Annotated in this window: 187 protein-coding genes and 1 tRNA gene (2 of these 188 running past the window's edge); 83 read left to right on the top strand and 105 right to left on the bottom strand. The window is 60.7% G+C overall.

What is annotated here, in order from left to right:
- Together pabB and PP263_RS04940 are read left to right on the top strand one after the other, a co-directional pair.
- On the top strand, window positions 1–809 hold the 3' portion of the coding sequence (pabB, locus tag PP263_RS04945) for an aminodeoxychorismate synthase component I (protein WP_308367253.1). It extends 523 nt beyond the left edge of the window; the window shows 809 of its 1,332 coding nt (coding positions 524–1,332); its start codon lies off the left edge, out of view; it ends in the stop codon at window positions 807–809.
- A 219-nt stretch (window positions 810–1,028) separates the two neighbouring features.
- Window positions 1,029–1,310, top strand: a complete 282-nt coding sequence (locus PP263_RS04940; protein ID WP_308367252.1) for a hypothetical protein — start codon at window positions 1,029–1,031, stop codon at window positions 1,308–1,310.
- Window positions 1,311–1,331: 21 nt separating this feature from the next.
- Here the strand turns inward: PP263_RS04940 and cysB are convergent, their stop codons facing one another.
- Window positions 1,332–2,303: an HTH-type transcriptional regulator CysB gene (gene cysB / locus PP263_RS04935; protein ID WP_308367251.1), complete on the bottom strand. Its 972-nt coding sequence runs from the start codon at window positions 2,301–2,303 to the stop codon at window positions 1,332–1,334.
- 235 nt (window positions 2,304–2,538) lie between these two features.
- Here cysB and PP263_RS04930 point away from each other — a divergent pair, with 235 nt between their 5' ends.
- Both PP263_RS04930 and PP263_RS04925 read left to right on the top strand, forming a co-directional pair.
- A complete protein-coding gene (locus PP263_RS04930; RefSeq protein WP_308367250.1) occupies window positions 2,539–2,958 on the top strand; it encodes a VOC family protein in 420 nt (139 codons plus the stop codon).
- Between the two features lie 69 nt (window positions 2,959–3,027).
- The gene (locus tag PP263_RS04925; RefSeq protein ID WP_308367249.1) at window positions 3,028–3,732 is read left to right on the top strand and encodes a YafY family protein; all 705 of its coding nucleotides are present in this window, start codon (window positions 3,028–3,030) and stop codon (window positions 3,730–3,732) included.
- Window positions 3,733–3,846: 114 nt separating this feature from the next.
- Here PP263_RS04925 and PP263_RS04920 read toward each other — a convergent pair whose 3' ends face one another.
- From PP263_RS04920 to PP263_RS04905, 4 genes are all read right to left on the bottom strand, one after another.
- Window positions 3,847–4,752, bottom strand: a complete 906-nt coding sequence (locus PP263_RS04920) for a 5'-nucleotidase (protein WP_308367248.1) — start codon at window positions 4,750–4,752, stop codon at window positions 3,847–3,849.
- Window positions 4,749–5,429 carry a TetR/AcrR family transcriptional regulator gene (locus PP263_RS04915; protein ID WP_308367247.1) on the bottom strand — a complete coding sequence of 227 codons (681 nt, stop codon included), beginning with the start codon at window positions 5,427–5,429 and terminating at the stop codon, window positions 4,749–4,751. The genes PP263_RS04920 and PP263_RS04915 overlap by 4 nt, the downstream gene beginning before the upstream one ends.
- A 484-nt stretch (window positions 5,430–5,913) precedes the next feature.
- Complete coding sequence (locus PP263_RS04910) at window positions 5,914–8,238, bottom strand: TonB-dependent receptor domain-containing protein (protein ID WP_308367246.1); 2,325 nt, start codon at window positions 8,236–8,238, stop codon at window positions 5,914–5,916.
- Between the two features lie 170 nt (window positions 8,239–8,408).
- The gene (locus PP263_RS04905; RefSeq protein ID WP_308367245.1) at window positions 8,409–9,716 is read right to left on the bottom strand and encodes an FAD-binding oxidoreductase; all 1,308 of its coding nucleotides are present in this window, start codon (window positions 9,714–9,716) and stop codon (window positions 8,409–8,411) included.
- Window positions 9,717–9,882: 166 nt separating this feature from the next.
- On the opposite strand from PP263_RS04905, the gene PP263_RS04900 reads away from it, so the two are divergent.
- Together PP263_RS04900 and PP263_RS04895 are read left to right on the top strand one after the other, a co-directional pair.
- Window positions 9,883–11,217: a glutamine synthetase family protein gene (locus tag PP263_RS04900; RefSeq protein WP_308367244.1), complete on the top strand. Its 1,335-nt coding sequence runs from the start codon at window positions 9,883–9,885 to the stop codon at window positions 11,215–11,217.
- 489 nt (window positions 11,218–11,706) lie between these two features.
- Window positions 11,707–13,854 carry a pre-peptidase C-terminal domain-containing protein gene (locus PP263_RS04895; RefSeq protein ID WP_308367243.1) on the top strand — a complete coding sequence of 716 codons (2,148 nt, stop codon included), beginning with the start codon at window positions 11,707–11,709 and terminating at the stop codon, window positions 13,852–13,854.
- Window positions 13,855–14,048: 194 nt separating this feature from the next.
- On the opposite strand, the gene PP263_RS04890 is transcribed toward PP263_RS04895, so the two are convergent.
- The 7 genes from PP263_RS04890 to PP263_RS04860 all read right to left on the bottom strand — a co-directional run bounded on the left by PP263_RS04890 (window position 14,049) and on the right by PP263_RS04860 (window position 19,627).
- Entirely contained in the window at window positions 14,049–15,716 is a 1,668-nt protein-coding gene (locus PP263_RS04890; RefSeq protein WP_308367242.1) for an AGCS family amino acid carrier protein, read from the bottom strand.
- A 77-nt stretch (window positions 15,717–15,793) separates the two neighbouring features.
- The gene (locus PP263_RS04885; protein ID WP_308367241.1) at window positions 15,794–16,804 is read right to left on the bottom strand and encodes a D-cysteine desulfhydrase family protein; all 1,011 of its coding nucleotides are present in this window, start codon (window positions 16,802–16,804) and stop codon (window positions 15,794–15,796) included.
- A 205-nt stretch (window positions 16,805–17,009) separates the two neighbouring features.
- Window positions 17,010–17,342 (bottom strand): preprotein translocase subunit YajC, encoded by a 333-nt coding sequence (gene yajC / locus PP263_RS04880; protein ID WP_183456939.1) that lies wholly within the window; start codon window positions 17,340–17,342, stop codon window positions 17,010–17,012.
- Between the two features lie 110 nt (window positions 17,343–17,452).
- Window positions 17,453–17,899, bottom strand: a complete 447-nt coding sequence (locus tag PP263_RS04875) for a helix-turn-helix domain-containing protein (protein WP_183456937.1) — start codon at window positions 17,897–17,899, stop codon at window positions 17,453–17,455.
- A 370-nt stretch (window positions 17,900–18,269) separates the two neighbouring features.
- Complete coding sequence (gene bcp, locus PP263_RS04870) at window positions 18,270–18,746, bottom strand: thioredoxin-dependent thiol peroxidase (RefSeq protein WP_308367240.1); 477 nt, start codon at window positions 18,744–18,746, stop codon at window positions 18,270–18,272.
- A 66-nt stretch (window positions 18,747–18,812) separates the two neighbouring features.
- A complete protein-coding gene (locus PP263_RS04865; protein ID WP_183456933.1) occupies window positions 18,813–19,334 on the bottom strand; it encodes a DUF2244 domain-containing protein in 522 nt (173 codons plus the stop codon).
- Window positions 19,335–19,423: 89 nt separating this feature from the next.
- Window positions 19,424–19,627, bottom strand: coding sequence for a hypothetical protein (locus tag PP263_RS04860; RefSeq protein WP_308367238.1), 204 nt, complete (start codon window positions 19,625–19,627; stop codon window positions 19,424–19,426).
- A 109-nt stretch (window positions 19,628–19,736) separates the two neighbouring features.
- Between PP263_RS04860 and PP263_RS04855 the strand changes: the two genes are divergently transcribed.
- A complete protein-coding gene (locus tag PP263_RS04855) occupies window positions 19,737–20,864 on the top strand; it encodes an IS256 family transposase (protein ID WP_308367237.1) in 1,128 nt (375 codons plus the stop codon).
- A gap of 42 nt (window positions 20,865–20,906) precedes the next feature.
- On the opposite strand, the gene PP263_RS04850 is transcribed toward PP263_RS04855, so the two are convergent.
- The 23 genes from PP263_RS04850 to PP263_RS04735 form a co-directional block, all read right to left on the bottom strand.
- Window positions 20,907–21,233, bottom strand: a complete 327-nt coding sequence (locus tag PP263_RS04850) for a hypothetical protein (protein WP_308367236.1) — start codon at window positions 21,231–21,233, stop codon at window positions 20,907–20,909.
- A 110-nt stretch (window positions 21,234–21,343) separates the two neighbouring features.
- On the bottom strand, window positions 21,344–21,721 hold the full coding sequence (locus tag PP263_RS04845; RefSeq protein ID WP_308367235.1) for an immunity 8 family protein: 378 nt from the start codon (window positions 21,719–21,721) through the stop codon (window positions 21,344–21,346).
- Entirely contained in the window at window positions 21,718–26,217 is a 4,500-nt protein-coding gene (locus tag PP263_RS04840) for a hemagglutinin repeat-containing protein (protein WP_374693717.1), read from the bottom strand. Before PP263_RS04840 ends, PP263_RS04845 begins: the two co-directional genes overlap by 4 nt.
- Window positions 26,218–26,445: 228 nt before the next feature.
- The gene (locus PP263_RS04830) at window positions 26,446–26,880 is read right to left on the bottom strand and encodes a hypothetical protein (RefSeq protein ID WP_308367233.1); all 435 of its coding nucleotides are present in this window, start codon (window positions 26,878–26,880) and stop codon (window positions 26,446–26,448) included.
- Between the two features lie 395 nt (window positions 26,881–27,275).
- Window positions 27,276–27,602 (bottom strand): contact-dependent growth inhibition system immunity protein, encoded by a 327-nt coding sequence (locus tag PP263_RS04825; RefSeq protein ID WP_308367232.1) that lies wholly within the window; start codon window positions 27,600–27,602, stop codon window positions 27,276–27,278.
- Window positions 27,595–38,832 carry a hemagglutinin repeat-containing protein gene (locus PP263_RS04820; protein ID WP_308367231.1) on the bottom strand — a complete coding sequence of 3,746 codons (11,238 nt, stop codon included), beginning with the start codon at window positions 38,830–38,832 and terminating at the stop codon, window positions 27,595–27,597. Before PP263_RS04820 ends, PP263_RS04825 begins: the two co-directional genes overlap by 8 nt.
- Window positions 38,833–39,327: 495 nt before the next feature.
- Window positions 39,328–40,458, bottom strand: coding sequence for an IS110 family transposase (locus tag PP263_RS04815; RefSeq protein WP_308367230.1), 1,131 nt, complete (start codon window positions 40,456–40,458; stop codon window positions 39,328–39,330).
- Window positions 40,459–40,565: 107 nt separating this feature from the next.
- Complete coding sequence (locus PP263_RS04810) at window positions 40,566–42,227, bottom strand: ShlB/FhaC/HecB family hemolysin secretion/activation protein (RefSeq protein WP_308367229.1); 1,662 nt, start codon at window positions 42,225–42,227, stop codon at window positions 40,566–40,568.
- 252 nt (window positions 42,228–42,479) lie between these two features.
- Window positions 42,480–43,460 carry a malate dehydrogenase gene (locus PP263_RS04805; protein WP_308367228.1) on the bottom strand — a complete coding sequence of 327 codons (981 nt, stop codon included), beginning with the start codon at window positions 43,458–43,460 and terminating at the stop codon, window positions 42,480–42,482.
- 166 nt (window positions 43,461–43,626) lie between these two features.
- Entirely contained in the window at window positions 43,627–44,250 is a 624-nt protein-coding gene (locus tag PP263_RS04800) for a dUTP diphosphatase (RefSeq protein WP_308368559.1), read from the bottom strand.
- A 16-nt stretch (window positions 44,251–44,266) separates the two neighbouring features.
- A complete protein-coding gene (locus PP263_RS04795; protein WP_308367227.1) occupies window positions 44,267–45,043 on the bottom strand; it encodes a TatD family hydrolase in 777 nt (258 codons plus the stop codon).
- The gene (locus PP263_RS04790; protein WP_183456921.1) at window positions 45,043–45,396 is read right to left on the bottom strand and encodes a PilZ domain-containing protein; all 354 of its coding nucleotides are present in this window, start codon (window positions 45,394–45,396) and stop codon (window positions 45,043–45,045) included. Before PP263_RS04790 ends, PP263_RS04795 begins: the two co-directional genes overlap by 1 nt.
- A 161-nt stretch (window positions 45,397–45,557) precedes the next feature.
- On the bottom strand, window positions 45,558–46,577 hold the full coding sequence (locus PP263_RS04785; protein ID WP_308367226.1) for a DNA polymerase III subunit delta': 1,020 nt from the start codon (window positions 46,575–46,577) through the stop codon (window positions 45,558–45,560).
- Between the two features lie 100 nt (window positions 46,578–46,677).
- A complete protein-coding gene (tmk, locus tag PP263_RS04780) occupies window positions 46,678–47,313 on the bottom strand; it encodes a dTMP kinase (RefSeq protein ID WP_308367225.1) in 636 nt (211 codons plus the stop codon).
- A gap of 2 nt (window positions 47,314–47,315) precedes the next feature.
- The gene (gene mltG, locus PP263_RS04775) at window positions 47,316–48,389 is read right to left on the bottom strand and encodes an endolytic transglycosylase MltG (RefSeq protein ID WP_308367224.1); all 1,074 of its coding nucleotides are present in this window, start codon (window positions 48,387–48,389) and stop codon (window positions 47,316–47,318) included.
- The gene (locus PP263_RS04770) at window positions 48,386–49,156 is read right to left on the bottom strand and encodes an aminotransferase class IV (RefSeq protein WP_308367223.1); all 771 of its coding nucleotides are present in this window, start codon (window positions 49,154–49,156) and stop codon (window positions 48,386–48,388) included. The genes mltG and PP263_RS04770 overlap by 4 nt, the downstream gene beginning before the upstream one ends.
- Before the next feature lie 60 nt (window positions 49,157–49,216).
- On the bottom strand, window positions 49,217–50,458 hold the full coding sequence (gene fabF, locus PP263_RS04765; protein ID WP_308367222.1) for a beta-ketoacyl-ACP synthase II: 1,242 nt from the start codon (window positions 50,456–50,458) through the stop codon (window positions 49,217–49,219).
- A 178-nt stretch (window positions 50,459–50,636) separates the two neighbouring features.
- The gene (acpP, locus tag PP263_RS04760) at window positions 50,637–50,873 is read right to left on the bottom strand and encodes an acyl carrier protein (RefSeq protein WP_067080870.1); all 237 of its coding nucleotides are present in this window, start codon (window positions 50,871–50,873) and stop codon (window positions 50,637–50,639) included.
- A 226-nt stretch (window positions 50,874–51,099) separates the two neighbouring features.
- Window positions 51,100–51,855 carry a 3-oxoacyl-ACP reductase FabG gene (fabG, locus tag PP263_RS04755; RefSeq protein WP_308367221.1) on the bottom strand — a complete coding sequence of 252 codons (756 nt, stop codon included), beginning with the start codon at window positions 51,853–51,855 and terminating at the stop codon, window positions 51,100–51,102.
- Window positions 51,856–51,880: 25 nt separating this feature from the next.
- Window positions 51,881–52,825: an ACP S-malonyltransferase gene (fabD, locus tag PP263_RS04750; RefSeq protein ID WP_308367220.1), complete on the bottom strand. Its 945-nt coding sequence runs from the start codon at window positions 52,823–52,825 to the stop codon at window positions 51,881–51,883.
- Between the two features lie 37 nt (window positions 52,826–52,862).
- Window positions 52,863–53,882, bottom strand: coding sequence for a phosphate acyltransferase PlsX (gene plsX / locus PP263_RS04745; protein WP_308367219.1), 1,020 nt, complete (start codon window positions 53,880–53,882; stop codon window positions 52,863–52,865).
- A gap of 3 nt (window positions 53,883–53,885) precedes the next feature.
- Window positions 53,886–54,077, bottom strand: a complete 192-nt coding sequence (rpmF, locus tag PP263_RS04740; RefSeq protein WP_183456897.1) for a 50S ribosomal protein L32 — start codon at window positions 54,075–54,077, stop codon at window positions 53,886–53,888.
- Between the two features lie 60 nt (window positions 54,078–54,137).
- Window positions 54,138–54,680, bottom strand: coding sequence for a YceD family protein (locus PP263_RS04735; protein WP_308367218.1), 543 nt, complete (start codon window positions 54,678–54,680; stop codon window positions 54,138–54,140).
- An 85-nt stretch (window positions 54,681–54,765) separates the two neighbouring features.
- Here PP263_RS04735 and PP263_RS04730 point away from each other — a divergent pair, with 85 nt between their 5' ends.
- Complete coding sequence (locus tag PP263_RS04730) at window positions 54,766–55,350, top strand: nucleoside triphosphate pyrophosphatase (protein WP_308367217.1); 585 nt, start codon at window positions 54,766–54,768, stop codon at window positions 55,348–55,350.
- A gap of 45 nt (window positions 55,351–55,395) precedes the next feature.
- Here PP263_RS04730 and PP263_RS04725 read toward each other — a convergent pair whose 3' ends face one another.
- Window positions 55,396–56,040, bottom strand: coding sequence for an HAD-IA family hydrolase (locus tag PP263_RS04725; RefSeq protein WP_308367216.1), 645 nt, complete (start codon window positions 56,038–56,040; stop codon window positions 55,396–55,398).
- A 190-nt stretch (window positions 56,041–56,230) separates the two neighbouring features.
- The gene (locus PP263_RS04720; RefSeq protein WP_308368558.1) at window positions 56,231–57,157 is read right to left on the bottom strand and encodes an RluA family pseudouridine synthase; all 927 of its coding nucleotides are present in this window, start codon (window positions 57,155–57,157) and stop codon (window positions 56,231–56,233) included.
- 921 nt (window positions 57,158–58,078) lie between these two features.
- Between PP263_RS04720 and rne the strand changes: the two genes are divergently transcribed.
- Window positions 58,079–60,991, top strand: a complete 2,913-nt coding sequence (gene rne, locus PP263_RS04715) for a ribonuclease E (protein ID WP_308367215.1) — start codon at window positions 58,079–58,081, stop codon at window positions 60,989–60,991.
- Window positions 60,992–61,258: 267 nt separating this feature from the next.
- Window positions 61,259–61,346, top strand: a tRNA-Ser gene (locus tag PP263_RS04710).
- 267 nt (window positions 61,347–61,613) lie between these two features.
- Here PP263_RS04710 and PP263_RS04705 read toward each other — a convergent pair.
- The gene (locus PP263_RS04705) at window positions 61,614–62,372 is read right to left on the bottom strand and encodes a TorF family putative porin (RefSeq protein ID WP_308367214.1); all 759 of its coding nucleotides are present in this window, start codon (window positions 62,370–62,372) and stop codon (window positions 61,614–61,616) included.
- 229 nt (window positions 62,373–62,601) lie between these two features.
- Here PP263_RS04705 and PP263_RS04700 point away from each other — a divergent pair, with 229 nt between their 5' ends.
- The 9 genes from PP263_RS04700 (at window position 62,602) to PP263_RS04660 (ending at window position 71,711) form a co-directional block, all read left to right on the top strand.
- Window positions 62,602–63,312, top strand: coding sequence for a TVP38/TMEM64 family protein (locus PP263_RS04700; RefSeq protein ID WP_308367213.1), 711 nt, complete (start codon window positions 62,602–62,604; stop codon window positions 63,310–63,312).
- Window positions 63,312–65,552 (top strand): hypothetical protein, encoded by a 2,241-nt coding sequence (locus tag PP263_RS04695; protein WP_308367212.1) that lies wholly within the window; start codon window positions 63,312–63,314, stop codon window positions 65,550–65,552. The genes PP263_RS04700 and PP263_RS04695 overlap by 1 nt, the downstream gene beginning before the upstream one ends.
- A complete protein-coding gene (locus PP263_RS04690; RefSeq protein ID WP_308367211.1) occupies window positions 65,549–66,847 on the top strand; it encodes a glycosyltransferase in 1,299 nt (432 codons plus the stop codon). Before PP263_RS04695 ends, PP263_RS04690 begins: the two co-directional genes overlap by 4 nt.
- On the top strand, window positions 66,844–69,288 hold the full coding sequence (locus PP263_RS04685) for an endonuclease/exonuclease/phosphatase family protein (RefSeq protein WP_308367210.1): 2,445 nt from the start codon (window positions 66,844–66,846) through the stop codon (window positions 69,286–69,288). Before PP263_RS04690 ends, PP263_RS04685 begins: the two co-directional genes overlap by 4 nt.
- A 248-nt stretch (window positions 69,289–69,536) precedes the next feature.
- Window positions 69,537–70,217 (top strand): Bax inhibitor-1/YccA family protein, encoded by a 681-nt coding sequence (locus PP263_RS04680; protein WP_308367209.1) that lies wholly within the window; start codon window positions 69,537–69,539, stop codon window positions 70,215–70,217.
- 119 nt (window positions 70,218–70,336) lie between these two features.
- Window positions 70,337–70,729: a sulfurtransferase complex subunit TusD gene (gene tusD, locus PP263_RS04675; protein ID WP_308367208.1), complete on the top strand. Its 393-nt coding sequence runs from the start codon at window positions 70,337–70,339 to the stop codon at window positions 70,727–70,729.
- Between the two features lies 1 nt (window position 70,730).
- Entirely contained in the window at window positions 70,731–71,093 is a 363-nt protein-coding gene (tusC, locus tag PP263_RS04670) for a sulfurtransferase complex subunit TusC (RefSeq protein ID WP_308367207.1), read from the top strand.
- A 1-nt stretch (window position 71,094) separates the two neighbouring features.
- Window positions 71,095–71,376 (top strand): sulfurtransferase complex subunit TusB, encoded by a 282-nt coding sequence (gene tusB, locus PP263_RS04665; protein WP_308367206.1) that lies wholly within the window; start codon window positions 71,095–71,097, stop codon window positions 71,374–71,376.
- Window positions 71,376–71,711, top strand: coding sequence for a TusE/DsrC/DsvC family sulfur relay protein (locus PP263_RS04660; protein WP_308367205.1), 336 nt, complete (start codon window positions 71,376–71,378; stop codon window positions 71,709–71,711). The genes tusB and PP263_RS04660 overlap by 1 nt, the downstream gene beginning before the upstream one ends.
- Window positions 71,712–71,817: 106 nt before the next feature.
- Here the strand turns inward: PP263_RS04660 and PP263_RS04655 are convergent, their stop codons facing one another.
- A complete protein-coding gene (locus tag PP263_RS04655; RefSeq protein WP_308367204.1) occupies window positions 71,818–72,222 on the bottom strand; it encodes a secondary thiamine-phosphate synthase enzyme YjbQ in 405 nt (134 codons plus the stop codon).
- A gap of 78 nt (window positions 72,223–72,300) precedes the next feature.
- Here PP263_RS04655 and trmA point away from each other — a divergent pair, with 78 nt between their 5' ends.
- Window positions 72,301–73,389 (top strand): tRNA (uridine(54)-C5)-methyltransferase TrmA, encoded by a 1,089-nt coding sequence (gene trmA, locus PP263_RS04650; RefSeq protein WP_308367203.1) that lies wholly within the window; start codon window positions 72,301–72,303, stop codon window positions 73,387–73,389.
- A 108-nt stretch (window positions 73,390–73,497) separates the two neighbouring features.
- On the opposite strand, the gene PP263_RS04645 is transcribed toward trmA, so the two are convergent.
- From PP263_RS04645 to rmuC, 3 genes are read right to left on the bottom strand one after another with little or no spacing between them, the layout of a single operon-like run.
- Window positions 73,498–73,962: a DUF2489 domain-containing protein gene (locus PP263_RS04645; protein ID WP_308367202.1), complete on the bottom strand. Its 465-nt coding sequence runs from the start codon at window positions 73,960–73,962 to the stop codon at window positions 73,498–73,500.
- Window positions 73,959–74,888, bottom strand: a complete 930-nt coding sequence (locus tag PP263_RS04640; protein ID WP_308367201.1) for an AEC family transporter — start codon at window positions 74,886–74,888, stop codon at window positions 73,959–73,961. Before PP263_RS04640 ends, PP263_RS04645 begins: the two co-directional genes overlap by 4 nt.
- Before the next feature lie 6 nt (window positions 74,889–74,894).
- A complete protein-coding gene (gene rmuC / locus PP263_RS04635; RefSeq protein ID WP_308367200.1) occupies window positions 74,895–76,271 on the bottom strand; it encodes a DNA recombination protein RmuC in 1,377 nt (458 codons plus the stop codon).
- A 21-nt stretch (window positions 76,272–76,292) separates the two neighbouring features.
- On the opposite strand from rmuC, the gene murI reads away from it, so the two are divergent.
- The 11 genes from murI to PP263_RS04580 all read left to right on the top strand — a co-directional run bounded on the left by murI (window position 76,293) and on the right by PP263_RS04580 (window position 91,593).
- Window positions 76,293–77,165, top strand: a complete 873-nt coding sequence (murI, locus tag PP263_RS04630; protein ID WP_308367199.1) for a glutamate racemase — start codon at window positions 76,293–76,295, stop codon at window positions 77,163–77,165.
- 53 nt (window positions 77,166–77,218) lie between these two features.
- Window positions 77,219–79,921 carry a PD-(D/E)XK nuclease family protein gene (locus PP263_RS04625; protein ID WP_308367198.1) on the top strand — a complete coding sequence of 901 codons (2,703 nt, stop codon included), beginning with the start codon at window positions 77,219–77,221 and terminating at the stop codon, window positions 79,919–79,921.
- A 123-nt stretch (window positions 79,922–80,044) separates the two neighbouring features.
- The gene (locus tag PP263_RS04620; RefSeq protein ID WP_308367197.1) at window positions 80,045–83,506 is read left to right on the top strand and encodes a UvrD-helicase domain-containing protein; all 3,462 of its coding nucleotides are present in this window, start codon (window positions 80,045–80,047) and stop codon (window positions 83,504–83,506) included.
- A gap of 171 nt (window positions 83,507–83,677) precedes the next feature.
- Window positions 83,678–84,751 carry a 3-deoxy-7-phosphoheptulonate synthase gene (locus tag PP263_RS04615; RefSeq protein WP_308367196.1) on the top strand — a complete coding sequence of 358 codons (1,074 nt, stop codon included), beginning with the start codon at window positions 83,678–83,680 and terminating at the stop codon, window positions 84,749–84,751.
- Window positions 84,752–85,221: 470 nt separating this feature from the next.
- Window positions 85,222–87,648: a glycoside hydrolase family 9 protein gene (locus PP263_RS04610; RefSeq protein ID WP_308367195.1), complete on the top strand. Its 2,427-nt coding sequence runs from the start codon at window positions 85,222–85,224 to the stop codon at window positions 87,646–87,648.
- Between the two features lie 140 nt (window positions 87,649–87,788).
- Entirely contained in the window at window positions 87,789–88,406 is a 618-nt protein-coding gene (locus PP263_RS04605) for a class I SAM-dependent methyltransferase (RefSeq protein ID WP_308367194.1), read from the top strand.
- Between the two features lie 69 nt (window positions 88,407–88,475).
- The gene (locus tag PP263_RS04600; RefSeq protein WP_308367193.1) at window positions 88,476–89,105 is read left to right on the top strand and encodes a penicillin-insensitive murein endopeptidase; all 630 of its coding nucleotides are present in this window, start codon (window positions 88,476–88,478) and stop codon (window positions 89,103–89,105) included.
- 183 nt (window positions 89,106–89,288) lie between these two features.
- Window positions 89,289–89,957: a pyroglutamyl-peptidase I gene (pcp, locus tag PP263_RS04595; RefSeq protein WP_308367192.1), complete on the top strand. Its 669-nt coding sequence runs from the start codon at window positions 89,289–89,291 to the stop codon at window positions 89,955–89,957.
- 190 nt (window positions 89,958–90,147) lie between these two features.
- A complete protein-coding gene (tmpT, locus tag PP263_RS04590; RefSeq protein ID WP_308367191.1) occupies window positions 90,148–90,786 on the top strand; it encodes a thiopurine S-methyltransferase in 639 nt (212 codons plus the stop codon).
- A gap of 87 nt (window positions 90,787–90,873) precedes the next feature.
- Complete coding sequence (gene trxC / locus PP263_RS04585) at window positions 90,874–91,329, top strand: thioredoxin TrxC (protein ID WP_308367190.1); 456 nt, start codon at window positions 90,874–90,876, stop codon at window positions 91,327–91,329.
- 114 nt (window positions 91,330–91,443) lie between these two features.
- Window positions 91,444–91,593, top strand: a complete 150-nt coding sequence (locus tag PP263_RS04580; protein ID WP_308367189.1) for a DUF3096 domain-containing protein — start codon at window positions 91,444–91,446, stop codon at window positions 91,591–91,593.
- A gap of 15 nt (window positions 91,594–91,608) precedes the next feature.
- Here the strand turns inward: PP263_RS04580 and PP263_RS04575 are convergent, their stop codons facing one another.
- On the bottom strand, window positions 91,609–91,737 hold the full coding sequence (locus PP263_RS04575; protein WP_308367188.1) for a hypothetical protein: 129 nt from the start codon (window positions 91,735–91,737) through the stop codon (window positions 91,609–91,611).
- A 323-nt stretch (window positions 91,738–92,060) separates the two neighbouring features.
- On the opposite strand from PP263_RS04575, the gene PP263_RS04570 reads away from it, so the two are divergent.
- The 3 genes from PP263_RS04570 (at window position 92,061) to PP263_RS04560 (ending at window position 97,310) form a co-directional block, all read left to right on the top strand.
- Window positions 92,061–93,338: an endonuclease gene (locus PP263_RS04570; protein ID WP_308367187.1), complete on the top strand. Its 1,278-nt coding sequence runs from the start codon at window positions 92,061–92,063 to the stop codon at window positions 93,336–93,338.
- A gap of 244 nt (window positions 93,339–93,582) precedes the next feature.
- Window positions 93,583–96,126, top strand: a complete 2,544-nt coding sequence (gene hrpB, locus PP263_RS04565) for an ATP-dependent helicase HrpB (RefSeq protein ID WP_308367186.1) — start codon at window positions 93,583–93,585, stop codon at window positions 96,124–96,126.
- Window positions 96,127–96,212: 86 nt separating this feature from the next.
- Entirely contained in the window at window positions 96,213–97,310 is a 1,098-nt protein-coding gene (locus PP263_RS04560; protein ID WP_308367185.1) for a hypothetical protein, read from the top strand.
- A gap of 341 nt (window positions 97,311–97,651) precedes the next feature.
- On the opposite strand, the gene nfuA is transcribed toward PP263_RS04560, so the two are convergent.
- From nfuA to PP263_RS04535, 5 genes are all read right to left on the bottom strand, one after another.
- A complete protein-coding gene (gene nfuA / locus PP263_RS04555) occupies window positions 97,652–98,254 on the bottom strand; it encodes a Fe-S biogenesis protein NfuA (protein ID WP_183456821.1) in 603 nt (200 codons plus the stop codon).
- A 240-nt stretch (window positions 98,255–98,494) separates the two neighbouring features.
- Window positions 98,495–99,169 (bottom strand): type 1 glutamine amidotransferase domain-containing protein, encoded by a 675-nt coding sequence (locus PP263_RS04550; protein WP_308367184.1) that lies wholly within the window; start codon window positions 99,167–99,169, stop codon window positions 98,495–98,497.
- 27 nt (window positions 99,170–99,196) lie between these two features.
- Window positions 99,197–100,234, bottom strand: a complete 1,038-nt coding sequence (locus tag PP263_RS04545; protein WP_308367183.1) for an NADP-dependent oxidoreductase — start codon at window positions 100,232–100,234, stop codon at window positions 99,197–99,199.
- A gap of 129 nt (window positions 100,235–100,363) precedes the next feature.
- On the bottom strand, window positions 100,364–100,954 hold the full coding sequence (locus PP263_RS04540; RefSeq protein ID WP_308367182.1) for a TetR/AcrR family transcriptional regulator: 591 nt from the start codon (window positions 100,952–100,954) through the stop codon (window positions 100,364–100,366).
- Window positions 100,955–101,174: 220 nt separating this feature from the next.
- Window positions 101,175–104,807, bottom strand: a complete 3,633-nt coding sequence (locus PP263_RS04535; protein WP_308367181.1) for a hydantoinase B/oxoprolinase family protein — start codon at window positions 104,805–104,807, stop codon at window positions 101,175–101,177.
- A gap of 212 nt (window positions 104,808–105,019) precedes the next feature.
- Between PP263_RS04535 and metH the strand changes: the two genes are divergently transcribed.
- Window positions 105,020–108,715 (top strand): methionine synthase, encoded by a 3,696-nt coding sequence (metH, locus tag PP263_RS04530; RefSeq protein WP_308367180.1) that lies wholly within the window; start codon window positions 105,020–105,022, stop codon window positions 108,713–108,715.
- A gap of 2 nt (window positions 108,716–108,717) precedes the next feature.
- The gene (locus PP263_RS04525; protein WP_308367179.1) at window positions 108,718–108,930 is read left to right on the top strand and encodes a DUF2970 domain-containing protein; all 213 of its coding nucleotides are present in this window, start codon (window positions 108,718–108,720) and stop codon (window positions 108,928–108,930) included.
- A 378-nt stretch (window positions 108,931–109,308) separates the two neighbouring features.
- On the opposite strand, the gene PP263_RS04520 is transcribed toward PP263_RS04525, so the two are convergent.
- Genes PP263_RS04520 through PP263_RS04505 form a run of 4 tightly spaced genes read right to left on the bottom strand, consistent with a single transcriptional unit; the run spans window position 109,309 to window position 113,624 of the window.
- On the bottom strand, window positions 109,309–110,463 hold the full coding sequence (locus PP263_RS04520; RefSeq protein ID WP_308367178.1) for a lipocalin-like domain-containing protein: 1,155 nt from the start codon (window positions 110,461–110,463) through the stop codon (window positions 109,309–109,311).
- Window positions 110,460–112,961, bottom strand: coding sequence for an FtsX-like permease family protein (locus PP263_RS04515; protein ID WP_308367177.1), 2,502 nt, complete (start codon window positions 112,959–112,961; stop codon window positions 110,460–110,462). The genes PP263_RS04520 and PP263_RS04515 overlap by 4 nt, the downstream gene beginning before the upstream one ends.
- Window positions 112,958–113,149 (bottom strand): hypothetical protein, encoded by a 192-nt coding sequence (locus PP263_RS04510; protein WP_308367176.1) that lies wholly within the window; start codon window positions 113,147–113,149, stop codon window positions 112,958–112,960. The genes PP263_RS04515 and PP263_RS04510 overlap by 4 nt, the downstream gene beginning before the upstream one ends.
- Complete coding sequence (locus PP263_RS04505; RefSeq protein ID WP_308367175.1) at window positions 113,133–113,624, bottom strand: ATP-binding cassette domain-containing protein; 492 nt, start codon at window positions 113,622–113,624, stop codon at window positions 113,133–113,135. Before PP263_RS04505 ends, PP263_RS04510 begins: the two co-directional genes overlap by 17 nt.
- A gap of 518 nt (window positions 113,625–114,142) precedes the next feature.
- On the opposite strand from PP263_RS04505, the gene PP263_RS04500 reads away from it, so the two are divergent.
- The 8 genes from PP263_RS04500 (at window position 114,143) to ltrA (ending at window position 125,400) form a co-directional block, all read left to right on the top strand.
- Window positions 114,143–115,804, top strand: coding sequence for a nitrite/sulfite reductase (locus tag PP263_RS04500; RefSeq protein ID WP_308367174.1), 1,662 nt, complete (start codon window positions 114,143–114,145; stop codon window positions 115,802–115,804).
- Window positions 115,788–116,351, top strand: coding sequence for a DUF934 domain-containing protein (locus tag PP263_RS04495; protein ID WP_308367173.1), 564 nt, complete (start codon window positions 115,788–115,790; stop codon window positions 116,349–116,351). Before PP263_RS04500 ends, PP263_RS04495 begins: the two co-directional genes overlap by 17 nt.
- 185 nt (window positions 116,352–116,536) lie before the next feature.
- Entirely contained in the window at window positions 116,537–117,856 is a 1,320-nt protein-coding gene (locus PP263_RS04490) for an ATP-grasp domain-containing protein (protein ID WP_308367172.1), read from the top strand.
- 3 nt (window positions 117,857–117,859) lie between these two features.
- Window positions 117,860–119,884: a CocE/NonD family hydrolase gene (locus PP263_RS04485; protein WP_308367171.1), complete on the top strand. Its 2,025-nt coding sequence runs from the start codon at window positions 117,860–117,862 to the stop codon at window positions 119,882–119,884.
- A 111-nt stretch (window positions 119,885–119,995) separates the two neighbouring features.
- Entirely contained in the window at window positions 119,996–121,396 is a 1,401-nt protein-coding gene (asnS, locus tag PP263_RS04480) for an asparagine--tRNA ligase (protein WP_308367170.1), read from the top strand.
- Window positions 121,397–121,881: 485 nt separating this feature from the next.
- On the top strand, window positions 121,882–122,289 hold the full coding sequence (locus PP263_RS04475; protein WP_308367169.1) for a hypothetical protein: 408 nt from the start codon (window positions 121,882–121,884) through the stop codon (window positions 122,287–122,289).
- A 562-nt stretch (window positions 122,290–122,851) separates the two neighbouring features.
- Complete coding sequence (locus tag PP263_RS04470; protein ID WP_308364414.1) at window positions 122,852–124,159, top strand: reverse transcriptase domain-containing protein; 1,308 nt, start codon at window positions 122,852–122,854, stop codon at window positions 124,157–124,159.
- Window positions 124,160–124,194: 35 nt separating this feature from the next.
- Complete coding sequence (gene ltrA, locus PP263_RS04465; RefSeq protein ID WP_308364412.1) at window positions 124,195–125,400, top strand: group II intron reverse transcriptase/maturase; 1,206 nt, start codon at window positions 124,195–124,197, stop codon at window positions 125,398–125,400.
- Between the two features lie 138 nt (window positions 125,401–125,538).
- Here ltrA and PP263_RS04460 read toward each other — a convergent pair whose 3' ends face one another.
- On the bottom strand, window positions 125,539–125,865 hold the full coding sequence (locus PP263_RS04460; RefSeq protein WP_308368669.1) for a hypothetical protein: 327 nt from the start codon (window positions 125,863–125,865) through the stop codon (window positions 125,539–125,541).
- Here PP263_RS04460 and PP263_RS04455 point away from each other — a divergent pair.
- The gene (locus tag PP263_RS04455; RefSeq protein ID WP_308368557.1) at window positions 125,764–126,009 is read left to right on the top strand and encodes a hypothetical protein; all 246 of its coding nucleotides are present in this window, start codon (window positions 125,764–125,766) and stop codon (window positions 126,007–126,009) included. The two genes, PP263_RS04460 and PP263_RS04455, sit on opposite strands and share 102 nt — an antisense overlap.
- Window positions 126,010–127,084: 1,075 nt before the next feature.
- Window positions 127,085–129,049, top strand: a complete 1,965-nt coding sequence (locus PP263_RS04450) for a hypothetical protein (protein ID WP_308367168.1) — start codon at window positions 127,085–127,087, stop codon at window positions 129,047–129,049.
- A gap of 51 nt (window positions 129,050–129,100) precedes the next feature.
- Here PP263_RS04450 and PP263_RS04445 read toward each other — a convergent pair whose 3' ends face one another.
- The 5 genes from PP263_RS04445 to PP263_RS04425 form a co-directional block, all read right to left on the bottom strand.
- Window positions 129,101–130,198: a GDSL-type esterase/lipase family protein gene (locus tag PP263_RS04445; RefSeq protein ID WP_308367167.1), complete on the bottom strand. Its 1,098-nt coding sequence runs from the start codon at window positions 130,196–130,198 to the stop codon at window positions 129,101–129,103.
- Window positions 130,199–130,208: 10 nt separating this feature from the next.
- A complete protein-coding gene (locus PP263_RS04440; RefSeq protein ID WP_308367166.1) occupies window positions 130,209–130,940 on the bottom strand; it encodes a GDSL-type esterase/lipase family protein in 732 nt (243 codons plus the stop codon).
- Window positions 130,941–131,164: 224 nt separating this feature from the next.
- Window positions 131,165–131,761 (bottom strand): rod shape-determining protein, encoded by a 597-nt coding sequence (locus PP263_RS04435; RefSeq protein WP_308367165.1) that lies wholly within the window; start codon window positions 131,759–131,761, stop codon window positions 131,165–131,167.
- A gap of 29 nt (window positions 131,762–131,790) precedes the next feature.
- Entirely contained in the window at window positions 131,791–132,162 is a 372-nt protein-coding gene (locus PP263_RS04430) for a VOC family protein (protein ID WP_308367164.1), read from the bottom strand.
- 252 nt (window positions 132,163–132,414) lie between these two features.
- On the bottom strand, window positions 132,415–133,638 hold the full coding sequence (locus PP263_RS04425; protein ID WP_308367163.1) for a CaiB/BaiF CoA-transferase family protein: 1,224 nt from the start codon (window positions 133,636–133,638) through the stop codon (window positions 132,415–132,417).
- Between the two features lie 161 nt (window positions 133,639–133,799).
- Between PP263_RS04425 and PP263_RS04420 the strand changes: the two genes are divergently transcribed.
- Entirely contained in the window at window positions 133,800–134,117 is a 318-nt protein-coding gene (locus PP263_RS04420) for a DUF962 domain-containing protein (protein WP_308367162.1), read from the top strand.
- A gap of 252 nt (window positions 134,118–134,369) precedes the next feature.
- On the opposite strand, the gene PP263_RS04415 is transcribed toward PP263_RS04420, so the two are convergent.
- Window positions 134,370–135,779, bottom strand: coding sequence for a TyrR/PhhR family helix-turn-helix DNA-binding protein (locus tag PP263_RS04415; protein ID WP_308367160.1), 1,410 nt, complete (start codon window positions 135,777–135,779; stop codon window positions 134,370–134,372).
- A 124-nt stretch (window positions 135,780–135,903) separates the two neighbouring features.
- Here PP263_RS04415 and phhA point away from each other — a divergent pair, with 124 nt between their 5' ends.
- The 4 genes from phhA to PP263_RS04395 all read left to right on the top strand — a co-directional run bounded on the left by phhA (window position 135,904) and on the right by PP263_RS04395 (window position 140,784).
- Window positions 135,904–136,758 carry a phenylalanine 4-monooxygenase gene (phhA, locus tag PP263_RS04410; RefSeq protein WP_374693695.1) on the top strand — a complete coding sequence of 285 codons (855 nt, stop codon included), beginning with the start codon at window positions 135,904–135,906 and terminating at the stop codon, window positions 136,756–136,758.
- 343 nt (window positions 136,759–137,101) lie between these two features.
- Window positions 137,102–137,575 (top strand): Lrp/AsnC family transcriptional regulator, encoded by a 474-nt coding sequence (locus PP263_RS04405; protein WP_308367159.1) that lies wholly within the window; start codon window positions 137,102–137,104, stop codon window positions 137,573–137,575.
- Window positions 137,576–137,720: 145 nt separating this feature from the next.
- Window positions 137,721–139,364, top strand: coding sequence for an aminotransferase class V-fold PLP-dependent enzyme (locus PP263_RS04400; RefSeq protein WP_308367158.1), 1,644 nt, complete (start codon window positions 137,721–137,723; stop codon window positions 139,362–139,364).
- 250 nt (window positions 139,365–139,614) lie between these two features.
- A complete protein-coding gene (locus PP263_RS04395; protein WP_308367157.1) occupies window positions 139,615–140,784 on the top strand; it encodes a cation:proton antiporter in 1,170 nt (389 codons plus the stop codon).
- 48 nt (window positions 140,785–140,832) lie between these two features.
- Here PP263_RS04395 and PP263_RS04390 read toward each other — a convergent pair whose 3' ends face one another.
- The 3 genes from PP263_RS04390 to PP263_RS04380 all read right to left on the bottom strand — a co-directional run bounded on the left by PP263_RS04390 (window position 140,833) and on the right by PP263_RS04380 (window position 147,003).
- Window positions 140,833–143,982, bottom strand: coding sequence for an efflux RND transporter permease subunit (locus tag PP263_RS04390; protein WP_308367156.1), 3,150 nt, complete (start codon window positions 143,980–143,982; stop codon window positions 140,833–140,835).
- The gene (locus PP263_RS04385; protein ID WP_308367155.1) at window positions 143,979–145,229 is read right to left on the bottom strand and encodes an efflux RND transporter periplasmic adaptor subunit; all 1,251 of its coding nucleotides are present in this window, start codon (window positions 145,227–145,229) and stop codon (window positions 143,979–143,981) included. Before PP263_RS04385 ends, PP263_RS04390 begins: the two co-directional genes overlap by 4 nt.
- 325 nt (window positions 145,230–145,554) lie before the next feature.
- Entirely contained in the window at window positions 145,555–147,003 is a 1,449-nt protein-coding gene (locus PP263_RS04380; RefSeq protein ID WP_308367154.1) for an efflux transporter outer membrane subunit, read from the bottom strand.
- A gap of 207 nt (window positions 147,004–147,210) precedes the next feature.
- Here PP263_RS04380 and PP263_RS04375 point away from each other — a divergent pair, with 207 nt between their 5' ends.
- The 4 genes from PP263_RS04375 to PP263_RS04360 all read left to right on the top strand — a co-directional run bounded on the left by PP263_RS04375 (window position 147,211) and on the right by PP263_RS04360 (window position 151,799).
- On the top strand, window positions 147,211–148,395 hold the full coding sequence (locus tag PP263_RS04375) for an acyl-CoA dehydrogenase (protein WP_308367153.1): 1,185 nt from the start codon (window positions 147,211–147,213) through the stop codon (window positions 148,393–148,395).
- 163 nt (window positions 148,396–148,558) lie between these two features.
- Complete coding sequence (locus tag PP263_RS04370) at window positions 148,559–149,176, top strand: trimeric intracellular cation channel family protein (protein WP_308367152.1); 618 nt, start codon at window positions 148,559–148,561, stop codon at window positions 149,174–149,176.
- Complete coding sequence (locus PP263_RS04365; RefSeq protein WP_308367151.1) at window positions 149,173–150,816, top strand: alpha/beta hydrolase; 1,644 nt, start codon at window positions 149,173–149,175, stop codon at window positions 150,814–150,816. Before PP263_RS04370 ends, PP263_RS04365 begins: the two co-directional genes overlap by 4 nt.
- Before the next feature lie 95 nt (window positions 150,817–150,911).
- Window positions 150,912–151,799 (top strand): sulfurtransferase, encoded by an 888-nt coding sequence (locus tag PP263_RS04360; RefSeq protein ID WP_308367150.1) that lies wholly within the window; start codon window positions 150,912–150,914, stop codon window positions 151,797–151,799.
- Here the strand turns inward: PP263_RS04360 and msrA are convergent.
- From msrA to PP263_RS04345, 3 genes are all read right to left on the bottom strand, one after another.
- Window positions 151,793–152,428, bottom strand: a complete 636-nt coding sequence (gene msrA, locus PP263_RS04355; protein WP_308367149.1) for a peptide-methionine (S)-S-oxide reductase MsrA — start codon at window positions 152,426–152,428, stop codon at window positions 151,793–151,795. The two genes, PP263_RS04360 and msrA, sit on opposite strands and share 7 nt — an antisense overlap.
- Window positions 152,429–152,532: 104 nt before the next feature.
- Window positions 152,533–153,150 (bottom strand): methyltransferase domain-containing protein, encoded by a 618-nt coding sequence (locus PP263_RS04350; protein WP_308367148.1) that lies wholly within the window; start codon window positions 153,148–153,150, stop codon window positions 152,533–152,535.
- 91 nt (window positions 153,151–153,241) lie between these two features.
- Window positions 153,242–153,484, bottom strand: a complete 243-nt coding sequence (locus PP263_RS04345) for a hypothetical protein (RefSeq protein WP_308367147.1) — start codon at window positions 153,482–153,484, stop codon at window positions 153,242–153,244.
- 43 nt (window positions 153,485–153,527) lie between these two features.
- Here PP263_RS04345 and PP263_RS04340 point away from each other — a divergent pair, with 43 nt between their 5' ends.
- The 3 genes from PP263_RS04340 to PP263_RS04330 all read left to right on the top strand — a co-directional run bounded on the left by PP263_RS04340 (window position 153,528) and on the right by PP263_RS04330 (window position 155,484).
- Window positions 153,528–154,022, top strand: coding sequence for a molecular chaperone DnaJ (locus PP263_RS04340; protein ID WP_308367146.1), 495 nt, complete (start codon window positions 153,528–153,530; stop codon window positions 154,020–154,022).
- A gap of 101 nt (window positions 154,023–154,123) precedes the next feature.
- Complete coding sequence (locus tag PP263_RS04335; protein WP_308367145.1) at window positions 154,124–154,270, top strand: hypothetical protein; 147 nt, start codon at window positions 154,124–154,126, stop codon at window positions 154,268–154,270.
- Window positions 154,271–154,554: 284 nt separating this feature from the next.
- Window positions 154,555–155,484: a pyridoxal-dependent decarboxylase gene (locus PP263_RS04330; RefSeq protein ID WP_308367144.1), complete on the top strand. Its 930-nt coding sequence runs from the start codon at window positions 154,555–154,557 to the stop codon at window positions 155,482–155,484.
- A gap of 105 nt (window positions 155,485–155,589) precedes the next feature.
- On the opposite strand, the gene PP263_RS04325 is transcribed toward PP263_RS04330, so the two are convergent.
- Window positions 155,590–156,366 carry a methyltransferase domain-containing protein gene (locus PP263_RS04325; RefSeq protein ID WP_308367143.1) on the bottom strand — a complete coding sequence of 259 codons (777 nt, stop codon included), beginning with the start codon at window positions 156,364–156,366 and terminating at the stop codon, window positions 155,590–155,592.
- A 161-nt stretch (window positions 156,367–156,527) separates the two neighbouring features.
- On the opposite strand from PP263_RS04325, the gene PP263_RS04320 reads away from it, so the two are divergent.
- Window positions 156,528–158,651 carry a TonB-dependent receptor gene (locus PP263_RS04320; protein ID WP_308367142.1) on the top strand — a complete coding sequence of 708 codons (2,124 nt, stop codon included), beginning with the start codon at window positions 156,528–156,530 and terminating at the stop codon, window positions 158,649–158,651.
- A 244-nt stretch (window positions 158,652–158,895) separates the two neighbouring features.
- Complete coding sequence (locus tag PP263_RS04315) at window positions 158,896–160,107, top strand: PepSY-associated TM helix domain-containing protein (protein WP_308367140.1); 1,212 nt, start codon at window positions 158,896–158,898, stop codon at window positions 160,105–160,107.
- An 85-nt stretch (window positions 160,108–160,192) separates the two neighbouring features.
- Here PP263_RS04315 and PP263_RS04310 read toward each other — a convergent pair whose 3' ends face one another.
- Together PP263_RS04310 and PP263_RS04305 are read right to left on the bottom strand one after the other, a co-directional pair.
- Complete coding sequence (locus tag PP263_RS04310; RefSeq protein ID WP_308367139.1) at window positions 160,193–160,495, bottom strand: nucleotide pyrophosphohydrolase; 303 nt, start codon at window positions 160,493–160,495, stop codon at window positions 160,193–160,195.
- 1 nt (window position 160,496) lies between these two features.
- Complete coding sequence (locus tag PP263_RS04305) at window positions 160,497–161,210, bottom strand: DUF599 domain-containing protein (protein ID WP_308367137.1); 714 nt, start codon at window positions 161,208–161,210, stop codon at window positions 160,497–160,499.
- Between the two features lie 256 nt (window positions 161,211–161,466).
- On the opposite strand from PP263_RS04305, the gene PP263_RS04300 reads away from it, so the two are divergent.
- The 3 genes from PP263_RS04300 to cmoB all read left to right on the top strand — a co-directional run bounded on the left by PP263_RS04300 (window position 161,467) and on the right by cmoB (window position 166,244).
- The gene (locus PP263_RS04300; protein ID WP_308367136.1) at window positions 161,467–164,379 is read left to right on the top strand and encodes an insulinase family protein; all 2,913 of its coding nucleotides are present in this window, start codon (window positions 161,467–161,469) and stop codon (window positions 164,377–164,379) included.
- Between the two features lie 22 nt (window positions 164,380–164,401).
- A complete protein-coding gene (gene cmoA, locus PP263_RS04295) occupies window positions 164,402–165,139 on the top strand; it encodes a carboxy-S-adenosyl-L-methionine synthase CmoA (protein ID WP_308367135.1) in 738 nt (245 codons plus the stop codon).
- A 127-nt stretch (window positions 165,140–165,266) separates the two neighbouring features.
- Window positions 165,267–166,244, top strand: a complete 978-nt coding sequence (gene cmoB / locus PP263_RS04290; RefSeq protein WP_308367134.1) for a tRNA 5-methoxyuridine(34)/uridine 5-oxyacetic acid(34) synthase CmoB — start codon at window positions 165,267–165,269, stop codon at window positions 166,242–166,244.
- Window positions 166,245–166,275: 31 nt separating this feature from the next.
- Here the strand turns inward: cmoB and PP263_RS04285 are convergent, their stop codons facing one another.
- On the bottom strand, window positions 166,276–166,464 hold the full coding sequence (locus PP263_RS04285) for a hypothetical protein (protein WP_308367133.1): 189 nt from the start codon (window positions 166,462–166,464) through the stop codon (window positions 166,276–166,278).
- 41 nt (window positions 166,465–166,505) lie between these two features.
- On the opposite strand from PP263_RS04285, the gene PP263_RS04280 reads away from it, so the two are divergent.
- Window positions 166,506–167,891, top strand: coding sequence for an L-serine ammonia-lyase (locus PP263_RS04280; protein WP_308367131.1), 1,386 nt, complete (start codon window positions 166,506–166,508; stop codon window positions 167,889–167,891).
- Window positions 167,892–168,102: 211 nt separating this feature from the next.
- Here the strand turns inward: PP263_RS04280 and PP263_RS04275 are convergent, their stop codons facing one another.
- The 8 genes from PP263_RS04275 to PP263_RS04240 form a co-directional block, all read right to left on the bottom strand.
- A complete protein-coding gene (locus PP263_RS04275; protein WP_308367130.1) occupies window positions 168,103–168,906 on the bottom strand; it encodes a class I SAM-dependent methyltransferase in 804 nt (267 codons plus the stop codon).
- A gap of 120 nt (window positions 168,907–169,026) precedes the next feature.
- Window positions 169,027–169,395, bottom strand: coding sequence for an STAS/SEC14 domain-containing protein (locus PP263_RS04270; protein ID WP_308367129.1), 369 nt, complete (start codon window positions 169,393–169,395; stop codon window positions 169,027–169,029).
- 58 nt (window positions 169,396–169,453) lie between these two features.
- On the bottom strand, window positions 169,454–169,906 hold the full coding sequence (locus PP263_RS04265) for a hypothetical protein (RefSeq protein ID WP_308367128.1): 453 nt from the start codon (window positions 169,904–169,906) through the stop codon (window positions 169,454–169,456).
- 340 nt (window positions 169,907–170,246) lie between these two features.
- Window positions 170,247–170,771 carry a MauE/DoxX family redox-associated membrane protein gene (locus PP263_RS04260; RefSeq protein ID WP_308367127.1) on the bottom strand — a complete coding sequence of 175 codons (525 nt, stop codon included), beginning with the start codon at window positions 170,769–170,771 and terminating at the stop codon, window positions 170,247–170,249.
- A 161-nt stretch (window positions 170,772–170,932) separates the two neighbouring features.
- Entirely contained in the window at window positions 170,933–171,385 is a 453-nt protein-coding gene (locus tag PP263_RS04255; RefSeq protein ID WP_308367126.1) for a hypothetical protein, read from the bottom strand.
- A gap of 265 nt (window positions 171,386–171,650) precedes the next feature.
- Window positions 171,651–172,301, bottom strand: a complete 651-nt coding sequence (locus tag PP263_RS04250) for an OmpA family protein (RefSeq protein ID WP_308367125.1) — start codon at window positions 172,299–172,301, stop codon at window positions 171,651–171,653.
- A gap of 642 nt (window positions 172,302–172,943) precedes the next feature.
- On the bottom strand, window positions 172,944–173,165 hold the full coding sequence (locus PP263_RS04245; RefSeq protein WP_308367124.1) for a SlyX family protein: 222 nt from the start codon (window positions 173,163–173,165) through the stop codon (window positions 172,944–172,946).
- Complete coding sequence (locus PP263_RS04240; RefSeq protein ID WP_308367123.1) at window positions 173,165–174,310, bottom strand: serine hydrolase domain-containing protein; 1,146 nt, start codon at window positions 174,308–174,310, stop codon at window positions 173,165–173,167. Before PP263_RS04240 ends, PP263_RS04245 begins: the two co-directional genes overlap by 1 nt.
- Before the next feature lie 126 nt (window positions 174,311–174,436).
- Between PP263_RS04240 and PP263_RS04235 the strand changes: the two genes are divergently transcribed.
- The 4 genes from PP263_RS04235 to PP263_RS04220 all read left to right on the top strand — a co-directional run bounded on the left by PP263_RS04235 (window position 174,437) and on the right by PP263_RS04220 (window position 178,702).
- On the top strand, window positions 174,437–174,901 hold the full coding sequence (locus PP263_RS04235; RefSeq protein WP_308367122.1) for a PaaI family thioesterase: 465 nt from the start codon (window positions 174,437–174,439) through the stop codon (window positions 174,899–174,901).
- Between the two features lie 214 nt (window positions 174,902–175,115).
- Window positions 175,116–175,766 carry a TrkA family potassium uptake protein gene (locus PP263_RS04230; protein ID WP_308367121.1) on the top strand — a complete coding sequence of 217 codons (651 nt, stop codon included), beginning with the start codon at window positions 175,116–175,118 and terminating at the stop codon, window positions 175,764–175,766.
- Complete coding sequence (locus PP263_RS04225) at window positions 175,763–177,130, top strand: TrkH family potassium uptake protein (RefSeq protein ID WP_308367120.1); 1,368 nt, start codon at window positions 175,763–175,765, stop codon at window positions 177,128–177,130. The genes PP263_RS04230 and PP263_RS04225 overlap by 4 nt, the downstream gene beginning before the upstream one ends.
- A 108-nt stretch (window positions 177,131–177,238) precedes the next feature.
- Complete coding sequence (locus PP263_RS04220) at window positions 177,239–178,702, top strand: potassium transporter TrkG (RefSeq protein WP_308367119.1); 1,464 nt, start codon at window positions 177,239–177,241, stop codon at window positions 178,700–178,702.
- On the opposite strand, the gene PP263_RS04215 is transcribed toward PP263_RS04220, so the two are convergent.
- From PP263_RS04215 to PP263_RS04180, 9 genes are all read right to left on the bottom strand, one after another.
- Complete coding sequence (locus PP263_RS04215; RefSeq protein ID WP_308367118.1) at window positions 178,696–179,691, bottom strand: FAD:protein FMN transferase; 996 nt, start codon at window positions 179,689–179,691, stop codon at window positions 178,696–178,698. The genes PP263_RS04220 and PP263_RS04215 overlap by 7 nt on opposite strands.
- A gap of 73 nt (window positions 179,692–179,764) precedes the next feature.
- Window positions 179,765–180,457 (bottom strand): response regulator, encoded by a 693-nt coding sequence (locus PP263_RS04210; protein WP_308367117.1) that lies wholly within the window; start codon window positions 180,455–180,457, stop codon window positions 179,765–179,767.
- 4 nt (window positions 180,458–180,461) lie between these two features.
- A complete protein-coding gene (locus PP263_RS04205) occupies window positions 180,462–183,131 on the bottom strand; it encodes a sensor histidine kinase KdpD (RefSeq protein ID WP_308367116.1) in 2,670 nt (889 codons plus the stop codon).
- A 34-nt stretch (window positions 183,132–183,165) separates the two neighbouring features.
- Window positions 183,166–183,873, bottom strand: a complete 708-nt coding sequence (locus tag PP263_RS04200; RefSeq protein WP_308367115.1) for a TorF family putative porin — start codon at window positions 183,871–183,873, stop codon at window positions 183,166–183,168.
- Between the two features lie 177 nt (window positions 183,874–184,050).
- The gene (kdpC, locus tag PP263_RS04195) at window positions 184,051–184,659 is read right to left on the bottom strand and encodes a potassium-transporting ATPase subunit KdpC (RefSeq protein ID WP_308367114.1); all 609 of its coding nucleotides are present in this window, start codon (window positions 184,657–184,659) and stop codon (window positions 184,051–184,053) included.
- A 116-nt stretch (window positions 184,660–184,775) separates the two neighbouring features.
- Window positions 184,776–186,797 (bottom strand): potassium-transporting ATPase subunit KdpB, encoded by a 2,022-nt coding sequence (kdpB, locus tag PP263_RS04190; protein ID WP_308367113.1) that lies wholly within the window; start codon window positions 186,795–186,797, stop codon window positions 184,776–184,778.
- Window positions 186,798–186,806: 9 nt separating this feature from the next.
- Window positions 186,807–188,519 (bottom strand): potassium-transporting ATPase subunit KdpA, encoded by a 1,713-nt coding sequence (gene kdpA / locus PP263_RS04185; RefSeq protein WP_308367112.1) that lies wholly within the window; start codon window positions 188,517–188,519, stop codon window positions 186,807–186,809.
- Window positions 188,520–188,521: 2 nt separating this feature from the next.
- A complete protein-coding gene (kdpF, locus tag PP263_RS22665) occupies window positions 188,522–188,602 on the bottom strand; it encodes a K(+)-transporting ATPase subunit F (protein ID WP_374693716.1) in 81 nt (26 codons plus the stop codon).
- A 156-nt stretch (window positions 188,603–188,758) separates the two neighbouring features.
- A complete protein-coding gene (locus PP263_RS04180) occupies window positions 188,759–189,577 on the bottom strand; it encodes an ion transporter (RefSeq protein WP_308367111.1) in 819 nt (272 codons plus the stop codon).
- Window positions 189,578–189,960: 383 nt separating this feature from the next.
- Here PP263_RS04180 and yciH point away from each other — a divergent pair, with 383 nt between their 5' ends.
- Complete coding sequence (yciH, locus tag PP263_RS04175) at window positions 189,961–190,284, top strand: stress response translation initiation inhibitor YciH (protein ID WP_308367110.1); 324 nt, start codon at window positions 189,961–189,963, stop codon at window positions 190,282–190,284.
- A gap of 129 nt (window positions 190,285–190,413) precedes the next feature.
- Here the strand turns inward: yciH and PP263_RS04170 are convergent, their stop codons facing one another.
- Window positions 190,414–192,918, bottom strand: coding sequence for a hypothetical protein (locus PP263_RS04170; protein ID WP_308367109.1), 2,505 nt, complete (start codon window positions 192,916–192,918; stop codon window positions 190,414–190,416).
- A 327-nt stretch (window positions 192,919–193,245) separates the two neighbouring features.
- Between PP263_RS04170 and PP263_RS04165 the strand changes: the two genes are divergently transcribed.
- From PP263_RS04165 to PP263_RS04150, 4 genes are all read left to right on the top strand, one after another.
- Window positions 193,246–195,195, top strand: a complete 1,950-nt coding sequence (locus PP263_RS04165; RefSeq protein ID WP_308367108.1) for a S9 family peptidase — start codon at window positions 193,246–193,248, stop codon at window positions 195,193–195,195.
- Window positions 195,196–195,199: 4 nt separating this feature from the next.
- Window positions 195,200–195,700 (top strand): transcription elongation factor GreB, encoded by a 501-nt coding sequence (gene greB, locus PP263_RS04160; protein ID WP_308367107.1) that lies wholly within the window; start codon window positions 195,200–195,202, stop codon window positions 195,698–195,700.
- Window positions 195,701–195,761: 61 nt separating this feature from the next.
- The gene (locus tag PP263_RS04155) at window positions 195,762–196,700 is read left to right on the top strand and encodes an MBL fold metallo-hydrolase (protein WP_308367106.1); all 939 of its coding nucleotides are present in this window, start codon (window positions 195,762–195,764) and stop codon (window positions 196,698–196,700) included.
- Window positions 196,701–196,852: 152 nt separating this feature from the next.
- The gene (locus PP263_RS04150; protein ID WP_308367105.1) at window positions 196,853–198,139 is read left to right on the top strand and encodes an MgtC/SapB family protein; all 1,287 of its coding nucleotides are present in this window, start codon (window positions 196,853–196,855) and stop codon (window positions 198,137–198,139) included.
- A 57-nt stretch (window positions 198,140–198,196) separates the two neighbouring features.
- On the opposite strand, the gene PP263_RS04145 is transcribed toward PP263_RS04150, so the two are convergent.
- The 9 genes from PP263_RS04145 to PP263_RS04105 all read right to left on the bottom strand — a co-directional run bounded on the left by PP263_RS04145 (window position 198,197) and on the right by PP263_RS04105 (window position 206,001).
- Window positions 198,197–198,649 (bottom strand): VOC family protein, encoded by a 453-nt coding sequence (locus PP263_RS04145; protein WP_308367104.1) that lies wholly within the window; start codon window positions 198,647–198,649, stop codon window positions 198,197–198,199.
- A gap of 31 nt (window positions 198,650–198,680) precedes the next feature.
- Window positions 198,681–198,893 (bottom strand): ChaB family protein, encoded by a 213-nt coding sequence (locus PP263_RS04140; RefSeq protein WP_308367103.1) that lies wholly within the window; start codon window positions 198,891–198,893, stop codon window positions 198,681–198,683.
- A gap of 248 nt (window positions 198,894–199,141) precedes the next feature.
- Window positions 199,142–199,588, bottom strand: coding sequence for an OsmC family protein (locus PP263_RS04135; protein WP_308367102.1), 447 nt, complete (start codon window positions 199,586–199,588; stop codon window positions 199,142–199,144).
- A gap of 12 nt (window positions 199,589–199,600) precedes the next feature.
- On the bottom strand, window positions 199,601–201,586 hold the full coding sequence (locus tag PP263_RS04130; RefSeq protein WP_308367101.1) for an alkyl sulfatase dimerization domain-containing protein: 1,986 nt from the start codon (window positions 201,584–201,586) through the stop codon (window positions 199,601–199,603).
- Between the two features lie 46 nt (window positions 201,587–201,632).
- A complete protein-coding gene (locus PP263_RS04125; protein WP_308367100.1) occupies window positions 201,633–202,925 on the bottom strand; it encodes an outer membrane protein transport protein in 1,293 nt (430 codons plus the stop codon).
- A 148-nt stretch (window positions 202,926–203,073) separates the two neighbouring features.
- Entirely contained in the window at window positions 203,074–203,355 is a 282-nt protein-coding gene (locus PP263_RS04120) for a hypothetical protein (RefSeq protein WP_308367099.1), read from the bottom strand.
- A 235-nt stretch (window positions 203,356–203,590) separates the two neighbouring features.
- Window positions 203,591–204,748: an acyl-CoA dehydrogenase family protein gene (locus PP263_RS04115; protein ID WP_308367098.1), complete on the bottom strand. Its 1,158-nt coding sequence runs from the start codon at window positions 204,746–204,748 to the stop codon at window positions 203,591–203,593.
- Between the two features lie 155 nt (window positions 204,749–204,903).
- A complete protein-coding gene (locus PP263_RS04110; RefSeq protein ID WP_308367097.1) occupies window positions 204,904–205,251 on the bottom strand; it encodes a DMT family transporter in 348 nt (115 codons plus the stop codon).
- A 240-nt stretch (window positions 205,252–205,491) separates the two neighbouring features.
- Window positions 205,492–206,001, bottom strand: a complete 510-nt coding sequence (locus PP263_RS04105; protein WP_308367096.1) for an Lrp/AsnC ligand binding domain-containing protein — start codon at window positions 205,999–206,001, stop codon at window positions 205,492–205,494.
- Between the two features lie 145 nt (window positions 206,002–206,146).
- On the opposite strand from PP263_RS04105, the gene putA reads away from it, so the two are divergent.
- The gene (gene putA / locus PP263_RS04100; protein WP_308367095.1) at window positions 206,147–209,323 is read left to right on the top strand and encodes a bifunctional proline dehydrogenase/L-glutamate gamma-semialdehyde dehydrogenase PutA; all 3,177 of its coding nucleotides are present in this window, start codon (window positions 206,147–206,149) and stop codon (window positions 209,321–209,323) included.
- A 257-nt stretch (window positions 209,324–209,580) separates the two neighbouring features.
- Here putA and mddA read toward each other — a convergent pair whose 3' ends face one another.
- Complete coding sequence (gene mddA / locus PP263_RS04095) at window positions 209,581–210,336, bottom strand: methanethiol S-methyltransferase (protein ID WP_308367094.1); 756 nt, start codon at window positions 210,334–210,336, stop codon at window positions 209,581–209,583.
- Window positions 210,337–210,580: 244 nt separating this feature from the next.
- Here mddA and cyoA point away from each other — a divergent pair, with 244 nt between their 5' ends.
- The 4 genes from cyoA to cyoD are packed head-to-tail and all read left to right on the top strand — an operon-like array spanning window position 210,581 to window position 214,300.
- Window positions 210,581–211,390, top strand: a complete 810-nt coding sequence (cyoA, locus tag PP263_RS04090; RefSeq protein ID WP_308367093.1) for a ubiquinol oxidase subunit II — start codon at window positions 210,581–210,583, stop codon at window positions 211,388–211,390.
- 3 nt (window positions 211,391–211,393) lie between these two features.
- A complete protein-coding gene (gene cyoB, locus PP263_RS04085; protein WP_308367092.1) occupies window positions 211,394–213,385 on the top strand; it encodes a cytochrome o ubiquinol oxidase subunit I in 1,992 nt (663 codons plus the stop codon).
- Complete coding sequence (gene cyoC, locus PP263_RS04080; protein ID WP_308367091.1) at window positions 213,382–213,981, top strand: cytochrome o ubiquinol oxidase subunit III; 600 nt, start codon at window positions 213,382–213,384, stop codon at window positions 213,979–213,981. The genes cyoB and cyoC overlap by 4 nt, the downstream gene beginning before the upstream one ends.
- Window position 213,982: 1 nt before the next feature.
- Complete coding sequence (gene cyoD / locus PP263_RS04075) at window positions 213,983–214,300, top strand: cytochrome o ubiquinol oxidase subunit IV (RefSeq protein WP_308367090.1); 318 nt, start codon at window positions 213,983–213,985, stop codon at window positions 214,298–214,300.
- Window positions 214,301–214,410: 110 nt separating this feature from the next.
- On the opposite strand, the gene PP263_RS04070 is transcribed toward cyoD, so the two are convergent.
- Both PP263_RS04070 and PP263_RS04065 read right to left on the bottom strand, forming a co-directional pair.
- Entirely contained in the window at window positions 214,411–214,806 is a 396-nt protein-coding gene (locus PP263_RS04070; RefSeq protein ID WP_308367089.1) for a glycine zipper family protein, read from the bottom strand.
- 337 nt (window positions 214,807–215,143) lie between these two features.
- Window positions 215,144–218,665, bottom strand: coding sequence for an indolepyruvate ferredoxin oxidoreductase family protein (locus PP263_RS04065; RefSeq protein ID WP_308367088.1), 3,522 nt, complete (start codon window positions 218,663–218,665; stop codon window positions 215,144–215,146).
- A 297-nt stretch (window positions 218,666–218,962) separates the two neighbouring features.
- Here PP263_RS04065 and PP263_RS04060 point away from each other — a divergent pair, with 297 nt between their 5' ends.
- On the top strand, window positions 218,963–219,448 hold the full coding sequence (locus tag PP263_RS04060; RefSeq protein WP_183463559.1) for an Lrp/AsnC family transcriptional regulator: 486 nt from the start codon (window positions 218,963–218,965) through the stop codon (window positions 219,446–219,448).
- Here PP263_RS04060 and PP263_RS04055 read toward each other — a convergent pair whose 3' ends face one another.
- From PP263_RS04055 to PP263_RS04030, 6 genes are all read right to left on the bottom strand, one after another.
- Entirely contained in the window at window positions 219,449–219,655 is a 207-nt protein-coding gene (locus PP263_RS04055) for a DUF2905 domain-containing protein (RefSeq protein ID WP_308367087.1), read from the bottom strand.
- A gap of 232 nt (window positions 219,656–219,887) precedes the next feature.
- On the bottom strand, window positions 219,888–222,101 hold the full coding sequence (locus PP263_RS04050; RefSeq protein ID WP_308367086.1) for a M3 family metallopeptidase: 2,214 nt from the start codon (window positions 222,099–222,101) through the stop codon (window positions 219,888–219,890).
- Window positions 222,102–222,537: 436 nt separating this feature from the next.
- A complete protein-coding gene (locus tag PP263_RS04045; RefSeq protein WP_308367085.1) occupies window positions 222,538–223,218 on the bottom strand; it encodes a glutathione S-transferase family protein in 681 nt (226 codons plus the stop codon).
- A 259-nt stretch (window positions 223,219–223,477) separates the two neighbouring features.
- Window positions 223,478–224,842, bottom strand: coding sequence for a class II 3-deoxy-7-phosphoheptulonate synthase (locus PP263_RS04040; RefSeq protein WP_308367084.1), 1,365 nt, complete (start codon window positions 224,840–224,842; stop codon window positions 223,478–223,480).
- Window positions 224,843–224,989: 147 nt separating this feature from the next.
- Window positions 224,990–226,180: an amino acid aminotransferase gene (locus tag PP263_RS04035; protein WP_308367083.1), complete on the bottom strand. Its 1,191-nt coding sequence runs from the start codon at window positions 226,178–226,180 to the stop codon at window positions 224,990–224,992.
- A gap of 25 nt (window positions 226,181–226,205) precedes the next feature.
- Window positions 226,206–226,703 carry a MarR family winged helix-turn-helix transcriptional regulator gene (locus PP263_RS04030; RefSeq protein WP_183463569.1) on the bottom strand — a complete coding sequence of 166 codons (498 nt, stop codon included), beginning with the start codon at window positions 226,701–226,703 and terminating at the stop codon, window positions 226,206–226,208.
- Between the two features lie 232 nt (window positions 226,704–226,935).
- Here PP263_RS04030 and hppD point away from each other — a divergent pair, with 232 nt between their 5' ends.
- The 4 genes from hppD to maiA form a co-directional block, all read left to right on the top strand.
- The gene (gene hppD, locus PP263_RS04025; RefSeq protein ID WP_308367082.1) at window positions 226,936–227,997 is read left to right on the top strand and encodes a 4-hydroxyphenylpyruvate dioxygenase; all 1,062 of its coding nucleotides are present in this window, start codon (window positions 226,936–226,938) and stop codon (window positions 227,995–227,997) included.
- Window positions 227,998–228,111: 114 nt separating this feature from the next.
- Entirely contained in the window at window positions 228,112–229,236 is a 1,125-nt protein-coding gene (locus tag PP263_RS04020) for a homogentisate 1,2-dioxygenase (RefSeq protein WP_308367081.1), read from the top strand.
- 114 nt (window positions 229,237–229,350) lie between these two features.
- A complete protein-coding gene (locus PP263_RS04015) occupies window positions 229,351–230,337 on the top strand; it encodes a fumarylacetoacetate hydrolase family protein (RefSeq protein WP_308367080.1) in 987 nt (328 codons plus the stop codon).
- 119 nt (window positions 230,338–230,456) lie between these two features.
- Window positions 230,457–230,686 carry the 5' portion of a maleylacetoacetate isomerase gene (maiA, locus tag PP263_RS04010; protein WP_308367079.1) on the top strand. The gene runs 421 nt beyond the window's last position, so the window shows 230 of its 651 coding nt (coding positions 1–230); its start codon is at window positions 230,457–230,459; its stop codon lies off the right edge, out of view.

Here is a 230,686-nt window from a genome sequence, read left to right as displayed (position 1 = left end):
TTTCCTCTCGGGAATACCGGGATCGTATCGGGAAAATTCTCGACTATATCCGCGCCGGCGACATCTACCAGGCCAACTTTACCCAACGCTTCTCCGCCGGCTATGAAGGCGACCCCCTGACCGCCTATCTGGCACTGCGCCAGCGAGCCGCCGGCCCCTTCTCCGCCTATTTGGAACTGCCACAGGGCAGCCTGTTGAGCCTCTCCCCGGAGCGCTTTATCCGCGCCGATGGCGGTGACCTGCAGACCGAGCCTATCAAGGGCACGGCCCCCCGGGCGGACGACCCCGACGCAGACACCCGGCTGGCGGATGCACTGCAGCACAGCGCCAAGGACCGGGCGGAAAACCTGATGATCGTGGACCTCTTGCGCAACGACTTGGGCAAACTGTGCGAGCGCGGCAGTGTGCGGGTTCCGAAGCTGTTCGAGCTGGCCAGTTTCGCCAATGTTCATCACCTGGTGAGTACCGTGACCGGGCGCCTGCCGGAGGGGCGCAGCTTTGCGGAGCTGCTCGCAGCCTGCTTTCCCGGCGGCTCCATTACCGGCGCGCCCAAGCGGCGGGCGATGGAGGTCATCCGCGAGCTGGAACTCAGCCCCCGCGGGGTCTACTGCGGCAGCGTCGGCTACATCAGCAGCTGTGGACGTGCGGACAGCAACATCTCCATCCGCACTTTCACCGCCGCCGGGGGCCGGCTTACCTGCGCCGCCGGCGGCGGCATAGTGGCGGATTCCGATCCGGCGGCGGAGCATGAGGAATGCCTGAACAAAGTCCGGTTGTTGCTGGAAACCGCAGAGCGATTTCTCGCCTGACCCCACCGCCTTTTGTGTAGGAGCGGCCCATGGCCGCGATCAGACTTCCAGCGCACAATGAAAGATCGATCGCGGCCATGGGCCGCTCCTACAGAGATTTTTTCACACTCAAAAAGTTATAAACCTATCTACTATTGATATTTCAAAGTTATTAGGCGCTCTGCTAGATTCTGCCCCACCCGGAAAACTCCCGGAACTCGGAATAACAAGGAATCTGAAGTGAAAATAACCCTGGTCAAGAAAATCCTCGTCGACGGCTCCCCTTGCGCCAAGTGCCGGGATGTGGAAGAGAGACTGGAGCAGAACGATCAGCTGCGTTTTATCGATGAGACCCTGATCGCCGACGAGCGCGATTCAGAAAGCCCGGGCATGCGGCTGGCGAGAGAGCACAATGTGAGCCGCGCCCCTTTCTTCCTGGTGGAAAACGAAGATGCGGAACCGCAGATCTACACCGTGTATTTCAAGTTCGCGAAAGAAGTGCTGGAGCCAATGACCAATTGATTATGGTCATTGGTCATTGATTCAGTAGACCGGCAGTTCCATCCCCGAAAACAACTCGTCCACTTCCGCCCGCGAAGTCGCGTGGGTGGCTTGGTCCACTAAGTCCCGAGTCAGGTGCGGTGCGAACTGCTGAATAAATTCGTACATAAAACCGCGCAGAAAAATCCCCTTGCGGAAGCCGATCTTGGTGATGCTGGATTCGAACAGTCCGCTGGCATCCAGTGCCACCAAGTCCTCATCCGCTTCGTCCACCGCCATATCCGCGACAATACCGATTCCCAGTCCCAGGCGTACGTATGTCTTGATCACATCCGCGTCCGCGGCGGTGAACACCACTTTGGGCGACAGCCCTTTTTCCAGGAAAGCCTCATCCAGTTTGGAGCGCCCGGTAAAACCGAACACATAGGTGACTATCGGATGCTTGGCCACCTCTTCCAGGGTGAGCTTACCGAGCTGGCACAGGGGGTGTGCCCGGGGCACAAGAATACAGCGGTTCCAGCGGTACACCGGCATCATCACCAGGTCGCTGAACAGCTCCAGGGCCTCGGTGGCGATAGCGAAGTCCGCGGTGCCGTCCGCGGCCATTTCGGAAATCTGCATCGGCGTGCCCTGGTGCATATGCAGGGACACCTCTGGGTAGCGGGCGATAAAGGACTTGATCACCGGCGGCAGCGCATAGCGCGCCTGAGTGTGAGTGGTGGCGATGGACAGGCTGCCCTTCCTGTCGTTGCTGAACTCCTGGGCAACCTGCTTGATATTCTCCACCTTGCGCATGATCTCGCCGGCGGTTTTGAGTATCGCCTCGCCCGCCGGGGTGACCCGGGTCAGGTGCTTGCCGCTGCGGGCGAAGATCTCTACGCCGAGCTCGTCCTCCAGGAGGCGGATCTGCTTGCTGATGCCCGGCTGGGAGGTGTAAAGGCTCTGCGCCGTCGCGGAAACATTGAGGTCGTGATGGGCCACTTCCCAGATATAACGCAACTGCTGAAGCTTCATGGTTTCTCCCTGGCGATTTTCCCTCTGCAGGAACGGCTTGTGACCGCCTGCACAAGTTATAAAAACTTGGTAAGTTTATGCGAGAAAAGAATAGCAGCCAAACCTTATGAGAGCCAATCACTCAAAGTTGGGAATGTGAACCGAACCCATTTCCCCCTCGCGGCGAGGCTACTGACACAAGCTGACAGCAGGCTCTTTTACCCTGGCGATCTTCGTCAACCAACTGGAGATTTCCATGAACCAGACCGAAAACCCCTCCATGATGAGCCATGTGTCCATCGGAACCAACCGCTTTACCGAAGCCACGGCATTCTACGACAAAGTGTTTGGGACACTGGGAGTGCATAGGGTGCTGGAATTTCCCGAGGCTGTCGCCTATGGCAAGGTTTTCCCCGAATTCTGGGTACACCCGCCCCACAACGGCGGGGAGGCCAGCGTGGGCAACGGTGTGCACTTTGCCTTCCTGGCCGATAGTCCGGAGCTGGTGGATGCCTTCTACGGCGCCGCCCTGGACGCCGGCGCCACCGACGAGGGCGAACCCGGTCCCCGCCCACAGTACGGAGAAGCCTACTATGGCTGCTTTGTACGCGATCTGGACGGGCACAAAATAGAGGCCATGCATTGGGATGAGAGCAAAGCCGGCTCCCACGGCTGAATTCCGCGCGGCTGTCGGGGGGCGGACTTTCCGGTATCGTTTCGCGGAAATCCGCACGGCCCTGCCCCGATGAAAAAATCCGAACGACTGCTGCAATTGCTGACTCTGCTGCGCGCCCGCCGTTCCGCCATTACCGCCCGCGCCCTGGCGGAGCGGTTGGGGGTATCGGAGCGGACCCTGTACCGGGACATGCAGTCGCTGGTGCTGTCCGGCGTACCGGTGGAGGGAGAAGCGGGCGTCGGTTATCGGCTGCGGCAGGGATCGTTTATCCCGCCGCTGATGTTCAGCGAGGAGGAACTGGAGGCGCTGCTGCTGGGCGTACGCATGGTGCAGGGCTGGGGCGATGAGGATATCGGCAGCGCCGCGGATTCGGCGCTGCACAAGATCCGCTCGGTACTGCCGGACAGGGTCGTGCAGGAACAGGACCACCAGCGGGCTACCCTTCTTGTCCCGGACCTGCACCGCCGCGAAAAGGCCCGCTTCGGCGCGCTGATTCGCCAGGCAGTCAAAGCCCGGGAGATGTTATGGCTGGACTACGAAGATGAACAGGGAAAGCGCTCTCAACGGCACTGCAATCCCCTGGGGCTGATTTACTGGGGGGCGGCCTGGACGCTGCTCGCCTGGTGCCGGCTGCGCGACGACCACCGGTTGTTCCGACTGGACCGTATCCTAGGCGCAGGGCTGACCGGCGAGCAGTTTCAGGTGGAGCCCCATCAATCGCTGGCCGCCTATTTCCGCCAGTACGATCCGGAATTCAATGATCGGGCCTTTTGAAAACCCTGTAGGGGCGAACTAAATGTGAAGTCCCGGTAGCAGGACCGCCACGAAGCCGGCTACAGGGTTCGAGCCTCAGGGGGCCAAAGACAAAGGCGAACACGAGCTTCGCTCCTACGATACCGGCTCGTTGGCCACGCCGTGGGGGACGTGGCCGGTAGCCACGTGTTCCGCCGCGGAGGCGCAGTGGGCAGGCTGGTCGTCAAAGAAGACATCGGCACCGAAGGCGCGGAGAAATTCGCCCTTGGGCAGGCCTCCCAGGAATACCGATTCGTCGATACGGATATTCCAGGCGCGCAGGGTGCGGATTACCCGCTCGTGGGCCGGTGCCGAACGGGCGGTGACCAGCGCGGTGCGGATCGGGCAGGATTCGGCAGCGAACTCCGCCTGCAACTGCTGCAACGCCTCGAGAAATCCCTTGAAGGGGCCGCCACCCAGGGGCTGCTGCGCCGAGGCGCGCTCGGCGGCGGCGAAGGCGGCGAGGCCGTCGCGCTTGAAGATCTGCTCCGCCTCGTCGGAGAAAATCACTGCGTCGCCGTCGAAGGCGAAGCGCAGGGTGTCGTCGTCCCGCTCGTGGGAACTGCCGGCAACCAGGGTGGCCGCCGCCACGCCCCGTTCCAGGGCCCCACGCACGTCGCTGCCGTCGCTGGACAGGAATAGATGGCAGCCGAAGGGCGCGATATAGCGCCAGGGGCTCTGGCCATTGCAGAAAGCCGCGCGGGTGATGTCCAGGCCGTAGTGTTCGATGGAGTTGAATACCCGCAGGCCGGTGTCGGCGCTATTGCGGGACAGCAGTATCACCTCCACCCGCGGCTCCTCAAGGCGCTGGTTGATCTGCAGAAATTTCTGCACCAACGGGAAGGCGTCACCTTTCTCCAGTACGTCGTTCTCGTGATCTATCTGGTAGGCCGCAAAAGCTTCCAGCCCCTGCTCCTCGAACACCCGGTGGCTGTCACCGAGATTGAACAGGGCCCGGGAGGAAATGGCGATCACAAGTTTGTCGCTCAGCTGAGTGCTCACGGCGCCTCCACGTCGTTGCGGCCGCCCGGGCGGCTCTCGTTCCGATGGGATTGCAACATGGTGAGCAGCATCAAGTGCAGATCGTCGCGAGTGCGCCGGGAGCGGATGCCCTTCTGGTTCACGATCACCAGGAAGAGCGCATGGCAGCACTCCAGGGTGGCGCGGGACAGGCGGTTCATTTCGTTGGGCGGACAAGTGAAACCCAGGCGGGCGAACATCGCCATCAGATGGCTGATCACCAGTTCGTCGTGGCGCTCGTCCAGTTCGTGCAGCTCCGGAATTCCCCACATGGCCTGCACCAGCGGCAACAGGCCGCGCTGCTCCCGGTAGACGGCGATCAGTTTTTCCAACAGCTGGTCGAGGAACGCCTCCAGGGACAATTGCTCCAGGTCCTCCCCGGCCAGTTCTTCCAGCGCAGTGGTCATACTGGCCAGCCACTGCTCGCCCATGGCGTAAAGGATGGCGTGCTTGTTGGGGAAGTAGTGGTACAGGGAGCCGACGGAAACGCCGAGTTCTTTCGCGATCAGAATGGTGGTGAGATCGTTCAAGCCCACCTCTTCCAGCAACCGCCCGGTGGTGTCCAGTATCTGCCGGGTGCGCTCGCGGGCGCGGGCCTGCACCGGTTCGCGCCGGGGGGCAAGCTGGCTTCTGCGCTTTCTCTGCTCTGCGTTGGACAAAACTCACCTTCCTCTGTCGGAGGACCGCAGTTTACCATGACAAAATCGCAGGACTGCCGTTTTGTACAGCCGAAGGCTGTCCGCGGGGTGAGGTTATGGATGGCCCGAATGAAAAACCGGCGCACCGCGCCGGTTCTCTGTTGGCTCATCCTGTGAGGGATGGAACGATCAATGTGTAAGGTCGGTCAAGCACCAGTCTAAATGCGAAGACCCTGATGCCGGGGGCTTTTTGCGGGACTGTGACTCGGGCCATCCATGGCCCTCGCCCTTCGGGCGCCTTCGGCGTCCAAAACGGCAGTCCTGCCGTTTTGTCTGCGAGAGGGACCTCGCGGACAAGCCTCCAGGGATGGATTAAGGGGGGGCGCCCAGCCCGTGTCCCGCAAAAAGCCCCCGGTAGCAGGGGCGCCATGAAACTGGCTTCAGGGCTCCGGCCTCAGTGCCAACGGCACAAGAGCGAACACAAGGTTCGCCCCTACGGCCCCTCTCAGAAGCGGTAGCCTAGGTCCACTCCGGCAACCCGCCCGCGGGACGGGTCTGTGCTGGTGGCCGGTAGATTGTACAGCGCCTCCGCGTAGCCCCAGTGGTAATACTCTTCGTCGAGCAGGTTTTCCACGTAGACACCGGCAGTCCAGCTGTCTTCCGGGGAGGTCAGCGACAGGCGCAGGTTGATCACATCGCGGCTGTCCAGTTTTACCGTCTCGGTATTTTCCAGGTCGGAAAACTGTTCGGCAGTGAAGGTGTACTCGGCGGAGACGGACATTTCCCCGACGCCGGTGTCGCGCCTGTAGGTGAGCACCGTGGCGGAGGAAAAGTCCGGTGAGAAAGCCATTTCGTTGCCGTCGCAGTTTCCACAGAGCTCTTCCGGCGCGCCGGAAAACTCTGTATCCAGCCACGCCAGGCCCAGGTAGAGGTCCAGGTTGTCGGTGATTAGCCAGCGGGCATCCACCTCCAGGCCCTGCCCTTCGGACTCGCCCACATTGCGGGTGACCGCGGCGGCGCCAATAAAGAAAGCCTTCTGCAGGTCATCGTAGGTGTACTGGAAGGCCGCGGCGTTGATCGCCAGGCGGTTGTCGAGCAGGCGTGCCTTGAGGCCCAGTTCGTAGGAAAGCACCTTCTCCTCGTCGAACTTGAAAGGTTCAGCGTTGCTGGCGTCCACTGTCCACTCGTTTTCCTCCATCCACGCCTCCGCGTCTTCATCGAAGGCCGGATCGGTGACGCGGTAGGAGAGATAATCAAAACCGCCGGACTTGTAGCCGGTAGCCACGCTGGCGTAGGCGGTAAGCGCATCGCTGAAGTCGTGGCTAAGGGTGGCGCGGCCAGAGATATTGCTCCAGGTGTCCTCCCCGGTGATGGAGCCGTCGGTGTACATCACCTGGTAGTTCCAACCGCCCGTCCAGGTGTCCGGCCAGGGGGAGTCCACGGCGTAGGTCTTTTCGTCCCGGGTGTAGCGCAGACCCAGGCCCAGACTGGTGGCATCGGTGAAATCGACGGTGGTGTTGGCGAAGATGCCCCAACCGGAGTAGTCGCCGGCGGTGTCCGCTGCCTCGACGGACAGGCGACCCGGTGCGTATTCCCAGGGATCGCCCTCGAAGCCGAAGAATTCGTCGATCGCCTCCTGGGGCAGGCTGTCGCAGGTGTCGAAGGTATCCAGCCCCGCTTCCCACTCGTCGGCGTAGATGCCATCGCAGATAAAGTCCTCGTGATCGACACCGGCGAAGAAGGCATCGATATCCTCCCGATAATAGGAGGCGCCGAGCACGTAATTGAAGATTCCGCTGTTGTTGGAGGCCAGGCGGAATTCCTGGCTGAAGAAATCTCCGGACTGGTCGCGCACAAAGGTATCGATGGGGTCGCCGGTGCCGTCGAAGTCCTCGACGTAGGTGTAGTTATGGGTTTTATAGCCGGTTATCGAGGTCAGGGTGGCGCCGCCGGCGAAATCGTGCTCGATAGTGAGTATCACATCGCCGATCTCCGATTCGTCTTTGCCGGTAGTGTCGTTGTAGACCTGGTCGTAGTCGCCTTCTGTATCCAGCGCGCGATAGATGGTGCCGTCTCCGTTGCGGTCCTCGTACTGAGCCATCAGGGTGACGGTGGTGTTCCGGAAGCCGTCGTAAATGGCGGTGAGGCGCATTGCGTCGGCCTCGCTGGCGCCCAGATCCCGGCCGCCGGCGAGGTTTTCGATATGGCCTTCCTCGTCCCGATGCATACCGGCGATACGCACCGCCAGACTCTCACCCAGTGGCATGTCGAGGCTGCCTTCGAATTCCCGGCGCCCGTACTGGCCGGCGCCGAATGATACTGCCCCGGCAAAAGTGTCGCCGGGTTTGCGCGAAACCATGGAGATGGCGCCGGAGGCGGTGTTGCGTCCAAACAGGGTGCCCTGTGGTCCCTTCACCACTTCCACCCGCTCCAGGTCGTACATACTGGGCGTGGCGCCGGTGCGGCTCTGGTAGACGCCGTCGAGGAATACGCCCAGGGCCGGATCGCTGCCGCTGCCAAAGCTGTTGTTGTTGACCCCGCGCACGGAGACCGAATCGAAGAAGGAGTCGCTGGTTTCCCCGGAGACACCGGGGGTCAGCGCGAACAGATCCTTGAAATCGCTCAGATTGCTTTTCCTGACCGTGTCGCCGGTAAAGGCGCTTACTGCCATGGGTACGTCTTTGAGCGATTCGGCGCGCATTTGCGCGGTTACCGTCACCTCTTCGATTTCCGCCGCCGCGGCCCCACCGCCGCCGGCGATGATCGCGGCTCCAATAGCGGTGGCAAGGGTATATTTGCTTGTCTGCAAAGGTCTATTTGAATCAGGCATTGGCCAATCCCCGTCATTGTTTTTATCAGGGGGCTGCGCATCCGATACCGCCGATAGCTGTACCCCAGCGAGTAAACCTGGAATGTCTGTTATCCCACAAACCGAATAATTGTTCAATTATCAACAACAAAAGGAAACGCCGAGGATCCCGCGTCGACTATTGCAATTGATCACCGCCCCAGCTTGTCTTTCAGGCTGTAATAGAGCATCCCTGCCACCAGCGCCGGCCAGCGCAGTAGTGTACCGCCCGGGAAGGTCGGTGTTTGAATTTGCGCCAATATATCAAAGCGCTCCTCCGTGCCCGCGATCACTTCGGCGATCAACTTTCCGGCAAGAGTGGCGGTGGGTACGCCGTGGCCGGAGTAGCCCTGGCTGTAAAACACATTGGGCTCCAGGCGCCCCAGGTGGGGCATGCGATTGAGGGTGATCGCCAGGGTACCGCCCCACCCGAAATCTATTTGCGTGTCCGCCAGCTGCGGGTAAACCCGCAGCATATATTCGCGCACGAAGCTGCGGATATCCTGCGGAAATCTGGAAGAGTAGTTTTCGCCGCCGCCGAAAATCAGCCGGTTGTCGCCGGAGAGCTTCCAGTAGTCGATTACGAACAAGGTGTCCTGCAGGGCGTAGTCGTTGGCAATCAACTCTTTTGCCAGGGACTCCGACAGCGGCTCGGTAGCCAGTACGAAATTGTTGATGGGCATGATCTTGCCCGCCATGCGCGTCTCCAGTTTGCCCAGATAGCCGTTGCAGGCCAGCACCACCTTCCCGGCCTTGACCCGCCCTTTAGAGGTTTCCACTGTGCAGGGAGAGACTCCGAGGTAACGGGTTACCCGGCTGTGCTCATAGAACTGCACTCCGGCCGCGGCGGCGGCGTCCGCCAGCCCCAGGGCGAAATTCAGTGGGTGCAGATGCAGGGAACCGCTGTCGATCTGGGCCCCGAAGTAGCGCTCCGAACCCACCAGCGAACGGACCTCCTCTTCGTCCGCATAGCGTATCTGCTCGTAGCCATAACGCTCCCGCAGTAGTTCCACTTCGTCTTTCAGGTGCTCATTGTGGCTGCGCTTCGCGGCCAGGTGCATAATACCGCGCTTCAGGTCGCATCGGATCTCGTGCCTGTGGATCAGCGCTTCCACCAACTGCACCGCCTCTACACTCATATCCCACAGGCATTTGGCGGTGTGCCGGCCGAGCATTTTCTCCAGGTCCTCCTGGCCGCGGCGTTGGCCCACGCCCACGTGACCGCCGTTGCGTCCGGAGGCACCCCAGGCCACCCGCTCGGCCTCCAGCACCACCACCTTGTAGCCGCGCTCAGCCAAGTGAAGAGCGGAAGACAGGCCCGTGTAGCCGGCGCCGATCACACACACATCCGCCTCCACAGTACCCTCGAGCGCCGGATATACCGGAGCCCGATTGGCGCTGGCGGCGTAATAGGAGTCAACGTGGCCGACCAGTTTGGTTACTGTGCCGGAGGCGGTCATAGGCAGCTTCTCTCTCAACGCTGGGCATCGGCGCAAAACCGAAACCACGACTCAATTTAAGTTGAATAATAATTCGGTTTCTTGACATAATCAAAGTCAGTGGCGGGGTGCGCTGCCGGCCATGCTTATACTACCCTCGGACGACCTTTTTCACGCTAGGTGCAACATGGACAAGATTACACAGTGGCTCGCGGAACACGATATTTCCGAAGTGGAGTGCCTGGTGCCCGATATGTCCGGCAATGCGCGGGGCAAATTTACCCCTACGGACAAATTCCTCACCGAAGACAGCCGCCTGCCGGAAAGTATCCTGGTACAGACGGTCACCGGTGACTATGTCGACGAGCACAACGAACTGGTGGACCCGGCGGATACCGATATGCTGCTGATGCCGGACCCGGACTCCATCCGCCTGAACCCCTGGGCCAACGAGCCCACCGCGCAGATCATTCACGACTGCTACACCCGCGACGGCGAGCCCCACCCCATCAGCACGCGCAACATTCTCAAGTTCGTGCTGGACAAATACGCGGCCAGGGGCTGGAAACCCATCGTCGCGCCGGAGGTGGAATTCTACCTGGTCAAGCGCAACCTGGACCCGGACGAAAAACTCTCCGCCCCGGTGGGCCGCTCCGGTCGCACGGAGAAAACCCGCCAGTCCTACAGTATCGACGCGGCCAACGAGTACGAGCCGATCATCGAGGACATGTACGATTTCTGTGAGGCGCAGGGCCTGGATGTGGATACGCTGATCCACGAGTCCGGCACCGCGCAGATGGAAATCAATTTCCTGCACGGCGACCCGCTGAAGCTTGCAGACCAGGTGTTTACCTTCAAACGCACCGTGCGCGAAACCGCCCTCCGCCACGGCATCTACGCCACCTTTATGGCCAAGCCGATGGAGGACGAGCCCGGCAGCGCGCTGCACCTGCACCAGAGCATCATCGATACGGAGACCGGCAAGAATATTTTTGTGGACGACCGCGGCGAGGAAAATGACATCTTCCTGCACTTCATCGGCGGCATGCAGCAGTATATCCCCGGCTTTATTTCTTTCTTTGCCCCCAACGTGAACTCCTACCGGCGCTTCACCCCGGAGATGGCTGCGCCCACGAGCCTGCACTGGGGTTACGACAACCGCACCACCGGCCTGCGGGTGCCGGACAGTTCGCCCCAGGGCAAGCGCCTGGAGAACCGCTTCCCCGGCGCCGACTGCAATCCCTATCTGGCCATTGCCGCCTCCCTGGCCTGTGGCTACCTGGGGATGATCAACAAAGTCGAACCCAGCGCACCCTACGAGGGCGACTGCTCTCAAGAGCCGATCACCCTGCCCCGCACCCAGGAACACGCCCTGAATCTCCTGCTGGAATGCAGGGAGGCCACGGAAATGTTCGGAGCGAAATTCGTGCGCGCATGGAGCGCGATAAAGCGGGACGAGTACGAGGAGTTCAACCGGGTGATCAGCTCCTGGGAACGGGAGTTTTTGTTGCTGAATGTGTAGAAACATCGGCGCAGCGGAAAAAATATTGAGTAGCCTCCGGCATCAGCGCTAATGGACAGAATTGCGCCTGCCGAGGGCCTTTTTATACTTGTACAGAATGGGACTAACGCACCAAAAAGCCCCTTTAACGAAGGATAACCCTCTCAATATGTGAAAAAATTCGCAAAAAGAACAAACTATTCCGCCATTTTTTAATTTTCCTATCATCAATCCCCATCAATCGCTGTACTCTTAACCGGTCCGGGAACACCGGACACGCAAACTCTATGGTTTGAGAAAGCGGAGCGCCATTGTCGCCAGTCGCGGCCCCTTCCGGCGTTCCGGCCTGTCTTCTGAATTCTGACCATTCCAGCGAGCCGGCCTGTACGGGTGTGGGGCTTTGCTTTTTCCGGCGCAGGGATACGGTCGCCGGAAAAGCATCGCACAGGGGTGATCCCCCTGCCCGTGGAGGTCCGGTGAACAACCAAAAGCAACAAGGAATATAAGACAATGAAGAAGCATCTATTAGGGATTACCTGCTCACTGGCCCTGATGGCCGGCGCCCAGGCTGCGGATCGTATTCCGGCGACCCCGGATATGCTTTCCGTCCAGGGCCTGGCCGCGACGGGAACGGATGTCACATTGGAGGAAGTGCGCTCCCGCACCCTGGCCAACGGCAAAACCATTACCCGCTATCGCCAGGTCCACGAGGGCATACCGGTGTGGGGGCAGACCGTCACCAGCGCATCGGGCCAGGGGCTGGCCGCGGAAGTCAGCGGCGATGTGCTCACCGGCCTGACTGTCGAGGTGCCCTCCGTGCAGCCCTCGATCAAGGCGGAGAATGCCCTGGAGCGGGCGATGTCACAGGCCATCAACAACCGCGTCCAGCAGGGCCTTGTTACCGGCGCGCTCTCGGTGCCGGCGCTGAAGCTGGCCGCCAAGAACCCGCGCCAGCAACTCTATATCCATGTGGATGACCAGGATCGCGCACGCCTCGCCTACCTGGTCAATTGGGTGGAGTACGGCGATGAGCCATCCCGGCCCTTTTACTTCATCGACGCCCTGACCGGCGAAGTGCTGGAGCACTGGGAGGGCATCACCCACGCCCAGGAGGCCACCGGTCCCGGCGGCAACCAGAAAACCGGCCAGTACCTGTACGGCACCGATTATCCGGCGATGATCGTGGATGACAGCTGCCGTATGGATACCACCAATGTCGAAACCGTGAACCTGAACCACGCCACCAGCGGTGGCAGTGTTTTCCAGTTCACCTGTCCGTATAACGACTTCAAGACCATCAATGGCGCCTACTCGCCGCTGAACGACGCCCATTTCTTCGGCGGCGTGGTCTTCGATATGTACAGCGACTGGTACGGTACCTCACCGCTGACTCAGAAACTGCGCATGCGTGTTCATTACAGTAACAGCTATGAAAACGCTTTCTGGGACGGCAGCCAGATGACCTTCGGCGACGGCGCCAGCACCTTCTATCCGCTGGTCAGCCTGGACGTGTCCGCCCATGAGGTCAGCCACGGCTTTACCGAACAGAATTCCAACCTGCAGTACTCCGGCCAGCCCGGCGGTATCAACGAGTCCTTCTCCGATATGGCCGGTGAGGCCGCCGAGTACTATATGCGCGGCAGCAACGACTGGCTGGTAGGAGCGGAAATCTTCAAGAGCAGCGGCGCACTGCGCTACTTTCAGGATCCGACCCAGGACGGCAGTTCCATCGGCCACGCCTCCGATTACTACAGCGGCATGGACGTGCACTACAGCTCCGGTGTCTTCAACCGGGCCTTCTACCTGATCGCCAACAGCAGCGGCTGGGACACCCGGCAGGCGTTCGATATCTTCGTGCTCGCGAACCAGATGTACTGGAACTCCGGCTCCAATTTTGTCGACGCAGCCTGCGGCGTGGTCTCGGCCACCGAGGACCTGTCCTACGACCTGAGCGCGGTGACCAGCGCTTTTGACACCGTGGGTGTGTCCACTGCCAACTGCGGCGGTGGCGGCGGCAATCCCGGCGGTGGCGAACTGGAGAACGGTGTGCCGGAGACCGACCTATTCGGCAGCACTGGCGATGAGATCCACTACACCCTGGAGGTGCCCGCCGGCGCCAGCAACCTGGCATTCCAGATCTCCGGCGGCAGCGGTGACGCAGACCTGTATGTGCGCTTCGGTTCTGCACCCACCACTTCCACTTACGACTGCCGCCCCTATCTCGGCGGCAACAATGAGACCTGCACCATCTCCAACGTACAGGCCGGCACTTACTATGTCATGGTACGCGCCTACAGCAGCTTCTCCGGCGTAAGCCTGGTGGGCAGCTTCGATGAGAGCGGTGGCGGCGGTGGTGGCACCGGCTGGGAGGAAACCAACCTGTCCGGCAGCCAGGGCTCCTGGCAGCACTTCACCCTGGAAGTGAACTCCGGCATGTCCTCGCTGAATGCGCAGATGTCCGGTGGCAGTGGCGACGCTGACCTGTATGTACGCTACGGCGCACAGCCCACCACCGGCAGCTATGACTGCCGGCCCTACAGCTCGGGCAATAACGAGAACTGCAGCTTCAGCAATCCAGCCGCGGGTACCTGGTACATCAGTATCCGCGCTTACTCCGCCTATTCCGGAGTGAGCCTGGAGGCCCAGGCGAGCCCCTGACTTTGGTTGAGGTAAAACGAGAAAGGGGCAGCCACTGGCTGCCCCTTTTTTGTCGATCTGTTGTCGGAAACAAATTTTGGCACCGAAGACACCCGCAGGGCGGGCACAGAAAAAGTGGCGCCAGCGGCGGACCTGCAGCCAGCATACCGAGCTGGAGCTCTGTGTTCCCGGGGTCCGCCCCTACAACCGTGTCCCTATTTGTGGCTCGGATCTTTCCAGTATTCCTTCACCGTATCCTTCATCTCCCTGGCCAGCACGGAAATACCGAACAGGTTTGGCAGCGTCATAATTACAATCGTCACCGCGGACAGATTCCAGATCACCGTGGTGTCCTCGATCGCGGCCCAGAAGAAGGCCACCACATACACCAGCCGGTAGGGCATTACCGCTCTGGGGCCGAACAGATAGATCATCGAGCGGTCGCCGTAGTAGGACCAGGCAATGGCGGTGGAAAAGGCAAACAGCAAAATACCGATGGTGACGATCAGGCTGCCGTACTCACCGAAGAAACCCTTCTGGAAGGCGCGGTTGGTCAGCGCCACCGAGTGCAGCAGTGAGTTGCCCCAAATATCCACATCCAGATTGGCGAACCTGCCTTCCGTTACCGTCAGCACACCGCTGTAATTATCTTCGCCCACCCGGTATTCGACATCCTCTGCCACAGAGCGGGCGTTGATCAGGGTGAATTCCCCTTCGTTCAGCGCCTTGCCGTCGGCGACCACCACAGAACCACTGTAATACTGCACTTCGCTCTCTTTGCCGCGCAGGAAATTGTACAACTGGTCCACATCTTCAGGATTTTTGTCGCTATAAGAGCCGGCCACCACGAACATGTCGGCGCGCTCAAACTGGTTCAGGTATTTTTCCGTCCAGGCTCCGGACGAGAGGATCACCAGCCCCGTTAGGGTACAGATGATGATGGTGTCGATAAACGGCTCCAGCAGGGAAACCATGCCTTCGGACACCGGCTCATCCGCCCGTGCGGAGGCGTGGGCGATAGGTGCCGAGCCCTGCCCCGCCTCGTTGGAAAAGAGACCGCGGTTCACCCCTCGATTGAAGGCGTAGGCAAAGCTGGCACCGAGGAAGCCACCCGCCGCGGCACTGCCGTTAAAGGCTCCGCTGAACACCTCAATAAAAGACGGAATGATATTCTGGTAGTTGTAAATGATCACCGCCAATGCGCCGATCACATAAAACACTGCCATCACCGGTACGATGGTGGAGGTGACTTTGGCAATCCTGGTGATACCACCGATGATCACCATGCCCAATAGTATCGCCAGGATACCGCCGGTCAGGGCCTTGTTCAGGCCAAAGGTATCGTACATGGCCTGGGCGATATTGTTTACCTGAGGCAGGCTGCCGGTGCCAAAGGAGCTGATCACCGTGGCAATGGCAAAGAGTACCGCCAGCCATTTCATGTTCAGCCGGCGCTCCATGTAAAACATGGGGCCGCCCGCGTAGTAACCGTCCGCCGCTTTGATACGGTATTTATGCGAAAGGGTCACCTCGACGAACTTGGTGGTCATGCCGAGGAACGCGGTGACCCACATCCAGAAGAGCGCCGCCGGACCGCCGAGGAAAATCGCCAGTCCCACACCGCCGATATTGCCTGTGCCAACAGTACCGGACAGTGCTGTGGCCAGGGCCTGGAAGTGAGAGGTGTCGCCGGGATCACTGGGTTTGTCATACTTACCCTGGGTGATTTTAACCGCGTGGCGGAAATAACGGATCTGGGGAAATCCGAGATACAGGGTAAAGAAAAGGCCGACGCCCAAAAGCACCCATGGGAACCAAGGCGCGGAGCCGAGGATTCCATCCAGTGATAAGAGCAGATGATTGAAAGATTCCAAACTAACCACCACTACTTTAATTCTGATTATTTTCTGTACAGAGGCAAATGCCAATTGTTGCGCAGGTTAGCAGTTTCCGGAAAAGTTTATAAGAGGAATGAAAACTTCTCCCGGTGGGGGAATAATCCGAACTGACCGCCGGTATGCACGAATACCAGATTCTCAGTATCGTGGTAGCAGCCCCGGTGGAGTTCCTGTAGCAGGCCACCGAACGCTTTGCCGGTGTAAACCGGGTCCAGCAACAGCCCCTCCTGCCCGGCCGCTTCGGCGATGGCGCGGTATACCGTCTCGTCGGCCTCGGCGTAACCGGGACCGATATATCCATCATTGACCTGAATGTTCAGCTTCCCGGCGTCCGGCAAGGTGTTTCCCGCTTCGCGCCACTGCTCAATATCGTCCCGTACCTTGCGCTGAAAATACTCGGCGTTATCGCACACCGCATAACCGGTAACCTGCGCCCGGCTGCCCAGCAGGTGGCAGCCCAAGGTCAGGCCGGCTTGTGTACCGCCGCTGCCGGTGGCACAGATGATATGTTCAGGCTCGAAACCCTGGTCCCGACAGTCCGCGAGCAGCTCTTCGGCGCCGGAGATATAACCCCAGACACCCAGGCCGTCGCTACCCCCCGTCGGAATACACAACGCTTTATGGCCGCGCTGCACGTAGAAGTCCCGCCAGTGTGCGAACAGCTTGTCGAGTTCGGCGAAGTACTGGCGTGCGGGATAAAAAGCCGCGGATGCGCCCGCCAGGTAATCCACCAACAAGTTGCCGTCCGGCACCTGCTCCTCTTCGCCGCGCAGGATCAGTTGCACCCGCAGTCCCAGGCGCGCCCCCACCAGCGCTGTGGTGCGACAGTGGTTTGACTGCACACCGCCGCAGGTGATCAGGGTATCGCACCCCTGCTCTTTAGCCACCCCGGCAATAAATTCCAGCTTGCGCAGCTTGTTGCCGGACATGGCAGTCTCAGTGAGGTCGTCGCGTTTGACCCAGATTCGCGGCCCGCCGTGTGGGGTGGAGAATTTTTCGGTAATCCGGTCCAGAGGCTGCAGTGGGGTGGGCAGCCGGGCCATGTGAATCCGAGGCGGATAGGTGAGAGACATAGACTCTTCCTCACGACGTAAGGCTCTGCGCCAACTCTGTAGGAGCGGCCCATGGCCACGATCGGGTAAATTCGGATACTGATCGCGGCCATGGGCCGCTCCTACAAATTTAAAGGGCCTGCGGCAGCATAGGGAACTGGAGTCCTCGCTCCGCGCAATAAAAAAACCCGGGCAACGCCGGGTTTATGTCAAATGCGTCGCAGTATCAGATCTTCTTGATCGTGCCTTTCGGCAGTACCGCGTGCACCGCTACTTTCTGGAACTTGAGCGACATGTTGTCGGCGACCTCCAGAACGATGTAGTCGTCGTCCACCTTGTCAATACGGCCCAGCATACCGCTGGTCATCACCACTTCATCGCCCTTCTTCAATGCGCTGACCAGTTCCTGGTGTTCCTTTTGACGTTTGCGTTGCGGGCGAATAATGAAAAACCACATAAACGCAAACAGGCCCGCGAACATCAGCAGGGTTATGATTGGGTTACCCTGTGGCGCCGGAGCCGCCTCCTGTGCCACAGCAGCGGGAATAAAAAAGCTCATGAAAACCTCTAAGAATCGGCCTTGAATAATTGTGGGCCAACTCTAGCGGGTTTGTCGTCTGCAGGCAATGCATAGGGCCGGCCATGGCCGGCCCGCTCGCCCCGACAGGATCAAAAGCGCTGGCGCACCTGCCGGCGGTAGCCGGTGGGCGACATGCCGGTCCAGCGCTTGAAGGCGCTGGTGAAGCTGGTCCTGTCGGAAAAGTCCAGGATACGGGAAATGCCGTCGACACTCAGTGCAGTATCCTTGAGGAAGTGCACCGCATGGCGGAAACGCACATGGTCGCGCAGCGAGGCAAAACTGAGATTGTGCTCCTGCAGGCGGCGCTGCAGAGTACGGGTGGACATGCTGAGATCGGAGGACACCGGGCGAATTGCCAGGGATGCCTTGCCGATACGCTGTTCCAACACATCGATCACCCGCGCGGCTATACCGAAGCTGGTTGCTTCCGGCGGCGCCAGCAACTGGTCGAGGATATTGGAGTCACCAGAGAGTCTGGCCTGCTGCAGGGGCTTATCTTCTGAAAGAGAAGCCTGGTCTGGCTGAATTTGGTTCATCGAGCTGCTCCTTATGGGGTCCGTGAGCCGCGGTTATTCTTCTACGCCCGCTTCCTGCGATTCCCTGTTACCACAACCTGCTCTCCCTGGCTTATTGCGAGAGCAGACTACTATCCGAGTGCTGGGAGGCACCTGAAACAGACATCGAATCCTTCACAGAGCTGTACAAATTTTATCCTTTAACGCTCCGACACCTCCCCCGAGGGGGTACAACTCCGGTGCCGGCGCACCTTTACACAACGGAGTATAGACCATGGAGGGAAAATGCAAGGGACGACAGGTGATTTTTTTGGGCCGTGTCACAAATGACAGGTTAGAGGTGATCTAGGGCCCTGACCCACTCCAGGGGGCCAGGGTTCGAACGCAAGGGCTATGCGAGATTCTCCCGAATCCAGCCCAGCACATCGTCGTGGTGACTCTTGGTTTTGACCTTGTCGATGATATGGCGCAGACGGCCACTCTTGTCGATGATAAAGGTGGTGCGCAGCAGGCCCATGTACTCCCGTCCCATAAACTTCTTCAGGCCCCAGCAACCGTACTTGTCGGCAACTTTGTGATCCTCGTCGGCGAGCAGGTCGAAATTCAGCTCGTGTTTGTCGATAAACTTCTGAAGCTTGCTCTCCGGGTCCGGGCTCACCCCGAGCACCACAGTATCCAGTTTGGCGAAGTCCCCGGCACTGTCGCGAATGCCGCAGGCCTGGGTGGTACAGCCCGGTGTCAGCGCCTTGGGATAGAAATAGAGCACCACGTTCTTTTTGTCGCGGAAATCCTTGAGCGACACCTTCTCGCCGCTCTGATTCGTCAGTGTAAAGGCCGGTGCCAGATTGCCGATCCTGGGAAATGCCATCGATGCCCCCTGTAGAGCTGCTTTGAACCAGCCGGGGATTATACGGGAGCGAAAAGCGGATTAAAGTCAGAACTCCTCTACCCGGTAACAGCGCTCTTTCTGCGCGCAGATACCGCACTCACCAAGCTTCTGCACCAGCGAAGCCCGCTCGGCATCGGTGAGGAACTCCCCCACTTCCAGACAGCCCTCGGGCCCGCTGAAGCTGATGGACGCCGGCTCTGTAGCGCTGCCACCCATACGCACCAGCACCGACAGGCTGTCGCGGGCAAACTCCTGGTGATAGATGCTCTGCTGCCGGTAGCCCCGGCAGCAGTCCAATACCACCCGCTCCGCGTTGATACGGATCACCTCCCGGCGCGACCCCTCCAGGTACACATAGCCGAACAGCACCGCCAGCAACAGCAGCTCCAGCCCCGCGAAGGGCAGGATCATCCAGGCCCCCGCGAAAGCGAAAGCGAGGCTGATGCCCAGGGAGACGGCCACCAGAGAGATGAACACCCAGAGATTGCCCGAAAGGGACAGGGACTGGTTGGGGGCCAGCAGGATGCAGGCGCTGCGGGGGGAAGTGCGGCCGACTTCGGTGACCATAACTGCGGTTCCGGATGCTGCCTGATTTCAGTGTAGCACCGTGGTAAAAGGAGCCCAACGAGGGGCTCCAGCTATAGAGCCCACGGCGGCTAGAGAGACACGGCGCCATTTGCTGCGGTGCTATCGATCCGGCCTTTCCGGGCTTCGCGCGAGACTCTACCGCCGGTTTCGATGCCGCTGGTGAGATGTTCGGTGCGCTCGCTGATGTGGCCGCTGGCGGTCCAGGCGGCGCTGCTTCTTCTGATCACCGGGTTGGTTTCTATCAGGTAGAAGCTGCCGGCCTCCGATTTCAAATACCTACGGACTGGACAGGATACGTCTACAGAGAAGCGAGGCGACCGTCTCGGGTAGTGTTCAGAATTCTGTGTCATTTCTTTACCATACGCAAAAAAGAGATGACTCATGACCAAACCTACATTCGACATGGATGCCGCTGTCAAGGCGCTGCGTGAGGGCAAAGACCTCAGCGGCAAAGACGGCATCCTGACCCCACTGATCAAACAACTCACCGAAGCTGCCATGAAGGCGGAGCTGGAGGAGCACCTCGCCAGCGAGGACAAGCCCAACCGCAAGAATGGCACCACGTCCAAAACTATGAAAAGTCCCGCTGGCAGCTTCGAGCTGCAGGCGCCGCGGGATCGGGCTGGCACCTTCGAGCCGCAGATCGTCAAGAAGCACCAGACCCAGCTTACCGACGAACTAGAGCGCAAGATTATCGCCCTATTTGCTCTGGGTAACAGCTACCAGGACATCCGTACACACATTGCCGAAATCTACGGAATGGAACTCTCCAACGGCACCATCAACGCAATCACAGACAAGCTGCTGCCCGAGCTTCAGGCATGGCGTGAGCGCGATCTGGAGGCCGTCTATCCCATCGTCTGGCTGGACGCCATCCATTACAAAATCAGGGAAAATGGCCGCTATGTCAGCAAGGCCATCTACACCATTCTTGGCCTGAACATCGAAGGCAAGAAAGAGCTGCTGGGGCTCTATCTGTCCGACCAGGAGGGCGCCCATCACTGGCTGAGCGTACTTACCGACCTCCACAACCGCGGGGTCAAGGACATCCTGATTGCCTGTGTAGACGGCCTGAAGGGCTTCCCTGAAGCCATCGAGAGCATCTATCCCAACACCGAGATCCAGCACTGCATCATCCATCAGATCCGCAACTCGATGAAATACGTCGCCTCAAAAAATCAGAAGGTCTTCATGGCCGACCTCAAGTGCATTTACAAAGCGGCAACGCTCACTGCCGCCGAGAGCGCCCTGGACGAGCTGGAGGCCAAGTGGGGCGATAAGTACCCAATGGTGATCAAGTCCTGGCGCAGCAAGTGGCCGACCCTGTCGGCCTACTTCAAATACCCGGATTACGTGCGTACGGCGATTTACACCACCAACGCCGTCGAGGCTGTCCACCGCCTGAAAGCCTCCGAGCGATGGACGCATCCGATTCAGAACTGGAACCTGACGCTATCACAGCTGACGATCCACTTCCCGGACCGCCTGGAGAAATACATCAGCCTGTGAGACTATTTGGCTGACACAGAGTTTTGAACACCCTCTTTGATTTCAGTTGTAGAATATCACGTCAAAAATAGAACTGTCCCCGTTTTCCCCGGTCCCCGTTTTCCCCGGTGAATGAAATGCGCCGTCTACCGAACTGCCCCGTCTACCGAACTGCCCCAACTTTCCTCTATTTTTCTTCAAATGATTTATATCATATCCAGCCCAGCCAAATTCTTGGGTATCATTTTCTGTAGCTATCTCAGCATTAAAATCTTCTAGTAGAGTTAAGGATGATTTCTTAATGTCAGGCACATCCTCTGGCTTATTCCAACCTTGCTCGCATTCCTCACAGTGTAGATAAAGCTTTTTTTCAGATAAGTTCTTCATCAAGATTAGCCTTCCTTACTTACACAAAGAACATACCCCAATATAAAAATATTTCACCATTAGCCTCTAGCAGGATAAGTCGATTTTATTTATCCCAGAAGCAACCCTTATCTCTATAAGCTTTTAGAAACATAGTCCTCATATTCCCAATGAGCATATCGAGCAATCTTTTCTGAAAATTTTAAATCATCATCCCCGGTAAAGATCTCAAGCAGTTCTTGCAATTTCTTGTTTACTTCCGACTCAATCAATTCCGTATCATATTTCCTAATAATTAGCATATGCCTACCCCAGACAGATTGAGCAGAATCCAACTTTCTACTAATCCATTCTGGAGTACAAACTAACAAATTAAAATAAGTGGAACCTTCCTCGCCTTTTACGCCAATAGACAAGGTAACCCATTCGGAGAAGCAATATTCATCTTCTGGCCAATAGTTGGCCAGAAGATCTCCTCCCACATCTATCTGTTTGATTTCATTTAATTTCATTCTTCAATTACCAAATGAGCATTGCTAATAATAGTTTTTCCATCTTCACTCAAAACTTCAAAGTTAGCCTGAGTCCCTGTCGGATTGTATTTTTCTGGCGTATTGGGCTTTCTCGTAGGAGGACGATATCTTCTTGTTCCATCTGCACTGACTAGTGTTTTCCCATCACTAGCAACCCTGTATCCATCACCAACCCAAACCTTACCTAACTCTTCAGCCTCTGAAGCACTTGCCTTGCCAACACCAAAGTTTGGATTCCCGGTTCCACTACCTTTTACAGCGTCAGCCAAACGCTCGTCATAACTGGCAATAGCATCTAAGTCCTGTTTTTTCAGCTCGTCTTTATAACGCTGATGATCCGAGAGAGTGTCAGATTTAGATTTTCCAGCATTATCAACCCCGCTGTAAAAATCATCAGCTTCACCTTGAGAAGCATTCGATTGATTCGAAGAGCTATTCTGGCTATTTGTCTTGCTATTCTTCTTAGCCGATTTCGCCAAACCCTCAGCCGCATCCACTACCTTGCCGGCTACTTTGCCAGCCGTGCCAAGCGCCACATCCACTCCGATACCGATAGCTACATCAGCAGCGGGGTTCGAGGGGTCCTGGTAGGTTTCCGGTAGCAGGTTGTTCAGGACTTCCTGCCCGAAGCTGCTCCGGTATTCGCCGGTCGCCTGCTGGTAGCCGTCTGCTGTTGCAGTGGCGGACAGGGCCGTAAGCGCGGCTGTGCCGGCGGTTGCCACACAGCCGACGCCGGTAGCGGCGCAGACGGGTGCAGAGGCCACTGTGGCGATGCCGCTGCTGACGGTGGCCGCGCCGCCGAGAACAGCTTGTGTGGCTCCCTGTCCACGGGCAATCGTTTCCCCGTTGGCCCTGAGCCAGTCTTGTGTGCCGTCTATCCAGTCATGTTCAAACAGGTCATCGCCGGCATTGCCGAGCAGGTTCTGCCCTTCTTCTATCAGTGTCTCGCCGGCGGCTTGCAGGTTTTTGAGAGTCTGATAATTGGGATCAGTTTCTGGCACACCTTCTGCGCAATGGGTCTTGGCGCAGGCCTCGGCGGTGGCATTGGCGATCAGTTGGTCTTTGGTTTCCTGATTGTAGGGGGCGCGCTGGACTTGGTCGATAATCGCACCCAAGGCCTCGGTTTCCTGTCGCCTGAGTGGCCGGTATTCAACATTGCCGGGGTTGCTCTCGACCTGGGAGACAAACTGCTCGGTATTTTGGGCAATCAGCTCCGAGCTGGTGTTGCCCACATGGTTGTTGGTCAATCCGGTATCGACGGTACCCAGGCCGTTGTTGGCGAAGCTGAAGTCGTAGTTGTCCGCGGCGTATTCGCCGCGCAGGTCGGCATAGTCTTCGTTGAGTTCACCCCGGTTGCGGGTTTTTCCTTGTTCGATCTGCGTGTGGGTGACTTCGTGGCCCATCGTCTCCATATAGTCGAGGGCGTTGTTCTGGGCGTTGTCGTTGATGTAGAGACTGCTGCTGGTGCCGTCTTCGGAGACGTGGGCGCCGCCGATAAAGGTGTTGGCGGCGACGACTTTGGCTTCGTCGATGTTGATGTCGTAGACGTCGGCATAGGCCTGGGCGTAGGCGTCGATGGCCTGTTGTTTTTGCTCGGGGGTGGCGTTTGCCAAGTCGTTGAGGATGCTGGCGTTTTCGCCGCCGTCCCGGGTGACGAGCAGTTTCTGGACGTCCAGGTCTTTTTGTACGTCGCCGATATGCTGGAAGGTGTCCTGCAGGTCGACGCTCTCTTCGGTGGCGATGTCGGCGATGGATTCGCCCAGCAGTTCGGTGCGCTTGACGTCCTCCTTGATTTCCTTGCGACCCTCTTCGCTCAGCAGCCGGTGATCGACAGTGACATCGACATTCCCTTCCTGCCGGTCAACTTCGAACAGTTCCTTTTCCGTGCTGGTTACGTCGCGGTTGAGGCCGGCCAGCTCGCCGTTCTTCCCGCTGTCCTCGTCGCGGACGGTGATATTGCCCTGCCCTACGGTGGCCAGGCTCTTGTCCTTGCTGTAGTGGCTGTTGTTGCTGTACTGGACGTTGGAGGTGTTCAGTTTGAGGTCGTCGTTGCCGGTTGCATCCTGTGCGTTTTTCTGCGCGGGATCGGCGGGGTTGGCGCCGTTGAGTCCGACGCTGGTGCTGATGCCGGCGCTCTGTTGGCTTTGGTAATTGGTGTTGCTGAGGTCGGCGTAGTCGAGGGTGCCGGTGCTCAGTTCGAGGTTGCCGAGGTCGTTGCCTTCTTCGTCTAGGGTGGCGATCAGGGCGCCGGTGACCTGGGTGTGGCCGCCGACGTCGACGGTGGCTTCGCCGCCGGCTGTGAGGCTGGTGAGGACGGTTTCCTTGCTCTGGTAGCGGCCGTTGGCGCTGTTGGCGCCGCCGTTGACACTGGCGAGGCTGCTGTCCTTTCCGCCGCTCGTGCCGAAGCCGCCGCTGATGCCGGCGCTGGTGTTGCTGCCGCTGGCGCGGTTCTGCTGGGATTCGGCGGTGAGGTCGCCGGCGATGTTGACATCCAGTTGGCGGTTGGCATGGACGTTGGCGCCGGTGAGGGCGGCGTCGCCGGTGGTGGTCAAGCTGATGTTGTCGGCGTTCAGGGTGCTGTTGTTGTAGGTGGTCTGCCGGTCGCGGCTCTGGCTGCGGTCCATGCTGGCGTTGACCGCGGGGCCGCCGGTGGCGCCGTAGACGGTCTGCTGGACGCTGATATGGCCGTGCTCTGTCTGGGTCCGGCTGCTGGCGGTGTCCTGGCTGGCGGTGATGTCGAGGTCGCTGGTGTCGATGGCGATGCGGTTGTCCGCTTGCAGGTGGCTGCCCTGGATCAGGGTGTTGCCTGTGGTTTCCCCTCCATTGCCGCTGTCGGTTTTGATGCGGATATTGCTGCCGCTGAGGCTGCTGGCCAGGGAGCTGGTCTGGTGGCTTTCTGTGTTGGTTTTGCTGGCGTCGATATCCAGTTGCACGCCGGCGTTGAAGCCGTAGGTGCCGGTGCTCTGGGCGGCGGTGGCGGTTTGCTGCACCAACAGGGTGGTTTTGGCGGTGACGTCCGCGGCCGCGGCGGCGACGCCGGCCAGGTACCATTCCTTGTCGCCTTCGGCGTCGTCGATGATCTGTTTGAGTTCGACGATATCCGCCTGGGTGACGCCCGGTGCGCCGTTGGCGTAGTCGGCTTCCAGCTGGTCCAGGGTGTCTTCGAGGTTATCCAGGTCCTTCTGGTATTTGCGGTAGTCTTCCTTGGCCTGCTTCAGGTTGTCGGCGGACTCCTGCAGGGCCACAGCGGCCTTGGCCACTTCCACGGCCTGGTGCTGTACCACCACGCTCATCTCGGCGCTGCCGGTGGTTTCGCTGGTTTTTGTTTGCAGGCTGTCTTTGGCTTCCTTGATGGTGACGTTTTCGCCGGAGAGGACGACGTCGCCTTCGCCTGAAGTATCCCCATCGGCGGCGAGGTTGGAGCCTTCGATGGTGAGGTCGCCGATGGCGTTCAGTTCGATGTCGTTGCCGGCGCTGAGATTGCTGCCTTTGTGGCTGACCTGGGTGCTTTCGCTGTCGAGCTGGTGGTACTCGGCGTCGGCCAGTTTGATCTTGAGCTGGCCGTCCTCGACTTTGACCAGGTCGTCCGGGTCGGCGAGGCTCTGCGCGGCGTCGCCGGCGCTGACCCGCACCTGTTTTTCATCCTGGGTGGTGTGGGTGGTTTCCCGGGCGGCGAGGATTTCGAGGTCGCCGATATCGGTTTCGGCGACGATGTCGTTGCCGGCGCTGAGGTCGGAGCCGATGATCTTGGCGCGGCCGGCGTGGATGTTGATATCGTTGCCGGCGCTGATCTGGCTGCCCTGGGCCAGGGTTTGCTGGGTGGCGCCGCTCTGTTGCTCCGAAGAGTAGAAGTCCCCGCCGCTGAAGTAGCCGGAGTCTTCGGACCAGGAACTGGTGGATTCGATGACTTCGCCGGCGGCGATCAGCAGGTCGTCCACGGCGGTGAGGTTGATGTCGCCGCTGCCCGCCACCAGGTTGCCGGCGGCGAGGGTGATGTTTTTGGCGGCGTCAAGGCTGATATTGCCAGAGGCACTGTTGAGTTCGGAGGCGGCCAGTTGCAGCTGGTAGCTGGCTTCGCCCAGGCTTTCGTTTTCAAAACCGCCAGATTCGGTTTTGGCGCTGAGGTGGGATTCCTCGTAGGCGCTGGCGGCGACGGTGATGTCCTGGCCGCTGAGGGCGATATCCTTCTCCGCATGGATGCCGCTGCCCAGCACCGCCACATCGCCGTCCGCGGCGACGGTGACCTGGCCGCCCTTGGCGGTGATATTGGAACCGACCACCTGTTCGCTGTGGTGCTGTTCGGTGACGGTCTTGTCCTTGTCGAAGGTGCCGGAGCCTTTTTCCTCTCGGTGGTAGTCGGTGGTCTGGCTGTCGGTGACGGACGCGATGGTGATGTCGCCACCGGCCTGCAGGCCGACATTGCCACCGGCGGTCAGTTCGGCGCCGGACAGGCGGGTGTCGCCGCCGCTGGCCAGTTGGAGGTTGCCGCCAGCCTCGATGCCGCTGGTGAGGTGTTGGGTGTGCTCGCGCAGGATACGTCTACAGAGAAGCGAGCCAGACAGATGATGTATCTGGCTCGCTTCTCCGTCAGACGTTAAAAACTCGCTTTGTTAATGAGCTGGCTCTCAGGCTGGCTGAGAGATTTGGTATTTGATTTCAGTTGTAGAATATCACGTCAAAAATAGAACTGTCCCGGTTCCTGCTTAGACAAAAGGCACAAGAGATTCATCTTTATACGACTTGTGCCAGATGTAGGTTCCTCTCATGGCGGTAAAGTAGAACAGGAAGAAAATAGCGCTCATAAAAAGGCCTTGCGGTTTTCCCATGTCGTACCACATGATCCCTTTGGATGTGACAAAGTAAAGGAGCATAAGAATCGAAGCCACGCGGCTCTTGCGGAGTATGAAGATACCGAGAATTACTATCAGGGCAACATCCACAGTCAACCATGGATCTAACAGGTAAGCCAGATTCTTGCTGGAAGAACTTGTGATAAAACCAAGACCAGCAAAGATGGCCGTGATACCCGCCGAGACCATTGCGGCGATTCCGCCATTTCGAATCGCCTTTTCGCACGATCTCCTATCAGTGATAGAGAAAGCATCGAGAAGCGACTTCTTTTTAGCTCCCATTGACATAGCTACTCCTTTGTTCTGTTGCCTAGTATTTAACCTCAATCACGGAGACTAATATCTCCCAACTCAGATATCAATTGGCATTTTGGGGGTCGATTTTGGTTTGATCTGGACCACTTGGTTTGACTGAGTCCAGTAATCACCTTGTTGCTTGGCACCACCACCATAAACACGATAGGTGGCTAACTCTTCAATCGTATCGCGCAGAAATATAGAACTGTCCCGGTTTCCGTCGCCCCGGTTTCCGTCCAGTTTCCGCTGTACTGTTTGAGGAATTCGTTCAAGCTGATGCCTTTTTGAAACTGTACTTTGTTGCGGGCCATGGCGGACTCCCTTGCAGACCAATGAGATTGGTGTATATACAGTTAAATGTTGCTTAGCAAGAGTGGTAATTAGGTTTATTTATGGACCTGCCCATTTTCTTTTCGCCTCTCCTCTAAAACTCTTTTCACTTTCAGCAGCCAATCAAGATTAGACAAACCGTCATCACTTGGATTGTAATTACAGCCGATATCTCGACCTAAGATTTTTCCAAAATCAGCATCAGAACCTGCGGATGAAATGATTTTTTCAACTTCCTTCAATGCCAAAAAGATTTCTTCATCTGTGGATTGACTGATCGAGTCATACAATATTTCATCTGAAGACCTATGATCATATTCATACCAGCACTGATAGAACGATCCTGCCAATAAATTAAATAATGCCGGATACTTTTTATTCACCAATTGGATGCCCCGTAATGATGCGATAGCCAGATGGACTTGTTGAATCTGCTTGCAAAACCACTCTAACACCATTCACATTAGACGCTGTAGAGCTATTTGCAGGTACATGTCGACCTGTTGGCTGGTTAAAAAGGGAATCGAACGCTTTCGGTTTAGTTCCTGGGTTGGCTTCCAACCAAGCTTTAATTTCCGTTTCGTTCTTCCTCATAGTTTGATTTACATAATGTTCAGCAGCTTGCCTGCTGGAAAAAGATGAAGAGCCACCTAATGGTATACGTTGACCGCCTGCACCGTTTGATCTGGCAATCAAGTCGGCATCTGATAGACCAACGTGCCTTTCCAATAAATGTCCACTATTTCTACTGCCAGGAGGAACATGGTTCTCATGATAATCCAAGTCAAAACTGTCACCATCGTTTCTAATTGATAGGTCACCGGCTTCCGCATCCGCTGCTCCAGGCTGTACTCCCGGATTTGGTCCTATATTCCCGTCGTGGTTACTACTCCCTTCGAAATCACCATCAGGATTACCGCTAGAATTGCTGCTATGGGATTCTCTGTCATTGATTTTTCTTCCAGGCAACCCAATCCCCGTAGCAATGGATATGCCCAGATTGCTACCGTCAACAGCACGATCATAAGCTGCCTCATCTGCCTGTGTGCCGTCTTCTTGACGCTCTCCAATGGCCCACTCGGTTACGCCCTCGGCAACGGCTTCGGTAGCCTGTTCGATCTGCTCCCCGGCCGCGGCGTTCACCATTTCATTGATTACGACACCAGCCACCTGCTTGACCGGGCCACCCAGTGCGAAGCTGGTGGCCAGCATGGCCATATCCCTAGTATTCGGGTCGAGGGTGTTAAGGTAGTCGTTGGCAGTCGCCAGACCCTCGTTCACTTTGCCCGCCAGTGGCTGGCCTGTGACAGAGTCTGTCTGGACATGCTCGATAAATTCCCCGTTGGCATCCACTGCGTAGGCGTCTGTAGAGGCAAGGTTTAACCCATTTTCTTCGACCAGAGCCTTTAGCGTTTCCGGATCGGCTGACTCGATATCCTCTCTCAGTTGATTGGCCGTTTCCACTACATACTGCTGGAAGTCCGGGTCGGCCAGGAGGGCTTGTGCTTCTTCCGGGTCGTATCCCTGGCGGATCAAGGTGTCGTGCATGCCTTCGCCAAGAGGGCCTGTCTGCTCGGCCAGTTCTTCCGGCAAGGAGACAACCACCGATTCCAAGTAGTCCGCTCCAACTGCGGCAGCCTCTTTAAGAGCCGCTGTGTCTTGCGAGATCTCTTCCCAACCCTGTTTCGAAAGCACACGGTGATCGACGGTCACGTCGATATTCCCTTCCTGCCGGTCGACTTCGAACAGTTCCTTTTCCGTGTTGGTTACGTCCCGGTTGAGGCCGGCCAGGTCGCCGTTCTTGTCGCTGTCCTCGTCGCGGACGGTGATATTGCCCTGCCCTACGGTGGCCAGGCTCTTGTCCTTGCTGTAGTGGCTGTTGTTGCTGTACTGGACGTTGGAGGTGTTCAGTTTGAGGTCGTCGTTGCCGGTTGCATCCTGTGCGTTTTGCTGCGCGGGATCGGCGGGGTTGGCGCCGTTGAGTCCGACGCTGATGCTGATGCCGGCGCTCTGTTGGCTTTGGTAATTGGTGTTGCTGAGGTCGGCGTAGTCGAGGGTGCCGGTGCTCAGTTCGAGGTTGCCGAGGTCGTTGCCTTCTTCGTCTAGGGTGGCGATCAGGGCGCCGGTGACCTGGGTGTGGCCGCCGACGTCGACGGTGGCTTCGCCGCCGGCTGTGAGGCTGGTGAGGACGGTTTCCTTGCTCTGGTAGCGGCCGTTGGCGCTGTTGGCGCCGCCGTTGACACTGGCGAGGCTGCTGTCCTTTCCGCCGCTCGTGCCGAAGCCGCCGCTGATGCCGGCGCTGGTGTTGCTGCCGCTGGCGCGGTTCTGCTGGGATTCGGCGATGAGGTCGCCGGCGATGTTGACATCCAGTTGGCTGTTGGCGTGCACGTTGGCGCCGGTGAGTGCGGCGTCGCCGGTGGTGTTGAGGCTGATGCTGTCGGCGTTCAGGGTGCTGTTGTTGTAGCTGGTCTGGCGGTCGCGGCTCTGGCTGCGGTCCATGCTGGCGTTGACCGCGGGGCCGCCGGTGGCGCCGTAGACGGTCTGCTGGACGCTGATATGGCCGTGCTCTGTCTGGGTCCGGCTGCTGGCGGTGTCCTGGCTGGCGGTGATGTCGAGGTCGCCGGTGTCGATGGCGATCTGGTTGTCGGCCTGCAGGTGGCTACCCTGGATCAGGGTGTTGCCTGTGGTTTCCCCTCCATTGCCGCTGCCGGTTTGGATGCGGATATTGCTGCCGCTGAGGCTGCTGGCCAGGGAGCTGGTCTGGTGGCTTTCGGTATCGGTTTTTGAGGCGTCGATATCCAGTTGCACGCCGGCGTTGAAGCCGTAGGTGGCGGTGCTCTGGGCGGCGGTGGCGGTTTGCTGCACCAACAGGGTGGTTTTGGCGGTGACGTCCGCGGCCGCGGCGGCGACGCCGGCCAGGTACCATTCCTTGTCGCCTTCGGCGTCGTCGATGATCTGTTTGAGTTCGACGATATCCGCCTGGGTGACGCCCGGTGCGCCGTTGGCGTAGTCGGCTTCCAGCTGGTCCAGGGTGTCTTCGAGGTTATCCAGGTCCTTCTGGTATTTGCGGTAGTCTTCCTTGGCCTGCTTCAGGTTGTCGGCGGACTCCTGCAGGGCCACAGCGGCCTTGGCCACTTCCACGGCCTGGTGCTGTACCACCACGCTCATCTCGGCGCTGCCGGTGGTTTCGCTGGTTTTTGTTTGCAGGCTGTCTTTGGCTTCCTTGATGGTGACGTTTTCGCCGGAGAGGACGACGTCGCCTTCGCCTGAAGTATCCCCATCGGCGGCGAGGTTGGAGCCTTCGATGGTGAGGTCGCCGATGGCGTTCAGTTCGATGTCGTTGCCGGCGCTGAGATTGCTGCCTTTGTGGCTGACCTGGGTGCTTTCGCTGTCGAGCTGGTGGTACTCGGCGTCGGCCAGTTTGATCTTGAGCTGGCCGTCCTCGACTTTGACCAGGTCGTCCGGGTCGGCGAGGCTCTGCGCGGCGTCGCCGGCGCTGACCCGCACCTGTTTTTCATCCTGGGTGGTGTGGGTGGTTTCCCGGGCGGCGAGGATTTCGAGGTCGCCGATATCGGTTTCGGCGACGATGTCGTTGCCGGCGCTGAGGTCGGAGCCGATGATCTTGGCGCGGCCGGCGTGGATGTTGATATCGTTGCCGGCGCTGATCTGGCTGCCCTGGGCCAGGGTTTGCTGGGTGGCGCCGCTCTGTTGCTCCGAAGAGTAGAAGTCCCCGCCGCTGAAGTAGCCGGAGTCTTCGGACCAGGAACTGGTGGATTCGATGACTTCGCCGGCGGCGATCAGCAGGTCGTCCACGGCGGTGAGGTTGATGTCGCCGCTGCCCGCCACCAGGTTGCCGGCGGCGAGGGTGATGTTTTTGGCGGCGTCAAGGCTGATATTGCCAGAGGCACTGTTGAGTTCGGAGGCGGCCAGTTGCAGCTGGTAGCTGGCTTCGCCCAGGCTTTCGTTTTCAAAACCGCCGGATTCGGTTTTGGCGCTGAGGTGGGATTCCTCGTAGGCGCTGGCGGCGACGGTGATGTCCTGGCCGCTGAGGGCGATGTCCTTGTCCGCGTTGACCTGGCTGCCGAGGATGACGACGTCGCCGTCCGCGGCGACGGTGACCTGGCCGCCCTTGGCGGTGATATTGGAACCGACCACCTGTTCGCTGTGGTCCTGTTCGGTGACGGTCTTGTCCTTGTCGAAGGTGCCGGAGCCTTTTTCCTCGCGGCGGTAGTCGGTGGTCTGGCTGTTGGTGACGGACGCGATGGTGATGTCGCCACCGGCCTGCAGGCCGACATCGCCACCGGCGGTCAGTTCGGCGCCGGACAGGCGTGTGTCGCCGCCGCTGGCCAGTTGCAGGTTGCCGCCGGCCTCGATGCCGCTGGTGAGGTGTTGGGTGCGCTCGCGGATGTTGTGGCCGCTGGCGGTCCAGGCGGCGCTGCGTTCTTCCAGCGCTTTGGTGTCCAGGACCAGGTCGCCGCCGGCGACCAGTTGCGCGTCCGTGGCGGCGTCGAGGCGGCTGGCGATCAGGCGCATGTCCTCCCCGGCCTGCATCACCAGCTTGCCGCCGGTGGCGCTGATGCTGGCGAGACCGGCCACGGCGGTGTTGGTGGATTCCAGGCCGGCGCTGCCCTCGATGCTGCTCTTTTCCAGGGTGCGGGTGAGGGTCTCACTGACGATGCTGCCGCCGGCGTTGAGCAATACGCTGTTGCCCTGGATGCGCCCGCTCAGGTTGTGGATGTCCCGGTCGGCGCGGGCAAGCAGATCGCCGCCGGCCACCAGATCGCCTTCCTTGTTGACGATGGAGCCCTCGGAGAAAAGCGCCAGTCGGCCGCCGCTTTTGAGGCCGCCGCTGTTGTGGATTTCGCTGCCGGAAAGCTGGATATCACCGCCGGCGCTGATTAGGGCGCCGTTGGCCAACAGCTGGCGGTTGTCGATATCCGCGAGGTAGATCACCGGCACCAGAACCGTCTGGCCCTGTATCTCGCTCTCCACCAGCCAGACGATATCGGTTTCCAGCAGGGCGATCTGTTCGCTGGTGAGCGCCACGCCCACGGACAGGTCCAGGTCTTCCGCTGTGGCAACGGCGTTGTCCATCAGCCACTGGTACTGGTCGTAGTCGCTGGCCAGACTGGGATGCAAAAAGCGCTGGCCGGTGGCTTGGAAGATGCTGTCGCGCAGTATCTGGTTTTCATAGAAGCCGTCGCCCAGACGTTTGGGCAGGGCTTCGGCGTCCAGGTCCAGTTGGCCGAGGAAGTAGTCGGAACTGATAAAGTTGGCGTAGTCGGTGATCGCCGGGTTGGTTTCTATCAGGTAGGGGCTGCCGGCTTCCAGGTTTTGCACGAAGAGGCCGCCATCCGGCAGTTGGAAACCGTGGGTGGCGAGCGGGTCCAGGGCCGCCTTGCCGGCTTCGGCGATGCGCTCGAGGTTTTGCTCAGCGGTGTTCTGCGGTCCACTTTGATCGACGGTTTCCGCTGCGCGAACAGCCTCGCCGACGACTCCGTTTATCTCGCCGTCTTCACCCTGGCGGGCATCGATACTGACGGTTTCACCGCTGCCGTCGGGCGCGCTGGTGTCGAGCGCACCGGTTTCCACGCTCTCCCTGCCGCTTTGCTTCGAATGTGCCCTGGGCGCCTTGCCACTGGTGGAAGTTTCTGGGGAGCGCTGATTGTCGCTGTTATAAGCAACACCCCCGCTGATGGTTTCGTTGTTGATTTTTCCGGTAAAGGTGCCGGTGATATTGCCGCCGGCGTGGATCAGTGCGGGAACGGAATCAACGACCGTTGTATGAATCTTTGTGCTTTCGCCTTCTATCTGTTTATAGTCACCTTTATGGTAACCGTAGACGGTTCTTGTTATTTCTTCCTTTCGCTGCAGCTCCCGGCCGATATTGTCCAGGCTGCTGCCCGTCATCTGGATATTGCCGCCGGCACTGATGGTGCTGTATCGATTGGTGATACCGCCGCCGTTAAGGATAAGATCGCCTCCGGCCATCAGTTGCGCGGCTGCGCCAGCACTATCCACTTTTTCCCTGTAGGTGCTTTCGCCGGTATAGGTGTGCTCGATTCTGGCCAGGTAGTCCCGCTCACCCTCGCTGTCGTACCGTCCCAGCTCGAAATCGACAACCTGGAAACCCGGCTTGACATTGGAGAGTTGTGCACTGAGCGCATTGCGGCTTTCCGCTATCTTTTGTGGTACGGCCTCTTCCAGGTATTCAATTTCTCTTTTCAGAATATTCCAGACAAAATCCTTATCGGCTATTCCGGTAAAATTTGCCCATGGATAGAGGCTGTCTTTTACATCATCCACTACACCTTGGGGAATATCGCCTCCGGGCAGGCTGTTGAGCCTTTCTATATGGCGGTCCACCCAAAATGAAACCCACTCTTCATTGGTCTCAAAGCTCTGCCCCGGCACACTCCACCCGAGTAGTGCCTGATCGAACAGGAAAACTTCATTGGGATTGTCGATCAGATCGAGAGCGGACAGGCTCTCATCCCTGGTTATATCCAGATGAGTGCGGCGGTTAACGATGTTGGCACTATCGATACGAATAGTGCCGTTCCGGCTCTCGATCAGCCCGGAGATATTCTCCACCCGGCTGTTCTTGGCGCTACTCTGGTCCCTGGCAATATGGATACTGCCCAGGGCATAAATATCGGCGCGATCATTGATCAGCCTATCGGAATAGAGATTGAGATTGGCGCCGGCAAAGATCAGTGCATCGTTACCGATCAAACCCGTGATAAAGGCGGTTAGGTCTCCGCCGGAGGCAATCACCGCGCCGCTGTGGTTGGCCAGGGATGTGCCCTCCAGACGCAGTGAGTCGGCGCCGCTGAGACGCCCGCGGTTGACCAGGGCTCCGCCCCCGATCTTCGCGCTGCTCCCGGAAATAACCCCGCCGGCGCGGTTGTCGATACCCTGGACCTGAATATCGAGGGCACCGGCACTGGATATTTCCCCGGCGTTTTCCAACTGGCCCTTCGCGGTAAGCGTCAGGTCGGCATCGGTGCGGAATGCGAAACCGGCGGTCTGGGTGATCTTGCCCTGGCTGTCGATGGCGATCTGTTGTTCCGCCCGCACATCGCCCAGTTTTTCCAGGGCGACGCTGTCGGCGTTCAGGGTGACCTTGTTCCTGCCCTGGATAACCCCGCTGCCGCCGTCGATGGCAGCCGCCTGGGCGCTCAGGTGGTTGTCGGAGTAGATTTCACCATCTGTGTTCAGCAGGCTGCCGCTGCCCAGCAGCAGGTTCAGCAGCCCGGAGCCCTGTTCGATATAGCCGTTGCGGTTGTCCAGCCCCCTGGCGTTCATCCACAGGTCCGTCACCGCCAGCAGTGTACCCCCGTTGTTGTTGAACGGGTTGCCGGCGGTATTCAGGCGCAGGCCGCCGTTGGAGCCGATGGTGCCGCCGCCGGAATTGTTAACCCGAGCGGCAATGACATTCAGTTGGCCGTCGCCGGCGTGGCTGACCCGGCCGCCGCGGTTGTCGATAGCGGTGGCGGCTTCGATGCCCGCACTTTGTGCCGCTGTCTCGATACTCCCGCCGTTGCGGTTGTCGATGGCGCCGCGGCTGGCGAGATTGAAGGCTTGGCCGGCGCCGGCCAGGGTTCCGCCGACATTGCGCACTTCCTGCGCTTGAATGGAAAAATTCCCCGCGGAAGCGACGGTGCCGCCGCTGTTGTCCAACTGGCCAGCGGCATCCAGGGTCAAGTTGCCGCTGGCAGATATCCACCCCTTTCCACCGTTGAGAATTTCGTCGTTGCCGTCCATCAGCAGCGAGCCGTTGCCGGTGATTTCTCCTGCGCGGTTGTCGATTGCACCGCCGGCATCTACCGTCAACTGGCCGCTGCCGGAGTGCAGCAGGCTACCCGCGGCGTTATTGAGTCCGCCGCTCACCTGTACCCGCATATCGGTGGCGGCACTGGCCAGGGTGCCGCCCTGGCTGTTGTCCAGCCCTCCATCGACGATTAGCGAAAACTCCGCACCGCCCAGGGACTGGATTTGCCCCGAGCGGTTGTCGAGTGCCTGCAGGTTTATCGCCAGCGCGCCGCCCGCTTCCACAGTGCCGCCACTGTTGACCGCTTCCCCGGCGTCGATCCACAGATTGCCGGCGGCGATCAGGGTGCCGGCCACGGACAGGTCGCTGTTGAGGAAATTCTGCGTATCGATCCGGATGGCACCGTTGGAGAGAATCTTTCCGCGGTTGGTCAGTTGGTCCAGCAGCGTCAGGCTCAGTTCGCCGCTGCCGCCATGGCGCAGCTCGCCGCCGGTATTGTCGAATCGCTCCAGGGAAAGGGACAGATTGAGGGCCGCGGTTTCGATCACGCCGCCGCGGTTGTCGATTGTCGAGACGTTCAGCAGCAGGCTGCCGTCTTCCGCCGCCACCGCGCGCAGGCTGCCGCCGCGGTTGTTCAGCGCACCTGATTCGACGATCAGCCGGTTGGTGTCGATCAGGCCGTCGCTGTTGTCCAGGTCGCCGGACAGCGCCAGTTGAAGCCGGTCCGCTGAAACTTGGGCCCCAGCGAGAGAGAGGTGGTGCGCAGTGATTGCCGCCTGGTGCGAGACGGACAGGCGGCCGCCGGCGCTGTCGATATCGCCATCGGTGCTCAGTTGCAGGCCGCCGGCACCCAGCTGTTTCAGGGTTCCGCCGATATTCTGGATGGATTCTTTAGCGCTGATGGAGAGTTCGTCACTCTGGGACTGGATCACCCCGCCGTTGTTGCGCAGAGCGCTCAGTTGAAATCGGGCGGAGTCTCCGCCCAGGGTGGTAATGGTGCCACCGCTGTTGTCCAGGCTCTGTGCGGACAGCAGCAGGGCTTTTTCCGACTGGATCTGCCCACCATCGCTGTTCAGAACGATGCCCGCTTCCAGGGAAAACAGGCCCTCACCGAAATGCAGCAGGCTGCCGCCACTGTTGTCCGCGGAGGACTGTACCGAGAGTGCGAAGGTATCGCTCCGGCTCTGGATTGCGCCGCCCCGGTTGACCAGGCTGTCCAGTTGCAGCTGAGACGTTTCGCCGCCGAGCGCATTGATCACCCCGTCACTGTTGTCCAGGGAGCTGCCGGAAATCGCAAAAATCCCGGAGGACTGGATCAGGCCGAACTCGTTATCCAGCGTTTCGCCCGCCAGCGACAGGGACCCCTGGCCGAAATGCAGCAGGCGGCCGCCGTTGTTTGCGAAGTCCTGTGCGGAAACGGAAAACGCATCGCTCTGCGACTGAATCAGGCCGTTGTGGTTGCCCAGTTGGGCAAAGGACAGCTGCGAGGATTCCCCGCCCAGGGCGTAAATTTCGCCGCCGCTGTTGTCCAGGGAATCGCCACCCAACCACAGGCCGGCGGCGGACTGAATTTTACCTCCGCTATTGAGCAGCGCTGTGCCCACATCCAGCGAGAGCCGGTCCGCGCCGAAATACAGGATTCCGCCTTCGCTGTTGTCCACGGCGGACTGCGTGGCGATCGTGAAGGTATCGCTCTTCGACTGGATCAGGCCGCCGCTGTTGTCCAGCAGCCCAAGGTTCAGCAGCGTGGATGCGCCGCTCAGCGCGGTGACAGAACCCCTGCTGTTCTCCAGGCTCAGCGCGCTCAGTGCGAGATCATGTTCCGCCTGTATCTGTCCGTCGCGGTTGTCCAGGACCGCGCCCACATCCAGCGACACGGCGCCTTCGCCGAAGTGCAGCAGCCGGCCACCGCTGTTGTCCGCGGAGCTGGATACCGCGATGGAGAGGTTGTCTCCCTGGGTCTGGATCAGGCCGCTGCGGTTGCTCAGTTCATCAAATGTCAGTTGGGCGCCGTCGCCACCCAGGGCGTAGATTTCTCCACCGCTGTTGTCCAGCGACTCGCCAGCGAGTGAAAGTGCCCCGGCGGACAGGATTTGCCCGCCGCTGTTGCGGAGCAGCGAACCGGCATCCACGGAGAATCCACCGCTGCCGAAATGCAGCAGGCTGCCGTTGCTGTTGTCCGCTCTTTCCTGTGCGAAAAGGGAGAGCTGCCGACTCGCGGATTGAATCAGGCCGCCGCTGTTGGTGAAGCTGGTCAGGTTAAGTTGCGTGGACTCGCCGCCGAGTGCGGTGACAAGGCCGCCGCTGTTGTCCAGGCTCAGAGCATCAAGGCGGAGGGATTGCGCGGACTGTATCTGCCCGCCGGTATTGTCCAGCGCAGCGCCGACATTCAGCGCGAGCAGGCCCTCGCCGAAATGGAGCAGTTTACCGCCGCTGTTGTCGAGGGAATCCTTTACAAAAAGAGAAAGACGCTCGCTGTTTGACTGGATAACACCCTTGCGGTTGGCGACCTGATCGAATGTCAACTGGGTATGCCCGCCGCCCAGCGCGTAGATCTCGCCACCGCTGTTGTCCAGAGTCTGCCCGCTCAACGAGAGCAGCTCGTCTGCCTGGATTTCTCCGGAGCGATTTTCGATAATGGCGCTGTGCAGCTGCACATTCTCCGCGGCAACCAGGCCGCTGTTGCCCAGGCTATCGGAGACACGGACCTCCAGTACGCCACCGGCCACCGCCTCTCCCTGCCGGTCGATACCCGCGAGCAGGCTGCCGTTGTTTTGCAGTTCCGCACCCTCGATGGACAGGCTGGATTCGGCGGCGATCATACCGCTGTTGGCGGTCTTCTGCGCGCTGATGGAAACTTGCGCCCCGTACAGCCGCTCGTCAACGGAAAGCTGTCCGGAGCTCTGTATCCGCGCATCCTCTCCCGCAACTGCGGAACTCAATTGAATACGCCCGTCGGCAGTCAGGGTGAAATCGCCGGCGCTGCTCATGTCGGCGCGCGATCGCACGCCCACCCCCTGCTCCGTGGCCAGCATAAAAATGCGGTTCGCCTGGATGGCACCCAGGGCACTGGCGTCTATCGCCAGTTGGGGCTTTTCTCCGGATGAGGACAGCAGCGAGACCTGGCGATCGCCGTAGGCCACCCGGTTGACCCCGGCGATCAGACTGAGGTCCGAAGCCAGCAGCGGTGCGCTGAGTTTGATACTGCGCGCCCAGATATCCAGGTTGTTCAGGCCACTGGCGTCCAGGCCGGAACCTTCCATAGCCACTTCGCCAGAGCGGATGTCGAAGCCGGTCAACTGGCCGTCCTGCAGTCGCGGCACGCCGCTGGTCAGGGTGGCCCGCGGGGTATTGATAAAACCGCAACCGGCACAGGTGATGCCGTAGGGGTTGGCAATCACCAGTTCCGCCGCCCGGCCGGAAATTTCGATATGGCCCTTGAGGCTGGAGCGGTTGGCCTGGGTGACTTCGTTGAGAATCAGCGACGCACTGCCGCTTTGCGCGAGGTTGTTGTTGCCGGCGACCTGGCCGCCCAGTTGGGATTGATGGATTCCGGCATCGTTGTTGAGAATCAGGCCGCTGGCATCGACATTGAATTTTTCGTATTTGTTGTGGGAGACACCGCGCTGGTTGGCCGCGGTGATATTGACCATCTCAACGCCGTTGGCCGCCCGCTCCACTTCCGCCTGTTTTTCCTTTTCCGCACTCTTGTCCACCACAACTTCCGCGAGCAGGTTGGCGGGCAGGATCAGTTGCAGACACAGCAGCAGTGTTAGTGCGCGCATGCCGCGGGAGGCGGGCTTGGAAAAATCCTTGGTGGAGATAGTTATGCGATGCATTTCCAGGCTCTTGCTATGTGTTTCAGTTTTTTCCAAATTTTTGATGGGCACGCTGCGCTTTGACTCACGCCATCCATGGCGCTCGCCCTTCGGGCGCCTGCGGCGTCCAAATCGGCGGTCCTGCCGATTTGTGCCCATCCTACGGTATTCCTTTGTAGGAGCCTGCTTGCAGGCGAAGGCTATCCAGCCCTGCGCCAGGCCCCCTTTTCGCCTGCAAGCAGGCTCCTGATATGGATTGACCTGTCAACTATTGGCACTGCATTTTCCGTTGTTCCTCTCTGTCAGTGGCTTCGGGTCAGGACATGAAAGGCTGTTTGCGACGGTGGATCATTCTGATATGCGTGGGTTGGTTACCGACCTGACTTCACTTCGTCGCGGAGCTGCCTTTCTCTACTGTCGTGGGTCACCCTCCGGGCTCGAAGGGCGCCACATAGGAGCCTCTAGGGTTCTCCTCACCGGCCTCCCATGCCCTGACCCGAAGCCACTGACAACAGTTCATGCCACAACCTTGCTGCCGTGCGGCTTGCCGGCTACTTCACAGGCGATCGCCCAGATAAAACCCGCCAGCTCGCGGGCTATCGCTGTGACGACCACGTTCTTCAATTTGCCGGCCTGCAGCAGCTTCTGGTAACGCCCACACAAGCGCTTCTGGCTCTCCCAAGCTATGGCTTGCACCCGGTCTGAGGTCTTCTCGGCCCGCCGCTGGATACAGCGTGTCTTGCGCGCCGGGTAGCGGTAGCTGTGCGCTGATTCCACCAGTACCCGCCGCACGTGGCCGTTGCCCGTGCGGGTGATGCCGCCCTGGCGACGACTCTCCCCGCTGGAGTGTTCGCTGGGTACCACGCCAAGATAGGCCATCAGTTCCCGTGGGGAGTCGAAGCGGGTGATGTCTCCCAGCTCCGCCAGGATCGTCATCGCGGTAACCACGTCGACACCACGCAGGGCCATCAGGCCTTCCGCCACCGGCTGCAATGTCCAACCTTGCAGCGCCTCGCGCATGACCTTCTCCAGGTCTTCTACCCGCTGCTGAGCCGCACTGACCGCATCGACGTACTCCTGCAAGACGATCTGCTGGACGGGACTGTCAAACTTCACTTCCTCCAGCCAGCGCCAATGGGCCTGGGTCCAGCGGCTCTTCCCCTGGTAAACCTTACCGTGCCGGAGCAGGAAGGCGCCCAGTCGCTGGCGGGATTTCAGCTCTATCGCCTTCATGTCCTCCCGCGCACGGGTCAGATCGCGTATGGCTTCCTGTTCCTGGTCCGGTACCCACACCGGGGTCAGCTCTCCAGCTCTGTGCAGGCGCGCCAGCATCTGGGCATCCCGGCGATCCGTCTTTAGCCGCTCCCCCGGCTTGCGGGGGATCAGCGATGGCGCTACCACGTCGCACTCATGGCCCCGGTTGGTCAGCTCGCGATACAGCCCGTAGCCGGTGGGGCCCGCTTCATAACAGACGTTCAGTACCTCACCATTGGGGCTCAAGCGCTTGAGCAGCTTGCGGATAGAGGTGCTGTCGTGCGCAATTTCTCCCAAGTACTCCGGGTTGTCCCGCCCTTCCCGGGCCACCGCAACCGCAATACTGTTCTTGTGAACATCCAAACCGACGTAGATATTGTTAAACTCTTGCATGACCTGCCCCCTCGATGTGGCTCTGTGTTTAGGGTTCTTTCCAGCCTCCAAACATAACCCACGATGTCGAGGCTGGGCAGGTCAATCCATGATGTCTACAAGCTCGATCAAAATTCCCAGTTGAAAGAGCCGTAAACTGCCTGCCCCGGCACTTCGTACTCCCGCGGCGCCGCTATGGGTTCTGCGTAGGTGAGACTCAGACGCAGGCCGAGGCCGCTCCAGTTGACAGTGCTGTACCAGCTCTTCAGCGACTGCTTGTGCCCCGCCAGGCTGACGTCGCCCGCTTCCAGGCCCAGTGCCAGCTGCACTCCGGTTTCCTCCAGCCAGCCGGACAGTGGGAAGTAACCACTGATTTCCTGTGTGGTTACGGCGCCACTGGCGCCACTCAACCCCAGGCTTTTATAACCGCGCACACTGCCACCGGTACCGATGGTGAACTGTTCGCTGCCGTATAGCCGGTCGTCGCTGTACTGGCCGCGCAGGCCGCTGCGCCAGTACCAGTTCCGCCCCAGTGCGGCGAAGGCGGTGCGATAATTCAAATTCAAAGTGTATTTTTCAAACTGCGCCTCGGGCCCGCCGTTCAGATCCGAATCTTCCAGTGCTCCGAACTGCTTCATGCCGTGATGGTAGGTGAGCTCTGTAAAAAGCGAACCACCGCCCTCGCCGTACCACTGCCAGGAGGCGCCCAGGGAACCGGTGGACAGGGTGCGGCTGGCCGTTTCCAGCAGTACATCCTCGATAAAGTTGCGGCTTTTCTTCCGCGCGAGCCCGAAGATCAAATTGAATTTGTTCTGCTGGTCCCGGTAGACCAATCGGTTGGCGGATGCGCGCACTGATTCGGAAATTCCCGCGGACTCGAAATTTGTGAGGAAGCCCTCCACCGTGGAGAGGTATTCGAAACGGTTGATATCCAGCGACCAGGTCCAGTAGTGGTATGGAATGCTGTAGTGCAGGCTGGCACTCTCGCTGCCGAGACCGTCTGCGGTATCTTTCACGTCGCCCTGGTAGTACAGGTAGAGGTAGTCATTCAGGGTGAGAGGACTGTCCCACTCCAACAGTAGATTGCGCTGTGTTTCGCCGGTGGATTCGTCCCCGCTGTTGTCGTAGCCGAAGGTGGCGCGGTAGCGACGGGAAGGCCGGTTATCGATAAGCACGCGGCTGCTGCCGGGCTTTTCTCCGGGCGCCAGTTCGACCGTCGCATTGTTGGAGGAAAGGCGGTTGAGCTGGTCCAGCCCCTGTTCCAGGGCGCGCAGATTGAACAGGTCGCCTTCTTCCAGAGGTACCGCGGAGGTCAGGGAAAGGTGGAGGTTTGCTTCCGGCGCGGAAAAGGCCAGGGCTTCCACAGTACCCGGCAATACTTCCAGGCGCAGGGTGCCACTACTCAGATCCTGTTGTGGAAGATAAACCCGGGTGGTGACGTAGCCGAGGTCGAAGTAGTAACGGGTCAGCCGCTCGACCAATACGTTGATCTGCCCTACGCCCACGCAGTAGCCGAAAAAACCCCGGCTCAGCTCATCCAGCTTTTGTTTCGGCAGCAGGCCACCGTCGCCGCGCAGATCCAGTTCAGAGAGGGGGAAACAGTACTTCTGTACTCCATCGGAGCGATAGCGCTCTTCCCGCGGCAGGCTCAGCCGGTCCTCTTCAATCCTCTGGCGCTCCTTCTCCCGCTGCTCGCGGCGGAACTGTTCCAGGCGCTCTTCCTGCAAGCGAAGCTGGCGCTCGGCATCCGGCGGTGTTTGGGCGGCTGTGGGATACGTGGCTGAAGACAATAGAAGCGCAAACAGAATGGCGGGCAGTAACTGCCTTCCCCCTCGACAAGCAGACAAATTGTTCATTCCTTGTTATTCAGCTGTTACCAGTGCACGGCGCAATTCGACCGAGGTTGATTCAGCGGTCGCGAATTCTAACTGACCAAGGCAAATAATCCACACAGATCAACAATTTAATGTGATACAGATCACAAAAAAGCCCGCAAGGTGCGGGCTTTTCAGTTACTGAGTGCCGTTCCCGGCGATCTGCAGTTACGGCAGCAGGTGGGCAACCGCGTCGCGCTCTTCCGCCAGCTCCTGTTCGGTAGCACTCATTTTCCCGCGGGAGAAATCGTTGATCTCCAGGCCCTGAACGATTTCCCAGTCGCCGTTCTTGCAGGTGCAGGGGTAGGAGTAGATCAGTCCTTCCTGGATGCCGTAGGAGCCGTCGCTGTAGATCGCCATGCTCACCCAGTCGCCCTCGGCGGTACCCAGAGCCCAGTCGCGCATGTGGTCGATAGCGGCGTTGGCGGCGGAGGCGGCGGAGGAGGCTCCGCGGGCCTTGATAATGGCCGCGCCACGCTGTTGTACGGTGGGGATAAAGTCGTTTTCGTACCAGTCCTGCTCCACCTTCTCCATGGCCGCTGCGCCGGATACTTTGGCTTGATACAGATCCGGGTATTGGGTGGAGGAGTGGTTACCCCAGATGGTCATATGGGTGACGTCATTGACCGTGGAATCGGTTTTATTGGCCAGCTGCGACAGCGCGCGGTTGTGGTCCAGGCGGGTCATGGCGGTGAAGTTGCGCGGGTCCAGGTCCGGGGCGTTGCGCTGGGCGATCAGTGCATTGGTGTTGGCGGGGTTGCCCACCACCAGCACTTTCACGTTGCGCGAAGCCACGTCGTTCAGGGCTTTACCCTGGGCAGAGAAGATCGCCGCGTTGGCTTCCAGCAGGTCCTTGCGTTCCATACCCGGGCCGCGGGGGCGCGCACCGACCAGCAGCGCGTAATCGGCATCCTTGAAGGCCACGGTGGCATCATCGGATTGCACAATGCCCGCCAGCAGCGGAAAGGCGCAGTCTTCCAGTTCCATGGCCACACCCTTGAGGGCTTCCAGCGCCGGGGTGATTTCCAGCAGCTGCAGGATAACCGGTTGATCTTTGCCCAACATTTCGCCAGATGCGATGCGGAACAGCAGCGAATAGCTGATCTGGCCGGCAGCGCCGGTCACAGCAACACGAACAGGTGCTTTCACGATAAGTCTCCGTAGTTTTCAGGCGCCCGCATTATAGGGCTTTGGGGGTAAATTGCACCTGGGGCGGAATTCCAGCCCTGTTGGCGGGCCGGAGACCCGCAAGCCGCGGGTGGAAGAGCGTAAGGAATGACACAAATACCGGGGATGGTGTACCCGGGCACGCACCCTACGCGACAGCCAGCTCGCGGTAGCGGCTCTGCAGTGCGGTGTAGAGCTGACGGCTGTAATCCGGCGCGCCCGTGTCCAACTGTCCGGCCAGCTCTGCCAGGTGCTCGTTGTCTTCGCGACCGGCCCAGTTCTTCACGTAGCTCCCGTCCTTGTAGCCGTGATCCTGGCGGAAGCGGTTGAGAATATTCTTGCCTACATAGCGGCGGTAGAGTTCTTCGAACGACAGCTCCACGTCGGCCATCAATTGGGTGAAGCCCACCAGGTCGAACTGGCGACTGGCCAGGGTTTCCAGGGTAAAGGCTTCCAGGTTTTCGCGGAAATCGCCGGGCTCTCTCTGCCCACCTTCGAATTCCGCCTGCATACGCCCGGCCACCTGCTCGGGACTGCCCTGCTGCAGCTCCAGGCTGAGGCCAAAGTGCCAGATATCCACCAGTTCCAGTTTCACCTGATCCAGGTCCGGCTGCTGTTTTTTCCACCACTTCCAGCCGTAGTGGTCGAGCAGCTCCGCACTCTCGACCCAGATGGCCCGGTACCAGGCGTGGTTCTGTTCGCGCCAGTTATCGCTGACCAGTGTATTGATCTCATCTTGCAGAGCCAGCATGGCCTGCAACTGTTGTCGCATCATGGAATGGATTTCCTCAGGCGGCCCGTTTGAACAGGCGGTGAAAATTCTCTGTGGTAATTTCGGCCAGTTGTTCGTAGGGAATGCCCCGCAACTCGGCGATAAATTCCGCCACTTCGCGCACGTAGGCCGGAATATTGGGTTTGCCCCGGTAGGGAATCGGTGCCAGGTAGGGAGAGTCCGTTTCCACCAGCAGCCGGTCCAACGGCAGTTTTTGCGCTACGTCGCGCAGCTCCCCGGCGTTCTTGAAAGTCACTATGCCGGACAGGGAAATATAGTAATTCAGGTCGAGTGCGGCTTTTGCCATCTCCCAGCTCTCGGTAAAGCAGTGCAGTACGCCGGCGTGTTCCGGACTGCCGTGTTCGCGAATCAGTTCGATGGTATCTTCGCGGGCATCGCGGGTGTGCACTATCACCGGCAGTTGCGCGCGGCCGGCGGCCTGGAGGTGGGTGGTAAAACTCTGCTGCTGTATTTCTTTGGTATCAGTGCTGTAGTAATAGTCCAGCCCGGTTTCCCCGAGGGCCACCACCTTGGGCTTCTGCGCCAGCTCCAGCAACTTGTCCACATCGGCGAGGCCGGAGTCCACATCCAGTGGGTGTACGCCCACGGAGCAGACCACATCCTCGTGACGCCCGGCGATATCCACTACCCGGTCGACGTTCTCCAGGCTGATACCCACGCACAGGAACTTGCCGACACCGCGACTGCGGGCCAGCTGGAGCACCGCGTCCAGGTCGCCGTCGAATTTGTCCAGTTTGAGTCGGTCGAGATGACAGTGTGAATCTACTAGCATTACAGGGTGTGGGTCGGTCGGCTGGATTCCAGGGACCCGGCCAGGTAGGTTTCGATCTTGTTCTGGGCGACATTGTCCTTGTCGGAAAACTGTACACCAATACCGGGGGTACGATTACCCTGCGCACCCGCCGGGGTGACCCACACCACTTTACCGGCCACCGGGACCTTTTCCGGTTCGTCCATCAGGTTCAGCAGCAGGAACACCTCATCGCCGAGGTCGTAGGATTTGTCAGTGCTGATAAACAGGCCGCCGTTTTTCACGAAGGGCATGTAGGCCGCGTAGAGTACGGACTTGTCCTGGATTTTCAGCGAAAGGATGCCGTTGCGGGCACCGCCACCCATGGCTTTCATGGCCGGACCTCATTGTTTTTGGTTGTCGGTACGGTAGCGGAGCATACAACTGGTGTCCAGAATTTTGGGGCTATGAATTCGTCTCAAGCAGCCATCCCTGGAGTGACGCCCGGCCCGGCCATCCATGGCCGGTCGCGAAGTTGTACAGCGAGCAGTGCTCGCTAAGCGTACAACTTCGCCCAACGGATCAACAGGTCCTCCAACAGCAGTCGCTTGTTGGGGTTGGCTCCGCCGCTGAGCAGTTGACGCGCCTCAGCCAGTTGGTCGGAAAAGCCGAACAGGGGCCGCAGACTTTCCGTCCCCCTGCCGGGCAGCCGCTGCAGCAGCCCGATAACCTGCCGGTCCGCGGTCAGGTCACAACTGCGCGCGCGCAGCATCTGCGCCAGCCACTGCTGCCAGAATTTCAGCAGTTGGCTCAGCTCGATACCCTCACCGGGATTCTCCCAGCGCCCTGCTACGGCCACCGGTGCCTCGGCGGATTGCGCCAGCGCGATCAGGTCGGCGAGAAACTGTTCTCGGGCCTCCCGCGCTTCCGGTTCCACCAGCTCCAGTGCCAGCAACGGCGCGCCGCCGGAGAGGACAAGTGCGCTGCGCGCAGACTGTCCGTCGAGCCCACCCTCGTGCAGCCAGCGCAGCGCGGCCTCTTCCGAAGGTGCGGGGAAAGCCACTGACTGGCAGCGACTGCGAATGGTGGGTAACAAGCCGGAGGGCGAGTCGCTGACCAACAGGAAGATCACCGATGCGGCGGGCTCCTCAAGGTTTTTCAGCAGCGCGTTGGCGGCGTTGACGTTCATCGCCTCCGCCGGGGCCAGCCACACCACCCGTGCACCTTCGCGGCCACTGGTGCGGGCGACAAAACCGCCCAGCTGGCGGATCTGCTCCACTTTCAGCGGCCCGCCAGGCTTCTCCGGCTCCACGCGCAGGAAATCCGGGTGCGAGCCCGCGCGCCACAGCCGGCAGCCGCGACAGCCGCCACAGGCCAGGCCGTCACGGGGGTGTTCGCACAGCGCCAGCGCGGCAAAGGCCTCGGCGAAACGCCGCTTGCCGAGGCCCGGCTGGCCGCTGAACAGCAGCGCGTGCGGGCAGCGCCCGGCGCGCCACTGGGCGCCTAGGCGCTGCCACTGCTCGGCCTGCCAGGGCAGCGGCGACGGGAGCGTTGGGTTTTCGCTGGTTTCGGGCACTTGGCGTCAGCCTTCCAATATCTGTAGGAGCGGCCCATGGCCGCGATCGCAATAGCTACGAAGCGGCTTCAATCGCGGCCATGGGCCGCTCCTACAGGTGTTATTCAGATGTCGGTGAAACGAGCCGTTCGAGTTCCGTTTGCAACTGTCGCTGCACCTGCTCCAGCGGCTGGCTAGCGTCAATCACTGCGTAGCGCTCCGGCGCCGCTTCAGCGCGCTCCCGATAGGCGGCGCGCACCCGCAGGAAGAAGGCGAGCTGTTCGTTCTCGAAGCGGTCGGCAGCGCCGATATCGGCGGCGCGGGCCAGGCCGGTCTGCGGGTCCAGATCGAGCAACAGGACCCTGTCCGGGCGCAGGTCTCCCTGCACTGTCTGCTCCAGTTGGGCGATCAGTGTACGGTCGAGCTGGCGACCGCCGCCCTGGTAGGCGTAGGTGGCATCAGTGAAACGGTCGCAGATCACCCAGTCGCCGCGGGCCAGCGCCGGCTCGATGACGCGGGCGATATGCTGGGCGCGGGCGGCAAAGACCATCAGCAGTTCGGCTGTGGGGTCCACCGCTTCGTCGCGGTTGCACAATAGCAGCTCGCGCAGTTCTTCCGCCAGCGGCGTGCCGCCGGGTTCCCGTGTCTGTATAAAGGCGATACCGCGATCCCGCAGCCAGCCGGTAATGAACTGAAGGTTGGTGGACTTGCCCACCCCCTCGCCACCCTCGAGGGTGATAAATTTTCCGCGCCGCAAAATCAGTTTTCCCTGTTTTCTTTCGGGGCCGGGCTGGAGCGATAGTTCGCGCGGCGCTTCAGCTGGTATTCCTGTACCGCGCGGTTGTGCTCCGCCAGGGTGGCCGAAAAGTGATGCGAACCGTCGCCCTTGCCGACAAAATACAGGCTGTCGCCCGCCTTCGGGTTCAATGCCGCACGAATGGCTTCGCGCCCCGGCAGGGCGATGGGTGTGGGCGGCAGCCCGTCGATGACATAGGTATTGTAAGGGCTGGACTCCCGTAGGTGGGCTCGGGTCAGGTTGCCATCAAATTCCTCGCCCAGGCCGTAAATCACCGCCGGGTCCGTCTGCAGGCGCATGCCCTTGTTCAGGCGACGCACAAAAACACCGGCAATCTCACTGCGCTCCGAGGGCTGGCCGGTCTCCTTTTCGATCAGCGAAGCCATGATCAGCGCTTCATAGGAAGAGCTGTAGGGGAGATTGTCGTCGCGAACCTGCCACTCCTCTTCCAGGATTCGCTGCATACGTCGGTAGGCCTGCCGCAGCAGCTCGATATCCGTAGTGCCGGAGTGATAGACATAGGTGTCCGGAAAAATCCAGCCTTCGGGGCTTTCGCCGTCGAACCCCAGCGCGCGAGCGGCACGGGCGGCGTCCGCGCCCTCCTCAGACTTGACGATATTGCGGCCGGCGCGTACCTGCTCCAGGGCCTGGCGAAAAGTCCAGCCTTCCACCAGGGTGAGCCGGTAGCGGGTGACGTCGCCGCGGTTCAAGCGCTCCACCAGGTCCTTGGCGTTACTACCCACCGGCACCAGGTATTCGCCCGCGTGGATTCCGGTCTTGCCCTTCCAGTAGGCATAGGCGAGCACCAGCCGCGGCCACTGGAGTACGCCGCGCCGCTCCAGGTCCCGGAGAGCTCGCGACAGGTTGCCGCCGCTGCTCACCTCGAAACGCAGCCCATCGTCCCCAACCGCCAGCGGCCGCACCAGGACGGCCTGCATCGCCCACAGGGAAGCCGCCGCGATCAGCAGCAACAGGACGGAGGCACCCAGCAGGTGGCGCCAGGGGCGCTTTTTCGCTTTAGCTTGTTTCTTCTTCACCACAACTCTTCCGCAATCCACCGCTGCAGCTGACGGGTCTCCGGGCCCGGCAGCCAACGGCAATGGTCAATCAGTTCCCGTACCGGCATAACGCCCCGGAGGCTGTTGCACAGCGCCACTTCCTCCGCGGCGCACAAGGTCTCGAGATCGATATCTGCTTCCTCCAGGGGAATCCGCGCACCCAGCCAGTCACGCATTACTCCCCGAACCCCACAGCGCCTCAGGTCCGGTGTGATCCAGGCGCCGTCCAGCCTTAGCAGCAGGTTGCAGCGCAGGCTTTCGATCACCCAACCCCCAGTGTCCAACAGCAGACCGTCGCAGGTCTCCCCGGGGGGCAACTCGGCTTTGGCGCGATTATATCCCGCGCGGTCAAGGGATTTGCAGCCCGGGTTGGCAGTTTTACCGCCCGGCAGCCGCCCGGTGCAGAGGAAAAGGCGGGCGCCCTCTTCCAGTTCCGGCGTGGGCTCCAGCGGCAGCAGGCTGATATCCCAGCACCGGCGGCCGCCCCGATACCCCAGGCGCAAACGCAGTTTGGCGGCCGGGACCGGGCAGTCGGCGGCGATTCGCTTCAGAGCCTGTTCTATTTCGGCCAACTCCCCTTCCCCCATTCGACTGCAGCGAAGCAGGCGGGCGCGGTGCAGCGGCCACAGGGGTACCCGGCCACTCTGGCAGCGCATGGTCTCGAGCAGTCCGTCGGTGTAGGCGTCGTCCGGTGGCTGGGAGACCACGGCGGCAGCCTTTTCAAAGAAGAGCGGGAGTGTGGTCATGATCCCCCCGGATAGAGATGCGCCCGCCGGAACCGGCGGGCGCTAATGTCTTGGTATTGGTCAGATCCGCTTGAAGATCAGCGATCCGTTGGTGCCGCCAAAACCAAAGGAGTTGGACAGCACCGCATCGATAGCCTTCTCCTGGGTCTCCATAGGCACTAGGTTGATGCCGCTGCAGGCTTCGTCCGGGTTCTCGAGATTGATGGTGGGTGGAGCCACCTGATCGCGCAGGGCCAGCACCGAGAAAATTGCCTCCACCGCTCCCGCGGCACCCAGCAAGTGACCGGTCATGGACTTGGTGGAACTCACTGCCAGCTTGTCGGCGGCGGCACCGAACACCGAGTGCACGGCCTGAATCTCCGCCTTATCTCCCAAGGGTGTGGAAGTGCCGTGGGCGTTGATGTACTGGATGCCGTCCGCCGACAGCCCAGCATCCCTGAGCGCGTTCTGCATGGACAGGGCTGCGCCGGCGCCGTCTTCCGGCGGCGAGGTCATGTGGTATGCATCACCGCTCATGCCGAAGCCGATCAGCTCCGCGTAGATCTTCGCCCCGCGCGCCACGGCCCGCTCGTACTCTTCCAGCACCAGTACCCCGGCGCCCTCGCCCAGCACGAAGCCGTCCCGATCCACATCCCAGGGGCGGCTGGCCCGCTGGGGATCGTCGTTGCGGGTGGACAGCGCACGCGCTGCGCAGAAACCGCCCAGGCCCACCGGGGTGGTAACCATTTCCGCCCCGCCGCACACCATCACATCGGCGTCGCCGTACTGAATCGTGCGCAAGCCCAGACCCACCGCGTGGGTGCCTGTGGTGCAAGCGGTGGTAGTGGAAAGATTGGGGCCCTTCATTCCGTATTTGATCGACAGGTTGCCGGAAACCATATTGATAATGGCGCCCGGCACAAAGAAGGGGGAAACGCGGCGCGGGCCCCGCTCTGCGATCAACATGGCGTTGCGTTCGATCTCGGCGATGCCACCCATGCCGGAGCCAATACAAGCGCCTATCCGCGGCGCATTGCTCTCGGTAATTTCCAGGCCGCTGTCTTCCATTGCCTGGATACCCGCGGCCATCCCAAAGCGCAGGAATACATCCATTTTGCGCGCTTCCTTTTCCGGCATGTAGAGCGCGGGATCGAAATCCTTTACCGTGGCGGCGAAGCGGGTAGAAAAATCCGAGACATCAAAAGACTCGATAGGTACTACCCCACTGGTGCCGGCGAGAATTGCGGTCCAGCTATCTTCCAGGGTATTGGCCAGGGGGCTGATCATGCCCATTCCGGTAACGACTACTCTTCTACGCGACACTCGTGTTTCCCCCGAGATCATTTCAGGACGACCGGGATTTAAGCCGGCAGTCACTTTCGCTTAGTGCTAACAAGCCTAATAAAAGGAAAGCCGCACTATGCGACATAGAACGGCTTTCACAATACTTTCAGCATCGGGCAACAGGCGGCTACCCGATGCCTAAACCACCCAGCGGGAATTAACCAAGGTTTTCCTTGATGTAATCGATGGCCAGCTGAACAGTTGTAATTTTTTCGGCTTCTTCGTCGGGGATCTCAGTTTCGAATTCCTCTTCCAGAGCCATTACCAACTCAACTGTGTCGAGGGAGTCAGCGCCCAGATCTTCAACAAATGAGGCTTCAGGCTTTACGTCTTCTTCCTTCACACCCAGTTGTTCAGCAACGATCTTTTTAACGCGCTCTTCAATGCTGCTCATGATTCAATTTAACTCCTAGTGGATAAAAATCTGTTGTAGTCGTTTTCAATTTCTGCCCCGCGATATTCAAAGCGGGATAACGACCGGCTCACACAGCTTCGGTTAATGCGAGGCGGCATTGTACCCCAACTTTTTCGGGATGTAATGCGCCGCCTTTCGCTCCCCAAAGCACCATTGCAAACTCTTTGTTAATCAAACAGTTACAGCAATTTTTTGAGGAAAAATATCAGGCCATATACATGCCGCCATTCACATGAATGGTCTCTCCGGTCACGTATCCACCGGCATCACTGGCTAAAAATGCGACAACTGAAGCGATCTCTTCGGGGTCCCCCAGACGCCCCAGCGGGATCCGGCCCATCAGCGCTTCGCGCTGGGTTTCCGGAAGCACCTTGGTCATATCGGTATCGATAAATCCGGGAGCCACGGTATTCACCGTAATACCCCGAGAGCCCACTTCCGCCGCCAGCGAACGCGCGAAACCGGCGACTCCGGCCTTGGTGGCTGCGTAGTTGCTCTGGCCGGCGTTACCCATGCTGCCCACAACTGAGCTGATATTGATAATCCGCCCCCAGCGCGCCTTGGTCATATCCCGCAGGCAGGCCTTGGTTACACGATAGACCGCGGAAAGATTGGTGTCGATCACCTCCGCCCACTCCTCGTCCTTCATGCGCATCAGCAGGTTGTCCTTGGTAATGCCCGCATTGTTTACCAGGATCACTGGTGCGCCGAAATCCTTTTTCACCGATTCCAGCAGTGTAGCCAGGCTTTCTGCGCTGGTGACATCCAGCTCCTTACCTACACCTGAGATACCCTTTTCAGCAAAGCGCGCGGTGATTTTTTCCGCGCCAGAGGCGCTGGTGGCAGTGCCGATCACCGTGGCGCCCATCGCGCCCAAGGTATCGGCAATGGCCGCACCGATGCCGCGGCTGGCACCGGTGACCAGGGCCACTCTATCGTTGAGGGAAGTTGTCAGTGTCATTGTCGCTCCACTCGAATTCGAGATATTACTCCGCAGTGGCCAGCAGTGCGGTATTCAATTGGTCCGGGGTGTCGATGTTGTGGCAGGTCAGGCTGCGGTCGATGCGCTTGGCCAATCCCGCCAGCACCTTGCCCGGCCCGCACTCCACCAGTTGCCCGGTGCCTTCGGTTACCATGGCCTGCACACATTCGGTCCAGCGCACCGGGCTGTAGATTTGCTCCACCATCAACGCCTTGATGGCCGCGGGGTCCGACTCAGGGCGGGCGTGCACATTGTGGATTACCGGAATTTCCGGTGCGTGAAACTCCGTCGACTCGATTTGCGCCGCCAGCTTTTCCGCCGCCGGGCGCATCAATTCGGTATGAAAAGGTGCGCTCACAGGAAGCGGCATGGCGCGTTTGGCTCCCGCCGCCTTACAGGCCTCGATGGCGCGGCTCACCGCAGCACTGCTGCCGGCGATAACCACCTGCCCGGGGGAATTGTAGTTGACCGCCGCCACCACCTCGCCCTCTGCCGCTTCGGCACAGGCAGACTCAACCGCAGCATCATTCAGGCCGATCACTGCAGCCATGGCGCCCTCCCCTGCCGGCACGGCCTTTTGCATCAGGCGGCCGCGCTCCTGTACCAGGTGTACGGCATCGGTAAAGGCCAGAGTGCCGGCGCACACCAGTGCCGACCACTCGCCCAGGCTGTGGCCGGCCATTCTCGCGGGATGGACTCCGCCGCGGGCGCACCAGGCGCGGTACAACGCCACACTGGCGGTGAGCAACAGCGGCTGGGTGCGCTCAGTGAGGTTGATGTCCGCCTGTTCACCGTTCTGGCAGAGGTCCCAGAGGTCGTAACCGAGCACATCGGACGCCTCGGAAAAAGTGGTGTGGATCTCGGGAAATTCAGCCGCGGCATCCGCCAGCATACCTATCTGCTGGGAGCCCTGGCCGGGAAAGACAAATGCGAGCCTTGCATTGGTCATGGAACATCCTTAAACCTGGTTGGCAATGATTGGGGTGTTACGCCTTTACCTGCGCCATGGCGCGGCCCAGCCTGGCGGCCAGGTCGGCTTCGGCGCACTCTTTGGCAGTGATCATCGCCCGGTAGAACGCCTCGCTGCTGGCGCCGCCGTGACTCTTGATCACGTTACCTTTCACCCCTAAAAAACTGGCGCCATTATAGCGGGCGGGTTCCACCTGTGTACGCCATTTTCGCAACAGCTTTATGGCTAATTGGCCAAAAAAGCGCTTAATCGGACTCTTTCTCTCGATGGTGAAGGCTTTCTGACCCATGAGTCGGATTACACCTTCGGCGGATTTCATCGCCACATTCCCCATCAGGCCGTCGCAGACCACCACATCCACCACGCCGGTGAAAATATCATGCCCCTCGACAAATCCAGCGTAATGAATAGCCGGGTCCTTCTCCAACAATTCCGCCGCGCGGCGGATCTCCTCCGTTCCCTTGTGCGCCTCCGCGCCGATATTCAGTAGCGCCACCCGGAGATCCCGCTTGCCGGTGTGTACCCGTTGCGCCTCGATGCCCATGCGGGCGAATTGCAGCAGGTCCTCTGCGGTGCAGTCGATATTGGCACCCAGGTCCAGCAGGAAGCAGGACCCCGCTTCCGCAGGCAGGGATTTGCCCAGCGCCGGTCGCCGCACGCCCTCGATGGTACCCAGAATGCTGCGGCTGAGCGCAAGCAGTGCACCGGTGTTACCGGAGGTCACCATCGCCTGCACCTCCCCGCGGGCCACCGCCTGCAGCGCTCGGGCCATGGAGGATTCGCGCTTGTGGCGCACCGCCTGTATGGGATTGCAGCTCTGTGTAACCACCTGCTCGCAAGAGGTGATATGCAGCCGCCCGTGCAATTGGGGCTGCCGCTGTTCATCGAGGAGAGCCTGAAGCTGGGTCTGCGGACCGAAAAGTTCCAGTTCCGCATGGGGGAATCGATTGAGGAATCTGACACAGGCCGGAACGACAGAGCGGGGACCTAAGTCCCCGCCCATCACATCCACGGCCAATCGCAGTTGGCTGGACAAAGTTTACTCTTCTACTTCAGCGCCGCCGACGTCGATCACTTTGCGGCCGCGGTAGAAGCCGTCTTTGGTCACGTGGTGACGGCGATGCTTCTCACCGGTAGTCGGGTCGACAGACAGGGTGGGTCCACCCAGCGCATCGTGGGAACGACGCATGCCGCGACGGGAACGGGTCTTTTTGTTTTGCTGAACAGCCATGGCTTGCTCCTAAAATAACAAATTACACTGGAACCGGGGCGCCTCATCGGCGAGCCCAACTCACCGCTTGCGCGATGAACCCTTCAACTGTTCCAGCACTTTAAAGGGGTTTTCCCGCTGCTCATCCGCCTCCCCGGCGTCCTCACCATAGTGGAAGCGGTCGCGGGTGACACACTCCTCCTGGTGGTAGGCCACCATGGGCAGATTGAGCAAAATCTCTTCTTCCAGCACTTCGTACAAGTCCAGCTCATCACCTTCCTGTACCACTGGGTCCAGGCCCTTGGGCAGCGCCTTGCCCTGATCTTCGGACCAGACCACCCCCCAGCGAAAAGTTGCCTCTATCTCTTCGGGCATTGGCTCCAGGCAGCGCTGACAGAGCAGCTGTACCCGGCAGCGCAGCACACCGTCCACCGCCAAATGACCCTGGATATCCCGTGCAAAGGTCAGCTCGGCCCGGACATCCTCGTCGACAGACTCGGCCGCCGAGAGCAGCCGCTGCAGCGCTGACCGCGGAAGCGTTCCGGCCAGCCGCTGCTCGCGCTGTACCAGCTTGCGAGCATCGACAATGCGCGGCAGCGCAGCATTAGAGGGGGGCATCGACATAAGCGCGCAATTCTATGGACTACCCCCACCCTTGTCAAAACAATTCCGCCCCCGCAAGATCGGGCCATTTACGCAGGAAAACACCATGCTTCGCCCCCTGATTCTAGCTTCCGGCTCTCCCTACCGCCGCGCCCTGCTCAAGCAGCTGCAACTGCCTTTTGAAGCCGACTCGCCACATATAGATGAAGAAGCACTGCCGGGAGAGACCGCCCAGGACCTGGCCCAACGGCTGGCGGCGGAGAAGGCCCGGGCATTGCGCGCCGCTCACCCGCAGGCACTGATTATCGGCTCCGACCAGGTGGCCGAATGTGACGGCCACATCCTGGGTAAGCCCGGGGGGCGCGACAGGGCCGTGGAGCAACTACGTCTTTGCCGCGGACGAGCGGTGCATTTCCACACCGGGCTCAGCCTATTGGATGCCGGCAGCGGCGAGCAGCGTACGGAACTGGAAACCTTCACTGTGCACTTTCGCCGATTGACCGGAGAGCAAATAAATCGCTATGTGGAGAGAGAAAAACCCTTCGATTGTGCAGGTTCGTTTAAAGTGGAGGGTTTGGGAATAGTTCTATTCGAAAAAATGGAAGGATCGGACATGAATTCCCTGATCGGCCTTCCATTAATTCGACTAGTTACCATGCTTGGAGCGTTTGGCGTGGACCCGCTGGCCTGAGTTTCAGCGGGGTCGCCCAGGCCCCACCGCGGAATGGCCGCCCAGTCAGCCCCCCAGTGGCGGCCACTCCAACAGCTCCGGGAAGCGGTCGATAATCGCTTGAGGGCCGCAAGCCTGCAGCCGCTCCCGGTCGTGGACGCCGTAGCTGACCCCGATAGCAGCCATATCCATCGCCGCAGCCATGTTCAGGTCGTAGACCGTGTCCCCCACCATTACCGCCTCCTCCACCGGGCAGCCGGTTTCCAGTAGCAGCTCGCGCAACATGCGGGGGTCCGGCTTGGAGGCGGTTTCATCGGCACAGCGGCTGGCCACAAACATGGAGCCAAGCCCCAGCTCCCGGAACTCGCGCTCCAGCCCCCGGCGGCTCTTGCCGGTGGCCACCGCCAACCTATGTCCCGCGCCCAGCAGGCTATCGAAGGTGGACAGCACCCCGTCAAACAGCGGCAGCGGCTCGCTGCGCGCCGCCAGCCATTCCTCCGAGTAGCGCTCGCGCAAGCGCTGGCGCTGGTCGTCGACGACCTCGGGAAACAGGATTCCTACCGCCTCCGGCAGCCCCAGGCCGATAATGTTACCGACCGCTCCCGCAGCCGGCACCGGCAGACCCACCCCTTCCGCGGCGCGCTGCATACAGGAGACGATGCGCGCCTCGGAGTTACAGACGGTGCCATCCCAGTCCAGGATTACCAACATAACGATTTCCTACTGCTTAGGACCTGTTTAACACTAAATTTGACAACCGCCCTGCCGCCCCGCCCTCGAAGCGAACCAGGCGCGAGCGTGGTTTAGCACATTAAATGAACAACAAACAACATCGCAGGGCCGCTTTGTTGGGGCGCAGAAGGGACGAGGTCATTGTATTCAGTGCTCCGGGCCTATGGGTCTATCTATAGCTGTTACTCTCACGCAGAGTTGCCAGAACGGACTCCAGCTCCCCCGGCAGAGGTGCCTCGATACAGATCTTTTCACCCCCGGGGAGGGAACAACTCACCTTCGCCGAATGCAGGAACAGCCTTTTTAGCCCCTGTTCTCGAAAGACACAATTCACCTCATCCGGCGCGTACTTTGCGTCACCGGCCAGCGGACAGCCAACAAACTGGGCGTGCACCCGTATCTGGTGGGTGCGCCCGGTGACTGGCTCAGCGGACACCAGAGTCGCATCGCGGAAACGTTCCAGCACCTGAAACCGGGTTTCCGAATCCTTGCCCGAGGGGTCGACCGACACCATCCGCTCACCGCTCTTCAGGGTATTCTTGCGCAGGGGCGCCTCCACCAGGCGCCTCCCCCTCGGCCACTTTCCCGCCGCCAGGGCCAGATAGGACTTACCCACCCTGCCCGCGCGCAACTCCGCCTGCACATGCAACAGAACAGAGCGTTTGCGCGCGACCATGATCGCGCCACTGGTATCCCGGTCCAGCCGGTGCACCAGCTCCATAAACGGGCTCTGGGGAAACATCTGTCGCAATATCTCGATCAGCCCCAGTCGCACACCGCTGCCGCCGTGTACCGCCAGCCCCGCCGGCTTGTCGATCACCAACAGCCCGCCGGCATCGTACAGTATGGATTGCTCCACAAGCCGGCGCAGTTGGTCACCGGCAACCGGCGCGGGGGCCTGGTCGGCAGTACGCACCGGAGGGACCCTCACCACATCCCCCGCCCGCAGCCTGTATTCCGCTTTCACCCTTCCTTTATTCACCCGCACCTCGCCCTTGCGCAGAATGCGATAGATGCGCGAGCGCGGCACGCCCTTTAGGCGCGCCTGCAGGAAATTGTCGATCCGCTGGCCTGCCAGCTCCTCCGGCACGGTCAGGAACTGCACGCTGCCTGGAGCCTGGGCGGAGCCGCCTGGGGCCCGGCCGGAATTGGACGGAGAGGCCGGAGAGGCCGGGACGGGGGGGTGGTCACTTCGCATGGGGCGCATAATAGCCGCCGCGCCTGAATATTGCACCGCCCCGTTCCTCTCGATCCGGCGCGATCTCCCGGCGGTGGCCACAATTGAAGCATCCTTTGGCCTGTGTTATATTCGGCCGGCCTGAATTGGGCTGGTTTTCGGCGGTGTGCGGCGTCCCATAAGAGGGGCCACAGGCATCGTAACTGGAGAAAATACCGCCAATCGGCCGGTGCGCGCCTCTTTCATATATATTGGCCGCGTCATTGAAAAAACTTTGCCGGTGAGGCCACCCCTGTAATTATGACCAGGGGCGCCTCGCCGGCCACAACGCCCCGCATTAGTGCGGGTAACTATCGCGAAGGTAAGACGGGCTGAAGCCCGCAGCGCTTGGAAGGACGACTCAAACACTTACGTCCGCTCTGTCGAAGTAGCCAGCGACCGAACTGGCAGCCCGGGCAGCGATGCCGGCCCGGCGGCAAAACATACAGAAGCGAAAGGCCTGGTCAAAAGCCGGTCACAACAGAGCCGAACGAAAAGACGTAAACCTCGCCGCCCGCGATCCCTGATCGGGGGGCGGCGCCCGGGTACACGGATGCGACAAACCGCATTATGGGTACTGGGTAGTACTACTGACGGGTACTAAAGGTACCAACGAATGCTGCGCCAACTGCAATGCATTCGGAGTTACAGCAGTGTGACAACCGGAGCCCGCGCCGCCAGTCTTGGCGACGCCGCCCCGGTCGCTCCTGCCCGCCCCGTGGCTTCGACGCCGCGCGGCGACCGTACAAAGCCTGCGAACTTCAGTGTCCCCTTTGCGCAACGCAAGGATACAAGACACGCATGAAGAGAATGCTAATCAACGCGACTCAGCCGGAAGAGATTCGCGTCGCCCTGGTCGATGGCCAGTGGCTCTACGACCTGGACATCGAAAACCGCACCCGCGAACAGAAAAAGGCCAACATCTACAAGGGTAAAATTACCCGTGTGGAACCCTCCCTCGAAGCCGCGTTTGTCGACTACGGCGAAGAGCGCCACGGCTTCCTGCCGCTGAAAGAAATCTCCCGCGAGTACTTCACCAAACAGCCCAAAGACATAGACGGTCGCATCAAGATCAAGGATGTGGTCAAGGAGGGCATGGAAGTTATCGTGCAGATAGACAAGGAAGAGCGCGGCAACAAAGGCGCGGCGCTGACCACCTTTATCAGCCTCGCCGGCCGCTACCTGGTACTGATGCCAAACAACCCCCGTGCCGGTGGTATCTCCCGCCGCATCGAGGGCGACGAACGCTCCGAACTGCGCGATGCCCTCTCCAGCGTGGACGTCCCCTCCGGCATGGGCATCATCGTGCGCACCGCCGGCGTTGGCCGCAGCGGTGAGGAGCTGCAGTGGGACCTCAACTACCTGCTGCAACTCTGGGACGCCATCGAGAAGGAAGCGAACAGCTCAAAGGCGCCCCACTTCCTGTTCCGCGAGAGCAACGTGATCATCCGCGCGATTCGCGACTATATGCGCGACGATATCGGCGAAGTGATTGTGGATGAAAAAGGTGCCTACCAACTGGCAGCGGAATTCGCCCGCCAGGTGATGCCCGCCTACGTCAGCAAGGTGAAGTATTACGAGGACGCCATTCCTTTGTTCAACCGCTACCAGATCGAAGGCCAGATCGAGACCGCCTTCGAGCGCGAAGTAAAACTGCCTTCCGGCGGCTCCATCGTGATCGATGTCACCGAGGCCCTGGTCTCCATCGACATCAACTCCTCCCGCGCCACCAAGGGCGGCGACATCGAGGAAACGGCGCGCAACATCAACCTGGAAGCCGCGGACGAGATCGCCCGCCAGCTGCGCCTGCGGGATATGGGCGGCCTGGTGGTGATCGACTTTATCGACATGCAGAGCAAATCCAACCAGCGCGAAGTGGAAAAGCGCATGGAGAAAGCACTCAGCATGGACCGCGCGCGGGTGCAGATCGGCCGCATCTCCCGCTTCGGCCTGCTGGAGATGTCCCGCCAGCGCCTGCGCCCGTCCCTGGGTGAGACCACTTTCCGGGTCTGCCCCCGCTGCAGCGGCCAGGGCACCATCCGCGGCACCAAATCCCTCGCGCTGTCCATCCTGCGCCTGGTGGAAGAGGAAGCCAAGAAAGAGCGCAGTGCGGAAATCCGCGCCATCACTCCGGTGAACGTGGCCACCTACCTGCTCAATGAGAAGCGCAAGGCCATCTCCCAGATCGAGTCTCGCAACAAAACCCGCGTGGTGATCGTGCCCAATGCGGATATGGAAACCCCGCACTTCGAAGTACAGCGCCTCCGCGACGACGAAACCGGCACCGTGGAGACCTCCTACAAGATCTCCGGCACCATCGAAGACACCAGCGGCAAGGAAGAAGAACCGGTCCGCGTCCCGGCCCAACCCGCGGTGCAGCAGATCGCGCACACCGCCCCCGCCCCCACGCCGGTGGCCAAACCGGCTCCCGGGCTGTTCAGCCGGTTGATCAGTGCTGTTTCCGAGCTGTTCAGCGGCGATGAGGACAAGACCAAAAAACACAAGAAAGCCAAAGGTCGCGGTAAGAGCTACGAGAAGCAGCAGCCGCGCGGTCGCAGCCAGCGCGGCAACCGCGGTCGGGGTGGCCGCCGCCGGGAAGAGCCCCGCGAGGAAAAACGCGAGGATCGCCGCGAAGCCAAACGCGACGATAGCCGCAAGGGCAAACGTGAGGACAAGCGCGAGGAAGGCCGCGTGGAAAGCCGCGTGGAAAGCCGCGAGACCACGGCCGAGCGCCCCCGCGGTGAGGGCCAGCGCCGCCGCCGTCGCCGTGGGGGCGGCGGTGAAGACAAGCGCCGCCGCGAAGCCCAGCCCGCAGTAGAGGCAGAAGCAACTACCCAGGCTCCAGCGGAGGAAACCAAGGAAACCGAGGAGCGCCCGGCGCGCCGCCCCAGCAATGTTCGCGGACGGCCCCAGGCCCGCCGTCGCGGCCGACGCGGCGACAACGCTGCGGCCGCGGCCGTCGCCCAGGACCAGGAAGAACTGGAGCAGGAGGTGAGCGAGGCTATCGACGAAGCAGAGAGTGAAGGGAAAAAATCCGCGAGCAAAGCCGCTGAAAGCAGAGAGGCTCCCGCCCAGGCCGCCGGTCCGGCTGCGGAGAAACGCGAAAAGGTAGAGAAACGCGAAGATGTAAAAGCCGAGACTCCGGCCGAAAGGGAACCTGCCCGGGAAACCGCCGCAGAAAGCACCGCACCGGCAGTCGAAGAGCAGCCAGCCCCGGTTGAAGCGCCACAAGCGGAAACTGCGGCGACCGCTGCTCCGGAGAAACAGCCCGAGCCGCGCCCGCAGATGGTCGCTGCTGCGGAAACTGCAGAAGAGGCCCCGGCCGTCGAGCCACAGGTAGCAGACACAGAGACCCCCGCGGCTACCGCCGCGGAGACAATCACTGCGCCTACCGGGAGGGAAACCCCGACCGAAGAGGAACTGCCGGCCGCGGCGGGGGTAACCCCGGCTGCCCCGCAAGCAGAAGCTGTGGAGGAAACGCCGCGCGGTCGCGCCAGCAACGATCCGCGGGAAAATCCCCAGCCGCTGCAGCAACTGGCGATCATCACCGAGCACCGCGACCTGGGACTCTTACAACCGCTGGATACTTCCCGACCCGCGGCCATCGAACACAACCCGCGCCCCCTGCCCCGCCCGGCCAACGACCCCCGGGTGGCCCGCCAGGAGACCCAGGCAAACGACAGCGGTAGTGACGAGTCGGCGGAGGCCAGCTGAGGCGAATGAGGGTTGGCTGATCACAAAACGGCAGGGATTGCCGATTTGGACTGTGCCGTAGACACAGCCCAAAGGGGCAGCACCAGGGATGGCGCTGATCACAAATCGGTAGGGATTGCCGATCTGGACTGTGCCGCAGGCACAGCCCGAAGGGTCAGCGCCAGGGATGGCGCTGATCAATAAACAGCTAACCCATTGAACTTACTAAAAAAATCGTCCGCACCCTTGTACCGGCCAAACGGGCCGGTATAATGCGCCGGACAATTCGGTGGGGTGGCTGAGTGGTCGAAAGCGGCGGTCTTGAAAACCGTTGACTGTAACAGGTCCCAGGGTTCGAATCCCTGCCCCACCGCCATATAAAAAAGCCCGGCTTTATGCCGGGTTTTTTTATATGGCGGTGGGGCAGGGTGAGAAGCCTGGCGGGTTCGACAAATCGGCAGGAAAGCCGATTTGGACGCCGAAGGCGCCCGAAGGGCGAGGGCCATGGATGGCCCGAGTCAATCCCTGCCCGAATGGACAAATTTGCCAGGAGCAAATTTGGGCAGCTTCCGCAGGCCGCAGGCCGAACCACACGGACGTGGGGAGCCATTGCCCGAGTCAATCCCTGCCCTGTCAATATCCATCAAAAATTCCGCGTCAACCCAACCACCACTTTCCCATCCGCGAGCTCCGGGTCCGCCAAAAACGGATCGATTCCGTTGGTATCGTGCCAACTCAATTCAAAGGAAAAATCGCCACACGTCCTGGACAGGGCCAGGCTGTAATAGGTGTAATCGAGTTCGTCGGCGCTGGAGCCGAAAGTCTGCCGCCCCACCACCCCGGAAAGCGTGATATTCAGAGGGAATTCGTAGCTCAAGGTCAGGTCGTAGGCAAAGGAGGAAACGCCGTTGAGAAAATCCTTGCCAAAATAGTTATCGGAGTACCAGAAGCTCGGTTTGGCGGAGAATTTGTCCACCTTGTAGGTGAGCACCAGGTAAGACTCCTGGTAGTCGAGGTCGGATTCAGAGCCCGGGTAGTTGTAGGACCAGAAGCCGATATCGTAGCTGAAAGGCGTCTCCCCCACATCGCCGGCAAAACCGATATAAGGGTCCAGTTCCATACTGTTGCCAGGGCCGCCGAAATTCGTATTGGAGGCCCAAATGCCCGCGTATAAGCCGACGTCATGGGACCAGTTCAGGTCACCGCGGACCTGAGGGCGGTTGTTGGAGTTGGATATCCCCCGGAACATGTAGTTGCTGGACAGCAACAGGCTGCCACTGACGCTGCCGTATCTGCCGGAGGTATCAGAGGCGTCCTCTTCTTCCGCGCTCTGCACCGCTCCGCTGAACAATATCGCCACAGCTGCCGGAGCAAGAACGCGGGGATCAAAATGTATCACCATTCACTCCCTTGGTACTTGGCTGACCGGCAACACCTCCGATTCCACACCAGTGCTGATCGCAACCTTTTTCCATGCCACACTTCCCTATAGCCGCTCAGCGCCATTTTGCAAGACGGTTATACCTCTTCGGTAAACTTGGAGGCCCCGCCCAGAACCCGCTTCATTTGACTAGTCTATAAGTTGGCAAGCGCTAAAAGTTGCGGTCTTCGAGCTATTTTCGGGCGGGAACATGACGGCAAAGCATTCCCTCGTGTGGATCATCCTGATCAGTATCCTGGTCGTAGCCGTCGTGTTGGCCCTGCTTTTCTACTTCGATCTGGACGAGCGAATTGTAGCCGTACTACAGTGGCTGGAGAGCCGCGGCTGGCAGGCGAGCCTGTTGTTTATCCTGATCATGGCCGCAGCGATTGTGGTGCTTCTGCCCGGGGTCATTTTCACCATGGGCGCCGGCTTTGTATTCGGCGTGGTGAAGGGTACCCTGCTGGTTGTCGCAGGTACGGCATTGGGTTCGACCCTGGCTTTCCTGATCGCCCGCTACCTGTTCGGCCCGCGGCCGTCGCGCTGGCTGATGTCACATATCAAACCTCCCGACCTCGGCGAGATAATCAGGGACGAGGGCTGGCGCATGGTGATGCTGACCCGGCTGGTGCCTCTCTTTCCGTTCAAGCTCTCCAATTATTTTTTTGGCCTGACGCCGTTGCGCCTGCGGGATTTCGCACTCGGCAACTTGATCGGCATCATTCCTTACAGCCTGAACAATGTCTACCTGGGTTCCATCGCCTCGGACCTCGCCACCATAGGAAGCGCACCCACTGAACGCACACCACTGCAGTGGTTTTTCTACCTCATGGGGTTCGTGCTGGCGGTGATCGCGGTGATCGGGTTGACCCGCATGGCCCGCCGAGCGCTGGCGAGGAAAATTGACCGAGAGGATCTCTGATGCCCTGGATGAAATGGTTGCCCTGGCGCTTCTTCGTGCGCAGATTTGCAACAGCCCACGGCTTCCTCGATCCCATGTCAGTGATGGCGAGGATGCAGCGCTTTGCCGAGCCTTCGGAGGTAAGCGAGCCCATCGAACTGTTGCGTGCGGGAATGGTTTTTCACGCCCGCGCATTGATCAACAGCAAAGTGATCCAACATAACCTGGACTGGGTCTGGCCCTACTGGATCGAACGCCAGTTCAATCCCCGCGACGAGTCCTTTATCCCGCGGGCCTTCTCAATCACCCATTGCAACCTGAGTCACCGCAACTGGACTGCGGTGGGAATTCCCGACTGCGAGGAAATGCCGATCGTGGACCCCCGCGGCCTGCTCACTCCGCATTACGATGGCTGGTCCATCGACACCTGGGTGATCGGCGATGAGGGTGAACAATTAATTCCATCGCAACTGAAGAGTTGCGGTCAACGTCTGGAAATGGACGAAAATACCTCCGTGGTTACCGAAAGTAGCCTAGGTGAACTCTATCTGCACAACCGCGCCAAAGTGGAACTGGACAGCGATGACAGCCACTGCCTGTTGGAACTGCAGGCACGGAGTACCGGCGGCGGCTGGCTGGTGGTTACCCTGCGCCCCTGCAACCCGGAGGGAGTGAGTTTCGTGCACAAAGTGCGCCTCGACGACGACCGGCGCCATTGGTTGATCGAGGAAAAAACCGCAGTGGAATTCGACCGACCGGTGGACCGCCACCTCGCCTCCGATTACCGCCACGGCGATATTTTCCTGCGCCTGGCGGAACAAGCCGGCCAGGTCCACGGCGAATGCGAGGTCGGCATGGCCACCGCCGCAGCGCTGTTTCGTATCGAGGCCGGCAAGCCTTTGCACACCGGGGTAAAGATCCCGCTGCACAGCGGCCGACGCAAAAGCAAATTGCCGGCAAGCTGGCAGGATAACCTGCAAAACCACTGCGCCATATCGGTGCCGGATGAACAACTGCAGTTTCTCTACGATGCCGCTATCCGTACCCTGGTGCTGCACTCCCCGCAAGACGTATATCCGGGGCCCTACACCTACAAGAGATTCTGGTTTCGCGACGCCGCATTCATGATCCAAACCCTGCTACACGCCGGCCTGGTCGAACGGGCCGAACGGGCACTGGACCAGTTCCCACACCGGCAGAAACGCGACGGATTCTTCCACTCCCAGGACGGTGAATGGGATTCCAATGGCGAGGCATTGTGGATCTTCGACCTCTTCTGCCAGTTCACCAACCGCCCCCTGAAGTCCGATTGGCGCGAGGCGGTATTGCGCGGCGCGCGCTGGATAGATGCCAAGCGGCTGCCCAGCGACGGCAGCCGTTGCGGCGGCCTGCTGCCGGCGGGCTTCAGCGCGGAACATCTGGGGCCCAATGACTGTTACTACTGGGACGACTTCTGGGGAGTCGCTGGCCTGAACGCCGCAGCGGCGATCTGCCGGCGGGAAGGACTGGAGAATGACGGCAAAACCTTTGCTGCCCAGGCGGAAGACCTCCAGCGGACCATCGATGAAAGCCTCGCCGATGCCGCCGAACGCCTGGGCAGGCCCGCCATGCCCGCCTCCCCAAACCGGCGCCTGGACGCGGGGGCCATCGGTTCCATCGCCGCCGGCTACCCGTTGCAGCTGTATCCACCCGATGATCCCCGGTTGACGGATCTTACGGAATTTTTGATGGACAAATGCTTTGTCAGTGGCGGCTTCTTCCAGGATATGATCCATTCCGGCATCAACGCCTACCTCACCCTACATATAGCCCAGGTGCTGCTGCGCGCCGGCGATGCCCGCTGCGTGGAATTAATGCGCAATGTGGCCAGGCTGGCATCGCCCACCGGGCAATGGCCGGAGGCCATTCACCCGCACTCCCTGGGTGGTTGTATGGGCGATGGTCAGCACGCCTGGGCAGCGGCGGAATGGGTAGCCATGCAACGCAATTGTTTTGTACGCGAAGAAGGGGAAACCCTGATCCTCGCCTCCGGCCTGCCCGAGGAGTGGCTGGCGGAGCCGTCTGCCAGCTCCATTCGCTTTGGCCCCGCCCCGACCCGATTCGGCACCCTGTCACTGGAAATAACCCCCGGGAGCATTCCAAGGGTAACCTGGAGCGCAAAATGGCACCGGGCCGCTCCCCCGATTGAAGTCCGCGCGCTCGGTCACGTCCCGGTGACTGCCGCGCCCGGCGCCAGTACTGTGGAGCTGTCACGACAATGAATATCGTGATGCTCACCAACACCTACCTTCCCCATGTAGGCGGCGTGGCCCGATCGGTGGCGGCGTTCAGCGAGGAATATCGCAAGCGCGGCCACGAGGTCCTGATCGTCGCACCGGAGTTTCCTCAGACCGACAGCGAGACAGACGGGGACGAGAAGGATGTGGTGCGGATTTCTGCGATCCAGAACTTCAATGGCAGTGACTTCTCCGTAGCCCTGCCCTTTTCCGGACACCTGAGCGAAAAGCTCAACGAATTCCGCCCGGATATCGTCCACTCCCACCACCCGTTTCTGTTGGGCATGACCGCATTGCGCATCGCCCGCTCGCGGCAACTGCCGCTGGTTTTCACCCACCACACGCTTTACGAGCGCTATACCCACTACGTTCCGGCGGACTCCCAGGCACTGAAGCGCTTCGTCATCGAGCTGGCCACCCGCTACGCCAATCTCGCCAGCCTGGTATTCGCACCCAGCCTGAGCATTGCCAAACTGCTGCACGAGCGCGGAGTGAAAACCTCCATTGCAGAAGTGCCCACCGGCGTGCAGTTGGAGAACTTTCGCGGCGGTGACGGTGCCCGGGCTCGGGCCCGGTTCGGCATACCGGAATCGGCCCTGCTGCTCGGCCACCTGGGGCGCCTGGCACCGGAAAAAAACCTGGAATTCCTCGCCGGTGCAGTGGCGGAATTTATGCAGGAGAATACCATCGCGCACTTTTTAATCGTCGGCTCCGGCCCCACCACCGAGCAGCTCACCGGGCAGTTCGCCGCCCGCGGACTGGCCGACCGCCTGCACATGCCCGGGACTCTGCAGGGAGAGGCGCAGCGGGATGCCTATGCCGCCATGGACGCCTTTGTATTCGCTTCCACCAGTGAGACCCAGGGCATGGTGCTCACCGAGGCCATGGCCGCCGGTGTGCCGGTGATCGCGCTGGATGCCAATGGCACCCGTGAAGTGGTGCGCGACGGGGAAAACGGCCGCCTGCTGCCGCGGCAGCACAGCGGCGACTTTGTCGACGCCCTGCAGTGGCTGCGGGACTTGCCCCTATCGGAGCGCCGCAAGCTGCACGAGCAGGCACTGCGCACCGCGGAGGACTTTTCCATGGAAAGCTGCGCGGAGCGCGCCCTGCAGCTGTACCGGCCGCTGCTCGAACACCCCTGGTCACTGGACGACTCCCTGTACGCCCAGTGGATGCGCCTGCGCAACCTGATCGGCGCCCAATGGGAAATCATCGAAGGCGTCACCGGCGCCGCCGGCGCCGCCTTCACCCACACCCAAACACCATCCGAGCGGCAATGATCGGGCGCATAGAGACCACACTGCGTCGCTGGCGCCGCCGTTTCAGCCGCAGCGAATGGATGGCCCGGCTGCTGGGCCTGCCCACCAGCAAATCCCCATCCAGCGCCCCTGGGCTGATCCTGATCCAGATCGACGGCCTGGCCCATCCGCAACTGGAAAAAGCACTGGCCAAAGGCCGGATGCCGTTTCTGAAACGGCTGATAGCCAGGGAACACTACCACCTGGAACACCTCTATCCCGGCATACCCACCACCACCCCGGCGGTACAGGCGGAGCTGTTTTACGGCGTGCGCCAGGCAGTTCCCGCCTTCAGTTTCATGATGCGCGACTCCCAGCAACTGGTGCGCATGTACGATCCGGAAGTGGCCGCGCGGGTGGAGGAGAAAATTACCGCCCGGTACCGCAACCCACTGCTGAGAGGCGGCAGCTGTTACCTCAGCCTGTTTCGCGCAGGCGCTGAACACGGCGAGGCCCATTTCTGCCCGGCGGACCGCGGCTGGGGCCCGGCGCTGCGCGAAGCGGGCCCGCTGAAAATGCTGCTGATGCTGATCACCAATGCCTGGAGCCTGGTGCGCACCGGCGCGCTGGTGGTCGTGGAGGGGGCACTGGCGCTGGTGGATTGTGTGCGCGGCGTTATCCAGGGCCAGGACCTGATGCGGGAACTGATGTTCGTGCCCACGCGCGTCGCGGTCACCATCCTGATGCGGGAACTGTGTACCATCGGGGTCAAGATCGATATCGCCCGCGGCCTGCCGGTGATCTACGTGAATCTGCTGGGATACGACGAGCAGTCCCACCGCCGCGGCCCCCACTCGGGCTTCGCCCACTGGACCCTCAAGGGCATCGACGACGCCATCGCGCGTATCTGGCGCGCAGCGCACCGCTCCGACCGGCGCCACTACGACGTGTGGATCTTCTCCGACCACGGCCAGGAGCAGGCGCAGCCCTATGAGGAGCGGCACGGCCGCTCCCTGGGAGATGCCCTCACCGAAGCGCTGGCGGATCTGCCCACGGAGCCCCGCGGCTACCACAGCAATGGCCGGCGCGGCATGCAGCTGGAGCGTGCACGGCTGTTCGGCAGCGAGTGGATACAGAAAATGATCCCGGAGGACAGCCCGCAATATCGGGGCGACGAACCGCGCCTCGCCCTGGCCGCCCTCGGCCCGGTGGCCATGCTCTACAACCTGGAACTCGACAGTACCCCGCGGGAACAGGTGGCGCGGCTGATCGTGGAGAAGGCGGGAGTACCGCTGGTGCTCTACCGCACGGATCCCTTAGATCCCGCCTCACCGGTCCACGGTTGGTGGTATAAGGGTCCGGTACGCCTGCCGGAGGACGGCCCGCAGCTACTGGGCAGCGGCCACCCCTTCCCGAAGGAGACCATCGAGGATGTGGCCCAACTGTGCCGCCACGCGGACGCCGGGGAATTTATGATGTTCGGCTGGTGTGCGGGTCGCGAACCCATGACCTTCGCCATGGAGAACGGCAGCCACGGCGGCATAGGCCCCAACGAGACCCACGCCTTCGCGCTGATGCCCGCGGATATCCCACCACCGGACCCGGAGCGCGGCTACTGGCGGCCGGAGGAACTGCGCTCCGCCGCCAGACTCTTTCTGCGCGGTGCCAGGCCGGCGCCGGCGGCACCGCGCGCCGCCCCGGTCAAAACCCTGAGGGTAATGACCTACAATGTGCACAGCTGCCGTGGCGTGGACGGCAAGCTGTCCCCCCAACGTATCGCGCGGATCATCGCCCGTTATCACCCGGACGTGGTAGCGCTGCAGGAACTGGACGTGAAACGGCAGAGAAGCGGCGGCCTGGACCAGGCGGAGCGAATCGCCCGGCTGCTGGCCATGGATTATCATTTCCATCCGGCGATTCATATGGAGGAGGAGCGCTACGGCGACGCCATTCTCTCCCGCCTGCCGATGCGCCTGGTCAAGAAAGACATACTGCCCGGCCCCCCTGGCGACAAAGGCTCCCGCTTCAGCCCCGCCCGCTTCAACCCTGCCGCACAGGAGCCGCGGGGCGCAGTGTGGGTGGAAGTGGAATACAACGGCAAGCATGTGCAGATACTCAACACCCACCTGGGCCTGTCCAAGGCCGAGCGCCTGCGCCAGGTGGAGGCCCTGCTCGGTCCCGAATGGCTGGCGCATCCGAACTGCCGGGGGCCCAGGCTCCTGCTCGGGGATTTCAACGCCCTGCCCAATTCCATCGAGTGCAAGCGGTTGGGGAGTCGGTTACACGACGCCCAGATCAAGGCGCCCGAGCACATCCCCCTGGGCACCTTCTTCAGCCGCATGCCCAAGGTGCGCATTGACCATATCTTTGTGGAGCCGGGCCTTGAAGTAAGCCGGATACTGGTGCCGCGGACCGAACTCACCCGGCAGGCCTCCGACCATCTGCCGCTGATTGCGGATCTGGTGCTGGGTGGGGAGGATTGAGTGGTTCGCCCCTACGGCGCATTATCGTCGTTGCGGCGCAGGAACGTCATGCCGGACCGATCCGGCACCGGAACCCAGGTCGGAGTGGATACCAGGGGCCGCCGGTATGGCCAGAACTTGATTGGAAACAGAGTATCTAAGGCTCCGCGGCCCCCAGTTCCAAGAAACGAATTCCGGTTCCCCTTGAAGGTCCAACTGGCCGCCTATATGATTCCCTAACATCATTGGATCAATAGCAGGAGTTGCTAATGCAGCCGCAAGTTTACACACAATCCCAGGCATTGGACCGCGCGGAGACGTCCAAGGTACTGCGCAATACCTATGCCCTTCTGGCCATGACCGTATTGTTCAGCGCCTTCACCGCCGGCATCGCCATGGCTATCGGTATGGGGCGTGGCATGGGGCTGATCTGTTCCATCGCCGCCATCGTGCTGGTGTGGTTTGTCCTGCCGCGCACCGCCAACTCCGCCGCCGGTGTCGGCGTGGTGTTCGCATTTACCGGCCTGCTCGGCGCCTCCCTGGGGCCAATACTGCAGTACTATCTGGGTCTCGCCGGTGGCGGGCAAATCGTAATGCAGGCCCTGGGCACCACCGCACTGATTTTCTTCGCGCTGTCCGCCTACGTGCTGACCACCCGCAAGGATTTCAGTTTTATGGGCGGTTTCCTGTTCGTGGGCCTGATCGCGGTGCTGGTTTGCGCCCTGGGCATGATGATCGCCAGCATGTTCGGCGTGTATATGCCGCTGGCCAGCGTGGTGCTGAGCGGTGTGATCGCGCTGCTGTTCTCCGGCTTTATCCTCTACGATACCAGTCGGATCATCAACGGCGGCGAGACCAACTATCTGATGGCCACCACCGCCCTGTACCTGGATATCCTGAACCTGTTCACCGCCCTGCTGCATCTCTTCGGCTTCGCCTCCGACGATTGATGCCGAAGGAATCATTCTGTAGGAGCGGGCCATGCCCGCGATTGATATCCGATCGCGAACATGGCCCCTGTAGAGAAACCAATGCCCCGCTTTGCGGGGCATTTTAATATCCGGCCACGATGAAATTTTCCCTGGTAATCTACGGCGCCCCACACGCGTCGCAATCCGCCGCCAGCGCCTTGCGCTTCGCCCGCGCGCTACTGCAACAGGGTCACGAAATCCACCGCGTATTCTTCTACTGCGACGGTGTGCACAACGGCAGCTCGCTGAGTGCACCACCGCAGGATGAGATCGACCTGGTCGCCGGCTGGCAGTCGTTGCAGGAACAGCACCGACTGGATCTGGTGGTCTGCATCGCCGCCGCCCAGCGGCGTGGCGTACTCAATGAAAGCGAGGCATTGCGGCTGGAAAAGCCCGCGGCCAATCTCGCCGAAGGTTTCGAACTGTCCGGTCTCGGCCAACTGGCGGACGCCGCGGCCAAATCCGATCGCCTGATAACTTTTGGAGCCTGAAATGGCAAAACGCCTGCTCGCCCTTTGCCGCCAGGCGCCCTACGGCAACGCTCTCGCCCGCGAGGGCCTGGAGGCGGTACTCGCCGCGGCAGCCATGGATCAGGTAGCGGACCTGCTCTTCCTCGGCGACGGCGTCTTCCAATTGCTGGACGACCAGCGAGCAGAGGCCATCGAACAGAAGAACCTGCGGCGCAACCTGCAGGCGTTGCCGATATTTGGAGTGGAAACTGTTCATATCTGCGAGCGCAGCCTGCAGGAGCGGGGTATCGATGCCGGGCAACTGCAAATTCCCGGCGCCGGGTTAAAATTGATTGCCGATACCGGCAGTTTTATCGCCGACTACGACAGCGTACTGAGTTTTTGACATGACCCTGCATATCGTCAGCAAATCTCCCTACAGCTCGTCCGCACTAATTGAGTGTATCGGCAGTTTCGCCGAGGGCGATGCCCTGCTGCTGATCGAGGACGGAGTCTACGCCCTGAGTGGACCCGCGGCGGAAAAAATTGCCGTATCGCCGGTCTACTGCCTGGAGGCTGACACTCGTGCACGCGGCCTGTCGGTTCCGGAAAATATCCAGGCGATCGACGATGCCCGCTGGGTGTCGCTGTGCACCGAACACAACCCTATCGTCAGCTGGTTCAAGTGATGAAAAGCATTCAGGTGGAAGGCCGGGAAATTCCGCTGGACAAGGAGGGCTTCCTGCGTAATCTGAACGACTGGAGCCCGGCAGTGGCGGAGCAGTTGGCGCGGGCCGAAGGCATTGAACTCACCGAGGCGCACTGGCAGGTAATCCGCCTGCTGCAGGAATTCTACCGGGAATTCGAACTGTCACCGGCCATGCGCCCGCTGGTCAAATACGCCGGTCAACACCTGGGAGCAGACAAGGGACGCAGTATCTACCTGATGCAGCTGTTTCCGCCGAGCCCCGCCAAAGTGGCCAGCAAGATCGCCGGCCTGCCCAAGCCCACCAACTGTCTGTAGTCCCCTCTTCCTGGCCGGCACTCTCCCCCGGCCCCTCTCCCGCAAGCGGGAGAGGGGGGCACAGTTCCCTCTCCCCCTTTGGGGAGAGGGTTAGGGAGAGGGGGCACTAGAAGTGCAAAATCACTCGCCGCCTGCCCCGGTGATGCCGGTGCTCCCACAGATAAATCCCCTGCCAAGTCCCCAACATCAACCGCCCCGCCTGTACCGGGATGGAAAGGTTGGTAGCCGTCAACGCCGCCTTGATATGCGCCGGCATATCGTCCGGCCCCTCCAGGGTGTGGGTGTAGAGCGGATCATTTTCCGGCACCAGCCGGTTCAGCCAGTTCTCCAGATCCTCCCGCGCGCTGGGATCGGCGTTCTCCTGGACCAGCAGGCTGGCGGAGGTATGCTGGATAAACAGGGTACAGAGGCCGTCGCCGCCCCCCTGCTCCCTCACCCAGTCGTTCACCTGGTCGGTAAATTCGTGCAGCCCCTGGCCGCGCACCGGTATTTGTATTTCACCAATTGCCATATAATCCGCGCCCTGAATTTCCGAAGCAATGCCACCCAGCCTCCGAAGCCGGGCCCCTCCCCTATAGTTAGTTCAATTATGGCCATACACAGTGTAAACACAGACGACTACACCCGACAGCTCCAACAGAAGGTGGAGCGTCTGCGCGAGGCCTATGGGGACTACACCGACCGGGAACCGGAAGTTTTCCCCTCGCCCCCCAGTCACTACCGGCTGCGCGCGGAGTTCAAGGTCTGGCAGGAACAGGGCCGCGCCCATTACGCCATGTTTCGCCAGGGCGAATACAAGAAGCCGTTTATTATCGAGGAGTTTACCGTCGGCTCCGAGCTGATCAATCGCCTGATGCCCCTGGTGCTGGAGGCGGTCAACGCCAGCGAGGTTCTCAGAAAACGCCTGTTCAGCGCCGAGTTTCTCACCACCCTGGGTGGCGATGCGCTGGTTACCCTGATCTACCACAAGAAACTGGACGAAGACTGGGAGTCCGCCGCCCGCGCCCTGCAGGAAAAACTGGGCTTCCCGGTCCTCGGCCGCTCGCGCAAACAGAAGGTGGTTCTGGAGCGGGATTACGTCATCGAACGGCTGCAAATCGGCGACAAAACCTACCAGTACAAGCAGGTAGAGGGCAGTTTTACCCAGCCCAATGGCGAAATCTGCCGCGCGATGATCGGCTGGGCCAAGGATGTCTGCAAAGAAAGCCGCGGCGACCTGCTGGAACTCTACTGCGGTAACGGCAACTTCACCATTCCGCTCAGCGAGCATTTCGATAAAGTGCTGGCGACAGAAATTTCCAAGGTCTCGGTCAATTCCGCGCAGGAAAATATCCGCGCGAACGGGGTGGACAATCTGGCTATCGTGCGCCTGTCCAGCGAGGAATTCACCCAGGCCATCGACAAGGTGCGCCCCTTCCGCCGGCTCAGGGATATCGACCTGGGCAGCTACGACTTCTCCACCGTGCTGGTGGACCCGCCCCGCGCCGGGCTGGATACGGACACCTGTGCAATGGTCGCTCGCTTCCCGCGGATTCTGTATATCTCCTGCAACCCTGAGACACAGCTGGAAAACCTGGCGGAACTGAGCAAGACGCATCGGGTGGAACGTTTCGCGATATTCGATCAGTTTCCGTATACCGACCATACCGAGTCAGGGCTGCTGTTGACCCGCAAGTAGGATGGGCAAAGGAGCGCAGCGACGTGCCCGTCTTTAACTCGGCTGATGGGCACGCTCCGCTTTGCCCATCCTACAAGGCTGGACACCGGCGTGCGCCGGTGTGACGACCTAAAATGACCTGCCGAGAATCCGTTGCGCCGCATCCAACGCAAAATCCCGATACTCCACCTCGAGCTTCGCCATTTCCTGCTCAAACTGGAACTGCTTCTTGCGCGGTAACTTCTTCCACTCCTGCAGAATTGGAATATGGCTGGTCTTGTCCGCCACCGTATAGAAAGCCACAAACTCGTCGCGCACACTCTGCTCCACCTGCAGCGCATCCAGCAAAACGCGAATGCGGATCGAGGCCTCGGTCAGCCCCACCCCGTCGTCCAGCAGTGTGCGGGCGAGTATCTGGATACTGTCGTTGACCCGCCGCCGCTGGTCATGTGCCGCCTGTTCCAGTTCCGCCAGTTGTTGTGCCTGCGCCTTTTGCGCAATATGCAGTTTGCGCAGGTAATAACCGGCGATCACCGCCAGCACAAAGTCGATCAGCGCTGCCGCAACCAGCAGCCAGGTGGGAAAAGGGCTCATAGATAGACCTCCAACAGCGCCAGCCCCAGACTGGCGGTAACGATAGACAGCAGTGTGCTCAGGGCGACGATATTGGCTGCCAACTGGCTGTTGCCCCCCATCGCCCGCGCCATGATAAAAGATACGGTGGCGCTGGGCGAAGCGGCGAGCAGCAGCAGTACGCCCATGGACTGCGACGGCAGTTGAAACAGCCAGCCGAAGGCGATCAGGACCGCCGGCACAACCAACAGTTTGAATCCAACCGCACCAAAGGCAGCCAGCGAGCTGCGGCGCAGCAAGCTGAAATCCAGGCTGGCGCCGATACACAGCAGCGCCAGCGGCAGGGTGATGGAGGCCAGGTAATCACCGGTTTGCAACAGAATCTCCGGCAGTTTCACGCCCAGTTGCTTGCAGATCAGCGCCAGTACGATGGCCACGATCAGCGGGTTCTGCACAATGTCTTTCGCCAGCTTTTTCCAGCTGAAACTTGCCTGCTGGCTGTACATCGCAAACAGCACAACCGCCGCAAGGTTGTACAGAATGGTGACCACTGCCATCAGCAGCGCCGCCTGGGCCAGGCCGCTGCTGCCGTAGGCGTTGGCCGCCCAGGCCAAGCCGATAATTCCCAGGTTGCCGCGGAAAGCGCCCTGAATAAAAGCGCTGCGGTCCCCCCGCGCCAACGGCCGGGCCACTACCCAGGCTAATGGAATCGTGATGACGGTTCCCAGGAATCCTGCCGCCAACAGCGGCAACTCCTGCCCCAGCTCGGCGTCCGCCGTAAAAATATTGATAAACAGCAACACCGGCAGGGTGATCATAAACACCAGCCGCGAGGCGTCGTCGACAAACGCGTCGCGCAGCAGGCCCAGGCGCACCAGCCAGTAACCGATAATCAATGTGAGAAAGATCGGTCCGGTGACCGACAGGGCAAAGGCGAATATCTCCATCGGGTTTTATTCGCCTTCGGTTTCGGTCTGGGGTTCGGGTAGCGCCCTGCTGTCGGAAGTCTCCGCCTGCTCGCGCAGGTTTGCATCTATCCGCTTGCGGGTTCGGGCGCCCAGTTTGCGCAGGCTGTCGATACGCTTAACCGCATTGCCGCGGCCGGTGGCCAGGCGCTTGTAGGTCTGCTGGTAGGCGTCCTCCGCCTGGCGGATGCGGCTGCCCAGTTCATCGAGGGACTCCAGCACCATGGCAAACTGATCGTGCAGCCTGCCCGCCTCCTCGGCGATTTTCTCCGCGTTCTTGTTCTGCTTTTCGTAGCGCCAGATATTCTCCACCGTGCGCAGGGTAGCCATCAGGCTGGTAGGGCTCACCAGCACGATATGCTTGTCGTAGGCATCGCGGAACAGCCCCGGGTCCGCTTGCATGGCCAGCATGTAGGCGGCCTCGATGGGCACGAAAATAAAGACGAAATCCAGGGTGCGCACACCCTCGAGTTGCTCGTAGGCCTTCTTGTTCAGGCCGGCGATATGCGCGCGCAGGGACTGCACATGCTGCTTCAGCGCCTGGGCCCGTTCCTCGTCGGTTTCCGCGGAACAGTAGCGCTCGTAGTCCAGCAGCGAGACCTTGGCGTCGATAATCAGGTCCTTGTTTTCCGGCAGGTGCACGATCACGTCCGGCTGGCGACGGCGGCCATCCCCGATGAAGCTGACCTGGGTATCGTACTCGCGCCCTTTCTGCAGGCCGGACTCCTCCAGCAGCCGCTCCAGCACCACCTCGCCCCAGTTGCCCTGCACCTTGCGGTCGCCCTTGAGCGCCGAGGTCAGGTTGAGAGCCTCTTCGCTGATGCGCTGGGTCTGCTCGCGCAGCGCCTTGATCTGCCCCAGCAGGCTGTTGCGCTCGGCGTTCTCGCGGTCGTAGACGTGCTCCACCCGCTTGCGGAAATCCCCCAACTGGCGCTCCAGTGGGTCCAGGCTCTTGCGCAGGCTGTCCTCGCTGCGGCGTACGAACTGTTGCTGCTTCTCCTCGAAGATGCGATTGGCCAGGTTCTCGAACTGCTCGGCCATGGCCTTGCGGGTCTGCTCCAGCAGCTGACGCTGCTCCGCCAGCGCCGCCTCGCTCTTCTCCACCAGCACCTGGCTGCGGGTCAGGCGCTGCAGTTTATCCTCCAGCTCGGTGCGCAGTGCCTGCACTTCGGCGGAGAGCTGGGCCTCGCGCTCGCGGCTGTTGTCGAGCCGCGCCTGCAACACCGCCTGCGACCCGAGACTCTGCTCCAGTCGGCGCGCCAAGCCCGCGCGGCCCAGCCATACCGCTGCGGCCAGCAGGCCGAGCAGCGCAAGGGCGGCACCGACTGCCAGGTCCAGTTCGATCCGCAGGGGGAAGACTTCCATGGGGTGCTCTTGGTCGGGTGGATGTTTGTTATGCTATGCCCAAATCAGCTTTGGGTAACAGCATTGGCGAGCGCGCATTCTAGCAAGGGGGCGGACCGGCCCCCAAGTGTACTGGTCTTCGATTCCGGCGTGGGTGCAATTAGTATCGCGCGGGAGATCCGTGCCCTGCTGCCCGGCCTCACCCTACACTTCGGCATCGACAACGGCTTCTTCCCCTACGGCGACAAGACAGAGCAGCAGCTGCGCCCGCGTATCGTCGAGACAGCGGGCCGCATGATGGCCCGGAGCCGGGCGGATATCCTGGTGGTGGGCTGCAACACCGCCAGCACCCTGGCCCTGCCACAACTGCGCGAAGTCCTCGCGCAACCAGTGGTGGGCGTGGTGCCGGCGGTCAAGCCCGCGGCGGCGGCAAGCAGCAGTGGCACCATCGCCCTGATCGCCACCGAGGGTACGGTCAACCGCAAATACACCCACGACCTGATCGAGGAATTCGCCAACGGCGCCCAAGTGATCAACGTGCCCGCACCGGAGCTGGTGCGCCTGGCGGAAGCCAAGCTGCGCGGCGAGCCGGTTACCGCCGAAGACCTGGCCCCGGTGCTGAGCCGTATCTTCGATGCCCCCGGCGGGGACAAGGTGGATATCGCCGTGCTGGCCTGTACCCACTTTCCCCTATTGCGGGAGGAACTGGACCGCTATGCGCCCCGCCATATCCTGTGGCTGGACTCCGGTGCGGCTATTGCCCGGCGTGTGCACTGGTGGCTGGAAGAGCTGGAATTGGCGCTGCCGGGTTCGCCCGAGGCCGGGTTGCTGCTGACCAGCGCGCTGGACCCACAGGGAATGATCGGAGCGGCTTTTGCGGAACACGCTCCGATGCCGATGGAGATAGTTAGCTAAACCAACAGACGCACGCGGCCACTTAAAATCAAACCGGACAACAAACGAAAAAAATGCTGCAACCCGCCTTCCCCCTACTGGAAATACTCGCGCAACTCCCCCCGGGCGGCCTGCTGCTGACCCCGACCAACCGCCTGCGCAATCGCTGCCAGCAGGTCTACGGCGCACAACAGGCCGCGGGTAGTTGCTGGGCCCCGCCGCCGGTGGAATCCCTGCAGGGCTGGTTGGACAAATGCTGGTTTCAACTTCAGCAACGCAACTGGCAACCAGCGCTCAGGCAGGTGCTGAATCGGGAACAGCGCCAGCTGCTGTGGCAGCGGGCGCTGGACCAGTCACTGGATAGGCAACTGCTCAACAGCCAGCAGCTGTGCCGCGATGCGGACAGCGCGCTGAGCCAGCTGATGCAATGGCGCCTGCTGTCCGATCCCGGCACCCTGGATGAAACCCTGCCGCCACTGCTGGAACAGTTCGCCCTCGCGCGCGCGGACTTCCCGCTGTTCGATATGCTCGACGCCTTCCAAACCCAGCTGCAAACCCACAACGCCATTACCCAGGACCAGCGGGACCAACTGATCGCCCGCGCCTTTCGCGAAGGTGTGCTACTCCGCATACCGCGGCTGGCACTGGCCGGATTCGCGCAGATTTCCCCGCTCGCCGAGGACATAGTGAACCTCGCCGCGGAACAGGTGACGCGCTGCGAGAGCCCGGAAGCCGACGCTCAAATCACCTGCGCCCCCTGCGCGGACCTGGAAGACGAACTGCTGCAGGCCGCGCGCTGGGCGGCGGACAAACTGCGGCAGAACCCGGGCGCCGGCCTCGGTATAGTGGTCAACAACCTGGGCCAGTGCCGCGCCCAGGTGGAGAATATTTTCGCCCGCGTGCTGGAACCCCAGTGGCTGAACCCGGACCAGCCCCGCTATACCCTGCCGTTCAACTTCTCCGCCGGCACCCCGCTGGCGCAAACCCCGGTGGGCGCCGCGGCCATACAGCTGCTGGAACTGCTGCGCGACCAGTGGGACTACGCCCAGCTGAAAAATATTCTGTTCTCGCCGTTCTGGGGCACAACCGACGAACTGCATCTGCGCAGCGCCCTCTTCCGGCAGTTGCAAAAGCTGGAGCTGTGGCAGATCGACGGCGCCACCCTGCGCTATCGCGCGGAAAAAATCGCAGCGGAACTCTCACCCGAGGGTCCCCTGCCCAAACAACTGGAAAAAGTCGCCGACTTCGCGCGCCGCTGGCAGCGGGCGCCCGCGGAGATCTGGGCGCAGCGCTTCTCACAAACCCTGGAAACCCTCGGTTGGCCCGGCGCGCGCAACCCGGACAGCCAGGAATACCAGCAACTCACCCAGTGGGAAGGCGCACTGGAAGAATTGGCCGCGCTCAGCACCTTTGCCGGCTCCCTCACTCTGAACCAGGCGCTGCAACAGCTGAACCAGATCGCCAACCGCAGCCCCTTCCAGGCGGAGACCCGGGACAGCCCGGTGCAGATACTCGGCGTACTGGAAGCCGGCGGCCTCGCCTTCGACCACCTGCGCCTGGTGGGCTTCGGCCAGCAGCAGTGGCCGCCGCCCCCCTCGCCCAATCCGCTGCTGCCTATGCCTTGGCAAAAGCATTGGCAGATGCCCCGAGCCAGCGCCGAACGCGAACTGGAACTGGCCCGCCAGATCACCCGGGACCTGCTCGGTGCCGCCACCGATATCACCGTCAGTTTCGCCCGTGAGGAAGACGGCATACAGCAACAGCTGAGTTCCCTGTTCGGACAGTTGCCGCAAGCGGCAACTGTAAATGGGGACCCATTGGAACCTTTTTACCGCCAGCTGGAAACCGGCGCCTCGCTGGAAAAAATCAAAGACGAACAACTGCCGCCCCTGCCCGCCGAAGAGCGCGCACGGGTGCGCGGCGGCGCCTCGGTACTGAAGGCCCAGGCGCTCTGCCCGCTGAACGCGCAACTGCAATACCGCCTGGGCGCCGCCAGCTATCAGGCGCCCGCGCTCGGTCTCTCCGCCGCCGAGCGCGGCAACCTGGTACACCAGGTGCTCGCCCACTTCTGGCTCTCTTTCCCCCAGGCCGACGCCTTTTCCCTGCACAAGCTGCAAGGCGAAGAACGCCAGCAGCGCATCCGCGAAGCAGTGGAAAACGCCATCCGCGAAAAACAGGCCCAACATCGCCAACTTCCCGTCGGCTTCTGGCAACTGGAACAACAGCGGCTCACCCGACTGCTGGAGCAGTGGCTGGAAGTGGAAATGTCCCGCCCGGATTTCGCCGTGACCCGGATCGAATGGGAACAACCCATCGAACTCGCCGGCCTCGGCTTCCATCTTCGCCTCGACCGCCTGGACACCCTGCCCAACGGCGAACAACTGGTAATCGACTACAAAACCGGCGTGCCCAGCATCAACGACTGGCTGAGCGAACGCGTGCGTGAACCCCAGCTGCCTCTCTACGCACTGATGCAAACCGAGGCTCGCGCCATCGCCTTTGCTCAGGTGCGCGACGGTGATAGCAAATTTAAAGGCTGTGGGGATATTGCGGAGCCCATCGAGGGTATCAAGGCGGTGGCGGACACGCAGAAGGAATCGTCCTTTGGCAACTGGGAACAACTGATCGACCACTGGCGCCTGGGCCTGTCGCAACTGGCGGAGGAGTACCGCGAAGGATATGCAGCGCTGGTGTTTGAGCGGCAGGCGGATAACTTTGCGCAGCGCGATCTCTGGCCGCTTAATCGGTGGCCGGAATGGATGAAAACGGCAGAATGATTCTTTACTTGGCAGGGGCAAGCTAGCAGAAAGCCGTCAGAAAATAACTGAACCAATAGCGAAATATCCAATAAATAAAGGGCAGCCCAAAGTGCATTTCCTGCTCTCAGCCTAGAAAATTCTATGATCGAAGTAACCGATACCGTCAGCCAACCCGTCGACACCAAAGCTCGAACCCGCGCACTGGATATCCGCGCCAGCTTCGCCGTCTCCGCCCCCGCCGGCTCCGGCAAGACCGGCCTGCTCACCCAGCGGCTGTTGAAACTGCTCGGCAGTTGCGAGCAGCCGGAGGAAGTATTGGCGATCACCTTTACCCGCAAGGCGGCGGGCGAGATGCGCGAGCGGCTGATCGAGGCGCTGCGCAATGCGCGGGAAACTGCCGAGCCGGAAAATCCCCATGAGCGCACTACCTGGATTCTGGCGCGGCAACTGTTGCAACGGGACGAAGAGAAGAACTGGCAGCTGCTGCAATCCCCCCAGCGCCTGCGTATCCAGACCATCGACGGCCTCTGCCGCAGCCTGGCCAGCCAGCTCCCCATCGAGAGCGGCATGGGCGCGCCCGGCGAACCGCTGGAGCAGCCGCAGATTGCGTTTGAAATGGCGATCGTCAACCTGCTGAAGCAGTTGGATACCGAGGAGCCGGACGGCGCGCTGCAATCCCTGCTGTTGCACCTGGACAACGATCTCGGCCAGCTCAATAAGTTGTTACAGATATTGCTGGCCAAACGGGAGCAGTGGCTGGGGCCACTGCTGAACGTCAACCTGGAGGGCGCCGAAGATTACTTTCATTTTGTCATCGACGAACTGATTACAGAAAACCTCGGCGCGCTGCAACAGGCGCTGCGCGGCTATGCCGGCGAGTTGGTGGAACTCGCGAATTTTGCCGGCACCAATCTGCGCAAGGACAAACCGGATCACCCGCTGTGCCAGTGCGCGGATCTCGGTACACTGCCGCCGGTCACCAATCAGGCCCTGCCCCAGTGGCTGGCGCTGGTGGGCCTGCTGGTGACCAATACCGGCGAGCTGCGCAAACCGGGGGGGATCAACAAAAATCTGGGCTTCCCCGCGCTGGGAAAGAAGGACCCGGAAAAACCCCGTGCGGACGAATATAAAACCCGCCTCAAGGAGCTGCTTGCGGAGCTGGCCGGCAACCGGCAGCTGCTCGATACCATCGCCGAGGTGCGGGTCCTACCCGCGGGTATGGTGCGGGATCAGTGGCAATTGCTGCAGGCGCTGGCGCAGGTGTTGCCGCTGTTGGTGGCGGAGCTGAAACTCGTTTTCCAGCAGTTGGGCGCCACCGACTACACGGAAGTGGCCCAGGCCGCGCTTACCGCGCTGGGCGAAGCTGAGTCACCCACGGACCTGGCGCTGAAACTGGATGTGCAGATCCGCCATATCCTGGTGGACGAGTTCCAGGACACCTCGCAACTGCAATTGCAACTGCTGGAAAAGCTCACCGCCGGCTGGCAGGCGGACGACGGCCGCACCCTGTTTATCGTCGGCGACGGTATGCAATCCTGCTACGGCTTCCGCAACGCCAACGTGGGGATTTTTCTCGACGCGCGCAGCCGCGGTATTGGCGAAGTGCCGCTGGAACCGCTGGACCTACAGGTGAATTTCCGCTCCGGCTCGCCGGTGGTGGACTGGGTCAACCGCACTTTTCAAACCGCTTTCCCAACCCGGGACAATATCGGCCGCGGAGCCGTGCGCTATCTTCCCTCGCAGGCATTCAAGACCAAAAACTGGAACGGCGTAGCGGTCAATTTCTACGGCTGCGTCAACGACGAAGAGCGGCAGCAGGAAGCGCAGCAGGCGGCGCGGCTGGTGGAGGAACTGCAGCAGCGGGACCCGCAGGGCCGCATCGCGATACTGGTGCGCAAGAAAAAACACCTGGAGCGCATACTGCCCGAGCTGTCAGCCGCCGGCATCGCCTATCAGGCCTCCGAACTGGCGCCGCTGGCAAGCCAAATGGTGGTGCTGGACCTGCTCAGCCTCACCCGCGCCCTGCACGACCCCGGCGACCGTATCAGTTGGCTGTCCGTCCTGCGCGCGCCCTGGTGCGGCCTGGATCTCACCGACCTGTACCAGGTGGCTAACTGGGACAACGGTGAAATCCCGCCGCTGGACGTGCGCGCGCGGCCGCTGCTGCAGACGCTGGAAGAAATCGACCGGATCGAATCCCTCAGCGAAGCGGGCCGCGCACGCCTGAGGCGCACCGGCACCCTTTTGCGCAACGCCTGGCAGGAGCGCCGGCGCAAACCGCTGCGCGTCTCGATCGAAGGGCTGTGGCTGGCCCTCGGCGGCCCGGCGGCAACCGCCGACAAGAGCCAACTGACCAGCGCCCACGACTTTTTCCTGCTGCTGGAGAAATTCGATTGCGGCGGCAGTATCCAGGACTGGAAAGCCTTCGAACAGGCGCTGCAGAAACTCTTCGCGCGCCCGGCCCAGGAAGCACGGGTGCAGGTGATGACCATCCACAAATCCAAGGGCCTGGAGTTCGAGCATGTGCTGATTCCCGGCCTGGACCAGGGTGGCAAGCCCGGCGGGGATCAGCTGCTGCGCTGGGCGGAATGGCTGAACCGCGCCGGCGAAAACCGCTTCCTCCTGGCCCCCAAAAGCCCCCGCGGCGATCGGGACCCATTGTTCGACTACCTGCGCCACGACAACAGCGAACGGGAACGTTTAGAGGGAACGCGCCTGCTGTACGTCGGCTGTACCCGCGCCATCCGCTCCCTGCACCTGCTGGCCTGTGTGCAGCGGGATGAAAAAAGCCCGTCCCTGAAGGCCCCCGGCGGCGCCTCCCTGCTGGCCGGCATCTGGCCGGCCATCAACGAAGAGACAGACTGGTGCCACTGGCTGGAAGCGGATGGGGCGAGGCAGGAGAACGATGCCGCAAGCGATCAAAGCTACCTGCTGCGCCTGCCTATGGACTGGCAAGCCCCCACCCCGCCCCGACAGGAACTACTGGCGGAGTACCGCACCGCCGACTACCGGCGCGCGGACACCGGGGAGCCCAACCTGCCCGAGATGGGACAGATACGGCTGCGCTGGCTGCGCCACGCCGGCACCGTGGCCCACGAAACTTTAGCCACCATCGCCCAGGGCAGGGCCACCATCGCCCAAGGCAGCCTCGACCAATGGGACAATGAACGCCTGGCGCAACAGCACCCCCTGTGGCAGCTGCGCCTGCAACAACTGGGACTCAGCGGTTCCGGCCTGGAACGGGCGCGGGAAAAGGTGGAACAGGCAGTGCGCAACACCCTCGCCTGCCCCAGCGGCCGCTGGCTGCTGGATTCCGGCCACCGCGACTCCGCCTGTGAACTGGAACTGCACAGCGGCGGCCAGCAGCTGCGTCGCGCCATCGTCGACCGCACCTTTATTGACGAACAGGGCCGGCGCTGGATCGTAGACTACAAGACCGCGGAGCCCGCCGCGGACCAGCCCGAGGGAGACTTTGTTGAGGAACAGTTGGAACACTACCGCGGGCAATTGGAAGCTTATAGGAAATTGTTCTACGCCCGCGGCGAACGCAACATCCGATGCGCGCTCTATTTCCCCCTGCTGCAAAAACTCGCCGAGCTGTGATGGGCAGGTTCCCGGGACCGCGGAGCTCCAGCTCGGCAAGGCGGGCCACCGCGCGGAAAGCCCAATTTGGTTACAAATGAAACACTCGCCGTATTTGCATGCTCTGGTAGGATACCCGCTCACTCTAAATTGGACGTAGGGTGCGCCGTGCGCACCAGTAAAGATTTCATCATGACCACACAGCAGTTCGACGACCTGAATGTCGTCTCCCAGGAAATTCTGATCAGCCCCGAGCAACTCAAGGCCGAGTTGCCGGTCAGCGATGCCGCGGAAGCCACCGTCGCCGCCGGCCGCGCCGCAGTGCGGGACATTCTCGACCGCAAGGACCACCGCCTGATGGTGGTGATCGGCCCCTGCTCCGTACACGATGTGGACGCCGCCCTGGACTACGCGCGACGCCTGAAAACAGTGGCGGACCAGGTGTCCGACACCCTGTTGATCGTCATGCGCGTCTACTTTGAGAAGCCCCGCACCACCGTGGGCTGGAAAGGGCTGATCAACGACCCCTACCTGAACGATTCCTTCAAGATCCAGGATGGCCTGCATATCGGCCGCAAGCTGCTGCTGGATATCGCCGAAATCGGGCTGCCCACCTCCACCGAGGCACTGGACCCCATTTCGCCCCAGTACCTGCAGGACCTGATCTCCTGGTCCGCCATCGGCGCGCGCACCACCGAATCCCAGACCCACCGGGAAATGGCCAGCGGCCTCTCCTCCGCCGTGGGCTTCAAGAACGGCACCGACGGCAGCCTGGACGTGGCCATCAACGCGCTGCAATCCGTGGCCAACCCGCACCGCTTCCTCGGCATCAACAAGGAAGGCCAGGTCGCCGTCATCCACACCGCGGGCAACCGCTACGGCCATGTGGTACTGCGCGGCGGCAACGATAAGCCCAACTACGACTCCGTGAGCGTGGCCATGTGCGAGCAGGAGCTGCAAAAGGCCAAGGTGCCGGAAAACATCATGGTCGACTGCAGCCACGCCAACTCCAACAAAAACCACGAGTTGCAGCCGTTGGTAGTCGATAACGTCACCCACCAGATACTGGACGGCAACAAGTCCATTATCGGCATTATGGTGGAGAGCAACCTCAAGGCCGGCAACCAGAAGATTCTGGAAGATCACAGCCAGATGGAATACGGTGTGTCGGTGACCGACAAGTGTATCGACTGGGAGACCACCGAATCGCTGCTGTTGAAGATGGCGGAGCAGTTGAGAGAACCGCTAAAAGCACGCAACGCCTGAAATCACTCGCGGGCATGGCCCGCTCCTACAGTCTCTGTGTAGGAGCGGGCCATGCCCGCGAAACCGCTGATATCAATATCTTTACCCCGCCCAACAGCTCGCATCACCACGCCCCAACGATATGAGTTAGCAGACAAAGTCTGCTAAGCTCCTAAGCCGCTTCTCCTTGTAGGATGGGCAAAGGAGCGCAGCGACGTGCCCATCTTCCCGGGCCTTGATGGGCACGCTACGCTTTGCCCATCCTACGAAAATTGCCCTGCCGCCCCTTAATTTAGTGCCATTGAGGTATTACCCAATAACTATAAAGTGAGCTGATGATGACCCACTCTTTAAAAGTAGTCGGCATTGCTATATTGAGCTTCTCACTCCTGGCATGTGACCACGGGAAAGATACTGCGAAGATTTCGGCAGATACTGGCGCTTTTGCCTTGAATGACCGGGACTATTTTCAAAACCGTGGCGTGGGGGTTATGGCCTTTCACGATACCGCGCCGGAAAGCCATCAGAGTGGCGTTATCATTGTGATGCACGGCACTCGCATTGCCAGCAACGGCGATATTCGCCTGGAACCGACCCCCGGCCAGTGGTCGCCGACCCCTAAAGTATTGTCCCGGGATGTCGACCGGGAGGCAGGCGAGATCCGCACCCGTCTAGCCTATCCCGATGAGAACCAACACCACACCGGCTTTAATCCCCTTCACTATCCGGACCTTGAACTCACCTACGATGTGCGGATGCGGGCCGAAGGCAATGCCATCAAGGTGAGCGTGGACCTGGACAAGCCCCTGCCCCCGGAGTGGCTGGGCCAAGTGGGCTTTACCATGGAGCTCTACCCCGCCGATCTGTTCGGCAAATCCTGGATTATGGACGAGCACACCGGCATTTTCCCGCGTCAGCCCTATGGCGTTGAACTGCCCGAAGGCGCACAAGTCGAACCCCAGCTGGTAGCCAGCGGTGATTTAAAAGGATTGAAACCACTGCCCAACCACAGGGCACATCCCGTACCTCTCGCCATCGGCAAGCACCTGTCAGTTGCGCCCGAATCCGAGCAACTCCGCCTACAGATTGATGCCGCCCGGGGCGAACTGGAACTGTATGACGGCCGCAACCAGCACCAGAACGGCTGGTTTATTGTGCGCAGCACCATTCCCGCTGGCGCCACGAAAAATGCCGTTGAGTGGACTATTCGCCCCAATGTGATTCCGGACTGGATTTATCAACCCGTTATCCAGCACTCCATGGTGGGCTACCACCCCGGGCAGAAAAAAGTGGCGGTGATCGAAACCGATACCAATGACGCTGCGGAAGGCAGGATGCAGCTGCTGCGGCTGGCTGCCGATGGCAACCACGAGACAGTGCTGGACAAGCCCCTCAAACTCTGGGGCAAGTTTTTGCGCTACCGCTACTTCCACTTCGATTTTTCCGAAGTCACCCGGGAAGGCATGTACCAGCTGGTTCTGGGCGAGCAGAAGAGCAAGCCCTTTCGCATTGCCGCCAATGTTTACGACCAGAATGTCTGGCAACCCACGCTGGATTATTTCCTGCCCGTGCAGATGGGGCATATGCGGGTAAAGGAGAAATACAAGCTCTGGCACGACACCAGCCACCTTGACGATGCGCTGATGGCACCCGTGAATATCAACCATTTCGACGGCTATGTGCAGGGTCCCTCAACCCTGACCAACTTTGAACCTGGCGAACACGTACCCGGGCTTGCTCAGGGCGGCTGGTACGACGCCGGCGATGGTGACTACCGCATTGAATCCCAGTCCGGTGAAGTTTTCATTCTCAGCGCCGCCTACGACGAGTTCGACGTTCAACACGACAACACCCTGATTGACCAGACGATAAAACTGACCGAGATTCGCGAGCCGGACGGCAAGCCGGATATTCTGCAACAGATCGAACACGGCCTGCTGACGGTGGTGGGCGGCTACCAGGCGCTGGGACGGCTCTACCGGGGCATTATCACCCCGACCCTGACCCAATACGTGATGGGTGGCGACTTCTCCGGCCAGACCGACAACCGCATCTACGATCCCAACCTGGACGAACCGGAACAGCTGGGCAACCGCTCCGCCCTGCCCGACGACCGCTGGGTATTTACCGAGGACAATCCCGGACGCGAGTTCCACGCAATTGCCAATATCGCCGCGAGTGTCAACGCGATGCGTGACTACAATACCCAACTGGCCGATGAAACCCTGGCCGCCGCCGAGGCGCTGTGGCAAGTGGACCGTCCAGTGGACAACGACGAGGTACGGCGCAATAAAATCCACGCCGCTGTGGAACTGTTCCGCGCAACAGGTAAACCCGAGTACCGGGATCACGTTGTGAGCGAGCGCGACTTTATTGTCGACAATATCCGCTCGGTGGGCTGGATAGTGGCCCGCGCCCTGCCCCAGCTGGATGACAGCGACCTGACTGAAGCCATGCGGCCCGCTGTAGCCGGGTTTTACCGCGAGATCGAGGAGTCCATGGCGGCCACACCCTACGGATTGAATTTTGAGATGGGCCTCTGGGGCAAGGCCTGGGAGCTACAGTATCAAGGCGTCAGCCACTATTTCCTGCACAAGGCTTTTCCGGAGGAATTTGGCAGGGAATACCTGCTGAATATTATCCACTATGTACTGGGCACTAATCCTGGCTCCAATAACCAATCCTACGTCTCCGGCGTGGGTGCCAAATCCAAGACCTCGGCCTATGGCCTGACCCGCATGGAGTACAGCTACATTCCCGGAGGAGTTACCGTGGGCACAGCCCTGGTACAGCCCGACTTCCCCGAGTACAAGCAGTTTCCCTATCTGTGGCAACAGTCCGAATATGTCCTGGGCGGCGGGGCCAGCAACTTTATGTTCCTGACGCTGGCTGCGGATGCGTTGTTGAATGGGAAATAGCTCGGGCCGAGAAGGTGAAGTTGTGCTTTAACCATAGTCCTGGATAACTTGTGGACTATTATACTGAGTAGCAATCAGTGTCGCTTGGCCGATAAAGTGGCCAAATAAATCAGTGAGGCAGTCAAAACAGGGATAGATAATTGAAAGGATCAAAAGAATTTTGGGACAAAACTGCACCTCGTTACGCCAAAAGCCCGATTCGAGACGAGAAAACTTACCAGAGGAAATTGGCAATCACACAGGAGTACTTGCGGCCGGACTCGTCCGTATTAGAGTTCGGATGCGGCACTGGCAGTACGGCAATTATCCATGCACCCTACGTCAAGCATATTGTCGCTACTGATATATCGGACAAGATGCTGAATATCGCCGAACAGAAGGCAAGGAATGCAGGTATTGAAAATATCAGCTTCCAACAGGGCACCCTGGACAGTCTCGAATTAGAAGCGGAAAGTTATGATGCCGTTTTAGGACTCAACGTATTGCATCTCCTCGAAGATGTGGATGGAGCCATTTCAAGGGCACATGAATTGTTAAAGCCAGGCGGCGTCTTCGTATCCAGTACCGCACTGGTTGATGAAATCAATTTCTTCTGGCGATTGTTGATTCCCCTTATGCAGCTCCTGGGTTTCGCACCTTATGTGAATCGCTTTGGCAAGCAGGCGCTCTTGGCCAAGTTAGCCAATGCCGGCTTTAGTATCAATCACGAGTGGCAGCCCGGGAAGGAATCGATTTTTATTGTTGCCAGGAAACTCTAGTCAAGATGACCTCATTAGCACTAAACGGACATGAAGCACCTTCTATCAATCCTATTATTGGCTCCTCTAGTGACAGCTGCTGAAACCAGCACATGTTATGGAACAACTTCGAATGGGCGCTTAGAGAATGGCGTCCAGCTTCCACCCGAAGGAAAGAATTATGTTGGGTACAGCTCCATTGCTAGATTATCTGGAAGAACCTATGTTCATTCCTCAGTGAGAGACATCATCGTATCTGCCTACGGAGATCTTGAGAAAGAGCAGCCGACTAAAGTCTACAAATATGCCGAAACCGGGTTTAAGGAAGGCGGCCAATTCAAGCCCCATAAAACTCATAGAAATGGCCTTTCAGTTGACTTTATGACACCGGTCATAGATAAAGAAGGAAAGTCGGAACATCTTCCAACAAACCCGTTAAATAAATTTGGTTACAATATAGAATTCGATAAAAGTGATGAATATGATGGAATGCGTATAGATTATGAAGCACTAGCAGCCCATATTGTAGCGCTCCACAAGCAAGCAAAGAAACAAGGCTACGATCTATGGCGCGTAATCTTTGACCCCAAATTACAGCCAAATCTATACGAAACTAAATATGCTGACTATCTTAGGAAAAATATTCAATTTTCCAAGAAGCGCTCTTGGGTCAGACACGATGAGCACTATCATATTGATTTTGCCATACCATGCATATAGCTATCTGACAAGCATACAGTATTATTCCGGCGAGCTTAATTGTTGACTCATAGGCCATCATAGTGGCCGAGACCAAGAGAATCACAGGATCAAGCCTTACATTAGACATCACCGATATTGGAGCGAAGAGTAAAATATTGGCTTCCTTTTGCAGAGGGTCAGATAAGGATAGAGGGGCTATAAATGACAAGGATTCTACTGACAGGGTTTGAAGCCTTTGGCAATACGCCGGTCAATCCCGCCGAATCTGTGGTTCGATCCCTTGACGGCACAGCCATCAATAACGCGAGAACTGTCGGAATTGTAGTGCCGAACAACTTCTTCGAATGCATCGATGTCGTGCGTACTGCAATCGAGGAAGTAAAACCTGAGCTGGTTGTGATGATGGGTGAGTACGGCGGCCGCGCCACCATCACTGTCGAGCGTATCGCGCAGAACTTCAATGACTCGACGCGCTACCGGCTGAAGGATAACCGCGGCGTGGCGCTACAGGGCAAGCCCACAGTGCCCGATGGCCCCGTTGCCTATCACAGCACCCTGCCCTTGCGAGCTATAGTCAAGGCCATGCGTGCCACGGGCGTGCCGGCTGATATATCGGATACTGCCGCCACCTTCTGTTGCAACCACCTGATGTACGGCATCCTCCACTACATCGCCACCAACGCCCTGGATATCCGCGCCGGCTGGATCCACCTGCCCCACCTGCCCGAGGTCGCCGCACTACCGGAGAACCTGGGCGCACCCAGTATGTCCCGTGAAACCGCGACCCTCGGCGTACGCGCCGGGATTGAGTCTGCCTTGCGACACCCGCAGGATATCGACGAACCAATCCTGTCACGCCTGCAGATTTAGGAACATGGATTTTTCACCAATCATTACAACGATCTTGAGGCAATCTGATGGCTACTACCAGCCAGCATAGTTATTTCAATTCAACCGGTTGCGGCAGAACTTCAAACACATGAAGCAGTCCTCTATATACCTGAAGAGAGCATACACTGATACTATTGCTCATACGCAACATACTTTATAGGCAATTAGTATGGATCACGACTTTTGGCTTCAGAAGTGGGAGGGTAATGATATTGGCTTTCACGAGCACGAAGCCAATCCGGCTCTAGTAGATAACTTCCGCGAACTTTCTTTAGAGAAAGGCGCTCGAATATTTTTACCGCTGTGCGGAAAAACCCTTGATATCGCCTGGTTACTGTCTAAGGGCTGCCACATCTCCGGCGCCGAACTGAGCACCGTGGCTATCGAACAACTGTTTGCGGAGCTCGGTGTTGAACCTCAGATCTCTGATCTCGGCAGAATAAAGCACTACAACACAGAGAATGTCGATATCTACGGCGGCGATATATTCGATTTGTCGGCCGAGATATTGGGCTCGGTCGATGCCATCTATGATCGGGCCGCTCTAGTGGCTCTGCCCGGGAAGATGCGTAGTCGTTACACAGTCCACCTGATGGAGATCACACGGAAAGCACCTCAATTGCTGATTACTTTTGTTTACGATCAGACGCTGTTACCAGGCCCGCCCTTCTCTGTCACTGATGCGGAGGTCAGCAATCACTATAGCGATTACTATCAACTAAAACTTCTGGAAATCAAGGACGTGCCCGGAGGACTAAAAGGACAATGTCCAGCCCGGGAACATGTGTGGCTACTCAACAAAGGCTGAAGTATACATGGCTGCCGACACATAGATTAAAAATCAGGCAACCGAATACAGATATACTTGCCAGCATTGACCTGCTGAGATCCGCGAATGACCGATACCTCCCCTGTGCAGATTGTCTGCCCCGCTTGCGGCACAATCAACCGCGTGCCCGCCCACAAACTCAGCGACCGGCCCCTGTGCGGCAAATGCCGGAGCGCGCTGCTTAACGGGCGGCCGATCGAGGCCACCGACCAGAACTTCCGCCGCTTTATCGATACGTCGGGGCTGCCGGTGGTCGTGGATTTCTGGGCGCCCTGGTGTGGCCCCTGCCGACAATTTGCACCGGTTTTCGGCCAGGTGGCGGCGGAGATGGCGACCCGGGCCACTTTTATCAAGCTGGATACCCAGGCCAACCCAAGCACTGCGACGAATTACCAAATCCGTTCCATTCCGACCCTGATGGTGTTCTATGGTAGCCGGGAGGTTGCGCGGCTGTCAGGCGCACTGCCCAAAACCCAGTTTAAGCAGTGGTTGTACCAGCAACAACCTTTCTTGACCCACTAGCAAGTAAAACCCCGACAATACTGATGCGTTTATCGCAATCCTCGACTACATTAAGGTCGACAATTACGAACAAGGCTTATCGGCTGGCGTAGAAAATCACACAGTGAAGGGTGAATGGATATGACTTTACATTTTGAATTGGTACCCGTTATCTCCGTACTCTCGGGCATCGCAATACTGATATGGCCAAGACTGCTCAACTACATAGTCGCTATCTATTTGATCATTGTCGGGTTGGTTCAGATCTTTGGCATTCAAGTCTAGAATCCAGCAGTCAACCTAACGGAACTGTCTTTTGCGCAGTATTCTTTTTTGGCGCAGGCTTTCGATGCGGAAGTCTGCCATTTTATCGTGCTCCGAATTCACTTTTATGGCGCTCCGGTCCACCATAAAGGTCAGCCAATTCATATAAAGATCCGCCAACACGGCGGGCTGCACTAATTTGTATTGATCACAGAAGCGCACCAAATACTGTCATATATAAACACTATTGTGACGGGCAACCATTATAGCTGCTTGTTTATTAAGGGCTTCATGAGGCTGACCAGCCGATCACCAGGTGTGTCCTGCAACAGTTTCGTAGTCGCCAGTGGATTGATCAGTGCCCAAGCAGATGTGGAGCTCCGGATTCCACACCTGTTCCAATTGCCCCCTTGAACGAGCAGCTATAGCGGTATATCGGGACGGGTTCTCTCTTTGTGTCCCCAACTGCAATCCTCAGGACAATAGTGATGAAACAATACCTTGGTGTGTTTTTGTTGTTATCGGTATTCAGCCAGTGGGCGAATGCCGATGTGGCAAACGGTGATTTCGAAAACTGGACTGGCGGCAATCCCGACGGCTGGACCACCATCGACTCAGGCATCAGTGTCAACCAAAGCACATCCGTCGTTTACGGCGGCAATTCTTCAGCGGCGATAACCGTCAAAACCGGCGAACAGTCCTCGACGGATTTTCGGCAGACGGTGAGTGTTACCGCGGGACAGACTTATGATTTTTCCGTATGGGTCCGCCACACCGAAGGCCATGTGAGTGCGCGCCTCTACGTTAACGGCTATCGCGATTACACCAACTATTCGCTCACCGGCCAGTGGCAGCAGCTCAGCTACAGCTTCACCGCCAGTTCCAGCGGCACCATCGAGGTGGGGCTGCGGTTCTATGACCGGTCGGGCTTCGACGGCACCGAAGTGGTTTATGTGGATGCCTTTGAACCCACAGACACCAGCGACAGTGACAGCCATGACGGCTATTATGACCCCGCGAAGGGCCTGAGCGGCTACAGCCTGAAAACGGCGCTCTACAACATTATCAGGGATCACTCCGTCCAGAGTTACAGCGCACTGTGGAATTTCTACGCCGTCAACGATCTGGACTACCACTACGAGCAGGACGGATCGATTCTGGATATCTATTCGGAAAAGCCCACCGGCAGCGATTCCTACAACTACACCGCGGTGAGCGACCAGTGTGGCAACTACGACAGCGAGGGCGACTGCTACAACCGCGAGCACAGCTTTCCGCGCTCCTGGTTCGGTGGCGCCGTATCGCCGATGAATACCGACGTGCACCACATCTTTGCCTCCGACGGCTATGTCAACGCCCTGCGCTCCAGCTATCCCTATGGTGAGGTGGCCACCACCAGCGCCGTGTCCAGCAACGGCAGCAAACTCGGTTCCGGCCAGTCCAGCCAGGGCTATACCGGCACAGTGTTCGAGCCCATTGACGAGTTCAAGGGCGACGTGGCGCGCGCCCACTTCTATATGGCCACCCGCTACCAAAACGTGATTGCCGGCTGGGAAAACTACAGCATCTATGGTGATGCCGTGCTGGACGGCTCCAGTAATCAGGTGTTTGAAGACTGGGCACTGCAGCTGCTGATCGACTGGCACTATGCCGACCCCGTGAGCCAGTGGGAACTTGACCGCAACGATGCGGCCCAGGAGTTCCAGGGCAACCGCAATCCCTTCGTGGACCATCCGGAATATGTAGAGTCCATCTGGGGGCAATAATCCCCGGGTCAGTTCCGGGCTGTCGCCTCGGACGTAATGGCACTAAGTTAAGCGATTTCTTCTTGTAGGATGGGCAAAGGAGCGTAGTGGCATGCCCATCAATCCAGGGCTGTGATGGGCACGCTTCGCTTTGCCCATCCTACAGGGTCATCGTACCCACGCTTAGCTTATGCGTTCACCCCGGCCTACAGGCTCAGTTTTCGCTCATATCTCGACGGGTCCCCAGCCCGTTATAATGCCGCCCATGTCAGAGTTACCCATTCACGCCGCTTTACCCGAACTGCTCTCCGCCCTGGGCCGACACAACAATGTCGTCCTCCAGGCCCCACCCGGCGCCGGCAAGACCACTGTGGTGCCGCTGGCGCTGCTGGACTGCGACTGGCTGGAAGGCAGAAACATTATCATGCTGGAACCGCGGCGACTGGCGGCGCGCAGTGCGGCTGCGCGTATGGCGGAACTGCTGGGAGAGCCGGTCGGACAGACGGTGGGCTACCAGATCCGTGCCGAGCGCAAGGTGAGTGGCAGAACCCGCGTACTGGTGGTCACCGAGGGAATCCTGACCCGGCTGCTACAGTCGGACCCGGAACTCGCGCAGACGGCACTGGTGATCTTCGACGAATTCCACGAGCGCAATCTGCAAGGGGATCTGTCCCTGGCACTGTGCCTGCAATCCCAGGAGTATCTGCGCGAGGACCTGAAACTGCTGGTGATGTCCGCCACCCTGGAAACCGAAGCGGTGGCCACCCTGCTCGGCGGTGCGCCGGTGGTCAGCAGTGAGGGCCGCAGCTTCCCGATTCACGTTCACTACCTGCCACACCGCCAGGTTCCCGACGACAACCGCCAACTGCCCGCGCTGATGGCCCGCAAGATTTCCGAGTGGATGGATGTGGAGGACGGCAGCCTGCTGGCCTTTCTGCCCGGCGTCGGCGAGATCAGGCAGGTGGAGGAACGGTTGCGGGAACAATTCGCCGACCGGAGGGAGATCACCATCGCCCCGCTCTACGGGGACCTGAGTAAACAGCAGCAGGACACCGCCATAGCGCCCTCCCCGCCCGGCCGGCGCAAAATCGTGTTGGCCACCAACGTGGCGGAAACCAGCCTCACCATCGAGGGCATCCGCATGGTGGTGGATTCGGGCCTGATGCGGGAGTCCCGCTTCGACCCAAACACGGGCATGAACCGCCTGGTGACCACCAGTATCTCCCAGGCCTCGGCCACACAGCGCTGTGGCCGCGCCGGACGCCTGAGCGAAGGTCAGTGCCTGCGCCTGTGGAGCGAATCCCGGCAGCAGGGCCTGGCCCCGAAAAACGCCCCGGAAATCCTGATCAGCGATCTGGCGCCACTGGTACTGGAACTGGCCCATTGGGGCGTTCGCGAAGTGGACGAACTGCGCTGGCTGGACCCGCCGCCGACCGGGCCCGTGGCCCAGGCTCGGGAGCTGTTGCAGCAACTCGGTGCCCTCGACCGGGAACAGCGCATCACCGCACACGGCAAGGCGATGCTGGCACTGGGTACCCATCCGCGCCTCGCCCATATGATGATCCGCAGCCTCGACTGGGGCCTGGCGCGGGAGGCCTGCCTTTTGGCGTCGCTGCTTTCCGAACGGGATATATTCAGGGGTGAACAGCGCTGGGACCGGGATATTCACAAACGCATGGAGGTTCTCCTCGGCCGGACTAAGAATCCAAATGCCGACAAAGGCGCCATACAGCGCATCCGCCAGCAGGCCGGAATCTGGCAGGGGCAGCTGCCGGGAGTGGAAGGCAACACAAGCGGCATCGACGATATCGACCGCACCGGCGCGCTGCTGGGCCTGGCCTACCCGGATCGAATCGCCCGCAACCGCCACGACCGTGAGCGCCGCTTCCTGTTGGCCAGTGGCCGCGGTGCCCATTTCTCCCACGACGACGAACTGGCCCTGGCGGATTACCTGGTGATAGCGGATCTGGACGGCCAGGGCCGCGATGCACGTATCCAGCTGGCCGCGCGTATTTCCGAATCTGTTTTGCGCGAGTACTTTGCCGATTTGATCGAGCGGAACGAATCCGTGCGTTGGGATGACAGTAACGATCGCGCCGTTGCCAGCGAACGCACCACCCTCGGACGCATAGTGCTGGATGAACAGCCGGCAAAAAATATTTCCCCGGAATTGCTCAGCCGCGCCCTGCTGGATGCCATTCGCCAGAAGGGACTGGGTACCCTGCCCTGGAGCAGAGAGGCCCTTGCCCTGCGCGCCCGGGTAGAGTTTCTGCGCGGCAATGTGAATGAATTTCCCAATTTGCTGGCGGAGCTGGCACTGCCGGACTGGAGTGAAGCGGCGCTGAGGGAATCTCTGGAAGACTGGCTGCTTCCCCATCTACAGGGCCTCAACAAGCTGGAACAACTGAAACAGCTCGACCTGCACAGCATACTTCGAAGCCAGCTGGACTGGCCCTGCCAGCAACGGATAGACGAACTGGCTCCAACCCATTTCACCGCGCCCAGTGGCTCACGTATTCCGATTGATTACGAAGGGGAAGAGCCGGTACTGGCGGTGCGCCTGCAGGAAATGTTCGGCCTGGCGCAGACCCCGGCGGTTCTCAAGGGGCAGTATCCCCTGATGATTCACCTGCTCTCCCCCGCCCGGCGGCCGGTGCAGGTCACCCGGGACCTGGCCAGCTTCTGGGCCAACACCTATCAGGAAGTGAAGAAGGAACTCAGGATCAGGTACCAGAAACACTACTGGCCGGATGATCCGCTGACGGCGCAGGCAACCAGCAAGACTAAAAAGCGCATGGATTCGCCATAAACCGCGACAATTGGGCCAAACTGAATGGCGGAGTGCCGCTCTCTCACACTGCCCAAGTAATCAGAAGACCCGAAAGCAAGGGACCTATGCTGCAACTGATTACCCGCTTGTCGCGCAAATTCCAGCTGTGGAGCATCGGCGCACCACTGGCCGCCTGCGGGGTGCTGGCCCTGGTCTGGGGACGTTCGCCGGGGTGGTTTCTTCTGCTGGTTTCCGCGGCCGCGCTGATCGTGGCGGTACTCGTCGCCGTTCATCACGCGGAGGTTATAGCGCGCCGCGTGGGCGAGCCCTTCGGCTCACTGGTGCTCGCGCTGGCGGTCACAGTGATCGAGGTATCACTGATCCTGTCGCTGATGCTGTCGGACGTCATAACCTCCAAGGGCTTGGCGCGAGATACGGTTTTCGCGACAGTGATGATTGTGTGCAACGGGGTCATCGGCCTGTGCCTGCTGGCGGGCGCCCTGAAGCACAGGGTCCTCGGCTTCCGCACCGAGGGGACGACGCCGGCCCTGGCGGTTCTCGCGACCTTGGTCACCACTGTCCTGGTACTGCCGGACTTCACCTTCAGTACCGAAGGCCCGACCTTTTCCAACTCCCAATTGATATTTGCCGGCGCAGTATCGCTGTTGCTGTACGGCGTATTTATTTTTGTGCAAACCATCCGCCACCGGGATTATTTCCTGCCCGAGGCCGAGGGCGTCGAAACCCGGGAGGAGCGTATACCTTCAACTTTCGCCGCCGGGTCCAGTTTGCTTTTGCTGATCCTGTCCCTGGTTGCTGTCGTCGGCCTCGCGGAATCACTGGCGCCCCCCATCGAAGGTTTTGTCCAGCGCGCGGACATGCCCCACGCGGTAGTGGGTATCGCCATCGCCGCGATGGTGCTGCTGCCGGAAACCACTGCCGCCATCCGTTCGGCCCTGCGCAACCGCATGCAGATCAGCTTCAACCTCACCCTGGGCTCGGCGCTCGCCAGTATCTGCCTGACCATTCCCGCGGTCGTCTTTACCTCCATCTTTCTGAACCTGCCGATGCATCTCGGCCTGCCCGCCAAGGAAATAACGCTGCTCGCGCTAACCCTGCTGTTGACAACCATGACCCTGTCCTGCGGGCGCGCCACGATACTGCAGGGGTCCGTGCACCTGGTGGTTTTCGCGGTATTTATTTTTACCGCGATGGTGCCTTGATCGGGTTCGGGAAACTTGTGTGGGAGCGGGTTTTATTTATCTGCTGTAGGAGCGGCCGCTGGCCGTGATCGGCTTCCGTTCGAGGTGAGTGGCGATCCAACCACCGGGGGACCTTTTGAGGGACACGCTGTGAATACCTCCCTGTACGCTCGTAATCGGCATCCATGCCTCATACGGTCCCACAAAAGGTCCCCGGTGGTTGGATCTGCTCGTCGAGGTTTGTACTCCTATCTAATGCCGATCGCGGCCAGCGGCCGCTCCTACAGGGGGAAGGTTTGGAAATGATTTCACTGCGGGCATAAAAAACGCGGCTCTACCCGCGTTTTTATATCTCGTCCAGATCAGTAGTAGGCCTGGGAGGTATCGGTGTGGTCGGTAATGTCCTTGACCCCGGCCAGTTCGGGAATCTTTTCCTTCAAGGTCTTTTCCACGCCCTCTTTCAGGGTCATATCCACCATGCCGCAGCCCTGGCAGCCGCCGCCGAATTTCAGTACCGCATAGTGGTCATCGGTCACTTCCACCAGGCTCACCTGGCCGCCGTGGGCGGCGAGGCCGGGGTTGATATCGCTGTAGAGCACGTAGTTGATACGGTCTTCGATGGGGCTGTCGTCAGTGACTTTCGGCATGCGCGAGTTGGGCGCGCGAATGGTGAGCTGGCCGCCCATCTTGTCCGTGGAGTAGTCCACCCGGGCTTCGTCCAGATAAGGGATGCTGCGCCCTTCAAAGTAAGCCTTGAGACCCTCGTATTCCACCATCACGTCTCCCTCCTGCTCCTCCCCGGGACGGCAGTAGGCAATGCAGGTCTCCGCATTTGGGGTGCCGGGATTCGATACGAACATACGCACAGCGATACCCTCGCAGTCCTGCTTCTCCAGCAGCTCACGGAGGTAACCCTGGGCGGATTCGGTGATAGTGACGTTCAGGTCTGAAGGCTGTTGTGACATAAAGCTTCTCAAATAACCGAGTTTCTTACTCGGGTATTTTACTCTCAGTTGGCCGCAAGTTAAACCGCGGATTGGCTGCAAGGGCGGACAGGGGGTCCGGGCTTCCGGCATTTCGGCGCAAGCCGTTACTGTACTGGATAGCAGGCTGCGCCGGTATGACGAGTCGATGGCAGACTGGTTCGAAAACCGGGTATCTGCGGCTGGCCGCCGGTACTCCATGGCAGCCGCCGCATTGGCGCGTTACAGTCGGCCCAGCAGCGCTTTGGCAGCCTCCTCCGAAGAGGCCGGGTTCTGACCGGTGATTAGCTGTCCGTCGGTGACCACATGGACCTGCCAGTCTTCCGCCTTGGTGTAGAGGCCGCCGTTGGCCCGCAGCATGTCCTCCACCAGGAAGGGCACCACCTCAGTTAACTCCACCGCGTCTTCTTCCGAATTGGCGAATCCGGTGACGCGCCTGCCGCTGACCAGCGGTTCACCGCCGGTCCCCTTGGCATGGCGGAACACTCCCGGCCCATGGCAGACCGCGGCGACCGGTTTGCCGGCGGCGTAGAAGGACTCGATCAGAGCGATGGAGTCCTTGTCTTCCGCCAGGTCCCACAGGGGACCGTGACCGCCCGGATAGAAGACACCGTCGTAGTCCTCCAGCTCGACGTCGGCGAGTGGCGTTGTATTGGCCAGTGCCTCCTGTGCCTCCGAATCCTTGTGGAAGCGCTCGGTGGACTCGGTTTGCGAATCCGGGTCCTCGCTTTTCGGGTCCAGGGGTGGCTGGCCGCCCTTCGGCGAGGCCAGGGTTATCTCCGCGCCCGCATCCTTGAAGACGTAATAAGGCGCAGCCAACTCCTCCAGCCAGAAACCGGTTTTCTTGCCGGTATCACCGAGTTGGTCGTGGGAAGTCAGTACCATCAAAATTTTCATCGCCAGTCTTTCCTTGTTTTTGAAAAATCAGCTGTCGGCGCCGACGCGCACCACGAGCTTGCCGAAATTGCCGCCCTCCAACAGGCTCATAAAAGCCTGGGGTGCCTTCTCGAGTCCGTCGACAATTTCTTCCCGATACTTGATCTTGCCGGCGGCGAGCCATGCCGACATATCCCGCTGAAAATCGTCGAGACGGGGACCGTAGTGGTCGAGGATGATGAAGCCCTGGATTTTCAGGCGTTTTACCAGCGCCTGGCTCATCAACAGCCCCGAGCGATCCGGCCCCTCGGGCAGCGAGGTGGCGTTGTACTGGGAGACCAGGCCACAGACGGGAACCCGTGCAAAGTTGTTGAGCAGCGGCAATACCGCATCCCAAACCCTGCCGCCGACATTTTCAAAATACACATCGATACCGTCGGGGCAAGCAGCGGCCAGTTGCTCGGCAAAATCTTCCGCGCGGTGATCGATACAGGCATCGAATCCCAACTCATCCACCGCGTAGCGGCATTTCTCCGCGCCGCCGGCGACACCCACCACGCGGCAGCCCACAATCCTGCCGATCTGGCCCACGGTGGCGCCAACAGGGCCGGTCGCAGCGGCAACCACCAGGGTCTCACCGGACTTGGGTTCGCCGATATCCAGCAGGCCCTTGTAGGCGGTAAAGCCCGGCATGCCCAATACCCCCAGAGTGTAGGAAGGATGTTGCAGATCCGCCCCGAGATTGGTGAGCCCGGTGCCGTCGGACAGCTCGTAGTCCTGCCAGCCGCTGTAGGCCAACACCCAGTCGCCAACCTCGTAATCCGGGTGGCGGGACTCCACGACTTTGCTCACCGTGCCGCCCACCATGGTCTCCCCGATCTCCACCGGCTCGACATAGGAGGGTGCATCGCTCATGCGCCCGCGCATATAGGGGTCCAGGGATAGATAGACACTGCGCAGTAACAGTTGCCCCTCTGCGGGCTGCGGCAGCGGCTCCTCTTCCAGGCGGAAATTCTCTGCGGCGGGTGCGCCTTCAGGCCGCGAAGCCAGCACAATGCGGCGGTTCTTGTCAGTGGATTGCGACATGGATCGACTCCTTCGATTGGTGGAACATTTGTTTATTGGGGACTACGCTTGACCCAATATCTATTAGACCGGTCGTCTAATTCGTGCTTCAAAAATACCCGCCTCGCGGCGGGTCGAAAAAATTCGGGGCTATTTCTGGCCCAGCAGAGCGCGCGTCGCCTCCATCGCCTGGACCATGGACTCACCTGTGCGATGCAGTTTGGCCAACAGGCTGGCGCCCAGCCACATCTGGTAAAGGGTGACGGCGCTCTTTCGGGCATCCAGGCCCTGCGGCAGCGAACCGTCTTCCCGACCCGCTTCTATGCATTCCGCCAGGCGTGCGATAATCCGGTCCGTGCCGTCGCGCAAGGTAAGGCGCATAGGCTCCGACAGGTCGGCCACTTCGGCGCTCAGCTTTACCACCAGGCACTTCTGCTCGTCGCAGGGTTCGCTGTAGATTTTCAGCCACTCCTGCCAGTAGCGCATCAGGCTTTCGGCGGTGCTGCGGCCCTCCAGGGAAAAAAGCAGGTCCATATCCTTCAGGTATTTACTGAAGTAGTCCTCCAGCAGCGCCTGGCCGTACTGCTCCTTCGACTTGAAGTAGTGGTAGAAGGAACCCTTTGGCACACCCGCAGTGTTTAGCAGCTCGCTCAGGCCGACACAGGAGAAGCCCTTACTGGACATCACCCGGTGGCCGGTGTCGAGGAGATGCTGGCGTGTATCGTCGTAGCTGGACTTCATGGCGCGCAGTTTAATCTCTACTAGACCGGTCGTCTAGAGCATTTGATTACAAGCCTATGCCTTAGATGTAGATGCTCTGTTTCAAATCATACTCGTCATACCGGCGCACGCCGGTATCCAGTCCGGTGGCACCTAGGTTCCGGCCTGCGCCGGAACGACGAAAATGCGCTGGAGCGACGGCGCTTGCCCGCCCCGCACCAGGGCCGAGTTTTTGAACACTTCAAGTAGGCTCTCCAACCTCCGAACTACTGACCGAACCATAGCCACCCCCGCCGGGAGTTTCGATGGCGAAAACATCCCCCGCCTCCATCTGCACCTCGGCACAGCCGCCCAGTTCTTCTTTGGAACCATCCGTCCTTTCCACCCAGTTGCGCCCCAGCGCCGCCACTTCACCGCCGTCCAGCCCAAACGGCGGAAGGCGGCGATGGGAGGCAAGAATGGAGGCGGACATGGGCTCCAGGAAGCGAAGGCGCCTGCGGGCGCCGTCGCCTCCCCGGTATCGCCCGGCGCCACCGGAGCCGCGGCGGATGCTGAATTCCTCCAGCAATACCGGGAAACGCCATTCCAGTACCTCCGGGTCGGTCAGGCGGGAGTTGGTCATATGCGTGTGCACGGCGTCGGTGCCGTCGAAATCCGGCCCCGCACCGGAGCCACCGCAGAGGGTTTCGTAGTACTGGTAGCGCTCGTTGCCGAAGGTGAAGTTGTTCATGGTGCCCTGGGCCGCGGCGATGGTCCCCAGCGCGCCGAAGAGCGCATCCACCACGTACTGGGAAGTCTCCACATTGCCCGCCACCACCGCCGCCGGGTACTGCGGATTCAGCATACAGCCCTCGGGGACGACGATATCCAGCGGTTTCAGGCAGCCACCGTTGAGCGGGATATCGTCCCGCACCAGGCAGCGGAACACGTAGAGCACCGCCGCCTTGGTCACCGCCGCCGGCGCGTTGTAGTTGCCGGCGTGCTGGGGGCTGGTGCCGGTGAAGTCGATGCGCGCGCGGCGCGCGGACTTGTCGACGGTGACCGCCACCCGGATCTCGCTGCCGTCGTCCATCTCGTAGTGAAAATGGCCGTCGTGTAGCGCATCCAGGGCCCGGCGCACGGATTCCTCGGCATTGTCCTGCACGTGTTTCATATAGGCCTGCACCACCGGCAGGCTGAAATGCTCCACCATGCGCGCCAGTTCGTGCACACCCTTTTCGCAGGCGGCCAGTTGCGCGTGCAGGTCGGCGATATTCTGGTCGATATTGCGCGCGGGCCATTTGCCGCTGGCCAGTTTTTCGCGAATGCTGTCTTCGCAGAATCTGTCGGCGTCCACCAGTTTCAGGTTGTCCAGCAGTATGCCCTCTTCCTCGACATTGCGGCTGAATGGCGGCATGGAGCCTGGGGTGATGCCGCCCACATCCGCGTGATGGCCGCGGGTGGCGACGTAGAACAGCAGCTCATCTCCCTCGCCCTCCCCTTGAAAAACCGGTTTGATCACGGTGATATCCGGCAGGTGGGTGCCGCCGTTGTAGGGCGCGTTCAGCACGTAGGCATCGCCCGCGCGCATGGTGTCCGCGCGCTCGCGAATCACCGTCTTGATGCTCTCGCTCATGGACCCCAGGTGCACCGGCATGTGGGGGGCGTTGGCGATCAGCTCACCGTCGCGGTCGAAGAGCGCGCAGGAGAAGTCCCTGCGCTCCTTGATATTCACCGAGGAGGCGGTCTTTTCCAGCACTGTGCCCATCTGCTCGGCGATGGACATAAACAGGTTGTTGAAAATCTCCAGCATCACTGGATCGACATCGGTACCGATAGCCCGCTGCCGGGGCAGTTCCTCGACCCGCTCCAACAGCAACCCGCCAGCCTTTACCGCGGCGCGCCAGCCGGGCTCGACCACAATGGTGCTGTTGGCCTCGCTGATAATTGCCGGGCCGGATACCGCCTCGCCTTCGCGCAGCTCCTCCCGGCGGTAGATCGGCGCGGTGCGGCTCTCTCCCGCCATGGTCACCTGGGCCTCGGCGCTGGGCGGTATTTCGCTGCGCGCCTCTGCGCTTCCACTTTCCGGCTTCTCGTCCGGACTGCCGGAACCGCCGATCACCTCCACCTGCACCGCCTCCACAATCAACGGCTTGCCCTCGGCGAGAAAACCGAAGCGCTGGCGGTAGGCGGCCTCGAATTCGGCGATCACCTGCTCGCGCCCGCCCATGGCCACCTCCAGTGCGGTATCGGTGCCGGCATATTTCAGGTGCAGTTTATACAGGCAGTGGATCTGCTCCTCCGGCACCTGCTGGGCCAGCATTTCCGCCCTGCCCTCGTCCGCGAGTTTTTGCAAAAGCCGGTTCAGCTCCGCTTCCGATTCGGGGGAGTATTCCCGCTCCAGACTGCGCTCGCGGGTCAGGCGCAGATCAGCGAGGCCGATACCGTAGGCGGAGAGCACCCCGGCCAGCGGGTGCAGCAGCACCTGCTCGATGCCCAGTGCGTCCGCCACCAGGCAGGCGTGCTGGCCGCCGGCGCCGCCGAAACAGTTGAGCAGATACTCGGAAACGTCGTAGCCGCGCTGCACGGAGATCTGCTTGATCGCGCTGGCCATGTTCTCCACCGCGATGGCGAGAAAACCCTCCGCCACCTGCTCCGGTGTGCGCGTGTCGCCGGTGGCTTGCCGGATTTCCTCCGCCAGTGCGGTGAATTTCTCGCGCACGATTGAGCCGTCGATGGGCTGATCGGCGCCGGGGCCGAATACATGGGGAAAGAATTCCGGCTGCAGCTTGCCCAGCATCACATTGCAGTCGGTCACCGTCAGCGGTCCACCGCGGCGGTAACAGACGGGGCCGGGATCGGCGCCGGCGGAATCCGGGCCCACCCGGTAGCGGGCGCCGCCGAAGTGCAGGATCGAGCCGCCGCCAGCGGCCACTGTGTGGATCAGCATCATGGGCGCGCGCATGCGCACCCCGGCCACCTCGGATTCCAGGGTGCGCTCGTAGTCGCCGCGGTAGTGGCACACATCGGTGGAGGTACCGCCCATATCGAAGCCGATTACCTGCGAAAAACCCGCCTGCTCCGCGGTGTTAGCCGCGCCCACTACCCCTCCGGCGGGGCCGGAGAGAATCGCGTCCTTGCCCTGGAAGAAATGCGCATCGGCAAGGCCGCCGTTGGACTGCATAAACAGCAGGCGCGTATCCCCCAGAGCCCGGTCGACCCGGTCCACATAGCGGCGCAGCACCGGCGACAGATAGGCGTCCACCACGGTGGTATCGCCCCTCCCCACCAGCTTGATCAGCGGGCTGACCTCGCTGCTGACGGAGACCTGGGTAAAGCCGATTTCGCGGGCGATGGCGGCGATGCGCCGCTCGTGGTCCGGATAGCGGTAGCTGTGCATCAGCAGGATGGCGAGGCCGCGGATGCCCCGGTCGAAAACCGCCTGCAGGTCGCGGCGCACCTTTTCCTCATCCGGCGCCTGCAAAACCTCGCCACTGGCGGTGACCCGCTCGTCCACTTCCAGGACTTCGGCGTAAAGCATCTCCGGCAACCGGATATGCAGGTCGAACAGCCGCGGGCGGGCCTGGTAGCCGATACGCAGGGCGTCGCGGAAACCACGGGAGGTGACCAGGACCAGGGGGTCCCCCTTGCGCTCCAGCAGCGCGTTGGTGGCCACGGTGGTGCCCATCTTCACCGAGCGTATCCGCTCCGCCGGGATTGGCGCCTCTGGCTCCACCTCCAGCAGCGCGCGGATGCCGGCCAGGGCCGCGTCCTCATACTGCTCCGGGTTCTCGGAGAGCAGCTTATGGCTGACCAGCCGGCCGTCCGGGCGTCGCGCGACGATATCGGTGAAGGTGCCGCCGCGGTCGATCCAGAAGTCCCATTGTTCGGTCATCTTTTGTATCTTCTGTAGGATGGGCAAAGGAGCGCAGCGACATGCCCATCAACCTGCATCTGATGGGCACGCTGCGCTTTGCCCATCCTACGAACCACTTCCCAATTGACGGGCCTACGGCCCGCAAGCGGAGCTGGAGCTCCGCGCTCCCGAGTCCCAAGTACCGATTATGTTAAGATTGCCGCCCCTGTAACCCCGCGAAGGAAGTTTCAATGCCCCAGCAGTCCCGCCGCCACCGCCTCGACCAGCTTCACGCCGCGCTGGCAGAGCGCATCCTGATCCTGGATGGCGCCATGGGCACCATGATTCAGCGGGAGAAGCTGGCGGAAGAGGACTACCGCGGCAGCCGCTTCGCCGACCATCACAGCGACCTCAAGGGCAACAATGACCTGCTGGTCCTGACCCAGCCGCAGCTGATCGAGAAGCTGCACCGGGACTATCTCGAGGCCGGTGCCGATATTATCGAGACCAACACCTTCAACGCCACCCGCCTGTCCCAGTCGGACTACGACCTGGAAGACAGTGTCCCGGAATTGAACCGGGTGGCCGCGGAGGTGGCCCGTCGGGCCGCCGATGCGGTGGCGACCGAGGACAGGCCGCGCTGGGTGGCCGGGGTGATAGGTCCCACTTCGCGCACCGCCAGCATCTCCCCGGACGTCAACGATCCGGGCGCGCGCAATGTCACCTTCGAAGAACTGGTAAACAACTATATCGAGGCGACGCGCGGCCTGATCGAGGGCGGATCGGACATCATCCTGATCGAGACCATCTTCGATACCCTGAATGCCAAAGCGGCCATCTACGCCCTGCATCAGCTGTTCGAGGAGTTGGGCTTTGAGCTGCCGATCATGATCTCCGGTACCATCACCGACGCCTCCGGGCGCACCCTGTCCGGGCAGACCACCGAGGCCTTCTACTACTCCATCGCGCACGCGAAGCCGCTCAGCGTCGGCCTCAACTGTGCCCTGGGCGCCACCGAGCTGCGCCCCTATGTGGAAGCGCTGTCCGGCGTCTGCGCCGAGAATGTTTCCGCGCACCCGAACGCGGGCCTGCCGAACGAATTCGGCGAGTACGATGAGACCCCGGAGGAAACCGCCGGTATCGTCGCCGAATTCGCGCGCAGCGGCTTTCTGAATATTCTCGGCGGCTGTTGCGGCACCACCCCGGAACATATCCGCGCAATAGCCGACGCGGTGGCCGATATTCCGCCGCGGGCGCTGCCGAAGATCAAGCCGGCCCTGCGCCTGTCCGGCCTGGAACCCTTCGTCGCCGATGAGAATGCGCTGTTCGTGAACGTGGGCGAGCGCTGCAACGTCACCGGCTCAGCGCGCTTCAAGCGCCTGATCCTGGACGAGGACTACGACACCGCGCTGCAGGTGGCCGCCGCCCAGGTGGAGGACGGCGCCCAGGTGATCGACTTCAATATGGACGAGGCGATGCTCGATTCGGTCGCCGCCATGCGCCGCTTCCTCAATCTGGCAGCCACCGAGCCGGATATCGCCAAAGCGCCCTTTATGGTGGACTCCTCCAAGTGGGAGGTGATCGAGGCCGGGCTGCAGTGCATCCAGGGCAAGCCCATCGTCAACTCCATCAGCCTCAAGGAAGGCGAAGAGGATTTTGTCAAGAAAGCCCGCCAGTGCCTGCGCTACGGTGCCGCGGTGGTGGTGATGGCGTTCGACGAAAGCGGCCAGGCGGATACCTTCGAGCGCAAGACGGAAATCTGCAAACGCAGCTATGACATCCTCGTCGACAAGGTCGGCTTCGCGCCCACGGATATTGTGTTCGACCCGAATATTTTCGCCGTGGCCACCGGTATCGAGGAGCACAACAACTACGCGGTGGACTTTATCGAAGCCACCCAGTGGATCCGCGAGAACCTCCTCGGAGCGAGCGTTTCCGGCGGCGTGTCCAATGTGTCCTTTTCCTTCCGCGGCAACAACCCGGTGCGCGAGGCGATCCACTCGGTATTCCTGTTCCACGCCATCAAGGCCGGTTTGAATATGGGTATCGTCAACGCCGGCCAGTTGGCGGTGTACGACGACCTGCCGCAAGAATTGCGGGAAAAAGTCGAGGATGTGATCCTCAACCGCAGCCCGGAAGCCACAGAGGCGCTGCTGGATATTGCGGAAAAGTATCGCGGCGACGGCGCGGCACAGGCGCGCAAAGAAGACCTGAGTTGGCGTGAACTGCCGGTGAACAAGCGCCTGGAACACGCGCTGGTCAAGGGTATCAACAACTATATCGTGGAAGATACCGAGGCCGCCCGCGCCGCCGCTACCCGCCCGCTGGATGTGATCGAAGGTCCGCTGATGGACGGCATGAACGTGGTCGGCGACCTGTTCGGCGAGGGCAAGATGTTCCTGCCCCAGGTGGTGAAATCCGCGCGGGTAATGAAACAGGCGGTGGCCTACCTGCAGCCCTATATCGAGGCGGAGAAGACCGCGGACAGCAAACCCAACGGCCGCATCCTGATGGCCACGGTCAAGGGCGACGTGCACGATATCGGCAAGAATATCGTCGGGGTGGTGCTGGCCTGTAACAACTACGAAGTAATCGACCTGGGTGTCATGGTGCCCTGCGAAACCATTCTGCAGACCGCAAAGGAAAAGCGGTGCGATATTATCGGCCTCTCCGGCCTGATCACGCCGTCGCTGGACGAGATGGTGCACGTGGCCGCGGAGATGGAGCGCCAGGGTTTCGACATTCCGCTGCTGATCGGCGGCGCCACCACTTCCAAGGCGCACACCGCGGTAAAAATCGATCCCCAGTTCAAGCGAAACCAGACCGTGTACGTCGCCGACGCGTCCCGCGCGGTGGGTGTAGCCAGCAGCCTGATCTCCGACGAACTGCGCCCGGCCTTCGTTAAGAATATCCAGGAAGAATACGAGAAGGTCCGGCACCGCACCGCCAACCGCAAGCGCAACGACAAGCGACTGAGCTACGAAGAGGCCCTGCAGGCAGCGCCGCAGTTCGACTGGCAGAGCTACACTCCGGCGGTACCGCAAAAACCCGGCGTGACGGTAATCGACGACTTCCCGCTGGAAAAACTGGTCGACACCATCGACTGGACGCCTTTCTTTATCTCCTGGGACCTGGCCGGCAAATACCCGGCGATCCTCAACGACGAAGTGGTGGGCGAAGCGGCCACGGACCTTTTCAAGAGCGCCCAGTCGATGCTGCAGGAAATTATCGACAAGAAACTGCTGCGAGCCCGCGCGGTGTTCGGTCTCTGGCCGGCCAACAGCGACGGCGACGACATCATCGTTTACAAGGATGAAAGCCGCACCGAAGAATTGGCCCGCCTGCACCAGATGCGCCAGCAGGTGCAGAAGCGCGGCGGCGACGGCCTGTGCCGCTCGCTGGCCGACTTTGTCGCCCCGGAGGACTCCAGTGTGGGAGATTATGTAGGCGGCTTCGCGGTCACCACCGGCATTGGCGCCGACGAATTGGCTGCAAAATACGAAGCGGCCCACGACGACTACAGTGCGATTATGGTCAAGGCGCTGGCGGACCGGCTGGCGGAATCCCTCGCCGAGTGTCTGCACAAACAGGTGCGCAGGGAATATTGGGGCTACGCGCCGGACGAGCATCTGAGCAACGAGGAGCTGATTAAAGAGGCCTACACTGGCATCCGCCCCGCTCCCGGCTATCCCGCATGCCCGGACCACTCGGAAAAGGGCACCCTGTTCCGTCTGCTGGACGCCGAGGAAAATGCCGGGGTCCGCCTGACCGAGCACTTCGCCATGCTCCCCGCCGCCTCGGTAAGCGGCTGGTACTTTGCCCACCCGCAAGCCAAGTACTTCAACGTGGGCAAGATAGGCCGCGACCAGCTCAAGAGCCTGGCCAAGCGTAAGGATATGCCGGAAAATGAGTTGGAGCGCTGGCTGCGCCCCAATCTGGAGGACTGAGCATGAGCGAAGACAAGAAACCAAGTCCCTCTTTCGGCCAGGTGATCCTCAGCACCCTGGCCGCCGCCATCGGCGTGCAGAGCAGTAAAAATCGGGAGCGGGATTTCAAGGGCGGCAGTATCAAGACCTATATTGCCGCGGGCATTCTCTTCACGGCCCTCTTTGTATTGGCCCTGGTGCTGGTGGTGAAAACGGTGCTGGGTAATATGGGCTGAGCCTAATGGCGCTAAGTTAAGGGGCGGCAGGGCAATTTTTGTAGGATGGGCAAAGCGTAGCGTGCCCATCAAGCCCCGGCCCGAAGATGGGCACGTCGCTGCGCTCCTTTGCCCATCCTACAAGGAGAAACGGCTTATCTCCGCACCATTCTGGGCTTCTCTCTTGCCAGAACCGCACCTCGATCGCGGCCATGGGCCGCTCCTACAGGCACTGTTCTGCGGGGCATCGCGAAAAAGTTTAAACAGGCCCTTGTAGGAGCGGCCCATGGCCGCGAACAGATTTTCCATTCGCATTGAGCTCAGATCGCAGCCGTGGACCAGATTGTCGAATAGCTACGAGCAATGCGGGCTGAGCGCATGGTCGTCAGCTCGCCCAGCTCAATAGCCGGTCATTTCCAGGTAGCCGACCCCGGTGTGGCTGCCCTCCACCACCACGTCGCCTTCCCAATAGGGGAAAGCGGTATCCATCCAGCGATCCGCATGGCGTGCACTTACAGTGACGTCCAGATCCCGGGACGGAAGGCGCAGTCGCCACTGGGTGGGCACCTGGCGCCCGGCCACCGAACTGTATGTCGTGGGCGTCAGGCGCAGGTCGTCGCCGGCAAGGGAGGTCTGTCGTCCGTCCGCATCGATCCAGCTTCCCGAGACGTAGTCACCGCCTTCCTCGCCACCGCCACGCAGGCGAAAGGCCATCAGCTTGGCACCGCCTGCCAGATGCAGCGAGAACCAGTCCCAACCCCCCTGCCCCGCACCCAGCAGCTGACTGCTCCACTCGCGATCCAGCCAGGCCCGGCCGTTGACTTCGCGTATCTCGCCGTCGATCTCCACCTGCCCTTCGACCCGGTAAAACGGTTGGCTGTAGTAGTAGGAACCCTGACCATCGGCGGACTTCTGGCTGAAGCCCGCCTCGCCGTGCAGCACCAGGGGACCTTCGGCATTCAGCGCGAGCTGGTAGCCGAAGTCATGCCCTTCGTCACTGCCTCGTGCCGTCACCCACAGCCGGTCCAGGGCGTCGCCGGCGGGGGCGGTCGACCGGCTTTCCATGCGCCAGTGATCCAGCCAGGCGGCAAATGGTTCGAGCTCAACACCGGCCTGGCCGCGATGATCGGGCAGCGTCATGCCACGGGCAAAGCGCTCGGCGACTAAATGGGCATCCGGTGTCGACAGCGCGGCGTGGGCCATCCATAGCTGGCGGCTGGTCCAGGGCGAGCCGTTGCGCTCGTTATTATCGGGAGGGGACAGCGCCTGGCGGAACAGTGTCCACTGGATGCCCAGTGGCGTGCCGTCGGCATCTTCGAGATTGGCGGTCAGGTACCACCATTCGATGCGGTAATCGGGATGGGCGCCGTGGTCCTCGGGGAAGCGCAAGGTAGCTCCCGGGCGTGCCTGGGCGTAGCCCTCCGCCTCTTCGCCCAACCCGGCAAAGCTTTCCGGTGACGGCTCGGTGTCCCGCTGTTGCAGGGCCACCGCGAGCAGCAGCGCCGCCAGCGCCAGCCAGGGAAGAAAGCGTTTTGCGGGTCCGGCCGGGCTCATAAGGCTTCGAACTCCGTCAGCAGAGTGCGCGGCGACGTGCGCCACAGCCGCCAGGCCGGCAGCACGGCGGCGAGAAGGGCCACGCTCAACGCCAGTCCCACGGTGGCGGCGATCTGAGCGGGGAAGATATGCAGCGGCAGTCGCCAGCCGAAGGCCGCGACGTTGATCACCGCAACCAGGCACCAGGACAGCGCCAGCCCCACCGGCACGGCGAGCAGAGCGGTAACCAGGGCCGCGCCGCCGAGCTGGGCGATACTCGCACCAACCAGCGGTCCGCGGGCGACCCCCAGCGCCCACAAGGACGCGAGCTGGCCGCGGCGCTGTCCGGTCTGGGCCAGCAGGCTCGACAGCAGAGCCAGCCCCGCGACCCCGAGTGTCAGGGCGTTCAGGGCCCGGGTGATGGCGAAGGTGCGCTCGAAGATGTCGGTCGAACGGCGCCGGATCTCCCGCTGGTCGATCAGGCTGCCCCCACCGATACCCAGGGCCTGGATAAGGTCGCGGCGTAGCGTCCCCACGGCTCCTTGCGGCAGTTCCCGCTCGAGCACGATAGCGATCGAGTCGGGGGAGGTCTGGAAGCGTTCGCTGAGGGCGGTCGTGGTCAGCATCACCTCGCTGCGCGGGTTGCCGTAGTCGGGATAGACCGCGGCGATCGGCAATTCCAGCGGCCCGGTGGGGCTCGAGAGGCGCAGCCGTTGCCCCGGTGCCAGACCGGTGGCCAGGGCGAGCTGCTCGTTGATCATCGCCGCGCCCCGGGCAAAGGCCCGCCATGCCGAGGCTGCATTCTCCTGGCTCGCCAGCAGGGGCCAGCTTTCGGTCAACACGGGATGAGGCGTGACGCCGTACACGCTCACCGGCTGGGACTGATACTGTGAACCCCGGTTGGCAAGCAGGGTCGCCTCGGTGCTTGCGCGGGGCAACAGGGTGTCGATCTCGTCGCGGGATTCGAGCCAATCAATGGCGGCCTCGTACTGCGCGGCGGGCGGGCGCAGGTAGAGATCGGCGACCAGGCGCTGGTCCAGCCATTGGAGGAACGTCAGGCGAAAACCGCCGACCATGCTGCCCACACCCAAATTGGCCGACAGGGCCAGCAGCAGCGCCATCATTGCCACCGACAGTCGTGGCAGTTGCAATTGCAGGTCGGCCAGCGCCCATTGGGCCAGCGGCTGCCGGCGTAGCAGGCGGCCGGCGCCGACCAGCAGTATGGCCAGCAGCGGTGGCAGCCACAGTGCGGCGCCGAGCAGCCCCGCCGCGATCATCACGAAGCCCGGAGTCAGCCCCTCAGCCGGCGGCTGGCGGTCGAGCCATACCAGCAGGCCCAGGGCGACCAGCCACAACAGACCGCCGGCGAGCGCCATGCCGCGCAGCTGGCGCAGGAACTGAGCGCGCCAGGCCTGGGCGTGCCCCAGGCCCAGCACATCGAGCCGGGCCGCCCGCCACAGCGTGCCGAGTCCGGCGGTCAGGAGCCCGCCCAAGGTAACCGCCAGTCCCCCCAGCCAGTAGTGCCACGGAAGTGCCAGCTCGCCGCCCACGCGCTCGCCATAAAGGGCCTGCAGGCTGGCGGCGACATCGGGCAACAGCCACTGGGCCAGCCACACGCCGCTGAGAATACCCAGCGCCGCGCCCAATAGCCCCAGCAGCAGCAATTCGCCCAGCAACAGGCCAACCAGCGCCCGGCCCGATACCCCGAGGGCTCGCAGTGTGCGCATCAGCCCCAGGCGTTGCTCCAGCGTGAGGCTGAGCGCGGCGTGCACGATCAACAGCCCCACCACCAGGGCCAGCAGGCCCATGGCGGTCAGATTGAGGTGGAAACTGTCGGTCAACTGGCCCGGCGCCACCAGGTTTGCAGCGGCGCTGCGCACCAGCGAGTCGGGCAGTTCGACACGAGCATCCGGCGCCACCAACATATGGCTCGGGCCGTCGCGTTCGAGGAGTTCGAGGGCGGCGGCGATGTCCATTACCGCCACGCCGGGCGGCAGCTCCGGTGCCAGTTCCAGTGGCGGCAGCGCGCGGCCATCGGCCAGGGGCGGGAGCCTATCGTCCTCCGCCGTCAGCGCTGCCAGCGTATCGGGCGCCAGGCGGGTGCGGTAGGGAGGCTGCAGGAAGTCGCGCAGCGACCCGGTACCGCCGGCAGTCCGGAAGCCACTGATTTCCGGCAGGGTCAGGGGATCGATGCCCAATACCTGCAGGCGTTTGCCGCCGGCGAATTCGAGTTCCCCCTCCACCATTGGCGACACCGGGGCGCCCGCGAGGCGCAGCGACAGGTAATCATCCAGGGTGAGCGGGCGGCCATCGCGGCGTTCAATCCGGTCCAGGCCGGTGCTGAACAGGGCTTCAGATCGCGCGTAACTGTCGCGGGCCGAGGCATTGATCGCCTGCACGCCGCTCCACAAGGCACTGGCCACCCACAGCCCCAGCAGCAGCATGGCGAGTTGGCCGGGATGGCGGCGATAGTGCGAGAACAGGGTGAGAAAGGCGGTTCGCGGTGATGCGGCTTTCACGGCGAGGCTTCCGCGATCCGGCCGTGCCTGAGACGCAGACAGCGATCGAGGGGCGCCGCCACCCGCGGGCTGTGGGTGACCATCAGCAGCGCGCAGCCTCTGTCCCTGACCAGTTCCAGTAACAGCGCCAGTACCTCGTCGGCGCTGTTTTCGTCGAGATTGCCGGTGGGCTCATCGGCAAGCAGCAATGTCGGGCGCGTCGCCAGGGCGCGCGCCGATCGCCAGACGCTGCTGCTGGCCGCCGGAGAGCTGTTCCGGATAGCGCCCGGCCATTCCGGCAAGGCCCAGGCGCTCGAGCAGTTCCCGACTCCAGGCGGCATCCTCACGCCCGGCCAGCCGAGCCTGCAGGCGCAGGTTGTCGGCCGCGGTCAGGCTCGGTACCAGGTGGTACTGCTGGAACACCAAGCCGAGCCGCTCGCGGCGCAGTCGAGCCCGCGCGGGCTCGTCGAGCGCCGACAGCGGCTGGTCATCGAGGCGCACTTCGCCGTCGTCGGGGGTGTCGAGCCCCGCCGCCAGGTGCAGCAGGGTCGACTTGCCACTGCCCGACTCGCCCATCAGGGCCAGGCTCTCGCCGGCGGCCAGACGCAGGTCGACGCCCTGGAGTACCGGCAAGGGACCTTGTGGTGTGGGGTACGACTTTCTGATGCGGCGAAGTTCGAGCATGACGTTCCCTGACAGCTATCCAGCCCGGTCATGTTCCTACAAAAAAGGCGCCGATTCACGGCGATTGCGAAGGGGGTTTAATCGGAGAGTTCCGCCCGGCACCGCTCAGCTCCGGGCACAGGGAAGGGATGGATTTACTGGGAAGCCACCCAGAAAATACAGGTTGCGACAAAGATAGCCACCAGCGCCACCGCCGCTATGGCATCGACAAAGTCATCGCTTTCACTGGATACAACTACTTCTTCACTCATCGAAATACTCCGATACCAATTATTGTTCTTGACTGTAGTTGGACCGCTTCAGAACGGTCGCTTCAAGTAGAGCAAATCCCCGCCGGCAGCGCAAGCGAGCCAATCCCGGCAATTGGAAGGCACTTATAACTGTTAGTTACTAAGCTAGCGAAAAAAATTGTTACTTTTCGCATAAGCCCGCTGGTATGTTATGCGCCGCGGGAGATGCCTGTGGGCGTGCTCCTGTCCGGGCTACAAAGCGCTAAAAGGCAATGGAATCAAGTTGTTATGTATCGATACGACGAGCGGGACCACACCATTATCCAGGAGCGGGTGGCACAGTTTCGCAGCCAGACGGAACGCTACCTGGCCGGTGAACTGAGCGAGGAGCAGTTTCTGCCCCTGCGCCTGCAAAACGGCCTCTACATCCAACGGCTGGCCCCCATGCTGCGTATCGCAGTGCCCTACGGGCTGCTGAACAGCGCACAGCTGCGTCGGCTGGCGCGTATCAGCCGCGACTTCGACAAGGGCTACGCCCACTTCACCACCCGCCAGAACCTGCAGTTCAACTGGCCGCAACTGGAGGATGTCCCGGATATCCTCGCCGAACTGGCGGAAGTGGAGATGCACGCGGTACAGACCAGCGGCAACTGCATCCGCAACACCACCTCGGACCCCTTCGCCGGAGTGGCCCGGGACGAGATCGCCGACCCGCGCCCCTACTGCGAGCTGATCCGCCAGTGGTCCACCTTCCACCCGGAATTCGCCTTCCTGCCGCGCAAGTTCAAAATCGCGGTCAGCGGCAGTGAGGCCGACCGCGCGGCGATCCGCGTGCACGATATCGGTGTGCAGATCGTCAGGCGCGGCGACGAGATCGGCTTCCAGGTTCTGGTCGGCGGCGGCCAGGGCCGCACGCCGGTGATCGCCGAGCAGATTCGCGACTTCCTGCCGGAAGAGGACCTCCTCTCCTACCTGGAAGCCATAGTGCGTGTCTACAACCAACTGGGCCGGCGCGACAACAAGTACAAGGCGCGCATCAAGATCCTGGTGAAGGCCCTCGGCGCCGAGGAATTCGGCCGCCGCGTAGAGCGGGAATGGGAGCAGATCAAGGACGGCGCCGACAAGCTCACCGATGAAGCGCTGGCCTGGGCCAAGTCCTTTTTCACCGCACCGGAGTACAAAACCTTCGACGGCGCCGCCAGCGATACCGCCCTGCGGGCCCAGGCGGACGATGACAAGGCCTTCTCCCGCTGGCTGGAACGCAACAGCTTCCCGCACCGGGTGCCCGGCTACCGCGCCATCACCCTGTCCACCAAGCCCACCGGCGTGCCCCCCGGCGATGTCACCGACCGCCAGTTGGAGGCCATCGCCGACCTGGCGGATGAATATAGCTTCGGCGAGGTGCGCGTCACCCACGAACAGAACGTGGTACTGGCGGACGTTCCCCAGGATCGATTGCTTGAACTCTGGCAGGCGGCGCGCAAACACGGCTTCGCCACACCCAATATCGGCACCCTCACCGATATGATCTGCTGCCCCGGGGGCGATTACTGCTCCCTGGCCAACGCCAAGTCCATCCCCGTGGCCGAGGCCATCCAACGCAGGTTCGACGACCTGGACTACCTCTACGACCTGGGCGACCTGGACCTGAATATCTCCGGCTGCATGAACGCCTGCGGCCACCACCACGTGGGCCATATCGGCATTCTCGGCGTGGACAAGAAGGGCGAGGAGTTCTATCAGGTGCAACTGGGCGGCAGCTCCTCTGAAAACGCCAGCCTGGCCAAGGTACTCGGCCCCAGTTTCTCCCGCGCGGAGGTGACGGAGGTGATCGGCAAGATCCTGGATATCTACCTGGAACAGCGCCGCCCGGAAGAACCCTTTATCGACACTTACAACCGCATCGGCCTGCAACCGTTCAAGGAAAAAGTCTATGCCAAAGCCAGCTAGTTCAGGCAAAGCGGGTCCCCAGCCCGCCAACCCGGCGCAACTGATTCTCGACGGCCGGATAGCGGCCAATGAATGGCGCCTGCTGCCGCAGACCGACGAGGAGGCGGGGATAACAGCGGAATCCCTCGCCCCGGGCAAGGTGATTCTGCCCTACTCTCTCTGGCAGCCCCTGCGCAGCGCCCTGGCCCCGCGCAAAGCCGAGATCGGCGTCTGGCTGGACAGCGACGAGACTGCGGACCTGATCGGCAAGAATGCCGGGGAACTGCCGCTGATCGCGGTGCACTTCCCCGCCTTTGCCGACGGGCGCGGCTTCACCACCGCACGCCTGCTGCGAGAGCGCTATGGCTATCAGGGGGAACTGAGAGCGGTAGGCGCCTTTATGCGCGATCAGCTCACCTATCTGCGCCGCTGCGGTTTCAACGCATTTGCCTATGAGGGCGAACAGCCGCTCTCCGGTCTGCTGGAATCTCTAAACGACTTCAGCGAGAGCTACCAGGCCGCCGTAGACCAACCCCAGCCACTCTTCCGCCGCCGCGGCCTCGTTTAATCGAGCCTGCTCTCCCGTCATTCCGGCGCGGGCCGGAATCCAGTTCTCCGGTCACTGGACCCCGGCCTGCGCCGGGGTGACAACTTCGGGACATCCCTGCCCCCCTGTGGACATTCTCCACTGCTAAACTGCTGTTAAATCATTGTTGACCGCAGCAGGCGGCTCGCGCACAGCTGGATCAGTGTATGCCCACGCACTTCTTTGTCCTCGGGCTGGACCCTTTACGCCTGCCCTACCTCGAAAGTATTCACCACCCCGAGGAGTATCGATTCCACCCCCTCCTCCAGCTCGAAGAAGTGGTACTGGCGGAAAATTACCCCTACGACGCGCTGTTGCAGAAAGCGGAGCGCCAACTTCGCGAATTCCCCGAGCCCATTGCCGGCATCCTCGGTCACTGGGACTATCCCACCAGTGCCCTGCAGCCCCACCTGAGCGAAAAACTCGGGCTGCGCTCCGCTTCCCTGCAGGCGGTACTCAGATGCGAGCACAAGTACTGGAGCCGCCTGGAACAGCGGGAGATCCTACCCGACTGGACACCGGACTTCTGCGCCATCGACCCATTCGCCCAGGACCCCCTGGATCAGGTGACCATCGACTATCCGCTCTGGCTCAAGCCCATTAAGGCCCACTCCTCATACCTCGGCTTTCGCGTCGACAACGAGCGGGACTTCCGCAGCGCAATTGAAATGATCCGCAAAGAAATTCACCGCTTCGGCGATCCTTTCAATCAGACCCTCGCCCATATATCGGTGCCGCCAGAGGTGGCTCCGATCAACGGTAACTGGTGTATTGCCGAGGAAATCATTACCGGCAAGCAATGTGGTATCGAAGGCTCGATGCTGGATGGGGAATACCGCATACACGGCATAGTCGACACGGTAAAAGACAGCAAAAACCAGAGCTTTACCCGCTACGAATATCCCTCGGTCTGGCCCAGGCAGGTGCAGCATAAAATCTGTGCCGCCGGTGAAAAACTGCTGCGCCACCTGGGCTTCGACAACTCGGCATTTGGAATCGAGTTTTTCTGGGACGAACAGAAAAATACGTTCAAGATCCTCGAGGTCAACACCCGTATTTCCCAATCCCACAGTGACCAGTTCATCAAGGTGCACGGTGTATCCAATCACCAGGTTGCTGTAGACCTGGCACTGGGCCGCGCACCGGATCTCAGCGACTGCCGTGGAAAGTATCGCTCCGCTGCGAAATTTATGCTGCGCCGCTACGGCGACACATTGGTACAGCGCGTTCCCAGCACGGCGGAAATTCGCGAGATCGAATCGACGGTGGCCGACAGCAAGATAGAGATCACAGTCGAGCAGGGCCAGCACCTCTCGGAAATAATCAATCCGGATAGCTACAGCTACGAAATCGCCAATATTTTCCTGGGTGCCGAGAACCAGCGCGAGCTAATCAAAACCTATCGCCAGCTCGCCGGCCAGCTGCACTTCGAATTCTCCGATGGCAAGGAGCCGGAGGCGTTCCAGTTCAATCATGTCCGGTACTAGAAAATGAAAGTGGTGGAGGAATTCCCGCACGCGGTGGAAATGCGCGAGCACGTGGAAATTCCCATGCCCGACGGCTGCCGCCTCGCGGCGCGGATCTGGCTGCCGAAAACAGCCATGCAACAGCCGGTGCCGGCGATCCTGGAATATATTCCCTACCGCAAGCGGGATATGACCCGGCTGCGGGACTCCATCATGCACCCCTACCTGGCGGGGCACGGCTACGCCTGTGTGCGCGTGGACCTGCGCGGCAGCGGCGAGTCCGGTGGCATACTCAAGGACCAGTACCGCCAGCGGGAACTGGACGACGGCGTGGCGGTTATTCGCTGGCTGGCGGAGCAGCCCTGGTGCGACGGCAATGTGGGGATGATGGGTATCTCCTGGGGCGGCTTCAACGCCCTGCAGATCGCCACACTGGCACCGCCGCAGCTCAAGGCCGTGGTATCAGCCTGCTCCACCGACGACCTCTACCTGGATAACATGCACTATATGGGCGGCTGTCTGCTGACGGACAACCTGTCCGAAGCCACCACCATGTTCTCGGTAAACACCTGCCCGCCGGACCCGGCGCTGGTGGGCGAGCGCTGGCGCGATATGTGGTTTCAGCGCCTGCGCCACAGCGGCCTTTGGCTGGATATCTGGCTGCGCCATCAACACCGCGATGGCTACTGGGAGCACGGCTCGGTGAGCCAGCACTATGGTGCCATCCGCTGCTCGGTGATGCTGGTTGGGGGCTGGACCGACGGCTATACCAACGCAATCTTCCGCCTGCTGGAACATCTCAAAGTACCGCGCCAGGGACTGATCGGCCCCTGGGGCCATAAGTACCCCCACCAGGGGGCGCCGGGCCCGGCGATCGGCTTCCTGCAGGAGACCCTGCGTTGGTGGGACCACTGGCTGAAAGGCATGGACACCGGGATCATGGACGAGCCCATGCTGCGCGCCTGGATGCAGGACAGTGTGCCTCCCACCACCCGATATCTCGAACGGCCCGGCCGCTGGGTGGGTGAAAGGCGCTGGCCGGCACCGGACATCCGCGAAGTCAGCTACCCACTGGACTCAGGCCGCATACTGGTGGGCAATGAACCGCCCCGCTCCCGGGAGGAAATGGTGGAGATCCAGTCTCCACTGAGCGTCGGGCTGTTCGCCGGCAAGTGGTGCTCCTATACCGCCGCGCCGGACCTGCCCCACGACCAGCGCGAGGAAGACGGCGGTGCCCTGGTTCTAGAAAGCGCACCGCTGGATAGAGAGGTGGAGATCCTCGGAGCCCCCTCTGTCCAACTGGAGCTCACCTGCAACCAGCCAGTAGCCATGGTGGCCGCGCGGCTATCCGACGTAGCGCCGGACGGCAAGGCGACCCGGGTAACCTATGGCCTGTTCAACCTGACCCATCGCGACGGCCACGCCGAACCGAAACCGCTAACGCCGGGCAAACGCTATCGAATCTGGGTGTCGATGAACTATATCGGCCAGAACTTCCCCGCCGGCCATCGACTGCGCCTGAGCCTCTCCACCTCCTACTGGGCCCTGGCCTGGCCGCCCCCCAAACCGGTGCGGCTCAGTATCTTCCCCGCCGGCAGCCGACTGATACTGCCGGAGCGCGATCCTCGCCCGGAGGATGAGGATATCCAATTTGAACCGCCGGAGGGCGCCAAGCCGATAGACATCCAGTTCATAGAACCCCCAAACCACAACTGGCTGGTGCACCGGGACCTGGCCCTGGATGAATCGGTGCTGGAAGTAATCAAGGACGACGGCCTGAGGTATATCGAGGAGATCGATATGGAAGTCGCCAACCGCATCTGGAACTGGTACAGCTATCGCGATGACGACTTTATGTCACTGAAAGGCGAAACCCGCACCGAGCGCATCTTCCGGCGCGGCAACTGGTCCGTTCGCACCACCACCCACACCCTACTCACCGCGGATACAAACAACTTCTACATCCACGCCGAATTGGACGCCTGGGAAGGCGACAACCGGGTCTTTGCCGAGAACTGGCACCGACAAATTCCACGGGACCACCTCTGACCGCCCCGCCCCCGGGGCTGGATTTCCCTCCGCCAAAACGTCAATATGCGCCGGTAATTCACTGAGTAGGCGGGACCCCCACCCAATCGAATAATAGATAAGAGCACATCTATGCAAGTTGAGTCTGTAAATACCCTATTGAAGTCCAGTGGCCGCGAGGGCAACAGCACCCGGGTGCAGGGCTGGATCAGAACCCGCCGCGACTCCAAAGCCGGCCTGTCCTTCCTGGCCGTACACGACGGCAGTTGCTTCGATCCCATCCAGGTGGTGGTCGAGTCCCATATCGCCAACTACCAGTCGGAGGTGCTGCGCCTGACCACCGGCTGCGCGGTGGATATCGAGGGCACCATCAAGCCCTCCGAAGGCAAGGGCCAATCCATCGAAATCCTAGCGACCTCGGTACACGTGGTCGGCTGGGTGGAAGACCCGGACACCTACCCCATGTCCCCCAAGCGCCACACCATGGAGCACCTGCGCGAACACGCGCACCTGCGCCCGCGCACCAACGTCAGCGGCGCCGTGGCGCGGGTGCGCAACTGCATCGCCCAGGCGATCCACCGCTTTCTCCACGAGCGCGGCTTCAACTACGTACACACCCCGATCATCACCGCCTCCGACTGCGAGGGCGCCGGCGAGATGTTCCGGGTGAGCACTCTGGACCAGACCAATCTGCCGCTGACCGACAAGGGCGAGGTGGATTACTCCCAGGACTTCTTCGGCGAGGAGAGCTTCCTCACCGTTTCCGGCCAGCTCAACCTGGAGAGCTACTGTCTGGCGCTGTCCAAGGTCTACACCTTCGGCCCCACCTTCCGTGCAGAAAATTCCAACACCACCCGTCACCTGGCGGAGTTCTGGATGGTGGAACCGGAAGTCGCCTTCGCCGACCTCGCGGATATCGCCAGCCTCTCCGAAGCGATGCTGAAATACGTATTCAAAGCAGTGCTGGAAGAGCGCGCTGACGATATGGCCTTCTTCGCCCAGCGCATCGACAAGGAGGCTATCTCGCGATTGGAAAATATTATCGAGAACGACTTCGCGCGCATCGATTACTCCGAGGCCATCGAAATCCTGGAAAGGTGCGGCGAGAAATTCGAATTTCCGGTTGCCTGGGGCGTCGACCTGGCCTCGGAACACGAGCGCTACCTGGCCGAGAAGCATTTCAGGAAACCGGTGATCGTGCTCAACTACCCCAAGGACATCAAGGCCTTCTATATGCGCATGAACGACGACGGCAAAACCGTCGCCGCCATGGACGTACTGGCCCCCGGTATCGGCGAGATTATCGGCGGCTCCCAACGGGAAGAACGCCTGGAAAAACTCGACGCGCGCATGGACGAAATGGGTATTCCCATGGAACACCTGGACTGGTACCGAGACCTGCGCCGCTACGGCACAGTCCCCCACGCCGGCTTCGGCCTCGGCTTCGACCGCATCGTTTCCTACGTCACCGGCATGGGCAATATCCGCGACGTGATTCCATTTCCGCGCACGCCAAAGAATATCGCCTTTTGATATCAAGCCCCGCAATGCGGGGCTTTTTACATGGAGCCCTCCCCTGGGAACGCCGAGCCCCAGCTCGGCTTGCGGGCCGCAGGCCCGCCAATCGCGATCATCAATCTGCCCCCATACAACACAGTCCGAGGCAATCGATAGCGCATATCATCCATGAGAGCGCCCCATTTGCTGTTTTTATATACAGAATTTACCCGCATCACCACACGTCAAGCAGAATTCAGCAGCAGCTTCGTCTATCTACGGAAAACACCCGCTAACTCATTGACTTTTAAGGGATTTTCAATATGATCAAAAGCACCTTTATTGAAAAGATATAAAGCCAAGCTGCACTATCTATCTGTAGAAAATGGCGCCAACCTAATCGAACTCATTGATTTTTAAATTTTTTTTCCTGTAGAGATATCCGAGAGGTCTGCAGATAGAGAGCTGGTAGATATATTGCGGTGTCTTTTGAATTAACTGTTACATTTATAGGAGCGTCTGTGCATAACGTCCAGAAAGAGGTTGCAGCAGCTGTTTTTGCACTCGTTGTAGCTTCAAGCGCGTACTGGCTATTGGATCAGGTAGGATTCATTGGTTATGCGCTCCCGAGTGTCTTTGATCTCGGTCAGGCTTGGTTTGCTGTTTATTTTTCCATGATGGGGATCATTGCCCTCTTTGTGCTAATTGGAGTAGGCCGCGTCTTATCAACGTCTACCTGGATTTATCCCGGGGTTTTTGGCATATCTGGTTTGCTTCTGCATTTATATAGCTACAACTTATCCCATGCTGGGTGGGTTGCTGGAATGTTCGGAAACGGATTCTACATCATGGCGGCTATCCTATATTGGGTGCTGCCAAAAAATGTAACAAGCCGCTTAAATCCGACGCCAAAAAACGGCGCGGTTTAGCGGAGCGTTAGTGCGACAAGCAAAGCTTGTCGCATCTTGCAGGGTGAAAGTCCCTGTCGGGTAAGGCCTAGCCAGCCACCCGTATCGAGTCTTGCGCGCTGTGCGGAACCCGGAAATTAGGAATATTTGTGTGGCAGGAAGCACAAGGCGAACAAGCAGCGTGAAGCGTAGACAGAGAATTACATAGGCCATAGGGCGTGCCGTGCGCCTGAAGTGTTGGTATCGCTCCGAAAATAGCGAATCCTGGTTGACGAGGCTTGTAACGCCGTCGAAGTCCATGCAAAACAGCCGCCAAGGGCGAGGTTGTGGCGAGCCAGCGGAGTTATCAAACCGTGGCATGTGTAAAGAGATGCGACAGGAACTTGTGAGATCCAAGGAGGTTCCCGCAGGAAGTGGGTAGGGCTGCCGAGTAAAACGCGAGGCGAACGAAGGCCCCTTGGAAGTCGGATCGGTTCATAGTAGTCCGAAAGCGGGAAAGCCGCTTGCATGGCGAAGGGGCCGACAATGGAATCGTGGCGTTTAACAGAAACATAGTCCGGACAGGGTAGGGCTGGAAACCACTATGACAACCGCCTTAAACGCCATAGCATTTAAAGCACGTACCCATCCCCGGCACCGGTTTCAGAATTTATATGGAGAACTGAATCCCGGTTTGCTGACGCGGGGCTGGGCTAACCTCAACAAGCGATCTGCTCCCGGTGTGGACGGCGTAGAAGCCGAAGACTTCGGGGCGCGATTGCCGGAAAATATCCACCGCATCCATCAGAATCTCAAGGCAAACCGCTTTCGGGTAAATGATGTAAAGCGGGTATACATCCCCAAGGCAAACGGCGCAGAGCGTCCCCTCGGACTGCCCACGATAGAAGACAAGCTGGTGCAGCAAAGTGTTGCGGAGTTACTCCAGAGCATCTGGGAGCAAGACTTTTTGCGCAATAGCTACGGCTACCGCCCGCACAAAAGCGCGCATCAAGCCGTACACAGCTTACAGCTCAATCTTCAGTTCAAGGGCTACGGGTACATCGTCGAAGCGGATATTAAAGGCTTCTTCGATAACATGGACCACGGGTGGCTGCTGCGGATGCTGGAACAGCGCATCGACGACAAACGTCTACTCAACCTGATCAATCAATGGTTGAAGGCGCGCATCATCGAGCCGGACGGCCGTTATCACAAGCCGCTTAGCGGAACCCCGCAAGGGGGCGTGATCAGCCCGGTGCTGGCCAATATCTACTTGCACTACGTGCTCGACCTGTGGTTCGAGAAAAGGGTCAAGCCCGGACTCAGGGGGCGCGCCATGCTCATCCGTTACGCGGACGACTGTGCGCCACGAAGGCGCACTGGAGGATGTGAATCCTCCGTGCAGCCGTGCTGCACAAGAGATGAGGGCGGGCCCCTCGGAGCCGCCGTGCAGGCGGAGGCTTCAAACCACCTACTGCTGCTGCACTTAAAAGGTGTGGTAGTGAGCGAGTATGGAAAAGGCCGGTCAAGAACCGGTCAGGTAAGGGCCGTGAAGTCGAACGCAAGTGAACCGCTGATGACGTGTCGAAAGCGTAGGGACGACGTCAAAACCGGGGGGAAGTCGTTAACCCGGGATAAGTCTGGGAGAAACCTGTCTACTGCCCAGGCGGCGTCCGGCATAAAGGCGGCGAGAACACGGCTCAGGCTCTTGTGTGGAACGTGGGAACCTGTCACCCCGATGCTAAGGGAGCGATGCAAGTGGAAGCCCCACGAGTATCTGAGTACCAATGCGGGGTACAGGGGCGGAGCAACCTGTAGTAGTGAGGAAGGCTCTGTAATGGAGCTGGAGCGAAGGGGTTGCCCTATCCAGCCTGAGACAAGAGTGCAACCAGCAATGGGAGGACACTCTTGAATCAGGCGAAGTCATTTCCTATCACTAAACGTCAGGTGTGGGAAGCCTACAAACGAGTCAAGGCCAATAAGGGCGGGGAAGGCGTAGACGGTCAGACCCTGGAGATGTTTGAAGAGAAGCTGGAAGGCAATCTCTATAAACTCTGGAATCGACTGGCGTCTGGTAGCTACATACCCCCACCGGTCAAACGCGTGGAGATTCCCAAGGCGGACGGTGGTGTTCGTCCACTGGGAATTCCAACGGTTGCGGACCGGGTTGCCCAAATGGTAGTCAAACAAGCCCTGGAGCCGGACCTGGAACGTCATTTTCATCCGGACTCCTACGGCTATCGGCCGGGCAAGTCAGCCCGTCAGGCGATTGGACAGGCGCGCAAGCGCTGCTGGCGCAACGACTGGGTCGTTGATCTGGATATCAGGGGTTTCTTCGATAACATCGATCATGAACTCTTGATGCGAGCGGTGCGCCACCACACCCAAGACAAATGGGTGCTGCTCTACATCGAGCGATGGCTGACAGCCCCGGTGCAACTGAATGGTGGGGCATTACAGGAGAGGACCAAGGGCACCCCGCAAGGGGGTGTGGTCAGTCCTCTGCTGGCGAACCTGTTCTTGCACCATACCTTCGATGCGTGGATGCAAAGGCACTATCCGAGCATTCCCTTCGAGCGGTACGCCGATGATAGTGTTTGTCACTGCCGCACACGGAAGCAGGCCGAACATCTGAAAAATGCGCTGGAACAGCGCTTTGCAGATTGTGGACTGGAACTTCATCCGGAGAAGACCAAGATTGTCTACTGCAAAGACGACGATCGACGTCTGGACTATCCCGCCACCAGTTTCGATTTTCTGGGTTACACCTTTCGCCCGAGAAGATCGAAAAATCGGAAGGGAAAGTTCTTCATCAACTTCAGTCCGGCGATCAGCAACAAAGCGGCGAAAGCAATCCGGCAGGAAGTACGCAGCTGGAAACTGCATCTGCGCAGCGACAAGTCACTGGAAGACTTGGCAAGGATGTTCAACGCGGTGATCCGCGGCTGGATCAATTACTACAGCGCATTTTACAAGTCAGCGCTGTATACAACCCTCCGGCGGATTGACCGTAGGCTCGTAATTTGGGCAACTCGCAAGTTCAAAAGACTGCGGGGCCACAGGAGGCGAGCAACCCACTGGTTGGAGCGTATTGCGCGCAGACAGCCGGGGTTGTTTGCCCATTGGCGTTTATTACATGGACAGGCTGGGTAGGAGGAGCCGGATGAGCGGAGACGTTCACGTCCGGTTCTGTGAGCGCCTCGGGGGAGGGTCCCCGGGGCGACTCGACTTGTTGTAGCGTTTCAGTACCGCGACGAGGCCAACGCCTTCTACCGAGCGTTGCCATCGAGATTAAAGCAATTTAACCTTGATGTCGCGGCCGGTAAAACATCGCTCAAACGCTTCAGCCGCTTTCATCCGGGCCAGGAGCGGAGCTTTGAATTTCTGGGTTTCAGGTTCTATTGGGATGTTGACTTCGGTGGCGGACCTCGTCTGCGGCGGAAGACCGCCCCGAAGAAACACAAATCTCTGCTGCAAGCGCTCTACACATGGATCAAGGAGAATCGCCACAAACGGCTGAATCGCCTGATGCCCATGCTGAAGAGGAAGCTTGACGGAATCGGGAATTACTTCGCCCTGCCGGACAACAGTCTGAGCGTATCCCGTATCTACGGGCATGTTTTGCATAGCCTGTATAAGTGGTTGAATCGACGCAGTCAAAAGCGGAGTTTCAACTGGGTAGGCCTGAAGGAAATGTTGAGATATTACCGAATCCAGCCGTTAACAGTGCGTAAGCGCGCTGTCCCGGCGGATTGGTACTGAGGGGCCTGTGCTTTACACGGGCAATGATTCTATTGAGGAGCCGGATGCGGTAATTCCGCACGTCCGGATCTGTGTGGGGGCGTCCCGGTGACGGGGCGTTCTACCACGACTAAATCATTGAGAGATTGAGTATGGGGCTGATTGAGGCAATATTGTTAGGCTTTCAGTTCAAGCGGCTAGAAAAGCCGTTGGTGTTCATTACTATGCTTATCGCGCTGTTGTGCTTCATCGCTATGGGTGTGGTGATAGTTCTTGCAGGTATTGAAGTTTTAATTTAATAAAACCTAAAGGACAAGGAGACCGCATATTATTTCAGCTAAGGACAAATTAGCTCTTGGATTTGGAGCATTCTTAACCGGACTTTTTGTTATTTGCCTGTCAATAACACTTGGAATTTCAAGTCAGGTTAATGATAATTTTGTATCAAATTTTAAGATGAATGATGGCAGATACAGCTTAGAAACTAATTTAGAAAGGGATAAGAACAGCTATTACCTAGTTGCTTCGATCAAAAGCGATAGTAGAAGAGCTCGGATAATTTCAACCGCTGTAAATATTCAAGGTATCAATGGCGAAACATTAAAAAACTTAGAAGCAGGTGACCTTCGTTCAATCCATTGTAATATATTCGTATATTGCAAGGAGCAAATTCTAAAGGGTTTCTCCATAAATGAAAATGGGTCTTATAAGCTTGAGATTATAGGCTTTAAGACGATCGACAGTGTTGAAATACTAAACTTAAGCCTACACTCCAATCACAGTATTTTATTTCAATCCACCTTCATTTTAATTGGGTTTGTATTGTTAATAATAGGCAAGTTCATGATTTTAATTAATCTCTGCGTAATTGGTTATAACAAGTTGCTGCAGCAAATCAAAGAAAGCTTCGCTTTTTAATCCCGCTGAGCAAGACTTTGAGACTATAGAAAAATTGAGCAACTATCGAGTACACAAATTTTCGGGAGTTCCGGGGACAGCGGGAGTTCCGGGGGAGTTCCGGGGACAGTATACGTAATTCTTCATGGGGGGATCGGTATACTGCCCCCGGAACACGGGACAACTCGAGTATTACCCTTTGCTGATGAAAAGCGATGCGAAAGTCCAAGCGAGTGCCGACGCATCCGATCTCGGCGCCGACTTGGCTCGAATCCTCCTGAACAAGGACCGGCAGCCCGAGTTGGCGTACACCGAGGCGTGGACCAAGGCGTTACTCAGGGAGCCTTTGTTTGCGCAGGACGAATCGCTCGGCCCCGAGGCGCGTTTTGAACGCACCTACAGATGGTTCGACATCATTCGCGAGCGCATCAATGAAGAGCTCGAAATCGGCCCTGACGAAATCGTGCGGGACCCACGTCGTCTGGTGTGCGTCACCGGCCTGCTTTCGATTCTCGACGGCGCGGCCTGGGCGGTTGCGAATATCCACTATCTGCTTGCGCTTCGCACGATTCTGGAGACCGCGGACCGCTCCCCCGCGGTGAAGGCGGTGGCGGAGGGGATGTTGAAGGGCCGGACTGTGGGGTGTTTCGTGCTCGGAGAGTTGTCGACGGGCACCAATGCGATCGCAATCGAAACCGAGGCCCGATACGAGCCGCAGACCAGGGAATTTGTCCTCAACACGCCAACGGCGGGTAGCTTGAAGTGGATGCCCAATAGCTGGTTTCAGCGGGAACGAAAGGTAGCCGTCCTGTTTGCGCGGCTTGTAACGAAGGGTGAAGACGAAGGAGTCTTTCCATTTTTGGTACCACTCGATTCTCCGGGAGTCGAAGCACGATGGATTGGAGTGGAGCCTACGGTCAACCTGGATAACTCGTGCACCTGGTTACGCGATGTGCGCATCCCGAAAGACTACTTGCTTGTCGATTCAGAGATCGAACTCACGGACGAAGGAGAGTTTCGATGCGCCGAACCGAGCCGGCGCAGACGCCTTTTGCGCTCGATCGACCGACTTTCCTTCGCGCGCTTGAGTGGTAGCCTGACGTGTATCACTGGCGCTCAAGCCGTGGTTTTCCTTGCGGTAAACGGTGCGCGCGAAAAGCGGGTTTTTTCTCCTGGTTCACCTGGCGTCTCCGCCCGGGACTGCAGCAATTTTTACCTTCCCCTGGTCGACGCGGTGGCCACGATGTACGCGCTACGCTTGCGCTACAACTCGATCGTCAATGGGTGTTCCCCGAAGCCTTCGGAAGAGCGCGAGCAATTCATGGCCCGAGAGGCTTCGATCCTGAAGGCCTTCGTTTCATTATCGACTTTCGAAGTCATCGGAATATGCCGACAGCGAACCGGTTCGCACGGAATGTTCGGGGCAAACCGAATACTCGAAAACCTCATTGGCAACCACGCGATCTTTACCGCGGAAGGCGAGAGCGACGTGTTGCTTTTGAAGGTGGGAAGCGACCTCGTGCGCGGAATCGACTACAAACCTCCAGCGCGCGCCCGCCCAGGCGCCCGGTCACGTCTGTTGTCCTGGCTTTGCCGTCGGGAGCTTGCGGTGAGACGGAGCCTGCGCATTCGCATGTTTTTGGCGCAGCGGCGTCGCCCCCTGACGGAGGTCTGGAAAGAGAACACGGACGAGTTGATGCGGCTCGGGAGGATTCACGCCGAACGGCTCGTGGCAGAGTCTCTGGAGTTGGCGGCGCGTGAGGCGCGGGCAAAAGGCGGCGAAGCCGGTGAAATCTTGCACCTCTTGTCGCAAATCTACACTTCGGGCCTGGTGCTCAGAGATGGTGCCTGGTTCGGTGGCCGGCCTTGGGCGTCGCGCAGAGTACTGCGTGGGCTTGCGCGTGCGCGTCTTGCGTCGGCTCAGGCGCTGGCGCCGCGGCTCGATGAGTTGGTCGAAGCGTTTGAAATCGACAACGCGATAATGCGGGCTCCAATCGGAGAATCCAAGCCGCTCAGCGAGCTTTCGAAGCTGCTCGACGGAGGCATTCCGAAGGGGCATTCAGTAATGCAAAGCTACCACGAATCACGGCATGTGGGGATGCGGCGGTGTCCTGCGACCGAGACCGGGTCTGAAGCGGTATCGGTTACCCCCGAGGGAGACTGATAAACTGTAGTAGTTCAGACTTAGAATCAATGCCAACTCGGAGGTAAATCATTATCGAGTTAACAGCGGGGCGATAGCAGGCAGTAGTTCACCTGCCATCGCTTCGTGCTGTTGCCCAGTCGGATGCGCATCGCAGGTGTCCCCGGAGTGATGTTGGGAGAGAACCTGATGGACGCGGGCGTCCGCTGTGCGCTTAACCGTATCGGCGATATAGTCGCGCAGGACGCTCCGTTGCGGCCTGGCCGGGTCGGCTGCGTCATTGACGATGGCGCCCTCGGTAAGTGCAATCTCAGCGCCGGGATAGAGCGATAGCAAACGTTCGACAAATTCCACGTAGGTCGATACGAATTCGCTCCTTTCCGGCAGCGGGCCTATATCCAGGTTAAAGTCGTTGGTGCCGAGAGAAATCAGGATAACGTCCGGCACAAAAGCGGATAGATCTGCAGCCGGCCCGTTATTAATGGGTATATCCAGTTCAAAAAACTGGGGCGCTTGCAACTCGCCGGTATTGCCATTCCAACTGCGGATCAACCCGCGGCCGCCGTAGCACACCAACTGGGTCTCTGCGCCCATAGCTCTGCCGAGCAGCATACCGTAGGAGTGATCGGAATCGGGCTGGCGCGGGTTGGTGCCGCACTGGTAATCGACTGGCTGGTAAACACCCTCACCACAGGTGACCGAGTCGCCGATTACAAGGAGTTTGCGTTCCGGCGCCGCTGGCGGGGAGAGAAATTCCCCCTGGGCAAGGGTGAATTTTTCTACCGTGACGATACCACGCCAGGCTTCCGACGGGTGACTGAGCCGCACTGTGTGGGGCTTACCATCGCTTTCCACCAGGGAATATTGCTTCGGCGTCCGGGTCAATGTGAAGCGGCGCGGTGGTCTGTCGTCCACCATTACAGCCATGTAGCTGCCGTCTTTACTGCTGGAGGCGGTAACGCTGAGATCTCCCCCCGAAATAGCGAGGTTGGCGCTGACGCTCGGGTAGCCGAAACGCGCGCTGCCATCTTCCAGTGCCGCAAAGCGGCCGCTCCAGCGGATTTTGTCGCTGGTGGCGTCGACGGTTTTTATCGAAGTATCGGCGGAGGCCCCGGCACACTCGGACAGCGAGGCCAGAGCCCATAACAGGTATACGGGTATCGCTTTCACATCGGGTTCCTTACTTTTTCAAAAGGCGGGACAGTACCGGGCTCAACTGTTCGGCCCAGAGTTCGTAACCGCGCTCGGTGGGGTGCAGGTAGTCGGCCATAATGGTTTTGCTGATTCGGCCGTCGTCTTGCAAAAAAACCGGGCCGAAATCGTAATAATCAACACGCGAATTGTCTGCCAGGGTTTTAATCAATTTGTTGGTGGCTTCTACCCGCTCGCGCTCAGGGGTGCCCGCCTTTTCCCCGTAGGGGAAGATACCGTGCAGAACAATATGGGCGCTGGGGTAACCTTGCAGAGCCCGGTCAACCACGGCTTGTACTCCGGCAAAGGTATCCCGGGGACTGGCGTCGTTGTGCAGGAAGTTGTTCACGCCGATCAGAATAACCACAACATCAGGATTGAGTTTCTCGATAGCCCCGTGGTCCAGGCGCCACAACAGGTTTTGCGTGAGATCGCCGCCGATACCAAAATTGGCGGCTTGAAAGGGTGCGAACTCCCGATCCCAGACATTCTGGGCGTGGTCCCACATATCGGTGATGGAGTCTCCCAGAAATATCACCCGGGCACGGCCCTGTTCGGCGACCCTGACGTCGTCAGCGTGCTTCTGGTACCAGGTGGACAGGCTCATCCAGGGGAACTGTTTGGTACGCGGTACCGGCTGGGTGGAAATCGGGGCTGCGGCGGTGGCGTAACCGGTTACATACAGCATCAAGAAAGTGAGCACAAAAATCGAGGGTTTCATCGCTGCTATTGCCTTTGCTTATGATTAGTAAAACTTGTGGTTGGTAAGATCAGGCGAAGTCATCGGTGTCCGGGCCCCGCTCGGGCCTGAAGTGCCGGGAAAACTTCACCCTGTCGACCAGAGTATCCGCCAGACGCAGGCCTGCGTTTATGATTTCGGCCGGGAAACAAGAATTACCCCGTGTAACCTGCCCTGTCAATTACACAAAGGTATAAAGCGGGCCCCTACCGCTCACCAAACAACGTCATGGCCGCAATCAGCACCAGCCACAACAGCAGAAAGAACCACTGTATAAACTGGCCGCTCTTTTCACCTGCGGCTCTCTTGCCGGACACACTCTTCTCTTTTACCTTCTGGTAGTCAAAAGTATGCCGGGTGAGTTCCTCTCCCTGATAGACCACGGCTTCCCGCGCCCCGGCCCCCAGCGCCATTTCCTGGAAAGCGAGAATTTCTACATCAGTCAGCCCCCCCTCGGTCTTTTCCATGGGCTGTAATACCACAGTGGGCGAAGCTGGAATCAGTGTGTCTCCTGAGAGCTCTCTGAAGATATGTTGAAAAAGCTGTTCGCCGGCGGCGAAGTCGCGGATAAGCGAGCGGGGGTGGGAAAAGGGGTTCACCACTTCAATATTCTTTCCGGATGCGGACGAAGCGCGGCTGCCCACGGCAGCGACGGTCCGCCGTCCCTTTTTCTCCTCCAGTGCCAGCTGAGGAACCTGGTCGTAAATCCTGCCGCTGCCGATATCCGTGACCCGGATGCGCTTTTCCCATATCTGCACGTACAGGATGGTTCCCGATTTTTTGTTAACGAGATTTTTAAGCACCTGACATTTCCTGTTCAGCCGGCCGACGCTCAGCTCCTGTCAATACAATTGACTTCGAGCCCTGTACCCGCCGGGTCCTCGAAGAAAAGCTGCGTCACGCCGGTGTCCGGCACGTGGGTTTTCCTGTAGGAAACACCCAGAAGCTCCAGCCCCTCCACTACCGCAGCCAGGTCTTCGGTCTGAAACGCCACATGGTCCAGGTATCCCCGCCATTCGCCCCCGTAATGCATTTTACTTTCCGTCAAATGCACCAGTGGCCGGTCGCCCGAATACAGCCAGAAGCCTGGACGGGAAAAGCTGGGCCGGTAGCCTTCCTGCAGATTGAGCACCGTACAGTAGAAATACTTGATCTCGCGCAGCAAATCCTTCGGCGCGCTGATATTGATGTGGTCTATATTCATTTTCGGGCTCCCTCTCCGCTTCATTAACCCGGCCGGTAACTACCCTCCCCTCTCCCGCTTGCGGGGGAGGGGGCGCTGACCGGCTCCCCCTCTCCCTAACCCAGTGACTCGCGCCATCCATGGCGCTCGGCCTTCGGCCAGCTAAAGCTGCCTAAATCCGCTCCCGGCGGATTTGTCCCCCAAAGGGGGAGAGGGGACTGTCGGGGTGAGTAGTTAGCCCGGCCGCAAAACTCGCCGGGTTGATAACGATATTCAGACAATATTTTCCCGCTTGAGCTCTGCGATCTCGTCTTCGCTTCTCCCCAACCACTCCCGCAATACTTCCTCCGTATGCTCCCCCAGAACCGGCGGTGCCTGTTCGTATTCGAGTTCGGTCTCGGAAAATATCACCGGGTTGCGCACAGTTTTCACCGCGCCCGCCTGCGGATGCGGCTGCTCGAGCACCATTCCCCTGGCCTGTACCTGGGGGTCGGCAAAGACCTGGTCCAGGTCATTGATGGGGCCGCAGGGCACGTGGGCGTCGCTGAGCTTTTCCAGCCACCAAACGGCCTTCTGCCGGCGGGTGGCCTCTTCGATCAGTGGGACCAGCTGTTCCCGGGCCAGGACCCGCGCGGCATTGGTGGCGTAGGCGGGCTGTTCCGCCAATTCGTCGAGGCCGGCAATATGGCAGAATCGCTTGAACTGGTCGTCGTTGCCCACCGCAAGCATAAAATAGCCGTCTTTCGCCGGTACCGCCTGATAGGGCACGATATTGGGGTGACCGGTGCCCTGGCGCTCCGGGCTTTTGCCGGAGGTGAGATAGTTCTGCCCCTGGTTGGCGAGCCAGGCCACCTGGGTATCCAGCAGCGCCAGGTCGATATACTGGCCGGCACCGGTCTGCTGGCGGTGAATTACCGCGGCGAGAACCGCGGAGACCGCGTACATTCCGGTCATCAGGTCCGCCACCGCCACTCCCACTTTTTGCGGGCCGGCGCCGGGCTCTCCCTCGGGCACTCCGGTGATGCTCATCAGGCCGCCCATACCCTGAATCATGGCGTCGTAGCCGGCGCGGTTTCTGTAGGGCCCCGTCTGGCCGAAACCGGTGATGGAGCAGTAGATAATCCCGGGGTTAACGGGCCTGATGGACTCGTAATCCAACCCGTATTTTTTCAGCCCGCCAACTTTGTAGTTTTCCAACAGGATGTCACAGCGCTCCGCCAGCTGTTTGATCAGCGCTTGGCCTTCTTCCCGGGTGATATCAACAGTCACGGACTTTTTGCCGCGGTTGGCACTCAGGTAATAGGCCGCCTCCGAGGTGTCTGCGCCCTGTGCATCTTTGAGGTAGGGAGGCCCCCAGTGGCGGGTATCGTCCCCGCGGCCGGGGCGCTCGATCTTGATGACCTCGGCACCAAAATCGGCGAATACCTGGCTGGCCCAGGGGCCCGCCAGAATGCGGCTGAGATCTAGAACCTTCAGATGTGCGAGTGGACCTGCCATAACTTCCTCATTATTTGCCCTCTCCCCTGCCTTCTTCCACTAACTGGCGGAAGAGGGAATCTGCGCAGCCTATCAAATTCGGCGCATTTTCGCCCGGCTTGGATGGAGCCAGGGATACCGATAGACTGGCCCGGATTATTATAAGAACCGGGAGCACAGCCATGGCTACCGCACAACCGAGAAAATTTGAATCCTTCTGCGACTTCTATCCCTTTTACCTGGAGGAGCACCGCAACCTCACCTGTCGCCGCCTGCATTTTGTCGGTACCGGCCTGGTGATCCTGCTGCTGGCGGTTGCACTGTTCAGCGGCAATTTGTGGTACCTCGTTGCGGTGCCTTTCGCCGGCTACGGGTTTGCCTGGGTGGGGCATTTCTTTTTTGAGCACAACCGGCCGGCCACTTTCAAAAATCCTTTCTACAGCCTGTGGGGGGATTTTGTGATGTTCAAGGATATGCTGCTGGGCAGAATCGATCGTTGATCATTTGCAGAAACTTCGTTCTTAACATCAAGCTCTCATTGGCTCGTCATACCGGTGGCCCCCTGGGTTCCGGCATGCGCCGGAACGACGAAAGCAAGGTTCGCCCCGAATGGCGCCAAGGTAAGCAGCTTCTCATTGTAGGATGGGCAAAGCGTAGCGTGCCCATCTACCGGGCCTTGATGGGCACGCTACGCTTTGCCCATCCTACAAAATTGCCCTGCCAACCCTTAAGTTAGTGCCTGAGATTCCCCCCTACCTCAGTCCGTATTTGCGCAATTTGTTAGCCACCGCGGTGTGGGAAATTCCCAGCCGTTTGGCCAGCTCCCGGGTGGAGGGCCGCCCGGCGGCCAGCTCGGTGAACAAGGCTCTCTCCATCTGCTCCATAATCTCCCGGTAGCTGAGGCCGCGGCTCCAGTCGCGCCAGGGCAGCTCGGCGCTCACCGCCAGATCCGGCAGATCCTCCAGCTCTATTCGCTGCCGGCCGGCGGCCCGGCAGCGGCTGGCGGCGGCGCTCAGGTAGTTTTTCAGGCCGCTGAAATTATCCGGCCAGTCGTGGCTTCGCATCAGCGGGAGAGCTTGGTCGCACAGCTGCAGCGGCTCCCCTCCCCGACCCAGTTCCCGCAATATCGACGCCGCGAAGCGCTCCAGTGCCGGACGCATGGCCCTGAGCGGGGGAAGGCGCAGGGCCAGGGAGGAGAAAAGCTGGGCCAGCGGTGCCGCCAGCCCAGCAGTGTTCGAGCAGGTGGCCACTGGGCGAAAGTCCGACGGCAGCGCCTTTAAACGGCGTACCAGGGCCAACTGGGATTCTCCCGAGAGAAGGTGCAGATCCTCCAGAATTACCGTGCCAGCCCCGCGCAAGGGATCCGGCAATTGCAGTTGGCCACCCCGGGGATCAACGCGATAGCAGTCCCCCGCCGTTGGGGAAAGGTAGTGCAGGGCCGTGGCAAAGGAACTCTTGCCGCTGCCGGGCTCGCCCGCGATCAGCACGGGGGCGCCGAGCCCGGCCAACTCCTGGAGCTGGAGGCAACAGTCCCTGCGGCGGTCCCAGTCCCAGAGTGCTACCGGCTCAGGCAGTTCGGGGCTCGACAGTCCCGGCTCCCGGGGCTGCAATGTCAGCACCGCGCCCGCGAGGGACTCCACGGCCCCCGGGCTTTCCGCCAGGGCGATGGGCGACCACTCCATGAGATAGGGTCTGCCGCGCACGGCGACCGGCAAACCGTAGCGGGGGACGGCGAAATCCCGCAGCAGTTCCGCCACCTGCAAGAGAGGGAGGAAGCGCTGCAACTGCAGCCCGGGCACCCGATCCAGATTTACCCCGAAGGCCCGCGCCGCCGCCAGGTTGGCGGCGATCACCCGCCCCTCCCTGTCCACCGACAGAACCGGATCAACCACATGTCGCAGCAGGGTATCCAGTTCGAAGTGACGCCTTTCCGAAGGTATCAGCGCGATACGCCGCACCCGCTTGACGCCCGGCACTTTGAGCAGGGACTTCTCGATAGCCTGGTACTGGGTGGCGAGCATATTGGGAGCCGAGAGGTAGACCTTGTCCCCGCTGTCTCCCCCCAGCTCTCCCGAAGTCACGTTTATCCGATATTCGCCGAATATCTGCATAATCTCATACAGGATACCCACGCGGTTGGCACAAGTTATTTCGACTCTCATCGCCGGCCTGTAAAGATAAATTTACAGAAAGTGTATCTCCGCTCCCCCAAATGCCACAAGATCGCCTCCCTGGATATCGCCGACCCGAAGCCCGGTAACTAAAAATGGACAGGAGATAAGAACAATGGACAGCGCGGCAGCCCTGATGAGGGCCATACCGCCGGAGCAGAGCATCATGAAGAAAGACGCCGAGAAGCCCAGCAAGTACGTGGCGCACAAGCCGGACGAACAGGGCTTTATTCACTACTCCGATATCGAGCACGAGACCTGGCACCGGCTGATCGAGCGCCAGCTCAAGGTGGTTCCCGGCCGCGCCTGCGACGAATACCTGCACGGCCTGGAACTGCTCGACCTGCCCCACGACCGCGTCCCGCAATTGGAAGAAGTCAGTAGTGTGCTGCGCCGGGAAACCGGCTGGGAGGTGGTCAGGGTGCCGGCGCTGATCGGCTTCGAGACATTCTTCGGGCTGCTGGCGGACCGCAAGTTCCCGGTGGCCACGTTTATCCGGACCCCCGAGGAGTTCGACTACCTGCAGGAGCCGGATATTTTCCACGAGATCTTCGGCCACTGCGCCATGCTCACCAATCCCGCCTTCGCCAACTTCACCGAAAAATACGGCCAGTTGGGCCTGGCGGCCACGCCCAAGGAGCGCGCCTACCTGGCCCGGCTCTACTGGTTCACCGTGGAGTTTGGCCTGCTCCACACCCGGGACGGCCTGCGCATCTACGGTGGCGGCATCCTGTCCTCGCCGAAGGAGACTCTGTACGCCCTGGGCAATGAGCCCAAGCGCTACGACTTCGATGTGCTCGACGCCCTGCGCACTCCTTACCGGATCGATATCGTGCAGCCGGTCTACTACGTGCTGGACGACCTGCAGCAACTGCAGGAACTCACCGAAATGGACCTGATGGCCAAGGTGCACCGGGCGATGGAAATGGGTCTCTTCGAACCGATGTTTCCGCCCAAGGATGCGGCCTGAGTGCCGTAGATGCTCTGTTTCAAATCAGGCTGTAATCATAGCGGCGCACGCCGGTATCCAGCCCAGTGGCACCTGGGTTCCGGCCTTCGCCGGAACGACGACAATTCGCCGTAGGGCGAACGCCTAACCGATCAGCCACTCAACCTTGAGGGAAATTCCACTACCGCCGTGATCGTTCGGAGACTAACGTTATCTCCAACGGTGCAGTGTGAGCCCAACCATCCCCCGAAAATCGGATATCTCCACTACACTCAAACCAACAGCGGTATTTTTTGCCAGTGATGGCGTCCAAATCATCGCCAAAGGATACACGGCCCCGCGGTTTTGGGAGCTTTGTAGAATTATGTCCTCACTTGACGCGATCGATCGACAACTTCTTGCCATCCTGCAATCAGATGTTAGCCTCTCCATCGAAGAGCTGGCCGACCGCGTGGGACTCACCAAGACCCCCTGCTGGCGCCGGGTTCAGAAATTGGAGAAGAGCGGCATCATCCGCCGCAAAGTGGCGCTGCTGAACGCGGAAATCCTCGGCCTGCCGGTCTCGGTATTCGCCCAGGTGAAAACCGACCAGCACACCCCCGAATGGGCTGAAACCTTTGCCAGCCACATCGCGGAACAGCCGGAAGTGGTGGACTGCTATCGCATGGCCGGGGACTACGATTACCTGCTGCGGATCGTGGTCAGCGACATCGCCGCCTACGACCGTTTCTACAAGGAACTGATCCGCCACGTGGGCATCAGCGATATCGTGTCCAACTTTGCCATGGAGCAGATCAAGAGCACTACGGAACTGCCCATTCCGCCGCCTGGTGAATAACCACTGCTCTGTCCGGATCTGGACCCTGTAGGAGCGGCGGGGCGGCCATCCGCCCATGGCCGCGAACGATTTGGCTACGTAGCCGACACCGATCGCGGCCATGGGCCGCTCCTACAAGAGAGAAAGGCGAAACAGAATAACAACTTTGTTTGAGGTAGAGATGCCCTCCATTGAATCCCTGATGGCCCATATTCGCGACAGCGTGATCGGCGAGCGCCTGCCGCTGGTCACCCCATTCGGCGTGCGCCCGCTGGTTTACGCCGACTACACCGCCTCCGGGCGCGGCCTGACCTTTATCGAGGACATTATCCGCAACCGTGTGCTGCCCTGGTACGCAAACACCCATACCGAGACCTCTGCCACCGGTCGCCAGACCACCGCCTTTCGCGAACAGGCGCGCGCGATGGTCCGCAGGTCCGTAAACGCCGGGGACGAGCACGCGGTGATCTTCTGTGGCGCCGGTGCCACCGCGGCCATCAACCGGTTGGTGGACAGCCTGGGGCTGCGCGCCGATCACTACCAGCGCTTTGGAGCAGAGGCTACGAAAATCCCCGAAGCCCGGCGCCCGGTGGTGTTTATCGGCCCCTACGAACACCATTCCAACGACCTGCCCTGGCGGGAGTCCGTCGCCGACGTAGTGACCATTCCGCAGAACGCCGAGGGCGGCGTGGACCTGCCTGCGCTGGAGGAGGCGCTGGACCTCTACAGCGGGCGCCCGCTGAAAATCGGGAGCTTCTCCGCCGCCTCCAATGTCACCGGCATCCGCACCGACGTGGACGCAGTCACCCGCCTGCTGCACAAACACGGCGCCCTGTCGTTCTGGGATTACGCCGCGGCCGCCCCCTACGTGGCCATCGATGCGAATGGCGATGGCAGCGCAACCAGCAAGGACGCCCTGTTTATCTCCCCACACAAATTTGTCGGCGGCCCCGGCACCCCGGGCATCCTGGTGGTGAAAAAATCCCTGCTGCCACCGGAACAGCCGGCGATACCCGGCGGCGGCACCGTATCCTGGGTGGGACCGGACCGGCACACCTACCTGCCCGCCGGCGAACGCCGTGAGGAGGCCGGCACCCCGGCAATCGTGGAATCGGTGCGCGCGGGTTTGGTATTCGAACTCAAGGACGAGGTGGGCGCAGAGGAAATCGAGGCGCGCGAAGCCCGATGGCTGGACAGGGCCTTTGCGCGCTGGAAGCAGAACCCCAATATCGAAATACTCGGCGGCACCGAGCTGCCCCGGGTGGGCATTGTCTCCCTGCATATCCTGCGGGGCGGCAAACCCCTGCATCACGGTTTTGTGGTGGCGCTGCTCAACGACCTCTTCGGTATCCAGGTGCGCGGCGGCTGTTCCTGCGCCGGCCCCTACGGCCACCAGTTGCTGCACCTGACCCCGGAGCAGAGCGAGGCGCTGGAACAACTGGTGAGCGAAGGCGAAAGTATCCTCAAGCCCGGCTGGGTGCGCCTGAACTTCAATTATTTCCTGGATGAGGAGACGGTGGACTACCTTATCGAGGCGATTGAAATCATTGCCGACCGGGGCCACCGGCTGCTGCCCTACTACCAGTACGATATGGAGGCCGGCGTCTGGCGCTACCAGGGCGAGGCCGGCGAGGCGCCGCTGCGCCTGGAACTGGATGCGGGCGCACTGGCTCCCACGCAAAAAGTTCAGACGCCTCTGCGGGACTATTTGCAGCAGGCGCTGGAAATCCTGCGGCAACCGAACGGAAAGGAGTGCGAGCAGCCGATTCTGTCGCCCGAGGCGGAGAACCTGCGCTGGTTCAATCTGTAATGACCCGGGCAGCGCAGCTTATGCAGCCTATGTGGATGCTCTGTTTCAAATCAAGCTCTGGTCATACCGGCGCACGCCAGTATCCAGTCCAGTGGCACCCGGGTTCCGGTACCGGATCGGGTCCGGCATGACGTTCCTGCGCCGGAAACGACGACAATGCGCCGGGGCCCGACAAAAAAATACCCACTGTTCCCGCCCCACCCGCATCTATGGATAATGGGGTAAAGGCCCACCCAGACAAGGATCTCCAGTGGAGGAAATCGCTCTCTTTCAATCCTTTTTCCTGATCTTCAGCGGCGCGGCCATCGTGGCCTCGCTGGCACTCTTCGGGCGCCAGCCGCTGCTGGTGGCCTATATCGCCTTGGGGATAGCGCTCGGTCCCTCGGGGTTTGCGGTGATCGACAATGTGCAGCTGCTGGCGGAAATATCCAGTATTGGCATTATCTTCCTGCTGTTTTTGCTGGGCCTTGATATGCAGCCCCAGGCGCTGCTCTCGGTAATGCGCAAGGCAACCTTCGTGGGGCTGATCAGCAGCGCAATTTTCCTCGGCCTGGGTTACGGGATCGGACGGCTGTTCGGGTTCACCGCCATCGAGTGCTGGGTAATCGGCATGGCGCTGATGTTTTCCAGTACCATTATCGGCATCAAATTGCTGCCCACCACCGTGTTGCACCATAAGCACCTGGGCGAATTGATGGTGGGCCTGCTGTTGTTCCAGGACTTCGTAGCCATCACTTGCCTGATGATACTGCTGGGCGGTGGCGCGGAAACATTAAGCCCCATGCAAATAGGCCTGTCTTTTGCCGCCCTGCCGCTGCTGGTGCTTATCGCCTGGGTGGTGGTGAAATTTCTGTTGCTACCGCTGTTTACCCGCTTCGACCGCTTTCACGAGTATGTTTTTCTGCTCGCGGTGGGCTGGTGTATGGGCCTGGCGGAAACAGCGGAGATCCTCGGGCTGTCGCGGGAAATCGGTGCTTTTATCGCCGGCATCACCCTGGCCACCAGCCGTATCTCACAATACATTGCCCTGAGCCTGAAGCCCTTGCGGGATTTCTTTTTGATTCTGTTTTTTTTCAGCCTTGGGGCCCAGTTCAAGTTGTCTGTACTGCCGGAAATCGCCCTGGCTGCTGTGGTCACCGCGGTAGCGGTATTGATCATCAAACCCGTGGTGTTCCGCTACCTGCTGGGCCGCCAGAGCGAACGCAAGGTGCTGGCCTGGGACATCGGTTTCCGCCTGGGTCAGATCAGCGAATTCTCGCTGCTGATCGCCTTCCTGGCCGCGAGCCAGGAGCTGATCGGCAGCGCCGCATCCCATTTGATCCAAGCCACCGCGATACTCACCTTCCTGGTCTCCTCCTATATCGTGGTGCTGAATTTCCCCAACCCGATCGCGATCAAGGACGATTTGCGCAGGGATTAAAATCGCAGATAAATCCGTGAGGATGGGCGCGCGCTGTTCCGCCCCATCCTACGCCCTGGCGAATTTTCGGCTATTTTTCAGCATACTGAATAACTGCGGAATATCCCTGGCAAACATCAGGTACAGGCAGGGCACCAGCAGCAGCGAAATGGTGGTGGCGGCGAGAATGCCGTAACCCAGGGAAATGGCCATCGGGATCATAAACCGCGCCTGCACCGAGGTCTCAAAGATCATCGGCGTCAATCCGCAGAAGGTGGTCACCGTGGTGAGGATGATCGGGCGGAAGCGGCGCGCGGCAGCCTGTTTGATCGCATCAGTGACCGGCGTACCCCCGGCGCGCAGTCGGTTGCCGTACTCGATCATCACCAGGGTGTCGTTGATCACCACTCCCGCCAGCGCCACCATGCCCAGCAGGCTCACCATACTCAGGCCATAGCCCATCAGCAGGTGGCCCAGCAGCGCACCGATCACCCCAAAAGGAATGGCCACCATCACCGTCAGCGGCTGAATATAGCTTTTCAGCGGAATCGCCAGCAGCAGGTAAAGCGCGGCCATGGTGAGGGAGAAAGTGAGGCCCAGGGAGGCCAGGCCCTCGCGCTCTTCCGCCTGGCGCCCCTGGTAGGAGACCGCCAGCCCGGCAAACTCCGCCTGCAATTGCGGGATGGCACTGCGGTTCAGTTCGTTGATCACCAGTGCCGCCTGGTCCGGCGGTTCCACATTGGCGGTCACCGTCATCACCCGCCGGCCCTCGCGGCGGTTGATGGTGGCGTAGGCGCGGCCCTTGTCCACTTCCACCAGGTCCGGCAGAGGCAGCCAGAGGCCGTTGCCGGCGCGGATCATGATGCTGGAGACATCGTCCAGGGAAATCCGCTCGGATTCCGGCAGGCGCACCATCACCTTCACCTGATCGCGCCCGCGCTGCTGGCGCATGGCCTCGGCGCCGTATAGCGAGGTGCGCAGTTGGCGGCCGATCTCCTCGGCGGAAAGGCCGAGGCTTTTCGCGGTTTCCGTCAGGGTCAGGTCCAGTTGCTGCTTGCCCAGGGAGACGCCCGCATCGATATCGCTGACGTTGGGAAAATCCTTCAGCGCCATCGCCAGCCGTTGCGCCGCCGCTTCCAGGGTACTAGTGTGCGTATGGCGCAGCTCCACGGTGAGCGCAGCGCCGGCACCGGGGCCGCCGCGGTCGGCGGCGAAGCTGGAACTCAGCGCGCCGGGCATCGGGCCCACCGCGCGGCGCCAGTCGCGCACGAACTCGCCGGTGGTAAAGTCGCGCTGGTCCGACGGGGTGAAGTAGACATCCACCTGCACCGCGTCGCCATTCACCAGGCCGCGCATGCCGAGAAAAGCCCGCTTGCGCTCCCCCTCCTCCAGCAGCCGGTTGGCGGCCTGGATGATCTGCGCCCGCGCCTTTTCCAGTTGCTGTTCGGCGGTGCCCGGAGGGAAGGTGACCTGCACCCGCCCGGAATCCCGCTCCACCCTCGGCATCAGGGTAAAACCCATGCGCCCGCTGGCAGCGTAGCCGCCCACTACCAACAGGGTGGCGATGGCCACGGCGATGGTGGTGTAGCGGTGGCGCACACAGAGATCGAGCAGCGGTTTGAAACGCACTTCGACAAAGCGGTCCAGGCTGCGCGCGATCATTTTCTGGCGCGCGGCGATCCGCCGCGTCCAGCGGTTCCTGTACCCCCGGCGGGAATGGGCGAGGTGCGAAGGCAGGATAAACAGCGCCTCCACCCAGGAAATGATAAATACCGAGCCCACCACGAAGGGGATGATGCCGAAAATCTTGCCCATAAAACCGGGCAGGTACATCAGCGGAATAAAGGCGACGATATTGGTGAGAATGGCAAAGGTCAGCGGCACCGCCACCTGCCGCGCGCCGGCGATCGCGGCCTGCATATTGCTGTATCCCAGGCGGCGCCACTCGTGAATGTTTTCCCCCGCGATAATCGCGTCGTCCACCACGATGCCCAACGCGATAATAAACGCGAACATGCTCACCATATTGATGGAGATATCCAGCGCGGGCAGGAACAGTAGAGCACCGAGGAAACTGGTGGGAATACCCAGGGTCACCCAGAAGGCGAGGCGCAGTTCGAGAAACGCGCCCAGTACCACGAACACCAGCAGCAGGCCAATAAAACCGTTTTTCAACAGTAACGAAAGGCGCTCCTTGAAAATTTGCGAGTCGTCGTCGCGGATGCTGATATGCACCCCCGGTGGCAGCGACAGGCGCGCCTCGTCCAGCACCGCGCGGGTGGCCTCACTGATGCTCATCGGAGTCTGGTTGCCCACGCGATAGACATCGATGCCCACCGCCGGCTCGCCGTTGAAGACCATGTTGCGCGGCTCATCCACCAGCGCGTCGCGGATGGTGGCGATATCCTTCAGCCGCACCGTGCCGCCGCCGCTGCCCCGGGCGACGACGATATCGCCGAACTCCCGCGCCCAGTCGCGGCGCTCGGTCACCCGCACCAGAATTTCGCCCGCGGTGGATTTTACCCCGCCGGCGGGCACGTCCACCGCCGCGTTGCTGATCAACTGCGCGATGTCCCGCAGGGTCAGGCCGTAGCGGCGCAGGTCGTCCCGGCGCACCTCCACCGCCACTTCGAAATCGCGCACGCCGGAGGCGGAAAGCTGGGTGATATCCGGGTGGGCCTCAAGCTTGTCGTACACCTGCATGGCGACGTCGCGCAGGGTGCGGTCGTCCAGGTCGCCGTGGATCACCAGATCCATCACGTCCCGCTTGCGCTCCGCAAGGCTCACCCGGGGACGCTCGATATCGGAGGGAAAGGTGCTCACCCGGTCGATGGCCTGCTGCACGTCCTGGTACACCTGGTTGGCGTTGGCGTCCTCGTCCAGTTCCAGGATGAGGGAGGCACCGCCTTCGGAGGCGGTGCCGCGCATCTCCTTGATACCGACGATCCCCTGCACCGCCTGTTCCGCCGCCACCAGCACGCCGCGCTCCACCTCCTCGGGACTGGCGCTGGGATAGGAGATCTGCACCGAGACCATATCCAGGCTGAACTCGGGGAAGACCTCCTTTTTGATAATGAGGGAGAAAACCAGACCGCCGAAGATAAACACCAGCATCAGCAGGTTGGCAGTGACGTGGTTGTGGGTCATCCAGGCGATGGCGCCGCCGCGGGTTTCCACCGGCGGGCGCTTGGCGGGAGGATTCTGCCGAGTGTCGCTCATCCCCGCTCTCCCCGCGCCGCTTTCGCCGCCGGCTCGCGCGGAGGTGTGCCCGACCGCCCTTCACTACCAGGCGGCCCCAGCTCGGGGAGCCTATCCCCGCCCTTATTATCTTCCCCAGACAGGCGCACCGGCATACCGTCGATGACCGCGGACAGGCGGGTGGTAACCAGGGTTTCGCCGCCGTCGAGGCCGCTCTCCAGCACCGCGTAGTCCCCGCTCAGATAGGCAATTTCCACCGGCTGGATGTGGATGCGATTCTCCTGCACCTGCCACACCCGGTCGCCGTCCTGTACGGCGGTGAGTGGCACACGCACGCGCTCCTCGCCGGTACTTCCGGTGATTTCCACCCGCGCCAGGTCGTTGAGCAACAGTTGCGGTTGGGCCGGGTCATCCAGCGACAGCGGGTCCGGCAACTCCACCAGCACCCGCGCCAGCCGGCCCTGTTCTTCCAGAACCGGGATCAGGCGCACGAACTCCGCCTGACGGAACCGCCCTTTCGGCCACTGGCTGCCGTGGATACGCACCTCCGGGTCCGGCCCGCCCAGCCGCGCCAGTTGCCGGGCCGGCACTTCCACCTCCACCTGGAAACGGTTGGCGCCGGCCAGTTGGTAGAGCACCGTTCCCGGTGCCACCCGGTCGCCCATATCGACACTGCGACTCACCAGCAGTCCGGTGAACGGCGAGCGGATTTCCGTCAGGCGCAGGTCCCGGCGGGCGAGACCGACCTGCGCCTCCGCCGACGCCACTCGTGCGCGGGCGGCGGCCAGTTGCGGCTCGCGCAGCACCAGGGCTCGGTCCGCGTCCGGCAGCGAGGAGCCCAGCAATGCGTATTCCTCCTCGGCCACCTGGCGTTGGCCCTCCTCCTGTTGCAGCTCCGCGCGCCGCTCCGCCAGGGTGCTGCGCGCCGTCTGCAGGGCCAGTTGATAAGGTTCCGCGTCGATGCGCAGCAGCAGTTGGTTTTTCTCCAGGGTGGAGCCCGGACCCAGGTCGTAATCGAGCCATTCCACGCGCCCCTCCACCTGCGGCTGCAGTTCGACAAACTCCCGCGCCGATACCTTGCCCACCGCCTTGACGGTGAGCGGGAAACGACCGCGCTCGGCCTCCACCACATCCACCAGCGGCGCCGGTGCGGTCCGCGCACCGCGGCTCACCGTGGGCTTCTCTCGCAGCAGCCAACTGGAGACCAGCAGCGCCAGCAAAAGCAGCAATACCGGAAGCGCGAAGTTCCAGTTGATTCGTTTCAGCATCTAGCCCTCCTGTTAATGGCGATAGATCGAGTAACCATCATTATGCGAAGGCTCAGACCTGAATCACGGAAAGTTAAGCGATGGTCGTGATGCGAAGGCCCTGATGCCGGTGGCTTTTTGCGGGACTGTGACTCGGGCCATCCATGGCCCTCGCCCTTCGGGCGCCTTCGGCGTCCAAAACGGCAGTCCTGCCGTTTTGTCTGCGAGAGGGATCTCGCGGACAAGCCTCCAGGGATGGATTTAGGGGGGGCGCCTAGCCCGTGTCCCGCAAAAAGCCACCGGTAGCAGGACCGCCCCGGCCCGTTACTTAGCGTAATTGAACCGCTCAACTCTCCTCCGCCCGGTACAACTCCAGCTCCACCGGTTCCGCAACCGGCAGGTCCTCCGCCGGCAGGCCGCCGGACAGGGCGCGGTAGAGGGTTACCCGGTTCTCTATCAGTTCGCGGCGGGCGGTCAGTATCTGCCGCGCCAGGCTCTGTTGATCATTGGTGGCGGTAAGCACGTTAAGGAAGTCCACCGCGCCGCGGCTGTAGGCCTGCAACTGGCGCTCGGCGATCAGTCCGGCCAGGCGCTCCCGCTCACGCAGGTGGTGCAGGCGATCGAGCACCGCCTGCTCCCGGATCAGCGCCTGCTCAACTTCCGACAGTGCCTGAACGACAACGTTGCGGTACAGGGCCCAGCGTTCCTGCACCACCGCCTCTTGCTGCGCCTGGGCCGAGGCCAGTCGGCCGCCTTCGAAGATGACGCCCTCCGCGGCAGCGGTGAGGGCGAGCAGCCATCCGTCGAGGATGTCGGCTATGGCGGTGCCACCACCACTGGCTACCGAGCTCAGGGTGATGGCGGGCAGGCGCTCCGCCCACGCCTGGTCGGCGAGATAATAGCCCTGCAGCAGTTCCCGCTGTGCCCGCTTCACATCCGGGCGGCGCAGCAGTAACTGCCCGGGCACACCGGTATCCGGCAGGGCCGGCAGCGACGGCATAACGGAATCGGGGCGTACAAAATCCGGCAGCCGTTCGGCACTGATGCCCAGCAATGCGGCCAGTTGTACCCGCAGAGTCTCGATATCCGCCTCCGCAGCCTGCAGTTCCTGCTCCGACTGCTGTATCAGTTGGCGCTGCTGCAGGACGTCCGCGGCGCTACTGGTGCCACCACCGAAACGCAGTTCGAGAACCCGCAGGGTTTTGCGATTGGTTTCCAGTTGTCGCCGCAGCAGATCCCGCTGGCCCCACTGCTCGAGCAGTTGCAGCCAGGTATCGGCCACTTCCGCCGCCAGGGTCAGGGCCGCGGTCTGCAGGCTCTCCGCCTGTGCCAGCCGGCTCGTCTCCGCAGCCCGGGCGCCGGCGCGAACCCGGCCCCACAGGTCGACCTCGTAGCTGGCGGCCAGGCTGCCGCCCCAGCTGTTGCCCTCACTATCGCTGTCCTCGAAATCGTCACTGGAGAAGCGTTGCTCGGTGTTATCCAGACGTCCGGTTAGCCGCGGCCAGAAACCGGAGCGCGCGCCGCGGGCCGCGGCCTCCGCCTGTTCCAGGCGCCATAAGGTCGCCTGCAGGTCCGGGCTGTCGCGCAGGGCCAGTTGGATCAGCCGGTCCATGACCGGGTCGTCAAAATTGCGCCACCAGCGGATGCGGCGCTCCGCGCTGCCGGAAGTGCGGAAACTATCCGGCAGCCCCAGAGTTTCCGCCGGATGATCCGGTGGCAGCGCCGTCTGCGCGCAGGCGGCCAGCAATGGCAGACAAATGACTGTGCTGCGGCGAAAAAACAGTAGGAAATTCACCAAAAAACCAAAGACACCAAGTTAGGAACTAATTTGCGCCTATTATGTAATCCACCCCTGGCACTGCAAGGTAATTTACGGTTGTTTACGCTTAGTAAATGCCCCAACGCGCCGACTTGAGTATCATGCCGGCGCATACGACCGGCCGGACATCCGGCATACAATACCGGCATACAACAGAGAGAAACGGAAGTAGACGAGAAACCTATGAGCAAACACCAGCCCCTGGCCCATTGGGACGATATCCTGCTACTGGACCGCCAGCTTACCGACGAAGAGCGTATGGTTCGCGACACAGCGCGCGAATACTGCCAGACCCAACTGATGCCCCGCGTACTGGAAGCCAATCGCCACGAGATTTTCGATCGCGAGATCATGACCGAAATGGGCGCCCTGGGGCTCCTGGGCTCCACCATCGACGGCTACGGCTGTGCCGGCCTGAACTACGTCTGCTACGGCTTGGTGGCCCGCGAGGTGGAGCGCGTGGACTCCGGCTATCGCTCGGCGATGAGCGTACAGTCCAGTCTGGTGATGTATCCCATCTCCGCCTACGGCTCCGAGGAGCAGAAAGAAAAGTACCTGCCCAAACTCGCCACCGGCGAGTGGGTCGGCTGCTTCGGTCTCACCGAGCCGGACGCCGGCTCCGACCCCGGCGGCATGAAGACCCGCGCGAAGAAAGTCGACGGCGGCTACCGCCTCACCGGCTCCAAGATGTGGATCACCAACAGTCCCATCGCCGACGTCTTCGTGGTCTGGGCCAAGGACGACGAGGGCGAGATTCGCGGATTTATTCTCGACAAGGGTATGGAGGGCCTCTCAGCGCCGAAGATCGAAGGCAAATTCTCCCTGCGCGCCTCCGTCACCGGCGAAATCGTAATGGACAACGTCTTCGTACCGGAGGAAAACAAATTCCCGGATATCGGCGGCCTGCGCGGCCCCTTCGGCTGCCTCAACCGCGCCCGCTACGGCATCTCCTGGGGCGCCATGGGCGCCGCGGAATTCTGCTGGCACGCCGCCCGCCAGTACGGCCTGGACCGCAAGCAGTTCAACAAGCCGCTGGCCCAGACCCAGCTGTTCCAGAAAAAACTCGCCGACATGCAGACCGAAATTGCCCTGGGCCTGCAGGGTTCGCTGCGGGTCGGCCGCATCATGGATGAAGACAAACACTTCGATCCCACCATGATCTCGCTGATGAAGCGCAATAACTGCGGCAAGGCCCTCGACATCGCTCGCGTCGCCCGCGATATGCACGGCGGCAACGGCATCGCCGACGAATTCCACGTGATTCGCCACGTGATGAACCTGGAAGCGGTGAACACCTACGAGGGAACCCACGATGTGCACGCGCTGATTCTGGGGCGGGCACAGACCGGGTTGCAGGCGTTTTTTTAAAGATGGGACTCGGGACTCGGGACTCGGGACTCGGGACTCGGGACTCGGGACTCGGGACTCGAAAAGAATAACCGCAGCGTGTCTGGCGTAAAGTCACCGGTAGCAGGGCCGCCCCAGCGCTAGAAACAAATCTCCCCGGCCCTCGCAAAACACCCAATACCTTATGGAACAACTGCTGTACTGGTTCGACCTGATCGGCATAGTGGTCTTCGCCTTTACCGGCGTACTCGCCGCCGGCCACAAGCAGATGGACCTGTTCGGCGCCGTGGTGCTGGCCTGTGTCACCGCCACCGGCGGCGGCACCATCCGCGATATCATCCTGAACATCCCGGTGTTCTGGCTGCAGGACAGCCACTATCTGTGGATCGCCTCGGTCACCGGAGTGGTAAGCTTCTACCTGATCCGATACCTGCAGGTACCCATGCGCCTGCTGGCGATCGCCGACGCCATGGGCCTGGCGGTATTTACCGTGATCGGCACGCAAAAAGTACTGGAGCTGGGGCACTCTCCCACCATCGCCATTGTGATGGGTGTGATGACCGGCACCTTCGGCGGCCTGATTCGCGATATCCTGTGTGGTGATATTCCCCTGCTGCTGCGCCGCGAGATCTACGCCACCGCGTCTCTCAGCGGCGCCGCAGCCCTGGTCCTGCTGGACGCCACCGGCGCAGTGCCCGGGAAGATCGTAGTGGGCATTGCTGTGCTGGTCACCCTGTCCATCCGCCTCGCCGCACTGCGCTGGAACCTGTCCGCACCCATCGCGCGTATAGGTAATAATTGAGAAGCCCGCTTATCAAAGGTAACAACACGGTGCGCAATTCCCTGCAAGAACGTATTTTTCCCCTAGCCCTCTGCCTGGTGCTCGCCGCCTGCGGGCGCGAGTCGCAACAGGAAAAGGCCGCCGAAGATCCCGGGCGCCTGATACCCAAACCCTGCTGGTTCGAAATCGACAACAGCTGGCCTGTCACCCAGTGCTACATGATGGAAGTGCCAGAGAACTATGCCAAGCCGGAGGGCCGTAAGATCCAGTTTCCGGTGGTGCGCTTTCACGCCATCGAAGCAGACCCCGCCAAACTGCCCCTGCTGCACCTCGGTGCCGGCGGCCCGGGCGCCAGCCTGGGAATGGAACCGGAAAACGCCAGCGAATGGTTGTGGGCCAATTACGCGGACATGACCGTCAACGACGGTCGCGACCTGATAGTGATGGACCCCCGGGGCGTCGGCATGGCCAAACCCCGCCTGTCCTGCGACGAATTTATCGAAGACGCCGAGACCGCCTTCCAGCGCAACCTCTCCTCCGACGAGGAGGCCCGGGTCTTCACCTACAGCATGGAGCGGTGCTACAGCCGCCTGAGTAAAATTGCCGATCTGTCCCACTACAACAGCGCCGTCGTGGCGCAGGACGTCGAGGCCCTGCGACGCCAGCTGGGATTGGAAAAACTCAACCTGTACGGCGTCTCCTATTCCTCCCGCTACGCCCTGACCTTCGCCCGGGACTATCCGCAATCGGTGCGCGCCCTGGTGCTCAATAGCGCCGTCTTTCCGGAAATCATCTACACCCAACAACTGGCGAAAGACACCCTGGAAGCCTACCAGCGGGGACTCGCACACTGCCGCGGCGACAAGCTGTGCAACAGCCGCTACCCCGACCTGCAGAGACGCCTGGAGGCCCTGATACAGGACCTGGATGAAAACCCGCTCACCGTACCGGTCAAACACATGTATTCGCAGGAGGAATATCCCTTTGTACTCAGCGGCCAACGCCTGCTGAGAGTCCTCTTCCAGGCCCTGTACAACGAGGATTTCTATCGCGAACTGCCCCACGTGATCGAGGCCCTGGAAAACCGCAACAGTGAACATGAACCCACACAGGCGGCCATCGTCAACCTCATGAATATCATTCTGGACCCCAACTTCGGCGACGCCGCCGGAGTCAGCCACTTCTGCTACGAAGAAGCGCCTTTCGTGGACTTCAACAAAGCCCTCAAAAGAGCGGCAGAAAGTGGTGTGCTCGGTGGCACGGTGCGCACCGATCTCCAACTGCTGCAAATGCAGTGCCGCATCTGGGCCATTCCCTCCGCCTCCCTGGCTGAGTCCCAGGCTGTGAGGACCCAAGTGCCGGTACTGCTCCTGCACGGAGGCTTGGACCCGGTACTCTCGGCGGAAGATGCCGATAAGGCCCGGCACAGGCTTCCCAATCATCAATGGCTGCTGTTTCCGAAACTGGCCCACGACGTGATCTCGGCCAGCAACTGTGCGGAAATGGCCGCGGCGCGTTTCCTCGACGATCCCTCGCAGGAATTGGCGGAACCGGTCAGTCAGTGCCGCAAGGAGGAACTGGCGCAGCAGGAAGCTCCGGACGATGGTGAAACACCACCCAATCAGGCAAATAACGGCGAACCATCGGCGGAAGATCAATAAATACAAGAGCGGTAGCGGTATTCTTTCCGGCTCATTGATTATTGGCCTTTGATCACTGATTATTAACCGTCATCAGAACAAGAATCGACGAAGACATGAGCGATCAGGCGGCGATAGAAGTTTTTGAACTGGCGGAAATTCTCCACCACCCGCAAGTGGTGGTGCTCGACTGCCGGTACGATCTGGCGGAGCCCCATGCCGGCGAGCAGCGGTTTCGCGAAGGGCATATTCCCGGCGCCCGCTACGCCAGCCTGCACCGTGACCTGTCCGCCCCCGTCGGCCGCTACGGTGGCCGCCACCCGCTGCCGGACCCGCGGCAGTTCCAGGCATTCGCCCGCCGCGCCGGTATCTTCCGGGACACCCGGGTCATCGTCTACGACGACCAGCGCCTGGCCTTCGCCGCGCGCGCCTGGTGGCTGCTGCGCTACTTCGGCCACGAAAAGGTATCCGTCCTCAATGGCGGCCTGCGGGCCTGGCGCGAGTCCGGTCTGCCGCAGGAATCCGGGGACGGCACGGCAACCGAGCAAAGCGGCAATCTGACCTGCCGGCCGCGGCGCCACCTGGTCATCGACTACGGACCACTCCACAGAGGCCTGGAAAATCCTCCCTGGCAACTGATCGACGCCCGCGATACAGAACGCTTTCTCGGTATCGAGGAACCCATAGATCCCATCGCCGGCCATATTCCCACGGCCATCAATAAACCCTGGCAATGTGTGACCGACGAGAATGGCAGGCTGAAAAGTCGCGAGGAACTGGCCGGCAACTGGCGGGACATTCCCGCGGACGAACAACTGGTCAACTACTGCGGCTCGGGTGTCACCGCCTGCGTCAATCTGCTCTCACTGCACCTGATCGGCCGCACCAATGCCCTGCTCTACGCCGGGAGCTGGAGCGACTGGTGTGCGCATATACTGCATCCAGATAACAGTGATCAATCGACACCGACAAGCGAAGCCGAACCGCTGGCCGTGGATCACTGATCTGTGATCAGACAAGCCCCGGTACCCGCCAGGCCACAATAGCCGCCGGGATTCTTGGCCAGGTACTGCTGGTGATCCTCTTCCGCGTAGTAGAAAGTCGGCGCCGGCCCTATCTCGGTAGTGATGCCCCCCAGCCCCTTATCCTCCAACGCCCGCTGGAACTGCGCCTCGCTTTCCCGCGCCTCGTGCAACTGCTCCTCGTCGTAGCAGTAGATACAGGAGCGGTACTGGGTGCCCCGGTCATTGCCCTGGCGCATGCCCTGGGTGGGGTCGTGCTGTTCCCAGAAGGCACGCAGCAATTGCCGGTAGCTGATTTTCTCCGGGTCGAACACCACCAGCACCACTTCCGCATGGCCGGTGCCACCGCTGCAAACCTCCCGGTAGGTAGGGTTGGGGGTACTGCCGCCGGCGTAGCCCACCGCGGTGCTGTAGACACCGTCCATCTCCCAGAAAAGCCGCTCGGCCCCCCAGAAGCACCCCATGCCGAACAGCGCCCGCTGCATGCCTTCGGGAAAGGGCTCCACCATAGTGTGGCCGGAGACAAAATGCTTTCCACTGATGGGCATGGGTTCGTCGCGGCCGGGGAGCGCCTCCTCCGGAGTGGGAATAGTAAACTTGTCGTAGTGCACGAAGTTTCCTCAAAAGTTGATAGTCGGCTGTCGTTGGTAGGATAGGTGCGCAGCGTGCCCATCGGGACATGCCCCTCCGGCGTCCTGCATGGGCAAACTGAAGTTCACCCCTGGGAGGCCTCCATGATGCAGCCGGAGGCCTTCATCGGCCGGCTTACTGACCACTCCCGGTAATCCGCGCCCAGCTTTTCCTCTGCCCGCTCCGCCAACCGGCGAAAGGGCGTCCGTCCCGGGTCGGCCAGGATCACGCGGCCAACGCCGGCGCTCAGGGCCCGGCGGGTGAGATTGTACAGCGGCTTTTCCAACTGGTCCCAGAAGCAGATATCCGTGCCGATCAGCGCGTCAAACTCGCCGAGATCCGATTCCCGGATTTTTTCATAGCGGCTCCGCCAGGTATCCACCACCACACCGTTCAATTCCGCGTGGTAGTGCACGAACGGAAACACGCTGGGATCCGCATCCAGGCCGGTGACCCGGGCGCCGAAGTGCTTTGCGCAGAAGATACCGCCCAGGCCCCAGCCGCATCCCAGGTCCAATACCCGCGCGCCTTTTTTCAGCGGGTTGCGCTTGAGGTAGTCCATGGTGAGGCAGGAACTTTTCCAAAACTTGTTGCCATGCAGGCTGGGGTCCCCCGCCTCGCGGCGCAACTTGCGCATATCCGGGTGTGCATTCTGTCGAACGGTAAGCCCAAACAAACGTCGACTGTGGTTGCTGGAAGTCATGTCGGTTCTTCGTCTCCTTCTTTTCGGTTTGCGCAAAAGACAAGGTAACAACTGCCAATAGATGCCAGTGTACCGCTAAATCCCCGCCGCTTCAGTGAGCTGGGCTGCTTTTATTGCGGAAGAAATAATCCAGCTCACCTGAAACGCAGGGAATGGTGTGAAACAAAAAATGCATAAATATCTGATTGCGGGTGTCGCGCTCCTGATTGTCGGTGCAGCGCAAGCGGTGTCCAGCTTTCAACCCAATGAGGCCGCCCTGAGGGCGCGGAAGACCACAGTAATGAAGTCGCCCGGCAGCCGGAAGATTTTCTCTCCGCGGCATACGCATCGACATCTGATATCCTATTGGGCCGAATGACTGAATTAGAGAGAACTCCTTGGCCCGTATCGTCCTGCTGATCGCCGTCGGCATCGTCGCCTGGCTGGCGTGGCAAAAATTCAAAGCCAGCCACCCCGAGGAGCGGCGCAAGCTGTTGCTGCAGTGGCTGTTGATCGGTGTGGCCCTGCTGGCGGTGGTGCTGGCCATCAGCGGCCGCCTGCACTGGGTGGCCGCAGCCGTCGCCGTGGTACTGCCGGTGCTGGGGCGGGGCCTGAGCTGGCTCGGCCGCCACCTGCCTTGGCTGGCGCCCCTGATCGCCAGGCACGCCAGCGCCCGGAGGGGAAGACAGCAGGAAGAAGCGGGCGAGAACCCTCCCCTCACCAGCGGCGAAGCCCGCCGGATTCTCGGGGTCGGCGCCGATGCCGGCCGCGAGGAAATCGTCAGTGCCCACCGCCAACTGATCCAGAAGCTCCACCCTGACCGGGGCGGCAACGACTACCTGGCCTCGCGCATCAATGCCGCCAAGGAGCTGCTGCTCAAGGAACAGGAATAAAGCGGTCGCCATGGCACCCTGGTAAACACACCCCGCCCCGATCCCCGGAAATTTCTGTCTACACTGATTAGTGACGCTTTTTCCGCCTGGGACCATTGCCAATGCCGCTTCACAGCAAACGGGGGCTGCGCAGCCCCGCCCACGGAAACGGCGTGGACGCGGACATCTTTGCCTCCGCCGCCTCCGCGCGGAGCCTGCCCCGTTACTCGATGCCCGTAGATGGCGCCAGCGCGCGCAGTGTGGTGTAAGGTACTAATTGTGTATATCAGAGCCCCCCAAATTGTTCACAGTTAGGCGCAGCTCGCAGAGAATGGTCATTCCATTTTCAAGAGCTGCAACGCCGCTGTGGACGATTTGGGGGGCTCCCTTCGGGCGGGCCGCTAAGCAGCCATCTGCGGCGTTGCATTTGCTTGACATAGATGACTATGCCGGCGCAAATGCGCCTTGCATCTGGCCGCTTAGCGGCCCGCTGATATATACAATTAGTACCTTACACCACACTAGTTACCAGTTGGTGCGCGACGAGCTGTTTATGGACGGCAATTCCCGCCAGAACCTGGCCACCTTCTGCACCACCTGGGCCGAACCGGAGGTGCACCAGTTGATGGAAGAGTGCCTCGACAAGAACATGATCGACAAGGACGAGTATCCGCAGACCGCGGAGATCGAGTCCCGCTGCGTACATATCATCGCCGAGCTCTGGCATTCGCCGGAGGCCGCCGACACCATCGGCTGTTCCACCACCGGCTCCTCCGAGGCCGCGATGCTCGGCGGCCTGGCGCTCAAGTGGCGGTGGCGCAAGCGCCGCCGGGACGCCGGCGCCGATGCGAGCAAGCCGAACGACTTCCGCATCGAGCGGGTGAAATCCATCAACGCCTCCGGCCACAAGTACGGCCTCGCTCCCCTCGGCGTGGGCTGGGCGGTGTGGCGCGACGCCGAGGATCTGCCCGAAGAACTGATATTCCGCGTGGATTACCTGGGCGGAAACATGCCCACCTTCGCGCTCAATTTCAGCCGTCCCGGCGGCGAGATCATTGCCCAGTACTACAATTTCCTGCGCCTGGGTTTCCGGGGCTACCGGACTGTGCAACAGCACTGCGCAAACACCGCCCAGTGGTTGGCGGAGCAGATCGGCAAACTGGAACCCTTCGAACTCTTCTACGACGGCCGGGGCGGCCTGCCGGCGATCAGCTACACCCTCAAGCCCGGGAGCTGGGGCTTCAATCTCTACGATCTCTCCGAGCGGCTGCGCATGCGCGGCTGGCAGGTTCCCTCCTATCCACTGCCCGCCAACCGCCAGGACTGCGTGATCCAGCGGATACTGATCCGGCACGGGGTCAGCCGCATGGCCTCGCTGTTGCTGGAGGATCTTCAGTGCGCGGTGGAATACCTGCGCGCCCACCCGGTGACACACTCGGCCACCCAGCCGGGCTTCAGCCACACCGGCCGTCGATCGGGCTGATGCTTACAGGAAACCACCGATGCTGGTCCGGTACCGGATCAAGTCCGGCATGGCGTTCCTGCGCCGCTCTGACGACTATGAAGAGCTTGATTTGAAACCGAGTATCTACGGCAGCCGGCACAGCAGGTGCACATAGCGCGCCAGTTGCCGGTAGGGCTCGAGGCGGGAATACTCCAGTTCCTTGTCCACGATCGCCGCGGCGGGCAGCTTCTCGCGGATCGCGGGGGTCATAAAATCGTGGAAACAGCGGATGCCACTGTGAGCGACAATGGAAAAGCCCGCCTGTAGCAGCCAGTCCTGCACCCACTCCAGTTTCAAAGGGTTCTGCGGTGTGAGGCTGCCCGGATGTCCGCCCCAGTGGCCGCTTTGAATATTGCGATCCAACTGCCGGAAACTGCCCCTCTGCAGCAGGCGGAATTCCAACGCGCGCCGGTTGTAGAAAGTGAGCGACAAATGGCCACCGGGCTTTAACAGCATCGCCAGCTGTTGCAGCGCAATCCGCGGTTGTTCCAGCCACTCCAGTACCGCGTGGCAGAGCACCAGGTCGCTGTCGCGCAGCTCTTCCAGTTCCGGTAACTCCTGCAGCGGCCGGTGCAGCAGTGTCACCCGCTCCCCCAGGCCCCGGCCGGCCAGTTGCTCCCCAGCCTGTTGCAGCATTTGCGCGGAGATATCCGCCAGGTAGACCCGGTGGCCCCCCTCCGCCAGATCCATCGCGAACTGGCCCTGGCCGCCGCCGGCGTCCACCACCTTCAGTTCGCCACTGTCACACAACAGCGGCGCAAGGTCCCGGTTCAGCACCGCCAGGCGGATATCCCCCTTGAGGCCGCCGTAGATGCGCTGCCTGAAGCGGTGCGCCAGGTCGTCGAAATTGCGGTCGGTCATCGATTGCCTCCGGTTTGAAGTGCCGCCGAGTGTACGACTGCTTCGCCCCGCTGAAAATCGCCACAATCGCAAATGATAGTAATTTACATTTAGATTGACTGATGTTAATTTATCGCACCTCAATAATCCCCCCCCCAAAAACGAACCAAGGACAACTCCAAGTGAATTCTGCAAAGCACCTGCTGCCCCTTGCCATCGCCCTGCACAGTGCAACCGCTGCCGCCGCCGACAGTGTGGAAGAGGAAGTCGTGGTCACCGGCCGCGCACAGGAGTTCTACCTGGAGAGCGAAACCCGCGTGGGCACCAAGGTGGCCACCGATATCATGGACATTCCCCAGTCCGTGCAGGTGCTCACCGCACAGCTGATGCGCGACCAGGCGGCGCGCCAGGTGACCGACCTCTACCGCGCAGTGGCCGGGGTCAGCGAGTTCAGTTATTCCGGGGTGACCTTCCGCGGCTTCCGGGACGATGCGAACGTCTTCTACGACGGTGTACGCGGCGACCCCTACTCCGGGTTCGGCGTGCCCCAGCTGTTCAACTTCGAGCGCGTGGAAATCCTCAAGGGCCCCGCCGGCGCCCTCTACGGCGGCGGCGAACCGGGCGGCACCATTAACTATGTGTCGAAAAAGCCCCGCTTCGAGGAAGAAACCGAAGTCAACCTGGCCGCGGGCAATTACGACCGGCTCGGCGGTTCCGTCGATACCACCGGCGGCCTGAGCGAATCCGTCGCCTACCGCTTCGGCACTTTCTATGAGGAACAGGATAGCTTTCGCAACAACGCCGACGCCGCCAACCAGGAAGTGGCCGGCGGCCTGTTGTTCGAACTGGCGGAGAACACCCGGCTGACCACCACCTTCGACTACATCGAGCAGGACCTGGGAGGCAACCGGCTGCGCGGCGTACCGGTGGACGACGACGGCAACTTCCTCGTCGACCGCTCCTACAACGCCAACGAAAAGAGCGATTTCCAGGACCTGGAAGCACTGGTGCTGCAGGCCACCCTGGACCACCGGTTCGGCGAAAACCTGAGCGTCAGCACCACCCTGCGCCAGCTGGACAACGAGCGCGACCAGCAGTACCACGAATCCCGCAGCTGGGTGGATGTGAACGGCGACGGCGAAGCGAATATCGACGACGGCACCATCAAGCGCGAGTACCGTAAACAACACCGGGAGAACGCCGAGACCAGCCTGACCGCGGATTTCGTCTACACCCTCGACACCGCCTCCATCGGCCACCAGATACTGTTCGGCGGCGACTATCACAAGGTGGACACCGAATACGATTACTTCCGCGCCCGCTACGAAGCGGACGGCGTGGGAAACCTGAATATTTTCGAGCTCAACTACGGCGAAACCGACCCCAGCACTTACAACCTGCGGAATATGGGCAGCGACGGCGCAAAATCCGATCGCTACAGCATCTACCTGCAGGATCAGATGGAACTGGGCCCGCGCTGGTCGGCGCTGGTCGGCGTGCGCTATGACACCTTCGAGGATACCGCCAAAGCCTCCGGCTACCAGTTCGAGGACAGCGCCCTGGTCCCCCGCGCCGGCCTGGTATTCAAGCCGCAGGACCACACCTCCCTATACCTGAACTACTCCGAGAGCTTCAATCCCATCGGGCTGGGTGACCAGGAAGATGTGAGTGAAGAGGGCAGTCTGGACCCGGAAACCGGCAACCAGATAGAACTGGGAATAAAAAACGAGTGGCTCGACGGCAGCATGATGACCACCCTCGCCGTCTACACCATCACCAAAAAAGACGTGACCATGGGCAACCCCGAGGACGGTGGCAGCGGCGACGGCATCCCGGCGCTGATCAATGTGGGCGAAGTGGAAAGCCAGGGCTTCGAAGCCACCCTGGTAGGCGACCTCAGCGACAGCTGGACCATCACCGCCAATTACGCCTACAACGACACCCGCGTGGTAAAGGGCGTGGAAGGACAATCCCTGATCAACACTTTCGACGATGGCGACCGCTTCGTAAACGCCCCCCGACACCAGGCGGGACTCTGGAGCCGCTACGACTTCCCCTCGATCAACTCCGCGGTTGCCTTCGGCGCCGACTACGTCAGCGAACAATTCAGCTTCAACGGCCAGCGGGTCAAACCGTTCACCGTGTTCGACCTGAGCTGGAGCACCGCCTGGAACGACACCCTGGTGCAGGTGAACGTGAAAAACCTTCTGGACAAGGAGTATGCGGTCAGCGGCTTCAACGAGCGCAACGGACACTTCCCCGGGGACCCGCGGGAACTGGTGGTGCAGGTTACGCAGAATTTTTAGCCCGGGAGCGCGGAGTTCCAGCTCCGCTTGCGGGCCGCAGGCCCGCTCGAAATTGGGGACTGGAAAAGAATAACCGGACTCAATGCGAAGGTCCTGATGCCGGGGGCTTTTTGCGGGACCGTATGAGACAGGGATGTCGATTACGAGCGTACAGGGACGTATACACAGCGTGTCCCGCAAAAAGCCCCCGGCAGCAGGACCGCCACTGAACTGGCCGGAAAACCAGGGGCTAACTGACAACACAATGGCAATAGACCGCCTCAAATGGTACCGCCTGCACAGCTGGGCTGGTTTGAAACTCTCACTGCTACTGAGCTTCGTGCTGGTCACCGGCACCCTGGCCACCGTCTCCCACGAGATCGACTGGCTCTTCAATCCGGCCATGCGCGTCCAGCAACCGGTGGAACCGGTTAAATACCATTGGTCGGAGTTCTATCGAAGCGCCCGCGCCGCCTACCCCAATGCACAGCTGCTGAACATCGACGCGCCGGTGGATTCCCAATTCGCCGCAGAGGCGGTGGCAATGGACTCCTCCGGCGAGCGCTTTCGCATTTACCTGGACCCCACCACCAGCCAGGTCACCGGCACCGGCCGCTGGAACAACTGGCAACGCTTTTTCCGCCAGGCCCACCGCCACCTGATGCTGCCACTCGCCCTGGGCATCACCATCGTCTGCTCAACGTCGTTTCTGCTGGTAATCGCGCTGCTCACCGGCATTGTCTGCTACCGGGGCTGGTGGAAGGGTTTCTGGAAAATTCCCCGCCGGGAACAACCGCGCACCGGCAAAAGGCGGGACAGGCAATCCCGCCGCTTCTGGGGCCAGATGCACCGGCTCTTGGGTGTGTGGAGCCTCTGGTTTATCGCCCTGATCGCCATTACCGGCATCTGGTACCTGCTGGAGCGCTGGGGCCTGAATGCGCACTATCCTCCTCCGCTCACTGTGGCCAGCGCCACCAGCCTGGAACAACCCGCCGCGGAAACCCTGGCCGAAACAGTGGCCGCCGCCAAACACCTCTACCCGGAACTGCGCATCCGCTCGATACAGCTGCCCCGCAGCGCGGGAGATACCCTGAAGCTCACCGGCCAGGCGGACGCGCTGCTGGTCCGCAACCGGGCCAACCACCTGGCCTTCGATCCGCGCACCGGCGAACACCTGGAAACCCGCAGGGGCGACCGGCTGGGTTTTCACCTGCGACTCTCCGAGGCCGCTGATCCGCTGCACTTCGGCGCCTTCGGCGGACGAATTACCAAATGGACCTGGTTCTTCTTCGGCACCCTGCTCAGCGCCCTGTCGATCAGCGGCGTCTATCTTTACGGGCTGAGAACGGTTAACTCCGTTCGCAACACAGCCGGCGGCAGCTGGCGCTTTGCCTGGCGCGATATGGGGCGCTGGAAATGGCTGGCGGGGTTGTTGGTGGGATTGTGCTTTGGGATGACTACGGTGTTGTTTTCCTGATTCCTTCGGCGGACCTGCGGCCCGCTTGCCGAGCTGGGGCTCGGCGCTCCCGGCCAACAGCCGCTCCTACAGGGGGGAACGGGATTCAGAAACGCCGCCGGTTCTCGGCGATCTTGTCCGCCAGGGCCTTGTCCAGATCGATATCCATGACTGCGGCCAGCTTGAGCAGGTACATCTGGATATCCGCCAGCTCCGCCGCAACACTTTCCGCCCCACCGGTCTGCAGCATCCGCTCCACCTCCCCGTCATCGCGCCACTGCAGATGGCGGCACAGCTCCGCCACCTCCACCGACAGCGCCATGGCCAGGTTCTTCGGCGTGTGCAAAGACTGCCAGTTGCGCCGGCGGGCGATCTCGTCGAAAGCGGCCAACACCGCGGCGCTATCCATGCTACTTAGCCTGCTCGCGATCGATCTTGTGTCCCTCCGCCGCCAGCAGCACTTGCAGGGTGCGCGAACGGAACTCGCGCAGGAAAAGTATCAGCGCCACCAACAGATAGCCGATCGCGAACAGCAGCGGGTGGATAAACCAACCCATCACCGCCATGGCGAAATAGTAAGAGCGCAGCCCGTAGTTGTAGCTGTGCCCGGCCTGGTCGATCACCTTGGCGGTACTGATCGCATAGCGGCGCCGCTCCTCCTCGCTAAAACTCTCGTCCTCCGCGGGTGGCGCCGCGCCGATCAGCACGTTGGCAAAGGAATACTGGCGCAGGGACCAGGTGAAATTGAAAAACGCAAAGATAAAAATCAGTAGCAGCAACAGTACCTTCAGCTCGAACTGCACCACCGTGGTGGTCTCCGCCAACGGCAGGCTGTTGATCATCTCCACCGCCACGGTGTCGGCGGTGAGCGCGGTCACCAAGCCCGCGAGGATCAGGATACTGGTGGAAGCGAAGAAACCGATCACCCGCTCCAGGTTGCCGATAATCGCCGCGTCCGGCATGCGCATATCCCGCTCCAGCATGCGCAGCATCCACTCCACCCGGTACCACTGCATGGACGACGCCAGACACCAGGCCACTTTGGCCTTCCGGCGCGCGAAAACCGTGTACCCCATCCAGGTGACAAAAAAGCCAGTTACGCTGGCGATATCCAACCAGGTCAAACGTGTGTCTCCGTATTCGTCTACATTTATTAACCCGAGCACATTGGACCGGGTTAATGCCCTGCCCGGGCAGTCAACGAAGTGTTTGCCCTGGTGGCACCGGTGTCAACACTGTTTTTCCGGCTCGCCCTGGCGGTAGAATAGCGCCCCAATTGCCGGGGCGGATGCAAACAGCACCGACTGAGTGATGAACCAAATGCGAAGCCCTCGATAGCAGGGCCGCCAATGCCCCAAGTACAACCTACGGAGCAGTCTTTTGAGCAACGCACACCCCGCCTTCGAACTGGTCACCAGTGCAACCATCGAATCCCTCGGCGTGCAGGTGGAGGAATACCGACACCACAAAACCGGCGCCCAACACCTGCATATCGCCGCCGACAATCCGGAAAACGTCTTCCTGGTGGCACTGCGCACCGTTCCCCAGGACTCCAGCGGCGTCGCCCATATCCTGGAACATACCGCCCTCTGCGGCAGCGAAAAATACCCGGTGCGCGACCCCTTCTTCATGATGATAAGGCGTTCCCTGAACACTTTTATGAACGCCTTTACCAGCTCCGACTGGACCGCCTATCCCTTCGCCAGCCAGAACCGCAAGGACTTCGACAACCTGCTCGACGTCTATCTGGACGCGGTCTTCTTCGCCCGCCTGGACCCGCTGGACTTCGCCCAGGAAGGCCACCGGCTGGAGTTCGCCGAACCCGGCAACACGGACAGCGAGCTGGTCTACAAAGGGGTGGTGTTCAATGAAATGAAAGGCGCCATGAGCTCGGTGACCTCCCAGCTGTGGCAGACCCTGAGCAGATACCTCTTCCCCACCACCACCTACCATCACAACTCCGGGGGCGAGCCGGCGGACATTCCCAAGCTCAGCTACCAGCAGCTGGTGAACTTCTATCGCAGCCACTACCACCCCAGCAACGCCATCTTCATGACCTTCGGCGATATCCCCGCCGCCGAGCACCAGGCGGTATTCGAGGAAAAGGCGCTGCACAAATTCGAGCCGCTCGACAAAACTATCGGCGTAGAGCGGGAGACCCGCTACCTGGCACCGATATCGGTGGAGGAACACTATCCCGTCAGCGGTGACGAGGGACTGGAGGAAAAAACCCACATCGTGCTCGGCTGGCTGCTCGGCGACGTCACCGACCTGGAGGAATCTCTCACCGCCCACCTGCTCACCGGTGTGCTGCTGGACAACAGCGCCTCGCCGCTGATGAAACTACTGGAGACCACCGATCTGGGCACATCCCCCTCCCCCCTCTGTGGCCTCGACGACTCCCAGCGCGAACTCGCGTTCGTCTGCGGCATCGAGGGCAGCGAGCGGGAACGCGCCGACGAGCTGGAAAAACAGGTGCTCGCGGTACTGGAGGATGTGGCGGAAAACGGCGTGCCCTACGAACAGGTGGCCGCCGCCCTGCACCAGTTGGAACTGCAACAGCGGGAGATCACCGGCGACGGCTACCCCTACGGTCTGCAACTGATCCTCACCGCCCTCACCGGCGCCACCCATCGCGGCGACGCCATCGGCCTGCTGAATATCGACCCCATCCTGGAAAAGCTCCGCGAGCAGATCAAGGACCCGCGCTTTATCGCCGACACCGCGCGCAAATTGCTGCTGGAAAACCAGCACCGCGTCCGCCTGCTACTGTCGCCGGACGACGCACTGGCCGGGCGCCGCGAAGCCGCGGAAAAGGCCCGCCTGGCGGAAATCAAAGCCCGCCTGAGCGATGGCGAAAAAGAGCAGATCGTGCAGACCGCCACCGCGCTTCTGGATCGCCAGCAGCGCGAGGACGACGCCTCCATCCTGCCCAAGGTCGGCGTGGAGGACATCCCGCCAGAGATGCCCAAAGTCGAGGGCGAGGAAACGCGCCTGGGCAAACAGAAACTCACCCGCTACAGCGCCGGCACCAACGGCCTGGTATACCAACAGTTGATCTGCGCCCTCCCGGACCTCAGCGAAGAGGAAAAGCAACTGCTGCCCTACTACTGCCAGGCGCTCACCGAAGTGGGCCTGGGGGACAAGGACTACCTGCAGGTGCAGCAGTGGCAGGCCAGCGTGGCCGGCGCCCTGCACAGCTATACCAGCAGCCGCACCGATATCGACGACCTGCAGCAACTGTCCAGCTATTTCGTACTCTCCGGCAAGGCCCTGACCCGCAACCAGGCGCCGCTCACCGAACTGATGCAGGCCACCGTGGAACAGGTGCGTTTCGACGAACTGCCACGCTTCAGGGAATTGCTGCTGCAAACCCTGGCGCGCCGCGAACAGGGCGTGGTGGGCAACGGTCACGCTCTCGCCATGGCCGCCGCGAGCGCCGGTTACAACCGCGCCGCCTTCGAGAGCCACGCCACCGGTGGCCTGTTGGGGCTGCGCCAGTTGAAGGCCCTGGTGCGTGGACTGGACAGCGACGACGGCCTGGAAAAACTCACCGCACAGTTCCAGGCCATCCACCGCAAGATCGCCGCTGCGCCGCGCCAGTTCCTGCTGATCGGCGAAGAGGACAAACTGCCGGACTACTCCCAGGCGCTGGCGCCCCTGGCCAGCGAAACAGTAGAGGCCTCCGCCGCCCCATCGGAAGATTTCGACCCGCACCGGGTCGGAGAACTGTGGCTGGCCAACAGCCAGGTCAACTTCTGCGCCAAGGCCTATGCCACCGTGCCCATGGTCCACGAAGACGCGGCGCCGCTGGCGGTCCTCGGCGGCTTCCTGCGCAATGGCTTCCTGCACCGCAGCATCCGCGAACAGGGCGGCGCCTACGGCGGGGGTGCCAGCCACGACAGCAACCTCGGCGTCTTCCGCTTCTACTCCTACCGGGACCCGCGCATGGCGGAAACCCTGGCGGACTTCGACGCCTCGCTGGAATGGCTGGCCAGCGGCCGGCAAAAGGACGAGCAGGTGGAGGAAGCCATTCTGGGCGTGGTGGGCGCGCTGGACAAACCCAGCTCCCCTGCCGGCGAGGCCAAGAAAGCCTTCCACTCCGCCCTCTACGGCCGCACTCACGCCGTGCGTGAGGAGTTCCGCCGCCGGGTGACGGAGGTGAGATTGGAAGACCTGAAGCGCGTCGCCGACACTTACCTGAAACCGGAAAACGCCAGCACCGCGGTGGTGACCGGGAGCCAGGGCCGCGAAGCGGGCCTGGAACTCGGCCTGCAGGAGGAAAAACTGTAGGGCGTGCTCCCGGCAAAAAATCATGACCAAACACGACAACATCTACGCCAACCCCCTGGGCGACGTCACCGGCTTCCAGTTCGACCAGTCGGTGGTCGACGTCTTTCCGGATATGATCCAGCGCTCGGTGCCCGGCTACACCACCATCGTGGCGATGATCGGCACCCTGGCGGAGCGCTACGCACAGGCCGGCAGCCGTTGCTACGACCTGGGCAGTTCCCTGTGCGCCGCCACCCTGGCCATGCGCCACCGCATCCCCGCCGCGGACTGTGAAATTATTGCGGTGGACAACTCCAGTGCGATGATCGAGCGCGCGCACCAGGTGCTGGCGGCGGACAGCGGGCAGGTTCCGGTACAGTTGGTCTGCGACGACCTGCAGAATATCAAAATCGAAAATGCCTCGGTGGTGGTGCTCAATTTCACTTTGCAGTTTATTCCCGTGGAGAAGCGCGAGGGCATTCTGCAGAAAATCTGCGATGGCCTGCGGCCGGGGGGCATACTGATTATCTCGGAAAAGGTGGACTTTACCGATCCCGACCACCGGGAACTGATGATCGATTTGCACCACGCCTTCAAGCGCGCCAACGGCTACAGCGAACTGGAAATCGCCCAGAAACGCACCGCGCTGGAAAATGTGCTGATCCCGGAAACCCTGGACACCCATCGTGAGCGCCTGAAGTCGGTGGGTTTTACCAGCGTCGACGTGTGGTTCCAGTGTTTTAATTTTGCGTCCCTGATTGCCATAAAGGCAAAAACCTGAACGAAACCACCCTGTAGGAGCGGTCCGGCCGGGAGCGGCCCATGGCCGCGATCGGCTTGGCTACGTAGTAAAGCCGATCGCGGCCATGGGCCGCTCCTACAAGTGCACTCCGAACCGACTTCGAATTATGATCGACTACACCAACTTCTACGCCGGCATCCAACATATCCCCGCCCTGCGCCCCTGGCTGGCTCAGCTGCCGGAGCAGATCGCCGCCGGTCTCAGCCCGGAGCGCTGGGGGGATCTCCCGGATTGGCGGGCCGCATTCGATGCGCTGCCGGATATTTCCCCATCCGCCGTCGAGCTGCGGGAGAAAGTGCGTATTGGCAGCGCCGCGGACGCCTCCCCGGAGCAGTTGCAAGCACTGGAAAAACAGTTGCGCAAACTGCATCCCTGGCGCAAGGGCCCCTGGGAAATTTTCGATCTCTTTATCGATACCGAATGGCGCTCCGACTGGAAATGGGAGCGCGTGCTGCCGCATCTGGAGCCGCTGGAAAACCGCCTGGTACTGGATGTGGGCTGTGGCAATGGCTATCACTGCTGGCGCCAGTTCGGCGCCGGCGCGCGGCGGGTGATCGGCATCGATCCCTCCGCAAAATACGTCGCCCAGTTTTACGCGCTGAAAAAATACCTGGGCTGGGAGCAGCCCGTAGACCTGCTGCCCCTGGGCATCGAGGCACTGCCGCCCAAACTCCACGCCTTCGACACCACCTTCTCCATGGGTGTGCTCTACCATCGCCGCTCACCCATGGACCACCTGCGCGAATTGCGTGACACACTGCGCCCCGGTGGTCAGTTGCTGCTGGAAACTCTGGTGATCGACGGCGAGCCCGGTGACTGCCTTGTCCCTGAAGATCGCTACGCCAAGATGCGCAATGTGTGGTTTATCCCCAGCACCGCCACCCTGGAGAGCTGGTTGCGCAAGTGTGGCTTTGAAAATCCCCGCACGGTGGATGTGGGCACCACCAACCTCGGCGAGCAACGCCGCACGGACTGGATGCGCTTCGAATCCCTGGCGGACTTTCTCGACCCGGAATCCCCGGACAAAACCGTGGAAGGTCACCCCGCTCCCAAACGCGCTGTTCTGGTCGCGAATACGCCGTAGCTTCTGCCTTCCAGCGGCAATTGAAGCCCGTTTATTCTGCCAGATAACCCACCTGTAGAATTTTGTGTGGAATATCGCCGGACGCCTTGATTGTCACTACCATATCGGCAAAGTTCGCCCCTAAATGGTGCAAGCACCTCACCCTGTAGGAGCGGCGGGGCGGCCATCCGCCCATGGCCGCGATAAATGGTGGTTTATTTCCCAGGCCGATCGCGGCCATGGGCCGCTCCTACAAAACAGCAAACGGGCTATGTGTACTGTATGAGCATCAGCGTTTTCGAACTTTTCAAAATCGGCGTAGGCCCCTCCAGTTCTCATACCGTAGGCCCTATGGTGGCGGCGCGGCAGTTTGTCCAGGACCTGGAAGACCGGCAACAGCTGCGGAATACCGACCGGGTACAGGTACACCTGTACGGCTCCCTGGCCCTTACCGGTATCGGCCACGGCACCGATATGGCCGTGCTGATGGGCCTCCTCGGCGAGGCTCCGGACACCATCGATGTGGACGCCATCGACCACAAGCTCGCACAGATCGATCAGGATCGGCAATTGCGGCTGAACCTCGATAAAAACATCGGATTTGTTCGCGACCGCGATCTGGTCTTCCACAAAGAGGAATTTCTATCCCGGCACGCCAACGGCATGACCTGCCAGGCCTACGCCGATGGCGAACTGCTTTTCGAGCGCAGCTATTTTTCCATCGGCGGCGGCTTCGTATTGTCGGAGGAGGATTTCGCCCAAAAGGACCAGATAGCCACCCTGCTGCCCTACGATTTCAGCTCCGCAAAACAGTTGATGGAGCTGTGCGAAAAACACCACTGGACCATTGCCGAACTGGCCATGGCCAATGAAAAGGCTTTCCGCAGCGAAGAGGAAATCAAGCAGCAACTGTGGAATATCTGGGAGGTAATGCACTCCTCCATCCAGCGCGGCTGCCGCGAGCAGGGATTACTGCCCGGTGGCCTGAATGTGCGCCGGCGCGCGGCGGAACTCTATCGCGAACTGAGCAAACAGCCCGAGGAGGAGCGCAATCAGGGACTGGCGATTCTCGACTGGGTCAGCCTTTTCGCCCTGGCGGTGAATGAGGAAAACGCGGCCCGCGGGCGTATCGTCACCTCTCCCACCAACGGCGCCGCCGGGGTGATTCCCGCGGTGATCGCCTATTATGTGCAGTTCGTGCACAACCCGGAAAAGCACGGCGAGCTGAAGGACCAAGTAGTGAAATTCCTGCTCACTGCCGGGGCCATCGGCATGCTTTTCAAAAAGAACGCCTCCATCTCCGCCGCTGAAGTGGGCTGCCAGGGCGAGATCGGCGTGGCCTGCTCCATGGCCTCCGCCGGCCTGGCCGCGGTCCAGGGCGGCAGCAACCAGCAGATCGAAAACGCCGCGGAAATCGGCATGGAACACAATCTGGGGCTCACCTGTGATCCTATCGGCGGCCTGGTGCAGGTGCCCTGTATCGAACGCAACACCATGGGCGCAGTCAAGGCCATCAACGCCGCCCGCCTCGCCCTTCGCGGCGACGGTGCGCATATCGTGCCGCTCGACAGCGTGATCGAGACCATGCGCCAGACCGGTGTGGATATGCGGAGCAAGTACAAGGAGACATCGCTGGGCGGGCTGGCGGTCAACGCCGTCAACTGCTGACCGAGAAATGTAGGGGCGAACCTGAATGGCACTGACTTAAGTGTTGCAACCTCCGTAGGATGGGTAAAGGAGCGTAGCGACGTGCCCATCATCCGCGGCTTTGATGGGCACGCTGCGCTTTGCCCATCCTACAAAAATAGCGAATCCCGGCTTAAGTCAGTGCCATTCGGGGCAAACCTTGTGTTCGCCCTTACAGGGGGCCTTTCCATCGTCACCCCGGCACGCCGTGCTTCGTGTAGATATCGAATCGCCCCGACTTCCCTTCCAATGACAGCGAAGGTTTTCTCGCCGCCAGAAAAGGGGCCAGCCGTGGCCGTTTTACCACGGTGCGGTAGTAACAGGCGGCAAAGGCCGGCTCGAGTAATCCGTCCGCATCTTCATCGCTACCCACCAACTGGTGGAAGGCCGCCATTTCCTTCTTTACCCCGGCGCTCTTGCCGCGCTCCGGAAACATCGGGTCCAGATAGACCACCGGTATCGATTCCGGCGCCTGGTCCTGCAGCCACTCCCGCGCAGAAACGTCGCTCTCTTCAAGGTTGAGGCGCTGTGCTATCGGGGCCAATTCGATGTCTTCCAGGGCGGCTTTCTGCAATCGATCCAGGCCGTCGCGCAGGAGCGCGCGCACCACCGGATTGCGCTCGAGCATATGTACTTTGCAGCCGAGAGAGGCGAGTACGAAGGCGTCCCGACCCAGCCCTGCGGTGGCATCTACCACGCTCGGATAAAATCCGCTGCGCAGGCCCACGGCTTTGGCAATCTGCTGTCCTTTACCTCCACCGTATTTGCGCCGGTGCGCAGCGGTGCCGCCGACAAAATCCACGAAGACCGGTCCGGGCGCCTTGCGCCCGGTGGCACACAGCTGCAGGCGCTCGCCCCGCTGCAATACGAAAGCCGGCGCATCGAGCCGGCTCGGCTCCGCGCAATCCAGACAGCGCAATTGCAATTCGTCCGCCAGCTGTCGCGCGGCCGGCAGCCACTCGGCGGCGCTAGCGGTTATAGCCAGTTGATCGATCAAGGAAATTTCCGGGTCGTTTTAGAAGACGGGGATGCTAACTGACTATCGGGGCGAGGCCAAACCTGTGTTTTGGGGTAACGGTGGAGTAATGGCCGGCCTCGTCCGCCGCCATGACCGCTCCTACCCCGGTTCGACCAGCCAGTTCAGCGCCTGCTGATAGCCATCGGCGGGGAAAGGCCGCACCTCGGCACCGACGAAGTGGTCCACCAGCCGGGGCATAAAGCCCAACAATGTGTGATCGGATACAACGGCAATTTTATGGATACGCTTGTGGTAGTCGCGTATGAAAACGCAGTGTGAGATCAGTGCGGCAAAACTCTCCCAGCCGGGGAAATGGGCCGCATTGATCAGCAACCCTGCCAGGCAGCCGTGTTCACTGATCACCGGATCCACCTGCGCCTCCAAGGCCTGGAAATCTGTTTCCTGCAGCGGCCCCAGAGGACAAATTTCGAGCACCGAGTGATCGCAGTGCCAGTAGTGTTCTATCATCAATTGTCACCGGCTACCGGGTAAAAGCCGCTGTCGCGACCTCTACTTGGCACTAGCATCAATTGCCCTGCGGCTCTTCCTCCGAGGAGGAATCCTCTTCGGCGGCATCTTCACCGCGTAACTTTTCCGCCGCCCGTTCGGCCGCCTTCTTAGCCGCGTCACCGGCCTCTTCAACTGCACTGCCCGCCTTTTCTGTCACGTCTCCCAATGCCTCTCCGGCATCGGAGGCGGCATCTTCGGTCTTATTCATCAGGGAGTCGCTGGTATCGTCGCCCGGCGGTGTGGTATCCGGCTGGTCGGATTCCCGGGGCGTATCCCTATCCGGCGGTGTGCTTTCCTCGCGGGGCATGGTTCCCTCGTCGGGGGATCTGTTATCCGGCGGTGTCATCTGTTCGCTCTCGGGCGTTTCGAGCGAGTCGTAGGCATCCTTCGCGGAATCGTCGCGATCGCGCGACATAAAATAGCCGATAATCAGCAGCAAAATAATCAGCGGAAGCAGTAGCTTTTTCATAAACCCACCTGTTGACCCCTGGCTGTTGCGTGTATGGAGGCTCAGTTTTGGCGGAACAATACGCCCCTGCCCGAGCCCTTTGGTGCCAATCCATTCTTCACCAAATGCACAACGGCGGAAGAAGACGACGCCATATTGATAAGAATAACCCGTGATGGGGGTTCTTCAAGGAACATTATTCCTCTGCTAAGTTTGGATTGTTGTAAATGTAGGCGGACATAGAGCCGAAGGTTTTATAAGCCTCTCGAGCAGAATCGCTTCCACAATGCAGAGCAAGAGGCCGGAAGCGGAGGCTCTGGAGTGTGCACATGGGAATTGAAGTGCTACCCGGCCGCCTATTCTACAGCCGCATCGACCACATGATGATGGCCATTACCACCATGCCCAGGTCCTCTGTCAGGGTTACTGTGCTGAGCGGTACGTCGAGGATGGAGCCCATACAGGGGCAATTGATATCCAGCCCCCGGCGGAGGGCGCTGATTACGCCGATGGCGCCAAAACCCAGTATCAGGATGGTTGCGCCATAGACAACCTGGGGAAATAGCATCGACAGAAAGCCAAGGCCCAGAATGAGCTCGATCACCGGGTACAGATAGCCATATAGCCGGCATCGCCTGGCAAGCAGGTCGTACATTTCAAAGCCGTCGGCGAAAGCGGTTGGGTGGAAAAGTTTCAGGAGTGCAAAAACGCACAGGAAAAATCCCATTGCGTAATGCATGCCGGCGATCATGTCACCGCGGGTGGAGACAGTGATAGCCACTCCAGCCAACAGGGAGACGAGGATCAGGCTGAACAGTGGCCAGTAATCCGCGATCTCAGCACCTCTGTTTTCCTCCTGTTTTTTAAAAGCTGGATCTTTTGCCATTTGAAAGCCTCCTTGCAATCCCTACGACGCTCCCCGACCATGAGGATTGTTTCCAGTCATCACCGGAGTGTAGACACTTATGCCGGCGCCCCCACAATGAGGCCAGAGCATCAAGAAGTTGGGTTGAAACAGGGTATCTACAACGGCAGGGCGGGGCGTTATCAACCCTGGAGATCGAATTCCTTGAGACGGGCGAGCAAGGGGGCGGCTTCAGCCTCGGGGATTACCGCGTCACAACTATATAGTTGCAGGCGGCCACGGCTGTCCGGGCGGGCGAAAATCAGATAGCGGGCGCCCTTTTCCAGTTTTTGTTCGCAGGCGTCCAGTCCCAGCCGGAAGGCAATCAGGCGATTGGCTTCACCTTTCCACACCTGTTGGGAAACCGCGGAGTAGACATAGCCGAGAAGCGCCACCATGCCCGGTTCGGAGAGAGCGCTGTCCACATCCCGGTGAATTCCGGCGATCTGCACCTGGGCCACCAGTTCCGCCTCCGCAAAGCGCTCGGCGAAAGTGTCGCCTCGCTCTTCCCCGGCTTCCAGAGATTCCTGCGAGATACAGAGCGCCGACAGGCTGAGTGCAATCGCGGCTATTGCGGCCGGTATTGTCTTCGCCACTCTGTTTCCTCCCAAACAAAAAAAAGTATCTGTAGGATACCCTTTGTGACTCGGGCCATCCATGGCTCGGAGCGCCGAACTGCTCGCCCTCCGGGCGCCTTCGGCGTCCAAAACGGCTGTCCTGCGTTTTGTGACTCGGGCCATCCATGGCCCTCACCCTCCGGGCGCCTTCGGCTTTGCCGTTTAGTGACTCGGGCCATCCATGGCCCTCGCCCTCCGGGCGCCTTCGGCGTCCAAAACGGCTGTCCTGCCGTTTTGTCTCATATTATTTGAGCGGCAGCAACTCCAGCTCCACCCGGCGGTTCGCCTGGCGGCCGGATTCCGAGTCGTTGCTGGCGATGGGATAACGCTCGCCGTAACCCACCGCTTGTACACGGCCACTGGCTATACCGCGACCGCTGAAGAAGCTGGAGACAGAGTTTGCACGACGCTCACTCAGGGTTTGGTTGTAGACGTCGGAGCCGGTGCTGTCGGTATGGCCACTGACCCGGATGGCGGTCTGGTCGAACTCCTTCAGCACAACCACCACGGAGTCCAGGGTGTCGTAGAAGTCGGTACGGATTTCGGCGCGGTCAGTGGCAAAGGTAATGTTGCCGGGCATAATCAGGCGAATATTGTCGCCCTCGCGCTGCACCCGCACACCCGTGCCTTCCAGGCGCTGGCGCAAGGCCGCTTCCTGGCGGTCCATATAGTAGCCGATGCCGCCACCGATAGCCGCACCACCCACGGCGCCGGTGATCGCGCCTTTCTTGCGGTCCTTCTTGCTCGCGGTAGCTGCACCAAGGATGGCCCCCGCAACGGCGCCAGCGCCGGCGCCCTTGGCCACATTGCTGGTTTTGCTTTCCCCTGTATAAGGGTCCAGCGTAGTACAGCCCACCAGTGAGCCCAATGCGAAAATTGCTACCCATTTTTTCATGTAAGGTTCTCCTAAACACTTGCTATCGGTGAACGGGTGTCGAGATTTGGGAAGAGTCACAGCCTGTCAAACTTGGGACAGTCCCAAGTTTGACAGGCTGTTAGCCTCCCCGATCCGGGAGGGAGTATTGCCGCGACCAGCTGTCTGTAAGCTGAATCCGGCCCCCTTTTTTCGGAACAGAAGACTAGGCGGAAATGGGAAGCAGGTCTACCGGACAGCCCACAATTATCGAAAGGAAAATGTCTGGAAGTGGTCAGGCCGGTGAGTATGCCGCCGCTGGTGGCACAGTGGTCGCAAGAACAGCTGTCTTCCACAATTTCTGTGGATAACTCTGTGAATGAACCGGGAAAAGGGAACGCCAAGCGGCGCGAACTCTCGTCCCCAGCAATTTGCCCACTTTTTAAACTTCTTATTTTTCTCTTTAAAAAACAATAAGTTATGGGAATTTCAAACCCTAGCGTACCAATTTCGTCGGAGTGAGCAAGCCTATCGTCCGGCCCCCCTCGGCATGTGGAAAAAAGTTTGTCAATACTTGGTATTGGGAAGGGAAAGGCTTTTTTTAGAAAAGTTCCTGATTAACCGAAATGGAAGCCTACGACACAGCGATTAGGGTACCGACGTATCAAATATTGCGACAGAATTTCAGTAATGAGGTGGCTTTTCGTCCTGCCGCCCCCCGCTATGCAGCTCGAAGGAAAGGTCCCGGTACTTGTCACCTAATTCCTTTAATCGAACCACCAGAGCGCGGATATTCGCATCCTGCGCTGCGATCACATCGTTGAGTTGAGCCAGGGTATCCTCCTGGAAAGCCAGGCGACTCTCCAGTTCCTCCACTCGCGTATTCAGTTCCGCCAGCCTATCCATCACAAAATCCCATACAGTTGTTCCACCAGGTTCGCCGAGCGCCGGTCCATAAACAGGCTCTGGCCCAAACGGGTGGTGACATAGCCGCAGCCGAGCTCCCTCTCCGGATCGGCAAAACCCACACTGCCCCCGGCCCCCGGATGACCGAAACCCCGGGGACCGCCAAAGCGCAGGTCGGCGGAACTGCCTCGCAGGATAAAGCCCGCGCCGAAACTCACTTCCGCCCGCAGTATGGCATCACGTCCGCGGCTCTGTTCGCGCCCGGCCTCGCGCACCAGTTCCGCTGGCAGGCAGTTGGGAGCGTCCAGCGCCAGGTCGCCGTAGATGGCGGCGAGATCCCGCGCGCTGAAATGACCGTTGGCCGCGGGAATCACCGCGCCGCGCCACTCCCGGCTGTTGGTACCCATCATCAGGCTCACCGGATTGGTAAACGCCATGGCCACGGGGCCTCCACGTTCCTCTTTTATGGCCCGGCCCACCGCGTTTTCACGCAGTTCCGGCAATGGCTTTTTGAGGGGACCGACATCCGCGATCCGAGTGGACCTGTGGCCCAGAGCACCGAATCCGCCATCCAGGTCCAGCGGTTCAGCCAATCCGTGACGGTAGAGTTCCGTCAGAGATAGCCCGGTTGCCCGCTCCAGCAGCCCGCCCAAGCTCCAGCCGAACAGGAACGGGGAATAGCCCTGACGGGTGCCCGGCGTCCACCAGGGTTCGGTGGCTGCCACCTGGGAGCAGGCGGCAGCCCAGTCGTAAATGAGATCATCTGCGACCTTTTCGCGAAAGGCGATCAGTCCGGCACGGTGGCACAACAGCTGTCGAGGGGTGACCGCCTCTTTGCCGGCGGCGGCAAATTCCGGCCAGTAATCCGCTACCGGGCGGTCCAGGTCCAGCTCGCAGGCGGCCACCTGCTGCAGCGCCAACAGCGCCAGTACGCCCTTGGAGGAGGAGAACACATTGGCCAGGGTGTCCTCTGTGTAGGGTTCCCGCCCCTCGCGGTCCGCGCTGCCCGCCCACAGAGAGACGATCAGTTCGCCGTGCTGACGCACCGCGAAAGCTGCGCCGGTATCGCCGCAATCGCGGAAGTTCTCGGCAAAGGTGTCGTAGAGGGATTCGAAACCGGGGGCGCAGAAGCCGTGGATTTCCATGAGCGTGGTCTTTTATCCGGAAAAAAATCAGGCGCAAGGGTAGTTCCTTCCCCTGGTCCGCGCAAATCGTTTAGCATTGCCGGCCAAAAGTGCCCGCCGTACAGGGCACCAGGATTGGAGAAGATTGTGGCTGAACAGATTGCAATACAGGACCGGATACCCGACAACCACTGCTTCGGTTGCGGTCCAGACAACCGCCAGGGCCTGCAGATCAAGAGTTACTGGACCGGCGACGACGAGACCCGCTGCGAGTTCACTCCCCTGCCCCACCACTGCGCCGGCCCCACTCACTACCTCAACGGCGGCGTTATCGCCACGGTTATCGACTGCCACACCATCTGCACCGCCATTGACGACGGCTACCGCCAGGCCGGCCGGGAAGTGGGCGGCGGAGAGAAAATCTGGTTCGCCACCGGCAGGCTGGATGTCCAGTACAAAGCTCCTGCCCCTATCGACCAGCCTGTCATACTGGAGGCAAAAATCGTCGACCGCGGCGAGAGAAAAACTGTTCTGCACTGCACTCTTTCCAGCGGTGGCCGCCTGTGCGCCGCCGCGGACGTAGTGGCGGTGCGGGTGCCGGACAAGTGGTGAAAAAATGCGCGGCGCGCTCCCGATGTAGATACCCCGTTTGAAATCAGGCCATCGACTCCTCATACCAGCGCAGGAACGTCACGCCGGATCTGATCCGGTACCGGCATCCAGCTCAGCGGCCCTGGATTCCAGCCTGCGCCGGAACACGAAAGTTCGTTGTGGGGACGAACCTGGTTGTTCGCTCCGCATGTAGTCCCGAAAAGAAGGATCGAAGATGAAAAAACAATTCGCAGTTATCGGCCTCGGCGCCTTCGGCACGGCCGTGGCACTGGAACTGATGCGCCTGGGTCACGAAGTGCTGGGAGTGGATTCCAGCGAGGAGAAAGCCGAACACATCGCCGACAGCCTCACCCAGACGGTGATTGCCGATGCCACTGATGAGGAGGCTCTGGAGGAGCTGGATCTGCAACGGTTTGATGCGGTGCTGATCGCCATCGGTGAACATATTGAAGCCAGCACCCTGTGTACCATGTTGGTCAAGTCCCTGGGCGCGAAGGAAATCTGGGTGAAGGCCATTACCAGCATCCACCACCGCATCGCGCAGAAGCTGGGTGCCGACCGCATCCTGCACCCGGAATACGAAATGGGGTTGCGCGTGGCCCAGAGCATGGCGCATCCCAATATGCTCGACTACATCAGCCTGGGGGACAGTTATTTCCTGATCGAGATCCGTCCCGGCGAAGCCCTGGAAAACCGGCCGCTTACGGCGCTGAAATACGATCGTAAAAAAATCCACCTGCTGGCGCTCAAGCATGGTCAGGAACTGATCCTCCAGCCCGATCCCGATCACCACTTGCGCCGCAACGACCACCTGGTATTGGTGGGCGACGAGGACGCCCTGCGGCGCTTTTCCGAAGAATTATGAGAATCTGGTTTCCCGGTCTCCACACCCGCATGATGAGGCTCGGTTTGCAGCGCGCGTGGCGCTACAGCCCGCCGGCGATTCTCGCAATGAGTTTCCTGGTTCTGATCGCCCTCGGCGCCCTGCTCCTCTGGCTGCCCATTTCCAGTCACGGGGGACTGGCCTTTTCCGAGGCACTGTTTACCGCCTGCTCCGCGGTTACCGTTACCGGCCTGGTGGTGGTGGACACCGGCAGCGCCCTGACCCTGTTCGGCCAGGTCGTGGTGCTGGTGCTGATCCACATGGGCGGCCTGGGCCTGATGACTTTCGCCGCGTTGACGGTGATGGCGCTGGGGGTGCGCTTCGGCCTGCGCGGCCAGCACCTGGTGCGCGAGGCCATGAACCAGACCTCGCCCGGAGATATGCTCACGCTGGTGCGCCGGGTGGCCCTGCTGGCGTTCACCCTGGAAGCCCTGGGCACAGTGCTGATGGCAGTGGTCTGGGTACCGGAAATGGGCTTTTGGGAGGGGCTGTGGTTCAGCTTCTTTCACTCAGTCTCCGCGTTCAACAACGCCGGCTTCGGCCTGCGCGCAGACAGCCTCAGCGCCTGGGCGGGCCACCCTCTGATCAACCTGGTGATCACCGCGCTGTTTATTGTCGGCGGCCTGGGGTTTACCGTGCTGACGGACCTGCGCCGCCATCGGCGCTTTTCCACTCTCAGCCTGCACAGCAAACTCACCCTGTCCGGCACTGCTATCCTGGCCCTGGGCGCCTGGCTGCTTATCATGCTGTTCGAGTGGCAAAACCCGCATACCCTGGGTTCCCTTCCCACAGGCGAGCGCCCCTGGGCGGCGTGGTTTACCGCTGTGACACCGCGTACCGCCGGTTTCAACACCGTGGATACCGCGGGGCTGATAGTGCCCAGCACCCTGCTGATCATTCTCCTGATGTTTATCGGTGCCGGCAGCAACTCCACCGCTTCGGGCATCAAGGTGAGCACCTTTATGGTGATACTTCTCGCCACCCGCTCCTTTCTTCTCGGGCGGCCCCAGCCCAATGCCTTCCGGCGCACGGTGGCCCTCGATGTGGTATTCCGGGCCAACAGCGTGGTGGTGCTGAGTCTGATGATGGTGATACTGGGCACTTTCCTGCTGGTGGTTTTCGAACCGCGACTGCAGCTGCTGGATTTGGTGTTCGAAGGGTTTTCCGCTTTTGGCACCGTGGGCCTGTCCCGGGGTGTCACTGGCGAACTCTCCCTGCCTGGGCAAATGGTGCTGATGGTACTGATGTTCACCGGGCGGATCGGCCCCCTGGCCCTGGCCTTCTCCCTGGCCAGGCCGAGGCGCAGGCGGGTGCGCTATGTGGAGGAATTGGTGCAAGTGGGCTAAATTTACGTTTTCTTTACGACTTTGGAACAAAACCTACTGGATTCGTTACGGTGCAGTTCTCTAGCATCTCACCGCAAAACCGGGTAGCAGGCCACCCTTGGCGATTTAATGCAAAAGTACCAACGAATAACCACTATTTTTCATCTGTGCAGCTTTCTGGTCTTCCTATACAGCCTGACAATGCTGGTCCCGGCTTTCGTCGGCTGGCTGTATGACGAAACGGATATCTCCGCTTTCCTGATCACTTTCGCGGTTACCCTGGTCTTCGGTGGCGTGGGCTATTTGAGTACGCAACACCGAACGACAAGCCTGAGAACCCGCGACGGCTTTCTGGTGGTGGTACTCTTCTGGGTCATTTTCTCCGTCGCCAGCGCCACCCCGTTTATCCTCGACAGCCGCCTCGACCTGACGCTGACCGATGCGTTTTTCGAAGGCATCTCCGGCATCACCACCACTGGCGCATCGGTTCTGCAGGATATCGACAGGCTGCCGCTCTCCATACTGTACTATCGCGCGCAGCTAAACTTTCTCGGCGGCCTGGGGATTATCGTGCTGGCCATCGCGGTGATGCCGCTGCTGGGTATCGGTGGTGCCAAGCTGTATCAATCTGAAATGCCCGGCCCGCTGAAGGAGACCAAGCTCACCCCGCGCATCGCAGATACTGCCAAGCATCTGTGGTTTATCTACCTTTCGCTCGCCGGGCTCTGTGCCCTCTCCTACCGCATCGCCGGCATGGGTTGGTTCGACGCCGTGTGCCACAGCTTGTCTACAGTGTCGCTGGGCGGATTCTCCTCTCATGGCGACAGCCTGGGCTTCTATACCAACAGTATGGCGATCGAACTGGTGGGCGGTGTCTTCACCCTGCTGGCAGCCATCAATTTTGCGCTCTATTTCCTCGCCATCACCAAGGTCAGCCTGAAACCCATCCTGAGGGATTCCGAGTTCCGTTTTTTTTTCACCATCGCGTTCCTGCTGGTGAGTTTCACCTGTATAGAGCTGTACCGCGCCGGCACCTTCGACGCGCAGGGGGCGCTAGTGCACGGCTTTTTTCAGGCGCTGTCCATCATGACCGACAACGGCCTCACCGCGGCTGGTTATCCGAACTGGCCTGAGCATGTGGCAATCCTGCTAATCGGCTCCAGTTTCTTCGGCGGCTGCGTCGGTTCCACCTGCGGCGGCATCAAGGCCATGCGTTTCCTGGTGCTCTACCGCCAGGGCAAGGAGGAGATCAAGCAGCTGGTCCACCCAAACGCCCTCAGCCTGCCCAAAGTCAGTAAAACCGTGGTATCCGAGCGGGTGATCCGCTCTGTGTGGGGGCTTTTCTTCCTGTATGTCTTTCTCGCCTGCTTCTTTATCTGGGGAGTCGTCGCCAGCGGGCACGACCTGAAGACTGCTTTTGGTACCGTCGCTGCCTGCCTCAACAATATGGGCGTGGGCTATGGGGACACCGCCACGGGTTTCGGAGGCCTCACGGACCAGGCGAAATGGCTGATGTATGCGGCCATGCTATTCGGCCGGTTGGAGATATTTCCGCTGTTGATTGTCTTTTCGCGGATTTTCTGGCGCTACTGAACGGATTCTATTTCGATGCCCTGGAATTCGGCCAAAGGCCCGCTCACAGCCTCCTGCAACTGGCCGTTCTCCTGATCGATAAACAGCGCCGGGATCTGATGCCGGTTTGCCGCGACCAGCCCCGCTTCACTTCCCAGGCACAACAGCGCCGTGGACCAAGCGTCCGCAGCGGCGGCATCCGGGAAAAAGACCGTTACCGAAACCGTGTTGTGTTCCACCGGCCGGCCCGTCCTCGCATCGAGAATATGGCTGTAGCGCCGGCCTTCTCTGTCAAAGAAATGGCGATAGGTGCCGGAAGTCATCACCGCCAGCGGTTCGGCGCGATCAATGGTGACAATCTTGGCGACACTGCGCTCTTGCGGCAGCGGCCTTTCCACCGCGACCCGCCAGGGCTTGTTGCCGGGCTTACGGCCGCGGGTCAGCAGTTCCCCGCCAATTTCCACCAGGTAGTCGGAAATACCGTACTGTTCCAGAACCGCAGCGATGCGGGCAACACTGAAGCCCTGGGCAATGGAGGATAAATCCACACGCAACGCGGGAACCACTTTGCGCAGCCGCTCTCCATCCACGGTTTCCAGCTTATCCATACCCACGGATGCCATTGTGTCCTGCAATTTCTGCGGCCCTGGCGGTGTGAACCGGTTATCGGAGAAGCCCCACAATTCAAATAGTGGCTTGATGGTGAGGTCATAGCAGCCGCTGCTGGCGCGATTGACCCGCCGCGCCTGTTCCACCAGAGCCGCTATTTCCTCGCCCACCCAGTAGGGTTCTGTTGTGGATTGGACGTTGAATTGCTCGATGGTGGAATCCGCGCGGTATCCGGACATACCTTCATCAATCTGTTCGAGCCGCTCGCTGACCGCCCTCTGCAATTGCGCCGGATCGACCGGCTCGCGGGACCAGTAGCTGATGTGGTAGGTGGTCCCTTGGGCGGGGCCCGCAAACTTCTGGATTTTTTCTGCCCTGCCACATCCAGTCACAGAAAGCATTGCAATCAGAACTGCTATTGTGATCCGCGGCAAGATACGAATAGAGCGTGCTTTCATACTGCCTGCGTATTCTTCAAACGGAAGTTTCGGAATAGATAAACCGGTAGCCGACGCCGGCCTCGGTCTTGATATATTTGGGTTCGGTGGGGTCATCGCCGAGTTTTTGCCGCAGGTGGCTGACAATGATGCGCAGGTAGTGGGTATCGTTTTGATGGCCGGGCCCCCAGATTTCCTGCAGCAGCTGGGTCTGGGTGATCACGCAGTTCGGTGACCTGGTCAAGCGCGACAGAACCGCATATTCCTTGGGGGTCAGCTCCGCTTTTTTCCCATTGACCTCAACCAGTCGTTTGCTCAGGTCGATCAGCAGGTAGCCGTCGTCCAGCACCGCCGGCAGATCCGGCTTGAGGCGATCGCGCAGCGCGGCCCGGATGCGCGCCAGCAATTCTTCGATGCTGAAGGGCTTGGTCACATAGTCCTGGGCGCCCGCATCCAGCGCACGCACCTTTTCCCGCTCGCCCGCACGCACCGACAGCACGATGACCGGCACCGAGGACCAGCCGCGCAGCTCGCCGAGTAGCTGGTGCCCCTCCATATCCGGCAGGCCCAAGTCCAGAATCACCAGGTCCGGCTGCTGCCGCGCGATCAGCGCCAACCCCTCGCCGCCGCTCTCGGCCTCGGCAACTTCGTAGTCGGCGCTTTTCAGCGCGATGCGCAGCATACGACGGATCTGCGTCTCGTCGTCGATGATGGCAATTTTTGCGCTCAATTTCTCACTCCTGGGAATCGGATTTATCCGGGTAATCCACCGGCAATTCCACCACAAGGCGGGTGCCCCTGCCCTGCGACCCCGCATAGGCGTGCACGGAACCGCCGTGGGCGCCTATCATACCGCGGCAAATTGCCAGCCCCATACCCGTGCTCTGCTTTTTCTGGTCGCCCCCGGAGACCACGTAGAACATATCAAAGATCTGTTCGCGCAGCGCCTCGGGAATGCCCGGTCCGCGGTCCTCTATCTCTATCACACAGGTGTTGCCCTTCCGGTCAACGCTGATATTGATGCTCTCCTCCGGAGGCGAAAACCTGGCCGCGTTTTCCAGTATGTTGAACAGCGCCTGCTCGATCAGTGCCGCGTGGGCAAACAGCAGCGGCGGGGGCGATTTTGCGGAATATTCGGTTTTCACACCTGGGAAATACCGCTTCAGGCGCGCCAGCGCGCTGCCGATGATATCCGAAATGGACACCCAGTCCCGCTCTATCTTCAGGCTGCCGTGGCCGAGACGGGTCATGTCCAGCAGGTTTTGGATATAGCTGTCCAGGCGCCGGCTCTCCTGAAGAATGGTATCCAGCAGTTCCTCCCGGTCCCCCGGCGCCAGCTGCCTGTCCAGAATATTCAGGCTCTCGGCGGCGCCCATCATCGCCGCCAGCGGCGATTTCAGGTCGTGGGAGACCGAGGACAGCAGCGCCGAGCGCAACTGTTCCACTTCGGTCTTCATCCGCGCCGATTCCAAATCCCGGGTCAGCTCGATGCGCCGCCAGGTATCCGCCGCCTGGCGCGACATGACGGCGATAAGATCGCGGTTGTAGAGTTTTGTATCGGGGGAATGGGTATCGAACCTGATCAGCGCGCAGGCGATACTTTTATCGTCCCTGCGGATGGGATACACCGTCCAGGCGGAGGCGCTCAGGGTATCCGTAAACCGCCCGGAGGGCTGGGCGTGCCTCAACGTCCATTCGATCGCGGCTTCATCGACGGAATTGAACGGTACCGACGGGTTCGGGCAGGTCGAATAGCGCCCGCCCTCTTCCGCCACCACAATACAGCACTCTTTTTGCAGCGCACCGCCGAGTTCCTTGGCCAGGGCATCCCAAACCGCTCTGGGCTCGTCCGCCACCGATAGCTCCTGTCCCAGAAGACGCATGGCTTCGGAGTAGCGGTTGCTCTCGCGCAGCAAAATAAACTGGCGGCGGATACGCGAGGCCATCGGGCCGCATATCAGCGCAATCAGGAACAGGAATAGCAGGGTCGTCAGCTCATCCCGGCGCGCGACGACGAAGGTATACCGGGGATCGGTCAAAAAGAAGTTGTAGCTGAGGAAAGACAGTATCGCCGCGAGAATGGCCGGGCGCGAACCATAGCGCAGACCGATGGCCACCACCGCCAGTACGTAGAGCAGCACCAGATTGTAATTTTTCACCCAGATTTCCAGCACCACCGCCAGCGCGGTGACCGCGGCCACCGTCAGCATCGCCAGCACATGGCCGCGCTTGCTGCCGAACAGCGGCGCCTTCCGGTCTGCGGGAAGTTTGAGTTCCAGCGGTTTGTCCGGGCTGCTGAATACCGATACCTCCAGCGGCAGCCCGGATTCTATCAAGTGCTGGTAGAGCCGTTTGCGCCAGGGCTGCCAACGGTACCGGGAGCCGGAGCCGACCAGCACGGTGTTGATCCGGTGCTCGGCAATAAACAGCACAATGGTCTGGTAGGTATTGACGCCGCGCAATGTCTCGGTTTCCGCGCCCAGTTCCCTGGCCAGGGAAAAGGCGGACTGCAGGCGCGCACTGGCTTTCTGATCCTGCACCCGGCCGGTATCCACCCACACCACCATCCATGGCAGCAGCCTTCGATCCGCGATCTGGCGGCCGATACGGATCAGGTATTCGTGATCGCTGTTGGTGCTGATCAGCACCAGCAATTTTTCCCGGATCGCATACTCCAGTCCTACGGCGCGCGCGTCCAGGTGTGTCTTGAGCCGCGCATCCACGCGTTCCATCACCTCGCGCATCGCCAGTTCGCGCAATGCGGTCAGGTTGGATGCAGAAAAGAAGGAATCCAGCGCGGAGCGCGCGTATTCCGGCAGGTAGACCTTGCCCTCGTGCAAGCGCTCGATCAGCGTGCTCGGCGGCAGGTCGACAAACACGATTTCGTTGGCGTCGTCGATAAACTGGTCCGGCACCGTCTCGCGCACGCGCACGCCGGTGATCTGCAACACCAGGTCCCTGAGGCTGACCAGGTGCTGGATATTCAATGTCGTGTAGACATCGATACCCGCCGCCAGCAGCTCGGCAATATCCTGGTAGCGGCGTCTGTGGCGGCTGCCCGGCACATTGGTGTGCGCCAACTCGTCCACCAGTATCAGCCGCGGTTTGCGCGCAAGCGCCGCGTCCAGGTCGAACTCCGTCAGGCTGTGCCCGTGGTATTCGATCTGTTTGCGCGGCAGTATTTCAAAGCCGTCGAGCAGCTTTTCGGTCTCCGCGCGCCCGTGGGTCTCCACCAGGCCCACCAGCACTTCTTCCCCCTGCTGCAGCCGCTCCCTGCCGGCGCACAGCATGGCGTAGGTCTTGCCTACGCCGGGCGCGGCGCCGAGAAAAATCTTCAGCTTACCGCCTTCTCCCTGGTGGATCGATTTCAGAATCGCGTCTGCCTGCTGATTTCTGTCCGGCATATTGCTGCGCCCCTCGGGGTTTCCAGAGTTGGGTTTACAGAGTTTTACTGATACTGAGAACGGCGGAGAGATCGCACCAGTCCTCGCCGAAGCATTCACGGTTATCCAGATCCGTATCGATGATACTCAGTCCCAACTCGACACCGCCCCACTCACGGCTGATGCCCGCGGAGTAATCCAGATAGCGGTCACCGGCACCGTCGAGAAATTTGTCACTGTCAAAAGCGTTGTGACCCAGGTGAAAATTCAGCCCGAAGCCGCACACTTCGGTTGCGTAGTCGGCGTGGGCGTAGAGGAATTTTCCGCTCTCCAGATAATAGTCATCGGAATAGGCCAAACCGAGGGTGACACCCGCAAAGCCGAGCTTGCCGTAGACCTCGGCGTAGGGGTCCTCGTCCGGTGTGGACGGGTAATCATAGTAGATATAACCCACATCGAAACTCAGCGATTCATTGAGTTTGCCGCGATAGCCGCCGTAATAGTCCAGCTCCAGGCTGTTGGCGAAGTCCACATTGGAACCCCAGGTACCCAGGTAGAAGCCGTTGCCAAAATCCAGATCAAATCCACCCTGCACAGCGGGGCCGCCGTCGGTCTGCGAGATACCGCGGAATTTGTAGTCGCTGACCAGTGCTATATTGCCGCTGACCTTAATAGAATTTTTTTCACCTTTTTTATCCTCTGCGATGGCCCCAGACGACAGGGTTAACGCCAGGATCGCGGTGGATACAACTTGTGATTTCATGATCTTTCAATTCCTGAATAGTACGGAGCCCTGCAGGAGCGGCCCGTGGCCGCGTTTGGCAGGCCTACGGCCCGCATGCCGAGCTGGAACTCGGCGTTCCCGGGGGGCGCCCCGGTCGCTCCACTCATTCACGGCGCCTTCGGCCTACAACGCAAATAGATAATAAATGCCTGGGAATTAATTCACAGCCACCGCCGTCGGCGGCAACTCGTCCAGCGCCAGATTCAGCAGCAGTATATTGACCCGCGGCGGGCCGAATAAACCGAGTTGCGGGCCTTCGATGTGTTGGCCCACCAGTTCGGCAACCCGCTGTTTATCCAATCCGCGCGCCGCGGCCACCCGCGCAATCTGCAGTCGCGCCGACTCGGGCGAGATATGCGGGTCCAGGCCGGCGCCGGAGGCGGCCAGCAGATCCACCGGAATCTGCTCTGCTTTCACACCCTCCAGCTGCTGGATGCGCGCGCTGTCCGCGGCCACCCGCTCGCGCAGCCCGGGGTTGTCCGGGGCCAGGTTGCTGCCACCGGTGGCAGCGGGATCGTAGTTCGCCACCGAGGGGCGACCGTGAAAGTAGCCGCTGCCGGCAAACGGCTGGCCCACCAGTTTTGAGCCGACCGGCTTGCCGTCGCGCTCGATCAGACTGCCCCTGGCCTGCTCCGGGAACAGCAGCCCGCCCACCGCGGTGGTGGCGCCGCTGTATACGATTCCGCACAGGCCCAGCATCGCCAGGCTGAAGCGCAGGCCGGTCAGGATACCGGTTTGTTGAAAATGCAGTTCTTCAGTTCGCACAATATTTCTCCTCAATTCGTCTGGCGGGGCTGGAGCTCCGCGGTGACTCGCGCCGGCCTTCGGCCAGCTAAAGCTGCCCAAATCGGCTGTCCTGCCGATTTGTCCCGGGTCCCGATTCACACAATCAGGCCCAAAAACAAATCGATCACCTTGATCACCACGAACGGCAGCAACACACCGCCGAGGCCGTAGATCAGCATATTGTTGCGCAACATCTTCTGCCCGCTGAACGCGCGCACGCGCACGCCCCTGAGTGCCAGCGGCACCAGCGCCGGAATAATAAGTGCGTTGAAAATAAGCGCGGAAGTCACCGCGGTGTAGGGATTGGCGAGCCCCAGCAGGTTCAGCGCGGCGATGCTCGGGATAGCGCCGGCAAAAATGGCCGGCACTATCGCGAAGTACTTGGCCACGTCGTTGGCGAGCGAGAAGGTGGTGAGCGCGCCGCGGGTGATCAGCAGCTGCTTGCCCACTTCCACCACCACCAGCAGCTTGGTCGGGTCGGAATCCAGATCCACCATATTACCGGCCTCGCGCGCCGCCTGGGTGCCGGAGTTCATCGCCAGGCCCACGTCCGCCTGCGCCAGCGCCGGAGCGTCGTTGGTGCCATCGCCCACCATGGCCACCAGCCGGCCTTTCCGCTGCTCGCGGCGGATCAGCTCCAGCTTGTCCTCGGGTTTGGCTTCGGCCACGAAGTCATCTACCCCGGCCTCAGCGGCGATGGCGCCGGCGGTGACCGGGTTGTCACCAGTGACCATTACCGTGCGAACGCCTAGCGCACGCAGTTGTGCGAAGCGCTCGGCGATGCCCGGCTTGATCACGTCCGACAATGCAACAACGCCCAGCACCGCACTGTCATCGGCGACCACCAGCGGGGTGGCGCCGCGCTGCGCGACCCGGTGGATCAGCTGCGCCAATTGCTGCGGCACATCTAGACCCCGCTCCTCGGCCCAGCGGCTCACCGCATCGCCGGCACCTTTCACGAAATGGCGACCGCCGGGCAGCAGTGCGGCGGAGATGCGCGTCTCAGCCGAGAAGGGAATAAACTCGGTGCCCTCTGCCACTTGCGGGCGCGGATAGTCGAGGGATTCGGCCAGTATCAGGATGGATTTGCCCTCCGGCGTCGGGTCCTCCAGCGAGGTCAACACTGCTGCTTCCATAAGCTTTTTCTTCGGTACGCCCATCAGCGGCAGCATTTCAGTAGCCTGGCGGTCGCCGAAGGTGATGGTACCGGTCTTGTCCAGCAGCAGCGTGTCCACATCGCCGGCCACCTCCACCGCCTTGCCGGATTTGGCGACGATATTGGCTTCCAACGCGCGGTTCATGCCGGCGATACCGATGGCCGGCAGCAGGCCGCCGATGGTGGTGGGGATCAGACACACCAGCAGCGCGATCAGCATGGTGTAGTCCAGGCGCACACCCAGGAAGGCGGCCATGGGCGGCAGGCTGGCCACCGCGATCAGGAACACCAGGGTCAGCGCCGCCAGCAGCACAGTCATCGCCAGTTCGTTGGGGGTTTTCTGCCGCTCGGCGCCCTCCACCAGGCCGATCATGCGGTCCAGGAAGCTGGCGCCCTGTCCGGCGGTGACGGTGATCTCAATCTCGCCGGATAGCACCACGGTGCCCCCGATCACTCCCGAGTGGTCCGTGCCCGCCTCGCGCAGCACCGGCGCCGATTCGCCGGTGACAGCCGACTCGTTGATGGTGGCAACACCGACAGTTATCTCGCCGTCTGCGGGAACAGTTTCCCCGGCACCGACGCGCACCCGGTCGCCGCGGTTCAGCAGGCTCGCGGAAATAGTCTGCTCGCCCGATGCCGCGATGCGCCGCGCGTTCAGGTCGCGGCGCGCGGAGCGCAGGCTCGCTGCCTGGCCGCGGCCCCTGGTCTCGGCGATGGCCTCGGCAAAATTGGCGAACCAGACGGTGAACAGCAGTATCAGCGCGCTGGCCAGTTCAAAGACAAATGTATTTCCCGTGAGGATGCGCTGCACAGCGGTACCCGTGGTGATCAGGGTTCCGACCCACACCACAAACATCACCGGGTTCCTGATCGCGTGTGCCGGTGCCAGTTTTTTGCCGGCGGTTACCACTGCCTCCTGTAACAGCAACCGATCGATTGCTTGATGCTTCACTCTTTTCATACTTCTTCCTCAGGGCTGCGCCAGTTGCACCGCCTCACCGATGGGGCCAAGCACCATGGAGGGCAGGAAGGACAGGAAATTGAGAATCAGGATTACGAACACCAGGGTCACGCAGAAGGTGGCGTTCTCCAGCTCGAGCGTGCCGGGGCCCTCCGGGGCCACCCGCTTGCGCGCCATACCGCCGGCGATGGCCAGCGGAATAACCAGCGGCAGGTAGCGGCCGAGGATCAGGCAGAGCACGCAGGTGAGATTCCACCACAGGCTGTCGTCGTTCAGGCCCTCGAAGCCGGAGCCGTTGTTGGCGAAAGCCGAGGTGTACTCGTAAAAGACCTGGGAAATGCCGTGAAAGCCGGGGTTGCTGTTGCCGGTGAGCGCAGGAAAGGCAACCGTAATGCCGGTGAGCACCAGAATGCACAGGGTCGGCAGCACGATCAGCGTGCTCAGCAGAGTAATTTCGCGAACCTCTATTTTGCGCCCGAAAATTTCCGGCGTGCGCCCGATCATCAGCCCGGCGAGGAAGACCGCGATCCACACATAGACGATAAAGTTCACGAAGCCACAGCCCACCCCGCCCCAGATGGCGTTGATCAACATACCCGCGCGAGTCACCAGTCCACCGAGCGGGTTGAGCGAGTCGTGCATGGCGTTTACCGAGCCGTTGGAAGTCTGGGTGGTGAGTGTGGCCCAGAGCGCGGACAGCTCCGGCCCGAAGCGCACCTCCTTGCCCTCCATATTCGGCCCCTCTGCAGCCAAGCCGCCGAAGGCCGCGTTGGGCTGCAGCTCGCTGTAGACGATGGCGGAGATACAGGCCAGGCTCAGCACGCCCATGGCCGCCAGCGACATCCAGGTGAATCGCCGCCTCAACAATAGACCGCCGGCCATAAACACCGTGGCGATCGGCAGCAGCAGAATGGAGATGGTTTCCACCGCGTTCGACAGCGGCGTGGGGTTCTCCAGCGGGTTGCTACTATTAGGCCCATACCAGCCTCCACCGTTGGTGCCCAGTTGCTTGATCGCCACCATGGGCGCCACCGGGCCGATCGGGATGGTCTGTTCGCCAACACCTACTGCCGGGTCCAGCACACCGGTGGTCTGCGCGCCCGAGTAGCTGCTGGGCACACCTTGGGAAGCGAGCACCAGCGCCACTGCGGCGGCCAGCGGAATCAGCAGGCGTACCACCGAGCGCACCACATCCACGTAGTAGTTGCCCAGGTCCCGCGCCTCACCCTCGATCGCGGTTTCGCGGTTGCGCCCGCCGAGCATGCCACGCAGCACCGCCACGCACACCGCCAGTGACATGGCGGGAGTCACTATCTGCAGGGTGGTGATCACGAAAGTCTGCGATAGATAACTGAGCTGGGCCTGGCCGGAGTAGTGCTGCTGGTTGGTATTGGTGAGGAAGGACACCGCGGTGTGCAGTGCCAGGTCCCAGGACAAGGGGCCAGTGCCGTCCGGGTTGAGCGGCAGGCGGTGCTGGAACAGCAGCAGCAGATAGGCGACGGCGCCGAGCGCCAGGTTGCTGAGCAGGAACGCCACACCGTAGGCCTTCCAGTCCATGCCCCGCGCGGCACCGACACCGAGCAGCCGATAGAAAAATTTTTCCAGCGGCAGAAACAAACGGTCGCTGAAATGGGGCTGGCCAGAATAAATTCCCGTCATATACCGGCCCAGCGGCCAGGCCAGTAACAGTGCGGTCAACAGGATAAGAAACATTTCCAGCATGGCTAAAACCTCTCCGGCCAGATCATCGCGACACAGAGATAGCCGGCCAGTGCCAACACCGTCAGTAACAGAAACCAATCCACGTTATCGCTCCTCGTTGATTGCGAGGGCGCCAAGGTAAGAGCGGGAGGCGTAAAGTATCCAGAGGGGTGTTTTACGGAGAGGTAAAGATTTCGTAAATCGTTGTGGGTAATGGGTGGCGGGTGTGGAGCGATCCTAGTGACACAGGGGGCAGGTTTCTAGTCAACCTCCTCCAGCTTATAACCACAGTGCTTACAGTACTCTGCATCGCTGTCGTGGCCGGCGCGGCTGCAGTTGTGGCAGCGGCGCAGGGTTTTTTCCCTACCCAGTCCGTGAGCCAGTTCTGCGGTCACTATGCCGGTGGGTACGGCGATAATGGCGTAACCGGTCAGCATGGCGAGCGACGCAATCGCCTGGCCGATAACCGTATGCGGCGTGATATCGCCGAATCCCACTGTGGTGATGGTGACGATGGTCCAGTAAATACTCTTCGGGATGCTGGTAAAACCGTGAACCGGTCCTTCGACGAGAAACATGACAGAGCCGAAAATGACACACAGCACCAACATACCGATGTAAAACACCATGATTTTGCGCCGCGATTGGTAGAGGGCCTGTATCAGCAGATTGGAATCGCGCAGGTAGCGCGCCAGCTTCAGGATCCGGAAGATACGCAGCACCCGCAATAGGCGCACCACCAGCAAAGTGCTAGCACCGGTCAGGAGCAGCGCCAGGTAGCTGGGCAGTATCGCCAGCAGGTCCACCACACCATAGAAGCTGAAAACGTAGGAGCGACGGTTGACCGCGCAGTAGATACGTAGCAGGTATTCGATAGTGAACAGACCGGTGAATATCCACTCCAGGATAAAAAACAACTCGCCGTAGCGGACGGCGATCTCCTGTACCGACACCAGCAGCACCAGCGCCACACTGATCAGAATGGCCCAGATCAGGAAGACATCGAACATCCTCCCCGCCCGTGTCTCCGTGCCGAAGATCACCTCGTTCAGCCACTTCCGCCTTCCGCTCAATGCCATGGTTCCTCCCGTTTGCGGCCAACTATAGCGCTGCGGCAGGGGCCCCGCTAGTGTCCTGTCTCATACTAAATGGTGACTTCAGAGTCCCCCAAATTGTTCACAGTTAGGCGCAGCTCGCAGGGAATGGTCATTCCATTTTCAAGAGCTGCAACGCAGCTGTGGACCCTCTCTACCAGGTGAAGAGGGGGGGCTCCCTTCGGGCGGGCCGCTAAGCAGCCATCTGCGGCGTTGCATTTGCTTTACATAGATGACTATGCCGGCGCAAATGCGCCTTGCATCTGGCCGCTTAGCGGCCCGCTGAAGTCACCATTTAGTACGAGACAGGACACTGGACAAAGCCAAAGTCACCCCCCAGAATCCCGCCAAACGAAGCGGAGGTTGATATGGCAAAAGAAAACCGACTGGTCTATTCCACCGACCGCGGCCGCATCAAAGAGGAACCGAAACAGGAGTCTCGCCGCGAGGGCGACGGCATCGTGCGCATCCAGCGGGAAACCAAGGGGCGCAAGGGTAAAGGCGTCACCTGCGTGCGCGGCCTGCCGGGCACTGACAGTGAGCTGAAGCTGCTGCTGGCGGAAATGAAAAAGCGCTGCGGTTGCGGCGGCGCGCTCAAGGATGGGGTAATCGAGATCCAGGGGGACAAGCGGGCGGAGATCAAGGAGCTGTTGGAGGCGCGCGGTCACAAGGTGAAACTGGCAGGGGGATAAGCCTCACTCTTGTGTAGGAGCGGTAAAACCCCGGAGCCTCCGGGGAGGACGGCGCGAATCAACTGCGGGCCTACGGCCCGTTGCGGAGCTGGAGCTCCGCGCTCCCGGGGTCGCGGCCAACGGCCGCTCCTACATTTTTACCAGCCGCAGGGGTCTCACCCTGAGGGCCCGCTCCCGATCCAGGCAGGGCTGCAACAGCTGCGCCAGCTGGATGCGGTAGTGTTCGCACACCGCGGCGCTGGCGTTTTTACATTTGAGTTCCAACGCCTGCAGCGTATCCCGCAACCGCTGCCGGTCCGCCGGCAGTTCCGGCACCTGGCTGGAACCGATGCGCTCCTCCAGCATTTGCGGCAGCCCGCTCTCGCGCAGAACGGCGGTATTGCCCGCCGCTTCGCACAGAGTCCGCAACTCGCCGGCAGCCAGGGCATAGAATTTCTGCAGCAGTTCCCGCTGGCTGCCGTCCAGCGACAGGCGGTCGATCATCAGGCCGAAGATATCGCCGTAGGCGTCGAGCTTTTCCAGTCTCGCCGCCAGCGGGCGGTAGGCGGACAATTGTTCCAGACGGCGTTGTAGCTCCCTCTGCTCCGCGGCGGGCATGGATTCCAGCGTGCGGGTGATGCGCAGGTAGAAAACACTGAAAATCTCCCTCCGCTGCCGCTGCAGTTCCTCGCGACGGCTGCGGTTGTCCCGCAGGCTCTCATCCGCCACCGCGGGGGTGGCCCCCGACAGGAAGAATGCCTCCGGCTCGATTTTTACCTGGGCCCTGACCAGCGCCGCCCCCAATTGCATGGCCGCTTCGCGCAGTTGCAGGTCGTCCAGGCGGCGTTCCTGCTCCCGCAGCTCCACCAGCTTGCCCCGCAGCCAGTCGATGGCCTGCTGCAAATCCATGGCCTGCAGTTCCCCGTTCGCGGGTAGCTCCAGCGGTAAAAAGCGGCGCGGCGGCAGCTGGTTGAAATACTCGGCCAACACCTGCTGCGCCTGTTCGGACTCCTTGCTGGCGCACAGCAAGCGGATGTTATCCACCGCCCGGCTGTCCTTCGCGGCAACCGCTGCGCTGGCGGAACTGCAAAGTGCGCCAAAATCGGCAAAGAGTTTCTGTACCGAAAAATCCTGCTGCACCAGGGGTGCCAGGGACAGTTCCTCGGCCCAGGCGATGCGCTCGTTGTCCGCGGCCTGGGTCCAGTCCCAGGAATCCGAGGCCTGCGCCATCGCCAGTTCGATATTCGAGCGGGTTTCCCGGTCCAGGTTGCGCAGTGTCCAGGCAATGGCGTCGGGATAATCTGTCAGCCGCTGACCGGACAGGGAAGCCTCCCGGTTCACTTCCGCCACCACCAGCTCCGCGTGCACCAGCTGATGCCATTTGTCGGCAAAGGGCGCGAAGGCCTCGCTGCCGATGATCTGCGCCGCCCAGGCATCCCCCTGACGCTCCAGCAGTCGCGCGGTGGGCCCGGTGAGGCTACGGTGCAGATCGAGCAGCTTGTCCACCAGGGGAATGGCGGCGCGCCCTCCCAGCGTCAGTAAACGGTGCAGCGGCTTCAACGGCGGCGCCACCTGCCCGCCGGGCGACACCGCACTGCGCTCGTTCTCCAGCGCCCACTGCATCCACTGCAATCGTCTGGCAATATCCCGAACCAGCCAAGCGGTGATCCCCCGCAGTTTTCCCTTGTAGCCGCCGAGGGCGCGGGCCACCATTGCCAGTAGTTCATTGCCGGACAGTGTGCACACCGCGCCCAGGCCCAGGCGCAGCGGTAACTGCTGCGCCTTGATATCTTCCGGCGTCGGCTCGGCCATCACCTCGGCACCGGCAGAAACCGACAGCTGGCTCACTTGCGGCAACCCGGTCTTCTCCGCCAAAACCCTCAGCAGCAGATGAAGGCCCGGCGCACCATCTCTCGACAGTGGCAGCGACGCCACTTCAAACTCCGCGGCAAAACGCCCAGCGGTAAAAAAAGGCCAGAGCAGCAGAGCCGCGAGTGCGGCGATCAATCCCAGCGACAACATGCTGCCCAATAGAACGAAAGCGCTAAACTCTCCGGCTATCATTGCCTGCGGAATTTGCCAGAGCGCGCGGGCGGCGCTGTATACACACAGGGCCGCAAACAGGACAAAAATCCCCGGCACCAGGGCGGCCAACAGCACGCCCAGAACCAACTGGGCCCGATCCGCGGAGGATTCACCTGGCGTTGCCGGCAAGTCGCCGAACAGGGACTCCAACTGGGTCCTCGCCTTGCCATTGGCGGCGGCAGCGGGTTTTGCCTCGGCAACCGCCGTCGGTAACCTGGCGACTTGCGCATTTCTCTCCTTTCTCTCCGTTCGATTGTCCGTGTCCGTTTTGGATGGTTGCTCGCGGCGCTTCTCGGCAAATTGCAGCTTGGCCAGCAACGCGCGATTGTCGAACTTGCCCGCCGGGTGGACCTCCACGCGCAGGCCGACCTGTTGCAGGCGCGCACGGTATTCCAGTACCTGCTTGGAGGAGAGCTGGTCCTTGATCACCCAGCCCTTGAGCAGCAGTCTGCGAGCCTGGGGAACAGGCACTGAGAAGGCCGCCGCCGCATCCTGCAACACCTGCGCCGGCGATTTGGCGCGCAGGGTTTTTCCCGCGGAAACAATCTGGAACATTTGCTGGCCGGACATAGTTCACCCCAGTGGGTCAGCTGGAAAATCGGCGGTATTGGTAAGGTTGGCGGAGCGTAAAAGATTACCGCGCGGCGCGGCGCGCACTGGTTCTCACCGGCGATGCGAAATTGATAGAACGGGGATAAAGGGTGGATGCGTGCACGACTGGTGCGTGAACGGCGTCTCAATTATCCCACCCTGGCGCGAAGCCCCCGCAGTACTTGGTCCATTGGGCGCCACTCCAACAGAACTCGCAGCGGACCCAGGCGCGCTTGTGCCCCCTTGTTGCAATCGGCAAAATGCGCGGCTACCAAGAGAGGAATGAAGAGAAAGGAAACTCCGCCCATGAGCGACGCCCCGGAAAAGAAAGTGGCCCCTTACGGCAGTTGGAAATCGCAGATCAGCGTCGACCTGCTGGTACAGGACAGTGTGCGCCTGAGCGAACCCAGGCTGGTGGACGGTTGCACCTACTGGCTGGAATCCCGCCCGGCGGAAAAAGGGCGCTCGGTACTGGTCCGGCACTGTCCGAAGGATGGGCGCAGGGATATCACTCCCGCCCCGCTGAGTGTGCGCTCGAAAGCCCACGAGTACGGGGGCGCCAGTTACCTGATTGGCGATAACACCGCCTATTTCGTCCTCGCCGACGACCAGCGCATCTACCGCATGGATCTGGACAGCCAGGTGCCCGAGGCGATTACCCCCGAAGGCCCCTACCGCCACGCGGACCTGTTCCTCGACCGCCGGCGCAAACAGCTGCTCTGCGTGCAGGAAGACGGCTCCCCGGAAGCGAATGGCGGAGAGGCGATAGCCCGCATTGTCGCCATCCACCTGGAAGCCCCGGAGAAAAACCCGCCGCGCATTCTCGCCGAGGGCGCGGATTTCTATTCCAATCCGAGCCTCAGCCCCAATGGCATGCGGTTCAGCTTCCTGCGCTGGTCTCATCCCGACATGCCCTGGGACGCCACTGAGCTCTGCCTGGCAGAGCTGGACGACAGCGGCCGGCCGGGAACAGTGAAAGTGGTCGCCGGTGGTGGAGAGGAATCCATATTCCAGCCCCAGTGGTCCCCGGAGGGCGAGTTGTTTTACGTCTCCGACCGGAACAACTGGTGGAATATTTACCGCCAGGGGGAAGAGAAACCGCTGTGGGAAAAAAACGCGGAGTTCGCTACACCCCAATGGGTGTTCAGCATGTCCACCTACGGATTTCTCACCTCCGACGAAATCCTCTGCACCTTTACCGAAAACGGCCGCTGGCACCTGGCCACCATCGACCTGGAAGACCGCAGCCACGAAATCCTTGAGCAGCCCTTCTGTGATATCGAGGGCGTGCGCTGTGAGAGCCACAGGGCAGTATTTGTAGGTGCCGGCGCCGACAGGTTCCCTGCGGTAATTGCCTACGACAATCACAAGAAAAACTTTGAAACCATTGCCAGCAGTAACCGCAGCCGATTGGATAGCGGGATTTTTTCCCAGGCCCAGGCCATCGAGTTCCCCGCGGGCGAACGGCAGGTGCACGCCTTTTACTACCCGCCCAACAATCCCGATTTTCAGGCGCCAGAGGGCGAAAAACCGCCGCTGATCGTATTCAGCCACGGCGGCCCCACCGGCGCCACTTCAGCGGGACTGAACCTGAAGGTTCAGTACTGGACCAGCCGGGGCTTCGCCATCCTCGATGTAGACTACTCCGGCAGCACCGGCTACGGCCGCAAATACCGCGAGCGCCTGAAGGGCCTCTGGGGCGTCCTTGACGTGGAGGACGTCTGTGCCGGCGCTGAATACCTGGTGGCCAAAGACCTGGCCGACCCGGAACGGCTGCTGATCAAGGGTGGCAGCGCCGGCGGCTACACAGTGCTGGCCGCCCTCACCTTCCACAGTACTTTCAAGGCCGGTGCCAGCCACTACGGCATCGGCGACCTCACCACCCTGGCGCGGGACACTCACAAATTCGAATCCCGCTACCTGGACAAGCTGGTGGGCCCCTGGCCCGAGACGGAGGATACCTACCGCGAGCGCTCGCCGATCAATTATGTCGATCAGCTGAATTGCCCGGTAATTTTCTTCCAGGGCCTGGAGGACAAAGTGGTACCCCCAAGCCAGGCGGAAACCATGGTCAACGCCCTCAAGCAACAGGGTATTCCCGTGGCCTATATCACCTTCCCCAGCGAGGGCCACGGCTTCCGCGGCGGCGACAGTATCAGGATGGCGCTGGAGGGCGAGTTGGAATTCTACAGCCGCGTATTCAATTTCCAACTGCCCGAACCGGGGCCCGGCATTACCATAGAGAACCTGGAATAAGCCGATGGGAAGATGGAGACCACCGCGCCCGCGCGGTTCCCGCTATATCACCCCCGAAGGTGCCGCGCGGCTGCGCGCGGAAGTGAAACACCTTTGGGAAGTGGAGCGTCCGCGGGTCACGCAAGCGGTGAGCGAGGCGGCCAAACTCGGCGACCGCTCGGAAAACGCCGACTATATCTACGGCAAGAAGCGACTGCGCGAGATTGACAGCCGGGTGCGCTTTCTCACCAAGCGGCTGGAAGAAGTCACCGTGGTGGACCGCATTCCGGACGACCGGGAGAAAATCTTTTTCGGCGCCTGGGTCACCATTGAGAATGACGACGGCAACACCCTCACCTACCGTATCGTCGGCCCGGACGAGTTCGATGTAAAGCAGGGATTGATTTCCATGGATTCCCCGGTGGCCCGTGCCCTGCTCGGGCGTCGGCTGGACGACGAGGTGAATATCCATATGGGGGAAAAGCGGGTAACCTACTATGTGGTGGATATCCGATACCAGGAATAACCCCGCTCCTGAAAATATCCGACGCCGCACGAACCGTATATAAAAACAACGAGGGACCGATATGAAGTACCTGGCAACCATCATACTGGCCACGTCCATACTCTCCGCCCACGCCGGTACGGTGGAGAAAATCAACAGGCACATATGGATCCACGGATCGGAAGACTGTGCCACCAATACGGACCCGGCGATAGAAACACTCCGGTACGACGAATCGAGCTATATCCTGCGCCAGAACAAATGCCTGGACTCCGAAGCACCGTTTATCTACGTACTGTTCGGCGAACATACGGTATTCGTCCAGGACACCGGTGCCACCGAAGACGCCGGGCAGTTTCCCCTCTATGAGACCCTCCAACGCCTGATCGACAGCCGCAAGCAGGCAGCACCAGGGCGGGAACTGAAGCTCCTGGTCACCCACTCCCACGGCCATAGAGACCATACCGCCGGTGATTCACAGTTCCGGGGAAAGCCCGGTGTGACGCTGGTGGAGCCGGGCGCCCCTTCGATACAGAAGTATTTCGGTTTCACGGACTGGCCAAACGGCACCGCAACCGTCGACCTGGGCGGCCGCAAGCTCACCGTTTTTCCTCTTCCGGGTCACAAGGAAGACAGTATTGCCGTATACGACCCGCACACCCGCTGGCTGTTGAGCGGGGATACCTTCTATCCCGGGCGCCTGTATATAAGGGAATGGGACAGCTATCGGGCCAGTATCGCGCGTCTGGTGGACTTCTCAAAAACCCATCGGATATCGGCGCTGATGGGTACCCATATCGAAATGTCCCGCACTCCGGGACAGGACTATCCGATGGGCAGCAGCTATCAGCCTGAGGAGGCCGGACTGGCGCTTTTGCCGGAGGACCTGCTGCTTCTTGACGCGACGCTTTCGGAAATTGGCAATGAACCCGAAAAGCGGGTAATGAACAAGTTCATTGTCCGCCCTGTAAGCAAGATTGAGAAAATGCTGACCTGGGTGGCGAAGCGGCTGAGGCTGTAGAAACTGCGAGCCGTGCGGCTGAGTGACGAAGTAAATGTCAGGGCCGGGAGAAACCGGGTTGACCTATTATGTAGAGGCAATCCGCTACCGGAAGCACATCGTCCCCGGAGTGTCCAAGGAAGCGGCGAACAGCTCAGGAGTATGATGCAGAAATGCCCAAGGACGACATCCCCGCCCCGCTGAAGGCGTTTGTCGATTCTGAAAGCCTGGTCGCCTTCGGCATCGCCCTGGGCCTCGGGCTGCTGATCGGACTGCAGCGGGAGCGCACCGCAGACCGCCTGGGGGGAATCCGCACCTTTCCGCTGATCGCCCTGTTCGGTGCCCTGGCCGCCAGGCTCAGCGATATTCAGGATATTCCGTGGCTGGTACCGACCGGGCTGCTGTGCATGACGATACTGATACTGCTCGGCAACCTCGAGCGGCTGCGCGGCGAGGAGGAAGGTACCGGTATTACCACCGAGGTGTCCGCCCTGCTGATGTATTTGCTGGGCGCTTTCCTGGTGCTGGGAGAACTCACGGTGGCAGTGGTGGTCGGTGGCACCATTGCCGTGTTGCTGCACCTGAAGCCCAGTATGCACGCTTTCGCCGAGCGCCTGCCGGAACAGGATCTGCGCGCAATCATGCAGTTCGCGCTGATTTCGATGATCATCCTGCCGGTTCTGCCGAACCGTACCTTCGGCCCCTACGATGTGCTCAACCCTTTCAAGATCTGGCTGTTGGTGGTACTGATCGTGGGCATCGGGCTCGGCGGTTACGGTGCCTACAAACTGGTGGGCGCCCGCGCCGGTACTCTGCTAAGCGGCCTGATCGGCGGGCTTATCTCTTCCACCGCCACCACAGTGAGCTACGCGCGCCGGGCAAAACTGGAAAAAGGCATGGCGGGACTCGCGGCACTGGTAATCCTGATCGCCTCCACCAGTATGTTTATCCGTATGTTTGTGGAAATCACCGTGGTGGCCCCGCGCGTATCTGCTGCGCTGCTGCCACCGCTGGCCACACTGCTGCTGATCAGTGTGGTGACCTGTGCCTTTGGCTATCGCTTTGCCGAGCATCACACGAGCGAGATGCCGACCCAAAGCAACCCTGCGGAACTCTCCGCGGCACTGGTTTTCGGCGCCCTCTACGCCCTGGTCACCCTGGCCGTGGCCGCGGCCAAGGACTACTTCGGCAGCCGCGGCATCTATGTGGTGGCGCTGATTTCAGGTTTTACCGATGTGGACGCGATCACCCTGTCCACCGCCAATCTCGCCGGCGACGGCCTGCTCGAAACATCCACCGCCTGGCGGGCTATGGTGATCGCCACCCTGGCCAACCTGGTATTCAAGGCGGGAGCCGCCGCTGCCCTGGGCGGACGGGCGCTGTTCCGGCGCGTGGCGCTGTTGTTCACGGTGCCTTTTGTGGCAGGGATACTGGTGATAGCCCTGTGGCCTGATGGCTGAGAGCAAATACCGGGAAGCCTGGATATTTCGGGCGCCTCCTCTTGCCAACCGTCGGGGCTATATTTCGATGCCCTTTTTGCGCAAATCCTCCGTGGCATCGTCAGCCTTCTCCAGCCCGCTGGCACCGATGAATTCCAGCACCTGTGGAGCTTTGATGAATTCGATCTGTGAATACTCCACAATTTGCCAGCGATTGCCCGAAGGATCCCGAAAGTCCAGAAACCGATCCCCGAGAATAGGAATGTTCAACGCATCCAGGCGCGCCTTGACTTTGCTTTTGTCATCCACCACCAGACCGAAGTGCCGATGCTCGTCCTTTCCGGTATCCCGGTTTTCAAAAAGCGCGATAAACTGGTCACCCAGTTCGATAAAGGCCATGCCTTTATTCCTGGAGCGCAACTTGAATTGAAACAGGCCATCGAGAAAATCGATGGCCTCATCCAGGTCCCGGACATCGAGGGCGACATGATTGATGCCCACAGCTCTGGCTCTCTCTCCGCCTTCGCTCATAGCTTTCCCCTCGCGCCGGTCGGGATATCATTCAGTGCTTTTTATGCCATTTGTCGTCGTCACCCTTCTCATATTTTTCCTTGACCGCATTCCAGGCAATCTTGGCTGCGCGCTCTTCGGTGTCGGATTTATCCTTGTGTTGCTGCTCCGCACTATTAAACGCCTCCTTGTAGATTTCCTGGGCGTGCTTTGGCAGAGGATTCTTGACATTTTTCGGCAGTTCGTTGACGGATCTGTAGGGCATGGTCCTACCTCGCTGGGTTGATTTCTGACAAAATGGACAAGTGCTGGAGCACAGCCATATCAAGAAGATTAGCCCACAGTGCGCTGGAATCAGTGATCTGTCGCAAGTTGAATCGACGGCGAATCCACCGGCGTGCTGGACAGTGCAACGGGCCTTCTGATCCTGCAGACCCTCGCCCGGGTCAACCGCGAGCCTGAATTTCAGTTGCTCGGACCTCTTGATCACTCTCTGACGCAAGACGTAGTGGTTTACGCCGAGGCCAGCCGGCTCCGCACTTTGATCTCAGAGGTTAGTGTCTGATGCACCGGGCAGCGGTTGGCGATGTCCAGCAATTTCTGCCGTTGCTCTCCGGTCAGCCGGCCCTCGAGGGTGATCTCGCGCACTATCTCGTCGATCTTGCCCTCTTTGTTCTCGCAGTCTTCGCAGTCCTTCGCGTGCACTTTACGATGTGAGAGGATCACACGCACCCGTTCCAATGGTATTTCCTTGCGGTCCGCATACATGCGGATGGTCATGCTGGTGCAGGCGCCCAGTCCCATCAGGATGTATTCATAGGGACCGGGGCCCTTATTGTCACCGCCCGAGTCCTCAGGTTCATCCGCAACCAACTGGTGCGGCCCTGAGTGCATCTCTTGAATAAACTTACCGCCATCACTTTCTTCTATCGTGACAACTGTCGGGGTCGGTCCACTCATCATATTTTCCTGTCAGTTTTTCGGGGGCGGGTTTGGAGTAACCAGGTTCCACCAGAACTCGAAGGTATCCAGCAGCGACAGTAGTGTTTCAAACTGGGCTTGGTCGCCGGTTACCTTTGCCGAGCCGTCCTTTATCTTGTCTTTCATCGTGGCCGATCCCATGATGACATCATTCAGGTCACTGCGGTTGATTGTCACAGTGCTGTGGGGCTTGTCCACCGGAGTTCCATAATTGAGAACGCCGTTTTCAAGCACCAGCGAATAGTTTTCCTCCACGTCCGGCAGTGAGATATTGACGGCAATATTCTTTCCAAAGGCCTTGGGGCCGTTTAAACGAATCCCCAGAAAATCAAAGAACATTTCGATCGGCATGCTGCGGATGGTGTCCGGGCTCGCAGTTGTCGGAGCCGGAAGTTTCTCGACACCTTCCCGCAACTCCTTGGCACCACTGAGAAAAAAATTGCGCCAGGGGCCGTTCTCCTGCTGGTAACCGAGCTGCTCCAGCGCATCGGAAAGCAGGTTGCGCGCCTGTATGTTGTTCGGCTGTGCAGAAACCAGGTTGTCCAAAACTTGCACCACCCAGCGGTAGTTGCCAGCATCGAAGTCCTTCCTGGCCTGTTTGAGCACATTGTCCGCACCGCCCATATATTCGACATACTTCCCGCCGGCCTCCGCAGGTGGCAGCGGATACAGGCGCGCCGGATTGCCATCGAAAAAGCCCAGGTAGTAATTCCACACCGCCTTGGTATCGTGGTTGACACTGCCATAGTAGCCACGGTTGGCCCAATAGTTAGCCAGGTCCGGCGGCAGCTCCATCATCTCCGCCGTCTCGACCATATTGTAGCCATGGTTGGCCAGGCGCAGCGTCTGGTCGTTCAGGTACTTGTACAGGTCCCGCTGCTTCTTCAGGTGGTTGACGACATTCTCATTGCCCCAGGTTGGCCAGTGGTGCGGTGCGAAGAGAACTTCCGCTTTGTCGCCCCAGCGCTGGATAGTCTCGTTGAGGTAGCCCGACCAGGCACGGGCGTTGCGTACTTTGGCACCGCGCAAGGTATAGAGGTTGTGTAAGGTATGGGTGGCGTTCTCCGCCGCAGTTACCGCCTTCAGCTCCGGAACATAGAAATGCATTTCAGAGGGTGCTTCGGAACCCGGCGCCAGTAGGAATTCGAACGTCAGGCCATCGACTTTGATCTGCTGGCCGTTTTTGGTGACCGTGTCGGTCGGTTCGATAATAGTCACTGTACCCGGAGAGGTTCCCAGCCCCAGACCGGTCCCCAGTGTCCCCTGAGGCCCCTTGGGCAGGAGATTACCGTACATATAACTGGCGCGTCGCGACATAGTGTTGCCTGCAAAGACATTCTCACTGACCGCCTCCTCGAGAAATCCCTCGGGTGCAATGATTTTCACCTTTCCCGCCTTCACATCCTTCTCATCCACAACACCGCGCACGCCACCGTAGTGATCCACGTGACTGTGGGAGTAGATGACACCGACAACCGGTTTGTTGCCGCGATGCTTGCGATACAGGTCCAGCGATGCTTTTGCAGTCTCCGCGGAGATCAACGGGTCCATTACAACGACGCCGGTGTCGCCTTCTATAAAAGTGATATTGGACAGATCGGCACTGCGAACCTGATAGATTCGCGGCACCACTTCATACAGGCCGCCTTCAGACAGCAGCTGTAATTGACGCCACAGACTCGGGTTAACGCTGTCCGGTGCATCCTTACCTTGGGCGAAGGCGTAGGCGCTCAGATCCCAGACTGGCAGCCCCTCGTCGTTCTTGATTACACCCTTATCGGGCAGCGGCGCAATAAAACCGCGCTTGACGTCTTTGAAATCCTGCTGCTCCTCGAATGGCAGCTGCTGCTCAACAGCCGCATTCTCTTTCCTCGTGGCCTCTGTCGCGGGCTTTGACTCCTGTGCAAAACTTGTCACAGAGAGCAAAGCGGCAAGCGCCAGCCACATCCGTTTGATAATTCGTTGGGGAATCGGCATTTTCCTTCCTCCAGTGATATTCCTTAGCCCCGATGCCAGATATGACTCAGAGTTCAAACTGCACCGAGCCCCCAAAAAAATGCAGCGCGGTATCTTTGTAAGTGCCTTCCAGCCGTGGGTTGAACGGTGGACGGCCGCGCTGGTCGATGTCAATATCGCCAGACCAGACAAAGGTGTAGCCCAGATCCAGGTGGACGCCGGGGCACAGCTCCCTGCCGGCACCGAGCCCAAAACGCCAGGTCTTCCCGGTGGGTGTATCTGCGGTGACATGAGCCTCCGAGGCCATGGAGCTGTCGTAGGCGAACCCGGTAGACAGCGACCAATTCCGCAAATAGCCCCGGGAAACCAAGTGGCGCACGCCGAGGGCGAAGTGGCCGGTATCCTTGTAACCTCGACCCACTTTGATAGAGGCCTGATCCGGGTTGTCAATTTCCAGGCTGACGCCGGCGTACTCGCTCCAGTCCTGCCAGGCGACGTTGGCGTACAGGGTGGTGTTCGGTGTCAGTTCCTGCTGCAGGCTGGCGGTCGCCGTGGCGGGCACATTGAGATCGATCCCGACCCTGGTTCCGTCGAAACGCTCCACCAGCGGTTCGAACAGGGGACCGAAATTTTCCAGGGTGATCCGGTCACTGAAATCCGCCTCCACCTCCGATGTGTAGGCCAAACCAAAGGTTGTCGAGGGCACGGGCTTATAGATAACGCCCAGGTTTCCTCCGTAGCCGATATCGATATCCCGATACTTGAATTTGGCGTCCCCGGGTATCAGTCCGGCGCGGGGTGCCGACCGGTATTTGAAATAGATCCCCATTACATTCAGTCCCGCGCCGATGGAAAGGCAGGAGTTGATCTTCCAGCTCAGGGACGGAATCAAACTCATGCCGATCAGATCCACATCCTGTACAAACCGCCGTCCAGCCCAGTCGTTGTCGTAATCCAGGCCGAGACCGAAGTTGCCCGCCAGAGCGACACCCCAACCGAGGCTCTCTGTCAACCTGCCCGCCACATAGGCACCACCACCGGGAAACCATTCGATGGGATTGCCGCCGTCATTGCCGGGCACATTTGTCAGGCCGCCATCGGAAAATCCAATATCCCCGTACATCAACTGGCCCGCCAAACGCATTTCGATATCGTCCCGCCACACGGTACCAGCCGGATTCGTATAAGCAGTGGAGGCATCCTCCGGCATCGCCGCCCAACCAGCGCTGGCAGTGCCCAGGGTGGGCGTGCCGATTTCCCAGAGCATCAGCCCACCGGCATTGGCGATCGACGTCAGCAGCAGCGCCCCGGCAGCAGACACCGGCACAAGCTGTCTACACAGAAAATTGCGGCGATTCATGATCAACTCCATCTGGCGGCAACTGCCGGTTAACTCCCTTTGGGAAACAGCAACACAAAGCTAAAACGGAAGCCCCGACCCCCTATCCAGGTAGTAGCGCGGCCCCGCCTGTTTCAGGACGACACCGATGGGGCCAACACCCCACTTTTCAGTGCCCAGCTCCTGTTCGAAGTGGGCAGCAGAAAGGCCGGATACCCCGGGGGATCCCGTTCACCGGCACGGCGGGGGAAAAGAACAGGCTCTGCGTGGTATCGCCGGGGCCGGCTTCTTCCGAACTCCGGAGAAAAACATCCTCCTGGCGGATGATTGGAAGAATGGTGCGACTGATCAGGTCGGCAATGGGATTGGCCAGCTGTTTGGCTAGATCCGAGCCACTTTGTGCAAATGCCGCGGATGGCACGTAGAGCAACAACAGCAGAATTCCCCGCATTACTGTTCTCCGCTCGCACTGTTCTAAGGCAGTAGGCTCGAACAGGAAGTCTAGATAGGAAACAGAGGCTGTTGCATTCCTTTCACCTCATTAACGGGAGAAATCCGTGGCGACTGGAACGCCAGATGCCCCTGACCTACAGCTATGCGAAAGCTGATTAAAAACGGGGGCTGGAGGACGAAGGAATAAGTTGATTTGGCCGGCGGGCCGGGGCCCACCGCCAGTACAGCAGGAATTAGCGCACGCCCTCGAGAAGATGCCGGGCGATTATCAGCCGCTGGATTTCGCTGGTGCCCTCGTAGATGGTGGTAATGCGCACATCCCGCGCCATGCGTTCCAGCGGGAACTCCCGTGTGTAGCCCACACCGCCGTGCATCTGCAACGCGGTGTAGCAGGCTTCGTTGGCCTTTTCACTCGCATAGAGTTTGGCCATGGAGGCAGTGGGGCCGAAATGCATACCAGCGTCTTTCCGCCAGGCGGCCTGCATCAGCAGCAGGCGCGCGGCTTCCATTTCCGTGTATTTGTCGGCCAGCTGCCACTGCAGGCCCTGGAACTGGGCCAGCTTCTTGCCGAACTGCTCGCGCTCCTGGAGATAGGCGCGGGCGCAGTCCAATGCCTCCAGGGCGATGCCCAGCGCCAGGGAGCCGATGCCGATGCGTCCGCCGGCCAATTCACCGGCGGCGACGCGGAAGCCCTTGTTCTCTTCGCCGAGCAGGCTGGCGGCGGGTATGCGGCAGTCCGCGAAGGACACTTCGTTGGTGACCGAGGCCTTCTGGCCCATTTTTTCTTCCGCCTTGCCGATAACCAGGCCCGGTGTGCCCGCCTCCACCAGGAAGCAGGAGATGCCTTTGCCTTTCGGCGCTTCGGGGTCGGTCACCGCCCAGACCACGAAGACGCCGGCAAACTCGGCGCTGCTGATAAACAGCTTGCTGCCGTTCAACACGTAGTCGTCGCCGTCCCTTACTGCGCGGCTGCGCATGGCGGCAGCGTCGGAGCCGGAACCGGGCTCGGTGAGGCAGAAGGCGCCAGCGGCGTATTCGCCGCTGCAGATTTTCGGCAGGTATTTGCTTTTCTGCTCGTCACTGCCCACCGCCTGGATCACTTCCGCCACCATATTGGTGACCGAGGTGGTGAGGGCGGTGGAAGCGCAGCCGCGGGCCAGTTCGGTGATGGCCAGGCTGAAGGCGATGGTGCCGGCACCGGTGCCGCCGAATTCCGGGTCGATATTGATTCCCATAAAACCCAGCTCGGCCAGCTGCTTGAGCCTGTCCAGCAGCAACTGGCGGTCGGCGGTCTTGTCCAGTTCCGCGGCGACAGGCTTCAGTTCGCTGTCGGCGAAGTGACGCGCCGCCTCCTGGATCATCTGTTGCTCTTCGGTCAGTGCGAAATCCATACGGTACCTGCTTCTATTTTATTGCTTACTGAGTTGCCAACTACTTTGTGTAGAGGTTTCTCGTGCAGTGCATGCCATCCCCGGCACAACCTCAATGTGTTCGATCCAGCTCCGGCCCCGCCATCCCCGGCGGGTCGCCAACCAGCGCATCAAAGCTACGCTTTGTGTACGCACTGGCTGACCCACCGGCGCATAATGCCTTGTTGGATCGCCACGCCGAGCATAATCAAAAATAGACCGACAATGGTTGCCATATGAATCTTTTCGCCGACCAAAATCGCAATGAATAGTAAGGACAAGGGCGGTGAAAGGTAAATCAGGTTGCTGATCCGCGCGGTATTGTCACAGGCCTTCATTGCCCCCTGCCAAAACAGGAAGGCGATACCCATTTCGAACAGGCCCACGTAGACCGCCCCCAGCCATCCGGCCAGAGGCGGCCACTGCCAGCCGCCCTCCACCACCAGGGCCGCGGCCAGCCAGGGCAGCCCGCACAGAAATCCCAACAGCAGGTTTCAGCGGCTGCGCCTGTTGGGCCGGCAACAGATCGTAGGCGTAAAGCAGAATCAGATAATGAAGGCACTGGCTGCGGTGGACCAGCAGAGCACTGCGGCCAGCGCCAGTAGGTAGGCGCGGCGGTTGTGGGCGGATAGCGGGCTGCTCACCGGCTGGGGATTTTGCGTCGAAGCTACGGGGGCGGACCTGCGGCCCACTGGCCGAGCTGGGCTCGGCGCTCCCAGCTGCTATCAGCGCTTGCCACCTTTCGCCTTGGGTTCCGGGTCCGGCACCGCCACCGCGGTATCGGTTTTCACCTCCTCCATCACCACATAGGTGTGGGTCTCGCGCACCCCGGGGACGGACGCCAGTTTTTCACCGAGGAAACGGCGGTAACCGAGCATATCCTTGATACGTATCTTCACCAGGTAATCGAAGCCACCAGCAACCATATGGCACTCCTGAACCTCTTCCAATCCGGATACGTGCCGGTTGAACGCCTCCAGCGCCTCGGTGGCGGTGTCGGTCAGGCTGACCTGGATATAGACCACCAGGCCGGCGTGGACCTTGATCGGGTCCAGCAGCGCCACGTAGTCGCGAATAAAGCCCTCGCGCTCCAGGCGCTTGACCCGCTCCAGGCACGGTGTAGGGCTGAGGTTCACCCGCCGCGCCAGTTCCACATTTGGCAGACGGCCCGCGCCCTGCAAGATGCGCAGTATCTGCCGGTCAATCCGGTCCAGGTCTTCCAGTTGTCGAGACATAGCAACATATCCTACTAGTGCTTGCACTTTTCAGCGTTATATTTAACCACAAGTGACGGCAAAATGGCGATTAATCCTGAGGCATTTACCACATAATCTGGCTTATTGTTCTGGTCCTATTATTACAAGAGTTTGGGAGACCACCATGTCGACATCGTTCGCCGGAGATCTGCACAGCGCCCGCCAGCGGGCCCGACAATACCTGCACACCGACGAAAACCAGTGCGTCGGGGAGCTGCTGGCAGCCCCGCGTCCGGATGACGCATTGCGCCAGAAAATCCTCGATACCGCCCGCGAGTTGGTGCGCCACTCCCGCCAGCAGCGCAGCAAGCGCGGCACCCTGGATGCGTTCTTACAGCAGTTCGGCCTTTCCAACAAGGAGGGCGTGGCGCTGATGTGCCTGGCGGAGTCCCTGCTGCGGGTGCCGGACGCGGATACTGCTGACAAGCTGATCGCCGAGAAAGTTCATTCCGGCAACTGGTCCAGCCACCGCGGCCAGTCCGATTCGCTGTTCGTCAACGCCTCCGCCTGGGGCCTGATGCTCACCGGCAATATCGTCGAGCTGGACCCGGATATCAGCGAGAAACCCTCCTCCTTTATCAAGCGCCTGGTCAGCCGCATGGGCGAACCTATGGTGCGCGCCTCCATGATGCAGGCGATGAAGATCATGGGTGGCCAGTACGTGCTGGGCCGCACCATCGAAGAGGCGCTCAAGCGCGGCCCGGCGGAGAATGCCCCCGGCACCCGCTTTTCCTTCGACATGCTGGGGGAAGGCGCGCGCACCATGGCGGATGCCGAGCGCTATTTCAACGCCTATATGGCGGCGATCGAAACCATCGGCAAGGACAATACCCAAAAGGGTGGGGACAAGCGCGATGTGGTGGAGGCCAACGGCATCTCCATCAAACTGTCCGCCCTGCATCCGCGCTACAGCGCGCTGCAGCGGGAGCGGGTGATGACCGAGCTGCTGCCACAGGTGAAACGTCTCTGTGCAGCGGCGGCCAAGTACGACATGGGCCTCAATATTGATGCCGAGGAAGTCGATCGGCTGGACATCTCCCTGGATATTTTCGAAGCCCTGGCCCGCGATCCCAAGCTGAAGGACTGGCAGGGCCTCGGTTTCGTGCTGCAAGCCTACCAGAAGCGCGCCCCGCATGTAGCCGACTGGCTGATCGCCCTGGGCCGGGACACCGGTCGCAGGCTGATGGTGCGCCTGGTGAAGGGGGCCTACTGGGACACCGAGATCAAGCATGCCCAGCAACTGGGCCTGCCGGACTACCCGGTGTACACCCGCAAATGCCACACCGATCTCTCCTATCAGGTGTGCGCCAGGAAGCTGCTGGACGCCCGCGACGTCATCTATCCGCAGTTTGCCACCCACAACGCCTACACCGTGGGCCTGATCCTCGAACTGGCCGGCGACGCCAACGGCAATTCCAACAACAGCTACGAATTCCAGCGCCTGCACGGCATGGGCCACCTACTCTATGCCCAGATCGAAGCGGTGCACGGCAAGCGGGTACCGGTACGGGTCTACGCCCCCGTCGGCGCGCACAAGGATCTGCTGCCCTACCTGGTGCGCCGCCTGTTGGAGAACGGCGCCAACAGCTCTTTCGTCAACCGCTTTATGGACGAGAAGACCCCCGTCGAGGAACTGGTGCAGGACACCCTCGAACAGAGCGAGGCCTGCAATCCCTATCGCCACCCGCAAATCCCGCTACCGGAGGACATCTACATGGGCGCAGAGGTACTACCAAGAAAAAATTCACACGGCCTCGAACTGACCGACCCGACGGCGGTGGAACCATTGCTGGCGGCGGTGGAAAAGCTCCGCGGACGGCAATTCTCCGGTGGGCCGATTGTCGACGGCGTCATGGGCGAGGCTGAGGAGCCGGTATACAATCCGGCCACCGGCGAACTGGTGGGCCACACCGCCAACACCGACAAGCACCTGATAGACGCCGCCTACCGCTCTGCCACCGAGGCCCAGCGGAACTGGGACCGCCTGGGCGGCAATGAACGGGCGAAGATCCTCGACAGGATCGCCGAGCTCTACGAAAAACACATCCACGAACTGACCGCGCTGATCTGCCTGGAAGCCGGCCGCACACTGAACGACGGCATCTCCGAAGTGCGCGAGGCGGTGGACTTCTGCCGCTACTACGCCAACGGCGCGCGCCAGCACTTCGGCGGGCCGCAGGAACTGCCGGGCCCCACCGGCGAGAGCAACGAACTGGTCCTGGGCGGCCGCGGCGTCTTCGTCGCCATCAGCCCCTGGAACTTCCCCCTTGCGATCTTCACCGGCCAGGTGGTGGCCGGCCTGGCCGCTGGCAACGCGGTGCTCGCCAAGCCGGCGGAGCAGACTCCGCTGATCGCCGCCCGCGCCATCGAGCTGATGCACGAGGCCGGAGTACCCTCGAAGGTGCTGCACCTGATCACCGGTACCGGCGCCGCCGTGGGCAAACCGCTGATCGAAGACCCGCGCCTGGCCGGAGTGGCCTTTACCGGCTCCACCGAGACCGCGCGCCTGATCAACCAGCAGCTGGCGGCGAAAGAGGGCCCCATCATCCCGCTGATCGCCGAGACCGGCGGCCAGAATGTGATGATCGTCGACTCCACCGCGCTGCCGGAGCAGGTGGTGGACGATGTGATCCAGTCCGCCTTCCTCAGCGCCGGCCAGCGCTGTTCCGCCCTGCGCATTCTCTGCGTACAGGACGTGATCGCCGACAACCTACTGGAAATGCTCCGGGGCGCCTGCGAAGAGCTGACCCTGGGGGATCCGGCGCTGCTGGAGACCGATATCGGCCCGGTAATCGACGAGAAGGCTCTGGGCATGCTGGAAGCCCACCGCGAGCGTATGCAGAAGGAAGCCAAGCCGCTGTTCTCGTTCGATGGCGACAAGCTGCCCAAGGCGGGCACCTTCTTCGGTCCGCAGGTGGTGGAGATCGAGGATTTCTCACTGCTGAAGCGCGAGGTCTTTGGCCCCTTCCTGCACGTGGTGCGCTTCAAGGCCAGCGAGCTGGAAGACGTGATTCGCCGCATCAACGCCACCGGCTACGGCCTGACCTTCGGCCTGCACTCGCGTATCGAGGGCCGCGCCGGCGCGGTATTCAAGCGGGTGAACGTGGGCAACTGCTACGTGAACCGGGATATGGTGGGCGCGGTCGTGGGCGTAAACCCCTTCGGCGGCCAGGGCCTTTCCGGCACCGGCCCCAAGGCCGGCGGCCCTCACTACCTGTTCCGCTTCGCCAACGAGAAGACCAAGACCATCAATACGGTGGCCACCGGGGGCAACACGCAGCTGTTTAGTCTGGCGCAGTAAACTTCGGGACTCGGGACTCGGGACTCGGGACTCGGGACTCGGGACTCGGGACTCGGGTGATTGTGACCAGGAGCTTGCTTGCAAGCGAAGGGCTACGGAGCCCTGCCCTTTTCGCCTGCAAGCAGGCTCCAGCGCGAACCCGCAGCGCTGTAGATATCTCTGTCCCTACGGCGCGCCTTTGGGTCGGTGCAGCGAGGACCAGATAAGGGTGGATGTATTCGCACAATTTTTAGCCAGAAATATCTCGCTTCCGCTTGTCACTTGGTTGCCATTGCCTCCGCCGGCAGCCAGCGCCAGGGAACGGGTATCAGCCGCGGCACCCGCCGCTGGTATTCGCGGTAACGATCGCCAAAACTCCGTTCCATCTCCCGCTCTTCCAGCGACATTCCCAGCCAGATATATCCAGTCATACCCAGGGCAAACAGGAAATGTGCCAGGGTCATTATCGGCGCAAACCAGAAAGCGAGCAGAAACCCCAGATACATGGGATGCCGCACCACCCGGTAGAGGCCGGGGGTGCGAAATTCCGCCGGCGGCGTCTCCCGGTTGCGCAATTGGTCATAGGCCTGGCGCAGGCCGAGGAACCCGAAGTGGTCCAGCAGTAAAGTGCTGCTGAACACCAGCAGCCAGCCCAGCCAGCCCAGGCTTATCAACAGCGGCGCCCAAGAGGTCCCGCGCAGATCCCACAACACATCTCCCAGCGGCCGCCATTGCCACACCAGCAGCAACAGGGCCGCGCTGGAAAGCAGCAGGTAGGTGCTGCGCTCCAGGGGCTCGGGCACCAGGCGTGTCCACAGCGATTTAAATCCCCGCCGCGCCATTACACTGTGCTGCAGCGCGAACAGCGCCAACAGCCCCAGGTCGATCAGCAGCGCATACCAGATCGGGGTATAAACACCGGAATTAATGGACTTGGGGACCAGGGTGTTGGTTACAAAACCGACAAGATAGAAAACCGTCAGTACTGACAGAAAATAACAAATCAATCCGTAGAAAAAAAATATCCGTCTCATAAGCTCCCTCCAAAATGCTCTGTTATCCCTAACCTCCCTCACCGGCAACCCCAAAAAACCGCCGGCAACATGGCGCCAGATTAAGCCTCTAGAGGCTGTGCGGCAAGTCATACGTCGCAACAAAACAGCAATTAAGCAGGTATGGCAAAGTACTAATATAGTACGAATAAGCTTGCCCATCGGGCAGCGTAAAATCTGTCTTTACTTTGTGGGAGAAAACAAATCCACAGACTGCCGGAGCAATATGCCAATGGATGGCTGCACCCTGATTCGCGCCCCCCTTCTCCACCCCGCGGGTCCGGTGGCACTCGCCGAGCGCGATCTGCTGTTCACCGCGGTCCTGGTGATGCTGATCGTGATCGTTCCGGTATTCACCATGGCCTTCCTGTTTGCCTGGCGCTATCGCGCCTCCGGAGGCAGAGGGCGCTACACTCCCGAGTGGTCCTACTCAGCAAAGATCGACGCGATTATCTGGCTTGTGCCCGCGGCCATCGTAGCGACCCTGGGCTATCTGCTATGGAACGAGACGCACAGGCTCGACCCCTACCGGCAACTGGACCCGGGCGCCGAGACACTCGAAGTGGAGGTTGTCGCCCAGAACTGGAAATGGCTGTTTATCTACCCCGAGCTGGGTATCGCCGCCGTCAATGAATTGGCCTTTCCCAGCGGCCGGCCACTCAGCCTGAAAATCACCTCCGACACGGTTATGAACTCCTTTTTCATCCCCGCCCTGGGCGGCCAGATTTACGCCATGGCGGGCATGCGGACACGACTCAACCTGCTCGCCGACAAGCCCGGCTGCTTTCGGGGCAGGAATATGCAGTACAGTGGGGACGGCTTTCCCGAGCAGCACTTCAAAGCACTCGCCCTGCCCCGGAAAGACTTCGACTCCTGGGTTGCCAATGTCAGGAAATCACCCCAAACACTGGACCGGGCCACTTACAGGGCACTTGCCGCTCCCAGTATCGGTCATCCGGTCAGCTATTATTCCGACGTCACACCGAATCTGTTCGACAGCATTATCGAGAAATATACCGGCGGGCATCCGGAGTAAGCCATGGAGATGCGGATACTGGGAAGACTGACCGCCGATGCCCTGCCCTTTTATAGCTGGGTCGCGGTAGGGGGTGCGGTTGTTACAGTGCTCGGCTTCCTGACCGTTGTGGGCGTGATCACCTGGCTCGGCAAATGGCGCTACCTGTGGAATGAGTGGCTGACCAGCCTCGACCACAAGCGCATCGGCATCATGTATGTGGTGGTGGCCCTGGTGATGCTCCTGCGTGGATTTGTGGACGCGATCATGATGCGCGCCCAGCAGGCATTCGCGCTCAATTCCGACGGCTACCTGCCGCCGGAACACTTCGACCAGATCTTCAGCTCCCACGGCACCATCATGATCTTTTTTATGGCGATGCCGTTCCTGACCGGGCTGATCAATATCATCGTCCCACAGCAGATCGGCGCCCGCGACGTCGCCTTCCCGTTTATGAATTCCGTCAGCCTGTGGCTGACCGCCGCCGGCGCCAGCCTGGTTTTGGTATCGCTGGTGATCGGAAGGTTTTCCACCGCGGGCTGGAGCGGCTATCCCCCCTACTCCGGCCCGGAGTACAACCCGGGTGTGGGCGTCGATTACTGGATATGGGCGATACAGGCCAGCGGCATCGGCACGACGCTCTCCGGTATCAATTTCATCGTCACCATACTCAAGCGGCGGACCCCGGGGATGAGACTGATGCGCATGCCGCTGTTCTGCTGGACAGCGCTGGCCTCCAGTATCCTGATGATCTTCGCCTTTCCCGCCCTCACCGTGGCCACCGCCACACTGGCGCTGGACCGCATATTCGGCATGCATTTTTTTACCAATGCCGGAGGCGGCAACATGATGAACTACACCAACCTGTTCTGGATTTGGGGACATCCGGAGGTCTATATCCTGATTCTGCCGGCCTTCGGTATCTATTCCGAGGTTGTCGCCAACTTTTCCGCCAAGCGCCTGTTCGGCTATACCTCCCTGGTGTACGCCACCATGACGATCGCCCTGCTGTCCTTTACCGTATGGCTGCACCATTTCTTTACCATGGGCGCCAGTGCCAACGTCAATGCGTTTTTCGGTATCGCCACCATGGTGATCGCCGTTCCCACCGGAGTGAAGGTCTTCGACTGGCTGATGACCATGTTTCGCGGGCGCATCACTTTTCACCCGTCGATGCTTTGGACCCTCGGCTTTATTGTCACCTTCGTGATCGGCGGCATGACGGGGGTTCTACTCGCCCTGCCGCCGGTGAATTACCTGGTGCACAACTCCACCTTCCTGGTGGCGCACTTCCACAATATGCTGATTCCCGGCGCGCTGTTTGGTTATTTCGCCGGTTATATGTACTGGTTTCCCAAGGCCTTCGGTTTCACCCTGGACGCCCACTGGGGCAAACGCGCCTTCTGGTGCTGGATCATCGGTTTCTACCTGGCCTTTATGCCACTCTATGTTCTGGGCTTTATGGGCATGGCGCGGCGCACCGAGCACTATGACATCGCCGCATGGCAGCCCTTGCTGATTGTTGCGGCCCTGGGGGCACTGGTGGTGTTGGCCGGTATTACCAGCCTTGTGATTCAACTGATTACCAGTATCGGCAACCGGGACAATGCCCGGGACTTGACCGGCGATCCCTGGGACGGGCGCACCCTGGAATGGCTCACAGCCTCCCCGCCCGCACCCTACAATTTCGCCATTCTGCCGCAGGTGCGGGATATCGATGCTTTCCACGATATGAAACGCCGCGGTGTCGCCTATTCCAGGCCGGAGCGGTATGAAGACATACTGCTGCCGAAAAACACTGGCGCCGGTGTATTGCTCGGAGGGCTCGCCTTCACCTTCGGCTTCGCCGTAGTCTGGCATATCTGGTGGGCGGCCATCGCCGCACTGATCGCCATTCTCGGCACAGCCGTGGCGCGCAGTTTCCGCGACAAAACCGAATTCCGCCTGCCCGCCAGCGAAGTGAAGGAAATCGAGGACCGGCGCTTCCGGGATCTCGCCAAGGGGGGAGCGATATGAGCCTCGCCGCGGAAGAGACGGCTCTGCTACCGGAAGCCGACGCCTACGAGCAAAGGGCCTTCGGATTCTGGCTCTACCTGATGAGCGACGCGATTATTTTTGCACTTTTGTTTGCCACCTATCTGGTGATGATGGGCAATACCGCCGGCGGTCCGGCCGGCAGCGACCTGTTCAGCCTGCCCCATACCCTCGGCGAAACCCTACTGCTGCTCACCAGCAGCCTCACCTTCGGCCTCGCCTCGCTGGCGATGGATGCCGGCAGGCGACCGCAGCTTCTGGCCTGGCTGGCAGTTACCTTTGTGCTGGGCCTGGGCTTTGTGGCGATGGAAATCCGCGAGTTCCACGGCATGATCATCCAGGGCGCGGGGCCGGATCGCAGCGGATTCCTGTCCGCCTTTTTTACCCTGGTGGGCACCCACGGGCTGCACGTAAGCGCGGGTCTGGTCTTTATCCTGGTGATGATTATGCAAGTGATAGTCAAAGGGCTGAGCCAGCCGGTGAGTTCGCGCCTGTTGCGACTCGGCCTCTTCTGGCATTTCCTGGATATTGTGTGGATCGGTATTTTTTCCGCAGTCTATCTGCCGGGAATTCTGTGATATGGAAAACACTGAAGTGGCCGCGGGCCGCAAATTGAAATCCTATCTGGCCGGTTATGGGCTGGCGCTTGTGCTGACGGCAATCCCCTTCGGAATCGCCGCCACCGGTTTCCTGCCCAGAGGTACCGCCCTTTTCGCAATTGGCGCTGCCGCGCTCATTCAGGTGCTGGTTCACCTGCGTTACTTCCTGCAGCTGCGCCTGCGCTCCGCTTCGCCAGAGAGGCTCCTGGCCACTGCCTTCGCCGCCGTCCTGATTGTAATTATGATCGGCGGCAGCTTATGGATCATGTTCAATCTGCATTACCGAATGTGGGTCTGACGCGGTTTACCAATTCGCCCGGCGAACACAAGCCTCTGCGGAGCCAACAAAAGAAGCCTGGATCTTTGCCCGGCTCAAGCCAAGTCCTGTGAGATCGAAGGCCAGGTTCTTCAATTCAGCACCCGGTACCCCCGGCCACGCAGACAGTTCTTCGCAATACGGTTGGCTTCGGAGTGCGCGCTGCCCACTCCGGAGACACCGCCGATAATGGCGCCGGTACCCGCCCCGGCCACCGCGGCGCGACTGGAGTCGCCGATAATCGCGCCCAGGGCGCCGCCCAACAGTGCCCCGCCAGCGGCGCGGGCGATACCCCGGCGCCCCTCATCGCGGCGCGCAGCCATGGCCAGTCCTTTGCAGTCCGCCAGGTCCAGCTGGTATTGGCGCATATTTACACCATAGGTATCGATCACGATATTCCCGGCTCCCGGCACCTGTTCCTGCTGAGTGGCGCAGCCGAATGCCATCAATACACTAAGACTCAAAGTGGCCGCTGTTCCAAATTTCATTTGACGCTCCTCCAAACCTCTACCTCTGCGCCGGTGCTCGCGCCGCAGAAATGTCGCGTATGTACTCATTAGGTTTAGTAGTTGGTTGAAGTTAGCGCCAGCGGGGTGGGGGGAAAACGGTGACTGGTTAGACACAGTGTTGTTAGTAGCCGGGAATCTGTGTAGGAGCGGCCGTTGGCCGCGATCGGCCACGGCTTTGTAACCAGGAGTTGGCGGGCCTGCGGCCCGCAAGCCGAGCTGGAGCTCGGCGCTGACTCGCGCCATCCCTGGCACTCACCCTTCGGGCGCCTTCGGCGTCCAAATCGGCTATCCTGCCGATTTGTCCCGGGAACCGCTCCTACAGGGTGTTTTTCGCGCTGGTGGGAGAGAAGATGGCATTGTTGCCGCCAGTAAACTGGGTGAGTAGCTCCTGCCAGCGCCCATTCACCCGGGAGAATTTCTCCTCGCGCACATGGCCGTAACCACGCACCTGCTGCGGCAGCTCCAGCAGTTCCAGCGCCGTGGAAAAATTGTCCACCCGCAGCCGGTCGGCGATGAGAATGACCGCCCGCTCGACCTGCCGCGCCCAGCGGCGTTCTGCGCGGCGCTCGCCCGTGTAGCCGAACAGGTCGAACACGGTGCCGCGCAGAACTTTACCCTTCGCCAGCAGCGGCATCAGTTTTCCCAGCCAGGGACCCAGAGTAATCTTCCTGATGCGACCGCTGGCATCCGGGCGCGCAATCAGTGGCGGCGCCATATGGAAGCGCAGTCGGTAGTCGCCGGTAAAGGTCTCCCGTAACTGACGCTGGAAGTCCTCACCGCTGTATAATCGCGCCACCTCGTACTCGTCCTTGTAGGCCATGGCCTTGTACAGGCTGTTGGCGGCGGCGCGGGTCAGGCGGCCGTCGCTGTGGGGCAATTGCCGCTCGCTGCGGTGCAGTTTCTCCACAGCTCGGGCAAAACAGCGCGCATAGGCGGCGCTCTGGTATTGGGTGAGTTCTGCGGCCAGGCGCGCGATCAACTGCTCCACCGTCTCCCGTGGCTCCAACAGCTTGACCGGCTGCGCCGGTACCGCCAGCCGCTCCACTGCGCTGGGATTTTCCGCGAGCAGCCGGCCGGCGCGGAACGCGCGCAGGTTGTTTTCCACCGCCACCCCGTTCAGCTCAATGGCTCGCTCCAGCGCGGACTCGCCGATGGGCAGCAGGCCCTGCTGGCAGGCATAGCCCAGGATCATCAGGTTGCTGGCAACGGTATCGCCAAAGAGCGCCTGGGCGTATCTGTTGGCATCGAAGGCGAAATACTCCGCGCACAGAGACTCGATACTCTCCCGCGTTGCATCAGCGGGAAACGCCAGTTCATTGTCGCGGACAAAAGCCGCCACCGGCACTTCGGCGGTGTTCACCAGCGCGCGCATTTTACCTTCGGCGAACTTGGGCCTCTGGCTGGCGGCGGTGACCATATCGCAACCGAGCAGCAGTTCGGCAGCACCGTCGCGAATACGCGCAGTGGTGATATTTTCCGGGCGCTGTGCCACTTTCACATGCGCGACCACGGCACCGTTCTTCTGCGACAGGCCGGTGAAATACAGGGTGGTGCTGCCCTTTTCCTCCAGGTGCGCAGCCATACCCAATAATGCGGCCACTGTGAGCACACCGCTGCCACCGATACCGGCCACCAGGATGCTCAGCGGTCGCTCCAGGTCCGCCTGCGGCGCCGGAGGCAGCTCGGCAATGGCCGCGTCCAGGGACTGGGCCAGGGACTGCACCGGCGGCTTCTTCAGTTCACCGCCCTCGACGCTGACAAAGCTGGGGCAAAAGCCGTCTGCGCAGCGCATATCCTTGTTGCAGCTGGACTGGTTCACCTGCCGCTTGCGGCCGAATTCAGTTTCCAATGGTTCCACCGCAATACAGCTGGACTGCACGCTGCAATCGCCACAGCCCTCGCAGACCCGGTGGTTGATCAGCAGCCGGGTGGACGGATCGGCCATCTGCTTTTTCTTGCGCCGGCGGCGCTTTTCCGCCGCGCACACCTGCTCGTAGATAATCGCGGTCACGCCCTGCACTTCGCGCAGGCGGCGCTGCACCGCGTCCAGTTCCGAGCGGGGCAATATCTGTACCGCCGCGGGCAGTTGCCTGCGATGCTTGTGCCAATAGTCCGGATTTTCACTGAGCAAAAAGACGTCGCGCACCCCCTCGGCGAGCAATTGCGCGGCGAGACTGGGGGCGCTGACCTCGCCGTCGGCGGGCTGCCCGCCAGTCATCGCCACTGCGTCGTTGAGCAGGATCTTGTAAGTGATATTGACCCTGCTCGCCACCGCCTGGCGGATCGCCAGCAGGCCGGAGTGGTTGTAGGTGCCGTCGCCCATATTCTGGAAAATATGCCCGGCACTGGAGAAGCGGTGCAGACCCACCCACTGCGCGCCCTCGCCGCCCATATGGGAATAGGTATCGGTGCGCAGTCCCTTGCCCAGGGCCATGATATGGCAGCCGATGCCGGCGCTGCCCAGGCTGCCCTCGGGCAGTTGGGTGGAGGTGTTGTGCGGGCAGCCCGCACAGAAAATCGGTTCGCGGACGAGCAGTCCATTGGCTTTCGCCGGAATATTTCCACCCAGCTTCTCCGCCAGTGGAATGAGTTTCTCGCCCAGCTCGGTATCCGCCAACCAACGGGCGATGGCCACCGCCACCCGGTCCGGGCCGAAACCCCAGATGGCCGGCAGCAGGTCGTCTCCGTTCAGGTCTTTCTTACCCACCACTTTCGGGCGCCGCTCGTCCGCCCAGCCGTAGAGCAGGTTTTTCAGCTGCCCCTCCACCAGTGGGCGCTTCTCCTCCACCACCAGCAGCCGTTCCATACCGTCGGCAAATCCACCGATACCCCTGGGCTCCAGTGGCCAGCTCATGGCCACCTTATAGATGGAGATACCCGCATCCCGCAGATCGCGCTCGGAGAGATTCAGCAGTTCCAGTGCCTCGAGCAGGTCGCCGTGAGCCTTGCCCACGGTAATGATCCCAAAGCGCTTTTTCGGCGCGGAAACGACGGTTTTGTCCAGCCCGTTGGCGTAGGCAAAAGCCTGCGCCGCGGGTAGCCGCTCTTCCAGCATGCGGCGCTCGTATTCCAGCCGCTCCGCCGGCCAGTTCAGCTTGGGGTCGTAATTGAGGCCGTGGGGCGGGATGGGAAAATCCGGTCGGACAAACTGTGGGAGTCCCGGCACCGCAATGGAAGCGCCCGCTTCCACGGTTTCGGTAATGGCCTTGAAGCCCACCCAGAGGCCGGAAAAACGCGACAGGGCGATACCCGCCAGGCCCAGGGTCAGGTACTCGTCGATGGTTGCGGGAAACAGCAATGGCATCATCACCGACTCGAAAATCTGGTCGGTGTTGTGGGAAAACATGGAGGATTCCGCGGTATGGTCGTCGCCACACAGGGCCAGCACGCCGCCCAGCCTGGAGGTGCCCTGCACATTTGCCTGGCGGAAGACGTCCGCGCTGCGGTCAACGCCGTGGCCCTTGCCGTACCAGATGGCGAAAACACCGTCGCGGGTGGCCTGCTGGCGATAGTGGTCGAGCAGTTGGGTGCCCCAGATGTTGGTGGCCCCCAGGTCCTCGTTGATACCGGGCTCGAAGTGGATATCCCGCTCGGCGAGCAGGGATTTGCGCCGCCAGAGCGCTTGGTCGTAACCTCCCAGGGGCGAGCCGCGGTAGCCGGATATAAACCCGGCGGTGTTGTGCCCGGCGCACTCGTCCAGTTGCTTCTGCATGATCGGCAACCGCACCAGGGCGTCGATACCGGTGAGGAACACCCGGCCCGACTCGCGGGTGAACGCGGATTTCAGGGAGTAGTCGCGATCAAAGCCCAGCTCCAAATCGCCTTCGACCATCGCCATGGATACCACCTGCTTATGATTATTGATCTGCGGGTAAAATTAACACCCGTCGGCGAAGCAGGTCATACCAAATTCACCCCTACTAGGGCATAATAGGGACACAAGTCACCATACACGTTCAAAAACTCGCAATTAATCGCCCTATTGAGATCGGTTTCGAGAAGGTGTAGCCGTCGCCCCCTGGCGCCGATTTCCTTCTGGAATGCACCTCGCTGGCCAGTCCGAAGGGGTGGAAGTATAGTTAGCAATTGGCCGTGTAGCGGGGACGGCCGATTACAAGAGACAACGGAAAGGTTTATGGCCTATTTACTCGACGCCATCGACAAGAAGATCCTGGAAATTTTGCAACAGGACGCCACCATCCCCAATATCGAACTGGCGGAGAAAGTCTGCCTCTCCCCCTCCCCCTGCTCCCGCCGGGTGAAAAACCTGCACGAACAGGGTTTTATCAAGCGCGCGGTCACCCTGCTGGAACCGGAAAAGGTCGGCCTGCCGGTGAGCGTATTCATCCAGGTCACCCTGAACCACCAGGTAAAGAAGGAACTGCAGGACTTCGAGAAAACCATCGGCCAGTGGCCGGAAGTGATGGAGTGCTACCTGATGACCGGCGACTTCGACTACCTGTTGCGGGTGGTGGTGCCGAATCTGCAGGCGTACCAGGAATTCCTGGATAAAAAACTCACTGAACTGCCCGGCATCGACCATATCAAGAGCAGCTTTTCCCTCAAGCAGGTGCGCTACCGCACTGAGCTGCCGCTGGAGCAGTTGCTGGAACGGGGCTGATCAGCGGCGGAAGAGACTGACAATCACGCTGAGTACAATACTCAGAATGATCATCGAGGTAATGGGAATAAACACCTTGCTGCGCGGGGATTCGATACGGATATCGCCGGGCAGCCGACCGAACCAGTTGAACAGCCAGGGGGCGTAGTGCAGCAATACGCCCGTGGCGATCAGCAGGCAGCCCGCCAGAATCAGCCATTTGGCCATTATTCAATCCCTCTCCAGCGATCTTTTTCCTTATTGTAGGATGGGCAAAGCTCAGCGTGCCCATCCTACGATACTAGTGTGGTGTAAGGTACTAAATGCGGATATCACAACCGAGCCATTGATGGGCACGTCGCTACTCTCCTTTGCCCATCCTACGCAAACACTCCTACACCGCAAATAAAAAAGCCGCGGGCATTTGCACCGCGGCTTTTGTAAGGCTGGAAATCAGGCCTTAGTTTTCACTGGCTACTGTCTCTGATTTCTCGCCGGGGACGGGAAAACCCCGATCGCGCATCAGCGCCTCGATCTTTGCATCCCGTCCACGGAAGGCGCGGTAGGCTTCCGCCGGGTCCAGGGCGTTGCGCGGGGCGAAGAGGTACTTCACCAGCTTGCCGGCCACTTCCTTGTCGTAGAAGCCTCCGTCCGCCTCGGCAAAGGCTTCCGCCGCGTCGGAGGTCAGCACGTCCGCCCACAGGTAGCCGTAGTAACCGGCGGAGTAACCCTCACCGGAAAAGATATGGCCGAAGTGCGGGGTGCGGTGACGCATTACCAGCTCTTTGGGCATGCCCAGCGCCTCCAGGGTCTCGCGCTCGAACGCATCCGGATCTATCTCCTTGGGATCGACGGTGTGGAATTTCATATCCACCAGCGCGGAGGCCAGGTATTCGGTGGTCGCGAAGCCCTGGTTGAAAGTGGCGGCCTTCTTGATCTTGGCCACTAGCTCATCGGGAATCGGCTCGCCGGTCTTGTAATGCACCAGGTAGTTGTCGATCACCGCATCGGTGGCCAACCAACGCTCGAGCAACTGGGACTGGAATTCGGTGTAATCGCGCACACCGCTGTTCAGGGTCGGGTAACTCACGTTGGAGGCGAGGAAATGCAGCGCGTGGCCAAACTCGTGAAAGAAGGTTTCGGCATCGTCCCAGCTCACCAGTACCGGCTCGCCCGGCGCCCCCTTGATAAAGTTGGAGTTGTTAGAGGCCAGTACCGTCTCCCTGCCATTGAAAGTGGTGTGGTCCCGATACATGGTGGCCCAGGCGCCGGAGCGCTTGCCGGAGCGGGCGAATGGGTCCAGGTACCATAGGCCGATATGCTCGCCGCTGGTCTTGTCCTTCACTTCCCAGACCTTCACGTCCTGATGGAAGACCGGAACTGTGCCTTCCTTCACCGGAGTAAAACTGAACTCAAACAACTCACCCGCAACGTAGAACATCGCCTCGCGCAGCTTGTCCAGTTGCAGGTACTGCTTTACCTCGTCGGAGTCCAGGTCGTACTTGGCCTTGCGCACCTTTTCCGCGTAATAGCGGTAGTCCCAGGGCGCAATGGTGATGTCCGCGCCCTCGGCATCCGCCACCGCCTGCATATCCGCGACTTCTTCTTTAACCCGGGCAACCGCCGCCGGCCACACAGCCTCCATCAGCTCCATTGCGCGTTCGGGGGTCTTGGCCATGCGGTTCTGCAGGCGCCATTGAGCATAGTTGTCAAAACCCAGCAGGCCGACGCGCTCGTCGCGCAGTTGCAGTATCTCGGCGATGATGGCGTTGTTGTCGTGCCCGTCGCCGTTGTCCCCGCGGTTGTAATAGTTCTTCCACACTTTCTCGCGCAATTCCCGATTGTCGGAGTAAGTGAGAAAGGGATCCATGGAAGAGCGGGTATTGGTGATTGCGTATTTGCCCTTATGGCCCTTCTCCTCCGCGAGCGCCGCGGCCGCGGCCACGAAAGATTCCGGCAGTCCGCTCAACTGGTCCTTGTCCAGGAAGAGATCGTAACCCTCCTCGTCCGCCAGCACATTATTGGAAAACCGGGTATGCAGCTCCGCGAGACGCTGGTTGATTTCCCCGTAACGCTTTTTGGCCTCGCCGGTGAGGGTCGCGCCATTGGTGGCGAACTCGTCGTAGATGAGTTCCACCACGCGTTGTTGCTCGGCATTCAGGTCGGATTCGTTGCGCTGGTCATAAACGGCCTTGATCCGCTGGAACAGCTTGTCGTTCTGGATAATCCGGGATTCGAAATCCGCCAGCTTCGGAGCCATCTCCTGCTGGATGACGCGAAACTCCGGGGAGGACATATTGGCGCTCCAGATGCCGTAGTAGGCGAAGACGCGGTCCAGTTCGCCGCCGCTGCGTTCCAGTGCCTCGATGGTATTGGAAAAGGTCGGCGCCTCGGGATTGGCAGTGATCGCGTCTATCTCCGCCAGATTCTTGCTCATGGCGGCTTCCAGGGCCGGCTTCAGGTCCGACACCTCCATCTTGTCGAAGGCAGGCACACCACCGTAGGGGCCGGTCCACTCGGCCAACAGTGGATTCCTCTTCTCCGCGGCCGCACTTGCGGCTTCGTTCGCAGAAGGCGCGTTGTCCTGTGCTGGCCGGCTCTGCTGGGCTTCTTTGTCGCAACCGGTGGCGGCCAGCGCGGCGGCAATAGACAGCGCGATCAGTGTCTGGCGCATGGGTTTTCTCCTGTGGTACTACTTTTCTTTAGTTTTTAATCGCCCGAGTCTAACGCTTTTCACCCCGCGGCTGCCATGCAACGGCGCGCCGTCTGCGCCCCAGGGCGACAGGCAGAAAGATTTCCGCGACAAACCCCTGCTCTGGCCAACTTAGTGCTTGAGACAGGCCTTTCAGAGAGTACTATTTATAAATTGATAACGACTTTTTAAGTGTATTCTTTTAGATTCTGTATTTGCTGGCCGATGCGCTGGGTTAAGGTGATTGGCGATTGGTCCGGGAACGCCGCTGGCACCGGAATAGGCCGGATTTCGGACTGGTGAGATGGCCGAAAATGGAGACGGAGGTGATGCTTCGGAGTATTCGGAGATGCCTGGGCGAACACAATATTCGCCCAGCCGCCGACCGCTCTCGACAGAGGCTTCGGTGCCCCGTCGACTACTGGCGGAGATCCTCGAGGATGGCGCCGGCGCGAAGCAACTCCTCCTCGTGACCGACCTCGCGCCAGGGCTCCTGCAACGCCTCGGCGATCCACGCCTGCATGGCCGGCAGCTGCAGCAGCCGTTCGGCGTAAGCGGCCGCGGTATCGCTCAGCGGCAGGGAATAACTCTTTGCGCGGATGGCCACGGGGGCAAAGAAGGCGTCCACCGCTGTGAATTCCTCTCCGGCCAAGTAGGGCCCGCCAAAGCGCCGCAACCCTTCACACCAGAGCTCGTCGATGCGATCGATATCCTTTTGCAGTTTCGCGGGAATTTCCGCGAGCTGCACGCGTACACCGCAATTCATGGAGCAGATATCCCGCAGGGCGAAAAAGCCTGAATGCATCTCCGCCGCGGCGCAGCGGGCCCAGGCCCGAGACCCCTTCTCCACCGGCCAGATTCCGGGGTGCTCCTCAGCCAGGTACTCGGCGATCGCCAGGGAATCCCAGACGGTTGCCTCCCCATCCACCAGGCAGGGCACCAGGCCGTTGGGAGCAAAGCGGCGGAACTTGTCCCAACTGCCGCCCTCTTCGAAAGTGACCAGCTCCTCACCGAAGGGAATCTCCAGCTGGCGCAGCAGCAGCCAGGGCCGCAGGGACCAGGAAGAGTAGTTTTTGTTGGCGATAAACAGTTGGTACATGGGCACCCCCAAGTTGAGTCAAAGTAAAAAGATGAGCCAAGCACTGCAAGACTTTTCGGCTGGCGCGAGGCCAGGCCCTGGCGTCGATGGCCGCCCGGGAAATATTTACCGATGAGTTTTTTTCCCGGGCGGCCATCGACGACGGAGCCGATCGGAGCCACCAACCTGGCAGCATTCCGGTAGCCGTCAATCTACTGTCGCCCCTGCGGGGCGATTGCCGAGCTGGAGCTCGGCGTTCCCAGGGAGGCGGTCTGGAAAATTATGTGCGGCCGTCGCGCAGCCACTCGGCTACGCAGAAGGCCAGTTCCAGCACTTGGTCCGCATTCAGGCGCGGATCGCACTGAGTGCGGTAGCAGGTGGCCAAATCCGCCTCGGAAATCTTCCAGGCGCCGCCGGTGCATTCGGTGACATGCTGGCCGGTCATCTCCAGGTGGATGCCGCCGGGATGTGTCCCCTCGGCACGGTGCACGGCGAAGAAATCGCGGATCTCCCGCAGTATCTTGTCGAAATCGCGGGTCTTGTAGCCGCTGCTGGCCTTGACCGTGTTGCCGTGCATGGGGTCGGTGCTCCACACCACCGAGCGCCCCTCCCTCTTCACCGCGCGCACCAGTGCCGGCAGCTTTTCACCCAGAGTATCGGCGCCCATCCGGGTGATCAGCGTCAGGCGGCCGGGCTCATTATTGGGGTTGAGCCTGTCGATCAGCTGCAGCAATTCGTCGCCGCTCATACCCGGCCCCACTTTGACCCCGATGGGATTCCACACGCCGGAGAGAAATTCCACGTGGGCACCATCCAACTGGCGGGTGCGCTCGCCGATCCACAGCATATGTGCCGAACAGTCGTACCATTTGCCGGTGAGGCTGTCGGTGCGGGTCAGTGCCTGTTCGTAATTGAGCAGCAGCGCTTCGTGAGAGGTATAGAGCACTGTTTCGCGAATCGCCGGCGTATTCCCCGAGGTCACCCCGCACACCGCCATAAACTCCAGCGCCTCCTGCAGCCGCTCCGCCAACTGCGCGTATTTTTCCCGCTGGGGATTGTTTTCCAGGTAACTCAGGTTCCAACCGTGCACTTGGTGCAGGTCGGCGAGGCCGCCCTGGGCGAAAGCGCGCAGCAGGTTGAGGGTTGCGGCGGACTGGTTGTAGGCGGTGAGCATCCGCTGCGGGTCCGGCCGCCGCGCCTGTTCGGTGAATTCGATACCGTTGACGATATCGCCGCGGTAGCTGGGCAGCTCCACGCCATCGACGGTTTCCATATCCGAGGAGCGCGGCTTGGCGTATTGGCCGGCCATGCGCGCCACCTTCACCACCGGCAGGTTGCCGGCGAAAGTGAGCACCACCGCCATCTGCAACAGCACCTTGAAGGTGTCGCGGATACGGTTGGCATTGAAGTCGGCGAAGGATTCGGCGCAGTCGCCCCCCTGCAGCAGGAAGGCATTTCCTTCCGCCACCTGCGCTAATTGGCGGCGCAGCTCGCGGGCCTCGGCGGCGAATACCAGCGGTGGATAGCCGGCCAGTTGGCGATCGACTTCGGTGACCTGGTCGGAAGATTCATAATTGGGTTGCTGGCGGGCGGTGAAGTTGCGCCAGCTCTGCGGGGTCCAGGGTTGGGTTGAAGAGTCGGACACGGTGGCTCCCTGTGGAAAGTCCTATCGCGGCCATGGGCGGATGGCCGCCCCGCCGCTCCTACAGATGGCGAGATGGCGGGCCTGCGGCCCGCGAGGTGGAGCTGGAGCCTTCAGCGCTCCAAGGTAAACAACTCCGCGATCCCGGGTTCAGAGTATGCTGGCCACGGCCCTGCAGAAATACTCCATATTGCTCTGGCTCAGCCCGGCGATGCTAATTCGGCTGGAATCCACCATATAGATGGAGTACTCCCGCTGCAGGCGCTGCACCTGTTCCGGGGTGATGCCCAGGAAAGAGAACATACCGTTCTGGCGCTGAATAAAGCTGAAATCGCCAGCGGCGCCGGCCGCTTCCAGATTTTCCACCAGGCCGGCGCGCAGGCCGTTGATGCGCTCGCGCATCTCCTCCAGTTCTGCCTCCCAGTTGGCCCGCAGGCCGGCGTCGGTGAGGATGGACTCCACGATCGCCGCACCGTGGGAGGGGGGCATGGAATAGTTGCCGCGCACCACATTGAGCATCTGGCTCTGGCCCTTGTCGGCGGCAGCGGTATCGTTATAGATCACCATGGCCAGGCCCACGCGTTCGCGGTAGAGGCCGAAATTTTTTGAACAGGACGCGGCCACCAGCATTTCCGGCACCGATTCCGCCATCAGGCGCAGGCCCCAGGCGTCGTCGCCCAGGCTTTCACCAAAGCCCTGATAGGCCATGTCGACAAACGGTGTAAAGCCCTGCTTCTGTGCCATCTCCGCAAGCAGTTGCCACTGCTCGCGGTTCAGGTCCGCGCCGCAGGGGTTGTGGCAGCATGCGTGGAACAGCACCAGATCGCCCTCGCCCACATTCTTCAGGGTCTCCACCATGGCGTCGAACCGCAGGCTGCTGGTGGCGCGATCGTAGTAGGGGTAGCTCTCGATCTTCAGGCCGGCGTTGCCCAGCAGGGGCACATGGTTGGCCCATGTGGGATCGCTCACCCAGATGGTGGCGCCGGGCTTGGCGCGGTTGGTGAACTCCGCGAGCACACGAAGCGCGCCACAGCCACCGGGGGTCTGCGCGGAACGCACACGGTTGGCGAGCAGTGCCGGGTGTTCGGCCCCCAGGACCAGTTCCTGCATGGCGCTGTTGAAACCCGGCGTGCCGGCGGGGCCGATATAGGCCTTGGTTTCCTCGCTCTGCAGAAGTCGGGTCTCCGCTTCCTTGACCGCCTGCAGCACCGGTGTGTGGCCGGACTCGTCCTTGTACACCCCCACGCCCAGGTCGATCTTGTCGGGATTGTCGTCGGCGCGGTAGCTTGCCAGCAGGCCCAGGATCGGATCGGGCGGCAGACTGCTCATATGCTCAAACATGCGGAAACTCCTGCGATTTTTTCTCTCAATCCATCAAACCGCTCTCGGCCCAGGCCTGAGCGCGGTCCATCAGTTTTTCAATAATGCTGTCCAACTGGCGGCGCTCTTCGTCGGTGAGCGAAGCCATCAGGTCGCGCTCGTACCGCTGCGCCAGCGGAACTATGCGCTCGTACACCTCCCGCCCCAGCTCGGACAGGTTCAGCACCTGGCGGCGGCGGTCCGCCGGGTCCTCGCTGCGGGTGATGTAATCGTTTTTCAGTAGTGAGGACACCGCGCGGCTGATGGCTACCTTGTCCATAGCGGTCTGCTCCACCAACTCGGCGGCGGACAGGTCCGGGAAACGCCCCAGTATCGCCATCACCCGCCAGGCGGGAATGGTCAGGTCGAAACGGGCACCATAAGCTTGGGCTATCGCATTGCTCACCCGGTTGGAAAGCACCGACAGGCGATAAGGCAGAAACTTCTCCAGGTGCAGATCGTCGGGCCCTGCCGCCTCCTGCGGGCCCCGGTTTTCGGTTGTCATCTCTCTGGATACCTGCTTTGCGCGGGGGGATATTTGAATCAGGCTATAAATGTAACTAACATTAGTTTCAATTGTAACCACTATCGCCGAAAATTTTCCGGTGAAGCCCGGCCCCCAATGGCACAGGAAATTGGCCGCGCATTATACGGCTTTGCACGCCATTTTTGGTATCCATAACCCGTCGCGACGCAAAATATTTGCGCAGTGGGACCAGAGATATGAGGCACCCGTGATGAGCAAAGAGCTGTTTGACAACCCCCTCGGCACCGACGGCTTCGAATTCGTGGAGTACGCGGCTCCGGAGCCCGAACTGCTGCGCTCCCTGTTCGAACACCTGGGCTTTGCGGAAGTGGCCCGCCACCGCTCCAAGGACGTCACCCTGCACAAACAGGGAGACATCAACTTCATTATCAACGCCGAACCGGACTCTTTTGCACAGAGGTTCGCCAAAAAGCACGGCCCCTGCGCCTGTGCCATGGGCTTTCGGGTCCGGAACGCCGCAGAGGCCTACCGCAAGGCCATCGACAAGGGGGCCACCGCGGTGGAAACCCATCCTGGACCGATGGAACTGAACATCCCCGCCATCGAGGGCATTGGCGGCAGCCGCATCTACCTGGTGGACCGCTACGGCAACAACACCATCTACGATGTGGACTTCGTACCCACCGGCAAGATGCCCCCGTTCGACGCCGGCCTCACCTACATCGATCATCTCACCCACAACGTACACCGCGGCAATATGGACAAGTGGGCGGGCTTCTATGAGAACATTTTCAATTTCCGCGAGATCCGCTACTTCGATATCGAGGGCAAGCTCACCGGGCTGACCAGCCGCGCCATGACCAGCCCCTGCGGCAAGATCCGTATCCCCATCAACGAATCCTCCGACGACAAGTCACAGATCGAGGAATACCTGAAAGAGTACCGGGGAGAAGGCATCCAGCACATCGCCCTGGGCACCGATGATATCTATGAAACCGTGCGCACCCTGCGCAAGCACGAAGTGAAGTTCCAGGACACCCCGGACACCTACTACGAGAAGCTGGATGAGCGGGTAAAAGGCCACGGCGAAGACAAGGAAGCGCTGCAGAAACTGAAAATTCTGGTCGACGGCGCCCCCACCGAGGGCCAGGGCCTGCTGCTGCAGATTTTCACCCAGAATGTGATCGGCCCGATCTTCTACGAGATCATCCAGCGCAAGGGCAACGAGGGCTTCGGCGAGGGCAACTTCCAGGCGCTGTTCGAATCCATCGAACTGGACCAGATTCGCCGCGGGGTTCTTCGGGACAAATAATCGCCCCTGTGTAGGAGCGGCCCATGGCCGCGATCTGACTCAGAAAGGTTCTGCTGATGCCGATCGCGGCCATGGGCCGCTCCTACAAGGTCATTAACAGACAAGTGGAAACTCATGAAAAACTGGATCAACTTTCCGCGCGTGGAAGGTGAAGCCAGCCGGCAGGCCCACGCGGACTTCCCCGCGAACACCTACGAGCGGGAAATGAGCAAGGAGGGCTTCTTCGGCCCGGCCACCCATTTTTACCACCGCCATCCTCCCACCGGCTGGAGCAATTTCGAGGGTCCGCTGCGTCCCCACGCCTTCGACAGCACCAGAATGGCCCACGGCGGCAACAGCCCCTGGGACCACAAACCGATACTGCAGAACAGCGACAGCCTGGTGGCCCTGTGGACTTGCCGCGAAGCCATGGACCACCTGGTCCGCAACGCCGACGGCGACCAACTGCTGTTCGTGCACAACGGCAGCGGAGATCTCTACTGCGATTTCGGCCACCTGCATATTCGCGACGGCGACTACATCATGCTGCCCCGCGGCACCCTGTGGCGCCTGGAGCCCGCCGAACCACTGGAATTGCTGATGGTGGAAGCCACCGGCGGCCACTTCCAGCTGCCGGAGAAGGGACTTGTGGGTCCCCACGCCATCTTCGACCCGGCAATGCTGGACGTGCCCACAATGGACGGCAAATTCCGCGCGCAGCAGACCGAGGACGAATGGCAGGTAAAGGTGAAGGCGCGCCAGCAGGTATCCGTAATCACCTACCCGTTCAACCCGCTGGACGCCGCCGGCTGGAAGGGAGACAACCTGGCAGTGCGCATCAACTGGCGCGACATACGCCCGCTGATGAGCCATCGTTACCACCTCCCCCCATCGGCCCACACCACCTTCGTGGCCCGCGGCTTCGTGGTCTGCACCTTTGCGCCGCGCCCCATCGAGAGCGATCCCGGCGCTCTGAAAGTGCCCTTCTTCCACAACAACGACGACTTCGACGAACTGATCTTCTACCACCGCGGCGACTTCTTCAGCCGCGACAATATCCACCCGGGCATGCTTACCCTGCATCCCATGGGCTTTACCCACGGACCGCATCCCAAGGCCCTCGAAGCCGGGGCCCGGCACGCAAGAAAGGAAACCGACGAGGTGGCGGTCATGCTCGACAGCCGCACCCCCTGGAACATCCTGCCGGATGCCCATGCGGTGGAGTTACCCGAGTACGTCGATAGCTGGAAAACCAAGTAATTATCCCCTTGTAGGAGCGGCCGTTGGCCGCGATCGAGCTGTGAAATAAACCACCATTGATCGCGGCCAACGGCCGCTCCTACAGTGCGGCTCGGCAACAAGGAACAAGAATCCATGAAACTAGCTTCCCTGAAAAAAGGCCGCGACGGCGAACTGATCGTGGTCTCCCGCGACCTGGCCCGCTACTGCGGCGCCGCCGATATCGCCCCCTCGCTCCAGGCGGCCCTGGACGACTGGGAAACCATCGAGCCCCGGCTGCGGGCCCGCTTCAACGCGCTGCAACAGGGCGAGGTCACCAGCTTCCCCTTCGATCCCGGCGAATGCCACAGCCCCCTGCCCCGCGCCTACCACTGGGCGGACGGAAGCGCCTACGTCAATCACGTGGAGCTGGTGCGCAAGGCCCGGGGCGTGGAGATGCCGGAATCCTTCTGGACCGATCCGCTGATGTACCAGGGTGGCTCCGACACCTTTCTCGGCCCTAAAGAAAATATCGCCATGGCCAGCACCGAGTGGGGCATTGATTTCGAGGCGGAAGTGGCGGTGATCACCGGCGATGTGCCCATGGGCACCGATGCGGAGAAAGCCGGCGGGCATATCCGCCTGCTGATGCTGGTCAACGACGTTTCCCTGCGCAACCTGATTCCAGGCGAGTTGGCCAAAGGCTTCGGCTTCTACCAGTCCAAGCCCTCCAGCGCCTTCTCCCCGGTGGCGGTGACGCCGGATGAACTCGGCCACCACTGGCGCGACGGCAAAGTGCATCTGCCGCTGCACGCGAGGCTGAATGGAGAGAAGATCGGCTCCCCCAACGCCGGCGTGGACATGACCTTCAACTTCCCACAGTTGATCGCCCACGCGGCGAAAAGTCGCAATCTCGGCGCCGGTACCATTATCGGCTCCGGCACCGTCTCCAACGTGGACCGGGCCGAAGGCTCCTGCTGCCTGGCGGAAGTGCGTATGCTGGAAATGATCGCCGACGGCAAACCCAGCACGCCGTTTATGCAGTTCGGCGACCGCATCGAGATCGCCATGTACGACGAGATGGACGCGGATATTTTCGGTACCATCGATCAGCGGGTGGTGGAATACCTAGCCCCCCAGTAATCTACTGCCCTCTCCCTGTAGGAGCGGCCGCTGGCCGCGATCGATCTTTCAGAATTCTTCAGAGTCAGATCGACGCCAGCGGCCGCTCCTACAGATACGAACCGGAACAAGGAATAACAATGGAATTACACGGCTACTTCCGCTCCTCCGCCAGCTACCGCGTGCGCATCGGGCTCAACCTCAAGGGCCTGCAATACGACTACCGCGCGGTCAACCTGCTGAAGAGCGAACAAAAGGGCGACGAATACCGCAAACTGAACCCCCAAGGCCTGGTGCCGGCGCTGGTGGATGGGGACACGGTACTCACCCAGTCCCTCGCCATACTCGAGTGGCTGGACGAGCGACACCC

This window comes from Microbulbifer sp. TB1203 (assembly GCF_030997045.1).
Taxonomy (GTDB): Bacteria; Pseudomonadota; Gammaproteobacteria; order Pseudomonadales; family Cellvibrionaceae; genus Microbulbifer.
The sequence above is the reverse complement of the archived record's forward strand: the minus strand, read 5'-3'. Positions and strand labels throughout refer to the sequence as shown.

Excerpts from the sequence above, each read along its gene's own strand:
- PP263_RS04035 (WP_308367083.1), bottom strand. The coding sequence starts at position 226,180 with ATGTTTGAGCATATGAGCAGTCTGCCGCCCGATCCGATCCTGGGCCTG.
- PP263_RS04815 (WP_308367230.1), bottom strand. The coding sequence starts at position 40,458 with ATGCAAGAGTTTAACAATATCTACGTCGGTTTGGATGTTCACAAGAAC.
- PP263_RS04490 (WP_308367172.1), top strand. The coding sequence starts at position 116,537 with ATGCCCACGCACTTCTTTGTCCTCGGGCTGGACCCTTTACGCCTGCCC.
- PP263_RS04360 (WP_308367150.1), top strand. The coding sequence starts at position 150,912 with ATGAGCGATCAGGCGGCGATAGAAGTTTTTGAACTGGCGGAAATTCTC.
- PP263_RS04470 (WP_308364414.1), top strand. The coding sequence starts at position 122,852 with ATGACAACCGCCTTAAACGCCATAGCATTTAAAGCACGTACCCATCCC.
- PP263_RS04725 (WP_308367216.1), bottom strand. The coding sequence starts at position 56,040 with ATGTTGGTAATCCTGGACTGGGATGGCACCGTCTGTAACTCCGAGGCG.
- PP263_RS04580 (WP_308367189.1), top strand. The coding sequence starts at position 91,444 with ATGGATATGACTTTACATTTTGAATTGGTACCCGTTATCTCCGTACTC.
- PP263_RS04705 (WP_308367214.1), bottom strand. The coding sequence starts at position 62,372 with ATGGTGATACATTTTGATCCCCGCGTTCTTGCTCCGGCAGCTGTGGCG.
- PP263_RS04885 (WP_308367241.1), bottom strand. The coding sequence starts at position 16,804 with ATGTCTCTCACCTATCCGCCTCGGATTCACATGGCCCGGCTGCCCACC.
- fabD (WP_308367220.1), bottom strand. The coding sequence starts at position 52,825 with ATGACCAATGCAAGGCTCGCATTTGTCTTTCCCGGCCAGGGCTCCCAG.
- PP263_RS04575 (WP_308367188.1), bottom strand. The coding sequence starts at position 91,737 with ATGAATTGGCTGACCTTTATGGTGGACCGGAGCGCCATAAAAGTGAAT.
- cmoA (WP_308367135.1), top strand. The coding sequence starts at position 164,402 with ATGACCAAACACGACAACATCTACGCCAACCCCCTGGGCGACGTCACC.
- PP263_RS04375 (WP_308367153.1), top strand. The coding sequence starts at position 147,211 with ATGAGCAAACACCAGCCCCTGGCCCATTGGGACGATATCCTGCTACTG.
- PP263_RS04385 (WP_308367155.1), bottom strand. The coding sequence starts at position 145,229 with ATGCTGAAACGAATCAACTGGAACTTCGCGCTTCCGGTATTGCTGCTT.
- PP263_RS04125 (WP_308367100.1), bottom strand. The coding sequence starts at position 202,925 with ATGAATCGCCGCAATTTTCTGTGTAGACAGCTTGTGCCGGTGTCTGCT.
- PP263_RS04150 (WP_308367105.1), top strand. The coding sequence starts at position 196,853 with ATGCCCAAGGACGACATCCCCGCCCCGCTGAAGGCGTTTGTCGATTCT.
- PP263_RS04140 (WP_308367103.1), bottom strand. The coding sequence starts at position 198,893 with ATGCCCTACAGATCCGTCAACGAACTGCCGAAAAATGTCAAGAATCCT.
- PP263_RS04800 (WP_308368559.1), bottom strand. The coding sequence starts at position 44,250 with ATGCGACAACAGTTGCAGGCCATGCTGGCTCTGCAAGATGAGATCAAT.
- PP263_RS04520 (WP_308367178.1), bottom strand. The coding sequence starts at position 110,463 with ATGAGCCCGGCCGGACCCGCAAAACGCTTTCTTCCCTGGCTGGCGCTG.
- PP263_RS04700 (WP_308367213.1), top strand. The coding sequence starts at position 62,602 with ATGACGGCAAAGCATTCCCTCGTGTGGATCATCCTGATCAGTATCCTG.
- PP263_RS04900 (WP_308367244.1), top strand. The coding sequence starts at position 9,883 with ATGGACAAGATTACACAGTGGCTCGCGGAACACGATATTTCCGAAGTG.
- hppD (WP_308367082.1), top strand. The coding sequence starts at position 226,936 with ATGAGCAAAGAGCTGTTTGACAACCCCCTCGGCACCGACGGCTTCGAA.
- PP263_RS04895 (WP_308367243.1), top strand. The coding sequence starts at position 11,707 with ATGAAGAAGCATCTATTAGGGATTACCTGCTCACTGGCCCTGATGGCC.
- PP263_RS04615 (WP_308367196.1), top strand. The coding sequence starts at position 83,678 with ATGACCACACAGCAGTTCGACGACCTGAATGTCGTCTCCCAGGAAATT.
- nfuA (WP_183456821.1), bottom strand. The coding sequence starts at position 98,254 with ATGTCACAACAGCCTTCAGACCTGAACGTCACTATCACCGAATCCGCC.
- greB (WP_308367107.1), top strand. The coding sequence starts at position 195,200 with ATGGGAAGATGGAGACCACCGCGCCCGCGCGGTTCCCGCTATATCACC.
- PP263_RS04260 (WP_308367127.1), bottom strand. The coding sequence starts at position 170,771 with ATGGCAAAAGATCCAGCTTTTAAAAAACAGGAGGAAAACAGAGGTGCT.
- PP263_RS04620 (WP_308367197.1), top strand. The coding sequence starts at position 80,045 with ATGATCGAAGTAACCGATACCGTCAGCCAACCCGTCGACACCAAAGCT.
- asnS (WP_308367170.1), top strand. The coding sequence starts at position 119,996 with ATGCAAGTTGAGTCTGTAAATACCCTATTGAAGTCCAGTGGCCGCGAG.
- PP263_RS04415 (WP_308367160.1), bottom strand. The coding sequence starts at position 135,779 with ATGAGAGTCGAAATAACTTGTGCCAACCGCGTGGGTATCCTGTATGAG.
- PP263_RS04545 (WP_308367183.1), bottom strand. The coding sequence starts at position 100,234 with ATGTCGCAATCCACTGACAAGAACCGCCGCATTGTGCTGGCTTCGCGG.
- PP263_RS04525 (WP_308367179.1), top strand. The coding sequence starts at position 108,718 with ATGAGCGAAGACAAGAAACCAAGTCCCTCTTTCGGCCAGGTGATCCTC.
- PP263_RS04865 (WP_183456933.1), bottom strand. The coding sequence starts at position 19,334 with ATGGTCACCGAAGTCGGCCGCACTTCCCCCCGCAGCGCCTGCATCCTG.
- PP263_RS04325 (WP_308367143.1), bottom strand. The coding sequence starts at position 156,366 with ATGACCGACCGCAATTTCGACGACCTGGCGCACCGCTTCAGGCAGCGC.
- metH (WP_308367180.1), top strand. The coding sequence starts at position 105,020 with ATGCCCCAGCAGTCCCGCCGCCACCGCCTCGACCAGCTTCACGCCGCG.
- PP263_RS04180 (WP_308367111.1), bottom strand. The coding sequence starts at position 189,577 with ATGGCATTGAGCGGAAGGCGGAAGTGGCTGAACGAGGTGATCTTCGGC.
- PP263_RS04660 (WP_308367205.1), top strand. The coding sequence starts at position 71,376 with ATGAAAAGCATTCAGGTGGAAGGCCGGGAAATTCCGCTGGACAAGGAG.
- PP263_RS04155 (WP_308367106.1), top strand. The coding sequence starts at position 195,762 with ATGAAGTACCTGGCAACCATCATACTGGCCACGTCCATACTCTCCGCC.
- PP263_RS04645 (WP_308367202.1), bottom strand. The coding sequence starts at position 73,962 with ATGAGCCCTTTTCCCACCTGGCTGCTGGTTGCGGCAGCGCTGATCGAC.
- PP263_RS04425 (WP_308367163.1), bottom strand. The coding sequence starts at position 133,638 with ATGGCAGGTCCACTCGCACATCTGAAGGTTCTAGATCTCAGCCGCATT.
- rpmF (WP_183456897.1), bottom strand. The coding sequence starts at position 54,077 with ATGGCTGTTCAGCAAAACAAAAAGACCCGTTCCCGTCGCGGCATGCGT.
- PP263_RS04345 (WP_308367147.1), bottom strand. The coding sequence starts at position 153,484 with ATGTCGATGCGTATGCCGCGGAGAGAAAATCTTCCGGCTGCCGGGCGA.
- PP263_RS04845 (WP_308367235.1), bottom strand. The coding sequence starts at position 21,721 with ATGAAATTAAATGAAATCAAACAGATAGATGTGGGAGGAGATCTTCTG.
- PP263_RS04690 (WP_308367211.1), top strand. The coding sequence starts at position 65,549 with ATGAATATCGTGATGCTCACCAACACCTACCTTCCCCATGTAGGCGGC.
- bcp (WP_308367240.1), bottom strand. The coding sequence starts at position 18,746 with ATGGCATTTCCCAGGATCGGCAATCTGGCACCGGCCTTTACACTGACG.
- PP263_RS04925 (WP_308367249.1), top strand. The coding sequence starts at position 3,028 with ATGAAAAAATCCGAACGACTGCTGCAATTGCTGACTCTGCTGCGCGCC.
- cyoD (WP_308367090.1), top strand. The coding sequence starts at position 213,983 with ATGGAAAACACTGAAGTGGCCGCGGGCCGCAAATTGAAATCCTATCTG.
- PP263_RS04240 (WP_308367123.1), bottom strand. The coding sequence starts at position 174,310 with ATGGAAATCCACGGCTTCTGCGCCCCCGGTTTCGAATCCCTCTACGAC.
- PP263_RS04050 (WP_308367086.1), bottom strand. The coding sequence starts at position 222,101 with ATGCGCCAGACACTGATCGCGCTGTCTATTGCCGCCGCGCTGGCCGCC.
- PP263_RS04420 (WP_308367162.1), top strand. The coding sequence starts at position 133,800 with ATGGCTACCGCACAACCGAGAAAATTTGAATCCTTCTGCGACTTCTAT.
- cmoB (WP_308367134.1), top strand. The coding sequence starts at position 165,267 with ATGATCGACTACACCAACTTCTACGCCGGCATCCAACATATCCCCGCC.
- cyoA (WP_308367093.1), top strand. The coding sequence starts at position 210,581 with ATGCCAATGGATGGCTGCACCCTGATTCGCGCCCCCCTTCTCCACCCC.
- PP263_RS04115 (WP_308367098.1), bottom strand. The coding sequence starts at position 204,748 with ATGGATTTCGCACTGACCGAAGAGCAACAGATGATCCAGGAGGCGGCG.
- PP263_RS04910 (WP_308367246.1), bottom strand. The coding sequence starts at position 8,238 with ATGCCTGATTCAAATAGACCTTTGCAGACAAGCAAATATACCCTTGCC.
- PP263_RS04270 (WP_308367129.1), bottom strand. The coding sequence starts at position 169,395 with ATGATAGAACACTACTGGCACTGCGATCACTCGGTGCTCGAAATTTGT.
- PP263_RS04905 (WP_308367245.1), bottom strand. The coding sequence starts at position 9,716 with ATGACCGCCTCCGGCACAGTAACCAAACTGGTCGGCCACGTTGACTCC.
- fabG (WP_308367221.1), bottom strand. The coding sequence starts at position 51,855 with ATGACACTGACAACTTCCCTCAACGATAGAGTGGCCCTGGTCACCGGT.
- PP263_RS04930 (WP_308367250.1), top strand. The coding sequence starts at position 2,539 with ATGAACCAGACCGAAAACCCCTCCATGATGAGCCATGTGTCCATCGGA.
- PP263_RS04770 (WP_308367223.1), bottom strand. The coding sequence starts at position 49,156 with ATGACCACACTCCCGCTCTTCTTTGAAAAGGCTGCCGCCGTGGTCTCC.
- PP263_RS04335 (WP_308367145.1), top strand. The coding sequence starts at position 154,124 with ATGCCGCTTCACAGCAAACGGGGGCTGCGCAGCCCCGCCCACGGAAAC.
- PP263_RS04390 (WP_308367156.1), bottom strand. The coding sequence starts at position 143,982 with ATGAGCGACACTCGGCAGAATCCTCCCGCCAAGCGCCCGCCGGTGGAA.
- PP263_RS04225 (WP_308367120.1), top strand. The coding sequence starts at position 175,763 with ATGAGAATCTGGTTTCCCGGTCTCCACACCCGCATGATGAGGCTCGGT.
- PP263_RS04070 (WP_308367089.1), bottom strand. The coding sequence starts at position 214,806 with ATGAAATTTGGAACAGCGGCCACTTTGAGTCTTAGTGTATTGATGGCA.
- PP263_RS04230 (WP_308367121.1), top strand. The coding sequence starts at position 175,116 with ATGAAAAAACAATTCGCAGTTATCGGCCTCGGCGCCTTCGGCACGGCC.
- tusD (WP_308367208.1), top strand. The coding sequence starts at position 70,337 with ATGAAATTTTCCCTGGTAATCTACGGCGCCCCACACGCGTCGCAATCC.
- PP263_RS04540 (WP_308367182.1), bottom strand. The coding sequence starts at position 100,954 with ATGAAGTCCAGCTACGACGATACACGCCAGCATCTCCTCGACACCGGC.
- cyoB (WP_308367092.1), top strand. The coding sequence starts at position 211,394 with ATGGAGATGCGGATACTGGGAAGACTGACCGCCGATGCCCTGCCCTTT.
- PP263_RS04460 (WP_308368669.1), bottom strand. The coding sequence starts at position 125,865 with ATGCCCGTAGATACGGGATACGCTCAGACTGTTGTCCGGCAGGGCGAA.
- trxC (WP_308367190.1), top strand. The coding sequence starts at position 90,874 with ATGACCGATACCTCCCCTGTGCAGATTGTCTGCCCCGCTTGCGGCACA.
- putA (WP_308367095.1), top strand. The coding sequence starts at position 206,147 with ATGTCGACATCGTTCGCCGGAGATCTGCACAGCGCCCGCCAGCGGGCC.
- PP263_RS04795 (WP_308367227.1), bottom strand. The coding sequence starts at position 45,043 with ATGCTAGTAGATTCACACTGTCATCTCGACCGACTCAAACTGGACAAA.
- PP263_RS04135 (WP_308367102.1), bottom strand. The coding sequence starts at position 199,588 with ATGAGTGGACCGACCCCGACAGTTGTCACGATAGAAGAAAGTGATGGC.
- PP263_RS04030 (WP_183463569.1), bottom strand. The coding sequence starts at position 226,703 with ATGACAACCGAAAACCGGGGCCCGCAGGAGGCGGCAGGGCCCGACGAT.
- PP263_RS04310 (WP_308367139.1), bottom strand. The coding sequence starts at position 160,495 with ATGGATAGCGCCGCGGTGTTGGCCGCTTTCGACGAGATCGCCCGCCGG.
- mddA (WP_308367094.1), bottom strand. The coding sequence starts at position 210,336 with ATGAGACGGATATTTTTTTTCTACGGATTGATTTGTTATTTTCTGTCA.
- kdpA (WP_308367112.1), bottom strand. The coding sequence starts at position 188,519 with ATGCTGGAAATGTTTCTTATCCTGTTGACCGCACTGTTACTGGCCTGG.
- hrpB (WP_308367186.1), top strand. The coding sequence starts at position 93,583 with ATGTCAGAGTTACCCATTCACGCCGCTTTACCCGAACTGCTCTCCGCC.
- PP263_RS04215 (WP_308367118.1), bottom strand. The coding sequence starts at position 179,691 with ATGCTTTCTGTGACTGGATGTGGCAGGGCAGAAAAAATCCAGAAGTTT.
- PP263_RS04280 (WP_308367131.1), top strand. The coding sequence starts at position 166,506 with ATGAGCATCAGCGTTTTCGAACTTTTCAAAATCGGCGTAGGCCCCTCC.
- PP263_RS04265 (WP_308367128.1), bottom strand. The coding sequence starts at position 169,906 with ATGAAAAAGCTACTGCTTCCGCTGATTATTTTGCTGCTGATTATCGGC.
- PP263_RS04205 (WP_308367116.1), bottom strand. The coding sequence starts at position 183,131 with ATGCCGGACAGAAATCAGCAGGCAGACGCGATTCTGAAATCGATCCAC.
- PP263_RS04250 (WP_308367125.1), bottom strand. The coding sequence starts at position 172,301 with ATGAAAAAATGGGTAGCAATTTTCGCATTGGGCTCACTGGTGGGCTGT.
- PP263_RS04820 (WP_308367231.1), bottom strand. The coding sequence starts at position 38,832 with ATGCATCGCATAACTATCTCCACCAAGGATTTTTCCAAGCCCGCCTCC.
- PP263_RS04610 (WP_308367195.1), top strand. The coding sequence starts at position 85,222 with ATGGCCTTTCACGATACCGCGCCGGAAAGCCATCAGAGTGGCGTTATC.
- PP263_RS04535 (WP_308367181.1), bottom strand. The coding sequence starts at position 104,807 with ATGACCGAACAATGGGACTTCTGGATCGACCGCGGCGGCACCTTCACC.
- PP263_RS04560 (WP_308367185.1), top strand. The coding sequence starts at position 96,213 with ATGCTGCAACTGATTACCCGCTTGTCGCGCAAATTCCAGCTGTGGAGC.
- PP263_RS04315 (WP_308367140.1), top strand. The coding sequence starts at position 158,896 with ATGGCAATAGACCGCCTCAAATGGTACCGCCTGCACAGCTGGGCTGGT.
- PP263_RS04830 (WP_308367233.1), bottom strand. The coding sequence starts at position 26,880 with ATGTCAATGGGAGCTAAAAAGAAGTCGCTTCTCGATGCTTTCTCTATC.
- PP263_RS04020 (WP_308367081.1), top strand. The coding sequence starts at position 228,112 with ATGAAAAACTGGATCAACTTTCCGCGCGTGGAAGGTGAAGCCAGCCGG.
- PP263_RS04495 (WP_308367173.1), top strand. The coding sequence starts at position 115,788 with ATGCCAAAGCCAGCTAGTTCAGGCAAAGCGGGTCCCCAGCCCGCCAAC.
- PP263_RS04130 (WP_308367101.1), bottom strand. The coding sequence starts at position 201,586 with ATGCCGATTCCCCAACGAATTATCAAACGGATGTGGCTGGCGCTTGCC.
- PP263_RS04550 (WP_308367184.1), bottom strand. The coding sequence starts at position 99,169 with ATGAAAATTTTGATGGTACTGACTTCCCACGACCAACTCGGTGATACC.
- PP263_RS04065 (WP_308367088.1), bottom strand. The coding sequence starts at position 218,665 with ATGGCGATGGTCGAAGGCGATTTGGAGCTGGGCTTTGATCGCGACTAC.
- yajC (WP_183456939.1), bottom strand. The coding sequence starts at position 17,342 with ATGAGCTTTTTTATTCCCGCTGCTGTGGCACAGGAGGCGGCTCCGGCG.
- PP263_RS04500 (WP_308367174.1), top strand. The coding sequence starts at position 114,143 with ATGTATCGATACGACGAGCGGGACCACACCATTATCCAGGAGCGGGTG.
- PP263_RS04695 (WP_308367212.1), top strand. The coding sequence starts at position 63,312 with ATGCCCTGGATGAAATGGTTGCCCTGGCGCTTCTTCGTGCGCAGATTT.
- PP263_RS04430 (WP_308367164.1), bottom strand. The coding sequence starts at position 132,162 with ATGAATATAGACCACATCAATATCAGCGCGCCGAAGGATTTGCTGCGC.
- PP263_RS04145 (WP_308367104.1), bottom strand. The coding sequence starts at position 198,649 with ATGAGCGAAGGCGGAGAGAGAGCCAGAGCTGTGGGCATCAATCATGTC.
- cyoC (WP_308367091.1), top strand. The coding sequence starts at position 213,382 with ATGAGCCTCGCCGCGGAAGAGACGGCTCTGCTACCGGAAGCCGACGCC.
- PP263_RS04285 (WP_308367133.1), bottom strand. The coding sequence starts at position 166,464 with ATGGCCGCGATCGGCCTGGGAAATAAACCACCATTTATCGCGGCCATG.
- PP263_RS04570 (WP_308367187.1), top strand. The coding sequence starts at position 92,061 with ATGAAACAATACCTTGGTGTGTTTTTGTTGTTATCGGTATTCAGCCAG.
- PP263_RS04370 (WP_308367152.1), top strand. The coding sequence starts at position 148,559 with ATGGAACAACTGCTGTACTGGTTCGACCTGATCGGCATAGTGGTCTTC.
- PP263_RS04855 (WP_308367237.1), top strand. The coding sequence starts at position 19,737 with ATGACCAAACCTACATTCGACATGGATGCCGCTGTCAAGGCGCTGCGT.
- PP263_RS04440 (WP_308367166.1), bottom strand. The coding sequence starts at position 130,940 with ATGAAACCCTCGATTTTTGTGCTCACTTTCTTGATGCTGTATGTAACC.
- PP263_RS04165 (WP_308367108.1), top strand. The coding sequence starts at position 193,246 with ATGAGCGACGCCCCGGAAAAGAAAGTGGCCCCTTACGGCAGTTGGAAA.
- PP263_RS04680 (WP_308367209.1), top strand. The coding sequence starts at position 69,537 with ATGCAGCCGCAAGTTTACACACAATCCCAGGCATTGGACCGCGCGGAG.
- cysB (WP_308367251.1), bottom strand. The coding sequence starts at position 2,303 with ATGAAGCTTCAGCAGTTGCGTTATATCTGGGAAGTGGCCCATCACGAC.
- PP263_RS04625 (WP_308367198.1), top strand. The coding sequence starts at position 77,219 with ATGCTGCAACCCGCCTTCCCCCTACTGGAAATACTCGCGCAACTCCCC.
- yciH (WP_308367110.1), top strand. The coding sequence starts at position 189,961 with ATGGCAAAAGAAAACCGACTGGTCTATTCCACCGACCGCGGCCGCATC.
- PP263_RS04730 (WP_308367217.1), top strand. The coding sequence starts at position 54,766 with ATGCTTCGCCCCCTGATTCTAGCTTCCGGCTCTCCCTACCGCCGCGCC.
- PP263_RS04045 (WP_308367085.1), bottom strand. The coding sequence starts at position 223,218 with ATGTACCAACTGTTTATCGCCAACAAAAACTACTCTTCCTGGTCCCTG.
- PP263_RS04060 (WP_183463559.1), top strand. The coding sequence starts at position 218,963 with ATGGCCTATTTACTCGACGCCATCGACAAGAAGATCCTGGAAATTTTG.
- PP263_RS04105 (WP_308367096.1), bottom strand. The coding sequence starts at position 206,001 with ATGTCTCGACAACTGGAAGACCTGGACCGGATTGACCGGCAGATACTG.
- PP263_RS04055 (WP_308367087.1), bottom strand. The coding sequence starts at position 219,655 with ATGGCCAAATGGCTGATTCTGGCGGGCTGCCTGCTGATCGCCACGGGC.
- PP263_RS04245 (WP_308367124.1), bottom strand. The coding sequence starts at position 173,165 with ATGGATAGGCTGGCGGAACTGAATACGCGAGTGGAGGAACTGGAGAGT.
- acpP (WP_067080870.1), bottom strand. The coding sequence starts at position 50,873 with ATGAGCAGCATTGAAGAGCGCGTTAAAAAGATCGTTGCTGAACAACTG.
- PP263_RS04655 (WP_308367204.1), bottom strand. The coding sequence starts at position 72,222 with ATGGCAATTGGTGAAATACAAATACCGGTGCGCGGCCAGGGGCTGCAC.
- phhA (WP_374693695.1), top strand. The coding sequence starts at position 135,904 with ATGGACAGCGCGGCAGCCCTGATGAGGGCCATACCGCCGGAGCAGAGC.
- PP263_RS04640 (WP_308367201.1), bottom strand. The coding sequence starts at position 74,888 with ATGGAGATATTCGCCTTTGCCCTGTCGGTCACCGGACCGATCTTTCTC.
- kdpB (WP_308367113.1), bottom strand. The coding sequence starts at position 186,797 with ATGAAAAGAGTGAAGCATCAAGCAATCGATCGGTTGCTGTTACAGGAG.
- tusC (WP_308367207.1), top strand. The coding sequence starts at position 70,731 with ATGGCAAAACGCCTGCTCGCCCTTTGCCGCCAGGCGCCCTACGGCAAC.
- murI (WP_308367199.1), top strand. The coding sequence starts at position 76,293 with ATGTTTGTTATGCTATGCCCAAATCAGCTTTGGGTAACAGCATTGGCG.
- tusB (WP_308367206.1), top strand. The coding sequence starts at position 71,095 with ATGACCCTGCATATCGTCAGCAAATCTCCCTACAGCTCGTCCGCACTA.
- PP263_RS04685 (WP_308367210.1), top strand. The coding sequence starts at position 66,844 with ATGATCGGGCGCATAGAGACCACACTGCGTCGCTGGCGCCGCCGTTTC.
- PP263_RS04735 (WP_308367218.1), bottom strand. The coding sequence starts at position 54,680 with ATGTCGATGCCCCCCTCTAATGCTGCGCTGCCGCGCATTGTCGATGCT.
- PP263_RS04350 (WP_308367148.1), bottom strand. The coding sequence starts at position 153,150 with ATGACTTCCAGCAACCACAGTCGACGTTTGTTTGGGCTTACCGTTCGA.
- PP263_RS04485 (WP_308367171.1), top strand. The coding sequence starts at position 117,860 with ATGAAAGTGGTGGAGGAATTCCCGCACGCGGTGGAAATGCGCGAGCAC.
- PP263_RS04200 (WP_308367115.1), bottom strand. The coding sequence starts at position 183,873 with ATGAAATCACAAGTTGTATCCACCGCGATCCTGGCGTTAACCCTGTCG.
- PP263_RS04015 (WP_308367080.1), top strand. The coding sequence starts at position 229,351 with ATGAAACTAGCTTCCCTGAAAAAAGGCCGCGACGGCGAACTGATCGTG.
- trmA (WP_308367203.1), top strand. The coding sequence starts at position 72,301 with ATGGCCATACACAGTGTAAACACAGACGACTACACCCGACAGCTCCAA.
- pcp (WP_308367192.1), top strand. The coding sequence starts at position 89,289 with ATGACAAGGATTCTACTGACAGGGTTTGAAGCCTTTGGCAATACGCCG.
- rne (WP_308367215.1), top strand. The coding sequence starts at position 58,079 with ATGAAGAGAATGCTAATCAACGCGACTCAGCCGGAAGAGATTCGCGTC.
- PP263_RS04170 (WP_308367109.1), bottom strand. The coding sequence starts at position 192,918 with ATGTCCGGCCAGCAAATGTTCCAGATTGTTTCCGCGGGAAAAACCCTG.
- PP263_RS04220 (WP_308367119.1), top strand. The coding sequence starts at position 177,239 with ATGCAAAAGTACCAACGAATAACCACTATTTTTCATCTGTGCAGCTTT.
- PP263_RS04330 (WP_308367144.1), top strand. The coding sequence starts at position 154,555 with ATGGACGGCAATTCCCGCCAGAACCTGGCCACCTTCTGCACCACCTGG.
- PP263_RS04875 (WP_183456937.1), bottom strand. The coding sequence starts at position 17,899 with ATGAACCAAATTCAGCCAGACCAGGCTTCTCTTTCAGAAGATAAGCCC.
- tmpT (WP_308367191.1), top strand. The coding sequence starts at position 90,148 with ATGGATCACGACTTTTGGCTTCAGAAGTGGGAGGGTAATGATATTGGC.
- rmuC (WP_308367200.1), bottom strand. The coding sequence starts at position 76,271 with ATGGAAGTCTTCCCCCTGCGGATCGAACTGGACCTGGCAGTCGGTGCC.
- PP263_RS04790 (WP_183456921.1), bottom strand. The coding sequence starts at position 45,396 with ATGAAAGCCATGGGTGGCGGTGCCCGCAACGGCATCCTTTCGCTGAAA.
- PP263_RS04505 (WP_308367175.1), bottom strand. The coding sequence starts at position 113,624 with ATGCTCGAACTTCGCCGCATCAGAAAGTCGTACCCCACACCACAAGGT.
- PP263_RS04120 (WP_308367099.1), bottom strand. The coding sequence starts at position 203,355 with ATGCGGGGAATTCTGCTGTTGTTGCTCTACGTGCCATCCGCGGCATTT.
- PP263_RS04405 (WP_308367159.1), top strand. The coding sequence starts at position 137,102 with ATGTCCTCACTTGACGCGATCGATCGACAACTTCTTGCCATCCTGCAA.